Annotated in this window: 203 protein-coding genes, 4 tRNA genes and 3 pseudogenes; 120 read left to right on the forward strand and 90 right to left on the reverse strand. The window is 60.3% G+C overall.

Annotated elements, in window-relative coordinates:
• Nucleotides 1-553: 553 nt before the first annotated feature.
• The 4 genes from L8K08_RS21620 to L8K08_RS21635 are packed head-to-tail and all read right to left on the reverse strand — an operon-like array spanning nucleotide 554 to nucleotide 3252.
• Nucleotides 554-1150 carry a hypothetical protein gene (locus L8K08_RS21620; protein WP_242199867.1) on the reverse strand — a complete coding sequence of 199 codons (597 nt, stop codon included), beginning with the start codon at nucleotides 1148-1150 and terminating at the stop codon, nucleotides 554-556.
• Nucleotides 1150-2418, reverse strand: coding sequence for a sialidase family protein (locus L8K08_RS21625; RefSeq protein WP_242199868.1), 1269 nt, complete (start codon nucleotides 2416-2418; stop codon nucleotides 1150-1152). The genes L8K08_RS21620 and L8K08_RS21625 overlap by 1 nt, the downstream gene beginning before the upstream one ends.
• A gap of 22 nt (nucleotides 2419-2440) precedes the next feature.
• Nucleotides 2441-2986, reverse strand: coding sequence for a cytochrome b/b6 domain-containing protein (locus L8K08_RS21630; RefSeq protein ID WP_242199869.1), 546 nt, complete (start codon nucleotides 2984-2986; stop codon nucleotides 2441-2443).
• Nucleotides 2986-3252 carry a PepSY domain-containing protein gene (locus tag L8K08_RS21635; protein WP_119736807.1) on the reverse strand — a complete coding sequence of 89 codons (267 nt, stop codon included), beginning with the start codon at nucleotides 3250-3252 and terminating at the stop codon, nucleotides 2986-2988. The genes L8K08_RS21630 and L8K08_RS21635 overlap by 1 nt, the downstream gene beginning before the upstream one ends.
• Nucleotides 3253-3398: 146 nt before the next feature.
• On the opposite strand from L8K08_RS21635, the gene L8K08_RS21640 reads away from it, so the two are divergent.
• Together L8K08_RS21640 and L8K08_RS21645 are read left to right on the forward strand one after the other, a co-directional pair.
• Nucleotides 3399-4061: a response regulator gene (locus tag L8K08_RS21640; RefSeq protein WP_242199870.1), complete on the forward strand. Its 663-nt coding sequence runs from the start codon at nucleotides 3399-3401 to the stop codon at nucleotides 4059-4061.
• Nucleotides 4058-5440, forward strand: coding sequence for an ATP-binding protein (locus tag L8K08_RS21645; RefSeq protein WP_242199871.1), 1383 nt, complete (start codon nucleotides 4058-4060; stop codon nucleotides 5438-5440). Before L8K08_RS21640 ends, L8K08_RS21645 begins: the two co-directional genes overlap by 4 nt.
• Here L8K08_RS21645 and L8K08_RS21650 read toward each other — a convergent pair.
• From L8K08_RS21650 to L8K08_RS21660, 3 genes and pseudogenes are all read right to left on the reverse strand, one after another.
• Entirely contained in the window at nucleotides 5397-5867 is a 471-nt protein-coding gene (locus L8K08_RS21650; protein ID WP_242199872.1) for a hypothetical protein, read from the reverse strand. The two genes, L8K08_RS21645 and L8K08_RS21650, sit on opposite strands and share 44 nt — an antisense overlap.
• Before the next feature lie 4 nt (nucleotides 5868-5871).
• Entirely contained in the window at nucleotides 5872-6159 is a 288-nt protein-coding gene (locus L8K08_RS21655; protein WP_242199873.1) for a colicin E3-like toxin immunity protein, read from the reverse strand.
• Nucleotides 6160-6174: 15 nt separating this feature from the next.
• Nucleotides 6175-7337 (reverse strand): annotated as a pseudogene (locus L8K08_RS21660) (S-type pyocin domain-containing protein).
• A gap of 128 nt (nucleotides 7338-7465) precedes the next feature.
• Between L8K08_RS21660 and L8K08_RS21665 the strand changes: the two are divergent.
• Together L8K08_RS21665 and L8K08_RS21670 are read left to right on the forward strand one after the other, a co-directional pair.
• A pseudogene (locus tag L8K08_RS21665) lies at nucleotides 7466-7714 on the forward strand (DUF3077 domain-containing protein); the annotation flags it as partial.
• A 225-nt stretch (nucleotides 7715-7939) separates the two neighbouring features.
• Nucleotides 7940-8575, forward strand: a complete 636-nt coding sequence (locus L8K08_RS21670; RefSeq protein ID WP_145164208.1) for a LysE family translocator — start codon at nucleotides 7940-7942, stop codon at nucleotides 8573-8575.
• A gap of 6 nt (nucleotides 8576-8581) precedes the next feature.
• On the opposite strand, the gene L8K08_RS21675 is transcribed toward L8K08_RS21670, so the two are convergent.
• On the reverse strand, nucleotides 8582-8911 hold the full coding sequence (locus L8K08_RS21675; RefSeq protein ID WP_242199875.1) for a hypothetical protein: 330 nt from the start codon (nucleotides 8909-8911) through the stop codon (nucleotides 8582-8584).
• 94 nt (nucleotides 8912-9005) lie between these two features.
• Nucleotides 9006-9090 (reverse strand) — tRNA-Leu (locus L8K08_RS21680).
• 108 nt (nucleotides 9091-9198) lie between these two features.
• Between L8K08_RS21680 and queA the strand changes: the two genes are divergently transcribed.
• The 6 genes from queA to L8K08_RS21710 all read left to right on the forward strand — a co-directional run bounded on the left by queA (nucleotide 9199) and on the right by L8K08_RS21710 (nucleotide 15287).
• Nucleotides 9199-10263, forward strand: a complete 1065-nt coding sequence (gene queA, locus L8K08_RS21685; protein ID WP_242199876.1) for a tRNA preQ1(34) S-adenosylmethionine ribosyltransferase-isomerase QueA — start codon at nucleotides 9199-9201, stop codon at nucleotides 10261-10263.
• A 5-nt stretch (nucleotides 10264-10268) separates the two neighbouring features.
• The gene (tgt, locus tag L8K08_RS21690; protein ID WP_003175976.1) at nucleotides 10269-11384 is read left to right on the forward strand and encodes a tRNA guanosine(34) transglycosylase Tgt; all 1116 of its coding nucleotides are present in this window, start codon (nucleotides 10269-10271) and stop codon (nucleotides 11382-11384) included.
• Nucleotides 11385-11427: 43 nt separating this feature from the next.
• Nucleotides 11428-11766, forward strand: coding sequence for a preprotein translocase subunit YajC (yajC, locus tag L8K08_RS21695; RefSeq protein WP_003175975.1), 339 nt, complete (start codon nucleotides 11428-11430; stop codon nucleotides 11764-11766).
• A gap of 62 nt (nucleotides 11767-11828) precedes the next feature.
• Nucleotides 11829-13697, forward strand: coding sequence for a protein translocase subunit SecD (gene secD / locus L8K08_RS21700; RefSeq protein WP_106578266.1), 1869 nt, complete (start codon nucleotides 11829-11831; stop codon nucleotides 13695-13697).
• A 9-nt stretch (nucleotides 13698-13706) separates the two neighbouring features.
• Nucleotides 13707-14621, forward strand: coding sequence for a protein translocase subunit SecF (gene secF, locus L8K08_RS21705; protein WP_106578267.1), 915 nt, complete (start codon nucleotides 13707-13709; stop codon nucleotides 14619-14621).
• Nucleotides 14622-14744: 123 nt separating this feature from the next.
• Nucleotides 14745-15287, forward strand: a complete 543-nt coding sequence (locus tag L8K08_RS21710; RefSeq protein WP_015885750.1) for a glycine zipper 2TM domain-containing protein — start codon at nucleotides 14745-14747, stop codon at nucleotides 15285-15287.
• Between the two features lie 204 nt (nucleotides 15288-15491).
• On the opposite strand, the gene suhB is transcribed toward L8K08_RS21710, so the two are convergent.
• On the reverse strand, nucleotides 15492-16307 hold the full coding sequence (gene suhB, locus L8K08_RS21715; RefSeq protein WP_242199877.1) for an inositol monophosphatase family protein: 816 nt from the start codon (nucleotides 16305-16307) through the stop codon (nucleotides 15492-15494).
• A gap of 145 nt (nucleotides 16308-16452) precedes the next feature.
• On the opposite strand from suhB, the gene trmJ reads away from it, so the two are divergent.
• From trmJ to L8K08_RS21820, 21 genes are all read left to right on the forward strand, one after another.
• Nucleotides 16453-17223 (forward strand): tRNA (cytosine(32)/uridine(32)-2'-O)-methyltransferase TrmJ, encoded by a 771-nt coding sequence (trmJ, locus tag L8K08_RS21720; protein WP_242199878.1) that lies wholly within the window; start codon nucleotides 16453-16455, stop codon nucleotides 17221-17223.
• Between the two features lie 2 nt (nucleotides 17224-17225).
• On the forward strand, nucleotides 17226-18008 hold the full coding sequence (cysE, locus tag L8K08_RS21725) for a serine O-acetyltransferase (RefSeq protein ID WP_242199879.1): 783 nt from the start codon (nucleotides 17226-17228) through the stop codon (nucleotides 18006-18008).
• 298 nt (nucleotides 18009-18306) lie between these two features.
• Nucleotides 18307-18798: a Fe-S cluster assembly transcriptional regulator IscR gene (gene iscR, locus L8K08_RS21730; protein ID WP_003194020.1), complete on the forward strand. Its 492-nt coding sequence runs from the start codon at nucleotides 18307-18309 to the stop codon at nucleotides 18796-18798.
• A gap of 50 nt (nucleotides 18799-18848) precedes the next feature.
• Nucleotides 18849-20063 (forward strand): IscS subfamily cysteine desulfurase, encoded by a 1215-nt coding sequence (locus L8K08_RS21735; protein ID WP_017530022.1) that lies wholly within the window; start codon nucleotides 18849-18851, stop codon nucleotides 20061-20063.
• A gap of 99 nt (nucleotides 20064-20162) precedes the next feature.
• Nucleotides 20163-20549: a Fe-S cluster assembly scaffold IscU gene (iscU, locus tag L8K08_RS21740; protein WP_003175965.1), complete on the forward strand. Its 387-nt coding sequence runs from the start codon at nucleotides 20163-20165 to the stop codon at nucleotides 20547-20549.
• 28 nt (nucleotides 20550-20577) lie between these two features.
• Nucleotides 20578-20901, forward strand: a complete 324-nt coding sequence (gene iscA, locus L8K08_RS21745; RefSeq protein ID WP_003209680.1) for an iron-sulfur cluster assembly protein IscA — start codon at nucleotides 20578-20580, stop codon at nucleotides 20899-20901.
• An 8-nt stretch (nucleotides 20902-20909) separates the two neighbouring features.
• Nucleotides 20910-21431, forward strand: a complete 522-nt coding sequence (gene hscB, locus L8K08_RS21750) for a co-chaperone HscB (RefSeq protein WP_242199880.1) — start codon at nucleotides 20910-20912, stop codon at nucleotides 21429-21431.
• A gap of 48 nt (nucleotides 21432-21479) precedes the next feature.
• Nucleotides 21480-23342 carry a Fe-S protein assembly chaperone HscA gene (gene hscA, locus L8K08_RS21755; protein ID WP_242199882.1) on the forward strand — a complete coding sequence of 621 codons (1863 nt, stop codon included), beginning with the start codon at nucleotides 21480-21482 and terminating at the stop codon, nucleotides 23340-23342.
• A gap of 3 nt (nucleotides 23343-23345) precedes the next feature.
• Nucleotides 23346-23687, forward strand: a complete 342-nt coding sequence (gene fdx, locus L8K08_RS21760; protein WP_015885743.1) for an ISC system 2Fe-2S type ferredoxin — start codon at nucleotides 23346-23348, stop codon at nucleotides 23685-23687.
• Between the two features lie 14 nt (nucleotides 23688-23701).
• Nucleotides 23702-23902: a Fe-S cluster assembly protein IscX gene (iscX, locus tag L8K08_RS21765; protein WP_003238461.1), complete on the forward strand. Its 201-nt coding sequence runs from the start codon at nucleotides 23702-23704 to the stop codon at nucleotides 23900-23902.
• Between the two features lie 92 nt (nucleotides 23903-23994).
• Complete coding sequence (gene ndk, locus L8K08_RS21770; protein WP_003175956.1) at nucleotides 23995-24420, forward strand: nucleoside-diphosphate kinase; 426 nt, start codon at nucleotides 23995-23997, stop codon at nucleotides 24418-24420.
• A gap of 29 nt (nucleotides 24421-24449) precedes the next feature.
• Nucleotides 24450-25598: a 23S rRNA (adenine(2503)-C(2))-methyltransferase RlmN gene (gene rlmN / locus L8K08_RS21775; RefSeq protein ID WP_005791178.1), complete on the forward strand. Its 1149-nt coding sequence runs from the start codon at nucleotides 24450-24452 to the stop codon at nucleotides 25596-25598.
• Nucleotides 25599-25610: 12 nt separating this feature from the next.
• Nucleotides 25611-26369 (forward strand): type IV pilus biogenesis/stability protein PilW, encoded by a 759-nt coding sequence (gene pilW, locus L8K08_RS21780; RefSeq protein WP_242199884.1) that lies wholly within the window; start codon nucleotides 25611-25613, stop codon nucleotides 26367-26369.
• Nucleotides 26369-27367, forward strand: coding sequence for a RodZ family helix-turn-helix domain-containing protein (locus L8K08_RS21785; RefSeq protein WP_242199885.1), 999 nt, complete (start codon nucleotides 26369-26371; stop codon nucleotides 27365-27367). Before pilW ends, L8K08_RS21785 begins: the two co-directional genes overlap by 1 nt.
• Before the next feature lie 2 nt (nucleotides 27368-27369).
• Entirely contained in the window at nucleotides 27370-28479 is a 1110-nt protein-coding gene (gene ispG, locus L8K08_RS21790; RefSeq protein WP_025859271.1) for a flavodoxin-dependent (E)-4-hydroxy-3-methylbut-2-enyl-diphosphate synthase, read from the forward strand.
• Between the two features lie 21 nt (nucleotides 28480-28500).
• On the forward strand, nucleotides 28501-29790 hold the full coding sequence (gene hisS / locus L8K08_RS21795) for a histidine--tRNA ligase (protein WP_106578273.1): 1290 nt from the start codon (nucleotides 28501-28503) through the stop codon (nucleotides 29788-29790).
• Nucleotides 29791-29855: 65 nt separating this feature from the next.
• Entirely contained in the window at nucleotides 29856-30473 is a 618-nt protein-coding gene (locus L8K08_RS21800) for a tetratricopeptide repeat protein (RefSeq protein WP_242199998.1), read from the forward strand.
• Nucleotides 30466-31617, forward strand: coding sequence for an outer membrane protein assembly factor BamB (gene bamB, locus L8K08_RS21805; protein ID WP_242199886.1), 1152 nt, complete (start codon nucleotides 30466-30468; stop codon nucleotides 31615-31617). Before L8K08_RS21800 ends, bamB begins: the two co-directional genes overlap by 8 nt.
• Nucleotides 31618-31751: 134 nt before the next feature.
• Nucleotides 31752-33221: a ribosome biogenesis GTPase Der gene (gene der / locus L8K08_RS21810; RefSeq protein ID WP_122489126.1), complete on the forward strand. Its 1470-nt coding sequence runs from the start codon at nucleotides 31752-31754 to the stop codon at nucleotides 33219-33221.
• Between the two features lie 136 nt (nucleotides 33222-33357).
• Nucleotides 33358-34506, forward strand: coding sequence for a pyridoxal phosphate-dependent aminotransferase (locus tag L8K08_RS21815; protein ID WP_242199888.1), 1149 nt, complete (start codon nucleotides 33358-33360; stop codon nucleotides 34504-34506).
• Complete coding sequence (locus L8K08_RS21820) at nucleotides 34494-35285, forward strand: amidohydrolase (RefSeq protein ID WP_145164189.1); 792 nt, start codon at nucleotides 34494-34496, stop codon at nucleotides 35283-35285. Before L8K08_RS21815 ends, L8K08_RS21820 begins: the two co-directional genes overlap by 13 nt.
• A gap of 159 nt (nucleotides 35286-35444) precedes the next feature.
• On the opposite strand, the gene leuA is transcribed toward L8K08_RS21820, so the two are convergent.
• The 4 genes from leuA to L8K08_RS21840 form a co-directional block, all read right to left on the reverse strand.
• Entirely contained in the window at nucleotides 35445-37124 is a 1680-nt protein-coding gene (leuA, locus tag L8K08_RS21825) for a 2-isopropylmalate synthase (protein ID WP_083356880.1), read from the reverse strand.
• A gap of 324 nt (nucleotides 37125-37448) precedes the next feature.
• Complete coding sequence (locus L8K08_RS21830; RefSeq protein ID WP_145164186.1) at nucleotides 37449-38270, reverse strand: peptidoglycan DD-metalloendopeptidase family protein; 822 nt, start codon at nucleotides 38268-38270, stop codon at nucleotides 37449-37451.
• A gap of 3 nt (nucleotides 38271-38273) precedes the next feature.
• Nucleotides 38274-39653, reverse strand: coding sequence for an exodeoxyribonuclease VII large subunit (xseA, locus tag L8K08_RS21835; RefSeq protein ID WP_242199889.1), 1380 nt, complete (start codon nucleotides 39651-39653; stop codon nucleotides 38274-38276).
• Nucleotides 39654-39663: 10 nt separating this feature from the next.
• The gene (locus L8K08_RS21840; RefSeq protein ID WP_242199890.1) at nucleotides 39664-40554 is read right to left on the reverse strand and encodes a LysR family transcriptional regulator; all 891 of its coding nucleotides are present in this window, start codon (nucleotides 40552-40554) and stop codon (nucleotides 39664-39666) included.
• Nucleotides 40555-40653: 99 nt separating this feature from the next.
• Between L8K08_RS21840 and L8K08_RS21845 the strand changes: the two genes are divergently transcribed.
• The 4 genes from L8K08_RS21845 (at nucleotide 40654) to guaA (ending at nucleotide 45298) form a co-directional block, all read left to right on the forward strand.
• Nucleotides 40654-41421: a sulfite exporter TauE/SafE family protein gene (locus tag L8K08_RS21845; RefSeq protein ID WP_242199891.1), complete on the forward strand. Its 768-nt coding sequence runs from the start codon at nucleotides 40654-40656 to the stop codon at nucleotides 41419-41421.
• A gap of 92 nt (nucleotides 41422-41513) precedes the next feature.
• Nucleotides 41514-42062: a hypothetical protein gene (locus L8K08_RS21850; RefSeq protein WP_025859262.1), complete on the forward strand. Its 549-nt coding sequence runs from the start codon at nucleotides 41514-41516 to the stop codon at nucleotides 42060-42062.
• Between the two features lie 104 nt (nucleotides 42063-42166).
• Nucleotides 42167-43636 (forward strand): IMP dehydrogenase, encoded by a 1470-nt coding sequence (guaB, locus tag L8K08_RS21855; RefSeq protein WP_016977684.1) that lies wholly within the window; start codon nucleotides 42167-42169, stop codon nucleotides 43634-43636.
• A gap of 84 nt (nucleotides 43637-43720) precedes the next feature.
• Nucleotides 43721-45298, forward strand: coding sequence for a glutamine-hydrolyzing GMP synthase (gene guaA / locus L8K08_RS21860; protein ID WP_145164180.1), 1578 nt, complete (start codon nucleotides 43721-43723; stop codon nucleotides 45296-45298).
• Between the two features lie 164 nt (nucleotides 45299-45462).
• On the opposite strand, the gene L8K08_RS21865 is transcribed toward guaA, so the two are convergent.
• From L8K08_RS21865 to treR, 3 genes are all read right to left on the reverse strand, one after another.
• Entirely contained in the window at nucleotides 45463-47535 is a 2073-nt protein-coding gene (locus tag L8K08_RS21865; RefSeq protein WP_242199892.1) for a TerD family protein, read from the reverse strand.
• A 318-nt stretch (nucleotides 47536-47853) separates the two neighbouring features.
• The gene (locus L8K08_RS21870; RefSeq protein WP_242199894.1) at nucleotides 47854-48543 is read right to left on the reverse strand and encodes an APH(3') family aminoglycoside O-phosphotransferase; all 690 of its coding nucleotides are present in this window, start codon (nucleotides 48541-48543) and stop codon (nucleotides 47854-47856) included.
• Nucleotides 48544-48643: 100 nt separating this feature from the next.
• Entirely contained in the window at nucleotides 48644-49348 is a 705-nt protein-coding gene (gene treR / locus L8K08_RS21875; RefSeq protein WP_145164174.1) for a trehalose operon repressor, read from the reverse strand.
• A 252-nt stretch (nucleotides 49349-49600) separates the two neighbouring features.
• On the opposite strand from treR, the gene treP reads away from it, so the two are divergent.
• The 5 genes and pseudogenes from treP (at nucleotide 49601) to L8K08_RS21900 (ending at nucleotide 57101) form a co-directional block, all read left to right on the forward strand.
• Nucleotides 49601-51043, forward strand: a complete 1443-nt coding sequence (gene treP / locus L8K08_RS21880; protein ID WP_145164172.1) for a PTS system trehalose-specific EIIBC component — start codon at nucleotides 49601-49603, stop codon at nucleotides 51041-51043.
• Between the two features lie 119 nt (nucleotides 51044-51162).
• Complete coding sequence (gene treC / locus L8K08_RS21885) at nucleotides 51163-52809, forward strand: alpha,alpha-phosphotrehalase (protein ID WP_242199895.1); 1647 nt, start codon at nucleotides 51163-51165, stop codon at nucleotides 52807-52809.
• Nucleotides 52810-52943: 134 nt separating this feature from the next.
• Nucleotides 52944-54153, forward strand: a pseudogene (locus tag L8K08_RS21890) (carbohydrate porin).
• Nucleotides 54154-54288: 135 nt separating this feature from the next.
• Complete coding sequence (gene ptsP, locus L8K08_RS21895; RefSeq protein WP_242199897.1) at nucleotides 54289-56820, forward strand: phosphoenolpyruvate--protein phosphotransferase; 2532 nt, start codon at nucleotides 54289-54291, stop codon at nucleotides 56818-56820.
• 2 nt (nucleotides 56821-56822) lie between these two features.
• Nucleotides 56823-57101 (forward strand): PTS transporter subunit EIIB, encoded by a 279-nt coding sequence (locus L8K08_RS21900; RefSeq protein WP_242199899.1) that lies wholly within the window; start codon nucleotides 56823-56825, stop codon nucleotides 57099-57101.
• A gap of 134 nt (nucleotides 57102-57235) precedes the next feature.
• On the opposite strand, the gene mltF is transcribed toward L8K08_RS21900, so the two are convergent.
• Complete coding sequence (gene mltF / locus L8K08_RS21905) at nucleotides 57236-58696, reverse strand: membrane-bound lytic murein transglycosylase MltF (protein WP_145164162.1); 1461 nt, start codon at nucleotides 58694-58696, stop codon at nucleotides 57236-57238.
• 287 nt (nucleotides 58697-58983) lie between these two features.
• On the opposite strand from mltF, the gene purL reads away from it, so the two are divergent.
• From purL to L8K08_RS21930, 5 genes are all read left to right on the forward strand, one after another.
• On the forward strand, nucleotides 58984-62880 hold the full coding sequence (purL, locus tag L8K08_RS21910) for a phosphoribosylformylglycinamidine synthase (RefSeq protein WP_242199999.1): 3897 nt from the start codon (nucleotides 58984-58986) through the stop codon (nucleotides 62878-62880).
• Nucleotides 62881-62884: 4 nt separating this feature from the next.
• Nucleotides 62885-63196 (forward strand): NGG1p interacting factor NIF3, encoded by a 312-nt coding sequence (locus tag L8K08_RS21915; RefSeq protein WP_065908663.1) that lies wholly within the window; start codon nucleotides 62885-62887, stop codon nucleotides 63194-63196.
• A gap of 300 nt (nucleotides 63197-63496) precedes the next feature.
• Entirely contained in the window at nucleotides 63497-64135 is a 639-nt protein-coding gene (locus L8K08_RS21920) for a DUF6036 family nucleotidyltransferase (RefSeq protein WP_242199901.1), read from the forward strand.
• Entirely contained in the window at nucleotides 64119-64571 is a 453-nt protein-coding gene (locus L8K08_RS21925; RefSeq protein WP_242199902.1) for a hypothetical protein, read from the forward strand. Before L8K08_RS21920 ends, L8K08_RS21925 begins: the two co-directional genes overlap by 17 nt.
• A gap of 237 nt (nucleotides 64572-64808) precedes the next feature.
• Entirely contained in the window at nucleotides 64809-65069 is a 261-nt protein-coding gene (locus tag L8K08_RS21930) for a DUF6124 family protein (protein ID WP_242200000.1), read from the forward strand.
• Between the two features lie 183 nt (nucleotides 65070-65252).
• Here L8K08_RS21930 and nagE read toward each other — a convergent pair whose 3' ends face one another.
• The 7 genes from nagE to L8K08_RS21965 form a co-directional block, all read right to left on the reverse strand.
• A complete protein-coding gene (gene nagE / locus L8K08_RS21935; RefSeq protein WP_242199905.1) occupies nucleotides 65253-66950 on the reverse strand; it encodes an N-acetylglucosamine-specific PTS transporter subunit IIBC in 1698 nt (565 codons plus the stop codon).
• Between the two features lie 27 nt (nucleotides 66951-66977).
• Nucleotides 66978-69488: a phosphoenolpyruvate--protein phosphotransferase gene (ptsP, locus tag L8K08_RS21940; protein WP_242199906.1), complete on the reverse strand. Its 2511-nt coding sequence runs from the start codon at nucleotides 69486-69488 to the stop codon at nucleotides 66978-66980.
• A 36-nt stretch (nucleotides 69489-69524) separates the two neighbouring features.
• A complete protein-coding gene (locus L8K08_RS21945; protein ID WP_242199907.1) occupies nucleotides 69525-70547 on the reverse strand; it encodes an SIS domain-containing protein in 1023 nt (340 codons plus the stop codon).
• Nucleotides 70528-71634, reverse strand: a complete 1107-nt coding sequence (gene nagA / locus L8K08_RS21950; RefSeq protein WP_242199908.1) for an N-acetylglucosamine-6-phosphate deacetylase — start codon at nucleotides 71632-71634, stop codon at nucleotides 70528-70530. Before nagA ends, L8K08_RS21945 begins: the two co-directional genes overlap by 20 nt.
• A gap of 10 nt (nucleotides 71635-71644) precedes the next feature.
• On the reverse strand, nucleotides 71645-72403 hold the full coding sequence (locus tag L8K08_RS21955; RefSeq protein WP_106578301.1) for a GntR family transcriptional regulator: 759 nt from the start codon (nucleotides 72401-72403) through the stop codon (nucleotides 71645-71647).
• 263 nt (nucleotides 72404-72666) lie between these two features.
• Nucleotides 72667-73170, reverse strand: coding sequence for a L,D-transpeptidase family protein (locus tag L8K08_RS21960; protein ID WP_242199909.1), 504 nt, complete (start codon nucleotides 73168-73170; stop codon nucleotides 72667-72669).
• A 40-nt stretch (nucleotides 73171-73210) separates the two neighbouring features.
• Entirely contained in the window at nucleotides 73211-73759 is a 549-nt protein-coding gene (locus L8K08_RS21965) for an NUDIX hydrolase (RefSeq protein ID WP_242199910.1), read from the reverse strand.
• A gap of 146 nt (nucleotides 73760-73905) precedes the next feature.
• Here L8K08_RS21965 and L8K08_RS21970 point away from each other — a divergent pair, with 146 nt between their 5' ends.
• The 5 genes from L8K08_RS21970 to purT all read left to right on the forward strand — a co-directional run bounded on the left by L8K08_RS21970 (nucleotide 73906) and on the right by purT (nucleotide 77275).
• The gene (locus tag L8K08_RS21970) at nucleotides 73906-74508 is read left to right on the forward strand and encodes a CoA pyrophosphatase (protein WP_060754282.1); all 603 of its coding nucleotides are present in this window, start codon (nucleotides 73906-73908) and stop codon (nucleotides 74506-74508) included.
• A 36-nt stretch (nucleotides 74509-74544) separates the two neighbouring features.
• Nucleotides 74545-75069: a gamma carbonic anhydrase family protein gene (locus tag L8K08_RS21975; protein WP_078738950.1), complete on the forward strand. Its 525-nt coding sequence runs from the start codon at nucleotides 74545-74547 to the stop codon at nucleotides 75067-75069.
• Nucleotides 75066-75281, forward strand: a complete 216-nt coding sequence (locus L8K08_RS21980; RefSeq protein ID WP_119736859.1) for a DUF1289 domain-containing protein — start codon at nucleotides 75066-75068, stop codon at nucleotides 75279-75281. Before L8K08_RS21975 ends, L8K08_RS21980 begins: the two co-directional genes overlap by 4 nt.
• 275 nt (nucleotides 75282-75556) lie before the next feature.
• Nucleotides 75557-76024 carry a VUT family protein gene (locus tag L8K08_RS21985; RefSeq protein ID WP_106578306.1) on the forward strand — a complete coding sequence of 156 codons (468 nt, stop codon included), beginning with the start codon at nucleotides 75557-75559 and terminating at the stop codon, nucleotides 76022-76024.
• A gap of 69 nt (nucleotides 76025-76093) precedes the next feature.
• Nucleotides 76094-77275: a formate-dependent phosphoribosylglycinamide formyltransferase gene (purT, locus tag L8K08_RS21990; RefSeq protein WP_242199911.1), complete on the forward strand. Its 1182-nt coding sequence runs from the start codon at nucleotides 76094-76096 to the stop codon at nucleotides 77273-77275.
• Nucleotides 77276-77371: 96 nt separating this feature from the next.
• Here the strand turns inward: purT and L8K08_RS21995 are convergent, their stop codons facing one another.
• The 3 genes from L8K08_RS21995 to L8K08_RS22005 form a co-directional block, all read right to left on the reverse strand.
• Complete coding sequence (locus tag L8K08_RS21995; protein ID WP_145164143.1) at nucleotides 77372-78682, reverse strand: MFS transporter; 1311 nt, start codon at nucleotides 78680-78682, stop codon at nucleotides 77372-77374.
• 367 nt (nucleotides 78683-79049) lie between these two features.
• A complete protein-coding gene (locus L8K08_RS22000; protein WP_242199912.1) occupies nucleotides 79050-80288 on the reverse strand; it encodes a transporter associated domain-containing protein in 1239 nt (412 codons plus the stop codon).
• 12 nt (nucleotides 80289-80300) lie between these two features.
• A complete protein-coding gene (locus tag L8K08_RS22005) occupies nucleotides 80301-81104 on the reverse strand; it encodes an inner membrane protein YpjD (protein WP_177017067.1) in 804 nt (267 codons plus the stop codon).
• A gap of 242 nt (nucleotides 81105-81346) precedes the next feature.
• Here L8K08_RS22005 and ffh point away from each other — a divergent pair, with 242 nt between their 5' ends.
• The 11 genes from ffh (at nucleotide 81347) to L8K08_RS22060 (ending at nucleotide 90871) form a co-directional block, all read left to right on the forward strand.
• Nucleotides 81347-82723, forward strand: a complete 1377-nt coding sequence (ffh, locus tag L8K08_RS22010; RefSeq protein WP_010207982.1) for a signal recognition particle protein — start codon at nucleotides 81347-81349, stop codon at nucleotides 82721-82723.
• 251 nt (nucleotides 82724-82974) lie between these two features.
• Entirely contained in the window at nucleotides 82975-83226 is a 252-nt protein-coding gene (rpsP, locus tag L8K08_RS22015) for a 30S ribosomal protein S16 (protein ID WP_003175899.1), read from the forward strand.
• A 5-nt stretch (nucleotides 83227-83231) separates the two neighbouring features.
• Nucleotides 83232-83768: a ribosome maturation factor RimM gene (rimM, locus tag L8K08_RS22020; protein WP_003175898.1), complete on the forward strand. Its 537-nt coding sequence runs from the start codon at nucleotides 83232-83234 to the stop codon at nucleotides 83766-83768.
• The gene (trmD, locus tag L8K08_RS22025) at nucleotides 83750-84523 is read left to right on the forward strand and encodes a tRNA (guanosine(37)-N1)-methyltransferase TrmD (protein WP_177343966.1); all 774 of its coding nucleotides are present in this window, start codon (nucleotides 83750-83752) and stop codon (nucleotides 84521-84523) included. The genes rimM and trmD overlap by 19 nt, the downstream gene beginning before the upstream one ends.
• Before the next feature lie 45 nt (nucleotides 84524-84568).
• On the forward strand, nucleotides 84569-84919 hold the full coding sequence (gene rplS / locus L8K08_RS22030; RefSeq protein ID WP_003175895.1) for a 50S ribosomal protein L19: 351 nt from the start codon (nucleotides 84569-84571) through the stop codon (nucleotides 84917-84919).
• Nucleotides 84920-85000: 81 nt separating this feature from the next.
• On the forward strand, nucleotides 85001-85414 hold the full coding sequence (locus L8K08_RS22035; protein ID WP_003193963.1) for an acyl-CoA thioesterase: 414 nt from the start codon (nucleotides 85001-85003) through the stop codon (nucleotides 85412-85414).
• Nucleotides 85415-85565: 151 nt separating this feature from the next.
• Nucleotides 85566-86462, forward strand: coding sequence for a site-specific tyrosine recombinase XerD (gene xerD, locus L8K08_RS22040; RefSeq protein WP_242199914.1), 897 nt, complete (start codon nucleotides 85566-85568; stop codon nucleotides 86460-86462).
• 176 nt (nucleotides 86463-86638) lie between these two features.
• The gene (locus L8K08_RS22045; protein WP_242199917.1) at nucleotides 86639-87376 is read left to right on the forward strand and encodes a thioredoxin fold domain-containing protein; all 738 of its coding nucleotides are present in this window, start codon (nucleotides 86639-86641) and stop codon (nucleotides 87374-87376) included.
• A 122-nt stretch (nucleotides 87377-87498) separates the two neighbouring features.
• Nucleotides 87499-88803 carry a homoserine dehydrogenase gene (locus L8K08_RS22050; RefSeq protein WP_242199919.1) on the forward strand — a complete coding sequence of 435 codons (1305 nt, stop codon included), beginning with the start codon at nucleotides 87499-87501 and terminating at the stop codon, nucleotides 88801-88803.
• 103 nt (nucleotides 88804-88906) lie between these two features.
• Entirely contained in the window at nucleotides 88907-90316 is a 1410-nt protein-coding gene (gene thrC / locus L8K08_RS22055; protein WP_242199920.1) for a threonine synthase, read from the forward strand.
• Between the two features lie 270 nt (nucleotides 90317-90586).
• Nucleotides 90587-90871 (forward strand): DUF3509 domain-containing protein, encoded by a 285-nt coding sequence (locus L8K08_RS22060; protein WP_106578316.1) that lies wholly within the window; start codon nucleotides 90587-90589, stop codon nucleotides 90869-90871.
• Between the two features lie 182 nt (nucleotides 90872-91053).
• Here L8K08_RS22060 and L8K08_RS22065 read toward each other — a convergent pair whose 3' ends face one another.
• Together L8K08_RS22065 and L8K08_RS22070 are read right to left on the reverse strand one after the other, a co-directional pair.
• Nucleotides 91054-91887: a TIGR02285 family protein gene (locus L8K08_RS22065; protein ID WP_242200002.1), complete on the reverse strand. Its 834-nt coding sequence runs from the start codon at nucleotides 91885-91887 to the stop codon at nucleotides 91054-91056.
• 50 nt (nucleotides 91888-91937) lie between these two features.
• Nucleotides 91938-93137 (reverse strand): CaiB/BaiF CoA-transferase family protein, encoded by a 1200-nt coding sequence (locus tag L8K08_RS22070; RefSeq protein ID WP_242199921.1) that lies wholly within the window; start codon nucleotides 93135-93137, stop codon nucleotides 91938-91940.
• A 149-nt stretch (nucleotides 93138-93286) separates the two neighbouring features.
• On the opposite strand from L8K08_RS22070, the gene L8K08_RS22075 reads away from it, so the two are divergent.
• Nucleotides 93287-93829 carry a YaeQ family protein gene (locus L8K08_RS22075; protein WP_003193952.1) on the forward strand — a complete coding sequence of 181 codons (543 nt, stop codon included), beginning with the start codon at nucleotides 93287-93289 and terminating at the stop codon, nucleotides 93827-93829.
• A 173-nt stretch (nucleotides 93830-94002) separates the two neighbouring features.
• Nucleotides 94003-95712, forward strand: a complete 1710-nt coding sequence (recJ, locus tag L8K08_RS22080) for a single-stranded-DNA-specific exonuclease RecJ (protein WP_145164129.1) — start codon at nucleotides 94003-94005, stop codon at nucleotides 95710-95712.
• A gap of 77 nt (nucleotides 95713-95789) precedes the next feature.
• On the opposite strand, the gene L8K08_RS22085 is transcribed toward recJ, so the two are convergent.
• The 4 genes from L8K08_RS22085 to L8K08_RS22100 form a co-directional block, all read right to left on the reverse strand.
• Nucleotides 95790-97076, reverse strand: a complete 1287-nt coding sequence (locus L8K08_RS22085; protein ID WP_106578320.1) for an AcvB/VirJ family lysyl-phosphatidylglycerol hydrolase — start codon at nucleotides 97074-97076, stop codon at nucleotides 95790-95792.
• Complete coding sequence (mprF, locus tag L8K08_RS22090) at nucleotides 97076-99718, reverse strand: bifunctional lysylphosphatidylglycerol flippase/synthetase MprF (RefSeq protein WP_145164127.1); 2643 nt, start codon at nucleotides 99716-99718, stop codon at nucleotides 97076-97078. Before mprF ends, L8K08_RS22085 begins: the two co-directional genes overlap by 1 nt.
• 279 nt (nucleotides 99719-99997) lie before the next feature.
• A tRNA-Met gene (locus tag L8K08_RS22095) sits at nucleotides 99998-100074 on the reverse strand.
• Nucleotides 100075-100282: 208 nt separating this feature from the next.
• Nucleotides 100283-100359 (reverse strand) — tRNA-Met (locus tag L8K08_RS22100).
• 280 nt (nucleotides 100360-100639) lie between these two features.
• Between L8K08_RS22100 and dinB the strand changes: the two genes are divergently transcribed.
• Nucleotides 100640-101698, forward strand: a complete 1059-nt coding sequence (gene dinB, locus L8K08_RS22105) for a DNA polymerase IV (RefSeq protein ID WP_242199922.1) — start codon at nucleotides 100640-100642, stop codon at nucleotides 101696-101698.
• Nucleotides 101699-101828: 130 nt separating this feature from the next.
• On the opposite strand, the gene L8K08_RS22110 is transcribed toward dinB, so the two are convergent.
• The 4 genes from L8K08_RS22110 to L8K08_RS22125 all read right to left on the reverse strand — a co-directional run bounded on the left by L8K08_RS22110 (nucleotide 101829) and on the right by L8K08_RS22125 (nucleotide 106658).
• On the reverse strand, nucleotides 101829-102782 hold the full coding sequence (locus L8K08_RS22110; RefSeq protein ID WP_106578323.1) for a hypothetical protein: 954 nt from the start codon (nucleotides 102780-102782) through the stop codon (nucleotides 101829-101831).
• 20 nt (nucleotides 102783-102802) lie between these two features.
• Nucleotides 102803-104518 carry a proline--tRNA ligase gene (locus tag L8K08_RS22115; RefSeq protein WP_106578324.1) on the reverse strand — a complete coding sequence of 572 codons (1716 nt, stop codon included), beginning with the start codon at nucleotides 104516-104518 and terminating at the stop codon, nucleotides 102803-102805.
• A 201-nt stretch (nucleotides 104519-104719) separates the two neighbouring features.
• Complete coding sequence (locus L8K08_RS22120) at nucleotides 104720-106252, reverse strand: AmpG family muropeptide MFS transporter (protein ID WP_242199923.1); 1533 nt, start codon at nucleotides 106250-106252, stop codon at nucleotides 104720-104722.
• Between the two features lie 43 nt (nucleotides 106253-106295).
• Complete coding sequence (locus tag L8K08_RS22125; RefSeq protein ID WP_145165450.1) at nucleotides 106296-106658, reverse strand: MGMT family protein; 363 nt, start codon at nucleotides 106656-106658, stop codon at nucleotides 106296-106298.
• Nucleotides 106659-106791: 133 nt separating this feature from the next.
• Here L8K08_RS22125 and L8K08_RS22130 point away from each other — a divergent pair, with 133 nt between their 5' ends.
• From L8K08_RS22130 to groL, 5 genes are all read left to right on the forward strand, one after another.
• Nucleotides 106792-107799, forward strand: coding sequence for a DUF481 domain-containing protein (locus L8K08_RS22130; RefSeq protein WP_145165448.1), 1008 nt, complete (start codon nucleotides 106792-106794; stop codon nucleotides 107797-107799).
• A gap of 93 nt (nucleotides 107800-107892) precedes the next feature.
• Nucleotides 107893-108624 (forward strand): HugZ family protein, encoded by a 732-nt coding sequence (locus tag L8K08_RS22135; protein ID WP_106578328.1) that lies wholly within the window; start codon nucleotides 107893-107895, stop codon nucleotides 108622-108624.
• Between the two features lie 66 nt (nucleotides 108625-108690).
• Nucleotides 108691-109167 carry an FxsA family protein gene (locus L8K08_RS22140; protein WP_242199924.1) on the forward strand — a complete coding sequence of 159 codons (477 nt, stop codon included), beginning with the start codon at nucleotides 108691-108693 and terminating at the stop codon, nucleotides 109165-109167.
• A gap of 247 nt (nucleotides 109168-109414) precedes the next feature.
• A complete protein-coding gene (locus L8K08_RS22145) occupies nucleotides 109415-109711 on the forward strand; it encodes a co-chaperone GroES (protein WP_017846112.1) in 297 nt (98 codons plus the stop codon).
• A 50-nt stretch (nucleotides 109712-109761) separates the two neighbouring features.
• Entirely contained in the window at nucleotides 109762-111408 is a 1647-nt protein-coding gene (gene groL / locus L8K08_RS22150; RefSeq protein WP_106578329.1) for a chaperonin GroEL, read from the forward strand.
• An 88-nt stretch (nucleotides 111409-111496) separates the two neighbouring features.
• On the opposite strand, the gene L8K08_RS22155 is transcribed toward groL, so the two are convergent.
• Nucleotides 111497-113446, reverse strand: a complete 1950-nt coding sequence (locus L8K08_RS22155) for an LTA synthase family protein (RefSeq protein WP_242199926.1) — start codon at nucleotides 113444-113446, stop codon at nucleotides 111497-111499.
• Between the two features lie 201 nt (nucleotides 113447-113647).
• Here L8K08_RS22155 and colR point away from each other — a divergent pair, with 201 nt between their 5' ends.
• From colR to L8K08_RS22180, 5 genes are all read left to right on the forward strand, one after another.
• Nucleotides 113648-114331, forward strand: a complete 684-nt coding sequence (gene colR / locus L8K08_RS22160) for a two-component system response regulator ColR (protein ID WP_003208587.1) — start codon at nucleotides 113648-113650, stop codon at nucleotides 114329-114331.
• Entirely contained in the window at nucleotides 114321-115601 is a 1281-nt protein-coding gene (locus L8K08_RS22165) for a HAMP domain-containing sensor histidine kinase (RefSeq protein WP_145165442.1), read from the forward strand. The genes colR and L8K08_RS22165 overlap by 11 nt, the downstream gene beginning before the upstream one ends.
• A 188-nt stretch (nucleotides 115602-115789) precedes the next feature.
• Nucleotides 115790-116470 (forward strand): class I SAM-dependent methyltransferase, encoded by a 681-nt coding sequence (locus tag L8K08_RS22170; protein WP_145165440.1) that lies wholly within the window; start codon nucleotides 115790-115792, stop codon nucleotides 116468-116470.
• A 4-nt stretch (nucleotides 116471-116474) separates the two neighbouring features.
• The gene (locus tag L8K08_RS22175; protein ID WP_119736897.1) at nucleotides 116475-117194 is read left to right on the forward strand and encodes a lipopolysaccharide kinase InaA family protein; all 720 of its coding nucleotides are present in this window, start codon (nucleotides 116475-116477) and stop codon (nucleotides 117192-117194) included.
• On the forward strand, nucleotides 117191-117418 hold the full coding sequence (locus tag L8K08_RS22180; RefSeq protein WP_145165438.1) for a hypothetical protein: 228 nt from the start codon (nucleotides 117191-117193) through the stop codon (nucleotides 117416-117418). Before L8K08_RS22175 ends, L8K08_RS22180 begins: the two co-directional genes overlap by 4 nt.
• 122 nt (nucleotides 117419-117540) lie before the next feature.
• On the opposite strand, the gene L8K08_RS22185 is transcribed toward L8K08_RS22180, so the two are convergent.
• The 3 genes from L8K08_RS22185 to L8K08_RS22195 are packed head-to-tail and all read right to left on the reverse strand — an operon-like array spanning nucleotide 117541 to nucleotide 121179.
• On the reverse strand, nucleotides 117541-118641 hold the full coding sequence (locus tag L8K08_RS22185) for a DUF1513 domain-containing protein (protein WP_242200005.1): 1101 nt from the start codon (nucleotides 118639-118641) through the stop codon (nucleotides 117541-117543).
• A gap of 2 nt (nucleotides 118642-118643) precedes the next feature.
• Nucleotides 118644-119708, reverse strand: a complete 1065-nt coding sequence (locus L8K08_RS22190) for an imelysin family protein (protein ID WP_242199928.1) — start codon at nucleotides 119706-119708, stop codon at nucleotides 118644-118646.
• Nucleotides 119709-119739: 31 nt separating this feature from the next.
• Nucleotides 119740-121179, reverse strand: coding sequence for a di-heme oxidoredictase family protein (locus tag L8K08_RS22195; protein ID WP_242199931.1), 1440 nt, complete (start codon nucleotides 121177-121179; stop codon nucleotides 119740-119742).
• 139 nt (nucleotides 121180-121318) lie between these two features.
• Here L8K08_RS22195 and L8K08_RS22200 point away from each other — a divergent pair, with 139 nt between their 5' ends.
• Nucleotides 121319-121882 (forward strand): NAD(P)H nitroreductase, encoded by a 564-nt coding sequence (locus L8K08_RS22200; protein ID WP_242199932.1) that lies wholly within the window; start codon nucleotides 121319-121321, stop codon nucleotides 121880-121882.
• Nucleotides 121883-122020: 138 nt separating this feature from the next.
• Here L8K08_RS22200 and L8K08_RS22205 read toward each other — a convergent pair whose 3' ends face one another.
• The 7 genes from L8K08_RS22205 to gap all read right to left on the reverse strand — a co-directional run bounded on the left by L8K08_RS22205 (nucleotide 122021) and on the right by gap (nucleotide 131062).
• Nucleotides 122021-124159 (reverse strand): methyl-accepting chemotaxis protein, encoded by a 2139-nt coding sequence (locus L8K08_RS22205; RefSeq protein WP_145165430.1) that lies wholly within the window; start codon nucleotides 124157-124159, stop codon nucleotides 122021-122023.
• 139 nt (nucleotides 124160-124298) lie between these two features.
• Nucleotides 124299-124700 (reverse strand): YbaN family protein, encoded by a 402-nt coding sequence (locus L8K08_RS22210; protein WP_145165428.1) that lies wholly within the window; start codon nucleotides 124698-124700, stop codon nucleotides 124299-124301.
• Nucleotides 124701-124853: 153 nt separating this feature from the next.
• Nucleotides 124854-125462 (reverse strand): biliverdin-producing heme oxygenase, encoded by a 609-nt coding sequence (locus L8K08_RS22215; RefSeq protein ID WP_242199934.1) that lies wholly within the window; start codon nucleotides 125460-125462, stop codon nucleotides 124854-124856.
• 152 nt (nucleotides 125463-125614) lie between these two features.
• Nucleotides 125615-128179 (reverse strand): TonB-dependent receptor, encoded by a 2565-nt coding sequence (locus L8K08_RS22220; protein ID WP_242199936.1) that lies wholly within the window; start codon nucleotides 128177-128179, stop codon nucleotides 125615-125617.
• A gap of 115 nt (nucleotides 128180-128294) precedes the next feature.
• Nucleotides 128295-129263: a FecR domain-containing protein gene (locus tag L8K08_RS22225; RefSeq protein WP_145165422.1), complete on the reverse strand. Its 969-nt coding sequence runs from the start codon at nucleotides 129261-129263 to the stop codon at nucleotides 128295-128297.
• A 74-nt stretch (nucleotides 129264-129337) separates the two neighbouring features.
• Entirely contained in the window at nucleotides 129338-129856 is a 519-nt protein-coding gene (locus tag L8K08_RS22230) for a sigma-70 family RNA polymerase sigma factor (protein WP_242199938.1), read from the reverse strand.
• A 204-nt stretch (nucleotides 129857-130060) separates the two neighbouring features.
• The gene (gene gap / locus L8K08_RS22235) at nucleotides 130061-131062 is read right to left on the reverse strand and encodes a type I glyceraldehyde-3-phosphate dehydrogenase (RefSeq protein ID WP_083356951.1); all 1002 of its coding nucleotides are present in this window, start codon (nucleotides 131060-131062) and stop codon (nucleotides 130061-130063) included.
• Between the two features lie 221 nt (nucleotides 131063-131283).
• Here gap and edd point away from each other — a divergent pair, with 221 nt between their 5' ends.
• The 4 genes from edd (at nucleotide 131284) to L8K08_RS22255 (ending at nucleotide 136410) form a co-directional block, all read left to right on the forward strand.
• Nucleotides 131284-133110 (forward strand): phosphogluconate dehydratase, encoded by a 1827-nt coding sequence (edd, locus tag L8K08_RS22240; protein WP_145165418.1) that lies wholly within the window; start codon nucleotides 131284-131286, stop codon nucleotides 133108-133110.
• Nucleotides 133107-134063 (forward strand): glucokinase, encoded by a 957-nt coding sequence (locus L8K08_RS22245; protein ID WP_242199939.1) that lies wholly within the window; start codon nucleotides 133107-133109, stop codon nucleotides 134061-134063. The genes edd and L8K08_RS22245 overlap by 4 nt, the downstream gene beginning before the upstream one ends.
• A 153-nt stretch (nucleotides 134064-134216) precedes the next feature.
• The gene (locus L8K08_RS22250; protein WP_242199941.1) at nucleotides 134217-134951 is read left to right on the forward strand and encodes a response regulator transcription factor; all 735 of its coding nucleotides are present in this window, start codon (nucleotides 134217-134219) and stop codon (nucleotides 134949-134951) included.
• The gene (locus tag L8K08_RS22255; RefSeq protein ID WP_214247088.1) at nucleotides 134941-136410 is read left to right on the forward strand and encodes an ATP-binding protein; all 1470 of its coding nucleotides are present in this window, start codon (nucleotides 134941-134943) and stop codon (nucleotides 136408-136410) included. Before L8K08_RS22250 ends, L8K08_RS22255 begins: the two co-directional genes overlap by 11 nt.
• 124 nt (nucleotides 136411-136534) lie before the next feature.
• Here L8K08_RS22255 and L8K08_RS22260 read toward each other — a convergent pair whose 3' ends face one another.
• Entirely contained in the window at nucleotides 136535-137461 is a 927-nt protein-coding gene (locus tag L8K08_RS22260) for an AraC family transcriptional regulator (RefSeq protein WP_242199943.1), read from the reverse strand.
• Nucleotides 137462-137788: 327 nt separating this feature from the next.
• On the opposite strand from L8K08_RS22260, the gene L8K08_RS22265 reads away from it, so the two are divergent.
• Together L8K08_RS22265 and L8K08_RS22270 are read left to right on the forward strand one after the other, a co-directional pair.
• Entirely contained in the window at nucleotides 137789-138130 is a 342-nt protein-coding gene (locus L8K08_RS22265) for an antibiotic biosynthesis monooxygenase family protein (RefSeq protein WP_242199945.1), read from the forward strand.
• A gap of 44 nt (nucleotides 138131-138174) precedes the next feature.
• Nucleotides 138175-138423 (forward strand): hypothetical protein, encoded by a 249-nt coding sequence (locus L8K08_RS22270; protein WP_242199947.1) that lies wholly within the window; start codon nucleotides 138175-138177, stop codon nucleotides 138421-138423.
• 125 nt (nucleotides 138424-138548) lie between these two features.
• Here L8K08_RS22270 and L8K08_RS22275 read toward each other — a convergent pair whose 3' ends face one another.
• Complete coding sequence (locus tag L8K08_RS22275; protein WP_242199949.1) at nucleotides 138549-139181, reverse strand: flavin reductase family protein; 633 nt, start codon at nucleotides 139179-139181, stop codon at nucleotides 138549-138551.
• Nucleotides 139182-139375: 194 nt separating this feature from the next.
• On the opposite strand from L8K08_RS22275, the gene L8K08_RS22280 reads away from it, so the two are divergent.
• Complete coding sequence (locus tag L8K08_RS22280) at nucleotides 139376-140131, forward strand: hypothetical protein (RefSeq protein ID WP_242199950.1); 756 nt, start codon at nucleotides 139376-139378, stop codon at nucleotides 140129-140131.
• 122 nt (nucleotides 140132-140253) lie between these two features.
• Here the strand turns inward: L8K08_RS22280 and L8K08_RS22285 are convergent, their stop codons facing one another.
• From L8K08_RS22285 to L8K08_RS22300, 4 genes are all read right to left on the reverse strand, one after another.
• Nucleotides 140254-141573, reverse strand: coding sequence for an MFS transporter (locus L8K08_RS22285; protein ID WP_145165403.1), 1320 nt, complete (start codon nucleotides 141571-141573; stop codon nucleotides 140254-140256).
• A 286-nt stretch (nucleotides 141574-141859) separates the two neighbouring features.
• Nucleotides 141860-143185 carry a sigma-54 dependent transcriptional regulator gene (locus L8K08_RS22290; protein WP_106578357.1) on the reverse strand — a complete coding sequence of 442 codons (1326 nt, stop codon included), beginning with the start codon at nucleotides 143183-143185 and terminating at the stop codon, nucleotides 141860-141862.
• Entirely contained in the window at nucleotides 143179-144945 is a 1767-nt protein-coding gene (locus tag L8K08_RS22295) for an ATP-binding protein (RefSeq protein ID WP_242199951.1), read from the reverse strand. Before L8K08_RS22295 ends, L8K08_RS22290 begins: the two co-directional genes overlap by 7 nt.
• Nucleotides 144946-145283: 338 nt before the next feature.
• A complete protein-coding gene (locus L8K08_RS22300) occupies nucleotides 145284-146807 on the reverse strand; it encodes a fumarate hydratase (protein ID WP_005790979.1) in 1524 nt (507 codons plus the stop codon).
• Nucleotides 146808-147022: 215 nt separating this feature from the next.
• Here L8K08_RS22300 and L8K08_RS22305 point away from each other — a divergent pair, with 215 nt between their 5' ends.
• Both L8K08_RS22305 and L8K08_RS22310 read left to right on the forward strand, forming a co-directional pair.
• Nucleotides 147023-147955, forward strand: coding sequence for an iron-sulfur-binding ferredoxin reductase (locus L8K08_RS22305; protein WP_242199952.1), 933 nt, complete (start codon nucleotides 147023-147025; stop codon nucleotides 147953-147955).
• Between the two features lie 30 nt (nucleotides 147956-147985).
• The gene (locus L8K08_RS22310; protein WP_242199953.1) at nucleotides 147986-148735 is read left to right on the forward strand and encodes an enoyl-CoA hydratase-related protein; all 750 of its coding nucleotides are present in this window, start codon (nucleotides 147986-147988) and stop codon (nucleotides 148733-148735) included.
• Between the two features lie 195 nt (nucleotides 148736-148930).
• On the opposite strand, the gene pyk is transcribed toward L8K08_RS22310, so the two are convergent.
• Entirely contained in the window at nucleotides 148931-150382 is a 1452-nt protein-coding gene (gene pyk / locus L8K08_RS22315) for a pyruvate kinase (protein ID WP_106578361.1), read from the reverse strand.
• 175 nt (nucleotides 150383-150557) lie between these two features.
• Between pyk and L8K08_RS22320 the strand changes: the two genes are divergently transcribed.
• Nucleotides 150558-150932, forward strand: a complete 375-nt coding sequence (locus L8K08_RS22320; protein ID WP_106578362.1) for a hypothetical protein — start codon at nucleotides 150558-150560, stop codon at nucleotides 150930-150932.
• A 223-nt stretch (nucleotides 150933-151155) separates the two neighbouring features.
• Nucleotides 151156-151515: a PilZ domain-containing protein gene (locus L8K08_RS22325; protein WP_145165394.1), complete on the forward strand. Its 360-nt coding sequence runs from the start codon at nucleotides 151156-151158 to the stop codon at nucleotides 151513-151515.
• A 69-nt stretch (nucleotides 151516-151584) separates the two neighbouring features.
• Here the strand turns inward: L8K08_RS22325 and L8K08_RS22330 are convergent, their stop codons facing one another.
• The 6 genes from L8K08_RS22330 to L8K08_RS22355 are packed head-to-tail and all read right to left on the reverse strand — an operon-like array spanning nucleotide 151585 to nucleotide 158252.
• Nucleotides 151585-152916, reverse strand: coding sequence for a DUF58 domain-containing protein (locus L8K08_RS22330; protein ID WP_242199954.1), 1332 nt, complete (start codon nucleotides 152914-152916; stop codon nucleotides 151585-151587).
• Between the two features lie 7 nt (nucleotides 152917-152923).
• Entirely contained in the window at nucleotides 152924-153919 is a 996-nt protein-coding gene (locus L8K08_RS22335) for a MoxR family ATPase (RefSeq protein WP_242199955.1), read from the reverse strand.
• Complete coding sequence (locus tag L8K08_RS22340) at nucleotides 153916-155073, reverse strand: DUF4350 domain-containing protein (RefSeq protein WP_242199958.1); 1158 nt, start codon at nucleotides 155071-155073, stop codon at nucleotides 153916-153918. Before L8K08_RS22340 ends, L8K08_RS22335 begins: the two co-directional genes overlap by 4 nt.
• Nucleotides 155070-156596 carry a DUF4129 domain-containing protein gene (locus tag L8K08_RS22345; RefSeq protein WP_242199960.1) on the reverse strand — a complete coding sequence of 509 codons (1527 nt, stop codon included), beginning with the start codon at nucleotides 156594-156596 and terminating at the stop codon, nucleotides 155070-155072. The genes L8K08_RS22340 and L8K08_RS22345 overlap by 4 nt, the downstream gene beginning before the upstream one ends.
• Nucleotides 156583-157563, reverse strand: coding sequence for a stage II sporulation protein M (locus L8K08_RS22350; RefSeq protein WP_242199962.1), 981 nt, complete (start codon nucleotides 157561-157563; stop codon nucleotides 156583-156585). Before L8K08_RS22350 ends, L8K08_RS22345 begins: the two co-directional genes overlap by 14 nt.
• Nucleotides 157560-158252: an RDD family protein gene (locus L8K08_RS22355; RefSeq protein WP_242199964.1), complete on the reverse strand. Its 693-nt coding sequence runs from the start codon at nucleotides 158250-158252 to the stop codon at nucleotides 157560-157562. The genes L8K08_RS22350 and L8K08_RS22355 overlap by 4 nt, the downstream gene beginning before the upstream one ends.
• A 167-nt stretch (nucleotides 158253-158419) precedes the next feature.
• On the opposite strand from L8K08_RS22355, the gene sbcB reads away from it, so the two are divergent.
• Nucleotides 158420-159847 (forward strand): exodeoxyribonuclease I, encoded by a 1428-nt coding sequence (gene sbcB / locus L8K08_RS22360; RefSeq protein WP_145165380.1) that lies wholly within the window; start codon nucleotides 158420-158422, stop codon nucleotides 159845-159847.
• 90 nt (nucleotides 159848-159937) lie between these two features.
• Here the strand turns inward: sbcB and mvaT are convergent, their stop codons facing one another.
• Entirely contained in the window at nucleotides 159938-160312 is a 375-nt protein-coding gene (gene mvaT / locus L8K08_RS22365; RefSeq protein ID WP_005790963.1) for a histone-like nucleoid-structuring protein MvaT, read from the reverse strand.
• Nucleotides 160313-160661: 349 nt separating this feature from the next.
• Here mvaT and purU point away from each other — a divergent pair, with 349 nt between their 5' ends.
• A complete protein-coding gene (purU, locus tag L8K08_RS22370) occupies nucleotides 160662-161510 on the forward strand; it encodes a formyltetrahydrofolate deformylase (protein ID WP_005790961.1) in 849 nt (282 codons plus the stop codon).
• Between the two features lie 77 nt (nucleotides 161511-161587).
• Nucleotides 161588-161758 carry a hypothetical protein gene (locus L8K08_RS22375; RefSeq protein WP_242199966.1) on the forward strand — a complete coding sequence of 57 codons (171 nt, stop codon included), beginning with the start codon at nucleotides 161588-161590 and terminating at the stop codon, nucleotides 161756-161758.
• A 36-nt stretch (nucleotides 161759-161794) separates the two neighbouring features.
• Here the strand turns inward: L8K08_RS22375 and L8K08_RS22380 are convergent, their stop codons facing one another.
• Nucleotides 161795-163687: a methyl-accepting chemotaxis protein gene (locus L8K08_RS22380; protein WP_242199967.1), complete on the reverse strand. Its 1893-nt coding sequence runs from the start codon at nucleotides 163685-163687 to the stop codon at nucleotides 161795-161797.
• A 204-nt stretch (nucleotides 163688-163891) separates the two neighbouring features.
• On the opposite strand from L8K08_RS22380, the gene L8K08_RS22385 reads away from it, so the two are divergent.
• Nucleotides 163892-165370: a helicase HerA-like domain-containing protein gene (locus L8K08_RS22385; protein ID WP_242199968.1), complete on the forward strand. Its 1479-nt coding sequence runs from the start codon at nucleotides 163892-163894 to the stop codon at nucleotides 165368-165370.
• Here L8K08_RS22385 and L8K08_RS22390 read toward each other — a convergent pair whose 3' ends face one another.
• Nucleotides 165371-165829 carry a DciA family protein gene (locus tag L8K08_RS22390; RefSeq protein WP_145165373.1) on the reverse strand — a complete coding sequence of 153 codons (459 nt, stop codon included), beginning with the start codon at nucleotides 165827-165829 and terminating at the stop codon, nucleotides 165371-165373. It lies immediately after the preceding gene.
• 307 nt (nucleotides 165830-166136) lie between these two features.
• Between L8K08_RS22390 and secA the strand changes: the two genes are divergently transcribed.
• From secA to L8K08_RS22405, 3 genes are all read left to right on the forward strand, one after another.
• On the forward strand, nucleotides 166137-168872 hold the full coding sequence (secA, locus tag L8K08_RS22395; RefSeq protein WP_106578375.1) for a preprotein translocase subunit SecA: 2736 nt from the start codon (nucleotides 166137-166139) through the stop codon (nucleotides 168870-168872).
• 124 nt (nucleotides 168873-168996) lie between these two features.
• The gene (gene argJ, locus L8K08_RS22400) at nucleotides 168997-170214 is read left to right on the forward strand and encodes a bifunctional glutamate N-acetyltransferase/amino-acid acetyltransferase ArgJ (RefSeq protein WP_242199969.1); all 1218 of its coding nucleotides are present in this window, start codon (nucleotides 168997-168999) and stop codon (nucleotides 170212-170214) included.
• Nucleotides 170215-170234: 20 nt separating this feature from the next.
• Nucleotides 170235-171179, forward strand: coding sequence for a Nudix family hydrolase (locus L8K08_RS22405; protein ID WP_242199970.1), 945 nt, complete (start codon nucleotides 170235-170237; stop codon nucleotides 171177-171179).
• Between the two features lie 127 nt (nucleotides 171180-171306).
• On the opposite strand, the gene L8K08_RS22410 is transcribed toward L8K08_RS22405, so the two are convergent.
• From L8K08_RS22410 to L8K08_RS22420, 3 genes are read right to left on the reverse strand one after another with little or no spacing between them, the layout of a single operon-like run.
• Nucleotides 171307-171885, reverse strand: coding sequence for a cob(I)yrinic acid a,c-diamide adenosyltransferase (locus L8K08_RS22410; RefSeq protein WP_242199971.1), 579 nt, complete (start codon nucleotides 171883-171885; stop codon nucleotides 171307-171309).
• A gap of 2 nt (nucleotides 171886-171887) precedes the next feature.
• Nucleotides 171888-173924 carry an ATP-binding protein gene (locus L8K08_RS22415; RefSeq protein ID WP_145165365.1) on the reverse strand — a complete coding sequence of 679 codons (2037 nt, stop codon included), beginning with the start codon at nucleotides 173922-173924 and terminating at the stop codon, nucleotides 171888-171890.
• Nucleotides 173925-173970: 46 nt separating this feature from the next.
• Complete coding sequence (locus tag L8K08_RS22420; RefSeq protein WP_242199973.1) at nucleotides 173971-174888, reverse strand: putative 2-dehydropantoate 2-reductase; 918 nt, start codon at nucleotides 174886-174888, stop codon at nucleotides 173971-173973.
• A gap of 123 nt (nucleotides 174889-175011) precedes the next feature.
• On the opposite strand from L8K08_RS22420, the gene L8K08_RS22425 reads away from it, so the two are divergent.
• Together L8K08_RS22425 and L8K08_RS22430 are read left to right on the forward strand one after the other, a co-directional pair.
• On the forward strand, nucleotides 175012-175497 hold the full coding sequence (locus L8K08_RS22425) for a YajQ family cyclic di-GMP-binding protein (protein ID WP_003193880.1): 486 nt from the start codon (nucleotides 175012-175014) through the stop codon (nucleotides 175495-175497).
• A 136-nt stretch (nucleotides 175498-175633) separates the two neighbouring features.
• Nucleotides 175634-176476 (forward strand): mechanosensitive ion channel domain-containing protein, encoded by an 843-nt coding sequence (locus L8K08_RS22430; RefSeq protein ID WP_145165361.1) that lies wholly within the window; start codon nucleotides 175634-175636, stop codon nucleotides 176474-176476.
• 189 nt (nucleotides 176477-176665) lie between these two features.
• On the opposite strand, the gene L8K08_RS22435 is transcribed toward L8K08_RS22430, so the two are convergent.
• A complete protein-coding gene (locus L8K08_RS22435) occupies nucleotides 176666-177937 on the reverse strand; it encodes an OprD family porin (RefSeq protein ID WP_145165359.1) in 1272 nt (423 codons plus the stop codon).
• 742 nt (nucleotides 177938-178679) lie between these two features.
• On the opposite strand from L8K08_RS22435, the gene L8K08_RS22440 reads away from it, so the two are divergent.
• Nucleotides 178680-179105, forward strand: coding sequence for an HIT domain-containing protein (locus L8K08_RS22440; RefSeq protein WP_145165357.1), 426 nt, complete (start codon nucleotides 178680-178682; stop codon nucleotides 179103-179105).
• Nucleotides 179106-179108: 3 nt separating this feature from the next.
• Complete coding sequence (locus tag L8K08_RS22445; RefSeq protein ID WP_005790924.1) at nucleotides 179109-179315, forward strand: SlyX family protein; 207 nt, start codon at nucleotides 179109-179111, stop codon at nucleotides 179313-179315.
• A gap of 65 nt (nucleotides 179316-179380) precedes the next feature.
• Here the strand turns inward: L8K08_RS22445 and L8K08_RS30300 are convergent, their stop codons facing one another.
• A complete protein-coding gene (locus tag L8K08_RS30300; RefSeq protein ID WP_106578384.1) occupies nucleotides 179381-179983 on the reverse strand; it encodes a cold-shock protein in 603 nt (200 codons plus the stop codon).
• A gap of 455 nt (nucleotides 179984-180438) precedes the next feature.
• On the opposite strand from L8K08_RS30300, the gene L8K08_RS22455 reads away from it, so the two are divergent.
• The 18 genes from L8K08_RS22455 to L8K08_RS22540 all read left to right on the forward strand — a co-directional run bounded on the left by L8K08_RS22455 (nucleotide 180439) and on the right by L8K08_RS22540 (nucleotide 194188).
• On the forward strand, nucleotides 180439-180912 hold the full coding sequence (locus L8K08_RS22455) for a Dps family protein (RefSeq protein ID WP_003193874.1): 474 nt from the start codon (nucleotides 180439-180441) through the stop codon (nucleotides 180910-180912).
• A gap of 193 nt (nucleotides 180913-181105) precedes the next feature.
• Complete coding sequence (locus L8K08_RS22460; RefSeq protein WP_145165355.1) at nucleotides 181106-181447, forward strand: ribbon-helix-helix domain-containing protein; 342 nt, start codon at nucleotides 181106-181108, stop codon at nucleotides 181445-181447.
• Nucleotides 181448-181616: 169 nt separating this feature from the next.
• Nucleotides 181617-181838: a zinc ribbon domain-containing protein gene (locus tag L8K08_RS22465; RefSeq protein WP_017139808.1), complete on the forward strand. Its 222-nt coding sequence runs from the start codon at nucleotides 181617-181619 to the stop codon at nucleotides 181836-181838.
• A 107-nt stretch (nucleotides 181839-181945) separates the two neighbouring features.
• Nucleotides 181946-183721 (forward strand): aspartate--tRNA ligase, encoded by a 1776-nt coding sequence (gene aspS, locus L8K08_RS22470; RefSeq protein ID WP_056858570.1) that lies wholly within the window; start codon nucleotides 181946-181948, stop codon nucleotides 183719-183721.
• A gap of 150 nt (nucleotides 183722-183871) precedes the next feature.
• Complete coding sequence (locus tag L8K08_RS22475) at nucleotides 183872-184618, forward strand: YebC/PmpR family DNA-binding transcriptional regulator (protein WP_017139810.1); 747 nt, start codon at nucleotides 183872-183874, stop codon at nucleotides 184616-184618.
• Between the two features lie 142 nt (nucleotides 184619-184760).
• On the forward strand, nucleotides 184761-185285 hold the full coding sequence (gene ruvC / locus L8K08_RS22480) for a crossover junction endodeoxyribonuclease RuvC (RefSeq protein WP_016975450.1): 525 nt from the start codon (nucleotides 184761-184763) through the stop codon (nucleotides 185283-185285).
• A 67-nt stretch (nucleotides 185286-185352) separates the two neighbouring features.
• A complete protein-coding gene (gene ruvA, locus L8K08_RS22485) occupies nucleotides 185353-185964 on the forward strand; it encodes a Holliday junction branch migration protein RuvA (protein ID WP_034100169.1) in 612 nt (203 codons plus the stop codon).
• A complete protein-coding gene (ruvB, locus tag L8K08_RS22490) occupies nucleotides 185965-187023 on the forward strand; it encodes a Holliday junction branch migration DNA helicase RuvB (protein WP_003193867.1) in 1059 nt (352 codons plus the stop codon).
• 139 nt (nucleotides 187024-187162) lie between these two features.
• Nucleotides 187163-187618, forward strand: a complete 456-nt coding sequence (gene ybgC, locus L8K08_RS22495) for a tol-pal system-associated acyl-CoA thioesterase (protein ID WP_071484353.1) — start codon at nucleotides 187163-187165, stop codon at nucleotides 187616-187618.
• A 1-nt stretch (nucleotide 187619) separates the two neighbouring features.
• A complete protein-coding gene (tolQ, locus tag L8K08_RS22500) occupies nucleotides 187620-188315 on the forward strand; it encodes a protein TolQ (protein ID WP_003209819.1) in 696 nt (231 codons plus the stop codon).
• A gap of 23 nt (nucleotides 188316-188338) precedes the next feature.
• The gene (gene tolR / locus L8K08_RS22505; protein ID WP_161635741.1) at nucleotides 188339-188791 is read left to right on the forward strand and encodes a protein TolR; all 453 of its coding nucleotides are present in this window, start codon (nucleotides 188339-188341) and stop codon (nucleotides 188789-188791) included.
• Nucleotides 188791-189864, forward strand: a complete 1074-nt coding sequence (gene tolA, locus L8K08_RS22510; RefSeq protein WP_242199974.1) for a cell envelope integrity protein TolA — start codon at nucleotides 188791-188793, stop codon at nucleotides 189862-189864. Before tolR ends, tolA begins: the two co-directional genes overlap by 1 nt.
• Before the next feature lie 17 nt (nucleotides 189865-189881).
• Nucleotides 189882-191162 (forward strand): Tol-Pal system beta propeller repeat protein TolB, encoded by a 1281-nt coding sequence (tolB, locus tag L8K08_RS22515; RefSeq protein WP_152745290.1) that lies wholly within the window; start codon nucleotides 189882-189884, stop codon nucleotides 191160-191162.
• A gap of 55 nt (nucleotides 191163-191217) precedes the next feature.
• Complete coding sequence (pal, locus tag L8K08_RS22520; RefSeq protein ID WP_003209827.1) at nucleotides 191218-191718, forward strand: peptidoglycan-associated lipoprotein Pal; 501 nt, start codon at nucleotides 191218-191220, stop codon at nucleotides 191716-191718.
• 6 nt (nucleotides 191719-191724) lie between these two features.
• Nucleotides 191725-192558: a tol-pal system protein YbgF gene (ybgF, locus tag L8K08_RS22525; RefSeq protein WP_119736970.1), complete on the forward strand. Its 834-nt coding sequence runs from the start codon at nucleotides 191725-191727 to the stop codon at nucleotides 192556-192558.
• A 164-nt stretch (nucleotides 192559-192722) separates the two neighbouring features.
• Entirely contained in the window at nucleotides 192723-193370 is a 648-nt protein-coding gene (queE, locus tag L8K08_RS22530; protein ID WP_145165353.1) for a 7-carboxy-7-deazaguanine synthase QueE, read from the forward strand.
• A gap of 1 nt (nucleotide 193371) precedes the next feature.
• The gene (gene queC / locus L8K08_RS22535) at nucleotides 193372-194049 is read left to right on the forward strand and encodes a 7-cyano-7-deazaguanine synthase QueC (RefSeq protein WP_242199975.1); all 678 of its coding nucleotides are present in this window, start codon (nucleotides 193372-193374) and stop codon (nucleotides 194047-194049) included.
• Between the two features lie 63 nt (nucleotides 194050-194112).
• Nucleotides 194113-194188 (forward strand) — tRNA-Lys (locus L8K08_RS22540).
• A 206-nt stretch (nucleotides 194189-194394) separates the two neighbouring features.
• Here L8K08_RS22540 and pstB read toward each other — a convergent pair.
• The 5 genes from pstB to L8K08_RS22565 all read right to left on the reverse strand — a co-directional run bounded on the left by pstB (nucleotide 194395) and on the right by L8K08_RS22565 (nucleotide 200415).
• Nucleotides 194395-195174, reverse strand: a complete 780-nt coding sequence (pstB, locus tag L8K08_RS22545; protein ID WP_106578391.1) for a phosphate ABC transporter ATP-binding protein PstB — start codon at nucleotides 195172-195174, stop codon at nucleotides 194395-194397.
• Complete coding sequence (gene pstA / locus L8K08_RS22550; protein WP_242199976.1) at nucleotides 195174-196046, reverse strand: phosphate ABC transporter permease PstA; 873 nt, start codon at nucleotides 196044-196046, stop codon at nucleotides 195174-195176. Before pstA ends, pstB begins: the two co-directional genes overlap by 1 nt.
• The gene (pstC, locus tag L8K08_RS22555; protein WP_145165462.1) at nucleotides 196043-197038 is read right to left on the reverse strand and encodes a phosphate ABC transporter permease subunit PstC; all 996 of its coding nucleotides are present in this window, start codon (nucleotides 197036-197038) and stop codon (nucleotides 196043-196045) included. The genes pstA and pstC overlap by 4 nt, the downstream gene beginning before the upstream one ends.
• Before the next feature lie 55 nt (nucleotides 197039-197093).
• Nucleotides 197094-198110: a phosphate ABC transporter substrate-binding protein PstS gene (pstS, locus tag L8K08_RS22560; protein WP_242199977.1), complete on the reverse strand. Its 1017-nt coding sequence runs from the start codon at nucleotides 198108-198110 to the stop codon at nucleotides 197094-197096.
• A gap of 307 nt (nucleotides 198111-198417) precedes the next feature.
• The gene (locus L8K08_RS22565; RefSeq protein ID WP_242199978.1) at nucleotides 198418-200415 is read right to left on the reverse strand and encodes a PAS domain-containing protein; all 1998 of its coding nucleotides are present in this window, start codon (nucleotides 200413-200415) and stop codon (nucleotides 198418-198420) included.
• 415 nt (nucleotides 200416-200830) lie between these two features.
• On the opposite strand from L8K08_RS22565, the gene L8K08_RS22570 reads away from it, so the two are divergent.
• From L8K08_RS22570 to nadA, 3 genes are all read left to right on the forward strand, one after another.
• Nucleotides 200831-202117 carry an outer membrane protein transport protein gene (locus L8K08_RS22570; RefSeq protein WP_242199979.1) on the forward strand — a complete coding sequence of 429 codons (1287 nt, stop codon included), beginning with the start codon at nucleotides 200831-200833 and terminating at the stop codon, nucleotides 202115-202117.
• Nucleotides 202118-202246: 129 nt separating this feature from the next.
• A complete protein-coding gene (locus L8K08_RS22575) occupies nucleotides 202247-203824 on the forward strand; it encodes a lactate dehydrogenase (protein WP_242199981.1) in 1578 nt (525 codons plus the stop codon).
• 234 nt (nucleotides 203825-204058) lie between these two features.
• On the forward strand, nucleotides 204059-205117 hold the full coding sequence (gene nadA / locus L8K08_RS22580) for a quinolinate synthase NadA (protein ID WP_242199984.1): 1059 nt from the start codon (nucleotides 204059-204061) through the stop codon (nucleotides 205115-205117).
• A 132-nt stretch (nucleotides 205118-205249) separates the two neighbouring features.
• Here nadA and L8K08_RS22585 read toward each other — a convergent pair whose 3' ends face one another.
• The 12 genes from L8K08_RS22585 to arcD (L8K08_RS22640) form a co-directional block, all read right to left on the reverse strand.
• Nucleotides 205250-205738, reverse strand: coding sequence for an RDD family protein (locus tag L8K08_RS22585; RefSeq protein ID WP_145165341.1), 489 nt, complete (start codon nucleotides 205736-205738; stop codon nucleotides 205250-205252).
• Between the two features lie 94 nt (nucleotides 205739-205832).
• Nucleotides 205833-206045 (reverse strand): cold-shock protein, encoded by a 213-nt coding sequence (locus L8K08_RS22590; protein WP_003220045.1) that lies wholly within the window; start codon nucleotides 206043-206045, stop codon nucleotides 205833-205835.
• 389 nt (nucleotides 206046-206434) lie between these two features.
• Entirely contained in the window at nucleotides 206435-207559 is a 1125-nt protein-coding gene (gene gcvT, locus L8K08_RS22595; protein WP_242199988.1) for a glycine cleavage system aminomethyltransferase GcvT, read from the reverse strand.
• Between the two features lie 39 nt (nucleotides 207560-207598).
• Nucleotides 207599-208975: an L-serine ammonia-lyase gene (locus tag L8K08_RS22600; RefSeq protein WP_242199989.1), complete on the reverse strand. Its 1377-nt coding sequence runs from the start codon at nucleotides 208973-208975 to the stop codon at nucleotides 207599-207601.
• 115 nt (nucleotides 208976-209090) lie between these two features.
• Nucleotides 209091-211931, reverse strand: coding sequence for an aminomethyl-transferring glycine dehydrogenase (gcvP, locus tag L8K08_RS22605; RefSeq protein ID WP_242199992.1), 2841 nt, complete (start codon nucleotides 211929-211931; stop codon nucleotides 209091-209093).
• 10 nt (nucleotides 211932-211941) lie between these two features.
• Nucleotides 211942-212325, reverse strand: a complete 384-nt coding sequence (gene gcvH, locus L8K08_RS22610; protein WP_145165334.1) for a glycine cleavage system protein GcvH — start codon at nucleotides 212323-212325, stop codon at nucleotides 211942-211944.
• A gap of 404 nt (nucleotides 212326-212729) precedes the next feature.
• Nucleotides 212730-214238, reverse strand: coding sequence for a sigma-54-dependent transcriptional regulator (locus L8K08_RS22615; protein ID WP_106578402.1), 1509 nt, complete (start codon nucleotides 214236-214238; stop codon nucleotides 212730-212732).
• Nucleotides 214239-214422: 184 nt separating this feature from the next.
• On the reverse strand, nucleotides 214423-214785 hold the full coding sequence (locus L8K08_RS22620) for a DUF5064 family protein (RefSeq protein WP_145165330.1): 363 nt from the start codon (nucleotides 214783-214785) through the stop codon (nucleotides 214423-214425).
• An 18-nt stretch (nucleotides 214786-214803) separates the two neighbouring features.
• The gene (arcC, locus tag L8K08_RS22625) at nucleotides 214804-215733 is read right to left on the reverse strand and encodes a carbamate kinase (RefSeq protein ID WP_106578404.1); all 930 of its coding nucleotides are present in this window, start codon (nucleotides 215731-215733) and stop codon (nucleotides 214804-214806) included.
• A gap of 161 nt (nucleotides 215734-215894) precedes the next feature.
• Complete coding sequence (locus L8K08_RS22630; protein ID WP_024077127.1) at nucleotides 215895-216905, reverse strand: ornithine carbamoyltransferase; 1011 nt, start codon at nucleotides 216903-216905, stop codon at nucleotides 215895-215897.
• Between the two features lie 69 nt (nucleotides 216906-216974).
• Nucleotides 216975-218231, reverse strand: a complete 1257-nt coding sequence (gene arcA, locus L8K08_RS22635; protein WP_145165326.1) for an arginine deiminase — start codon at nucleotides 218229-218231, stop codon at nucleotides 216975-216977.
• Nucleotides 218232-218255: 24 nt separating this feature from the next.
• Complete coding sequence (gene arcD / locus L8K08_RS22640) at nucleotides 218256-219683, reverse strand: arginine-ornithine antiporter (protein WP_242199993.1); 1428 nt, start codon at nucleotides 219681-219683, stop codon at nucleotides 218256-218258.
• A 445-nt stretch (nucleotides 219684-220128) separates the two neighbouring features.
• Here arcD (L8K08_RS22640) and arcD (L8K08_RS22645) point away from each other — a divergent pair, with 445 nt between their 5' ends.
• A complete protein-coding gene (gene arcD, locus L8K08_RS22645; protein WP_242199994.1) occupies nucleotides 220129-221556 on the forward strand; it encodes an arginine-ornithine antiporter in 1428 nt (475 codons plus the stop codon).
• Nucleotides 221553-222416 carry a DNA-3-methyladenine glycosylase gene (locus L8K08_RS22650; RefSeq protein ID WP_242199995.1) on the forward strand — a complete coding sequence of 288 codons (864 nt, stop codon included), beginning with the start codon at nucleotides 221553-221555 and terminating at the stop codon, nucleotides 222414-222416. Before arcD (L8K08_RS22645) ends, L8K08_RS22650 begins: the two co-directional genes overlap by 4 nt.
• Nucleotides 222417-222514: 98 nt before the next feature.
• Here L8K08_RS22650 and L8K08_RS22655 read toward each other — a convergent pair whose 3' ends face one another.
• The 3 genes from L8K08_RS22655 to L8K08_RS22665 form a co-directional block, all read right to left on the reverse strand.
• A complete protein-coding gene (locus L8K08_RS22655) occupies nucleotides 222515-223864 on the reverse strand; it encodes a CoA transferase (RefSeq protein WP_242199996.1) in 1350 nt (449 codons plus the stop codon).
• Nucleotides 223865-223904: 40 nt separating this feature from the next.
• Nucleotides 223905-225248, reverse strand: coding sequence for a HAMP domain-containing sensor histidine kinase (locus L8K08_RS22660; protein ID WP_242199997.1), 1344 nt, complete (start codon nucleotides 225246-225248; stop codon nucleotides 223905-223907).
• Between the two features lie 67 nt (nucleotides 225249-225315).
• Entirely contained in the window at nucleotides 225316-225780 is a 465-nt protein-coding gene (locus L8K08_RS22665; RefSeq protein WP_145165314.1) for an LTXXQ domain protein, read from the reverse strand.
• Nucleotides 225781-226075: the final 295 nt, after the last annotated feature.

A 226075-nucleotide genomic window follows, 5' to 3' on the forward strand; every position in this document is an offset into this window, starting at 1 on the left:
CCTGACACGCCGCCTTCGCGAGCAAGCCAGCTCCCATAGTTTGGATTGCGTTAACCAGTGAATACGCAGTAGCCCGTCGGGAGCGGATCGACCCCATTTGATCCTCCTGCCCAACCTCCAAAACGACGCCAATCCAATGTGGGAGCGGGCTTGCTCGCGAAAGCGGTCTATCAGTGCCAGCGTTGTCGCCTGATAAGCCGCTTTCGCAGGCAAGCCAGCTCCCACAGTTTGGATTGCGTTAACCAGTGACTATGCAGTAGCCCGTCGGGACCGGATCGCCGTCACTTACCCTTCCCAATTTCCAAAACGACGCCACTCCAATGTGGGAGCGGGCTTGCCCGCGAAAGCGGTTTATCAGTGCCAGCGTTGTTACCTGACACGCCGCTTTCGCAGGCAAGCCAGCTCCCACAGTTTGGATTGCGTTAACCAGTGACTACGCAGTAGCCCGCCGGGAGCGGATCGCCATCAGTATCCCTTTCCAACCTCCAAAACGACGCTGATCCAATGTGGGAGCGGGCTTGCCCGCGAAAGCGGTTTATCAGTGCCAGCGTTGTTACCTGACACGCCGCTTTCGCGAGCAAGCCCGCTCCCACAGGTTGAGTTGCATTAACCCGGCGACTACGCAGTAGCTCGCCAGGAGCGGATCGATCAGGTAATCCCAATAGTTCTCCGACGCCTTGAGCCGCAGCGCGAAGGCCAGGGTGCCCGCTGCCAGCATCCACACCACCAACGTGTTGCGTAGCCAGAGCAGCAGTAAGGCCGCCGCGCCCACCAGCACAATCATCGGCCGTGGGTTGAAGCCCCAGCGGTAAGGGTCGTAATACGTCAGGCCCATCGTGGCCGGATACAGCAGCAGGCTCAGCGTGCCAAACAGCACCAGCAGTTGCACTTGATGTGGGCGATTAACCGGCTGCACCACGCCCAATCGGCACAGCGTCACCCCCGCCAGCAACACCAAGGTGCTGATCGCCAGGTCATCGGTAAAGCCGCGCACGTACGCCGCCAACGGCAGTTCATTCACCGGGATAAAACTCAACACCACCAGCATCGGCAGCAACCACGGCCGCCACGGCGCGGTAAAGCGAAACAGGCTTAAGAGCACAAACCCCAGCAGCACAAAACTCAAATGGGCCTGCCACACAGAAACCATCACAAATGCTCCGCCAGCCAGGCTTCGTTGAAGCTGACATGTTTGATAAAGGTGTTATTCCACGAGTACACCACGTGGTACATGCCGTCCGGGCTGCGGCTGAAATACGGGTACTCGTACTCGAAATCGCAGCCGCGCGGTTTGCACACGCGGTAATCCAGGTTGCTCAGAAAGCGTTGTTCCAGTGGCAGACGCTTGGCGCCGCTGGAGGCGCGAAAGCCCTCGCCGATGATTTCTTTGTAAGCCTCGTGGGAGAACGGCTGGCCGAGCGGGTCGGGCGACTGGTCCAGTTCCACCACCGTACGCCATTGGCTGAACTGGGCGTTGGTGCCGTAGAGGCTGAGCTTGAAGCGACCGTCTTGCAGGTCGTTGAGGGCCACCAGCAAACCGTCATCCTCAGTAGCCACTGCCGCCAGGGATGAATTGGGGTTGGCCGGCTCCAGCGGGTACGGCTCACTCCAGGTTTGCCCGGCATCGATGGTGCGGCTGGCGAGCACGCGGTGATGGGTTTCGCCGGCGTAGCGCAACATCGCCACGGCGCGCTGGCCGTCCTGCGCCACGATGGTCGGTTGCAGGGAGTGCTTGCCACGGCTGATGCGGAATTTGTCGATCACCGCGCCGTCGGGGCTCAAGTACAGGTACTCGGCAAACTTGCCCATGAACTCGTGATACACCGGCAAGCCAATCGAACCGTCGGCGTGAAACACCGGCGCGGCGCGCACCAGCGTGCTGATATTAAAGAACGGTGAGGTCACCAATTGCCGCGGCGCCGACCAGTTTGCGCCCAGGTCAGTGGAGACCATCACGTTGATCGCGCTGGTGGCCCAGCCGCCGACCGACACCGACACATAAAACATCCACAGGCGTTTATCCGGCCCCAGCGCAATCACCGGGTTGCCCAGTTTGCGAATGTAGCGCTGCGTGCCGTCGCGGGTACTTTCGCGCGTGGCCAGCACCTGCTCGGCGCCCCATTCGCCGCTGCGCGCATCAAACCTTGCGGTGCGCACCTGCACATCGGCGGCGCCTTCGCGGCTGCCGGCAAACCACACGGCCATCAAGTCGCCGCCGGGCAGGGCGGTGACGGAGGAGGCGTGCACAAAGTCGGTGAGTTGCGAGGACACAAAGCGGCTGGTGTATTGCGGCGCCGTCGCGACCTTGGAGGTATTCGGGCTCGCCTGGGCAAACGGCGCCAGCACGTGCGGCGGATGGCTTTGCCAGGCGGCGAAAAACACCGCGAGCAGGCTGCAGATCAGTAAGGCGGAGCGCATAGAGAACCTGTTGGGAAAAGGATTACTGCGCACGCTCATCCGGCAGGCGCTTCCTGCGACCGGTGAGCATGGATAACGGCAGGTTGTCCTTCACCTGGAGACTTTCATACACGGCGGCCAGCACATGCACGCAGACCAGACCCAGCAGCACATTGGCGGCGGTTTCGTGGACTTGCAGCGGCCAGTCGGCACCCCATAACGCGTCGACTTCCTGCATCAGGAAACCGCTGATACCGAGGGTCAGCAGCGCCGACAACATCAACAGCATCACCAGCGCGCCGATGGGCGAATGACCGAGGCGGTGCAGCCCTCGCCCGTCCAACACCCGACGCACATGGGCACTGAGTCGCGCAGGCGATGGCCAGAAATCTGACCAACGTGCACTGCGCGGTCCTACGAACCCCCACACCAGTCGCACCAGCAACCAGGCCATGGCGTAGTAGCCCAGCCACACATGCCAGTCGTCGCCCGCTTCGTTAAAGAAGTAGTTGGCGACGAAGACCCCGGCGATAGATAGATGAAACAGCCTTACCAGAGGGTCCCACAGGCGCAGGGATTCGCTTGGCATCAGCCCTTGATCTCAGTCTTCACGGCTTTGCCGGTGACCGGGTCGTGGTAGATCTCGACCTTGCGTTTGTCTTTGTCGAAGCCGTAGATCTCGTAGCAGTTGCCGTCGGTGACCTTGAACTTGCTGATCTCGTACCCTTGCGCCTTGAGCGTGTCCTGGAAGGCTTTTTCGTCTTGCCACTGCGAGCGTTCGGCGGTGGTGCACTGCGGGCCGGCGAGGGCCATGGGGCTGGCGATAATCAGGGACAGCAGGAGAATTTTGCGCATGGAAAAGCTCTCAGCAGATGTGGGAGATTTCACAGTGCAAAACCAACCTTAGCGCAACCTTAGTTGGCAACGCGCCGTAACATCTTTCCCCGAAGGGGCCGCTGCAGAACCGGCATCATTCCGCCGTTTCCTACAGAGATTCCGCAATGCGCCTACTCCTAGTCGAAGATGATCGTGCCCTCGGCCAGGGCATTCGCGTGGCATTGGGCGCAGAAGGCTACACCCTGGATTGGCTGCAGGATGGCCTCAGCGCCTTGCACGCACTGCGCACCGAAAGCTTCGATTTGCTCCTGCTCGACCTCGGTCTGCCACGCCTCGACGGCCTCGACCTGCTGCAGCAACTGCGCGCCGGGCAGCACGACCTGCCGGTGCTGATCCTCACTGCCCGCGATGGCACCGCCGAGCGCATCGCCGGCCTGGATGCTGGCGCCGACGACTACCTGATCAAACCCTTCGACGTCGAAGAACTCAAAGCCCGCGTGCGCGCCTTGCTGCGCCGCAGCCAGGGCCGCGCGCAACCGATGCTGGAACACGCCGGCGTCAGCCTCGACCCGGCTACCCAGCAAGTGCGTTATCAGGATCAAGACATCATCGTCACCCCGATGGAATACCAGCTGCTGCACCAATTGATGGTGCGCCCCGGCAAAGTCGTGACCCGCGAGCGCCTGTCCCGCGCGCTGTACGGTTGGCAGGACCGGGTGGAGAGCAACACCCTGGAAGTGCTGATCCATAACCTGCGCAAAAAGTTATCCACCGAGCTGATCCGCACCGTGCGCGGCGTCGGCTATGTGCTGGCGCTCGAGCCATGACCTCTGTTCGCGCGCGCATCCTCATTCCGGTGCTGGTGTTTATTTTGCTCGGCGACGCGCTGATCAGCTGGCTGGTGCTGCGCGACAGCCACCATGAAATCGAAGAAGTCTATGACGCCCAACTCGCCCAAAGCGCGCGCCTGCTGCAAGGCGTACTGCGCCAGCGCGACCCAGGCGAAGCGGATTGGGACCGCTTGTATCAAGCCTTCGACCACGCCATGAGCCGCGTCGGCGAAGACGGCGTCGCCCACCCGTATGAAACCCGCCTGACCTTCCAGGTATGGCGCACCGACGGTCAACTCCTCGTGCGCTCCGCCGAGGCGCCCGTGCTGGCTGCGCCGCCGACTACCCTCGGCGCCCACGACATCATGGATAACGGCAACGACTGGTGCGCCTTCCTCCTCGCCGACCCGCAGCAGGGCTTGCTGATTTGGGTGGGCGAGCGCGACGACATTCGTCAGGACCTGATCGAACGCATCGTGCGCCACACCCTCTGGCCCACCCTGATCGGCGTGCCGCTGCTGACCGTGTTGATCTGGCTGACCATCGGCTGGGGCCTGAAACCGTTGCGCGCCATGGTGATGTCAATTCGCGGGCGCAGTACCGACACCTTGCAGCCGCTGCACCTCAAGCCGCTGCCGACTGATCTGGAGCCGATGCAAACGGCGCTTAATCGGTTGTTGGTGCAGATGGATGACCTGCTCGAGCGCGAACGACGGTTTATCGCGGATGCAGCGCATGAACTGCGCACGCCGCTGGCGATTTTGCGCATCCACGCGCAGAACGCTCAAAGCGCTGCGACCGAAGAACAGCGGCGCGAAGCATTGGATTTTCTGGTGAATGGCGTGGACCGCGCCACGCGGATTGGCAGCCAGTTGCTGACCATGGCGCGCATCGAGCCGCAACTGAACAACCCCGTGTGCAAGCCTGTGCAACTGACGGAACTGGTGCGCGAAGAACTGGCTGAGCTGACGCCGCTGGCGATAGAAAAGGGTGTGGAGTTGGTGTTGGAAGGGGAAGACGAATGCTGGGTGCAAACCGAGCCGGTGGCGTTGGCGATTGCGCTGCAGAACCTGGTGACTAACGCGCTTAACTTTTCCCCCGCGGGCAGCGAAGTGAAAGTGGTGATCGGCGCTGACTGCTTGAGCGTGGAAGACCAAGGTCCGGGGATTGATGAAGCGGAAATGGAGCGCTTGTTTGAGCGGTTTTACAGTCGGGATAACGCCAATGGCGCTGGGCTGGGGTTGGCAATTGTGGAGATGATTGTGGGGAAGATCGGATGCAAGCTTACGCTGCACAATCTAGAGCAGGGCGGCCTGCGCGCGCGATTGAGCTTCATGGCTTGCGCGCAAGTGCCTGCGGGAATACCACACCGTTGAACGTGTGGGTGCAGCAGTCACAACTTGGCTTCATCTGTTCGGGCGTCAATTGGGGGTTAACCTTTTGCAGTAAGCCCGACTCGTCGACCCACAAACCGCTGTAATAGCTGGAGTCGCCTAACAGCACATACTCGTCTTTGTCGCTTTCATGCAGCGCAACTATCCAGAACACGGGCTCCGAGCGATCCAGTCGAGCGTTGGCTTCGCTGAATACCTTGTCCCATGGCTGACCAACTTTGGACAGGAGAAATCGGAATAGCGGTGTGTAGTCAAAACCATGTCGTTGATAGCTGTGCATTGAACCGCGGGTGGACAGGGAGCGCTTTGCTTTTTTGGTATGCCGTTCATAGCGATAAGCGAAACAGCTACCGTGGCGCACGCCGTGGGTGCGCGTGTTGACTGAGCGGTAGAGGAGTTTTTTTTTCATTGCATCAGTATTCCTTCCTAGGCTGCTTTGGAGGTGGCGGCCAAGCACCTTGGTAGCGGAAGGAAATTTGGTAGTCGAAAATGCTGGGCTGTATTTCATGCTGGAAGTGTGGCTGGAGAATTGATATCCAATTGGGGAGAACGTTGAAAACGTCGGCATATATCGCGGTTTCTTCGCTCAAACCTAATGCTTCAAAGAAACTTTCAGCGTCATCGATATCTGCCGAGTACTCATCTGCTTTCAAGTCATTACTGAGTTTTTCGTACCACCGTAATCTGATTTTCATAACCATTTTTCGCACTCCTCTTTATCTGTAAATTCGACGTTTTGGGTTCGCCGGCCCGCGACGTTCGGCGGTATAAGGATCAAATGCGCCGAGATGTTCCAAATCACTGTTTCGATAGACTTCCAGCTCGCCTTTCTTGGAATCCCATTCAAATAGCTTTCTCCTTTTGCATCTATCCAACGCTCACGTAAACCACCCCCGCCTTGTCTTGGTGTTACCGGCCTTTGGGGTATCAAGCCTGGGAAGCCCGTTATGTCTTCGGTTTTTGGCGCTGGAAAGTAATCATGGTCCGGGTTTCTCAAGCCTTTCCGCGGCTCATTAACCACCACATACAGCGGCCGAACCCCCGACTCCACCGGGAACACCAGAATAAAATCCCGATACTGCGGCGGATAAATCGGGTTCACCAGAATCTGCGCGGCCTTCTCCGTCGGGGGGTAAATCCAAATCACCGGCGCTTGCGGCGCAGCCTCCAATGCCGGAATACCCAGCGTATCCCTCGGATCAACCGCAGGCGTCCAGATCAGCTCCACGCCCTCACCCAAATCCGCCACAAACTGGTCGCCACGGCTTTGGAATTGCACCACATCAATCATCTGCCAATCGGCATGGTTGCCCGTGTAAAACCCATACCCCTTGAGCGTGCCGTCCTCATGCTGCTCCACATGCAAACGCATCTGCGACCGCGCCTGTGGCAGCGAACGCAATTGCTCCTCGCTGTAGAGCGCGCTATCACCCAGCTCCGACGGCCAAGCCAGCGCCACCAAACCGGCCAATAATCCACCGGCGACAGTGCCAGCTGCGGTGGCTGCGGATTCCACCACCGCCGAACGCAACGCCAACTGCCCTAAACCAACGGGCAGGGCGCTGCCGCTGATCTTGCGCAAAGCAACCGCGCCTCGGCTGTCCACCTCGCGCCCACCCAACAGGCTGAAGTGGCCGTAATCCTTGATCAGCTCCAGCGGTACGTAACCGGTGGGGTCGTTGTAGCGAATGATGCCGTCGGGCAGTTGGCAGGGTTTGGTGAACACGCAGCCCGGAAGCTTTACGGGCGTAGGCGCCGGGGCAGGTGCCGAGTTGAATAAGTCTATCGGCGGCGAATAGGGCTCCCGTTTCGGCTGCGGAATCAGGATGCGCCGTTTGAGTTGTTCTTCTTCGGTGATGGGGTACGCGCGTTCTGACATGACGGGCTCACTTCCTTGTGCGAGGGAGTGAGCGTACGAGGGGGGATCAGAGGTTGATGTCGGTGTTGTTCGATGGTGTGCGTGGGAAAAGTCATTCTGTTAGCGACGATAATTAAAAAGGGGGCCAACAGCCCGACCTCCACCGCCTATTTCGCGTCAACGCCGGCGTACCCATCCGCGTTGCCCTGGAGCATGCCTCCGAGCTGCTGCACTGTTCCAAAATGCTCGCGTTGGATGCCGCCATGGACAACAGCGCGGATCGCTACGCCTGGGCGGCGCATTATTTGGGGGGGATGGCGAAGGCGGTGGTGGATGATTTGGCCAATGGGATGTTGCCGAATGGGGTGATGGAGGAGGGGGACGCTGTTGGTGTGTAGGCGGGTGAGTTGAGGGTATGGCGGCTGGCGTCTTCGCAGGCAAGCCAGCTCCCACATTGGAGCGTGTACATCCGTTGAATCAGTGTTGGCAGTAAAGAGACCTTGGGACGCCAATGTCTCTTTTTTTGTTTATGTGTATGACGTTTTGCTCGCGGATCTGTATCTAACGGCCTGCTTTTCATCGCCCTACCATGGTGCCCATCACACACCTGAAGGAGCGACACCATGCCCGAACTGTCCAGCTGGCTAGCCTACGGCCTGATCTCACTCGGCATGGTACTCACGCCCGGGCCGAACATGATTTACCTCATTTCCCGCTCGATTTGCCAAGGCCGTACGGCCGGGTTGATTTCGCTGGGCGGTGTTGCGTTGGGGTTTGTGGTTTACATGTTGTGCGCGGCATTGGGGATTACCGCGTTGGTGATGGCGGTGCCGTTTGCGTACGACGCGCTGCGGCTCGGCGGGGCGTTGTACCTGGTGTACCTGGCCTGGCAGGCGGTCAAGCCGGGTGGCCGTTCGCCGTTTCAGGTTCGGGATTTGCCCCAGGACAGCCCGCGCAAGCTGTTCATGATGGGCTTTGTGACCAACCTGCTGAACCCCAAAGTGGCAGTCATGTACTTGTCGTTGCTGCCGCAGTTTATCGACCCGAACGGGCATGGCAGTGTGCTGACGCAATCGCTGATTTTGGGCTTTACGCAGATTGCCATCAGCGTGAGCGTCAACTCGGTGATTGCCGTTATGGCAGGCTCCATCGCGGTGTTCTTCGTCACCCGCCCGGGTTGGCAGGTGGCGCAGCGCTGGGTGATGGGCTCGGTGTTGATGGGGTTGGCGGTGCGAATGGCGGTTGAAGGGCGGCGGTAAGTCGCGTCACAGGATGGCTTTCAGGTAGTCCTTGAGTGCGTTGAGCGGGGCGTCGAGTGCTTCGAGTGTCGGCGCTAGGCGCACGTCCACCGCAAGCCGTTGCAGCTCACGCCCCATCACCGTGTTTGGGCCGCCCAGGGAGTCGAGTGCTAACGTCAGGCATTCATCAAGCTTGAGCCGAATCGCGGCCAAATCCCCCTGACGCACCAACAACCCGAACACCTCGCGCTCATACCCATCCATGACCAGGTCATCGCGCAGAATCGGGCTCGCGCCTTCGGTCTCGTGCACCAGCTTGAGAGCAAAAAGGGCAACAGCTTCCAGCGTCAATTCCATGGTCCCGGCTCCTTAACGTCTGCGTTCGCCTATGCCTGCTTACTTTTTTACAGGCGAAAAAAAAGACCTTGAATTTCAAGGTCTTTCTTTAAGATGGTGCCCCGAGGGAGACTCGAACTCCCACTCCTTTCGAAAACGGATTTTGAATCCGCCGCGTCTACCAATTCCGCCATCAGGGCTCAATGGCGGCGAAGTATAGAGATGAGATTACCGTTGGTCAATCACGTTTCATGGTCTATTTTCACTATTTCCGCTAGACTTCCCGGCCCTGCTAGACGAACCCCATCATGCGCGTTGCTGACTTTACTTTTGATCTCCCTGATTCGCTGATCGCTCGCCACCCTTTGGCCGAGCGTCGCGCCAGTCGACTGCTGACCCTGGACGGGGTGAGTGGTGCCCTCGCACACCGTCAATTCACTGATTTGCTTGAGCATTTGCGCCCAGGCGATCTGATGGTGTTCAACAATACCCGGGTGATTCCGGCACGGCTGTTTGGCCAGAAAGCGTCCGGCGGCAAGCTGGAAATTCTGGTCGAGCGGGTGCTGGACAGCCATCGTGTGCTGGCCCATGTGCGCTCCAGCAAGTCGCCGAAACCGGGTTCGAGCATCCTCATCGATGGCGGTGGCGAGGCCGAGATGGTCGCGCGCCATGACGCGCTGTTTGAGCTCAAGTTTGCCGAAGAGGTGTTGCCGCTGCTGGAACGCGTCGGCCATATGCCGTTGCCTCCTTATATAGACCGCCCCGATGAAGATGCGGACCGCGAGCGCTATCAGACGGTGTACTCGCAGCGCTTGGGTGCGGTTGCCGCGCCGACGGCCGGGCTGCATTTCGACCAGCCGTTGCTGGATGCGATTGCTGCCAAGGGCGTCGAGAGCGCCTACGTGACCCTGCACGTGGGGGCCGGTACGTTTCAGCCGGTGCGTGTGGATAACATCGAAGACCACCATATGCACAGCGAATGGCTGGAAGTCAGCCAGGAAGTGGTGGATGCGGTGGCGGCGTGCAAGGCGCGCGGCGGTCGTGTTGTGGCGGTGGGCACCACCAGCGTGCGGTCGCTGGAGAGTGCGGCGCGCGATGGCGTGCTCAAGCCGTTCAGCGGCGACACCGATATCTTTATTTTCCCGGGCCGGCCGTTTCATGTGGTCGATTGCCTGGTCACCAACTTCCATTTGCCGGAATCCACGCTGTTGATGCTGGTGTCGGCATTTGCCGGTTACCCGGAAACCATGGCCGCTTATCAAGCGGCCATCGCCAACGAGTACCGTTTTTTCAGCTACGGTGATGCGATGTTTATCACCCGAAACCCTGCGCCGACTGCTCCTAAAGAAGCGGGCCCTGAGGAACAACTATGAGTCGTATGTCGTTTGAATTGTTGGCCACGGATGGCAAGGCTCGTCGTGGTCGCCTCACGTTTCCGCGCGGCACCGTCGAAACCCCGGCCTTCATGCCCGTGGGCACCTACGGCACCGTCAAAGGCATGCTGCCGCGTGACATCGTCGCCACCGGCGCCGAAATCATCCTCGGCAACACCTTCCACTTGTGGCTGCGCCCGGGCACGGAAGTGATCAAGAAGCATGGCGACCTGCATGACTTCATGAAGTGGCAGGGCCCGATCCTCACCGACTCCGGTGGTTTCCAGGTGTTCAGCCTGGGCGCCATGCGCAAGATCAAGGAGGAGGGCGTGACCTTCGCCTCGCCGGTCGACGGTTCCAAGGTGTTCATGGGCCCGGAGGAGTCGATGCAGGTGCAGCGCGACCTGGGCTCCGACATCGTGATGATCTTTGACGAATGCACGCCGTACCCGGCGGACGAAGACGTGGCGCGTATCTCTATGGAGCTGTCGCTGCGTTGGGCTCAACGTTCGAAGAATGCCCACGGCGACAACACCGCGGCGCTGTTCGGTATCGTTCAGGGCGGCATGCACGAAAGCCTGCGCAAGCGCTCGCTGGAAGGCCTGGACAAGATCGGCTTTGACGGCCTGGCCATCGGCGGTTTGTCGGTGGGCGAGCCCAAGCACGAGATGATCAAGGTGCTGGATTACCTGCCGGGCCTGATGCCGGCTGACAAACCTCGTTACCTTATGGGCGTTGGCAAACCGGAGGATCTCGTAGAGGGTGTGCGCCGCGGTGTGGACATGTTCGATTGCGTGATGCCAACCCGTAATGCCCGCAATGGGCATCTGTTCATCGATACAGGCGTGCTGAAGATCCGTAACGCGTTCCATCGCCATGATGATTCGCCGCTGGATCCCACCTGTGACTGCTACACCTGCCAGAACTTCTCGCGCGCTTATCTGCACCATCTGGACAAGTGCGGGGAAATGCTGGGTAGCATGTTGAATACCATCCACAATTTGCGTCACTACCAAGTCCTGATGGCTGGTTTGCGCGAGGCTATTCAACAGGGTACATTGGCCGCCTTCGTCGATGCCTTCTATGCCAAGCGCGGGCTCCCTGTGCCGCCCTTGGACTGAGTTTTCCGACCCTAAGATTCACTATTTGCAACTGGAGTGCTAAATGAGCTTTTTTATCTCTAATGCCATGGCTGACGCCGCTGCGCCTGCCGCTGCCGGCCCTATGGGCGGTGGTTTTGAGTGGATTTTCCTGGTCGGCTTCCTGGTCATCTTCTACCTGATGATCTGGCGTCCACAGGCCAAGCGCGCCAAAGAGCAGAAAAACCTGCTGGGCAGCCTGCAAAAAGGCGACGAAGTTGTGACCACTGGCGGCATCGCCGGCAAGATCACCAAGGTTTCCGATGCTTTCGTGGTTCTGGAAGTCTCCGACACCGTAGAAATGAAGTTCCAGAAGGGCGCCATCGCCGCCACGTTGCCAAAAGGCACGCTCAAAGCGATCTGAGTAACAACCTTTACCAATCGACGGGGCGCGCAAGGCGCCCCGCGTTATAAGCGGGCGGCGTGATGCTGAACAAATACCCTCTGTGGAAATACGTACTGATCCTGGCGGTGCTGGCGATCGGTTTTATTTATTCCGCTCCCAATCTTTATCCTGATGACCCTGCGATCCAGATCACGGGCGCCAGCACTTCGCTGCAAGTCAATCAGGCTGACCTGGAACGTGCGAGCAAAGCGCTCACCGACGCGGGCATTCAGGTTAAAGCGGCAACATTGGCGGCTGATGCGAAGGGCGGCTTGTTGCGCCTGACCAAGGCAGAAGACCAATTACCGGCCAAAGACGTTGTGCGCAAGGTCATGGGTGACGACTACGTTGTCGCGCTGAACCTGGCACAGACCACGCCAAAATGGCTGCGCAGCATTGGCGCGCACCCGATGAAGCTGGGTCTGGACTTGTCCGGTGGTGTGCACTTCCTGCTGGAAGTCGACATGGACAAAGCCCTCGACGCACGCCTGAAAGTCTACGAAGGCGATGTGAAGAGTCTGCTGCGCAAAGAGAAGTTGCGTTATCGCAGCCTGCCGCAGCTCAACGGTGCCATCCAGCTGGGCTTCTCTGACGAAGCGTCCCGCGAACAGGCCCGTGCGCTGATCCGCAAGAACTTCAACGATTTCGACATCGTGCCGGCTGACCTCAATGGTCAACCTGTACTGCGTCTGGCGATGACCCCAGCCAAGCTGGCGGAAATCCGCGAATACTCCATCAAGCAGAACTTGACCACGGTACGTAACCGCGTCAACGAGCTGGGTGTGGCTGAGCCGATTGTTCAGCGTCAAGGCGCCAACCGCATCGTGGTTGAGTTGCCGGGCGTGCAGGACACTGCTGAAGCCAAGCGTATCCTGGGTAAGACCGCCAACCTGGAGTTCCGTCTGGCTGCTGAGCCGGGTGCTTCTCGCGCGACTGCCGAAGAATTCGAGTTCCGTGAAGGTAATCGTCCTCCAGCGTTGATCGAGCGTGGCTTGATCATCACCGGCGACCAGGTCACCGACGCCAAGGCTGGTTTTGGCGAGCACGGCACGCCTGAAGTGAACATTCGTCTGGATGGTCACGGCGGCGAACTGATGAGCCGCGCCACGCGCAGCAACGTTGGTCGCAGCATGGCGGTGATCTTCATCGAGCAACGCCCGATCACCACCTACACCAAGCAAGTGGTCAACGGCGTCGAGAAAGACGTGCCGGTGCAGACCTTCAAGGAAGAGAAGAAGATCATCAGCCTGGCGACCATCCAGTCGCCACTGGGTGCTCAATTCCGCATCACGGGCCTGAACGGCCAGGGCGAATCGTCCGAGCTGGCACTGCTGCTGCGTGCCGGTGGCCTGGCGGCGCCGATGTACTTCGCTGAAGAGCGCACCATTGGCCCGAGCCTGGGTGCCGACAACATCACCAAGGGTATCGACGCGGCCTTGTGGGGCATGCTGTTCGTGTCGCTGTTCATCATTGCCATCTACCGCTTCTTCGGCATCATTGCCACCGTGGCCCTGGCGGGCAACATGGTCATGCTGCTGGCGCTGATGTCGCTGCTGGGCGCTACACTGACCCTGCCAGGTATCGCCGGTATCGTGCTTACCATGGGTATGGCGGTAGACGCCAACGTACTGATCTTCTCGCGGATTCGTGAAGAGATCGCGGCGGGCATGACCGTACAGCGTGCAATCAATGAAGGCTTCGGCCGGGCATTTACCGCGATTCTTGACTCCAACTTGACCACTTTGCTGGTCGGCGGGATTCTCTTTGCCATGGGCACCGGCCCGGTCAAAGGTTTTGCGGTCACCATGTCCCTCGGTATCTTTACCTCGATGTTCACGGCCATCATGGTGACCCGCGCAATGGTCAACCTGATCTTTGGCGGGCGTGACTTCAAGAAGTTGTGGATTTAAGGGGCTGCCATGTTACGTACAATCAACTTCATGGGCGTTCGCAACATTGCGTTCGGCGTCACTGTGCTCCTTACCGTTCTGGCGCTGTTCAGCTGGTTCCATAAGGGCCTGAACTACGGTCTGGACTTCACCGGCGGTACGCTCATCGAGCTGACCTACGAGAAGCCGGCCGACGTTACCCTGGTGCGCAACGAGCTGGTCAAGGCCGGCTATCACGAAGCCATCGTGCAGAGCTTTGGTGCAACCACCGATCTGCTGGTGCGTATGCCAGGTGAAGACCCGCAACTGGGTCACCAGGTAGCCGAAGCCTTGCAGAAGGTCGGCGGCGACAACCCGGCGTCGGTCAAGCGCGTTGAGTTCGTAGGCCCGCAGGTGGGTGAAGAGCTGCGCGACCAGGGCGGCCTCGGCATGCTGATGGCGCTGGTCGGCATCATGATCTACCTGGCGTTCCGCTTTCAGTGGAAGTTCGGCGTCGGCGCGATTGTGTCGCTGATCCACGACGTGATCGTGACCGTGGGCATCCTCGCGTACTTCCAGATCACCTTCGACCTGACGGTGTTGGCGGCAGTGCTGGCGATCATTGGTTACTCGCTCAACGACACCATCGTGGTATTCGACCGGGTGCGTGAGAACTTCCGTGTACTGCGCAAGGCGTCGCTGATCGAGAACATCAACGTCTCGACCACCCAGACCCTGCTGCGGACCATGGCGACCTCGATCTCCACGTTGCTGGCGATTGCTGCGCTGATGATCTTCGGTGGCGACAACCTGTGGGGCTTCTCCCTGGCGCTGTTCATCGGCGTTCTGGCGGGCACCTACTCGTCGATCTACATCGCCAACGTGGTGCTGATCTGGCTGAACCTCAACAGCGAAGACTTGATCCCTCCTGCCGCTACCGGCAAGGAGGTCGACGACCGCCCTTGATGGGCGCTTGTTGACACGCTGTTACAAAGAAGGCGCGAGTATTGAACTCGCGCCTTTTTTTTCGCTCCAAGGCTGGGTATAGCGCGGACGTTTCGGTCCGCTTGTGATGGTCAGGAGGTTCACGTGAACAAGTCGTTGCTGGTTGGTGCGGTATTGGGTGCTGTCGGTGTGACTGCCGGGGGTGCTGTTGCCACCTACAGCCTGGTAAAAAGCGGCCCTGAGTATGCGCAAGTGCTGGCGGTGCAGCCGGTGAAAACCCAGATTAAAACCCCGCGCGAGGTCTGCAAGGACGTCGCCGTAACCCGGCAGAAGCCGGTGCAGGATCAACATCAAATCGTCGGCACTGTGGTGGGTGCGCTGGCCGGTGGCCTGTTGGGCAACCAGGTCGGTGGCGGTAATGGCAAGAAGCTGGCGACTGTAGCCGGTGCGGTGGGTGGCGGTTACGCCGGTAACAAGGTTCAGGAAGGCATGCAGAACCGCGATACCTACACCACCACGCAAACCCGGTGTAACACCGTCAACGACATCAGCGACAAGGTTGTCGGCTATGACGTGCGGTACACCCTGGATGGCAAGGAAGGTTCGGTGCGGATGGACCGTGACCCGGGTGGCCAGATTCCAGTGGATAAAGAAGGTCGTTTAGTCCTGGGTCAAAACCAGCAGTAATTCCAGGCCGGGCGCGGTTCAAAATGTGGGAGCGGGCTTGCTCGCGAACGCGGAGTGTCAATCAACAGATTTATTGACTGGCTACCGCTTTCGCGAGCAAGCCCGCTCCCACATTGGGTATGGGTTGACGCTGGAATTGCCGTATCGCCCAAATGCCAGGCATAAAAAAAGCACCCCTCGGGGTGCTTTTTTGTGCTCGCTCGCTTAGCGCTTCAGCGAAGCCGGCAGGTGCGGCTGGATCGCCGTCAGTACTGCCTTGAAGCATTTGGTGTTGCCGGCAACGACGTGGCCTTTCTCAAGGAAGTCGTGGCCGCCAGTGAAGTCGCTCACCAAACCGCCAGCTTCTTGAATCAGCAGGGCGCCTGCGGCCATGTCCCACTCGGACAGGCCCGACTCCCAGAACGCGTCAAAACGGCCGGCAGCCACATAAGCCAGGTCCAGGCTGGCTGCGCCAGCGCGACGGATACCGGCGGTCTGGCCAACCAGGGCGCGGAACATGCCCAGGTAGTTTTCCAGGTTGTCCATCTGGTCGTCACGGAACGGGAAGCCCGTGCCCAGCAGGGCGCCGTCCAGGCTGGTGCGACCGCTGACACGCAGACGACGGCCATTCAACTGGGCGCCACGGCCACGGCTGGCGGTGAATTCTTCCTGGCGAACCGGGTCCAGAACCACTGCGTGTTCCAGGCGGCCACGGTATTTGCAGGCAATGCTCACGGCAAAGTGTGGGATGCCGCGCAGGAAGTTGGTGGTGCCATCCAGTGGGTCGATGATCCACAGGTAGTCTTCGCCTTCGCCGCTGCCTTTGTGCAAACCGGTTTCTTCGCCGAGGATGCCGTGGGTAGGGTAGGCCTTGCGCAGCGCGTCGATAACTTTCTGTTCGGCGGCGCGATCCACCTCGGACACATAATCCTTGGCGTCTTTTTCGTCGACCTTGATGGTATCCAGGCGCTCGATGGAGCGGAAGATCAATTCACTGGCGCTGCGGGCGGCGCGCAGCGCGATATTCAGCATGGGCTGCATGGATGTGTCACCTAAGGTTGTTAAAGAAAGCCGGGCATTCTAGCAGAAACTTTCTTCAGGTGAAGGACGACGTTAGCTTTCATGGCATAACCTTAGGCTGTTCTGTAAGATTTGCTCCCCTTTCCCGTGTCCGAGAGCGCCTCCCTTGCTGCAAAACATTCGTGTCGTTTTGGTCAATACCAGTCATCCCGGCAACATTGGCGGGGTGGCGCGAGCCATGAAAAACATGGGGCTGACGCGCCTGGTGCTGGTCGAGCCGCGCGTGTTCCCGCACCACGAGGCCGATGCCCGTGCCTCCGGCGCCAACGACATCCTGGAAAAAGCCCAGGTTGTCGCTACCTTGGAAGACGCTTTGGTCGGCTGCAACCTGGTGCTCGGCACCAGCGCCCGCGACCGTCGCATCCCCTGGCCGCTGCTGGATCCGCGCGAGTGCGGCACCAAGGTAGTGGAAGAAGCTGCCGGCGGCGCAGAAATCGCCATGGTGTTTGGTCGTGAAGACTCCGGCCTCACCAATGAAGAGCTGCAGCGATGTCATTACCACGTGCACATTCCATCAGACCCTGAATTCAGTTCGCTGAACCTCGGGGCGGCGGTGCAGGTTTTGAGTTATGAAGTGCGCATGGCCTGGCTGGCCGCTGAAGGTCAGCCGAGCAAGGTAGAAAAGGATGAAGTTGCATCGACCAAGAGTGGCGAACTGGCCACGATGGACGAGCTGGAGCGATTCTATGAGCACCTGGAGCAAACCCTGGTGGCCATCGAATTCCTTGATCCGGAAAAACCACGGCACTTGATGGCACGCCTGCGTCGCTTGTACGGACGCAGCTCGGTCAGCCGAGCAGAAATGAATATATTGCGTGGCATCCTCACGGAAACCCAGAAAGCGGCCCGTGGCGAGCTGCTTAAGCGGAAGGATTAAAAATGTTCGAGCGTTTGCGAGAAGATATCCAGAGTGTTTTCCACCGTGACCCGGCGGCGCGCAACGCCTTTGAAGTGCTGACCTGCTACCCGGGCATGCACGCGATCTGGATTCACCGCCTGTCCGGCGCGTTGTGGGGCATGGGCTGGAAATGGCTGGCGCGCGTGGTGTCGAACTTCGGCCGCTGGTTGACCGGGATCGAGATTCACCCGGGCGCCAAGGTGGGGCGTCGCTTCTTTATCGACCATGGCATGGGCATTGTGATTGGCGAGACCGCCGAAATCGGTGATGACGTGACCTTGTACCAAGGCGTGACTCTGGGCGGCACCACCTGGAATAAAGGCAAGCGCCACCCGACGCTGGGTGATGGCGTGGTGGTAGGGGCGGGCGCCAAGGTGCTCGGCCCCTTTACGGTGGGTGCCGGTGCCAAAGTAGGCTCCAACGCCGTGGTGACCAAGGCCGTACCGCCTGGCGCCACCGTTGTGGGCATTCCGGGGCGGATCATCGTCAAACCGGAAGTCGGCGATGAGCAGGAAGCCAAGCGCAAGGCCATGGCTGAAAAGATCGGCTTCGACGCCTACGGCGTCAGCGAAGACATGCCTGACCCCGTGGCGCGTGCCATTGGGCAGTTGCTAGACCACTTGCAGGCAGTCGACGGCAAGCTGGACGGCATGTGCGGCGCGTTGAAGGAGTTGGGCAGCAACTATTGTGCGAAAGATCTGCCTGAGCTGCGTGAAGAAGACTTTGCCGAGATCAAGAGCGAGGCCGCCACCAAGGCTGGCTGAGTCTTAAGGTCGGTAAAAATCTCCTGTGGGAGCTGGCTTGCCTGCGATAGCGGTCTGCCAGCCACCCTTTCGTACTGATCCACCGCTTTCGCAGGCAAGCCAGCTCCCACATTTGATCTCCACTGGTCTTGAGATAAGGCTTGGCCCCTGTTCCCGCTGTTCGATCCCGCCCCATCCTGCTATGATTCGCGCGCCCTTTTTACGGGTAATCCTGACTAAAGTACTAGGTCTTATAGTTGACTTAAATACTCGGGAATCGCATACTTGCTCCCATTCTGAAACACCTTGGTACTTGTCCATGAGACTGACTACAAAAGGCCGATACGCGGTAACCGCCATGCTTGACCTGGCCTTGCACGCGCAAACTGGGCCGGTGTCCCTGGCCGATATCTCCGAGCGCCAAGGCATTTCCCTGTCCTACCTCGAACAGCTGTTTGCCAAATTGCGCCGTAGCAACTTGGTTTCCAGCGTACGTGGGCCGGGTGGCGGCTACCAACTGTCCCGCGACATGCAGGGCATTCAGGTAGCCCAGGTGATCGACGCGGTCAACGAATCCGTCGATGCCACCAAATGCCAGGGTTTGGGTGATTGCCACGCCGGCGACACCTGCCTGACGCACCACCTGTGGTGTGACTTGAGCCTGCAGATCCATGAGTTTTTGAGTGGTATCAGCTTGGCTGATCTTGTGACTCGCCGTGAGGTGCAAGAAGTAGCCCAGCGTCAGGACCAGCGCCGTTGTAACACCAAGGCGCCGCGTCTGGACAAGATCGAAGCGTCCGCCGTCGAGTGACAGCCGCAGAGCTAACGGCACGCCAGCCAGCCTGATTTAGGAGAAAGTCCATGAAATTGCCGATTTACCTTGATTACTCAGCGACCACCCCGGTTGATCCGCGTGTCGCGCAAAAGATGAGCGAATGCCTGCTGGTTGACGGAAACTTCGGCAACCCGGCCTCCCGTTCCCACGTGTTCGGCTGGAAAGCCGAGGAAGCGGTCGAGAACGCTCGTCGCCAGGTGGCTGACCTGGTGGGCGCCGACCCACGCGAAATTGTCTGGACCTCTGGTGCTACCGAGTCCGACAACCTGGCAATCAAGGGCGCGGCGCATTTCTACGCGACCAAAGGCAAACACCTGATCACCACCAAGATTGAGCACAAGGCTGTCCTCGACACCATGCGCCAACTGGAGCGTGAAGGTTTCGAGGTCACCTACCTCGAGCCAACTACCGACGGCATCGTCACCCCGGCCATGATCGAAGCCGCGCTGCGTGAAGACACCATCCTGGTTTCCGTGATCCACGTGAACAACGAAATCGGCACCATCAACGACATCGCGGCCATCGGCGAGCTGACCCGTTCCAAGGGCATCCTGCTGCATGTCGACGCGGCTCAGTCCACCGGCAAGGTCGACATCGACCTGTCGAAACTGAAAGTCGACCTGATGTCGTTCTCCGCCCACAAGACTTACGGTCCTAAAGGTATCGGCGCGCTGTACGTGAGCCGCAAGCCTCGCGTGCGTATCGAAGCCACCATGCACGGCGGCGGTCACGAGCGCGGCATGCGTTCCGGCACCCTGGCGACCCATCAGATCGTCGGCATGGGTGAAGCCTTCCGTGTAGCCAAAGAAGACATGGCTGCCGAAAACGTGCGCATCAAGGCTTTGAGCGATCGCTTCTACAAGCAGGTCGAGAACCTTGAAGAGCTGTACATCAACGGCAGCATGACCGCCCGTGTACCGCACAACCTGAATTTGAGCTTCAACTACGTCGAAGGCGAGTCGCTGATCATGGCGCTCAAGGACCTGGCGGTTTCGTCCGGTTCGGCCTGCACCTCGGCCTCGCTTGAGCCTTCGTACGTGCTGCGCGCCCTGGGCCGCAACGACGAACTGGCACACAGCTCGATCCGCTTTACGTTCGGCCGTTTCACCACCGAAGAGCAAGTCGACTACGCCGCGCAGAAAGTCTGCGAAGCCGTCAACAAGCTGCGCGTTCTGTCGCCGCTGTGGGACATGTACAAAGACGGTGTCGACATTTCCAAGATCGAGTGGGCGGCACACTAAATATAGAAGCCGCCACCCAAGCACTGTAGGAACGTGGCGGAAAACGCAGGCGTTTTTACAGGGTTCCAGAGCGGCCCTGATGAGTGAGGATTCAGTACCATGGCTTACAGCGAAAAGGTCATCGACCACTACGAAAACCCGCGCAACGTCGGCAAGATGAACGCGGAAGACCCTGATGTCGGCACTGGCATGGTCGGCGCTCCGGCGTGCGGCGACGTTATGCGCCTGCAGATCAAGGTCAACGACGCTGGCGTTATCGAAGACGCCAAGTTCAAGACCTACGGCTGCGGTTCCGCCATTGCCTCAAGCTCCCTCGCCACCGAGTGGATGAAAGGCAAGACCCTGGATGAGGCTGTCACCATCAGCAACACCCAGCTGGCCGAAGAACTGGCCCTGCCGCCAGTGAAAATTCACTGCTCCGTACTCGCAGAAGACGCCATCAAGGCGGCCGTTCGCGACTACAAGCAGAAGAAAGGCTTGATCTAAGCATTTGGCGACGAGTAAGGAGTCAACGATGGCTATCAGCATGACAGAAGCGGCTGCGCAGCACATTCGCCGCTCCCTGAATGGGCGCGGTAAAGGTGAGGGGATTCGTCTGGGTGTTCGCACCACGGGCTGTTCCGGCCTTGCCTACGTGCTGGAGTTTGTCGACGAGGTGGTCGAAGAGGATCAGGTGTTCGAAAGTCACGGCGAGAAAGTGATCATCGACCCTAAAAGCCTTACCTACCTGGACGGCACCGAGCTCGATTTCGTCAAGGAAGGGTTGAACGAAGGCTTCAAGTTCAACAACCCAAACGTACGCGGTGAATGTGGCTGCGGCGAAAGCTTCAACATCTGAGGCTATCTGTGGGTACTCCTTGTCATTTCGCTTTATTCGAGCTGCAGCCGAGCTTTCGGCTGGACCTCGAGCAGCTTGCCACGCGCTACCGAGAATTGGCGCGTGGCGTGCATCCGGACCGCTTCGCTGACGCTTCCGAGCGTGAGCAGCGGCTGGCGCTGGAGAAGTCGGCCAGCCTCAATGAAGCCTATCAGACGCTTAAAAGCCCCCCGAAACGCGCGCGTTACCTGCTCGCGATGAACGGTGGCGAGTTGCCGATTGAAGTCACGGTGCACGACCCGGACTTCCTGATGCAGCAGATGCAGTGGCGCGAAGAACTCGAAGATTTGCAGGACGAAGCCGATGTGGCCGGTGTCGCAGTCTTCAAGCGCCGTCTGAAAATGGCCCAGGATGAGCTCAACGAAAGCTTCGCAGCCTGTTGGGATGATGCAGCGCAACGTGAACAGGCCGAACGCCTGATGCGGCGCATGCAGTTCCTCGACAAGCTCACCTACGAAGTGCGCCAGCTAGAAGAGCGCCTCGACGATTAACCCAGTGCTGCCCGTGCACGCCTGATAGACAGATAAGACCTGATTACCATGGCCCTACTGCAGATCGCCGAACCCGGCCAAAGCCCTCAACCGCACCAGCGTCGCCTGGCGGTCGGGATTGACCTGGGCACCACCAATTCCCTGGTCGCCGCCTTGCGCAGCGGCCTGTCCGAGCCGCTGCCCGACGCCGATGGCCAGGTTATCCTGCCGTCGGCCGTGCGCTATCACGCTGACCATATTGAAGTTGGTGAGTCGGCCAAGCTGGCGGCGTCCTCCGATCCTTTGAACACTGTGCTGTCGGTCAAGCGCTTGATGGGTCGTGGTCTGTCCGACGTCAAGCAATTGGGTGACCAGCTGCCGTATCGCTTTGTCGGCGGCGAATCGCATATGCCATTCATCGATACCGTCCAGGGCCCCAAAAGCCCGGTGGAAGTGTCGGCCGATATCCTCAAGGTGCTGCGCCAGCGCGCGGAAACCACCTTGGGCGGCGAACTGGTCGGCGCGGTGATTACCGTGCCTGCGTATTTTGACGATGCTCAGCGCCAAGCCACCAAGGACGCGGCGAAACTCGCCGGTCTGAACGTGCTTCGCCTGCTCAATGAGCCGACGGCGGCCGCTGTGGCCTATGGTCTGGATCAGCACGCCGAAGGCCTGGTTGCGATTTACGACCTGGGCGGCGGCACCTTTGATATTTCGATCCTGCGCCTGACCGGCGGTGTGTTCGAAGTGCTGGCCACCGGTGGCGATACCGCCTTGGGCGGCGATGACTTCGATCACGCCATTGCCGGCTGGATCATCACCAGCGCCGGCTTGTCCGCCGACCTAGACCCGGGCGAGCAGCGGCATTTGCTGCAAACCGCTTGTGCGGCCAAAGAAGCGCTGACTGACGCCAACTCTGTCGATGTTTCCTACGGTTCCTGGTCGGCTCAGTTGACGCGCGAAGCGTTCGACGCGCTGATCGAGCCAATGGTCGCTCGCAGCCTTAAAGCCTGTCGCCGTGCTGTGCGGGATTCCGGCGTCGAGCTGGAAGACGTGGCTGCCGTGGTCATGGTCGGCGGTTCGACCCGTGTGCCGCGTGTGCGCGAAGCCGTTGCTGAAGCGTTTGGTCGCCAGCCGCTGACTGAAATCGATCCGGATCAAGTCGTCGCCATCGGTGCCGCAATCCAGGCTGATACCCTGGCCGGCAACAAGCGCGACGGTGGCGAACTGCTGCTGCTCGACGTGATCCCGTTATCCCTGGGGCTGGAAACCATGGGCGGCCTGATGGAGAAGGTGATTCCACGCAACACCACCATCCCCGTTGCCCGCGCCCAAGACTTCACCACCTATAAGGATGGCCAGACGGCCATGATGATTCATGTGCTGCAAGGTGAGCGTGAGCTGATCAGCGACTGCCGTTCCCTGGCGCGCTTTGAATTGCGCGGCATTCCGGCGATGGTGGCCGGTGCAGCGAAAATCCGCGTGACCTTCCAGGTTGACGCCGATGGTCTGCTCAGCGTGGCTGCGCGTGAGCTGGGCTCAGGCGTAGAAGCCAGCATCCAGGTCAAGCCGTCCTACGGCCTGACCGACGGCGAAATCGCCAAAATGCTCAAGGACTCGTACCAGTACGCCGGTGACGACAAAGTCGCCCGTGTACTGCGTGAGCAGCAAGTCGATGCGCAGCGCCTGCTTGAGGCCGTGCAAGGCGCTCTCGATACCGATGGCGAGCGCCTGTTGGACGCCGAAGAGCGCATGGTCATCGACCTGCAGATGCAGGAGCTGGCCGAACTGATGAAAGGCAACGATGGTTACGCCATCGAGCAGCAGACCAAGCGCCTGTCGCAAGTGACTGATGCCTTTGCCGCCCGCCGCATGGATCAGACGGTGAAAGCCGCACTGGCCGGGCGCAACCTGAATGAAATCGAGGAATAATTAATGCCGCAGGTCATTTTTCTGCCACACGCCGAGCATTGCCCGGACGGTATGGTCGTTGAGGCTGAGACCGGCAAGTCCATCCTCGAAGTTGCCCATGACAACCACATCGAGATCGAGAGTGCCTGCGGCGGTGTTTGCGCCTGCACCACCTGCCACTGCGTGATTCGCGAGGGTTTCAACTCGCTTGAAGAAGCGGATGAGCTGGAAGAAGACTTTCTGGACCGCGCGTGGGGCCTTGAAGCGACTTCTCGCCTAAGCTGTCAGGCAAAGGTTGGGACTGAAGACATCACCGTCGAAATTCCGAAATATTCCCTCAACCATGCGGCCGAAGCACCGCATTGATTCAAGGAAATGTCATGAGCCTGAAATGGGTTGATGTACAAGAAATCGCTATACAACTTGCTGAAGCCCACCCTGAGGTCAATCCTCTGACGGTCAACTTCGTCAAGCTGCGCAATCTGGTGATGGAGCTGCCGGACTTTGACGACATCCCCGACCGGGGTGGCGAAAAGGTTCTGGAGGCGATTCAAGGCCTGTGGATCGAAGAAGCAGACTGAGCCGCCTTATTACGCAGTTAGGCAATACCCAATAACCCGCGTATAATTCGCGGGTTTAATTTTTCGTAAATTACCGTTTCTGGAGTTACACCATGGCTGTTCAACGTACTTTCTCCATCATCAAGCCTGACGCTGTTGCAAAAAACGTCATCGGCGAGATCACCACTCGTTTCGAAAAAGCCGGCCTGAAGGTTGTAGCTTCGAAACTCAAGCAACTGTCCAAAGCTGAAGCTGAAGGCTTCTACGCTGAGCACAGCGCTCGTGGTTTCTTCGGCGACCTGGTTGCCTTCATGATCTCCGGTCCTGTTGTTGTTCAGGTTCTGGAAGGCGAAAACGCTATCGCTCTGAACCGTGAGCTGATGGGCGCTACCAACCCTAAAGAAGCTGCTGCCGGCACCATCCGTGCTGACTTCGCTGAGTCCATCGACGCCAACGCTGTTCACGGTTCGGACTCCGAAGCCGCTGCTGCTCGCGAAATCTCGTACTTTTTCGCTGCTACTGAAGTAACCGCTCGCTAAGCATCGGCTTAAAGAGTGAGGGTGAATCCATGACTACATCGACTGTTAAAACCAACCTGCTGGGTCTGACTCAGCCGGAAATGGAGAAATTCTTCGACTCAATCGGGGAGAAGCGTTTCCGTGCCGGTCAGGTAATGAAGTGGATTCACCACTTTGGCGTCGACGATTTCGACGCCATGACGAACGTCAGCAAGGCCCTGCGCGACAAGCTCAAGGCCATTGCTGAGGTCCGTGGTCCCGAAGTGGTCAGCGAGGACATCTCCAGCGACGGCACCCGTAAGTGGGTGGTGCGCGTGGCGTCCGGCAGCTGCGTCGAGACCGTCTACATTCCCCAGGGCAAGCGCGGCACGTTGTGCGTTTCGTCCCAGGCAGGCTGTGCCCTGGACTGCAGTTTCTGCTCCACCGGCAAGCAAGGCTTCAATAGCAACCTCACTGCCGCCGAAGTCATCGGCCAGGTGTGGATTGCCAACAAATCCTTTGGCAGCGTCCCGGCAACCGTCGACCGTGCCATCACCAACGTGGTGATGATGGGCATGGGTGAGCCGCTGCTGAACTTCGACAACGTTATTGCGGCCATGCATTTGATGATGGACGACCTGGGCTACGGCATTTCCAAGCGCCGTGTGACCCTGTCGACCTCGGGCGTGGTGCCGATGATCGATGAGCTGGCCAAGCACATCGACGTCTCCCTGGCGTTGTCGCTGCACGCACCCAATGACGCATTGCGTAACCAATTGGTGCCGATCAACAAGAAGTATCCGCTTAAGATGCTGCTCGAATCTTGCCAGCGTTACATGGCGACCTTGGGCGAGAAGCGTGTGCTGACCATTGAGTACACCATGCTCAAGGACATCAACGACAAGGTTGAGCACGCCGTCGAGATGATCGAGTTGCTCAAGAACACCCCGTGCAAGATCAACCTGATTCCGTTTAACCCGTTTCCACATTCTGGCTACGAGCGGCCAAGCAACAATGCTATCCGCCGTTTCCAGGATCAACTGCACCAGGCCGGCTACAACGTCACCGTACGCACCACTCGTGGTGAAGACATCGACGCCGCCTGTGGCCAATTGGTAGGGCAGGTGATGGACCGCACCCGCCGTAGCGAACGTTATATCGCCGTGCGCGAACTTAACGCCGCCGAAGATTTGCCGCAAATTGCTGTGAATCGAATCTGAGAGAGGATCTCTATGCCCTTGCGCCTTGCGCTGCTTTTGCTAGTTACCGGCCTCGCGGCCGGTTGTGTTTCATCGGGCCATGACAGCCCGTTGCAGACGGGTAAAGGCCGTGACGAGGCGCGAGTTGCCTATGTGCAACTGGGTTTGGGTTATTTGCGACAAGGCATGAGCGAGCAGGCCAAGGTGCCGTTGAAAAAGGCCCTCGAGCTGGACAGCGACGATGCCGACGCGAATGCCGCGCTGGCTTTGGTGTTCCAGGCCCAGGCCGAGCCTGAGTTGGCCGATCAATATTTCCACAAGGCCTTGGCCTCGCGTCCTGCCGATCCTCGGCTGCTGAACAATTACGGCAGCTTCCTGTTCGAGCAGAAACGTTATGACCAGGCTTCCCGTTATTTCCAACAAGCCTCTGCCGACGCCCTCTACCCGGAGCGGTCGCGGGTGTTCGAGAACCTTGGGGTCACCTCGATGCGCCTCGGCCAGCGCGACAGCGCGCGCCAGCAGCTGGAAAAAGCCCTGCATTTGAACAGTCGTCAGCCACGCGCGTTGCTCGAAATGGCTGAGTTGTCTTACGAAGACAGGCATTATGTGCCGGCACGTGACTATTACGAGCGTTTTAGCCTGCTCAGCGGGCAAAATGCACGTAGTCTATTGCTCGGTGTGCGGCTGGCGACGGTTCATGATGAACGCGACGCCGCCGCACGTTTTGGCCAGCAACTCGAACGACTCTATCCCGGTACGCCGGAATATCAGCAATACCTGTCGGAGCAATGATGAAAGCGGCGCACCCGGAAGTTGTAGCAGCTAATCGCGTAAACCCAGGCGAGACCTTGCGTCAGGCCCGCGAAAGCAATGGTTGGTCGCTGGCAGAAGTGGCCCTCAAGCTCAATTTGACCACGACTTCCCTGGGCAACCTGGAAGCCGGCGCGTTCGACAAGCTGCCTGGGCATACCTTCGCCCGCGGCTATATCCGCGCTTATGCCAAGTTGCTGGGCATTGACCAGACCGTGCTGGTCCAGGAATTCGACCAATTTACCGGCACCGACTCTCAGGGCAGCAATGTGCATGGCCTGGGTCGCATCGAAGAGCCGGTGCGGGTTTCCCACACGATTTTGCGAATTGTCAGCCTGTTGCTGCTGATTGCCGTGATCGGCGGCGGTTTCGTCTGGTGGCAAGACCAGACCTCCCAGCGCAGCAAGGACCTGACCAGCAACGCCATGGAGCACGTCGAAGTCGAAAGCGCCGACGGCACCACCCAGATTCACCCGCTGGACGAGCCGGAAGACCAGGCCGTTGCCGAAGGGCAAGCCGCGCCAGAAGCACCGGCCACCGCCGAGCAGCCCGCGCCGGAAGCGGGTACTGCAGCGGCGACTGCTGCCGTGCCGACTCCAGCCGTACCGGCGGCCCCGGCCGCGCCAACTGCCCAGGCCCATACCCCAGCCGCTGCCGCACAGGCTCCAGCGACCACCGCTTCAGCTGCACCGGCAGCGCCGACCGTTGCGCCGCCTGCTGCGCCTGCGTTGGTCGCTGGCGACGGGCATATCCAGATTACCTTCGTCGCTGACTGCTGGACGCAAGTCACCGATGGCAACGGCAAAGTGCTGTTCAGCGGTTTGAAGCGTAAGGGAGATACGCTTGACCAAGGCGGCAAGCCTCCTTTGACGCTGCGTCTGGGCTTTGCCCGTGGCGCGCAAGTGGCCTACAACGGCCAGCCTGTGGACGTAGCGCCGTTCACCAGTGGCGAGACCGCTCGCCTCAAGTTGGGACAATAGTCATGCACGGCGAATCTCCAATCAAACGTCGCGTATCGCGCAAGATCTGGGTCGGCTCAGTGCCGGTGGGTGGCGACGCCCCCATCGCGGTACAGAGCATGACCAACAGCGACACCAATGATGTCGCCGCCACCGTCGCCCAGATCAACCGTCTGGAAGCCGCCGGCGTAGACATCGTGCGGGTTTCCGTGCCGGACATGGATGCTGCCGAAGCCTTCGGCCGCATCAAGCAGCTGGTCAAGGTGCCGCTGGTTGCCGACATTCACTTCGATTACAAAATCGCCTTGCGTGTTGCCGAGTTGGGCGTCGATTGCCTGCGCATCAACCCAGGCAACATCGGTCGCGAAGACCGTGTGCGCGCAGTGGTGGATGCTGCCCGTGATCGCGGGATTCCGATCCGCATCGGCGTCAACGCCGGCTCCCTGGAAAAAGACCTGCAAAAGAAATATGGCGAACCGACCCCGGCCGCGCTGGTTGAATCGGCGCTGCGCCACGTTGAACACCTTGAACGCCTGAATTTCCAGGACTTCAAGGTCAGCGTAAAGGCTTCCGACGTGTTCATGGCGGTAGAAGCCTACCGCCTGCTGGCTAAGGAAATCGTGCAGCCGCTGCACCTGGGTATCACTGAAGCGGGCGGTTTGCGCTCAGGCACAGTGAAATCTGCGGTGGGTCTCGGTATGCTGCTCGCCGAAGGGATTGGCGATACTATCCGCATCTCCCTGGCGGCGGACCCGGTAGAGGAAGTGAAGGTCGGTTACGACATTCTCAAATCCCTGCATTTGCGCTCCCGTGGCATCAACTTCATTGCCTGCCCGAGCTGCTCGCGGCAGAACTTCGACGTGGTGAAAACCATGAACGAACTGGAAGGGCGCCTCGAAGACTTGCTGGTGCCACTGGATGTTGCGGTGATTGGCTGTGTGGTTAACGGCCCGGGTGAAGCCAAAGAGGCGCACATCGGCCTGACTGGCGGTACGCCGAACCTGATTTACATCGACGGCAAGCCGTCGCAGAAGTTGACGAATGACAATCTGGTGGATGAGCTCGAAAGACTGATCCGCGAGAAAGCGGCCGAGAAGGTCGCGGCTGACGCAGCGCTGATCGCGCGCGGCTAAGAACGAATTTAAGGATTAGATGTGAGCAAGTCTCTGCAAGCCATTCGTGGCATGAACGACATCCTGCCGGAGCAGACGCCTTTGTGGCGCTACTTCGAGAGCACGGTCGCGCGCCTGCTGGATAACTACGGTTACAAGCAGATCCGCATGCCGATCGTCGAATTCACCGAGCTGTTCAAGCGCTCCATCGGTGAAGTGACCGACATCGTCGAAAAAGAGATGTACACCTTTGAAGACCGCAACGGCGACTCCCTGACCCTGCGTCCGGAAGGCACCGCTGCGTGCGTGCGCGCTGTGCTCGAGCATGGCATCACGGGTGGCGGCCAGACCCAGAAGCTGTGGTACATCGGCCCGATGTTCCGCCACGAGCGTCCGCAGAAAGGTCGTTACCGCCAGTTCCACCAGATCGGCTGCGAAGTCTTCAACCTGGATGGCCCGGACATCGACGCCGAGCTCATCGTGCTGACCTGGCGCCTGTGGGGCCAACTGGGTATCCGCGACGCGGTCAAACTTGAACTCAACAGCCTGGGCACCAGCGAATCCCGGGGCCGCTATCGCGAAGCCCTGGTCGAGTACCTGTCCGCTCACCTGGACAAGTTGGATGAAGACAGCCAGCGCCGTCTGAAAACCAACCCGTTGCGTGTACTGGATACTAAGAACGCCGACACCCAGGCGGTACTGGTCGATGCGCCGAAAATGGCCGACTACCTGGACGACGAATCGCGCACGCATTTCGAGGGCCTCAAGGCTCGTCTGGATGCGGCGGGTATTCCCTACGTGATCAACCCGAAACTGGTGCGTGGCCTCGATTACTACAGCAAGACCGTCTTCGAGTGGGTCACCGATAAACTCGGCGCCCAGGGCACCGTGTGTGCCGGTGGTCGCTACGACGGCCTGGTTGAGCAAATGGGCGGCAAGCCGACCACGGGCGTGGGCTTTGCCATGGGCATCGAGCGGCTGATCCTGCTGCTCGAAACCCTGGAGCAGGTTCCGGAAGAAATTTCCCGTCAGGTGGACGTGTACCTGTGCGCCTTTGGCGAGGCCGCCGAACTGGCAGCCCTGGCCCTGAGCGAGAAAGTACGCGACCAACTGCCGAACCTGCGCCTGCAGGTCAATGCCGGCGCAGGCAGCTTCAAGAGCCAGTTCAAGAAGGCCGACAAGAGCGGTGCGCTGTATGCACTGATCCTCGGCGATGACGAACTGGCCCAGCAAGTGATAGGTTTCAAACCCCTGCGTGGCCAGGGCGAGCAACAGAACATTGCCTTTGATGCGCTTGCTGCGCACTTGGCCACCTGCGTCGTGCAGGGTTGAAGCTGTCGAACAGCCGAATTTAGCGATTAAGGAGTATTGGGGTGTCGAGTACTGATGATGAGCAGATGGCCGAGTTCAAGGACTGGTGGCAGCGTAACGGCAAGCCCCTGGTTACCGGCGGTCTGCTGGCTTTAGTGGTGGTGTTCGGCTGGCAAGCCTGGCACAAGTATCAGGTCAACCAGTCCCAAGGCGCCTCGGTCCTCTATCAGCAATTGCTGGAAACCACGCTCACGCCGGACGGCAAGCCTGATCCTGCCCAGGTTGCAGACCTGGCCGGCAAGCTCAAAAGCGAATTCGGCGGTAGCACCTACGCCCAATACGGCAGCCTGTTCGTCGCGAAAGTCGCGGTCGACACCGGCAAGCTGGATGACGCCGCAACCGAGCTGAAGGCCATTGCCGACAAGCCGACCAACCCGACCCTGGGTGAAATCGCACGTCAGCGCCTGGCACAGGTATTGGCGGCACAGAACAAGGCTGACGAAGCACTCAAACTGCTCGACGGCGATGCTGACAAGGCATTTGTGGCCACTCGTGAAGAGCTCAAGGGCGACCTGTTGGTCCAATTGGGTCGTACCGACGAAGCCCATGCTGCGTACCAAAAAGCCAAGGCGGCGCTGTCTGATGAAGCGGCAGTCGGTGGCTTACAAATCAAGCTGGACGACTTGGCCAAAGGGGATGCGTGACGTGATCCGTTGGAAACATGCAGCATTGCTGGCTCTGGCCGTTCTGGCCGCGGGTTGCAGCAGCAACAGTAAAAAAGAACTGCCTCCGGCCGAGCTGACCAGCTTCAAGGAAGAAGTGGTCCTGCAAAAGCAGTGGAGCCGCTCCGTCGGTGATGGCCAGGGCGACCTGTACAACCTGCTGCAGCCGGCAATCGACGGCGAAAACATTGTGGCCACTGACTCCACTGGCGTGATCATGGCCATGGATCGCATGAATGGCGACGTGAAGTGGAAGAAAGACCTCGAGCTGCCGGTTTCCGGTGGCGTGGGTGTCGGCTACGGCATGGTGCTGGTCGGTACGCTCAAAGGCGACGTGGTTGCTCTGGACTCGGCGACGGGCGAAGAGAAATGGCGCGCTCGCGTGACCAGTGAAGTGCTCGCAGCGCCTGCCACCAACGGCGATGTCGTGGTGGTGCAGACCCAGGATGACCGTGTGATTGGTCTGGACGCCGTCACCGGCAACCAGCGTTGGTTGTACGACAGCACCCCTGCGGTGTTGACCCTGCGCGGTACCAGTGGTCCGATTGTGACCAACAACTTGGCCGTTGCAGGCCTGTCGACCGGTAAAGTGGTCGCCCTGGATACCCAGAACGGCGTGCCGGCCTGGGAAACCCGCGTGGCAATCCCTCAAGGTCGTTCCGAACTGGATCGCGTGGTGGACATCGACGGCGGCTTGCTGCTGTCGGGTGAAACCATCTATGTGGCCACCTACCAGGGCCGCGTTGCTGCGCTGGACCTGCAAAGCGGCCGCATCAACTGGCAGCGTGATGCTTCCAGCTATGCCGGTGTCGCCCAAGGGTTTGGCAGCGTCTACGTAAGCCTGGCGTCCGGCACCGTTGAAAGTGTCGACGAGCGTTCCACCACTGCACTGTGGAGCAACGACTCCCTGGCCCGCCGTCAACTGTCGGCCCCGGAAGTGTTCTCCAGCTACGTAGCGGTAGGTGACTTCGAAGGTTACCTGCATCTGCTGAGCCAGGTGGACGGTCGTTTTGTCGGCCGCGAGCGTATCGACAGCGACGGCCTGCGTGCCCGTCCGCTGGTCGTGGGTAACATGCTTTACGTGTATGGCAACAGCGGCAAGCTGGAAGCCCTGACCATCAAGTAAGAACTATGCTTGGGGTAAAACCCAGGCGGCCCCGCTTCGGCGGGGCATGCGGCATTTGAATATGCTGCCCCGAGCACCAGCCGCTGCCTTGCAGCGGCTTTTGTATTTTCTGAAATAACGAAGTGGAGAGCCGCATGGTTCCCGTAATCGCCCTGGTGGGCCGACCTAACGTCGGCAAGTCCACCTTGTTCAACCGCCTGACCAGGACTCGCGACGCCATCGTCGGTGACTTGTCCGGTCTGACCCGTGATCGCCAATACGGTGAGGCAAAGTGGCAAGGGCGCTCCTACATTATTGTCGACACCGGTGGTATCTCCGGTGACGAGCATGGCATGGACGAAAAGATGGCCGAGCAGTCGCTGCTCGCTATCGAAGAAGCCGATGTCGTGTTGTTCCTGGTGGACGCCCGCGCGGGCTACACCGCTGCCGACCAGATGATTGGCGAGCACCTGCGCAAGCGCAACAAGCGTTCCTATTTGATCGCCAACAAGATCGATAACATCGATCCTGAGGCGGCCCGCGCCGAGTTCAGCCCGATGGGCCTGGGCGACGCGATCCCGGTCGCCGGCGCTCACGGTCGCGGTATCACCCAGATGCTGGAAATCGCCCTGCGCGACTTCCCTAAGGATGACGCCGAGGAAGAAGAGGGCGAGGAAGAGATCGTCGCCGAAGGTGAGGAAGCCAAGCGCATTCCTGGCCCGAGCGAAAAAGACGGTATCAAGATCGCCATCATCGGCCGCCCGAACGTTGGCAAGTCGACCCTGGTTAACCGCATGCTCGGTGAAGACCGGGTAATCGTTTATGACCAGCCCGGCACCACCCGCGACAGTATCTACATCCCGTTCGAGCGTAACGACGAGAAGTACACGCTGATCGACACCGCCGGTGTGCGCAAGCGCGGCAAGATCCACGAGGAAGTTGAAAAGTTCTCGGTGGTCAAAACCCTGCAGGCGATCAAAGACGCCAACGTGGTGATCTTCGTGATGGACGCCCGCGAAGGCGTGGTGGACCACGACCTCAACTTGCTGGGCTTTGCCCTGGAAGCCGGTCGCGCCCTGGTGATCGCGATCAACAAGTGGGACGGCATGACGCCGAGCGAGCGCGATTTCGTCAAGATCGAGCTGCAGCGTCGCCTGTTCTTTGTTGAGTTCGCCGATATCCACTTCATCTCGGCACTGCACGGCACTGGCGTGGGTAACCTCTACGCGTCCGTACAGAACTCGTTCAAGTCCGCGGTCACCCGCTGGCCGACCAACCGCCTGACCCAGATCCTGGAAGACGCGGTTGGCGAGCACGCGCCGCCGATGGTCAACAACCGCCGGATCAAACTGCGTTACGCCCACTTGGGTGGTGCCAACCCGCCGATTATCGTGATCCACGGTAACCAGATCGAGAAGGTGCCTAAGTCCTATGTGCGTTACCTGGAAAACACCTACCGCCGCGTCTTGAAACTGGTCGGTACGCCGATCCGTATCGAGTTCAAAGGTGGCGAGAACCCATACGAAGGCAACAAGAACACACTGACTGACCGTCAGGTGAACAAGAAGCGTCGTTTGATGACTCACCACAAGAAGGCCGACAAGAAGCGCCGCGACAAGAAATAAGCGCCGCTTCACGTTGTACGCTACACGCTGCAAGAGAGGGCTCTTTTTGAGCCCTTTTTTGTGCCTGGTGGATTGCTGGCTTGACCTGCTTGCAGCTTGCAGCTTAAAACTTGCAGCTCACCCGAAGGGGGCTCCCATGATCACCAGCAAGCTGCCGAATGTCGGTACGACCATTTTCACCACCATGTCGCAACTCGCTGCCGAGACCGGCGCGCTCAACCTGTCCCAGGGCTTTCCCGATTTCAATGGCCCCAAGGCGTTGCTCGATGCGGTGGGCCAGCACGTTGCCAGCGGGCATAACCAGTATTCACCGATGACCGGCCTGCCGGCCCTGCGCCAGCAAGTGGCGGCCAAGATCGCCCGCAGCTATGGCGCTACGGTTAACCCCGACAGTGAAGTGACCATTACTCCCGGTGCCACTGCCGCGATTTTCTGTGCGATTCAGGCGGTGATCCGCAACGGCGATGAAGTCATCGTGTTCGACCCCTGCTATGACAGCTACGAGCCCTCGGTCGAACTGGCTGGCGGTCGCTGCGTGCATGTACAGCTGAGCCTGCAGGGCTTCTCCCTGGACTTTGAAAAGATCAAGGCCGCGCTGTCGCCGCGCACACGCATGATCATCCTCAACACCCCGCACAACCCAACCGGCGCACTGATCAGCCGCGCCGAACTCGACCAGTTGGCCGAATTGGTCCGCGACCGCGATATCTATCTGGTCAGCGATGAAGTCTACGAACACTTGGTGTTCGACGGCGTGCCCCATGTCAGCGTGTTGGCCCATGAAGAACTGTATCAGCGTGCGTTCGTGGTCAGCTCTTTCGGCAAGACTTACCACGTCACTGGCTGGAAAACCGGCTACGTGGTCGCGCCACCGGCGCTGACCGCTGAACTGCGCAAGGTGCATCAATATGTCAACTTCTGCGGCGTAACCCCTTTGCAGTACGCTTTGGCGGACTTCATGGCCGAACACCCGGAACATGTCGAAGAGTTGCCGGCTTTCTACCAGGCCAAGCGCGACCTGTTCTGCGACTTGCTGGCGCCGTCGCGCTTCAGCTTTGCCCGGGTGACCGGTACTTACTTCCAATTGGTGGATTACTCACAGATTCGCCCGGACCTGGATGACGTCGCCATGTCGCTATGGATGACCCGCGAGCACGGCGTGGCGACGATCCCGGTCTCGGTGTTCTACCAGAACCCACCCCAAGGCCAGCGCCTGGTGCGCCTGTGCTTTGCCAAACGCGAGGAGACGCTGCAACAAGCAGCCGAAAAACTATGCGTGATCTGAGTGCATTACCCAACCTGAACATCGCCCTGGTGCAGACCAGCCTGGTGTGGCATGACCGTCAGGCCAACCTGGAACATTTCGAGCTGTTGCTGGAGCAGGCCAAAGGGGCCGATCTGATTGTGCTGCCGGAGATGTTTACCACCGGGTTTTCAATGGAGTCGGAAACCCTGGCTGAACGGGAAAACGGCCCGACCCATCATTGGCTCCAGGCCCAGGCGGCGAAGTACAACGCCGTGATCACTGGCAGTGTGATTATCCAGGCCGCCGATGGCAGCCATCGCAACCGCCTGCTGTGGGCGCGGCCGGACGGCGAGGTGTTGCACTACGACAAGCGCCACTTGTTCCGTATGGCGGGCGAGCACGACCACTACACGCCGGGCGAGCGCCAGGTGCAGTTCGAATTGAAGGGGTGGCGTATTCGGCCGTTGATTTGCTATGACCTGCGCTTCCCGGTGTGGAGCCGTGATGCTCAGGACACTGACTTGCTGCTGTACACCGCCAATTGGCCGGGTGCACGGCGCCTGCACTGGAACCGTTTGCTGCCAGCGCGCGCGATCGAAAACCTGTGCTACGTGGCGGCGGTGAATCGAGTAGGCACGGATGGGAAGGGTTTTGCCTACACCGGAGACAGTCAGGTGCTGGATTTTCAGGGTGAGACCTTGCTGAGTGCAGGGGAGGCGGATGGCGTGTTTCAGGTGTGCCTGGAGGCGGCGGAGCTGGCGGCGTATCGCGAAAAATTTCCGGCGAACCTTGACGCAGATAGGTTTGAGTTTGTCTGAAAGACCGCTTTCGCGAGCAAGCCCGCTCCCACATTTGGAATGCATTCCCCCTGTGGGAGCGGGCTTGCCCGCGAAGAGGCCATCAGCATCACCACAGATCTAAAGTAAAAAGGCCCCTGAGTGCTCACCCAGGGGCCTTTTGCATTCCTACGAACCGGCTTACGCCGCTTTCGCTTCCTGCTGGCTCAACGAGCGGTTCAGCGCACTGAACAGCGCCTTGAAGCTGGCCGTGGTGATGTTTTCATCAATGCCCACGCCATGCACCGGACGCTCGCCATTCACACGCAGCTCAATGTAGGCCGCCGCCTTGGCGTTGGTGCCTGCACCGATGGCATGTTCGTTGTAGTCCATGATCTCCACACCAATCGGCAAGCCAGCCACCAGCGCTTCCAGGGCGCCGTTGCCTTTGCCTTTCCAGTGCAGGTTGGTTTCGCCCTGGCCTTTGCCCGAGACTTCCACTTCGACAAAGCTGTTGCCGTTTTCTTCCTGCAGACGATGGCTGACCAGCGCGTACGGCGTGTTGGCTTGCAGGTATTCACGCTGCAGCAAGGCGTAGATCTGTGGCGCGGTCATCTCAAGACCCACGCGGTCGGTTTCAGCCTGGACCACCTGGCTGAATTCGATCTGCATGCGGCGCGGCAAGCTGATGTCGTATTCCTGCTCCAGCAGGTAGGCGATGCCGCCTTTGCCCGACTGGCTGTTCACACGAATCACCGCTTCGTAGCTGCGGCCAATGTCGGCCGGGTCGATCGGCAAGTACGGCACTTCCCACAGCGCGTCGGCCTTCTGCTGGGTGAAACCCTTGCGAATCGCGTCCTGGTGGGAGCCGGAGAACGCGGTGTGCACCAGGTCGCCGACGTACGGGTGGCGTGGGTGCACCTGGATCTGGTTGCATTCCTCGACGACTTTGCGCACGCCGTCGATGTCGGAGAAGTCCAGTTGTGGGTCGAGACCCTGGGTGTACATGTTCAGGGCCACGGTCACGAGGTCGACGTTACCGGTGCGCTCGCCGTTGCCGAACAGGCAGCCTTCGACACGGTCGGCGCCAGCCATCAGGCCCAGCTCGGTGGCGGCTACGCCGGTGCCACGGTCGTTGTGGGTGTGCAGGCTGATGATCACGCTGTCGCGGCGGTTGATATGACGACCGAACCACTCGATCTGGTCGGCATAGATGTTCGGCGTTGCGCACTCAACGGTGGCGGGCAGGTTGAGGATCATCTTGTGCTCAGGCGTCGGGTTCCACACCTCGATCACCGCGTCACACACTTCCTTGGCGAACTCCAGCTCAGTAGCGCTGAAGGTCTCCGGGGAATATTCGAAGGTCCACTGGGTTTCCGGCTGCTGGGCGGCGTATTTGACGAACAGCTTGGCGGCGTTGACCGCGATGGCTTTGATACCGTCCTTGTCCTGGTTGAACACGATGCGGCGGAAGGACGGCGAAGTGGCGTTGTACAAGTGCACGATGGCCTTTTTGGCGCCGCGCAGGGATTCGAAGGTGCGTGCGATCAAGTCTTCACGGCCCTGGGTCAGCACCTGGATGGTGGTGTCCTCGGGGATATGGTTGTCTTCGATCAGGGTGCGCACGAAGTCAAAGTCGGTTTGCGAGGCGGCCGGGAACGAGGCTTCGATTTCCTTCACGCCTACCGCAACCAGGGTCTTCCAGAAACGCAGTTTTTTCGCGGCGTCCATCGGTTCGATCAGCGACTGGTTGCCATCACGCAAGTCGGAACTGCACCAGATCGGCGCTTCGGTGATGGTTTTCGACGGCCAGGTGCGGTCCGGGATATCGATGGTCGGGAACGCACGGTACTTCGAAGACGGGTCTTTGAGCATGCTCATCGGGAAATCCTTTGTTGTAGGGGCCGAGAAAAGGCGGCCTGCCGTAGAACTGTTTTTAGGGATAAAGCAAGAAGACGAGGCAGATCGATTCAGCCTGGCAGTCGTGCGCTGACGAGGCACAGGCTGCGGTGCTGGCGGAGCTGAATGAGGGTGTGAGAGGTTTTCATAAGCTCAACCCTAACCGCCGGGGTGAAAGATGGCAAGCTGTCGAGAAAAATTGAGATAAGTTCTGCTATTGGCGTGGAAAACGAGATCTTATGGTTTGGAATTAGCTGCAGGCTCGTTTTAATTGCGCGCCCTTGATCGGGCGCGCAATCGCTTCATTCAGGGCTGGAACGCGCCGATGAAGATCGCCGGGTCGACCCGTGCATCGTTGAGGCTGATGTTCCAATGCATGTGCGGCCCGGTCGCGCGGCCCGTCGAGCCGACCTTGCCCACCACCGCGCCGCGCGCCAGTTGGTCGCCCACCTTCACATCGATCTTCGACATATGGCAGAACATGCTGATAAAGCCCTGGCCATGGTCGACAAAGACGGTGTTGCCGTTGAAGAAGTAGTTGCCGGTAAGGATGACTTTACCGGCCGCCGGGGTCTTGATCGGCGTGCCGGCACCGACAGCGAAGTCGAGGCCCGAGTGCGGGTTGCGCTCCTCGCCGTTAAAGAACCGGCGTACGCCAAACTTGCTCGACAGCGGCCCGTTCACGGGTTTATCCAGTAGCAGGTTGCTGGGCGTGTTCGGACTGAAACTGCGGTAAGCCTTGAGCTGGACCGCCAGTTCGCCCTCGATTCGCTTGAGCTGTGCGGGGTCCGGATTGACCTGGCTTTTGTTTTTCAGGGTGATGTGCTGCTCGGGGTATTTCTTGAAGCCCACCACGAACGGCAGGGTTTGCCCACCGCTGGTGAGGCGTTGGGTGCCGGGTTTAACCGTCAGAGGAATCCCGACAATCGCCAGCCAGGTGTTCTGTTCCTTGACCACTAACACCGGCCTGTTCTGGTAGGTGGCTTTCGGCGCGGTTGCCGACGTACCCAGATCGACCACTGCGACGCCACCCGGCACCGGCTTGTTCAGCAGCCGAGTGATGTAGCTGTCGGCGTGGGCATTGAAGGTGAGGCACAACAGCATCAGCAGGCTAAATAGACGGGGCATCAATCAATCCAATAACGAAAGGGTGACGGGCGTCAGGTGGTTATCTTCCACCCGCACCTGCAATTGGCCTTCACCGAGGCGCGCGCTCAGGCGCTGGCCGGTGTGGGTTTGTGCGGCGTTGCGGATCGCCTGGCCACGCTCGTCCAGCAAAATGCTGTAGCCACGGCCCAGGGTCGCCAGTGGGCTGACCACTTGCAGCGTCTGCACCTGGCTTTGCAGTTGCAAGCGACGCGCCTTGAGGCCTTCGCGCATGGCGCGCGGCAGGCGTTCGGCGAGGCTGTCCAGGCGCTGGCGCAGCAGGGCCAACTGACGGCCGGGGTGCTGGCCGGCGAGGCGGGTTTCCAGGCGTATCAGGCGTTCACGGCGGGTATTGAGGCTGCGTTCGAAGGCGCGGCGCATGCGCATGTCCAGGTCATCCAGGCGCTGGGCCTGTTGGCGCAGACGTTCGCCGGGGTGACGCAGGCGGCGGGCCATGCCTTCCAGGCGCAGGCGCTCGTGACTCAGGCGATTGCGCATCAGCATCACCAGGCGGCGGTGCAGGTTTTCGACCTGGCGCACCAAATGGCTGGCATCGGGGGCGAGCAATTCGGCGGCGGCGGAGGGCGTGGGCGCGCGCACGTCGGCCACGAAGTCGCAGATCGACACATCGGTTTCATGGCCGACGGCGCTGACAATCGGCGTCACACACGCGTCCACCGCGCGGGCCACGGCTTCCTCGTTGAAGCACCACAGATCTTCCAGAGAGCCGCCGCCGCGAGCGAGGATCAACGCGTCGAAGCCGCGCGCGTCGGCCAGCTTGAGGGCGCGCACAATCTGCGACACGGCCTCGCGGCCTTGCACGGCCGTGGGGATCAGCGTTAATTCAACGTTCGGCGCGCGGCGGCCGAACACGCTGATGATGTCGCGGATCACCGCGCCTGTGGGCGAGCTGATGATGCCAATGCGCCGAGGGTGCGCCGGCAGCGGCACCTTGCGGTCGGCACTGAACAAGCCTTCGGCGCTGAGCTTTTCCTTCAACGCATCAAAGGCCAGGCGCAGCGCGCCATCACCGGCGGGCTCTACGGTGTCGAGGATCAATTGATAGTCGCCACGGCCCTCGAACAGCGAGACCTTGCCGCGCACTTTGACCGCCAAGCCATCCTTCAAGGCCTGGCGCACCCGTGCGGCGTTGTTGCGAAACAACGCGCAACGCACTTGGGCGCCGCTGTCCTTGAGGGTGAAGTACACATGGCCGGACGCCGGGCGGGCGAGGTTGGAGATCTCGCCTTCGACCCAGATATTGGTGAACACGTCTTCCAGCAACACCCGCGCACGGCCGTTGAGCTGGCTGACAGTCAGGACTTCGCGGTCCAGGCCCAGACGGGCAAAAGGATCTTTAATCATGGGCGGCAGTTTATAGGCATTCGCGCAAGGTTTGGCAGAATTGCTCGACCAGCGCGCTCGGCGTCTGCGCGCAGGCCAGGGCCACGGTGCTGAGGCAGTCCGGATCAGCCAGGGGCAAAAAGTGCAGGTTGGCGGGGGCGATGTCCTGCATGGATTTTGGTAACAAGGCAATTCCGAAGCCGGCCTGGATCAGTTGCAGCTGCGTGGTTTTGCGTGACATCACCCGTGCAGCCTTGGGGAAAAATCCGGCGCGCATGCAGAGTTCGGCTGACAGATAACTCAGGCCGCCGCGCTGAGGATGGGGGATCGAGATAAACACTTCGTCCTTGAGCTGTTCCAGTTCGACAGGTGCATTGCTGCGGGCCAGCGCGTGGTCAGGCGGCACAGCCAGCACCAGCTGTTCGCTGTACAAGGGCACCACCCGGACACCTTCGCGTTGGCGCAACACCGGCAAGCGCAACAGCCCGACTTCAAGCCGACCTTCGGCGATTTCTTCAAGTTGCGCCTCGGAGGACAATTTGACGATGTCCATCGACACGCCAGGGCAGCGCTCCAGCCAGGTGCTGATGGCTTTCAACAAGTGCCCGCTCATCGGCACGGTGCTCGAATGGCTCAGGCGCAACGTGCCCAGCTGGCCATTGCCCACCTGGGTGGCCATTTCGCTGGCCTTGAGCAACTCGCTCAGCAGGTTGCGCGCCCGTGGGTAAAAGGCTTCGCCGGCCGCCGTCAGCCGGGGTTGGCGCGTGGTGCGTTCGAACAGTGGCGTTTGCAGCTGGCTTTCCAGCTCCTTGATTTGCCGGCTCAGGGCCGATTGCGCCACAAACAGGCGTTCGGCGGCGGCGCTGAAGCTGCCGCTGTCGGCGATTTCGACGAAGTAGCGCAGTTGGCGAGTGGAAATCACGCGTCATGCCTTTTCGAGATAAGTGGAGGGCTTTGAAGATATTAGTCGCAACACTCGTCGATGGCTAAAGTGACCGTCATCTCTTTCAAGGAAGTGCCCATGAGCCCGGTTGAGCTGATGAGTCAGTGGTCGTTCAGCGGCGTTGATTGGCTGGTGATCTGCCTCGGCATTGTCGTGGCCTACGTCGTGTTTGGTATCGCAGGCTTTGGTACGGCGCTGGTCGCGGGGCCGATCCTGATTGTGTTTATGCCGTTGTCGAAACTTATCCCGCTGCTGGTGTTGCTCGACTTTGTCGCGGCCTTTGGCAACCTGCTGCAATCGCGGCGGGAGGTGAACAAGCCGGAGCTGTTGCGGTTGCTGCCGTGCATGGCCATTGGTTGCACGCTTGGGGTGGTGTTTTTGCTCAATCTGCACTCGGACCTGTTGCTGCTGTTGATGGGGCTGTTTATCAGCGCCTATGCGATTTACAGCCTGGCGGTAAAGGCGCGGCCGACGCAGCTGGCGGCGGGCTGGTCGATTCCCATGGGCACGGTCGGCGGGTTGTTTGGTGCATTGTTTGGCAGTGGCGGCTTTTTATATGCGATCTACCTGAGCAGTCGTTTGCCCAAGGACGCGGCGCGGGCCACGCAAAGTGCGTTGATCAGTTGCAGCACCGTGGTGCGCTTGAGCCTGTTCCTGATTGCCGGGGTGTACGCGGACTGGCCGCTTTTGCTGTTGGCGCTGTGCCTGTTGCCGTCGATGGCCTTGGGGCTGTGGGTGGGGCGCAGGCTGACGATGCGTATGTCGCGTGAAGCCTTTGTGCGGTTGGTGACGTGGCTGGTGCTGGCGAGCGGCCTTGCGTTGATTGCCCGTTACTTGAGTACTTGACCTGTGGGTATCAGGGATTAAGCTGCCGGGCTCTGGGGTCTTAATCGCGGGCTTGCCCGCGATGGGGCCAGAAGCCACACCGCAGGACTCTCATGAACTCCCAAAGCATCCTTGTCCCGAAAATTTCCACCTTGCCCGTCCACGAGCCCCGCGCGCGGGCAATCGTGCGCTGGCTGGTGCGCAAGAACATCATCAAGGAAGAGCTGACCACCTGCGGGCGCACCGGCAATCGCATGGGCTACGCCCTGGCCGACGGCGCCCGTGCCGTGGTGCTGCACCCCGAAGCGCTGCCGTTCAACGAGCCGATCAATGGCCTCGAGATTATCTACAAACGCTGCATCTACACGCCGGCCAAAGGCTTTCTCGAAGAAGCCGGCTGCCCTGAATGCCTCAAGGAAGTCGGCGAGGCACTCTTCGAAAGCCTGGAAGACTGGATGCCCGGGCACACCGACAACTTCACTTGCCCGCTGTGTGGGCATGAAGATGACATCAACGGGTTTCTGTTCCTGCAGGAATGCGGGTTTTCCAATCTGGGGTTCATTTTCAACAACTGGGCAGAGGCGGGCTTCAAGCAGAGCTTTATCGACGAATTTGCCGATTGGTTGGACCAGAAGATGAGTTGGGTCAAAGTCGAGCTTTAACCCTTCTATCAGTATTACCAAGTTTGTCAGAGTTTTACATTGAGCCTGACAGGGTGCATGTATATAATGGCGCGCTTCCATTTTCCCGCTCGGGAGCCCCCGCGATGCTGCGTATCAGCCAAGAAGCTCTGACATTCGACGACATTCTCCTAGTGCCCGGTTATTCCGAGGTACTTCCTAACGAAGTCAGTCTCAAGACCCGCCTAACCCGTGGCATCGAGCTGAATATTCCCCTGGTTTCTGCTGCCATGGACACCGTCACCGAAGCCCGTTTGGCAATCGCCATGGCTCAGGAAGGCGGCATCGGCATCATCCACAAGAACATGACCATCGAGCAGCAAGCTGCCGAAGTGCGCAAGGTCAAGCGTTACGAAGCCGGTGTGGTGAAAGATCCAATCACCATCGAAGCCGACGCCACCGTGCGTGACCTGTTCGACCTGACCCGCCTGCACAACATCTCCGGCGTTCCGGTGCTGCACGATGGCGACCTGGTCGGCATCGTCACTTCCCGCGACGTGCGTTTCGAGAACCGTCTTGAAGTCACCGTCCGCGAAGTGATGACGCCTAAAGAGCGCCTCGTGACTGTCAAGGAAGGCGCCGACAAGAACGATGTGCGCGAGCTGCTGCACAAGCACCGCATCGAGCGCGTGCTGATCGTCGACGACAAATTCGCCCTCAAAGGCATGATGACCGTCAACGACATCGAAAAAGCCAAGGCTTACCCGCTGGCCAGCAAGGATGACCAAGGTCGTTTGCGCGTTGGCGCTGCGGTCGGCACCGGTAAAGACACCGGCGATCGCGTTTCGGCCCTGGTCGCTGCCGGCGTTGACGTGGTGGTGGTCGACACCGCCCACGGTCACTCCAAAGGCGTGATCGACCGCGTGCGCTGGGTCAAACAGAATTTCCCTGACGTGCAAGTCATCGGCGGCAACATTGCCACCGGCGCTGCCGCCAAGGCCCTGGCCGAAGCGGGCGCCGACGCCGTCAAGGTCGGCATCGGCCCGGGCTCGATCTGCACCACGCGTATCGTCGCCGGTGTGGGCGTGCCACAAATCAGCGCCATCGCCAACGTCGCCGCTGCCCTTGAAGGCACCGGCGTGCCGTTGATCGCCGACGGCGGCATCCGTTTCTCCGGTGACCTGTCCAAGGCCATCGTCGCTGGTGCTTCCTGCGTGATGATGGGCTCGATGTTTGCCGGTACTGAAGAAGCGCCTGGCGAGATCGAACTGTTCCAGGGTCGTTCGTACAAGGCTTACCGCGGCATGGGTTCGCTGGGCGCCATGTCCCAGGCGCAAGGCTCTTCTGATCGCTACTTCCAGGACTCCTCGGCAGGCGCCGAGAAGCTCGTACCGGAAGGCATCGAAGGCCGTGTGCCGTACAAAGGCACCCTGAGCGCGATCATCCATCAACTGATGGGCGGCCTGCGTTCCTCGATGGGCTACACCGGCAGCGCCGACATCGAAGAAATGCGCACCAAGCCTGAATTTGTACGGATCACCGGCGCCGGCATGGCTGAATCCCATGTCCACGACGTGCAGATCACCAAGGAAGCGCCAAACTACCGCGTAGGTTGAGGCTTCCAGCAAAATGTTAAGTAACCGGGGCTGTTTTATTCAGCCCCGAGTTGTTTCTGAATTACATAGACGAGACTGATCCTCATGGCCCTCGACATTCACGCCCACCGCATTCTGATCCTCGACTTCGGTTCCCAGTACACCCAGCTGATCGCCCGCCGCGTGCGCGAAATCGGTGTGTACTGCGAACTGCACCCGTTCGACATGGATGACGAAGCGATTCGCGAATTCGCCCCTAAAGGCGTCATCCTCGCCGGTGGCCCCGAGTCCGTGCACGAAGCCAACAGCCCGCGCTGCCCGCAAGCCGTATTCGACCTGGGCGTGCCCGTCTTCGGTATCTGCTACGGCATGCAGACCATGGCCGAGCAACTGGGCGGCAAGGTTGAAGGTTCCGAGCTGCGTGAATTCGGTTACGCCCGTGTTGATGTGGTCGGCAAGAGCCGCCTGCTGGACGGCATCGAAGACCACATCGACGCCGACGGCCTGTTCGGCCTCGACGTGTGGATGAGCCACGGTGACAAGGTCACCAAGATGCCGGAAGACTTCCACATCCTGGCCAGCACCCCGAGCTGCCCGATCGCCGGCATGTTCAACGACGAGCGCGGCTACTACGGCGTGCAGTTCCACCCGGAAGTGACCCACACCAAGCAAGGCGGTCGCATCCTGTCGCGCTTCATCCTCGACATCTGCGAGTGTGAAGCCCTGTGGACCCCGTCGAAGATCGCTGAAGACGCCATCGCCCAAGTGCGCGCCCAGGTCGGCACCGACAACGTGCTGCTCGGCCTGTCCGGCGGCGTTGACTCCTCGGTAGTTGCTGCCCTGTTACACAAAGCCATCGGCGACCAGTTGACCTGCGTGTTCGTCGACAACGGCCTGCTGCGCCTGCACGAAGGCGAGCAAGTGATGGCCATGTTCGCCGAGAACATGGGCGTCAAGGTGATCCGCGCCAACGCGGAAGACCAGTTCCTGAACAACCTGGCCGGCGAGTCCGATCCAGAGAAGAAGCGCAAGATCATCGGCCGCACCTTCATCGACGTATTCGATGCCCAGTCCAACAAATTGGACAACATCAAGTACCTCGCCCAGGGCACCATCTACCCTGACGTGATCGAGTCGGCTGGCGCCAAGAGTGGCAAGGCTCACGTGATCAAGTCCCACCACAACGTGGGTGGCCTGCCTGAGGAAATGAACCTCAAGCTGGTAGAACCGCTGCGCGAGCTGTTCAAAGACGAAGTCCGCCGTCTGGGCCTGGAACTCGGCCTGCCGTACGACATGGTCTACCGCCACCCATTCCCAGGCCCGGGCCTGGGCGTGCGGATCCTCGGTGAAGTGAAGAAGGAATACGCCGACCTGCTGCGTCGCGCCGACCACATCTTCATCGAAGAACTGCGCAAAGCCGACTGGTACCACAAAGTCAGCCAGGCATTCGTGGTGTTCCAGCCGGTGAAATCGGTGGGCGTTGTGGGCGATGGCCGTCGTTATGCGTGGGTTGTTGCACTGCGTGCGGTGGAAACCATCGACTTCATGACCGCCCGTTGGGCACACCTGCCGTACGAGCTGCTGGAGACTGTCAGCGGCCGTATCATCAATGAGATCGAAGGTATTTCGCGCGTGACGTATGACGTGTCGAGCAAGCCGCCGGCGACGATTGAGTGGGAGTAATAGGGCGCCCTGCACTGACTAGAGTGCAGCGCTAGATTCGTACTAGCGCGGGAAGGGTTTTAGCCAATGCCAGTCAGTTATGCTGACTGGCATTTTGTTTTTGGGTAAAACGCTCCGAAGCAAGAGCTGTGGTTTTTAATAAGCGCCAAAGGCTGGCGTAGATATTAGAGAAACGCTGATCGAATCAAATCCGTATCGAATGGTGTTATCCCTTGGTCCGGCGTAAACACCGTCTGTGCCTGCTGCGGTGACACTACTCGTTCGCCTCGTGCTCGAACATGTAAATCGAACAGGGTCTTCAAATCCGGCTTTGGTGTATGTATTAAAGCCCGTAGCATCAACGATACCCCACTGAGGTTGTTCTGGACGTTGTTCCACCGCACAGACGAAGTGAGTCCCAGGTCGGCCCAGATCATGCGTCGGTCCTGCAAGTCCATCACGAATGGCAGACAGACCCCTGTGTCGGATGCTATATCGATACGGTCGAACACAGAGCGCGGCTCGAATACTTCACCCGACGCTGTGTCGGTACGGGCCATCCAGCCAGCGAAGCATTCTGGAAGATCGCAGTACGGTTGCTCGGTGAACGAATTGATAGACGTGACGACGTAACGGATACCCTTCTTGACGAGCACATCAAGATCGAGGTCGATGAACTCCGAAGCCCCGTTAGGCGCGTCGACGATGTCACCGCTGTGACAGCCGCCGAAATCCCTGAGGTTGTAGTACGCGACCGTTTTTTTGAATACAAAGTTGGCGTCGAAAAATGCGGCGGACAAGTCGATATCCGTGCGCCCGCTGCCGTTCTTCCACCACAGGAACAGGCGAATGAAACGTGTGTCAGGCATTGGCAGCCGACTGCCTCGCACCAGCGTTCGTAGCGACTTCGATGAGGTGCGTTGTGCCAGCGGCACCCTGTATTCACTTAATGCTGGATCGACGAAACAGCCTCCTAGGGGTGGTAGTGACGCAAAACGCGTGACAAGAGCGTCTTCGCAGATTCTGGCTGCACGCGCCAACACGTCGGGCAAGAGAGGCTCGCGTCGATCCTTGGTGCCATAGATTTTGGCAAATGCACCTTTCGGAGTGAAGGCTCGCAGAGGGAGGGGGCGCGGCGCACGTAAGTGGGTCAGCAACTGCAGCAGGACAGGTGAGGACACTTGTGTGGCAACCGCCTCGAACGCGTCGAGAACGGATTCTGGTTCCGTCGCGCGTCGCAGGGTTACGTCCAGCCGTCGTGCGAACTCCCCAGGATGGCTTTGTAGTATGGGTGTAAGCGTGGCGATGTGACGCTGGGCAAGCAATGTTTCGACACGAGACCCAAATGAGGCTGGCGCCTCGTTGCGACGTGCTGCGGTGATGGCAGCTAGTGCTTTTGGGTATTTATCGGCGTAGTCGCCTGGGTGCAGTACTTCAGCCAGACGTTTCCATCGCTCAGCATGGCGCATCACGTCGTCTACAGCGTTGGGTGTGCGATCGAGCAGGCGCAATAGCAGGCGGCGCATTGAGCGCTTCATCGCTGTGAAACGCGTCGAAGATGTCGTCAGTGACACGTCTCCTCCACTCAACGCGACCGCGAGCCTTAGCACGTCGGTCGCCGTTTCGACGTTTCGCTCCAGGAATGCGTCCACCCGTGCATCGCCGGCTACAAGCAGGATAAGTGCGCCGCCAACCAGCGCGCGGGTTTCCCGGAACGGAACGGCCTCAGGCAGCAGACGGAACACATCGCTTTTGTACTCTCGGATAAACCAGACAACATCGGCAGTGTCCGCTGCGGAGAGCGAGGTGCGCGATGATACCAACGGCTTGAGCAGTGACTCGAACTCAGAGACGCTACCCAGTTCGATAACGCGGGATATGACGTTGCCTTCGAGCATCGCGGGCCGAGCGTGTTCGGTCGGTGGTAAACGCCAAAGCGTCAGGTAGTGCACGACGGCGTTAAGGTACAAGTCCGCCTCTGAGGCCGTCAGAACCTGTTCTGGAAAGTCAGGATAAAACGGCCTGTGATGTACATGGCCGCCAGCTTCTCGCCGCAGGACGGCGACAATTTCGTGTAGCCAGTACTTGAGCTCTGTCGCTGACAACAAGCCGATTTGCTCGATCAGCGGCTCTGACAGTACGCATCGAAACGCCGCGATTTCCCTGATAGCCGACGCGACTTGAGCTTGCGTGGCACCGCCAGTGCCCATCGGAACAAGAATTTTGCTACGGCGACGCAAAAACAGATCCTGATGCATGTTTGATTTTCTCCTTGGCCGCCGTCGTGTACGAGTTGCAGCATCGTCCTACAGCTGATGTAAAAACGCCTGCAAGAAGCAGGCGCAGTGTGGAGAGCGAAACCCCTAGGTCATAGGAGGTTAGAAGGAAGGTGTTCCATAGCCACGGGGGGCATCCTACGTCAGGTTGGATCTGTTTTGTAAGGCCGCTGCTTATCTGAACGGTAACAAGCTGCTTCGCCAGAAGAATAGAGGCTGATAAGCGGCCATACGCGTGGCGTCCTGATTGGCCAAAATGTCCCTCCGGAGGTGGTGAAGTTCCACTCAGGCTTCAGGCGTTTAGAAAAACTCATCCAACAGGCAGTAAAACTTCATCCGCTGCTCATCAGGCTCAACACCATAAAGCTCAAAGAATGGCTTTACCCATTCCGGCCCAACGTTACGTTCGATGCTGCGTGCCGCCAGGGCCAGGTCTTGATGGCGGTCGCTGATGCCAAGGCGTCCGCAGTCGATAAAGCCGCTGAAACGGCCGTCTGCGGCCATGAAATTTGGCAGGCAGGCGTCACCGTGGGTCACTACCAGGTCGTGGGTGTTGGGCTGATTCGACAAGAGCTCGGCGAACACATCCTCAAGGCTTCGCCCGAGTCGTTCGTCGTCGAAGTCCGTCTCATCGATCAGACCGGCATTGACGTGCGCCTGCGCGAGCGCGATGCGGTGTTGCAAGGCGTGATCGAAGGGACATTGCGCGATGGGTATCTGGTGCAAGGTGCGCAGGGCTGTCGCCAGGATGTCGACGGTCTGCGCGGCGGACAGAGTGTTGGCGCTGGCCAGGTCCTGCCCCTGCACGGCGGTCATCAGCAGCCAATGGTGGTGGGTGTCTATCAGCTCATCCAGTACGACGGGTGCAGGCAAATTACCTTGCCGGAGCCACCGAAGGCGCTCGATTTCGTCCGCAAGTTCGCTGAACTCCACCAGGGGTTCGGCCTTCAGGAACAGATCCGTACCCCCGACCTGGCGCAGGCGAAACACGTCAGCCCGCGATTCACCAATGGCTGTTGCTCAATCAGCGCCTGCGCAAACTGTGCACGCCATTTGTTTGGGACATTCACAGTAGCTGACCTCTCTTGCCTCAGCGCCGCGCAATGTCAGAAAAGTAAAACTTATCCAGCGTATGCCGCGACTCGGTGTACTCGAACTGGCGGCCATCCTGCAAAAACGTCTGGTTGCTCACCACGATCACATGGCTCTGACCTTCGAGGTCCAGATGGGTCTGATCGTCCTTGCTGCGCGGCAGGGCTTCGATGGTGCGTTGCGCGTAGCTGATCTGCAGCTGCAGCGTCTGCTCGATAAACGCGTAGATCGACTGTTCGGCGATATCGCGGTCCAGGCCGGGGATCAGTTCGGCGACGAAGTGGTTGATGTCGAGGATCACCCGTTTGCCGCCGATGCGCCGTACCCGTTTGATGCGGGTGATCAGGGTGCCGGGTTCGGCTTCGATGTGTTGCAGCAGTGAGCCTTCCAACGGGATCTGGCTGAATTCGACGACTTCGGTGCGTACGTCATCGCCCAGGTCAGCGTGGGTTTCGTGGAAGCTGACGATGCCGCCCAGTTGAAACTCGATCGGGTTGGGCGACAGCACGAACGTGCCCTTGCCGTGAATTTTTTGCGCGAAACCGCGCTCCTGCAGCTGCTCGATTGCGCGGCGCACGGTGCCACGGCTGGCCTGGTAGGCGTCCATCAGTTCGGTTTCGGAGGGAAGGCGCGTGCCGCGTTGCAGGCGTTCGGTGGTGATGTTGGCAAGCAGATCCGTATAGATCTGGTTGTATTTGCTCATGGGGATGGCTCTATGCCCGACTTGATGAGAGTGAACTGCGCGTTCAAGGCAGGAACCTTAGTGGCAGAGGTGGGCTTTGTCCATTGGCCACCTGTGGAATAGAGGAAAAGTCTGACTCCACATTCAGAAAATTAAACTATTTGTAACTCGTACAGACGAGTTGTTGCTTTAACTCGTACAGACGAGTACTTTTGCCCTCGGCGTGCTGCCAATGACTGCCCCCAAATAAAAAAATCAAAGTGGAAACCAAGCATGAGCCACGACTATTCGACTATTGCCCGCGAGATTCTCGAGCACCTCGGGGGCAGCGACAACCTTGAGCAGGCTGCCCACTGCGTGACCCGCCTGCGCCTGGCGCTCAAGGACCCGAGCCTGGTCAACAGCGGTGCGTTGAACCAGGTCGATCTGGTCAAGGGGTCGTTCTTCACCGGCGGCCTGTTCCAGGTGGTGATCGGCCCCGGCGAAGTGGAAAAGGTCTACGCCGCGCTGCGCGAGCAGACCGGCCTTGCCGCCGCCACCATTGCCGACGTGAAGAAGAAGGGCGCCGACAAGACCAACGCCATGCAGCGGCTGGTGCGCGTATTTTCTGATGTATTCATGCCGATCCTGCCCGCGTTGATCATCGCCGGCCTGCTGATGGGCGTTAACAACCTGATGGGCGCCAAAGGCATGTTCATCGAGGGCAAGACGCTGCTTGCGGCGTATCCGAACCTGGATGGCCTGTGGAGCCTGATCAACCTGATGGCCAACACCTCGTTCGTGTTCCTGCCGGCGCTGGTGGGCTGGTCGGCGGCCAAGCGGTTTGGCGGCAGTGAAATCCTTGGCATCGTGCTCGGCCTGATGCTGGTGCACCCGGACCTGCTCAATGCCTGGAACTACGGCAAGGCAGTCGCCGGCCTCGACGGCCAGAGCCTGCCGTACTTCGATATTTTCGGTTGGTTCAAGATCGAAAAAGTCGGTTATCAGGGGCAGATCCTGCCGATCCTCATGGCCGCCTATGTGATGAGCGTCATCGAGAAATGGCTGCGCGCGCGAGTACCTAATGCCATCCAGCTGCTGGTGGTGCCGATCACCACGATTGTCGTCACCGGCGTACTGGCCCTGGCGATCATCGGCCCGGTGACCCGTCACCTCGGCATCCTGATCACCGAAGGCGTGGTCACCCTGTTTGACCTGGCGCCGATGGTCGGCGGGGCGATTTTCGGCCTGCTGTACGCGCCGCTGGTGATCACCGGCATGCACCACATGTTCCTCGCCGTGGACCTGCAACTGATCTCCACCCAGGGCGGCACTTTTATCTGGCCGATGATCGTCATGTCCAACCTGGCCCAGGGCAGCGCCGCGCTCGCCGTGTTCTATACGACACGCAATGCGCGGGACAAGAGCATGGCCTCGACCTCGGCGATTTCCGCTTACTTCGGTATCACTGAGCCGGCGATGTTTGGCGTGAACCTGCGCTTCAAGTTTCCGTTCTATGCCGCCTTGCTCGGCTCGGCACTGGGCAGCATTTTCCTGTCGCTGAACAAGGTGCAGGCCTCGGCCATTGGTGTCGGTGGTTTGCCGGCGTTTATCTCAATCCTGCCGCAGTACATCCCGGTTTTTGTCATCGGGATGGTCATCGCGATTGTCGTGCCATTTGTACTGACCTGTGCGTTGAGCATGAAGATCGTGCGGCCTGGCTACCGGGTCGCCTGATCGATCGCTATCGCAGGCAAGCCAGCTCCCACACTTGAAATGCGTTCCCCTGTGGGAGCCGGGCTTGCCCGCGATGAGGCCCGCACGGCCAGTACACAATTTAATTGAAGGAATCCACCATGCAAAACTGGCAGCACTCGGTGATCTACCAGATCTACCCAAAAAGCTTCCACAGCCACGCGGGTAACGCCACCGGTGACCTGCTGGGCATCGTGGACAAGCTCGATTACCTGCAATGGCTGGGCGTGGATTGCCTGTGGATCACCCCATTCCTGCGCTCGCCGCAGCGCGACAACGGCTATGACATCAGCGACTACTACGCCATCGACCCAAGCTACGGGACCATGGCCGATTGCGAACTGCTGATCAGCGAAGCGGCCAAGCGCGGCATCACGCTGATGCTCGACATCGTGGTCAACCACACCTCCATCGAACACGAGTGGTTCCAGCAGGCCCGCAGCAGCCTCGACAACCCGTACCGCGACTTCTATATCTGGCGCGACCAGCCAAACAACTGGGAGTCCAAGTTCGGCGGCTCCGCCTGGGAATACGAGGCGCAAACCGGCCAGTACTTCCTGCACCTGTTCGACCACACTCAGGCTGACCTGAATTGGGACAACCCCAAGGTGCGCGCCGAGGTGTTCAAGTTGATGCGTTTCTGGCGCGACAAAGGCGTGGGCGGTTTCCGCCTGGACGTGATCAACCTGATCTCCAAGCCCGCCGATTTCCCCGAAGACAACACTGATGGCCGGCGCTTCTACACCGACGGCCCGAACGTGCACCACTACCTGCAGGAAATGCACCGCGAAGTCTTCGAAGGGCATGACCTGATCAATGTCGGCGAGATGTCGTCCACCAGCCTGGAACACTGCATTCGCTACTCCAATCCTGAGTCGAAAGAGCTGTCGATGACCTTCAACTTTCATCACTTGAAGGTCGATTACCCGAACCTGCAAAAGTGGGTGAAGGCCGACTTCGACTTCCTGCAGCTCAAGCAGATTTTCTCTGACTGGCAACTGGGCATGCAGGCCGGTGGTGGCTGGAATGCGCTGTTCTGGTGTAACCACGACCAGCCGCGGGTGGTCTCGCGTTTTGGTGACGACGGCGAGCACCGCGTGGTCTCGGCCAAGATGCTCGCCACGGCGCTGCACTTCCTTCAGGGCACGCCGTATGTGTACCAGGGCGAAGAGCTGGGCATGACCAATCCTGGCTTCAACAAGATCGAGCAGTACCGCGATGTCGAGACCCTGAACATCTTCCGGCTTAAGCGCGATGCCGGTGAGTCCGAGGCCGCGAGCATGGCGGCGATCATGCAGAAGTCGCGCGACAACGGCCGCACGCCGATGCAGTGGAGCACTCAAGCCAACGCCGGTTTCAGCAGCGGTGAACCCTGGATCGGTATTCCAGCCAACGCGGCGCAGATCAACGTCGAAAGCCAACGGGATGACCCGGATTCGGTGCTGCATCACTACCGTGCGCTGATTGCGTTGCGTCGGCATGAGCCGCTGATTCAGGAGGGGGTTTATCGCCAACTGCTGCAAGACCACCTCCAGGTCTGGGCCTACCTGCGCGAAGGCCATGGCGAGCGCTTGCTGGTGGTGAACAACTTCTATGGCAAACACTGCGAAATCCAGCTGCCGCAAGGCGTGATCAACGCCTCAAGCGAGCAACGCCTGCTGATCAGCAACTACCCCGATTGCCCGTTGCGTACGGCCACGGTGGTGTTGCGCCCCTATGAATCATTCGTGCTGCACCTGACCGACTGAAACACCGAGAGCCACCCGTAGGAGCCCACTTGCCGGCGATAGCGCCCTGAGCGCGCCATTGCCAGCGAGCCGGCCCCTGCACGCCGCGCGTAAGACAAAAAGTAAGAAAAAAATAAAAATAAAAGGAGTGCTTCATGAAAACAACAATAAAGCTGGGCCTCATTGCGTCATGCCTTACCGCGCCTTTTGCCGCGCAGGCCCTGGAATTTGCCGGTTACTTGCGCAGCGGCGCGGGCACTTCAACGGGCAGTGGCAAGCAGCAGTGCTTCCAGTTGCCGGGGGCGCAAACGAAGTACCGTTTGGGTAACGAATGCGAGCAATACGCCGAACTGGAATTGCGCCAGGACCTGCTGACCCTCGACGACGGCTCGGTGCTCAGCGTCGACGCCATGGCGTCGCTGTACAACAAGTACGACCGTGCCCTGAAGTTCCAGGGCGAAGACAACGGCTCGGCGCGCATGCCGCAGATGTATGCGCAGTGGTCCAATTTGCCCAGCCTCAATGGCGGCTCGGTGTGGGCGGGCCGGCGTTACTACAAACGTAACGACATCCATATCTCCGATTTCTACTACTGGAACCAGAGCGCCACCGGCGGCGGCGTCGAGGACGTGCTGATCGGCGACCTCAAATACAGCTATGCCATTTCCCGCAAAGACAACCTGTACCAGAAGGAATACGCCACCCGTCACGACTTCAACGTGGCGGGGTTCAAGACCAACCCCGGCGGTGAACTGGAGTTCGGCTTGAGCTACATCGAAAAAGCCGGTGGTCGTGACGCCAACAGCGGTTGGGCGATCACGGCGCAGCACGTGCAAAAACCTTTCCTGGGCGGCAAAAACAAGTTTGCCTTGCAGTACGGCGAAGGCCCCGGCACGGGCCTGGGCTACACCGGCAACACGGCTTTGGATAACAGCAGTAAAAGCTACCGCGCCGTGGAGTTTTTCGACTGGCAGGTGACCCCGCGTTTTGGCGGGCAGGTTGAGGCGGTGTATCAAAAAGATATTCGCCCTGGCAGCCAGGACCAAACCTGGATGTCCATCGGCGTATGCCATCAGCGAGCAGTTCAAACTGGTCACCGAACTTGGGCATGATCAGGTCGACGCCACCGGTGGCACGCGCAAGCTGAGCAAGTTCACCTTCGCCCCGACCTGGTCGCCCAACGGCCCGGATTTCTGGGCGCGGCCGGAAGTGCGTTTGTACTACACCTATGCAACCTGGAACGAAGCGGCCAAGCGCGCGGCGAATGAATTGGCGGCAGGCTCGGCGTTGTCCGACACCGGCGCCTACGGCACAGCGCGGCATGGTTCGAATGTGGGTGTGCAGGTCGAATATTGGTGGAAATAACGCGGACCAAATGTGGGAGCGGGCTTGCCCGCGAAAGCGGTATATCAGGCAACACATCTATTGAATGAACCACCGCATTCGCGAGCAAGCCCGCTCCCACACGGATTTTTACAGAACAAAACAGCAGGTGAAGTCATGACCACAACTCAACCCCTGGAACTGCTGGCGCCGCTGTCGGGTGTGCTGCTGGCGCTGGATCAGGTGCCCGACCCGGTGTTCGCCAGTCGCATGATCGGCGACGGCCTGTGCATCGATCCCACCTCGCAGACCCTTTGCGCACCGCTGGCCGGGGTGATCAGCAGTCTCCAGGACAGTGGCCATGCGGTCAGCGTTACCGACGACAACGGCGTTCAGGTGCTGATGCATATCGGGCTGGACACGGTGAACCTGGCAGGCCAGGGTTTCACGCGGCTGGTGCAGGAAGGCCAGCGAGTGGAAGCTGGGCAACCGCTGATTGAATTCGATGCCGATTACGTGGCGCTCACTGCGCGCAGTTTGTTGACCTTGATGCTGGTGGTCAGCGGCGAGCCGTTCACGCTGTTGGCGCCGGACGGCAATTGGGTGGATGTGGGCCAGCCGCTGCTGCGAGTATCACCCGGCGAGGCCACTGCAGCCGTCGTGGAGGAGGAGGGTGATGCGCTGTTCTCCAAGCCGCTGAGCTTGCCCAACGCCAATGGCCTGCACGCCCGACCTGCGGCGGTGTTTGCCCAGGCGGCCAAGGGTTTTGACGCGAGCATTTACTTACACAAGCAAACCCAAAGCGCCAACGCAAAATCCCTGGTGGCGATCATGGCGCTGCAAACCGCGCAGGGCGACACCTTGCAGGTCAGTGCGGCGGGTAACGATGCCGACGCGGCGATCAAGGCATTGGTCGCGCTGTTGGCCGAGGGCTGTGGCGAAACGGTCGCGGCACCGACGCAGGTGGTTGAGGCGGTCGCGCCCGTGTCGTCGGCCGCGTTGCTGCGCGGCGTGTGTGCGTCACCGGGTTCGGCGTTTGGCCAAGTTGTGCAGGTGGCCGAACCGGAGCTGAACATCACTGAAAATGGCATCGGCGAAACCGCCGAGCGCGACGCGTTGACGCGTGGCCTGCTGGCGGCAACCGAGGCGTTGCAAACCCTGCAAACCAAGGCGGCCGGCAGCGCCCAGGCCGAGATTTTCAGGGCCCATCAGGAGTTGCTCGAAGACCCGACCTTGCTGGAGCAAGCCCACGGCCTGCTGGCCGAAGGCAAAAGCGCCGCCTTTGCCTGGAACAGCGCCACCGTTGCCACCGCCAAGCTGTTCCAGGGCTTGGGCAATGCGCTGCTCGCCGAGCGCGCGGCGGATTTGGCCGATGTCGGCCAGCGCGTGCTGAAGCTGATTCTCGGTATTCAGGACCGCGCATGGGACTTGCCCGAGCAGGCCATCCTGATTGCCGAGCAACTGACGCCGTCGCAAACCGCCAGCCTGGATACCCGCAAGGTGCTGGGGTTTGTCACTGTCGGCGGCGGCGCGACCAGTCATGTGGCGATCCTCGCCCGTGCGCTCGGCCTGCCGGCGATTTGCGGTGTGCCGGGGCACGTGTTGGCACTGGCCAATGGCAAACAAGTCCTGCTCGACGCCGACAAAGGCGAGCTGCACCTGGAGCCAGACCTGGCTGAAATCGAAAAACTGCAGGCGGCCCGTGATCAGCAAGTGCAACGCCGTCAGCGTGAGGTGGCGCAGGCGGCCTTGCCGGCCACGACCCGCGACGGCCATCACGTTGAGGTCACGGCCAACGTCGCTTCATTGCAGGAAGTGGAGCAATCCCTGGCCCTGGGCGGTGAAGGCGTCGGCCTGCTGCGTTCGGAATTCCTCTACCTGGACCGCAACCGCGCACCCAGCCCCGAGGAGCAAGCGGGCACCTACAGCGCCATCGCCCGCGCCTTGGGCACTGAGCGCAATTTGGTGGTGCGCACTCTGGACGTGGGCGGCGACAAGCCGTTGGCCTATGTGCCGATGGAAAGCGAGACCAACCCGTTTTTGGGCTTGCGCGGTATCCGCCTGTGCCTGGAGCGCCCGGAGCTCCTGCGCGAACAGTTTCGCGCGATCCTTGCCAGCGCCGGGTTGACGCGGCTGCACATCATGTTGCCGATGGTCAGCCTGCTGTCGGAGCTGCACCTGGCGCGCAAGATTCTTGAAGAGGAAGCGCTGGCGCTGGGGCTTGAAGCGTTGCCGAAGCTGGGCATCATGATCGAGGTGCCGTCTGCGGCGCTGATGGCCGATGTCTTTGCCCCGCATGTGGACTTTTTCTCCATCGGCACCAATGACCTCACTCAATACACCTTGGCCATGGACCGTGATCACCCACGGCTGGCCAGCCAGGCTGACAGCTTTCACCCCGCGGTGTTGCGCCTGATCGCCACCACCGTCAAGGCCGCGCATGCCCATGGCAAGTGGGTGGGCGTGTGTGGCGCATTGGCCTCCGAAGCGTTGGCTGTACCCATGTTGATCGGGCTTGGCGTGGATGAGTTGTCGGTCAGCGTGCCGCTGATCCCAACCATCAAGGCCACCGTGCGCGAGCTGGACCTGGCCGATTGCCAGATCATTGCCCGCCAGGTGCTGGGCCTGGAAGAAGCCGCGCATGTGCGCGAGGCCCTGCGCCAGTACCACGCGGCTACCGTTGAAACCTCACCTGTCGTGGAGCACTGAGCATGTTCGAGAAATTGCAGCGGGCGTTCTGGAAAGCCCTGACCCCGGATTTGATTGCCGAGACGGTCGCGGCGCCGACGCCGGGTCTGTTGTCGGCCAGCGTGCTGAGTGCATTGGGTGGCGCGGATAACCTCAAGTCGCAGCAACGCGTGGCGCTGACGCGGGTGCGTGTGCAACTGCAGGATGCGGCGCGGTTGGATGAGCCGGCGTTAAGGGCGGCGGGTGTGCCGGGGGTGATGGTGTTGGGCGGCGGCGTCGTGCATTTGCTCACCGGTCTTTAAGGCGACCACTCTCTAATGTGGAAGCGGGCTTGCCCGCGATCGCGGTGTGTCAGGTAACGAATAGGTTGACTGGCCGGCCGCCATCGCGGGCAAGCCCGGCTCCCACAGGGTTTTGTGGTGTTTGGGAAAGTGGCTTACAGCTGCGGGTTATCTTCGGGCGGCTTGGTCTTGTCCACGCCCGGCACGTGCAAGTTGCCGTCGACCACCTGGTTGCCTTCCAGCTGCGGCTGGGTCACCCAGGTGAGGATGTCGTAGTAACGCCGGATGTTCGCCACAAAATGCACCGGCTCACCGCCGCGCGCATAGCCATAGCGGGTTTTGCTGTACCACTGCTTCTGCGCCAGGCGCGGCAGCATCTTCTTCACGTCCAGCCACTTGTTGGGGTTCAGGCCGTCCTTCTTCGCCAGCGTGCGCGCGTCTTCCAGATGGCCGGTGCCGACGTTGTAGGCGGCGAGGGCGAACCAGGTGCGATCCGGCTCGGCGATGCTGTCGTCCAGCTCATCCTTGATCTTGGCCAGGTATTTAGCGCCGCCCATGATGCTTTGCTTGGCGTCCAGGCGGTTGGACACGCCCATCGCCTGGGCGGTGTTCTGGGTCAGCATCATCAGGCCACGCACGCCGGTCTTGGAGGTGACGGCCGGTTGCCACAGTGATTCCTGATAGCCGATGGCCGCCAGTAGGCGCCAGTCGACTTTTTCTTCCTTGGCGTAAGTCCGAAAATGCTTCTCGTATTTGGGCAGGCGTTGCTGCAAGTGCTGGGCAAAGGTGTAGGCGCCGACGTAACCGAGCACATCGACGTGCCCGTAATAGCGGTCTTTAAGACGCTGCAGGGTGCCGTTCTTTTCCACCTTGTCCAGGTAGCTGTTGATCTCGTTGAGCAGACTGTTGTCATCGCCTGCCGCCACGGCCCAGCTTTGGTGGCTGGCATTGCCGAGGTCGAAGGCCACGCGCACGTTGGGGAAGTACACCTGGTTCATCGCGACTTCGTTGGAGTCCACCAGGGTCAGGTCGATTTGCCCCTCGTCCACCATGCGCAGCAGGTCGACCACCTCAACGGCGTCGGATTCTTCATATTCAATCGCAGGGTTCTGCTTTTTCAGCTCGGCCAATTGCTCGGCGTGGGTGCTGCCCTTGAGCACCATGATCTTCTTGCCCACCAAGTCAGCTGCGGTGGTGGGGCGCGACTGGCCGTTGCGGTAGATGATCTGCGGCGTCACTTCCAGGTAAGGGTGCGAGAAGCGCACCTGCTGCTCGCGCTGTTCGCTGCTGACCAGACCGGCGGCGGCCAGAACCGGGCCGTTGGGTTTGCCCAACTGGCCGAACAGGTCATCAAGGTTGTCGGCGGTCTCGATTTCCAGCTTCACGCCCAGGTCGTCGGCAAACCGCTTGACCAGTTCGTATTCGAAACCGGTTTCACCGTTGCGGTCCTGGAAATAAGTGGCCGGGCTGTTTCGGGTGATCACCCGCAATACGCCATCCTCCTTGATTCGCTCGAGCGTGCTGGGTTTATCAACACAGGCGCTGAGCATCAGGAAGAGTCCGGTTGCGATGAGCCATTTGGCGCATCGCGGGCGCAAAGCAGTAGGGAAGAACATCTGCGCAGTATACGCAAACGACCCTCAGCGCCATATCTCGACAGCAGCGCACTTGTCTGCTAGCGCCCGCAGAACCGGGCTGCAGCCCGCAGAAACGCGGGTTGGCGAGGGTTTGTGACGGTTAAAATAACTGCGCACCCAGCCCCGGAAAATGCCCCGATACTGTGCAAACCGTGCCAACTGACGTTCGGCAGCGGCCAGCCGTGCCGTTTCGGGTGCCGTTGGCGATGGTTTACGCTAGAATGCACGGCCTCAAAGCACACCCCCTTCCCGAGGCTGTCCCGAAGATGTTGATCCTGCGCGGCGCTCCTGCCCTTTCTGCCTTTCGCCACAGCAAACTCCTTGAGCAACTGAGCCAGAAGGTTCCAGCGGTTACAGGCTTGTATGCTGAATTTGCTCACTTCGCCGACGTTACCGGCGTGTTGACCGCCGACGAACAGCAAGTGCTGGCGCGCCTTCTGAAGTACGGCCCAAGCGTTCCCGTTCAAGAGCCTGACGGCCGCTTGTTCCTGGTTCTGCCGCGGTTCGGCACCATCTCGCCCTGGTCGAGCAAGGCCAGTGATATCGCCCGCAACTGTGGCCTGGAAAAAATCCAGCGCCTGGAGCGTGGTATCGCTTTCTATGTTGCCGGCCAGTTCAGTGACGCCGAAGCCGAGCTGATCGCCAGCAGCCTGCACGACCGCATGACCCAGATCATCGTCAGCCAGCTGGAACACGCTGGCGGCCTGTTCAGCCACGCCGAACCCAAGCCGCTGACTGCGATTGACGTGCTTGGCGGTGGCCGCGCCGCCCTCGAGAAGGCCAACATCGAATTGGGCCTGGCCCTGGCCGAAGACGAGATCGACTACCTGGTCAATGCCTTCAACGGCTTGAAGCGCAACCCGCACGACATCGAACTGATGATGTTTGCGCAGGCCAACTCCGAGCATTGCCGTCACAAGATCTTCAACGCCAGTTGGGACATCGACGGCGAAAGCCAGGAAAAAAGTCTGTTCGGCATGATCAAGAACACCTACGTGATGCACAGCGAAGGCGTTCTGTCGGCTTATAAGGACAACGCCTCGGTAATCGTCGGCTCGGTTGCCGGCCGTTTCTTCCCGGACCCTGAGACCCGCCAGTACGGCGCGGTGCAGGAGCCGGTGCATATCCTGATGAAGGTTGAGACCCACAACCACCCGACCGCAATTGCCCCGTTCCCGGGCGCAGCCACAGGTTCCGGCGGTGAAATCCGCGACGAAGGCGCCACCGGCCGTGGCGCCAAGCCAAAGGCGGGCCTGACCGGTTTCACCGTGTCCAACCTGCAGATCCCAGGCTTCGAACAGCCGTGGGAAGTGCCGTACGGCAAGCCTGAGCGCATCGTGACCGCGCTGGACATCATGATCGAAGGCCCGCTGGGCGGCGCCGCGTTCAACAACGAATTCGGGCGTCCGGCGCTGACCGGTTACTTCCGTACGTTCGAGCAGTCCATCACCACCCCGCGTGGCGATGAAGTGCGCGGCTACCACAAGCCAATCATGTTGGCTGGCGGCATGGGCAACATCCGCGAAGAACACGTCAAGAAAGGCGAGATTCTGGTCGGCTCCAAGCTGATCGTACTCGGCGGCCCGGCCATGTTGATCGGCCTGGGCGGCGGCGCTGCTTCCTCCATGGCCACCGGCACCAGTTCGGCAGACCTGGATTTTGCTTCGGTACAGCGTGAAAACCCAGAAATGGAACGCCGCTGCCAGGAAGTCATCGACCGTTGCTGGCAGTTGGGTGACAAGAACCCGATCAGCTTCATCCACGACGTCGGCGCCGGTGGTTTGTCCAACGCCTTCCCGGAACTGGTCAACGATGGCGAGCGCGGCGGTCGTTTCGAACTGCGCAACATTCCAAACGACGAACCGGGCATGGCCCCGCACGAAATCTGGAGTAACGAATCCCAGGAACGCTACGTACTGGCCGTCGGCCCTGAAGACTTCGCGCGCTTCCAGGCCATCTGCGAACGCGAGCGTTGCCCGTTTGCCGTGGTCGGCGAAGCCACTGCCGAGCCGCAACTGACGGTCACCGACAGCCACTTCGGCAACAGCCCGGTCGACATGCCACTCGAAGTGCTGCTGGGCAAAGCCCCGCGCATGCACCGTTCGGCCGTGCGTGAAACCGAGTTGGGCGATGACTTCGACCCAAGCAGTCTCGACCTGACCGACAGCATCGAACGCGTGCTGCACCACCCGGCCGTGGCGAGCAAAAGTTTCCTGATCACCATCGGCGACCGCACCATCACCGGCCTGGTGGCCCGTGACCAAATGGTTGGCCCATGGCAAGTGCCGGTGGCTGACGTGGCCGTTACCGCCACCAGCTTCGACGTTTACACCGGTGAAGCCATGGCCATGGGCGAGCGCACGCCGCTGGCCCTGCTGGATGCTCCGGCGTCGGGCCGCATGGCCATTGGTGAAACCCTCACCAACATCGCCGCCTCCCGCATCGGCAAGCTGTCCGACATCAAACTGTCGGCCAACTGGATGTCCGCTGCCGGTCACCCAGGTGAAGACGCGCGCCTGTACGACACCGTCAAGGCTGTCGGCATGGAGCTGTGCCCTGAGCTGGGTATCACCATTCCGGTGGGCAAGGACTCGATGTCCATGGCCACCCGTTGGAACGAAGACGGCACCGACAAGAGCGTGACCTCGCCGCTGTCGTTGATCGTTACCGGTTTTGCACCGGTGACCGACATCCGCCAGACCCTGACCCCGCAACTGCGCATGGACAAGGGCACCACCGATCTGATCCTGATCGACCTGGGCCGTGGCCAGAACCGCATGGGCGCCTCGATCCTCGCGCAAACCCACGGCAAGCTCGGCAAGCACGCGCCGGACGTGGATGACGCCGAAGACCTGAAAGCCTTCTTCGCCGTGATCCAGGGCCTGAACGCCGACGGTCACCTGCTGGCTTACCACGACCGTTCCGACGGCGGCTTGCTGACCAGCGTTGTAGAAATGGCCTTCGCCGGTCACTGCGGCCTGAACATCGTGCTCGACAGCGTTGCCGAGGCAGCCTGCGAAATCAACGGCATCCTGTTCAACGAAGAGTTGGGCGCCGTGATCCAGGTTCGCCAGGACGCCACTCCGGACGTGCTCGCACAATTCAGCGCCGCCGGCCTGGACGACTGCGTGGCAGTGATCGGTCAGCCGATCAACAACGGTGAAGTCAATATCTCCTTCAATGGCGACACCGTGTTTGCCGGCCAGCGCCGTCTGCTGCAACGCCAGTGGGCCGAGACCAGCTACCAGATCCAACGCCTGCGTGATAACGCCGACTGCGCCGAGCAGGAATTCGACGTGATCCTGGAAGAAGAAAACCCGGGCCTGAGCACCAAGCTCAGCTTCGACGTCAACCAGGACATCGCCGCGCCTTACATCAAAAAAGGCATCCGCCCACAAGTTGCGGTACTGCGTGAGCAGGGCGTCAACGGCCAGGTGGAAATGGCGGCCGCGTTCGACCGCGCCGGCTTTAATGCGATCGACGTGCACATGAGCGACATCCTCGCCGGTCGCGTTGACCTCAACGCGTTCAAAGGCCTCGTCGCCTGCGGCGGTTTCTCCTACGGTGACGTGCTGGGCGCCGGTGAAGGCTGGGCCAAGTCGGCGCTGTTCAACAGCCGTGCCCGCGATGCGTTCCAGGGCTTCTTCGAGCGCAACGACAGCTTCACCCTGGGTGTGTGCAACGGTTGCCAGATGATGTCCAACCTCAGCGAACTGATCCCGGGCAGCGAGTTCTGGCCGCACTTTGTGCGTAACCGTTCCGAGCAGTTCGAAGCCCGTGTCGCCATGGTGCAGGTGCAAGAGTCCAACTCGATCTTCCTGCAAGGCATGGCCGGTTCGCGCATGCCAATCGCCATCGCCCACGGTGAAGGCCATGCCGAGTTCGAAAGCGAAGAAGCCCTGCTCGAAGCCGACCTGTCCGGTTGCGTGGCGATGCGTTTTGTCGACAACCACGGCAAGGTCACCGAAAGCTACCCGGCCAACCCGAACGGCTCGCCGCGCGGGATCACCGGCCTTACCAGCCGCGACGGCCGCGTGACCATCATGATGCCGCACCCGGAGCGTGTATTCCGCGCCGTGCAAAACTCGTGGCGCCCTGAAGAGTGGAACGAAGACGGCGCGTGGATGCGCATGTTCCGCAACGCTCGCGTGTGGGTGAACTAAGGCGGTGTACAAGCTCAGCTTCTTTGTGCCCGACAGCCATGTGGAGACGGTGAAAACCGCCGTCTTCGCCGCTGGCGGCGGGCGCATCGGCGACTACGACAGCTGCGCTTGGCAAGTGCTGGGCCAGGGCCAATTTCGCGCGTTGGACGGCAGCCAGCCGTTTATCGGGCAAGTCGGCCAGGTTGAAGTGGTTGAAGAATGGAAAGTTGAGCTGGTGGTGGCGGATGAGTTGATCGTGGCGGTTGTAGCCGCGTTGAAACTGAGCCATCCCTATGAGACACCGGCGTATGAGGTGTGGCAGTTGGCGGATTTTTGATTCGCAGATTGCAGAAACAAGAAACCCGCTGGGCCAGTTTGGTCAGCGGGTTTTTTGTTGTTTGCAAGGGCCAATCGCAGGCAAGCCAGCTCCCACAGTTTGATCTGTGAATACGTTCAAAATGTGGGAGCTGGCTTGCCTGCGATGGCGCCGGGACAGGCGCCCCAGATCTTTCCCACAGGCTTTTCAGGTTGTCCCTAGGAACTCGCCTCAATAGCCTTCCTCGGTCACTGACCAATCAGTGATCGGGATTTGAACTCAAGACCCGTTCGGCAATGCTGCACCGGCTTGAGATTAATAATGGATTTTCCAGATACCGTCGCTCCTCGCCTCAATACGAGTACCCCACTGGGCCAGGCTTTGATTTCAATGTTCAAGTCCATCGAGGTGGAGTTGATGGTTGAGGGCGCCAAGCCCGGCGCGGTGAAGGTTATTGTCTTTGATGGCTGTGCTGTCCATTTGTATACGCACCATCGAGTTTCCACTGATGTGGATGCAGAGATTTACTGCGCGAATACTCGAGACACATTGCGTCTACGGACATTGCTGGCGGAGTTTCCAGAAGCATTTTTCGATGAGCAATCCGGCCGCGTCATGGAGCTGAACTACGATCTTCAATACAACACTGCATTTGGCCCGCTTCACGAAGACTACTGGGAACGAAGTATTCCCCTTGAGGAATTTCCTCACGAGTCTGCACTGCATCTGCACATAGCTGCGCCTATCGATATTGCGATCTCCAAATTGGGCAGAGCTACGGATCAGGATGTAAGCGACATCATGGTGTTGCTCAGGGCAGGCTTCATCCTTGCCACTGAGTTCCGTCGATTGGCATTGCAGGCGATTGATATGTATGTTGGCAACAAAGAATCACCTAGATCCATTCTGAACAATATTCTGCACGACTACCTGGAGACTGAAGTTGACGAAGCCTTTTAACGCGCCCGTCCTCTCATCCGCCTTGGATACGCTGGTCAAAAGCCCTTTGAATCAGGCTGATGACGCGGCGCTTGTCTGTGCAGCAAAAGCGGTTTGGTACTCGGACGCGAACCTTGTGGGTGAGGTGAGGGCTTTTCTGAAGGCGCATTCCAGTGAGGTGGAGCTTCGTCGCGCAGGTTACTTGCTTGAGCGCTTCACGCGCTTTTCATGTGCGACGGATTCCCGGGTAATGGAAGCGTTGAAGGCGCTTGAATTGTTTTCGGCTTCTGCTGCCAAGCAAAACGTGCAACCACAAGGCACTGTTGCGCTGCGCAGCCGTCGTGATGAATTGGCGGTGTCTTGGGGGTTGAGTGAGGGGCTGGGGTTGAAGGCTCAAGCGCTGATGCCTTTCCAGACTCGCCATTACGAAGCCGAACAGCGTGCGGCATCTGCTTAGGCGTAGATTACAAACAAAGAACCCGGCTTGGACCGGGTCTTTTATTGCCTGCGATATCTTCAAGTCTCGGAGACTTCCTACAGGGCTTTCAGGTTGTCCCTAGGAACTGGCGGCACTAGTCTTCTCGGGTCGCTGCCAATGTGGCGACCGGGACTGCAAGCCTGAAAATTTCACCAGGAGCCTATTTCTGTATGGAGTTTTACGATGATCAGCGACAACTTACGACTTGATATAACCATGCCTAAAGCTGCGTCCCACCTAGCAGGCGATCAACCAACCGACCAAATCTTCTCCGTACTCCCCAACCTGAACAGCGAAACCCTGCTCGCCAATGCCTCCCAAGACCTGGCATCACTTCAAGCACTGGCAGGCAACTTGGCTTTTGACATCGACGGCCCACAGCGTGATGCAGTGCTGGGGATTCATCGGATGCTGGAAGGTATTCAGTTGATGGTGGACCGGGTGTTGGATCTATTTGAGGTGTCTGAACAGAAGTAATCAGGCGCCTGTAAGGGCCAATCGCAGGCAAGCCAGCTCCCACATTGATCGTTCCCACGCTCCGCGTGGGAATGCATCCTGTGACGCTCCGTGTCACCCTTGTGCAGGGCTTGAGTCATGCGCGACGGCTTGGATGCGGAGCGTCCGGGGCGGCATTCCCACGCAGAGCGTGGGAACGATCGGTCAGGCGTTGATTGGTCGGGTAACCAGCCGCTCCAGTGCCTCGCCCAATCCAGTGGCCTTGTCACCAATCAACAAATGCCAAACCCCGCTGTCCAGCTGGCTCACACCCTGGCAACCCAGCGCAGTCAGGTCCGCTTCAGACAGCACCGAATCATCCCCCAGTTCCAGCCGCAATCGGGTCATCGCCACCGCTTCCAGCTGGCGCACATTCGTGCGGCCGCCTAAAGCATTCAGCCACTTCTCGGCCTCCTGCACATTCACCGCAACCGGTTTATCCACAGGCTGGGCGGCCACCGGCGCACTGGCAACAAACGACGGCATCGCCAGGCGGATCTCATCCGCAATGCTGTCGGCCATCGGCCCTACGACCACCTGCAAACTCCCGCCGTTACCCGGCCGAACCACAGCCATGGCGCCCAGTGCTTTCAACTGCGCATCCACCGCCTTGTTGCGATCCACCATGTCCAGGCGCAGACGTGTAGTGCACGCGCCGACACTCAGCAAATTCTCTGCACCGCCGAGTGCGCGGATGTAGGCACTGGCCCGCTGGTTATCGGTCATCACCTCAGCCTGCACCACCTGGATGTCTTCACGCCCCGGTGTCTTCAGGTTGAACTTGCGAATGCAGTAGTTGAACACGCTGTAGTAGATCACCGCGTAAGCCAACCCCACCGGGAACACCAGCCAGCCATTGGTGGATTTGCCCCAGCCCAGCACCATGTCGATAAAGCCACCGGAGAAGGTAAACCCGAGGTGGATATTCAGCATGTTGGTCACGGCCATCGACAGGCCGGTGAGCACCGCGTGGATCAGGTACAAAAATGGTGCGAGGAACATAAACGCGAATTCGATCGGTTCGGTCACGCCCGTGAGGAACGAGGTCAGCGCCATCGACAGGAATATCCCGCCCATGACCTTGCGGCGTTCCGGCAGTGCATTGCGGTACATCGCCAAGCACGCGGCGGGCAGGCCGAACAGCATGACCGGGAACATACCGGTCATGAACTGGCCGCCTTTCGGGTCGCCGGCAAAATAGCGGGTCAGGTCGCCGGTGACGATGGCGCCGGTGGTTGGGTCGGTAAAGCTGCCGAACACAAACCACGCCATGTTGTTGAGGATATGGTGCAGGCCGGTGACGATCAGCAGGCGGTTGAACACGCCAAACACGAAGGCACCAAAGCTACCGCTTTCCTTTAGCAGCACGCCAAAACTGTTGATGCCGTGCTGGATCGGCGGCCAGATCAGGCCAAAGATCACCCCCAGGGCGACCGCCGAAAACCCGGTGACAATCGGCACAAACCGTCGCCCACCAAAGAAGGCCAGGTACTCCGGCAGCTTGATGTCCTTGAAGCGGTTATACAGCCCACCGGCCATCAAGCCGCTGGCGATACCGGCGAGCATGCCCATGTTGATGGTGGTGTCCATCACCTTGAGCGTGGAGATCATCACCAGGTAACCGATAGCGCCCGCCAGGCCCGCTGTACCGTTATTGTCGCGGGCAAACCCCACGGCGATGCCGATGGCGAAGATCAGCGCGAGGTTGGCGAAGATCGCCTGACCGGCGTCGTGCATCACGGCAATGTTGAGCAGGTCGGTGTCGCCCAGGCGCAGCAAGAGGCCGGCGATCGGCAGAATCGCGATCGGCAGCATCAGCGCGCGGCCGAGGCGTTGCAAGCCTTCGATAAAGTGTTGGTACATGGCGTGTCTCCCTTGTTCTTGTTGTTGTCAGCTCAGCGGCCAGTGGTGTTGGCAGGCTTGGCGAACCGCCTTGGCGCTGCTCAGGTCGAGCAGGCCAAGGCTCAGTTGCCGGCATTGAGCCGCGTCCAGGTGACGGACGCGGTCCTTGATTTCTCCGATCTGTGGCGGGCTCACCGACAGCTCACTGACGCCCAGGCCGACCAGTACTGGCGTGGCCAGCGGATCGGACGCGAGGGCGCCGCAAACGCCGACCCAACGCCCATGCTTGGCCGCGCCCGCGCAGGTTTGCGCGATCAGCCGTAGCAGCGCCGGGTGCAAGGCATCGACCCGCGCGGCGAGGCCGGCGTGGTCGCGGTCCATGGCCAGGGTGTACTGGGACAGGTCATTGGTGCCGATGGAGAGGAAGTCGGCGTGCTGGGCCAACTGCTCGGCCATCAACGCGGCGGCGGGCACTTCGATCATCACGCCCAGCTCCGGGCGCTGCGTCAGCCCCAGCTCGGCACATAACTCATCCAGGCGCTGGCGGATCTGCAGCAGTTCATCCACTTCGCTGACCATCGGCAGCAGAATGCGGCACCGCGCCAACGGGCTGACTTGCAGCAGCGCGCGCAGTTGCTGGTCGAGCAGTTCGGGCCGCACCTGGGCCATGCGGATACCGCGCAGGCCCAACACCGGGTTGGCCTCCACGGGCAGCGGCAGGTAGTCGAGCTGCTTGTCGCCGCCCACGTCGATGGTGCGAATGATCACCGACTTGTCGCCCATGGCATCCAGCACGGCCTGGTAGGCCTGGCGCTGCTCTTGTTCATCCGGCGCGGTGCGCCGATCGACGAAGAGGAATTCGGTGCGCAGCAGGCCGACGCCATCGGCGCCGTTTTCAAACGCCACGTGGGCTTCGGCGCTGGAGGCGACGTTGGCGGCCACTTCAATGCTGATGCCGTCGCGGGTGTGCGCCGGTTGCTGCGCTTGGGCCTGTTGTTGCGCACGGCGCAGTTTTTGCGCGTCGCGAATCTGGTGCACTTCGGCGTGACGCGCCTCGCTGGGCGCAAGTTCCAGGCGCCCGTTGACCGCGTCGAGCACCACGCGTTGGCCTTGGGGCACATCAAGCACTTCTGCGCCCAGCGCCACCACGCAGGGCAAGCCTTTGCCGCGAGCCAAAATGGCCACATGGGACGTGGCGCCGCCTTCGGCCATGCAGATGCCGGCGGCCTGTTGCGCGTTCAGTTGCAGCAGGTCGGAGGGCGTCAGCTCATGGGCGCTGACAATCGCCCCGGCAGGCAATTCGAAATGCCAGGTTTCGCCCAGCAGTGCGCGCAGCACGCGTTGCTGCAAGTCGCGCAGGTCGTTGGAGCGCTCGGCGAACAGCGGTTTGCCCAACGCCAGCAACACCGCGCATTGCGCCTGGATTGCATCGCGCCAGGCGTGGGTGGCGGCGCTGCCGTGTTCGATGGCAGCGGTGGCCGCGTCCAACAGGGCCGGGTCTTCCAGCAGGGCGAGGTGGGCGGCGAAGATCTCTTCTTCTTCGACGTTTTTGCGTTGGCGGGCGTGGTCCAGGGTAGTGCGGATCTCGCCGCGCACTTGCTCAAGGGCCGTGTCCAAACGCTGCAGTTGTTCATCGGCCGAGTGATTGCCAGTGTCGGCCGGCAGTTCGATAGCGCTGAGACGGAACAGCGGCCCGCAGACCAGGCCCGGTGCCGCGCACACGCCTTGCAACACACCGGCTTCGGTGTTCGCCTTGCGTGGGGCGACCGCCACGGGCGCGTGATGTTCTTCGCCGACGGCCACGGACAGCGCCGCCACCAACGCCTGCAACGCCGCCTCGCAATCCTTGCCGCGGCAAGTGACGCGCACTTCATCGCCTTCACCAATTCCCAGCCCCATCAAGCCAATCAGGCTGTCGCACGGCGCGGATTTGCCGGCGAAGTGCAACTGCGCCTGGCTGCTGAAACCCTGGGCGGTTTTGCGGATCAATGCGGCGGGGCGTGCATGCAAACCGCCACGATGTGTAATGCGCACGCAGGCGCGGACTTCGGTGACCGAGTTATCCACAACCGCCGGCTGGGTGGTCGCTGAGCGCGTGACGATGTGCAGCAACGGCTCACCGACCTTGGTGATTTTTCCTGCTACCGGCCGCAGCTCAAAACGCTCGCCATTGGTCAGAATAATCAGGCTGACCAGGCTTTTGCACTGGCGCGCAATGCGGTCCAGATCAAACTGCACCAGCGCCTGGCCCTTGCTCACCCGCGCGCCTTCCTTGACCAGCAGCGCAAACCCTTCGCCATTGAGTTCCACGGTGTCGATGCCCACGTGCATCAGCACCTCGGCGCCGTTCTCGGCACGAATCGTCAGGGCATGCCCGGTGCGCGCGACATGGATGATCACCCCGTCACAGGGTGCATGCAGGCAATCGTTCAGCGGGTCGATGGCGATACCGTCACCCATGGCACCACTGGCGAACACTTCGTCGGGCACCTCGCCCAGGGCGAGCACCGGGCCACTGAGTGGGGCGCTGAGGGTCAATTCATTATTGTTGTTGGACATGGGCACGGTACTCATCAGGAAAATACGACAATCGACTCAGTGAGTGCGGGTAACTTTGCTCAGGTGACGCGGCTGGTCGGGGTCCATGCCCCGGGCTTGCGCCAGGCCGGCGGCCATTACGTAAAAGCTTTGAATCGCCAGGATCGGGTCCAGGCTTGGGTGTTCGGCGCGGCTCAGGGTCAGGTCGCGCTCGGCGATATCGTCTGGCGCGGCCAGCAGCACGCGCGCGCCGCGCTGGCGCATGTCGGCGGCCAGGCTCAGCAGCCCGGCCTGTTCGGCGCCACGTGGGGCGAATATCAGCAGCGGGTAGTTTTCGTCGATCAAGGCCATCGGCCCGTGGCGGACTTCGGCGCTGCTGAAGGCTTCGGCCTGGATCGCCGAGGTTTCCTTGAGCTTGAGCGCGGCTTCCTGGGCGATGGCAAAACCGGCGCCACGGCCGATCACCATCAATTGCTGGCAGCCACGCAGGGCCTCGATGGCGGCACTCCAATCCTGTTTGGCCGCTGCACGCAGTTCATCGGGCAGCGTGCGGCAGGCCTGCAGCAAGTCGGCTTCCTGGCTCCAGTGGCCAATCAACTGCGCGCTGGCGCTGAGGGTGGCGATGAAGCTTTTGGTCGCGGCCACGCTGTGTTCCGGCCCGGCGCACAGCGGCAGGTGGAATTCGCAGGCGGCTTCCAGTGGTGAGTCTTCGGCGTTGACCAGCGAAATGCTCAACGCACCGCGTTTGCGCAGCAGGCGCAGGCTGTTGACCAGGTCCGGGCTTTGCCCCGACTGCGAGAAACCGAATGCCACCTGACCGCTGACTTTCAATGGCGCCTGCAACAGGGTCACCACTGACATCGGCAACGACGCCACCGGAATGCCCACGTGCTGCATGGCCAGGTAGGCAAAGTAGCTGGCGGCGTGGTCCGAACTGCCACGGGCAATGGTCATCGCCACTTGCGGCGGCTGGCGGCGCAGGCGACCGGCGACTTCTTCCAGCAGCGGGTCCAGGCGTTGCAGTTGAGCGGCCACGGCGTCACAGGAGGCCAGGGCCTCCTCAAGCATTTTTGAAGTCAATGGTTTCTCCTTCGACCATTACGTCGGTGAGGTGCAGGGAGCGGTCCAGGCGTACGCAGTCGGCGAAGCTGCCGGGTTGCAGGCGGCCGCGTTCTTCCAGGCCCAGGTAATCCGCAGGAAATTGCGACAGGCGTTGTGAGGCTTCGCTGATGGGCAGGCCGATTTTCACCAGGTTGCGCAGCGCCTGGTCCATGGTCAGCGTGCTGCCGGCCAGCGTTCCATCCGCCAGGCGCACGCCGCCCAGGCATTTGGTCACGGTGTGGCTGCCCAGCTTGTATTCGCCGTCGGGCATGCCAGCGGCGGCGGTGGAATCGGTGACGCAGTACAGGCACGGGATCGCGCGCAGGGCCACGCGCATGGCGCCGGGATGCACGTGCAGCAGGTCGGGGATCAGTTCCGCGTATTGGGCGTGGGCCAGAGCGGCGCCGACGATGCCCGGCTCGCGGTGATGCAGCGGGCTCATGGCGTTGTACAAATGCGTGAAGCTGGTGGCGCCGGCGGCGAGGGCGGCGACGCCTTCTTCATAACTGCCCAATGTGTGGCCGATCTGCATGCGCACGCCGCGTTGGCTGAGGGCGCGGATCAGGCCGTCATGCCCGGCAATTTCCGGGGCGATGGTGATCACCCGGATTGGCGCCAGGCGCAGGTAGGCTTCCACTTCGGCCATCAGCGCGGTGTGGGCGAAGTTGGGTTGGGCGCCGAGTTTGCCCGGATTGATGTAGGGGCCTTCCAGGTGCACGCCGAGTACGCGGGCGCTGCCGCTCGGGCGCTGCTCGCAGAAGGTGCCGAGCTCGCCGAGCACACGGGAGATCTCGTTCACCGGCGCCGTCATGGTGGTGGCCAGCAGCGACGTCGTGCCAAAACGCACGTGGGTGCGGGTGATGGTCTCGAAGGCGTCGACGCCTTCCATGATGTCTTTGCCGCCACCGCCATGCACATGCAGGTCGATGAAACCCGGCAGCAGGTAGGGCAGGTCGTTGTCAGCCGGGTCGCACGGCGTGCCTTGGACGGCGACCACTTTGCCGTGTTCGTGCACCAGGCGGCCGCGAATCCAGCCGCTGGGCGTGAGGATGTTGTCTTCGGACATGGGCAGTTCTCTAAATGCGCAGTTCAGCGGAGTAGTCATGGCGGCGCAGCTCTGCGACGAAGTCGTAGTAGTCGTTGCGGCAGTAGGTGTCGGTGATTTCAATCGGCGTGTTGTCAGCGGTGTAACCGACACGCGTCATCAGCAGCATGGCGGTGCCGGGGGCGATGCCCACCAGCTTGGCGAACTCATCCGAGGCGTTGATCGCCTGGATATGCTGCAAGGCGCGCACGATGGGCTTGCCGATGCTTTCCAGGTACTCGTACAGCGAATTGCCGATGGCCTGCGGATGCGGCAGCACCGAGGCGGGCATGGCGGTCATTTCAATTGCCATCACCGTGTCGTCGGCTTTACGCAGGCGTTTGAGGCGCGCCACTTTGTCGGTAGGCGACAGGCCCAGGCGGATCAGCTCTTCGTGGGTGGGCGGGGTGATGTCGCGTTCCAGCCACTGCGAAGTCGGTACAAAACCTTTGAGCCGCAGCATTTCGCTGAAGCCCGACAGGCGTGACAGCGGTTGTTCCAGGCGCGGCGTGATAAAGGTGCCGGAGCCTTGGCTGCGGCGGATCAGGCCTTGGGCGAACAACACTTCCAGCGCTTTACGTGCGGTCACCCGCGAAATGCTCAGTTGCTCGCTGAGGGCGCGTTCCGACGGCAAGGCCTGCTCGGATTTCCACTGGCCGGCATGGATCGCCGCTTCAAGGTTGCGGGCCAGTTGCAGGTACAGCGGCGTGGATTGTTTTTCGTCGGGGCGCAGCGTCTGGATGGGATTCATCTGTGAAGTTTCCGATGCGGTTATTGGAGTGTTGTCGCCCGGTAATGGCCGGAAATTAATACCACTTAAATACCATGTCAATGCAGCCAAAACGGTGCGGAACCCGGTTTCAGGGCGCTTTAAGGGTGCGTGATATCAAGTGGTATTAGAGAGGTCTTTATCGCGCGCAGAACTGTGCAGCCCGGCGCGGTGAACTGGTATTCACCGGCAGGCGCTGCCAGGGGCAGGAATTATTTTCAGATTATTTTACGAACGGTACGAAATTACGGCCGAATCTCGATCATGGTGCCGTCTTTGACCAGGTTCCAGACTTCGCGCATGTCGACGTTGCGCATGCCGATACAGCCATCGGTCCAGTCGAGGGTGTGGAACCATTGCTCCGGGTATTCCTCGGTGTCGGGCGTGCCGTGGATCATGATCATGCTGCCCGGTCTCACGCCTTCGCGGCGCGCGCGGGCGGAGTCGCTGATATTGGGGTAGGAAATGTGCATGGCCAGGTTGTAGCGGTCGCTGGTCTTGCGCCAGTCGATCCAGTAAAAACCTTCCGGCGTGCGGCGGTCGCCCTCGAACTGCTTGGTGCCCTTGGGGTTTTTGCCCAGCGAGATGCGGTAGGTCTTGAGCGGTTTGCCGTCGTTGATCAGTTGCAACTGGTGCGCGGACTTGAGCACCAGGATTTTCTCGACAGGTTTGCCGCCGAGGATTTCCACCGTGGAGGCCGAGGACAGGGTAGCGAACGACAGGCAGATGAAAGCGAGCAACCAACGCATTGAAACGGTTTCCCTTGTTAGACGGTGCTGCCTGAAGGTGTTATTTGGCCGGCCGCGTCATCGGCGGCACCGACTCGCTGCGTACCGGGAACTGTTGTTGCCGGCGGTCAGCGAAGAAGCATTCTAAGGTACGCCCGACCGTGCGGAAAGCCAGCTCTGACCAAGGGATATCGGCTTCATCGAACAGCTTCACCTCAAGGCTTTCGGGGCCTGCGGCAAAGTCCAGGTCGACCAGTTCGGCGCGGTAGAAAATATGCACCTGGCTGATGTGCGGCACGTCGATCAGGGTGTAGATGCTCAGGTTGCGCACGCGGGCGCAGGCTTCTTCCAGGGTTTCGCGCACGGCGGCCTGCTCTACGGTCTCGGCGTTTTCCATAAAGCCTGCGGGCAAGGTCCAGTAACCCAGGCGCGGCTCGATGGCGCGGCGGCACAGCAGCACTTGATCGCCCCACACTGGCACGGTGCCGGCGACGATATTGGGGTTCTGGTAGTGAATGGTCGAGCAGTGATCACACACATAGCGCAGGCGTGTGTCGCCTTCGGGAATGCGCTGGGTAACCGGTTTACCGCACTGGCTGCAGAAGTTCATGCTGGGGTTCCTGGAGAGTGGGCCTATCTTGGCTTGGCGGGCAGGGCCCTGCAAGTTGTCGTTTCGCGACATGTGCCGGGTTTTGGGGTTGGGCACCCGCCCGCTTTGGTGCATGATGCAAGGTAGCCAACAGACCGAGATGACTCATGCTGGACGAGCTACTTCGCCGGGTAAGCAATCACACCCCTCACACACTGGAAACTGACGGGCGTTTCCCCGAGGCCGCCGTGTTGGTGCCGATTACCCGCAGTGACGAACCTGAGCTGATCCTGACCCTGCGCGCCAGCGGCCTGTCGACCCACGGCGGCGAAGTGGCGTTTCCGGGCGGGCGGCGTGACCCCGAAGACCCGGACCTGATCTTTACCGCGCTGCGCGAAGCCGAAGAAGAAATCGGCCTGCCGCCCGGCCTGGTGGAAGTCATCGGCCCGTTGAGCCCGCTGATTTCCCTGCACGGTATCCGCGTAACGCCTTATGTTGGGGTTATCCCCGATTACGTCGAATACCTGGCCAATGATGCCGAGATCGCCGCCGTGTTCAGCGTGCCTCTGGAGTTCTTCCGCCAGGACCCACGCGAACATACCCACCGTATCGATTACCAGGGCCGCAGTTGGTATGTGCCCAGCTATCGGTTTGGCGAATACAAAATCTGGGGGCTGACGGCAATCATGATTGTCGAGCTGATCAACCTGCTCTATGACGACGCGCAGATCAGCCTGCACCAGCCACCCAAGAGTTTCATCAATACCTGAGCCATCGCTTGAATGGCACCGCCGTGAGGACACACCATGAAATACCGCCTGGGCGACGCCCGCGTCGAGACTCATCCGCAAAGCTGGGTGGCGCCCAATGCCACGCTGGTCGGCAAGGTCAAGCTGGAGGAGGGCGCCAATGTGTGGTTCAACGCGGTGTTGCGTGGCGACAACGAACTGATCCTGATCGGCAAGAACAGCAACGTGCAGGACGGCAGCGTGATGCACACCGACATGGGCTACCCGCTGACCCTGGGCACCGGCGTGACCATTGGCCACAACGCCATGCTGCACGGCTGCACTGTCGACGATTACAGCCTGATTGGCATCAATGCGGTGATCCTCAACGGCGCCAAAATCGGCAAGCATTGCATCATCGGCGCCAATTCGCTGATCGGCGAAGGCAAGGAAATTCCCGATGGCTCGCTGGTAATGGGGTCGCCGGGCAAAGTGGTGCGTGAGTTGACCGAGGCGCAAAAGCGCATGCTCGAAGCCAGCGCCGCGCACTATGTGCATAACGCGCAGCGCTATGCCCGGGACTTGGTTGAGCAAGAAGAATGAACCCGATTGAACGCCCTGTTGCCTCGCCCTGCGTGAGTATTTGCGCGCTGGATGACGATGATATTTGCACAGGTTGCCAGCGCAACGTGGATGAGATTACGCGCTGGAGCCGCATGGACAATGCCGAACGCCGGGTGGTATTGGGGTTGTGCCATGAGCGGGCGAAGGCGAGTGGGTTGGTGTGGATGATGCCGGGAAAATCCGGCGCCTGAACCACCGCGATCGCAGGCAAGCCAGCTCTCACAATGGATATGTGAATACATTCAAAAATGTGGGAGCTGGCTTGTTGTGGCGACCGGGCTTTGGGTGGCGAGCGGGCTTGCCCCGCGTTGGGCTGCGAAGCAGCCCTGAAACTGGCGCCGCGGTTTGCCTGACAAGACGCGGCGTTCTTAGTGGGGCCGCTGCGCAGCCCAACGCGGGGCAAGCCCGCTCGCCACAATGATTGCTGTGCATTACCCTGTGCGGCATTACCCACAGGTCCTTCCCCATGCTCTTCCTGATCGCCTACATCAGCAGCGTCGTGCTGATCAACTTTGCCTTCTCCACCGCTCCGCACCTGGACGTCATCTGGTCCGCCTGGGGTGGCCTGGTGTTTATCCTGCGCGACATGGTGCAAACCCGCTTCGGCCATGGCGCGATACTCGCCATGCTGGCGGCGTTGGTGCTGTCGTATATCACTTCCGACCCGTCCATCGCCCTGGCCAGCGCCACGGCATTTGCGGTGTCCGAATGCATTGACTGGCTGGTGTTCAGCATCACCAAGCGCCCACTGCACGATCGCCTGTGGATAAGTTCGGCGCTGAGTATTCCCCTCGATACCTTTATCTTCTTCGGCCTGATCGGCGCGCTGACGCCGGCGGTGGCGGGCACGGCGTTGGTGTCGAAATTCGCCGGGGTCACGGTGGTGTGGCTGATCATGGCCTGGCGCCTGCGCAAACGCGCCGTCGCCAACTGAGGCCAATTCTTGCAGTTCATGTAAAATGCCGGCCTTTCTCCCCATGATCCGCTCCCCTGAGGACCTGAGATGACCCGAATCGGAACTCCATTGTCGCCAACCGCGACCCGCGTTTTGCTGTGTGGCTGCGGTGAGCTGGGCAAGGAAGTGGTAATCGAATTGCAACGCCTGGGCGTTGAAGTGATTGCCGTGGATCGTTACGCCAACGCGCCTGCCATGCAGGTTGCGCACCGTAGCCACGTGATCAACATGCTCGACGGCGCTGCCCTGCGTGCGGTGATCGAGGCGGAAAAACCGCACTTCATCGTGCCGGAAATCGAAGCCATCGCCACCGCCACGCTGGTAGAGCTTGAAGCCGAAGGCTTCACCGTGATTCCGACCGCGCGTGCCACCTCGCTGACCATGAACCGCGAAGGCATTCGTCGCCTGGCCGCCGAAGAGCTGGACCTGCCGACGTCGCCGTACCACTTTGCCGACACCTTCGAGGACTACAGCAAGGCCGTCCAGGACCTGGGCTTCCCGTGTGTGGTCAAGCCGGTGATGAGTTCGTCAGGCAAGGGCCAGAGCCTGCTGCGCAGCGCCGATGACGTGCAGAAAGCCTGGGATTACGCTCAAGAGGGCGGGCGTGCCGGTAAAGGCCGCGTGATCATCGAAGGCTTTATCGACTTCGATTACGAAATCACCCTGCTGACTGTGCGCCACATCGGCGGCACCACCTTCTGTGCGCCGGTCGGCCACCGTCAGGAGAAGGGCGACTACCAGGAATCCTGGCAGCCGCAAGCCATGAGCCCGATTGCCCTGGCGGAATCCGAGCGGGTTGCCAAGGCCGTAACCGAGTCGCTGGGTGGCCGTGGCCTGTTTGGCGTGGAATTGTTCATCAAGGGCGATCAAGTGTGGTTCAGCGAAGTGTCGCCGCGCCCGCATGACACCGGCTTGGTGACCTTGATTTCTCAGGACCTGTCGCAGTTCGCGCTGCACGCGCGCGCGATCCTGGGCCTGCCGATTCCGTTGATCCGCCAGTTCGGGCCTTCGGCCTCGGCGGTGATTCTGGTGGAGGGGCAGTCGACCCAGACCGCGTTCGCCAACCTTGGCGCGGCCTTGAGCGAACCGGACACGGCGTTGCGTCTGTTTGGTAAACCGGAAGTCAATGGTCAGCGCCGGATGGGTGTGGCGTTGGCGCGGGATGAGTCGATCGAGGCGGCGCGGGCGAAGGCGACTCGGGCTTCGAAGGCGGTTGTTGTAGAGCTGTAAAACCGCGTCGCGCCCATCGCAGGCAAGCCAGCTCCCACATTTGAAGGCATTCACAATTCAACATGTGGGAGCGGGCTTGCCTGCGATAGCGGTCTATCAGGCGACCTTGTTCAAGTCGTTATTCCGCGTCTCTTTCAGGCACAGCACAGCAATCAAGCTGAGCAACGCTGCCGCCGACACATACCCGCCGACATAACTCAGCCCGCCCATCGCCACCAGCTTGGTCGCGAAAAAGGGTGCGGCCGATGCCCCGACAATCCCGCCCAGGTTATACGCCGCCGAAGCGCCGGTATAACGCACGCGCGTGGGGAACAGTTCCGGCAGCATCGCGCCCATTGGGGCGAAGGTCACGCCCATCAGAAACAATTCCAGTGCCAGGAACAGTGCGACGGCCCAGGTCGAGCCGTGGGTGAGCAGCGGCTCCATGGTGAAGCCCGACAGAATCGCAAGAATGGCGCCGACGATCAGTACCGGCTTGCGCCCGTAACGGTCGCTGGCCAAGGCCGCCAGCGGCGTCGCCAGGCCCATGAACAACACCGCAAAGCACAGCAGGCCCAGGAACGTCTCGCGGCTGTAGCCCAGCGTTGCAACGCCGTAACTCAGCGAGAATGCGGTGGTGATGTAGAACAGCGCATAGCACACCACCATCGACGCCGCGCCCAGCAGGACCGGCAGCCAATGCTGGCTGAACAACTCCACCAGCGGCACTTTCACCGGCGCTTGCTTGGCGACGGCGTTGGCGAATACCGGGGTTTCATGCAGTTTGAGGCGTGCATACAGGCCAACCATCACCAGCGCCGCGCTGAGAATGAACGGGATGCGCCAGCCCCAACTGCGGAACTGCTCGTCGTTCAGGCTCATGGCCAGGATCAGGAACAAACCATTGGCCGCCAGAAAGCCAATCGACGGGCCCAGTTGCGGGAACATGCCGAACCAGGCGCGCTTGCCCTTGGGGGCGTTCTCGGTGGCCAGCAATGCTGCGCCGCCCCATTCGCCGCCAAGCCCCAGGCCCTGGCCGAAGCGCAGCACGCACAACAGGATCGGGGCCCACGCGCCGATGCTGTCATAACCCGGCAGCAAACCGATCAGCGTGGTGCACACGCCCATCAGCAGCAACGACGCCACCAGGGTTGATTTGCGCCCGATACGGTCACCGAAGTGGCCGAACAGCGCCGAACCCAGCGGGCGGGCGATAAAGGCGATGCCAAAGGTCAGGAACGACGCCAGCATCTGCGCGGTGCCGGAGGTCTGCGGGAAGAACACCGGGCCGATCACCAGCGCAGCGGCCGTGGCGTAGATGTAGAAATCGTAGAACTCGATGGCGGTGCCGACGATGCTCGCGGTGGCGACCCGTGCGGTCGAGTTGAGCGGGGCGGCGGTTGCAGCCTCGGTATAGGTGGTGCTCATTGAGGTATCCCTGACGGTCATTGCGCGTTTGGACGCGGATTATTATTGGTCAAACACCCATGGATCAGGGGTGTAAGCGGGGCGGCTCGGGATGGTAGCAAACACCGGTCAGACACGGTAACGCAGTGCCTGGACGCGCTGAGTGCGGGTAGCACGCGGTCGGGCGGGGCTCTGGTAAGCCGTCCCGATTATAGGAAGGGGTTTGAACAGACAACAAGGGGGCGGGCGAGGATCTCTTGGCTGGAAACCGGATCGATGTGGGAGCTGGCTTGCCTGCGATACAGGCGCCTCGGTACATCGGGAGTACCGAGGTGATGCCATCGCAGGCAAGCCAGCTCCCACAGGGGCAATGTGTGTTGCCAGGAGGTCAGGCGGCGACGGGCACGCGGCTGGTGTGCCAGATCAGCACCTTGCTGACGCGGTTGTCCTCGGTCTCGAGGATTTCCAGGCGATAGCGGCCGATCTTCAGGCACACCGCGCAATCCGGAATGGTCTCCAGCGCTTCGGTCACCAGGCCGTTCAAGGTCTTGGGGCCGTCACTGGGCAGGTGCCAGCCCAGGCTCTTGTTCAGCTCGCGGATCGAAGCCGCGCCGTCGATGATGTAGCGGCCATCGGGCTGCGCTTCGATATGCGGGTTGTCCGCTGCCTGATCACTTTCGAATTCGCCGACGATTTCTTCGAGGATATCTTCCAGAGTGACGATGCCCAGCACTTCACCGTATTCGTCCACCACCATGCACAGGCGCCGCTGCTGCTTGTGGAAGTTCAGCAGTTGCAGTTGCAGGGGCGTGCTTTCGGGGACGAAATAGGGCTCGTGGCAGGCAGCGAGCAAGGCTTCTTTGGTCAGGCTGGCGTCGGGCAGCAGGTGTTGGATCTGCCGGGTATTGAGCACGGCTTCGACCTGGTTGATGTCACTGTGGAACACCGGCAGGCGCGTGCGTTGCGAGGTGCGCAGCTGCTCAATGATCTCCTCGACCGAGTCATCCAGGTTGATACCGTCCACTTCGCTGCGCGGCACCAGGATGTCGTTGACCGTGATGTTGTCCAGCGCGTGAATGCCGGGCATGCCGGGCGTACGATTTTCATCGGTCTCGGGCTCGGGTTCATCGTCGTGATCGGGCAGTGGCTCGTCGCTCTTTTTCACCACGCCGGATTTGCGTGCGAACGGGCGCAGCAATAACACGCTGATGCCATTGAGCAGCCAGGCCAGGGGGTAGAGGATTTTCAGCGGCACACCCAGCAGCGTATTGCCAAAGCCCAGTACGGCTTGCGGGTGGCGAACCGCCAGGGCGCGAGGCAGGTAGTCGGCGAGCACCAGCAGGATCGCGCAGGAGATCAGCCAGCCGAGCCACGGGCCGTTCTGCGCCCAGGCATAGATTGCCAGCAACGTGCAGAGAATCACCACGGCCGCACGACACAGGCTGTTGCACAGAATCAGGCTGTTACGCGGGAAGTTCAGGCGGGCGGCGGCCTTGTCACCCTGGCGCGTACCGGGGCGCAGGGCCAGCAAATGTTGTTGTGCGGCTTCGATGGCGGTAAACAGCGCCGCCCATAACACCAGCAAGGCGATTACCGCGAGCATCGGCCCAAGGGGCAAGTTGTCCATGATCGCTGCCCGTCAGATATGCAGGATGTATTCGCGAACCAGCTTGCTGCCGAAATAGGCCAGCATCAGCAGGCAGAAACCGGCCAGGGTCCAGCGGATCGCCTTGTGCCCACGCCAGCCGAGGCGGTTACGCCCCCACAGCAACACGCTGAACACCACCCAGGCCAGGCACGCCAGCAGGGTTTTGTGCACCAGGTGTTGGGCGAACAGGTTTTCGACGAACAGCCAGCCGGAAATCAGCGACAGCGACAACAGCGTCCAGCCGGCCCACAGAAAGCCGAACAGCAGGCTTTCCATGGTTTGCAGCGGCGGGAAGTTCTTGATCAGCCCGGACGGGTGCTTGTTTTTAAGCTGGTGGTCCTGCAGCAGCAGGAGCAACGCCTGGAACACCGCAATCGTGAACATGCCGTAAGCCAGGATCGACAGCAGGATGTGGGCGAGAATGCCCGGTTCCTCGTCGATCACTTGCACGGTGCCGGTGGGGGTGAATTGCGCCAGCAGCACCGTCAGCATTCCCAGCGGGAATAGCAGCACCAGCAGGTTTTCCACGGGAATGCGGTAACAGGCCAGCAGCGTCAGGGCGATGACGGCAGCAGCGATCAGACTGGCGGCACTGAAAAAGTCCAGGCCCAGGCCGACCGGCGTCATCAAATGAGTGAACAGGCTCGCGGCGTGGGCGAGCAGGGCGACGACGCCCAGGCCCACCAGCAGACGTTTATCCGCTTTTGTGCCTTGGGCCAGACGAGTGCCCTGATAGAGAGTCGCAGCGGCGTACAAAATGGCGGCGGCGAGGCTGGGTAGCAAACTGGGTGACAAGGGGACCATAAATCCTGATAGACAAGCCCGAAAGGCGCTGAGTTTGGCACACACCAACGCTGCACGAAAGACTCCCGGGCCAGACAGCGGGTGTGCACAGGCGCAGTCTTCGCTATAATCCGCGACCTGCCCACGCCGCAGGCTCGCCGAGCGCTGTTTTTAACAGCGATTTACCACAGCCTGGGCCGCCATTACCTCGGTCTACAAAGCATTTCGATGAATAGGGCCTGAAAGGATCGCGCATGTTTGAAAACTTGACTGACCGTCTCTCGCAGACGCTGCGCCACGTAACCGGCAAGGCCAAGCTGACCGAGGACAATATTAAAGACACCCTGCGTGAAGTACGCATGGCGTTGCTGGAAGCCGACGTGGCCTTGCCGGTGGTGAAGGACTTCGTCAACTCGGTCAAAGAGCGCGCGGTCGGCACCGAAGTGTCCCGCAGCCTGACCCCGGGCCAGGCCTTTGTGAAGATCGTGCAGGCCGAACTCGAAAGCCTGATGGGCGCGGCCAACGAAGACTTGAACCTCAGCGCCGTGCCACCGGCCGTCGTGCTGATGGCCGGTCTGCAAGGTGCGGGTAAGACCACCACCGCCGGCAAGCTGGCGCGCTTCCTTAAAGAGCGCAAGAAGAAGTCGGTGATGGTGGTGTCGGCCGACGTGTACCGTCCGGCGGCCATCAAGCAGCTGGAAATGCTCGCGGGCGAAGTGGGCGTGACCTTCTTCCCGTCCGACCTGAGCCAGAAGCCGGTCGACATTGCCAACGCGGCTATTAAAGAAGCCAAGCTCAAATTCATCGACGTGGTCATCGTCGATACCGCCGGTCGCCTGCACATCGATGAAGAGATGATGGGCGAGATCAAGGCGCTGCATGCCGCGATCAATCCGGTCGAGACGCTGTTCGTGGTCGACGCCATGACCGGCCAGGATGCGGCCAACACCGCCAAGGCCTTTGGTGATGCGCTGCCGTTGACCGGCGTGATCCTGACCAAGGTCGACGGTGATGCCCGTGGCGGTGCTGCGCTGTCGGTACGTGCAATCACCGGCAAGCCGATCAAGTTCATCGGTATGGGCGAGAAGAGCGACGCGCTCGAGCCGTTCCACCCTGAGCGTATCGCCTCGCGTATTCTCGGCATGGGCGACGTGCTCAGCCTGATCGAACAGGCCGAAGCCACGCTCGACAAGGACAAGGCCGATAAGCTGGCCAAGAAGCTGAAGAAGGGTAAGGGCTTCGACCTCGAAGACTTCCGTGACCAGCTGCAACAGATGAAGAACATGGGCGGCCTCGGCGGCCTGATGGACAAGCTGCCGAACATCGGCGGTGTGAACCTGGCGCAAATGGGCAATGCCCAGGGCGCGGCAGAGAAGCAGTTCAAGCAGATGGAAGCCATCATCAACTCCATGACCCCGGCCGAGCGCCGCGACCCTGAGCTGATCAGCGGTTCGCGCAAGCGTCGGATCGCCATGGGCTCCGGCACCCAGGTGCAGGACATCGGTCGCTTGATCAAGCAGCACAAGCAGATGCAGAAGATGATGAAGAAGTTCTCCGCAAAAGGCGGAATGGCCAAGATGATGCGCGGCATGGGCGGTATGTTGCCCGGCGGCGGCATGCCAAAAATGTAAAGAATTCGAGCGGAAGTTCACTTCTGCTCCGACCCACAAGGATGTGGGATCTCCAGCAAACCCGCGGTTAGCGGGAGCTGACTCGCCGTTTTAACCGACGGCTCTATAGCAGATCTGAGTGGCACGCTGACTAGGCGCCAGAAAAAGACATTTGCAAAAGTCCGGATATTCCTTAGAATATGCGGCCTTTCGGGCACCTATGCCCGCTGTGCATTTAGATTTGCAGCACCGACTACAGGAACGATGTTCACATGCTAACAATCCGTCTTGCCCTTGGCGGCTCCAAAAAGCGCCCGTTTTACCACTTGACCGTAACCGACAGCCGCAACCCGCGCGACGGTTCGCACAAGGAACAGGTTGGTTTCTTCAACCCTGTTGCTCGTGGTCAAGAAGTTCGTCTGTCCGTGAACCAAGAGCGCGTAGCCTACTGGCTGAGCGTGGGTGCACAGCCATCCGAGCGCGTTGCAAAACTGTTGAAGGACTCGGCTAAGGCCGCAGCCTGAGCAATATGAACGCGACGCCAGCTGTTGCTGATGATTTGATCGTTATCGGCAAGATTTACTCTGTTCATGGCGTTCGCGGCGAAGTGAAGGTGTATTCCTTTACTGATCCGACTGAAAACCTGTTGCAGTACAAAACCTGGACGCTCAAGCGCGAAGGTAGTGTGAAACAGGTCGAGCTGGTCAGTGGACGCGGGAGCGATAAGTTCCTGGTCGCAAAGCTCAAGGGTCTTGATGATCGTGAAGAAGCGCGTCTTCTGGCCGGTTATGAGATCTGCGTGCCGCGCAACCTGTTCCCTGAATTGACCGACGGCGAGTACTACTGGTACCAGCTGGAAGGTCTGAAGGTTATTGATCAACTCGGGCAATTGCTCGGGAAAATCGATCATCTTCTGGAAACCGGCGCCAATGATGTAATGGTGGTCAAGCCTTGCGCTGGCAGCCTGGATGATCGCGAACGCCTGTTGCCGTATACCGAGCAATGCGTGTTGGCCGTCGACCTGGCAGCGGGCGAGATGAAGGTGGAATGGGACGCGGACTTCTAAGCGTGGCTAATTTGCGCATTGAAGTGATCAGTTTGTTTCCCGAGATGTTCTCCGCCATCAGCGAGTACGGCATCACCAGTCGGGCGGTGAAACAGGGGCTGTTGCAGCTCACCTGTTGGAACCCGCGAGACTACACGACAGATCGACATCACACTGTGGATGATCGCCCATTTGGCGGTGGTCCGGGCATGGTGATGAAGATCAAGCCCCTGGAAGACGCGTTGGTTGAGGCCAAGGCCGCCGCCGGGGAGAAGGCGAAGGTAATTTACCTGTCCCCTCAAGGCCGTCAGCTGAAACAGGCTGCGGTACGCGAACTGGCGAATGAGGAAGCACTGATCCTGATTGCCGGTCGCTATGAAGGCATTGACGAGCGGTTTATTGAAGCTCATGTCGATGAAGAGTGGTCGATTGGGGACTATGTTCTGTCTGGCGGCGAGCTGCCGGCGATGGTCCTGATAGATGCGGTTACACGACTGCTGCCTGGAGCTTTAGGGCATGCGGACTCCGCGGAGGAAGATTCCTTCACGGATGGTTTGCTGGATTGCCCGCACTACACCCGACCGGAGGTGTATGCGGATCAGCGTGTTCCCGACGTATTGCTAAGTGGCAATCACGCACACATCCGGCGTTGGCGTTTACAGCAGTCCCTTGGTCGGACCTATGAACGACGCGCCGATCTTCTGGAAAGCCGCTCGCTTTCTGGAGAAGAGAAGAAGCTGCTCGAGGAATACATCCTCGCGCGGGACGATAGTTAACAACGTATCGATGGTAGGTCCATTGACTTACCTTAGGAGCACAGCATGACTAACAAAATCATCCTTGCACTCGAAGCAGAGCAGATGACCAAAGAGATCCCTACCTTTGCCCCAGGCGACACTATTGTCGTTCAGGTGAAAGTGAAGGAAGGCGACCGTTCGCGTCTGCAAGCGTTCGAAGGCGTGGTAATCGCCAAGCGTAACCGTGGTGTGAACAGTGCTTTCACTGTTCGTAAAATCTCCAACGGTGTTGGCGTAGAGCGTACTTTCCAGACCTACAGCCCGCAAATCGACAGCATGGCCGTTAAGCGTCGCGGTGACGTACGTAAAGCCAAGCTGTACTACCTGCGTGACCTGTCCGGTAAAGCAGCTCGCATCAAGGAAAAACTGGCTTAAGTCCAGCTTCCCGATGCAGAAAAAAGCAGCCTACGGGCTGCTTTTTTGTGCCTGAAATTTGTCCCTTGCCGGTACTTGCCCATGACCACCCGCCTCGAAGAAATCCAGCGTCGCACCGACCTGTCCGTGACCCACGTGACCAAGGCCGTATTTCCGCCGACTACCAACCACCACAACACCCTGTTCGGCGGCACTGCCTTGGCCTGGATGGACGAAGTGTCGTTCATTACCGCCACGCGTTTTTGCCGCTTGCCGCTGGTGACGGTCTCCACCGACCGCATTGATTTCAATCACGCGATTCCGGCCGGTTCTATCGTCGAGCTGATCGGCCGCGTCATCAAGGTGGGCAACACCAGCCTCAAGGTCGAAGTCGAAGTGTTCGTCGAGAGCATGAGTGCCGACGGTCGCGAAAAGGCGATCCAAGGCGTGTTCAGTTTTGTCGCAATCGATGCCGACAAGCGCCCGGTGCCGGTGCTGCCAGGGTTTGTTGACTGATCCTGAACCGAGTCGCGGCCATCGCAGGCAAGCCAGCTCCCACATTCGATCGATGTTGATGATGCTATCAGGAAAAACACAAAACCCATGTGGGAGCTGGCTTGCCTGCGATAGGATCTACCAGACACTCCAGTAATCAGCCTGAGCCCCTATGCCCGCCATTGACCATCCTCTGATCGACCGCTTTCTCGACGCCTTGTGGCTGGAAAAAGGCCTGTCGGACAACACCCGCCAGGCCTATCGCAGTGACCTCGCCCTGTTCAATGGCTGGCTGCAGGAAAAAAACCTCGAACTGATCAATGCCGGTCGCGAGCTGATCCTCGATCACCTGGCCTGGCGCCTGGAGCAGAACTACAAGCCGCGTTCCACCGCGCGTTTTCTCTCCGGCGTACGTGGCTTTTATCGCTACCTGCTGCGGGAAAAGCTCATCGCCGCCGACCCGACGCTGCAAATCGACATGCCGCAACTGGGCCGGCCATTGCCCAAATCCCTGTCAGAAGCCGACGTGGATGCCTTGCTCGCCGCGCCCGACCTCAGCGAAGCCATCGGCCAGCGCGACCGCGCCATGCTCGAAGTGCTCTACGCCTGCGGCCTGCGCGTGACCGAGCTGATCAGCCTGACCCTTGAGCAAATCAACCTGCGCCAGGGCGTGCTGCGGGTGATGGGCAAGGGCAGCAAGGAACGCTTGGTGCCGATGGGCGAGGAAGCAATCGTATGGGTGGAGCGCTACATGCGTGATGCCCGCATCGAGTTGCTTGGTGGGCGGCCCAGCGATGTGCTGTTTCCCAGCCTGCGCGGCGAGCAGATGACCCGCCAGACCTTCTGGCACCGTATCAAGCACCAGGCCAAGGTGGCCGGTATCGGCAAAGCGCTTTCGCCGCACACGTTGCGCCATGCGTTCGCCACCCACTTGCTCAATCACGGTGCGGACCTGCGTGTGGTGCAAATGCTGCTGGGGCACAGTGACTTATCCACAACCCAGATCTACACGCATGTTGCGCGGGCACGCTTGCAGGATATGCACGCCAAGCACCACCCGCGCGGATGAAATTGCATCCGAAACGGCCCAATTTACCCGCCGCAGTCTGCCCTCCGGCCCAACTGTGGTAGGCTTTGCCGGTTAGCAAAGGGGACGGTCAGACTTTTGTTTGTCTTGTGTGTATGACCCCGTATTTTCAGATCGGTGTTCCACACCCGTCCCTGCATCTGCCTTCAGGAGTTCCCATGCGCTTGACCCAGATTATTGCCGCCGCAGCGATTGCGTTGGTTTCTACTTTTGTTGTCGCCGACGACGCCGCCGAGCAAACGATTCGCAAGAGCCTGGCCAACCTGCAGCTCGACACGCCGATCGAAAGCATCAGCGCCAGCCCGATGGCCGGCCTGTATGAAGTCAAGCTCAAGGGCAGCCGCGTGCTGTACGCCAGTGCCGATGGCCAGTACATCGTTCAGGGCTACCTGTTCCAGTTGAAAGATGGCAAGCCGGTCAACCTGACCGAGAAAGCCGAGCGCCTGGGCGTGTCCAAGCTGATCAACGGCATTCCAGTGGCTGAAACCGTGGTGTACCCGGCCATCGGCGAGACCAAGACCCACATCACCGTGTTCACCGACACCACCTGCCCGTACTGCCACAAGCTGCACGCCGAAGTGCCTGCGCTGAACAAGCTCGGTGTGGAAGTGCGCTACGTAGCGTTCCCGCGCCAGGGCCTGGGCTCGCCGGGTGATGAGCAGTTGCAGGCGGTATGGTGCTCGGCCGACAAGAAAGCCGCGATGGACAAAATGGTCGATGGCAAGGAAATCAAGGCGGCCAAATGCGCCAACCCGGTTGCCAAGCAGTTTGCCTTGGGTCAGTCGATTGGCGTGAACGGTACACCGGCCATCGTTTTGGCTGACGGCCAAGTCATTCCGGGCTACCAGCCGGCGCCACAAGTTGCCAAACTGGCACTGGGTGCGAGTAAGCAGTAATCGTCGAGCCTTTGGCGATCATGCTCCGCCGAACAGTCGGCGGGGCATTAATTGAGAGCCGCAGTTGTGCGGCTGTTTTTCACGGCCGACCTTGAGTCGGCCGTTTCATGGGGAGTTCTTCAGTGAAACCGGTCAAAGTAGGCATCTGTGGGTTAGGGACCGTCGGTGGCGGCACCTTCAACGTACTTCAGCGTAATGCTGAAGAAATTTCCCGCCGTGCAGGGCGTGGGATTGAAGTGGCACAAATTGCCACGCGTACGCCAAAGCCTCAGTTCCAAACGACCGGTATTGCGATTACCGACGATGTCTTCGCCGTGGCAACCAACCCTGAAATCGATATCGTCATCGAGCTGGTTGGCGGCTACACCGTGGCCCGTGATCTGGTGCTGCTGGCCATTGAGAACGGTAAACACGTGGTCACCGCCAACAAGGCGCTGATTGCCGTGCATGGCAACGAGATCTTCGCCAAGGCGCGCGAAAAGGGCGTGATCGTGGCGTTCGAAGCCGCCGTGGCCGGTGGCATCCCGGTGATCAAGGCGATCCGTGAAGGCCTGTCCGCCAACCGCATCAACTGGGTGGCCGGGATCATCAACGGCACCGGTAACTTCATCCTCACCGAAATGCGCGAGAAGGGCCGTACCTTCGAAGACGTGCTGGCCGAAGCCCAAGCCCTGGGTTACGCCGAAGCCGACCCGACCTTCGACGTGGAAGGCATCGACGCCGCGCACAAGCTGACCATCCTGGCGTCCATCGCGTTTGGCGTCCCGCTGCAGTTCGACAAGGCCTACACCGAAGGCATCACCAAGCTGACCACCGCCGACGTGAATTACGCCGAAGCCTTGGGCTACCGCATCAAGCACTTGGGCGTAGCGCGCAGCACCCCGGCCGGTATCGAGCTGCGTGTACACCCGACGCTGATCCCGGCCGATCGCCTGATCGCCAACGTCAACGGCGTGATGAACGCGGTGATGGTTAACGGTGACGCGGCAGGTTCGACCCTGTTCTACGGCGCCGGCGCAGGCATGGAGCCGACCGCTTCGTCGGTGATCGCCGACCTGGTTGACGTGGTTCGCGCCATGACCAGCGACCCGGAGAACCGCGTGCCGCACCTGGCGTTCCAGCCGGATTCGCTGTCGGCCCACCCGATCCTGCCGATCGAAGCCTGCGAAAGCGCCTACTACCTGCGTATCCAGGCCCAGGATCATCCGGGCGTGTTGGCCCAGGTGGCGAGCATCCTGTCGGAGCGCGGCATCAACATCGAGTCGATCATGCAGAAGGAAGTCGAGGAACAAAACGGCCAGGTGCCGATGATCCTGCTGACCCACCGCGTGCTCGAGCAGCACATGAACGATGCCATCCGGGCGCTCGAAGCTCTTCAGGGCGTGGTTGGGCCGGTCGTTCGTATTCGCGTCGAACATCTAAATTAATTCAGCTGCAAGCGCCAAGCTGCAAGCTGCAAGTAAAAGCAGATCCGCCGTTACTTGCAGCTTGTCACTTGAAGCTTGAAGCCCAAACCGAAGGTTTGCCCCTATGCGTTACATCAGCACCCGCGGCCAGGCACCGGCCCTGAATTTCGAAGACGTTTTGTTGGCAGGCCTTGCCACGGACGGCGGCCTGTATGTGCCGGAAAACCTGCCACGCTTCACCCAGGAAGAAATCGCTTCGTGGGCCGGCCTGCCGTACCACGAGTTGGCCTTCCGTGTAATGCGCCCGTTTGTCACCGGCAGCATTCCGGATGCGGACTTCAAGAAGATCCTCGAAGAGACCTACGGCGTGTTTTCCCACAGCGCCATCGCGCCATTGCGTCAGCTCAATGGCAACGAATGGGTACTTGAGCTGTTCCACGGCCCGACCCTGGCGTTCAAGGACTTCGCCCTGCAATTGCTCGGTCGCCTGCTCGATTACGTGTTGGAAAAACGCGGCGAGCGCGTGGTGATCATTGGCGCGACCTCCGGTGATACCGGTTCGGCGGCCATTGAAGGTTGCAAGCACTGTGAAAACATCGACATCTTCATCCTGCACCCGCACAAGCGCGTGTCGGAAGTGCAGCGTCGCCAGATGACCACCATTTTTGGTGAGAACATCCACAACATCGCCATCGAAGGCAACTTCGATGACTGCCAGGAAATGGTCAAGAACAGCTTCGCCGACCAGAGCTTCCTCAAGGGCACGCGCCTGGTCGCCGTGAACTCGATCAACTGGGCGCGGATCATGGCTCAGATCGTCTACTACTTCCACGCAGCCCTGCAGTTGGGCGGCCCGGCGCGTTCGGTGTCGTTCTCGGTGCCGACCGGCAACTTCGGCGACATTTTCGCCGGTTACCTGGCGCGCAACATGGGCCTGCCGATCAACCAACTGATCGTCGCCACCAACCGCAACGACATCCTGCACCGCTTCATGAGCGGCAACCAGTACGTCAAGGAAACCCTGCACGCCACGCTGTCGCCGTCGATGGACATCATGGTGTCGTCGAACTTCGAACGCCTGCTGTTCGACATGCACGGTCGCAATGGCGCCGCCCTGGCCGAGCTGATGAGCAGCTTTAAGAGCGGTGGCGGTTTCAGCGTTGACCAAGAGCGCTGGACCGAAACGCGCAAGCTGTTCGACTCCCTGGCGGTGGACGATGCACAGACCTGCGAAACCATCGCTGAGGTCTACGCCCAGACCGGCGAGCTGCTGGACCCGCACACCGCTATCGGTGTGAAGGCTGCGCGCGAATGCCGTCGCAGCCTGGATATTCCGATGGTCATTCTGGGTACGGCTCACCCGGTCAAGTTCCCGGAAGCGGTGGAGAAGGCGGGCGTAGGCAAGGCGCTGGAATTGCCGGAACACTTGGCTGACCTGTTCGAACGCGAAGAGCGTTGCACGGTGCTGGCCAATGACTTGAAGACGGTGCAGGCGTTTGTCAGCCAGCATGGGAACCGTGGCAAGCCGTTGTAAGGCGAGCCGCGTAGACACGAACGCCGCTTTCCCTTCGTTGGGGCAGCGGCGTTTTTTGTTTCGGGAACCTCAAAACGGTCAACCATTGCGTAAGCAGTTATGTGCGGCCGTTTTTTGCCTGTCATGTTGCAAGCGCATGCTGGTTCACGTCACTCCCTGACGGCCCCATAAAGACGATAAAGCGAACTTTCCTACGTCATAACCAGTCACTTAGGATAGATGCAGCTCCCGTTGAAACGATTGTTCCCGAACTATTGAGTGGTGATCGAGATGGAAAGTATCAGCCTATTGCTCGAAGAAGCACTGAGCCCTTATCAGGTGACATTGACCACCGCTGGTGTGCAAGACGAGTGCCTGGTGACCGTGAAGAACCCGGCCGGCGCCATCGTTGTGGAGCGTGAAGTCGACCGCGCGCAATTGACCGATAAACGCGTGCTGGTGGATGTGGTGGATTGCCTGCTGCGCGACCTGAAAATCGCCGAAGGGCGTCTGGAACCGTCCGTCATCGCGGCCTTGCGCAGCGCTGCCCAGACCCGCAATGGCGCCCTTGCATGAAGAATTGTTTAACTAGGGAAACTTCCTACAGCATGGCCGGTCAGATTTTGTAACAGCAAGAGCAAACATTGTGCTCCGGTGTTTGTGGCTTGTTGTACTGGTCTTTGTAGGCCACGTTTAACCCCGAAGTGTCTCCCCACTCTTCGGGGTTTCTTTTTGCCTGCGATTTGCCCTGTGATGCCTCAGGGGGTTGGTGAGTCCTGGAAAAAATCAGGGTTGTCACGCAAGTACTGTTCACGCGTGACCGGGTCCAACCACGACGTGTAGGACTGCTGTAGCTGCGCCTGTGGGATGTCGCGTAATACCTGGTCGATACGTGCCATGGCCTGGCGGCCTTGAGGCGTGTCCGAGCAACCGATATGCGTACGCTGATAAGGCGCTGAGCCCTTGATGGGATAAAACACCAGGTCTCGTGCGGCGATGCCCTGTTGCGTGGCGTGATAGCGGATTTCCGGCCAGTAGCCCAGCACCGCCTCCAGCCGCCCAAGACGTTGCATTTGCAGCAGGCTGCCAAGGGCGTCATTGCCGTAATGCAGCGCCAGAATGTGCGGATCGGCGCCTTTTAGCTGTTCATCGATGACGGGGCCGTAACTGCGTTCGGCCGTGGCGCCGATGCGTGCTTTGTGGGCGTCGAGGAAGGCTTGCAGGTCAAATTGTTCATTGACGATAAAGGGCGCCATTGCCGCCTGCTGGCTTCGTCGAATGGCTACGCCGTTGCTCGCCACCGCAAACGCCTGGGCGGAAAACACAATGTACTTCGCGCGTTCCGGCGTCCACAGCAGTAACGGATCGCAGGTCAGGGAGTCAGCGCGCAGCATCTGGATGCCGCGGGCGCGATTGACGTGCATCACGGTGTGCCGGTATTGCGGCAGGCGCTCGCTGAGCACTGGCAGCAATTGATCCAATGCCCCTTGGCCTTTCTGTGGGCCCTCGAAGATGATCAGCGGCGGCAGGTCGCGCAGCAACCAGATTATCGTGTCCTCGGCACGCGCGGCGAGCGGCCATACGCCGAACATCGCGCCGACAAAGCACAGGGGAATGGACCAGCGTTTACACGGGCCGGCCATCAGATCGCGCCGCCCTCGCGCAAGCGGGTGATGGCCGCCGTGTCGTAGCCCAATTGGTTAAGCACCTCGCTGTTGTGCTCGCCCAACTGCGGCCCGACCCATTCACAACTGCCGGGCGTGTCCGACAGCTTGGGCACGATCCCCGGCATTTTGAAGTCCTTGCCGCCCGGCAACTGCGCCTTGAGGAACATTTCCCGCGCCAGAAACTGCGGGTCGCCAAGCATGTCTTCGGCGCTGTAGATGCGGCTGGCGGGCACCTCGGCCTGGTTGAGTTGCTCGATTACTTGATCCAGAGGCAGCGAATTGACCCAGCGGTCGATCACGCCATACAGCTCGTCACGGCGGCTGTCGCGTCCATCATTGCTCGCCAAGGTCGGATCGTTGGCCAGGTCTTCACGCCCAATCGCCGACATGAAGCGCTTGAAGATCGCATCGCCATTGGCCCCAATCTGCACATGCTTGCCATCGGCGCTGGTATGGATCGAAGACGGCGTGATGCCGGGCATGATGTTGCCGGTGCGTTCGCGGATAAACCCGAACACATCAAACTCCGGGATCATGCTCTCCATCATCGCGAAGATAGCTTCATACAGCGCCACGTCCACCACCTGGCCAAGCCCGCCGTTGACTTCGCGATGACGCAGCGCCATCAGCGCACCAATCACTGCCCACAAGGCGGCTATCGAATCGCCGATGGAAATCCCGGTGCGTACCGGTGGGCGATCTTCGAAACCGGTGATATAGCGCAAACCGCCCATGGATTCGCCCACTGCGCCGAACCCTGGCTGGTCCTTCATTGGCCCGGTCTGGCCAAAACCTGAAAGCCGTACCATCACCAGCTTCGGGTTCAGGGCATGCAGGGTTTCCCAGCTCAAACCGAGTTTTTCCAGTACCCCGGGGCGAAAGTTTTCGATCAGGATGTCGGCGTCTGCCAGCAACTGTTTGAGAATCGCCAGGCCATCCGGGTGCTTGAGGTTCAACGTCAGCGACTTCTTGTTGCGCGCCTGCACAAACCACCACAGCGATGTGCCCTCATACAGCTTGCGCCATTTACGCAGCGGGTCGCCGCCATCAGGGGATTCGACCTTGATCACCTCGGCCCCGAATTCGGCACAGATACGTGACGCAAAGGGTCCGGCGATCAGGGTGCCCAGTTCGATGACTTTCAGGCCGGCAAGCGGTTTGGCATTAAACGACATGAGGATCCTTAGCAAGCGTGGGGCGGTGGTGTGATGCCTTTTAACATAGGCGAGCGGCCCAGGGATAAGGATGATGCAACGCCGTATTCGTTGATTGACCTCGCCATCGGTTAGACTGGCTGCCTTTCCCTGTCTCTAGAAGCCCGTTCATGGCCCAGCCGTCCACGACCTACAAATTCGAACTCAACCTCACCGACCTTGATCGCTCGGTGTATGAGAGCGTCAAACAGACCATCGCCCGCCATCCATCGGAAACCGAAGAGCGCATGACCGTGCGCCTGCTGGCCTACGCCCTCTGGTACAACGAGCAACTGGCGTTCGGTCGTGGCCTGTCAGATGTAGACGAACCAGCCCTGTGGGAAAAAAGCCTGGATGATCGGGTTCTGCACTGGATCGAAGTCGGCCAGCCTGACGCCGACCGCCTGACCTGGTGTTCACGCCGTACCGAGCGCACCAGTTTGCTGGCCTATGGCAGCTTGCGCGTGTGGGAAGGCAAAGTGGTGCCGGTGGCCAACAACCTGAAGAACGTGCACATCGCTGCCGTGCCGCAGGAAGTCCTCGAGACCCTGGCCAAGGACATGCCGCGCGTGATCAAGTGGGACGTGATGATCAGTGAAGGCACGATTTTTGTGACCGACGATCGCGGTCAGCACGAAGTGCAACTGCAATGGCTGGTTGGCGAGCGCGGTTGAAATTGTGGGAGCTGGCTTGCCTGCGATGCAGACACCTCGGTCTTTCAGCTATACCGAGGTGATGCATTCGCGAGCAAGCCCGCTCCCACAGAAGCCGGTTCCTACAGTTGACCCATGTTGCTTTCAGCATTGTTGTTTAACCGTTGTACTAGAAGAGAAGCTTCCGTCGCCCCATGCGTATCGATCCTCGCCCGTTGCCCGCTGTCCTGCCGTTTCTCGGTGAATTGCCACCGCTGTTGACCCGTCTTTACGCCGCACGCGGGGTGCAGTCCGAAGCTGAGCTGGACAAGAGCCTGGCGCGGTTGATTCCCTACCAGCAGCTCAAGGGCATCGACGCGGCGGTGGACCTGCTGGTGACGGCCTTGGAGCAGCGCCAGCGCATCCTCATCGTCGGTGACTTCGACGCCGATGGCGCCACTGCCAGCACGGTGGGCACCCTGGGCCTGCGTTTGCTCGGTGCGGCCCATGTCGACTACCTGGTGCCCAACCGCTTCGAGTACGGCTATGGCCTGACTCCGGAAATCGTTGCGGTGGCGCTGCAGCGCGAGCCGCAGTTGCTGATCACCGTGGACAACGGCATTTCCAGTGTCGAAGGCGTCGCGGCGGCCAAGGCGGCGGGGTTGAAGGTGTTGGTCACCGACCACCACTTGCCGGGTGATGAGCTGCCGGCGGCAGATGCCATCGTCAATCCGAACCAGCCCGGTTGTGAATTTCCCAGCAAGGCGCTGGCTGGCGTAGGCGTGATCTTTTATGTGCTGATGGCCCTGCGCGCGCGACTGCGCAGCCTGGGCTGGTACGCCAACACGCCTCAGCCGAACATCGGCGAGTTGCTCGATCTGGTGGCCCTGGGCAGTGTCGCCGACGTGGTGCCGCTGGACGCCAACAACCGCATCCTGGTGCATCAGGGCCTGGAGCGCATTCGCGCCGGTCGTGCGCGGCCGGGCATCAAGGCGATTCTTGAAGTCGCCAAGCGCGACCACGCGCGCATCACCTCCACCGACCTTGGTTTTATCCTCGGGCCGCGCTTGAACGCCGCCGGGCGCCTGGACGATATGAGCCTGGGCATCGAATGCCTGCTCACCACCGACTTCGCCGCCGCGCGGGAAATGGCGGCGCAGCTGGACGGTATGAACCAGGACCGCAAATCCATCGAACAGGGCATGCAGCGCGAAGCGCTCGCCCAGCTCAAGGACTTGCCCGTGGAGTCGATGCCTTACGGTTTGTGCCTGTTCGACCCGGAATGGCACCAAGGCGTGATCGGTATTCTGGCGTCGCGAATGAAGGAGCGGTACTTCCGCCCGACCATCGCCTTCGCCGATGCCGGTGACGGCCTGCTCAAGGGCTCAGGGCGCTCTGTGCAGGGTTTTCACATCCGTGATGCGCTGGCGGTCGTCGCCAGCCAGCATCCCAACCTGATCACCAAATACGGCGGTCACGCGATGGCGGCCGGTCTGACCTTGCCCGAGGCGAATTTCCCCCTGTTTGCCGAAGCCTTTGACGCTGAAGTCCGTCGGCAACTGCGGGAAGAAGACCTGACGGGCCGGCTGCTGTCGGACGGCACCCTGGCGGTGGAAGAGTTTCACCTGGAACTGGCGCGCGCATTGCGGCATGCCGGGCCGTGGGGGCAGCACTTTCCCGAGCCGTTGTTTCACGGTGTGTTTCAGTTGGTCGAGCAGCGCGTGGTCGGTGAGCGACACCTCAAAGTGGTGCTCAAGAGCGAATGCGGGTCGGTGAAGCTGGACGGCATTGCATTTGGTGTGGACCGTGAGGTCTGGCCTAATCCGACAGTGCGTTGGGTCGAGTTGGCCTACAAGCTGGACGTGAACGAGTTTCGTGGAAATGAAACCGTGCAGTTGATGATTGCGCATATCGAACCGCGCTGAATCTAAACAACACTGCAAAAACAAATGTGGGAGGGGGCAAGCCCCCTCCCACATTTTAAGCCATGTAATACCTGGAATTACTCGGCTTTGTCCTTGGCCTGATGCTTGACGATGATATCCACCAGGCGCTGTGCCAGCGCTGGGTAGTTCTCGTCAAAGTGATGCCCGCCTGGCAGCTTCACGGCTTCGCCAACAGCGGTCTTGTCGGTGCAGCCACTCTCGTCGACTTCTTCGGCGCCGTAGATGCACACCACTTTGTCAGCCGGCAGCTTGGCCATTTCCGGGCCCGTCGCGGCTTCTTTGCCGGCGTTGCCCAACCAACCTTCCACTTCGATCTCAAAGCTGCCGGTACGTGCGAACGCCAGCAGGATGATTGCGTCGACGCGTTGCTGTTCGTTTTCCGGCATGCGGTTGTAGATCGCCGGGAGTACGTCGGCGCCGAATGAATAACCGGTCAGCACGAAGCGCTTGGTGCCCCATTTCTGCCGGTAGTGCTGCATCAATTCGGTGAGGTCCTTGGCGCTTTGTTCAGGCGTTTTGTGCTGCCAGTAGTAGCGCAAGGTGTCGATGCCCACGACCGGGTAACCGATCTTGGCCATTTCACCGGCGACGTCACGGTCCAGGTCACGCCAGCCGCCATCACCGGAGAGGAACAGGGTAACGGTGTCCTTGGCTTGGCCGGCCGGTACTTCCACCACGGGAATCGCCAGGCCGCCGTTGTCCGAACCCACCAGTTGCTTGCGCAGTTCGTTGTTCAGCACTTGCGGGTAGTGGATGTCGTAGTCGCTGATGCTGGTCGTCGCGCGCGGGGTGTCGCGTACGAAACTGGCACTTTCGTCGTCAGGGTTGTCGTTCCACGCCACCAGCCAATTGCCATGGGCAGAGGTCTTCGGCAGCGGGTCCTTACAGCCTTCCTGCACCAGGGCGAAGCCGACGGAGATGGCATTGGCCTTGTCATCGTTCTGTGTGGCCAGCCAGCGCCAGGCGAGTGCCGCGCCAGGGCCGATGCCGCTGACCAGCGTCGCCGGGCCTTTGAGCTGGGCCAGGGCGCTTTGCAGCGCTTGTTCCTGCAGCTTGCAGTCATCCTTTGGCAGGATCACTTGAACGATTTGCGCGGAGCCGCCCTGGCTCAGGGCAATCAGTTGGCTATCGGTCAGGGTCTCATCGGCCATCACGGCCACGGCCACACGGGCTTTTGCCGAACCGTTAGGCGTCACGCGGGTCATCACCGAACCGTCGGCCTGGGGCAGTTGTTCCAGGGTCGGTTGCGGGGCAGGACGGTTCCAGTACCAGAAGCCACCCGCCGCGATCAGCGCGAGCAGCACTACAAAGGCCAATACATACCGCCAGGAGCGTCGAATCATCAGCGTTTCACCAATCCAGTCAAGCCGCCCGCAATCAGGGCGGCGGTATCGGCCAGTGCCACCAGCGGATCAAGTCCTGCGGGCACGGCCATATAACGGGGTTCCCAGTCAGGCTGGAACTTGTCTTTAAAGCGGCGCAAACCTTGGAAGTTATACAGTTGCTCGCCACGTCGGAACACCATCGAGCCCAGGCGTTGGGTCAGCGGTGCGCCACGGCGTGGTTGCAGGCCCGACAACGGCACCATGCCGAGGCTGAAGCGGGCGTAGTCATGGTTCTTATAATGTTGAATCAGGCCAACCATCATGAATTCCATGGTCAGCTTCGGCGCGTCCGGGTGCGCACGCATCAGGTCGAGACTGGCCAGGTCATGGTTGTAAGTCTCGAGCAGGTTGGCGAAGGCCACCGGGCGCCCTTCGAAGCGAATGATCGCAATACGAAAGTGCTTGAGGTAGTCGTCGCTGAAACGGCCCAGGGAAAAGCCTTTTTCCCGCACGTTCTTGCCGGTCAGCCAGGCATCGGAGATGACCTTGAGTTCTTCCATCGGCGCCTGGCCCGGTTCGAAGATCTCCAGAGACAGGCCGTCCCGGGTGCCACGGTTCCAGGTATAGCGCAGGTCCTTCATCTCTTTGCCCTTGGCTTCCAGGTCAAAGCGTTTCAGGTCGACGCGGGCTTCTTCGCCCAGCTTGATCGCGGTCAGGCCGATGTCCATGTAGTACGGCAGGTTCTCGGCGCGCACCTGATAAAACACCGGGCGCGCGTGATGGATATCGCACAGGTCACGGAACTGCCAGATCATCTCGGCGCGCGGCTGGGTCGGGCCGATCGGGTCATACAAGGCCACCAGGCTGCGCCCGCGGCGGGCGTACATCAGGAAGGCTTCATCGTTGGGGTGGAACAGCAGCGCCTTGTCGCCGGTCAGCGCCAGGCCTCCGTCGGGCTGTGAGGAGGCCATCAGGATCTTGGTGGCGCGTTCCAGTTCGTCCGGGGTTGGCAGATGAATCACCGGGCGTGCGGTGCGCAGCAGCCAGGTCAGCGAGACGATCACCAACAGCACCGCTGCACCCAACAGCGAGCGCAGGCCGCGTGGGGCGTTGGCGTCCAGGGTGAACTGCCACCACAGCTGGTGGCTGTACGGCACGTCTTGATAGGCAAATAGCAGCAGCCAGATCGAGGCGCCCAACACACAGACGCTGGCCACCAGGTACAGCGGCGAGAACGGCAGTTCGGTCAGGCGGCTGGCGCGGTAGAACGAGCGCCGGAAGATCGCCAGCAGCACGGCGGTCATGATCATCAGGCTGGCTTCTTCCCAATCGAAGCCTTTAAGCAGTGAGAGCAGGGCGCCGGTGAGCAGCAACACCATGGTCAGCATCCAGGCGGCCGACAAACGCCGACGCAAGCCCTGGGCGAGCAACAGGCACAGCACGCCGATCAAGCTGGCACCGAAGTGCGAGGCGTCAATCAGGCGGTGGGGAATCAGGAAGCCGATGTTTTCCAGGCGTGAGTCGATTTCCGGCGTTGCGCCGGAAAACAGCAGGACCACGCCGGACAAAAAAACCAGTACGGCCAACACCGGCGCGGCCAGGCCGGAGGCAACCCGCAGGCTTTGCTGCGTCTGGAACAGGCGCTGGGCCTCGTTGACCAGCAGGAACACGCAGGCGATCAGCAGCGGCAGCACCACATAAATCATGCGGTATAGCAGCAGGGCCGCAGCCAATGGCGCGGCGCCAAGCTTGTCGGCGAATGCCGCGAGCAGAATCGCTTCGAACACGCCAACACCGCCTGGCACATGGCTGAGTACACCGGCGGCCAGGGCCAGCAGGTACACCAGCAGGAAGGGGCCGAACGGCGGCGCTTCCGGCAGCAGCATATAAAGGACGGTGGCGGCAGCGGCTACGTCCAGCGCGGTGATGATCAGTTGCAGGAACGTCAGGCGCCGGCCCGGCAGGCGCAGGGTACGACGTCCCGCCTTGACCAGCAGGTTGTCTGGATAAGGTTGCTCTGGCAGGCGACGGCGATAAATGCCGATGCACAGCGCGGCGGACAGCAGCAGCACTGCACCGGCAATACCACCGAGCACGCCTTGCGACAGGTGCAGGTAGGTCGATGCCGCCGGCAGGTTACTCAGTGTGGCCAGTGCTGCCAGTGGCGGCAGCGCCGTACCAAGGGCCAGGCTGGCGAACACGGTCATGTGCGCCACTTCCGAAGCCCCGATACCGTGGCGTGCATATAAACGGTAACGCACAGACCCGCCGGAGAGCATCGACAAGCCAATGGCGTTGCCGATGGCAAAGGCAGTGAAGCCACCCAGCGCCAGGGTCTTGGCCGGCAGTTTTACCCCGGCATAGCGTGCGCCGGAGAATTCATAACCCAGCAGAATGATGAAACCGGCGATGGCCGCCGCGAACGCACCCAGCAGGGCGGGTCTGGGCACTTCCAGGATCGAGTCGTGGAGCGCATACAGATCCAGTTCCAGCAGTAAGTGTCGGCAGGCGATCAGGGCGATTGCGAACAGCAACAGGGTAACGGCCAGCCCGATCGGCTGACGGTATTTGCTCAACAGATCCAGCCAACGCAAGCGGGTGGGTGTGATCGGTTGTGTCGCTGTGACGGTGTCTTGTGGTTCAGACGAGTTGGCGCGCATCAATCACCTCGTGGATTGTGCGCGACAGGATGGAGGTATCCAGCCAAGTTACCAATCCCTATGGACAAAATAATTACAAATATTAACGCGTATCGCCGGGTGCGGCGACTGCGGCCATTGGTCGTAGAGGGTAATGCTTGAGCATTCAGCATAGCTTGCAATGAGATGGACTCTACAAACCGTGTACGGTTTCATGAAAGATGCCATGCCATTGTTTCAGAAGAACTTTTTCGCAAGATACAAAAAAGGCCACTCTTTCGAGTAGCCTTTTTTGATGTTTGGTTGCGGGAGCCGGATTTGAACCGACGACCTTCGGGTTATGAGCCCGACGAGCTACCAGACTGCTCCATCCCGCGTCTGTGGGCGGCATTCTACAGCCCAACGCCGAGGTGTCAACCGTTAATGGGTCGATGGGTCAAATTAGTGTGAATTAGCGTCTTTCACCCCGACCATGTGCGGTAAGTGCGCGACGGACAAAGATTTTTCTGTCTTACAATTTGCGTACACATGCAAAACAAGCGCGCACAAAAAAGGCCACTCTTTCGAGTAGCCTTTTTTGATGTTTGGTTGCGGGAGCCGGATTTGAACCGACGACCTTCGGGTTATGAGCCCGACGAGCTACCAGACTGCTCCATCCCGCGTCTGTGTGTCGGCATTCTACAGAGGAACGCGAGTGTGTCAACCTGTGAATCGAAGAAAAGCGCTTGTGGTTCAATCGGTTAGCTCTCCAAGGCAAGCCTTGGAAGGTCGCGAGGCCAGTGTGGCCGAGGGTTTCAGCTCTATTGGCAGGCGAATTTCGATTGAGAAAATAAATTCATCAGTGAAATTTCCTACCGCTCAAGCGGAAGATTCAAACTACTGGTGCTATATACAGGGGTGAATGCGATACTGGCCGCCCGTTGGATTACACCCTCTGTTTATATGACGCAGCGCAAAATCATCCACGTCGACTGTGATTGCTTCTACGCCGCCATCGAGATGCGCGACGATCCGAGCCTGGCACAAAAGCCCCTCGCGGTCGGCGGCTCGGCCGACAGAAGAGGGGTGATCGCCACCTGTAACTATGAGGCGCGGGCTTACGGGGTGCGTTCGGCCATGTCATCGCGCCACGCCTTGAAGCTGTGCCCGGACCTGACCATCGTCAAGCCGCGCATGGACGCCTATAAGGAAGCGTCGAAAGAAATCCAGACGATCTTTCGCGATTACACCGACCTGATCGAGCCACTGTCGCTGGACGAAGCCTACCTGGACGTCTCTGACAGCCCGCACTTTGGCGGCAGTGCCACGCGCATCGCTCAAGACATTCGCCGCCGGGTCTCCAACCAGCTGCACATCACGGTCTCCGCGGGCGTTGCGCCGAACAAGTTTCTGGCCAAGATCGCCAGCGACTGGAAAAAACCCAACGGCCTGTTTGTGATCACCCCGGATCAGGTCGAAGACTTCGTCTCCCAGTTGCCGGTGAACAAGTTGCACGGCGTTGGCAAGGTGACCGCCGATAAGCTGGCGCGCCTGGGGATTGCAGACTGCCTGCAATTGCGTGAGTGGAACAAGCTGGCGCTGGTGCGTGAATTCGGCAGTTTTGGCGAGCGGCTCTGGAGCCTGGCTCGTGGGATTGATGACCGCGTGGTGCAGAACGACAGCCGTCGGCAATCCATCAGTGTGGAAAATACCTACGACGTGGACTTGCCGGATCTCTCAAGTTGCCTGGCGAAACTGCCCGAGCTGATGGAAACCCTGGCCGGGCGCATGGCGCGCATCGACAGCAGCTATCGCGCGGGCAAGCCGTTCGTCAAAGTGAAGTTTCACGACTTCACCCAAACCACCCTGGAGCAAGCTGGGGCAGGGCGGGATCTGGAGAGTTATCAACAGCTGTTGACCCAGGCGTTCAATCGCGGCGGCAAGCCGGTGCGGTTGCTGGGGATTGGGGTGCGGTTGCTGGATCTGAGCAGCGGTAACGAACAGCTGCAGTTTCCCTGGTAAAAACCGGGAGCCAAATGTGGGGGCGGGCTTGCTCGCGAAGGCGCCGTGTCAGTCGATACATTCATCACTGATACATCGCTTTCGCGAGCAAGCCCGCTCCCATATTTAGATCTTTACCTGCCCTGAGGTCCTAGCGTGCCCCAGGGTCCGCCACCAACCGCCCCGCATCCTTGGTCAGCGCCTGCACAAACTCCTGCTGCAACTCGGGATCATTGCGGGTCAGTTCGATCAGGCTCTGTTCCAGCTCACTGGCTTCTTCCTCAAGGCCCAACTCCGACAGGCGCTTGACCCGGTGCACCCACTGGTTGACTTCGTCGTCTTCCAGGTCGTCGTAGATCAGGCCATGGGCTTCCAGCAACTTGCCGCGCAGGGTGTTGCTGATCGCCAGGGTGGAGTCTGAGTGCACGTCGTCCTGGCCATCTTCCACGCTGATCTTCAAGGTCGTGACGCGGTTCAGGTCCTGCTCGGCAAACGGGCTGTCCAACAGGTTCAGGCGCAGCACGCCGTCGCGGTCGGTGGTCAGCTCATGGGTCTGCTTGCCGGCGGTGACCTGTACCGGGCGCTCGCTCCAGGGCAGGCTCGAATACTCCGTGCGCTTGTCACGCTGGACTTCATCGATCCCTGCCAGGTTCTGTTGCGCACGGCCGTGGGATTGCACGTTCATGAACGGGTTGATGCCGTCCACGCCGTAGCTCAGCCAGTCACGCGTCATGCTGGTCGGCAGGTTGCCGAGGGCGAAGATGTTCGCCACGTTGGCCCCCGCGCCAGCCACCAGGGCGACCGCGCCCAAGGGCATCTCGTAGAGTTTGCGCCAGGGTTGGTAGGGGGTGTAGCGATCGTAACGGCGGGTGACTTCGAATTCAGTGACCTCAAAGGTCTTCTGCTCGTGAATGCGAACCCGGCGTTGCGGCAGTTCCAGCACTTTGGGTTCACCTACATCGATCTGCAGGCTGTGGTCGAGCAATTTGCGCTCGACCCGCTCCTCGTGCTCACTGCGTTGCGACATCTGGTTGGCGCAGCCGCTGACCAGCAGGGCGCCGCACAAGGCGGCGCCCCCCAGGGCTCTGGTGTTTCGCTTGAACATGACTTCTCTTGATCTGGTTTTCAGCGACGAATACGCGCCTGAAGGAAAGACAGCACGTCAGCCACCGGCAACGGTTGGGCTTCGGCTTCGGTCCGGCTCTTGTATTCCAGATTGCCATCGGCCAGGCCGCGGTCACTGACCACGATCCGGTGCGGGATGCCAATCAGTTCCATGTCAGCAAACTTGATGCCCGGGCTGGTTTTCTTGTCCCGGTCATCCAGCAGCACTTCAAAGCCGGCAGCCGTCAGTTCGGCATACAGTTTGTCGGTGGCTTCGCGTACTTGCTCGGTTTCGTAGCGCAGCGGTACCAGGGCCACCTGGAATGGGGCCAGGGCGTCACTCCAGATGATGCCTTTCTCGTCGTTGTTCTGTTCGATGGCAGCTGCCACCACACGGGAAACACCAATGCCGTAGCAGCCCATGTCGAGGGTGATCGGCTTGCCGTTCTCGCCCAGCACTTCGCACTTCATCGCCTTGCTGTACTTGTTGCCCAGCTGGAAGATGTGCCCGACTTCGATGCCGCGTTTGATTTCCAGGGTGCCCTTGCCATCCGGGCTTGGGTCGCCGGCGACAACGTTACGCAGGTCGGCCACGGTTGGAACTGGCAGGTCACGCTCCCAGTTCACGCCGAAGTAGTGCTTGTCGTCGATGTTGGCGCCAATGCCGAAGTCGCTCATCAGTTCGACCGAACGGTCGATGATGATCGGCAGCGGCAGGTTCAGCGGGCCGAGCGAACCGGCACCGGCGCCAATCGCGTCGCGCAGTTCGGCATCGGTGGCCATGACCAGCGGGCTGGCCACGCCAGGTTGCTGGGCAGCCTTGATTTCGTTGAGCTCGTGGTCGCCACGGATGACCAGGGCGATCAGCTTGCCTTCTTCTTCGGCGCGCACGATCAGGGTCTTGATGGTCTTTTCAATCGGCAGATTGAATTTTTCCACCAGCGCCGCGATGGTCTTGGTCTCTGGGGTGTCCACCAGGCGCAGCTCTTCGCTTGGCGCCGGGCGGGACGTTTCCCGTGGCACGGCTTCGGCTTTCTCGATGTTCGCCGCGTAGTCGGAACCGTTGCTGAAGACGATATCGTCTTCGCCGGACTCGGCCAGTACGTGGAACTCGTGGGAGCCGGCGCCGCCGATGGAGCCGTTGTCCGCTTCAACCGGGCGGAATTTCAGGCCCAGGCGCGTGAACACGTTGCAGTAGGCCTGGTGCATGCGGTCGTAGGTGACCTGCAAGGAGGCCTGGTCGGCGTGGAAGGAGTAGGCGTCCTTCATGATGAATTCACGGCCGCGCATCAAACCGAAGCGTGGGCGGATTTCATCACGGAATTTGGTCTGGATCTGATACAGGTTCAGCGGCAGCTGCTTGTAGCTGCTCAGCTCGTTGCGCATCAGGTCGGTGATCACTTCTTCATGGGTCGGGCCGGCGCAGAAATCGCGGCCATGACGGTCCTTGAAGCGCAGCAATTCAGGGCCGTACTCTTCCCAGCGCCCGGATTCCTGCCACAACTCAGCCGGTTGCGTGCTCGGCATCAACACTTCCAGAGAGCCGGCGGCGTTCATTTCTTCGCGAACGATGGCTTCGACCTTGCGCATCACCTTCAAGCCCATGGGCAGCCAGGTGTACAGGCCCGAGGCCAGTTTGCGGATCATGCCGGCGCGCAGCATCAGCTGGTGGCTGATCACAACCGCGTCGGAAGGCGTTTCTTTCTGTGTGGCGAGCAAATATTGACTGGTACGCATGGTAGGCCGTTGTCGGTTGCTTGGACTTGAAATGACTTGGGATTGTACGGGCGGTTGCTGCCGGAGTACAGGCATGAGGTCGCGGGGTGTTTCTGTGGCGACCGGGCTTGTGTAGAGCTGGCTTGCCTGCGATGCGGTGTATCAGTTACATCGCGCTGATGCTATCGCAGGCAAGCCAGCTCCCACATTGACCGAGGTGAGTCATTCTTCGGTGGGCGGGCTCAACCGAATCCGTCGATTTTCCTGAAACCAGTGCAGGGCAATCAGGAACAGCGTCGGTACGCCCAGCAGGCAGGTGATCAGGAAGAAGTTGTGATAGCCGAACTTCTCCACCATCACCCCTGAATAACCGCCAATCAGGCGCGGCAGCAACAGCATGATCGAGCTGAGCAGCGCATATTGGGTGGCCGAGAACTTGAGGTTGGTCAGGCTCGACAGGTAGGCGACAAACGCCGACGTGGCAAGGCCGGAACTGAAGTTGTCCAGCGAGATGGTGAAGATCAGCATCTGCAGGTCGGGGCCCATGTCCGCGAGCATCACGAACAACAGGTTGGTGCCGGCCGAGGCCACGCCGCCGATAAACAGGATCGGCAGGATCCCGAAGCGCACGATCAGCAAGCCGCCCATGCCGGCGCCGAGCAGGGTCATGATCAGGCCGAAAATCTTGCTCACTCCGGCAATCTGGTCCTTGGTGAAGCCCTGGTCGATGTAGAACACGTTGGCCATCACGCCCATCACCGTGTCGGACATGCGATAGGTGGCGATCAGCCCGAGCAGCAGCAAGGCTTGCCAGCGGTAGCGCAGGATAAAGTCGTTGACCGGCGTCAGCACCGGCGCCAGGCCGCGTCGGCCCATGGTCGACAGGCACAGCGTGGTCAGGATGATATAGAGGATGGCGCGCAGGAAGGCGCGGTCTTCCATTAACAGCTCCCACAGGCTGACGCCGTGGAACAGGACGCTGGCAAAATCGGTGTTGTAGAGCTGGGTGAACATCGCCGGGACGGACACCAGCAACACGATCAGTACAAACACCGAGACCAGCTGATGCACGAAGCTGTAGCGGCCAGCCTGCAACTGCGTGCGCAGTGGCACATTGGGCTCGCGCATGAACAGAGTGGTCAGCAGCGCCGGAATCATCAGCAGGCCGAACAGCACGTAAGTGCCGGTCCATGCCGAGTGCTTATAGTTGAAACCGGTCGAGCCGAAGCCTTCGGCAAAGAACAGTGCACCGGCGGTGGCCAGCAGGGCGGCGATGCGATAACCGGACATATAACTGGCGGCGAGGGCAGCCTGGCGGCTGTCGTCGGCGATTTCCAGGCGATAGGCGTCTACCGCGATGTCTTGGGTGGCCGAGGCGAAGGCGACGATCACAGCAATCGCAATCAGCCAGGACAGGTGTTTTTGCGGGTCGCAAAAACCCATGCCGATCAACCCGAGGATCACCAGCGTCTGGGCCAGCACCAGCCAGGAGCGACGTCGTCCGAGTTTACCGAGCAGCGGCAAACGCCATTGGTCGAGCAGCGGTGACCAGACCCATTTGAAGGCATAGGCCAAGCCGATCAGGCTCGCATAACCGATGGTCTCGCGGGCCACACCGGCCTCGCGCAACCACACTGAAAGCGTCGAGAACACCAACATGTAAGGCAAGCCGGCGGCGAAACCGAGCAACAACAGCACTAACGTCGAGGGGCTGGCATAGGCGGCGAGCGCGGCGCGCCAGGTTTTACGGGGCATGGGCTGGAGTCTGCCTCAGATTTGCGGAAACAAAGCGCGCACTCTAACCGCTGTGCTCTACCGGGCGCCAGCCATGACGCTGAATATCAACGCGATTGTTCAGGATACTGACACCTTCGCTGCGTAAACGCGCACGTTGCTCGTCACCTGAGGCACTGCCCACTGGCAGACTTATCCGACCACCGGCACCCAGCACTCGGTGCCAGGGCAACCGGGTGTCCTCGGGCAACTGGCTCAGCGTGCGCCCGACCCAGCGGGCCGCGCGGCCCAGCCCGGCCAGATGCGCCAGTTCGCCGTAACTCACCACGCAGCCTTCGGGCACTTGCGCCAAGGTCAGGTACAACGCCGTACGGCGCATTTCTGCCGGGCTTTGCGCAATATCGGCGGGTTGATTCACTGTGGGCATCGTGAGGGTCTTTGTAAGAAACGTCTGTAATGATGGTGTTGAGAATTGAACTCAATATAAATACTTGAGTCAGTCGTAGCTATCTAACACGATAGCGCCCCTTTTTCGCCAACCCTGAGCCCCGAATACGCTTATGTTGTCCAGAACCCTGCTGTGCCTCGCTGTTTTCAGCGCCTCCACGCCCCTGCTCGCTGACACCGTGTGGTTAAAGAACGGTGACCGCCTGACCGGCAAGATCAAAGTCTTCGACGGTGGCAAGTTGCTGATTCAGACCAGCTACGCAGGGGCCATCCCGGTGGATTGGAAGCAGGTGAAAACCCTGGAAAGTGACCAGGAGCTACTGGTCAAGCAGGACGCGTACAGCGGTGAGAAGGCCAAATCCCTGAAAGCTGCGGATGACGGCAAGGTGGTGCTGGCCAATGGCGAGGCGCCCAAAACCGTGGAACTGGCCAGCATCCAGCAAATCCTCAAGCCCAAGCCGGTCATCGAAGACCTGGTGTGGAAGGGCAATGTCGACCTGGCGCTGGACTACAAGCGTGCCGACAAAGACACCAACGACTACGACGTGGACTTCAAGACCACGGCCCGTCACGGCCAGTGGCGCCATACCGCGCAGGGCGAATACAACCGCGAGTTCCAGGACGACGTCACCACCACCGACAACTGGGCGCTGGAATATGACCTGGACCGTTTCATCACCGAGCATTGGTTCTGGCAAGGCCGCCTGACCTACAAGCGCGACAAGGTTGAAGACTTGTCCCGCCAGCGCACGGTCGGTACCGGTCCTGGCTACCAGTTCTGGGACGATGAGCTGGGCGCGTTCTCCCTCGGTTCGCTGGTTAACCGCACCGATTACGAATATGCCGACGGCGGCAAATCCAATTTCTACTCGCTGGCCATGAAGTGGAACTACAACCGCTACCTGGTGGGCAAGACCGTGGAGTTCTTCACCAACGGCGAGGTGGGCAAGCCGCTTGCCGGGCCGTCCGATTACTCCCTCGATGCGCAAATGGGCCTGCGTTACAAGGTCACCGAATGGGCGTCTCTCAACCTCAAGGCTGAACGCGACATCATCAGTGGCGAATCGCAAAGCAGCCTGAGCAAGACCCGTTACACCGCAGGGTTCGGTGTGGCCTGGTAAGTGCACTCTGGCAACCTGCGCGGATATTGATTACCTTGTGTTGAGATCCATTCCCATATGCTGTGGGCGGCGGAATACCCGAGGAGTCATACGTTGAGCGCGCACGTTGCCAAGAACGCCCGAGAGCTGTTGCTCAAGGAATACCGTGGGGCTCTCTCCACATTGTCCAAAGCCATGCCCGGTTTTCCCTTCGGCTCGGTCGTGCCGTATTGCCTCGACGAGCAGGGTCGCCCGCTGATCCTGATCAGCCGTATCGCCCAGCACACCCATAACTTGCAGAAAGACCCCAAGTGCTCGCTGCTGGTGGGTGAGCGCGAGGCCGATGACGTGCAGGCAGTGGGACGCTTGACCTACCTGGCTGAAGCCGAGAAACTCGAAGATGCCACCGCCATTGAAGCGGCTGCCGAGCGTTACTACCGTTACTTCCCCGATTCGGCCAACTACCACAAAGCTCACGATTTCGACTTCTGGGTACTTAAGCCGGTGCGTCACCGCTATATAGGCGGGTTTGGTGCGATCCACTGGGTTGACCACCTGACACTGGCCAACCCGTTTGCAGGCAAGGCTGAGCGCAGCATGGTCGAGCACATGAACGCCGACCACACCAAGGCCATTGCCCATTACGTCGCGCTGACCGGCTTGCCGACCTTTGAACCCGCGCAACTGGCCGGCATCGACAGCGAAGGCATGCACCTGCGCATTGGCCAGTCGCTGCATTGGTTGCCGTTCGCGACGCCTTGCAACACTCCGACACAAGTACGCGAAGCCCTGGTTTCATTGGCTCACGCTGAGGTCTGGCCGAAAAAAGAGCCTGCCAACGCTTGAATTCACGAAATGGCGACGTCATCTAAGGTGGACTGGCAAGGCATTCTTGCGTTGAGGAACCATTTGATGCGCCCTTTTTTATTGCTCTTTCTGCTGTTCCCGGTGCTGGAGCTGTTCGTATTCGTTCAAGTCAGCAGTGCAATCGGGTTTTTCCCGGCACTGTTATTGATCATTCTCGGCTCGATGCTCGGCGTTCTGGTGCTGCGCGTCGCCGGCTTGGCCACAGCGTTGCGTGCGCGTGAAAGCCTGAACCGCGGCGAGCTGCCCGCTCAAACCATGCTGCAAGGCCTGATGATGGCCCTGGCCGGTGGCCTGTTGATCCTGCCGGGTTTCATCAGCGACGTGGTCGGCTTGGTGATGTTGCTGCCGGTCACTCGCAAGCTGCTGGCCGGCAAGATGCGCCAGCGCGCCGAAGAAGCGGCGATTCGCCAGCGTGCGTTCGCCGATGACCTGCAACCCCGTGGTGGCCCGGCTCCGCGCCCGCCGTTGGGACGCGAGGGCGATGTGATCGAAGGCGAATTCGAACACCGCGACAGCAAATAACCGCTTTATTGGCACGGCACCTTCGGGTGCCGTGTTGCTTTTGTGCGTCGGCAAACATAAAAAATTTCCGCCGTGGCCCCTTGTAATAAGCTTATGCGCCCTTATGTAACGGTCACCGCAAGGTTTCTGGTGGCGACACCAGACAGACTTCCGCGTCTTGCTTGGCGAGGCGCGACCGGCACAGCCGGAATACAACCCGCCGGTACCGATACCGGCCGATGAAAAACACAATTAGGAGAGATCGACAATGAGCAAGCTTCGTCCTCTGCACGACCGCGTCGTTATCCGTCGCAGCGAAGAAGAAAAGAAAACCGCTGGCGGTATCGTTCTGCCAGGTTCGGCTGCTGAAAAAGCCAACCACGGTGTGATCGTCGCTGCAGGCCCAGGCAAGACTCTGGAAAACGGTGAAGTGCGTGCGCTGGCCGTTAAAGTCGGTGACAAGGTTGTTTTCGGCCCTTACTCCGGCAGCAACACTGTGAAAGTTGACGGCGAAGACCTGCTGGTAATGGCTGAGAACGAAATTCTCGCTGTACTGGAAGGCTGATTTTCCCGCTCATTTTTCCGTTACTCCAAAGAATTTAAGGAATATCGATCATGGCTGCTAAAGAAGTTAAATTCGGCGATTCCGCCCGCAAAAAAATGCTCACCGGTGTCAACGTCCTGGCTGACGCAGTAAAAGCGACCCTGGGCCCTAAAGGCCGTAACGTGATCATCGAGAAGAGCTTCGGCGCTCCGACCATCACCAAGGACGGCGTTTCGGTAGCAAAAGAAATCGAACTGGAAGACCGTTTCGAGAACATGGGCGCGCAGCTGGTCAAAGACGTTGCCTCCCGTGCCAACGATGACGCAGGCGACGGCACCACCACCGCTACCGTTCTGGCTCAAGCTATCGTCAACGAAGGCTACAAAGCCGTCGCTGCCGGCATGAACCCGATGGACCTCAAGCGCGGCATCGACAAGGCGACCATCGCTGTTGTTGCTGAGCTGAAAAACCTGTCCAAGCCATGCGCTGACACCAAGGCTATCGCTCAGGTCGGTACCATCTCCGCCAACTCCGACAGCTCCATCGGCGACATCATTGCCGAAGCCATGGAAAAAGTCGGTAAAGAAGGCGTGATCACCGTTGAAGAAGGCACTGGCCTGGAAAACGAACTGTCGGTTGTAGAAGGCATGCAGTTCGACCGTGGCTACCTGTCCCCGTACTTCGTCAACAAGCCAGAAACCATGGTTGCCGAGCTGGACAGCCCGCTGATCCTGCTGGTCGACAAAAAGATTTCCAACATCCGTGAAATGCTGCCAGTGCTGGAAGCCGTTGCCAAAGCCGGCCGCCCACTGCTGATCGTTTCCGAAGACGTTGAAGGCGAAGCCCTGGCGACGCTGGTTGTGAACAACATGCGTGGCATCGTTAAAGTCGCAGCCGTCAAGGCTCCAGGCTTCGGCGACCGTCGCAAGGCCATGCTGCAGGACATCGCTGTTCTGACTGGCGGTACCGTCATCTCCGAAGAGATCGGCCTGAGCCTGGAAAGCGCCACCCTGGAAAACCTGGGCAGCGCCAAGCGCGTGACCATCTCCAAGGAAAACACCATCATCGTTGACGGTGCTGGCGTAGACCAGGACATCCAGGCTCGCATCACTCAGATCCGTGCCCAGGTTGCCGAAACCTCCTCGGACTACGACCGTGAAAAACTGCAAGAGCGTCTGGCCAAGCTGTCCGGCGGCGTTGCAGTGATCAAGGTTGGCGCTGGTTCCGAAGTTGAAATGAAAGAGAAGAAAGCCCGCGTTGAAGACGCCCTGCACGCAACTCGTGCAGCCGTTGAAGAAGGCGTGGTACCTGGCGGTGGCGTTGCGCTGATCCGTGCTCTGGAAGCTTTGGTTGACCTTAAAGGCGACAACGCTGACCAGAACGTGGGCATCGCTGTACTGCGTCGTGCCGTTGAAGCTCCACTGCGTCAGATCGCTGCCAACTCCGGCGACGAGCCGAGCGTTGTCGTCAACGAAGTCAAGAACGGCAAAGGTAACTACGGTTACAACGCTGCCACTGGCGTCTACGGCGACATGATCGAAATGGGCATCCTGGACCCTACCAAGGTGACCCGTTCGGCATTGCAGGCAGCGGCCTCCATCGGCGGTCTGATCCTGACTACCGAAGCTGCGATCGCTGATGCACCGAAGAAAGAAGGCTCGGCTGGCGGCGGTATGCCAGACATGGGCGGCATGGGTGGCATGGGCGGCATGATGTAAGCCAGCCTTACCCGGCACCTGAAAAACCCCGCCTGCAGTGATGCAGGCGGGGTTTTTTTATGCGCGGTGTTTGCCGCCGGCACGCCGGTCAGCGTGTGCTCACCTGCGGGATGACTTCTTTGGGTGCCTTCCAGCTCAGCAATTGTTGCTTGAAGCCGTAGCTCGCGCCCTGATAGTAGGTGATTGCGCGCTGGATCAACGGGTCGTCACTGCCCACGCGCAACTCCTGGCTCTCACCCAGCGCCTGGTCATGGCGACGCAGGCCCTGACGCGGGCTGAGGATCGCCAGGTCATTGCCGTCAAACAGCCCAAGGTGTTGGTAGTTGCCGATGACGACACGCGGCGGCAGCGGATTGTCCTGCAACAGGTTGCGGCCGAAGAAGGTCGACTCGTAGCTCAGGTTGATCAGGCCCAGCAAGGTGGGCGCCAGGTCGATCTGGCTGGCCAGTTGCGCGGTTTCACGCGCTTCAATCAGCTTGGGTGCATAGATGAACAGCGGGATCTGGTAGTTGGCGACAGGCAGGTCCTCTTTGCCTGCGCTGCCGGCGGTGTGGTCGGCGACAAACACGAAGATCGTGTTATCGAACCAGGGTTTCTGGCGTGCCGCATTGAGGAACTCGCCGATGGCGTGGTCGGTGTATTTCACCGCGCCGTCACGACCATTGCCGGACTTGATATCAATGCGCCCTTCCGGATAGGTGTAGGGGCGATGATTGGAGGTGGTCATCAGTTGCAGCAAAAAGGGTTGCTGTTTGGCGTAATCGGCGTCGGCCAGCTTCAGGGTTTGCCGGTAGAGGTCTTCGTCGGCCATGCCCCACGCGTTTTTGAACGAGATTTCTGATTCGGCCACGCTGCTCTGGTCCACCACCCGGTAACCGTTGCCACTGAAAAACGCGTTCATGTTGTCGAAGTAACCACGCCCGCCGTAGACAAATACGCTGTCGTAGCCGATGGCACTGAGGTGTTGGCCGAGGCTGGCGAAACCGCTTTCACGCCCGATACGTTTGACAATCGAGCGGCCTGGCGTAGGGGGAATCGCCAGCGTGATCGCCTCCAGGCCACGGTCTGTACGGGTGCCGGTGGCATAAAAGTTACTGAAGTACAGGCTTTGTTTACGCAAGGCGTCCAGATTGGGCGTGAGGTTGCGCCCATCGCCGTTGCTGCCCATGTACTTGGCGCTGAAGCTTTCGATGGTCACCAGCACGATATTGGGTTTGCGCAATGTGCCGGGGTTGGTGATTGCCCGGCGTATGTCCAGCGGGTCAGTGCCGACGAAGCGCGCATTGGGCTCACTGAGTTCAGCGCGCAATTGCCTGGCGACGACGTCGTCAGGCAGGCTTTTGTAGAACTGTGTGTAATCGAGCTCATTATTTCGGAACGCGGCGAAAAACTGATACGGGCCATTGCTGGCCAATTCATTGTTGTAAGCGTTACCGCCCTGGGCGCGTGGGCTGTCCTGGCTGATCAATTGCAGGCTGAGCCCGGCGACGATCAATAAGCCCAAGGCATTCAGCAGGCGGCCACGCATGGGCGGCAGAGGCGCGCGCATCGCCGCGTTGAACGGCTTGCGCAGGGCCAGGCTCAACACAATCGCCAACATCGCCAGCAAACTGAGCAGCTTGCCGATCGGGTAGGACTCCAACAGGTTGTTCAATACCTCATTGGAGTACACCAGGTAATCGACGGCGATAAAGTTGAAACGCACGCCAAACTCATCCCAGAACAGCCACTCCGCAACCGAGGTGAACAGCATCGCGAACAGGCTGACTGTCAGCACAGCCTGCAGGAACCAGCGATGGCCGCGGCGACGCCACAGCGCGGGCGGGCACAGCAGCAAGTACAGGCCCAGCGGCAGGGCGGCGTAGGTGAGAAAGCCCAGGTCGTAGAGCAAGCCGACGCCAAACACCGGCAGCAGGTTGCCAGCGACTTCGTCCAGGTGCGTGAAGAGCAGCACACCGCGGGTGATCAGGAAAATAACCAGCCAGGTGCCGGTGACGAGCAGCAGAAAGCGCATAGGCGCTGTTTTGAGAAAACCCATGTCTATGTTCCTTATATCGATGGGCGGTGATCTTCGGCCTGACACTGTAGTCAGTTTGTGAAGCTATAGTGAAAAACTTGTTGGTTTATCTTATTGGTTGAAAACCTTTATCGACACGGCTCTGAGGTCTATCCCTGAGCCACACTTGGCCTTAAGCTGCGCGAGCCAACACGGCCGTTACCGCGTACGGAGACACTGCCCATGCGAATTTTATTGGTTGAAGACAACCGCGATATTCTGGCCAACCTGGCCGATTACCTGGGGCTAAAGGGCTACACCGTGGACTGTGCGCAGGACGGTTTGTCGGGCCTGCACCTGGCCGCTACCGAGCATTACGACTTGATCGTGCTCGACATCATGCTGCCTGGCATCGATGGCTACACCTTGTGCAAACGCCTGCGTGAAGACGCCCGTCGCGACACGCCGGTGATCATGCTCACCGCCCGCGACCAGTTGGATGACCGGCTGCAGGGCTTCAAGTCCGGCGCCGATGATTACTTGCTCAAGCCGTTCGCCCTGTCGGAGTTGGCCGCCCGCATAGAAGCCGTGCTGCGCCGTGCCCAGGGTGGCGGCCGCCGCGCCCTGCAAGTTGGCGACTTGAACTACGACCTTGATACCCTGGAAGTCACCCGCGAGGGGCGCCTGCTCAAACTCAACCCCGTGGGCCTGAAGTTGCTCGCGGTGTTGATGCAAAAAAGCCCGCATGTGCTGCGTCGCGAAATTCTCGAGGAAGCCTTGTGGGGCGATGACTGCCCGGACAGCGACAGCCTGCGCAGCCACGTCCACCAATTGCGCCAAGTGATCGATAAACCCTTCGCCAAACCGCTGCTGCAAACCGTGCACGGTGTGGGTTATCGCCTGGCCGAGGGTCGTGATGGAGTTTAAGCAAAGCCTTGCCCAGCGGATCATCATCGCCTTTGCCTTGATGAGTGCGTTGGTGGCAGGGGCGTTCGCCATGGGCATTGTTGCGACCGTGCACCTGGTAGAAGAAAAACTGATTTCGGCGGGCTTGGGCGGCGACCTGCAACGGCTGTTGTTGATGGACAGCGTCGAGGACTGGAGCCACCGGCCGGAGCCCGATCAGCTGTTCTATTTCAGTGGTGGGCGCGGGGATTTCGAGCTGCCCAAGGATTTGCGGCACCTGGAACCCGGCTTTCATGAGGTGTTCCGCGAGGCGCTGTCGTACCACGCCATGGTCGAAGTGGTGGATGGCCGTCGGTATGTGCTGCTGCAGGACCAAAGCGACTTCGAGGAGCGCGAGCGGGTTTTATTTGCCGTGGTGCTGGTGGGCTTCGTGCTTAGCCTGGCGCTGGCGGTGTTCCTTGGTTGGGTGTTGGCGCGCAAAGTGATGGCGCCGGTGGTGCGGCTCGCTCGCCAGGTGCGCCATCGCGACCAGTTGCTGGGCCTGGCGCCACCGCTGGCACCCGATTATGCGGCGGATGAAGTCGGCGAACTGGCGGTGGCCTTCGATGCCACGCTGGGGCGTCTGCGTCAGGCGTTATCACGCGAGCAGTTGTTTACCAGTGACGTCAGCCATGAATTGCGCACGCCTTTGATGGTGCTGGCCAGTTCCTGCGAACTGCTGCTGGAAAACCCGGCGATCGATCAACGCGGCCGCAATCAGGTTGAGCGCATCGCGCGTGCCTGCGAAGAAATGCGCGAGCTGGTGCAGACCTTCCTAATGCTGGCCCGTGCCGAACACGATGAAGCAGCCATGTCGCCGCAGGTCACGCTGGCGCAGGTGGCGGACGATTTGCTCGGCATCTGGCGCGAGCCTATCGAGCGCAAAGGCCTGGCGTTGATCTACCAGCCAGGCAACCCTTCGGACGCGCGCTACAACACCACTTTTCTCCACGCCGTTATGGGCAACCTGTTGCGCAATGCCCTGCATTACACCGAGCAGGGCTTCATCCGCCTGACCCTTGAACCCAGCGGTTTTGTGGTGGAGGACACCGGTGTAGGGATTCCCGAAGACAAGCGTGAGGCGATGTTCGAGCCGTTCGTGCGTGGCAGCGAAAAGCGTGGCGAAGGGCTTGGCCTGGGTTTGTCGCTGGTGCAGCGTATCTGTGAGAACCAGGGTTGGACGGTCAGCCTCAGCACGATGGAACCCAACGGCTGTCGTTTTCACGTGCAGTTGAGTCAGGTCAAGCCCTGACACTTGCCCCTGCCGTTATCCTGCCAGACATCCCCGTAAATCGGCGAAGATGGCCCCATGCTATTGCTTGTGTCTGTAAAGTCTTGAAATGTATGAGATTGGACAGGACAAGTTTTTCACAACGGGTTGACCTGTTGATCACAGTTCGCTGCATAAGGTTGTAGGCATCAGCTACTGGAGATCCGTTGATGTCTACCCCGATCAAGCTCGATTTTTCTGAAAAGTACGACGATCAGCACGCGCAAAATTATTTGCTCAAGCATCAGGACAATCTGGCTCGCCGGTTGTCCCACAAGCGCGACGAGCAATTGGCGCGGGGTGCGCTGGCCATGGCCGGCGAACCTGGCCTGGTGTTGGACCTGCCGTGCGGCGCCGGGCGCTTCTGGCCGCTGTTGGCTGAGAAACCCAACCGTGTGATTATCGGGGCCGATAATTCAGCGTCGATGCTCAAGGTCGCGACCGTTGCTCAGCCAGCGGACGTGGTGAAACGGGTACGACCCTTGCAGACGTCTGCCTTTGATATCGATTTACCGGATAACTCGGTCGACAGTATTTTCTGCATGCGCTTGCTGCACCACATTGGTGATCCGGCGCACAGGATGACAATACTGCGAGAATTTCAGCGGGTTACCCGCGACAGCGTGATTATTTCGTTGTGGGTGGATGGCAATTTCAAGGCCTGGAAACGCAAACGCGCCGAAGTGAAACGTCGCAACAAAGGTGAGCAAGAAGGTTACCAAAACCGGTTTGTGTTACCGGCTGCTACTGTCGAGGCAGAGTTTGAGCAGGCCGGTTTCCGTGTTCAGGAATCCCTGGACTTCATACCGCTCTACGCCATGTGGCGAGTATATGTATTGCGTAAGAGGTAACAGGATGGCAGTTGAGTGCGTAGTAGGCAGTCATGTAGCTCCCGAGGAACGATTCGATTTTTTCTGGCGCCTGCAGGGCGAGTGGGTTGAAGAACCCAATCGCCGACGTGGCGGTGAAAGTGGTGTGCAACGCGTGATGAGCCCCAACGGCCGCTTGCTTTACAGCAAACGCCAGACCGGTCACATCTATCGCAGCTGGCTTCACCCGTTTGGGCGCCCGACCGTACTGCGTGAGCGTGATGCCCTCAGGGGGTTGCGTTCATTGAATGTACGCGTGCCGGAGCTGGTGTTCTGCGAGGCACGTCGCGACCCTGAACATCAATGGAAAGCGTTGTTGGTGACTGCGTCGCTCGACGGTTTCGACGAAATCGAAAACTGGTACGCCGCCGGTGGTCGTGAGCAATACGGTGAGGCGGTGCATGAGCGCCTCCTCAAGGAATTGGCGGGCACCCTGGCACGTATGCACAAAGGCCGCTGGCAGCATGGCTGCCTGTACATCAAGCACGTGTTCGTACGCGTAACCGGCGAAGGCGACTCGGCCAAAGTCGAAGTGGCGTTGCTGGATTTTGAAAAATGCCGGCAGCGTTTGACCGCTTATCGGGCGGCGTCCCATGACATGCTGCAACTGCGGCGCCATTCGTCGTGGAACGATACCGACTGGAAAAAACTCAGCTACTTTTACGAGACGGCGTTTGGCAGCGCTATCAAGGGTTTAACCAGATGAAGCTAGAAATAGCACGAGGTTTGTTCCTGGTCGGCGCGTTGGGCATTTCAGCCCTGGCGCTGGCTGCCTGGGAGCTGCCTCGGACACAAGTGCTCAGTGCGGTGCAAGGGGGCGGGCAATGTCCGTTACCGCGCATCGCCAAGGCGAATGTGGCGGTCAAGCCTGATCATGAGTTGTTGTTGTTCATGTTCGGGATGTCTCAGGGCATGAGGCCGCAGAGCTGAATAAAGCGTTGAACAGATTCAAACCCCCGAGAAAGGGCCTTGCGATGCGAGGTCCTTTTTTTTGGCTGTTGATTTGGGGTCCAGCACCTGTCCGTGGCCGCAGTCACGGACGGGTGCCGATTTCAAATCACGTGCAGATGGTTATCCCAAAACCCGGACGGCAGCTCCAACGGCTTAGCCACCAACTGCTTCTGGCGACAGTCGTAGAAGCGGCAGCGTCCCTGGCCTGAAGTCACCACAAACCCGTCCGCTACCGCACCCACGCCAGCGCAGTCGGGCAAAGGCCCATCCAGGCGCAGTTCGCCGCTGTCCATGTCCCAGATAAAAAAGCGATTGCCCCGTGGCGCCGTCAGCGCGACCAGGCGTAACTCACTGTGCACTGCGACGCTGGCGGTGTAATGCCCCATCGCCTGCAGCTGCTCATCCGCCACCGGGAACGCCACAAACGGCTGCCCCGGTCGCTTGATCGCGAGCAACTCGGACCGCTCCTGAGACGGCCCCATGAACTGCTGCCCCGTGAGAATTGTGCCGTCGCCGGCAATCCCCATATGACGCACGCTGTTCATCTGCTGGGCCAGGGTTTCCTTGCTGATCAACCGGCCATCGCGATGCATCAATACCAGGCTTGGCTCCATTGCATTGAGGTTCATCTCAACCCGGCTTTCAGCCTCGGTGCGAATCCCGCCGTTGGCCACCACCAGGGTTTCTCCGTCGGGCATCCACGAGACCTGGTGCGGCCCGATACCGTGGGTGGACATCTCGCCGCTGTGCACCAGCCGTTCGCCTTCGAACTTATACACACCCAGCAACCCACGGCCCGGGTCGGACGTGTCGTTCTCGGTGGCATACAACCAGTCGCCGCTCTTGTGGATCACCGCATGCCCATAGAAATGGCGATTGGCATTCGACGTGATGGTCTGCAGCAACGCGCCATCACGCAGGTTGATCAGGTAACTCTCAGTGCCCGGGCGACGGGCCACAAACAACGCAATTGGCAACGTCGGGTGGTTGATGATGTCGTGGCAACGCTGGCCAACCTGGGTGGCAAACAGCTGCTTGCCGTCCAGGTGATAACCCACGGCGTAGTGCTTGCCGTCCGCATCATCCCGTGCGGACAGCAGCAGCGGGCTGTTCGAGCCCTTCTGCTTGAACAGCGTCCAACCGCCCAACGTGAGCGCGCTGAGCAGCACGCTGCCCACCGCCAAAGCCTGTCGCCTGAGCATCATCAGTCACCGTCGTTGGCGTTAAAGCCCAGTTGGATGCCCAGCGCTTTGGCCAGCTCACCTTCGTGCAGGCGGTGGACCACGTTGAGGCTGTCGTAAATGTCGTTGAGCTGCTGGCGGCCGGCGTCGTCGGCCAACATTTCATTGAGCGTGCGCTGATTGCTGGCGAACAGCTTCAAAGACGCGGCGTAGGCGGCGTCGATCTTGTCTGCCAACGACTTCTGCTCCGACGGCAACAAGCCACGCAGGCCTTTGTTGTCGACGCCAGCCCACACGGTCTGGGCCGCGGCCAGGCTGGCTTCCAGGCTTTGCAGGGACGACTGGCTGCGCCACGCATCGGCCTGGAACGGTTGCGGGATGCCCTTGGTCTGGCGACCCATCGGCGTGCCGAGTTTTTTCTTCAGCGTGTCCAGCGCAGTGACTTGCACGCGCAGCAGGTCAGCGATGGCTTCGTGGGAATCGGCGTAGCGCTGGTTGGGGAACTTGGTCATCTGCGCGAGCATGCCGTCGGTGCTGTTCCAGCTCGCCAGGATCTCTTCAGCCAAGGCTTTCTGGCGCTCGCCGATGGCGACCAGCAGCGGGCAGTAACGGGCTTTCTGCGCTTCGTCGGCGACGTCGGTCTTGGCGTCGTAGAGGATGTATTCGTAGGCCGACAGGCCTTGTACCACCACGCTGGACTTGGCCAGGGCGGCGCCGTCGATCTGCGGCTGGGCGGTGACCAGTTGTTCGACTTGGCGGCCGACCAGGTTTTTCTTGTCCGGCCAGAACTGCACTTGCCACGAACGGTTGCCCTCGGCCAGCGGGCCGATCAGCAGCGGTTGCAGCTCGGCCCAGGCTTTTTGCGCGTGGAGGAAGTCGGCGCGGGCGGTCTCCAGGCTTTCTTTGCCCTGGCAGTAGGCGAGGGCGCTGACGGCCAGTTGGCGGTCGGCTTCAACCCAACGGCTGTAGGTCGGCAGGATCACTTGCTTGGCGATGGCCGCCGAGGTCACCGCTTGCGGGTCCTGCGGCGAGCAGGCGCCAAGGGCGAGGGCGGCCAGGCTTGTGAACAACAACTTGGGACGAAACATGTCGAGCTCCCTTCTGTAAGTGCGGCAAAGCTTATAAAGAATTCAGGAACGCCAGCAACGCGGCACGCTGCTCGGCATTAAAGGACAGCACATGCTGCTGCGCCGCGTGTGCTTCACCGCCATGCCACAGCACGGCTTCGAGCAGATTGCGGGCGCGGCCATCATGTAAAAACTGGGTGTGGCCACTGACGGTCTGTGTCAGGCCAATGCCCCACAACGGCGGCGTGCGCCAGTCGCGGCCACCGGCCTTGAATTCGCTGCGGTTGTCGGCAAGGCCTTCGCCCATGTCGTGCAACAGCAGGTCGCTGTAGGGGCGAATCACTTGGTTGGCCAGTTCGGGTTCGGCGGCGCCTGCGGCCGTGGTGAACGTGGGTTTGTGGCAGCCCTGGCAACCGGCCTGGTAGAACAGGTTTTTGCCGGCCAGCACCTGCGGCGTGTTGACGCCACGGCGCACCGGCACGGCGAGGTTGCGGGTGTAGAACAGCACCAGGCGCAGGATGTTATCGCTGACTTCCGGCTCGCCATCGGGACCATTGCCGTTGGGGGCCTGTTTGCAGGCGACTTGGGCGTCGGTGCAGTCATCAAAGGGTCTCAGGGACGTGGTGAGGCCCATATCACCAGAAAACGCGTGAACATTTTGTTGATTGAGGTTGGGTTGCCCGGCTTTCCAGCCAAAGCGCCCGAGCACGGTTTTCTGCTGGGCGTCATCCCAGACCCAATTGGCGCGGCCGACGAGGGCTTCTTTGTCGGCCGTTTTCGGGTCGGTGTTGCGCAACACATCGGCATCGCTGATGGCTTCGAGCAAGCCCAGGCCGATCATGGGCGGGGCGATGCGCGCCGAGAAAAGTGTATCCGGATGCATCGGGCCGTAGCCGAGCTGGGTGATGCGCAGGTCGGGCTTGCGCAGCTCGACCACGGTGCCGTCCTTGAACGTCACGTTGACCGGTATGTAATCCACGCGCACCTTGCCTTCCGGCGCCACGCCCGGCACGGCCATGTCTTGCAATTGCCCGCCGTAGACCGGCTCGGGCACTACGCCGAGCTGCTCGATGATTTTGGCGTAGGGCGCCGGCTCTGTCATCGGCACGGGAATCGACAGGCGCACCAGCATCGACACCGCATTGGGCGCGTCGGGCAACGGTGGGTGACCCCGGCCGTCCTTGATGTGGCAGTTCTGGCAGGCGTTGGTATTGAACAGCGGGCCCAGGCCGTCGCGCGCGGTGGTGGTGGACGGCGCGATCACCCACGGGCTGCGAAAGAAGCTGTTGCCGACGCTGAAGTCCAGGCGGCGGGTCGGTGCCAGGTTGGTCGAGGGCAGGGAAAAGGCGTTCTGGTCGCGCTTGTTCACCGTCGTCGCGCCGCCGGCTCGCGCTTCACCAGGTTCGGCCTTGGTGAAACGTGGGACGTCATCGCAGGCGGTCAGGCTCAAGGCCATCAACGCTGCGGACAGGCGAAAAAGCGAACCGAACATCAAGTTTCCTGAAGCAATGGCCAAAATTAGGCCGCAAAGTCTAACAGGGCGGGGCTCAATGAATAAGAGCAATTATCGTTTGGTCGAATCCGATTCATTCCCGCTAGAATGGCCGCACATTTTTCTCTGGAGGTGGCCAATGCAGGCTCTCGACGCTTTGCTCAACCGTGTTTCCGTGCCGCGTTTGCTGGAACCGGCACCGACCCAGGAGCAGCGCGATGTGCTGTTCGCCGCCGCCATGCGTGCGCCGGACCACGGCCAGTTGCGCCCATGGCGTTTTCTCACCGTCGAAGGCGCGGCCCGCGAGCAGATGGGCACGCTGCTCGCCGAAGCGGCGCGCCTGCAAGACGCCGACGCGCCGCAAGCCGCCATCGACAAAGCCCAGAACGGCCCACTGCGCGCGCCGTTGGTGGTGGTGGTGATTGCCCGCCTGCAAGAACACTTCAAGGTGCCAAAATCCGAGCAACTGCTGGCGGCGGCGTGTGCGGCCCACGGTATTCTGCTGGCGGCTTATGCACAGGGGATCGGCGCGGTGTGGCGCACTGGCGAGCTGTCCTACTCAGCGCACGTGGCGAAAGGCCTGGGGCTGACGGCGGATGAGGAGGTGATTGGCTTCCTTTATCTGGGCACGCCGCAGAACCCGCCGCGTGTTGCGCCGAAGGAAGATGTGGCGGCGTTTGTTCAGGCGTGGACTGGCCTTTAAACCTCTGCAGTTCTGCTCTTTGTGGGAGCTGGCTTGCCTGCGATAGCGGTGTGTCAGCCATAAAGGTATGGACTGACCCACCGCCATCGCGGGCAAGCCCGGCTCCCACAGAGACCTCTATCGGTTTCAGCAGTGGTGTTACACCTTGAACTGGTCCATCAACTTCATCTGCTGGCTGGCCAAGGCATTCAGTTGACTGCTGATGGCCGCCGACTCGGTGGCCTGGCCAGTGAGGGTTTCGGTCACGGTGCGAATTGCCGAGACATTGCGATTGACCTCTTCGGCCACGGCGCTTTGCTGCTCGGCGGCGCTGGCGATTTGCAGGTTCATGTCGCTGATGACTGTGACCGCGTCGCTGATCTTGCCTAGCGCCTGCACGGCCTGATGGATCTGCCCGGCATTGCTCTGGGCCTGATGCTGGCTGGAATGCATGGTGGCCACCACGCCACGGGTGCCGCTCTGGATGCGCTCGATCACCAGGCGAATTTCTTCCACCGAATCCTGTGTGCGTTTGGCCAGGTTGCGCACTTCGTCGGCCACCACCGCAAACCCACGCCCGCTTTCCCCGGCGCGCGCTGCTTCGATGGCGGCATTGAGGGCCAGCAGGTTGGTCTGCTCGGCAATGCTGCGGATCACTTCCAGCACCGAACCGATCTGCTCGCTGTTCACCGCCAAGGCCTCGACCTCGCTCACTGCCTTGCTGACTTCTTCGGCGAGGGTGGTGATGTCGCGGGTGCTCTGCTCAATGATTGACATGCCCTCGCGTGCCGACTGGTCCGCGCCGCGTGCCGCGCTGGCTGCGTTGGACGCGCTGTTGGCCACGTCGTGGGCGGTGGCGCTCATTTCATTGGACGCCGTGGCAACCTGGTCGATTTCGCGGAACTGCACCTGCATGCCTTCGCTGGTCTGGCGCGCGATGGCTGATGACTGATCAGCCGTGCCGCGTGCTTCGGTGATGCTTTGTTTGATCTGCGCGATGGTCGGTTGCAGCTTGTCGAGAAAGCGGTTGAACCAGTTCGCCAGCTCGCCCAGTTCATCTTTTTTAGCGTAAGTCAGGCGCTGGGTAAGATCGCCTTCGCCGCTGGCGATGTTCTTGAGCATTGCGGCCACGGTGTTGATCGGGCGGGTCACGCCGGTGGCGGTCAGCCAGATCAGCACCAGGCCCAGCAATGCGGCGGCGGCGCCGACCAGCAAGGCCTTGAGCGTGCCGGCTTCCTGGGCGTTGTCGAGGACGCCTTGCAGTTTCAAGGTGTCAGCCAGCATCACGTTCTTGGGCAGTTTGATCACGATGCCCCAGGACTTGGCGTCGGCAATCGGCTTGACCGGGTACACGGCGCGGATCGTGTCGTCTTGCTCGCGGATCGTGCGCGTGTCGTTGGCCAGCAATTGCACAATCTCTTTGCCCTCGGCGCCCAGGATGTCGATCAGGTTTTTGCCGACCCGCGCCGGCTCGCCGCTGTAGGCCGCGATCAAGCCGGTGCTGGAGAGAATCTCCAGATGCGCGGCACCGTCGAAGAGTTCTTTTTGTGCTGCGTCGGTCACCGCCTGCAGGGTGTTGAGGGCCAGGTCGACACCCACTACGCCGATGACCTTGCCGTCGACGATCAACGGCAGCGAGAGGGTGGTCATCAGCACTTGCTTGCCGGCCACGTCGTCGGAGTACGGGTCAAGCAGGCAAACAGTGCGCGTGTCCCGTGGGCAGGTGTACCAAATGTTGTAGGGCGTACCGCTGAGATTGAGGGTGGTCTTGGTCAGGTCTTCCTCGACCATCACCGTGTTCAAGCCTTCACCGGCGGCGCGGCTCCAGTAGCTCGAAAAGCGGCCTTTTTCATTCGAGACGCGGGCCTTGTCGTTGACAAACTCGCTGTCCTTGCCATCCAGGCCATTGGGTTCGAACGACAGCCAGATCCCCAGCACCTTGGTGTTGCGCTCAAAGGCGGTCTTGAGGCTCTGGTTGAGTTCTTCACGCAGGGCACCCGCTTCCAGCCCGCGCTTGGCGGCGGTGGTGCGCAGGCCCTTGATCTGGTCGGCCAGTGCGGTGACCACCACCAGGCTTTCGCCAAAGGTTTTCTGCAGCTGTACCGCCTGTTCGCCGGCCTTGGCTTGCAACAGGTTCTGCACACTGTTGGTGAGCATTCGCGAGCTTGAATCGCTGACCAGCCGGTTGTTCTGATCGGCTTCGTAGAGGTTGACGCCGACGACCAGTGCAATCACCCCCAACAGGCAGAGGCCGGACAGCAGCACGATTTTCAAGCGGATAGAGAGGGTGTCGAACATAGGTTCACTCGCGATTGGACTTGTTGACCTGCAAGCAGGGCGAGCCAAGTCCATTCGGCGCTATGTCCGGAACATCGGCGTAACGAGATGTTTCATGAGGGAAAGGCGATGAGCGGTAGGAAAAAGACTACACGCCGCGCTATACGGGGGCTGCAAGCCGTTCCGGGCGTGACCATATCCACAGGTTGCCCAGGCTCATGCCGGCGATTGCCAGGTAGATCGGCCAGCCGTGATCGAGCATCACCAGCATCAAACCGGCGCACAGCAGCATGCTGACGGTGGCGCTGACTTTGGCACGGCGCGCGATGATCTTGCCGTTGCGCCAATTGAACAGGATCGGCCCGAACAACCGGTGGTTTTCCAGCCAGGCACTCAGGCGCGGCGAGCTTTTGGTCGCGGCCCAGGCGGCAAGCAGGATGAATTCAGTGGTGGGCAAACCCGGTATGACAATCGCCACCAACCCAATGCCCAGGCTGACGTAGGCCAGCAGGCCGAAGAGGATCTGCGCGATTTTTGAGGTGGATTGGGTTTTGCCGGTCATAGGTTGGGTGATCACAGAAAATCAGGTTGAAATGAGATCCAAATGTGGGAGCGGGCTTGCTCGCGAAGGCGGTGGTTCAGTCATGCATATGTCGACTGACACACCGCTTTCGCGAGCAAGCCCGCTCCCACATTTTTAATCGCATTCCAGCAGTCAGGCCAATTCAGGGGCGCTAGCGTACGCCTGTTCCAGTAGCATGGTGAAGCGCACAAACGCGTCGATTGCACCTTTTTCTACTGCGGCTTCTTCTTCGGCGCTGAACTCAAGGCCGTCGAGGGTACGCGTAAAGCTTTTCCAGTCTTCAGCACGGCCACCGGCCGGCTCGCCGAGGTGGCGGGCGCCGAAGGTTTCGCTCAGGCCCAGGCCCACGGCGCGTTTGATCAGGAACGCGGCGCCCAGCTTGGAGCCTTCGGAGACGAACAGCCAGCCCAGGGCTTCGGCCTTGCTCGGGTTCTTGACAGCGCCAGCGACCGGTGCAGGCACTTCAGTGTCCAGGTCGCCGAGGTCCAGCTTGGCGGCTTCGGCGCGGCAGCGTTCAGCCAGGTCGGGGACGATCTTGATCAGCTCAGGGTCGTTGTACAGCGCCACGAGTTCCGATTGGAACAGGTACTGCGCGACCACGAAGCGGGCGAAGTTGGCTTGGGTTTCGAACGGGGCGTGGGCTTTGACCAGCGCATCGAGCTTGGTGTGGGGCGCGTTGGTGATCTGGTTCAGGCGCTGGGAGCGCAGGCTTGGGCGTTCTGCGGTAGGGGAAGCGGTCATCGAAAAAAGTCCTTGAGAAGAGTAGCGCCTGGGTGCCCTAAAGAGAGCTGTTATCAACTAGACGAACAAGAAGACGCGGCACAGTAAAAAATCCTCACCTCGCCGGTGAAATTCCGGCGAGGTGAGGAGGCGGCATTTGGGGTGAAGGGCTATCAGATGTCCCAGATCAGGTTGATCGCGAAGTTGCGGCCGGGCTGGGTCAGGCGGTCGAGGTTGGCGGGCGCTGTCACGCCGGCTTCGCCGACGCCGTCGTAGCTGCGCACGTCATCCCAGTTCCAGTACTTCTTGTCGGTGAGGTTGTAGAGGCCGCCGTTGATGGTCACATCGTGGGTGACTTTGTAATAACCGGTCAGGTCGACGATGCCGAAGCCTGGCGTTTTGAACGGCGCACTGGTGCTGCCATCCGGTGCGTGGAAGGTGGTGCTGTCGACGCGGTTCTGTTTTTTGACCAGCGTCCAGCTGACCAACGCGCCATATTGCTCTTGCTCGTAGCCCAGGCCGAACACGCCTTTAAGCGGGTTGACGCTGTTGAGCGGCTCGCCGTTGTCGTCGTTGCGGCCGTAGGTGTAACCGACCGAGCCTTGGGTGTAGAGGCCTTGCGGTGCGCCGAACGCGTCGAGGTTCAGGCGGCCCTTGGCTTCAACCCCTTTGATGGTGGCGTGCTTGATGTTATTGGCTTCGAAGGTTTGTATGTCACCGCCGGCGACCGAGGCGTCTTCGTCGATAAAGTTGCGGTACTTGTTGTAGAACACCGCGATGTCGAAAGAGCCCTCGTCGAAATTGCCGCGAATCCCGGTTTCGATGCCCTTGCTGGTTTCCGGCTTGAGGTTCGGGTTCGGCTCGACGGTGTAGCCCAGGTTAAGGTTTTCAAAGCGACCATAGAGCGCCTTGGCCGATGGCGTGCGGAAACCCTCGGCGTATTGACCGAACCAGGTGTATTGATCGGTCAGCGCATAGGTGAGGCCGAATTTGGGCGTTACACGGTGCCAGGTTTTTTCTTTGTCGCTGACCGGGTAGGCGCCGGTCGGGTTTACGGTGTTGAGGAATTCCTGGGTCAGCTTGGGTTTGAGCTGGGTGTAGTCATAGCGCACTGCCGGCAGGAAGGTCCATTTGTTCCAGGTGATCTGGTCCTGGGCGAACAGCGAGTAGGTGTTGATGGTCGGGTCCGGGAAGTCGCTGGATTTTTTCACGCTGTCGCTGGCTTGTGGGCTGGGTGCGCCGATGGCTGTGCAACCGGAGCCGACGGCGAGGCAGGAGGCCGAGCCTTTGCGCGAGCCGGTGACCTTCTGCTGTTTGAGTGTGGTGCCATAGGTCACTTGGTGATCGGTTTCACCAATGTTGAAGGCCTTGTCCAGTTGGGCGTCAAAGACCCACTGTTTTTCTTCGTAAAGCGTGTCACGGGTGCGTAATACGCGACGGCCCGCCTGGTAGATTTCGGCGGTGGTCTGGTCGGTCTTGGCGATCTGGTAGTTCAGGCTGGTCTTGATGCGATCGGCAATCGGCGACTCGAGGGCAAAGGTGTTTTCCAGGCCGAAGCGCTCGCGAGTGATGGTGTCGTTGCCCGAGCGGGCGCGGTACAAATTCATCCCGCGACCGCCGATGAACGGGCCGCCCACGGCGTTTTTCAGGTTAACGTCGCGGTCATCCTTGAACTTCTCGTAGGTCAGGCCCAGTCGGTTGTCATCGCCATAATTCCAGCCCAATTTGGCCAGGATATTGGTGGTGCGCGCGTCTTCCGGGTTGGCACCGGTGCGGGCCAGGCCGGTGGCGTTGTTGCCGTCGTAGGATTCCATTTCATGGCCATTGCGCTGGCTCAAGTGCAGCAAACCGTCGAAGTCCTGCACGCGGCCGGCAACGGTGCCTGAGGTCAGCCAGCTGTCGTCGGCGGAGCTGTAGCCGGTTTTCAGGCGGGCACCGACGTCCTGGCCGGGCTTGATGATGTCGTCCGGGTCGAGGGTGAAGTAGCTCACTGCGCCGCCGATGGCGCTGCTGCCGTACAAAGCCGAGGCCGGGCCACGCAGGATTTCCACGCGCTTGACGATTTCCGGGTCGACGTAGTTGCGGCGCGTCTTGGCGTAGGGGCCGTTGAAGAAGTTGTCCGGCACTTCGACGCCGTCGACTTGGGTGAGGATGCGGTCGCCGTCGATGCCGCGAATGTTGTAGCCCGCGTTGCTGGCGCGGGTGCCTGCGCCGCCGACTGATACGTTGGGCTCGTAGCGCACCAGTTCACGGATGGTGTTGACGTTCTGGCGGTCCAGTTCCTGGCGATCATGCACAGTGACCGTGCTGGGCACGCTGTTGACGTCCTGTTCGTTACGCGTGGCGCTGATGGTCACCTGTTGCAGGTTGAGCACGCTGCCGGCTGCGCGTTTTTCCAGCACGATATTGTTAGTGCCCAGTTTGCGATAGCTCAGGTTGGTGCCCACCAACAACCGGTCCAGGGCTTTTTCGGGTGACAGCGGGCCGCGTGCGCCAGGGGACGAGACACCTTGGCCCAGCTCTGCCGGCAGGCCGACTTGCCAGCCGGTCACGGCGGTAAACGCGTTCAGCGCCGAGACCAACGGCTGCTGCTCGATGCTGAAATTGTAGTTGCCGTGGCTGCGGGCAACCGGCTCGGCGGCAGTGGCGGCCATGATTGGCGCGCTGGCCAGCAGCATGGCAGCGGTCAGCAATGACAGGACGGGCGAGGAAGACCGGCGATTGAAACGAGAGGACATCGAGAGCGCTCCGGAGTACGAATCTTATAGTTGCGAACCGAATCAAATAGGAATCAGTTGCATTGGCTATAACGAGACGTACCGCCGGTTAACATCGAGTAAAAATAATTCTCATTTAGTTCAAAATGACCAGCGCCGGATATTCCGAGAGCGTGGCCGAGGTGATGTGCGCCAGCGAGCGCACCACGTCCAGCGGCTGGTCGAGGCGGTAGTTGCCGGTGACGGCTGTACTGGCGAGCTTGTCGTTGGTGTTGATGATCCAGCCCGGGTAATAGCGGCGCAGCTCGGCCAGCACGTCGCTCATCGGGCAGTTTTCGAACACCAGCCGACCTTGAACCCAGGCCAGGTCCTTGCTCACATCCAGCTTGGCGGGTTGGCCAAAGCCTTTGGGGCCGATGCGGATGCTCTCACCGGCACGCAGGCGCACACGGGCATCGTCGAAGGTATTGCTCAGGTCGACGTCACCGCGCTGCACCTGCACCTGGGCCTCGCCGTTGAGGTAGCGCACGGCGAAGTCGGTGTCGCTTACGCTGGCGCGCACCGGCCCGGCGTCAATCTCCAGAGGCAGGCCGCGGTTGGGCGCAACTTCAAAAAACGCCTCGCCCTGGTACAGGCGGGCGATGCGCTGGTGGTCTTTGATGCTGCTGGAAAACGCCGAGTTGGTGTTCAGCAGCACTTTGGAGCCGTCGTCCAATTGCACGCGCTGGCGTTCACCGACGACGGTGAGGTGGTCGGCTTGCAGGCGCACGGGCAGGTTGCTGAAGCTGAACAGGCCGATCAACAGCACGGCGGCGGTGGCCAAGGGTTTCCAATGCGGTTTTATCCGGCGCCAGACGCTCGGTTTGCGCGGCGCTGCCAGGGCCACGGCGGCGCTGTGCACTGGCGCTCCGCCCCAGGCGGTTTGGGCTTTGTTGAATGCGTGTACGTGTGCCGGGTCACTGGCCAGCCAGGCATCGAACTGCGCTTGCTGCCCGGGTTGCGGGCACTGCAAGACGATCAGCCAGTCGAGGGCCTGGTCCATGGCAGTGTCTTGCAACACCTCATGAGCCAGCTCATGGGGGCGCAGTTTATTCGGGTCTGTCACGGTGTTCCTCGGGTCTTCGCCACGTTCTATTCATCTTTCCTACAGACTGGATCGCCATATCTGTCGGCTGAAGCTTAAGGCTGATCCAGCCGTTCAGCCACTCCTACACAGATGGCCATGATCAATTTCAGTTCCTTTTGCACGGTGCTCAAGGACACTTGCAACTGGTCGGCAATCTCTTGGTAGCTGCAACCGTGCAGGCGGCTGAGGATGAATATCTGCTGTTGGCGAGCGCTCAGCTGGCCGAGGCTGATGCTCAGGTGTTCGAGCAATTGCTCGGCCTGGGTGGCGTCTTCGGGCGTGCTGATGGGCGCGGCGACACTTTGCAGCACGTCCAGCGGGACATCTTCCTGCAAGGTGCGGGCTTGAATGCGCCGCGAACGCAGGTGGTCCAGCGCCAGGTTGCGGGCAGTTTGGTAGACGAAGGGTTCGAGGTGGTCGATCGGCCGCTCACTGAGGGCCCGGGTGACGCGCAGGTAGGTTTCCTGCAGCAGGTCCTCGGCGGTGCTGTGGTTATTCACCATCCGCTGCAAGGTGCGAAGCAGAATCACCCGTTGGGTGATAAAGACTTGGTTGAAGCGAGATTGGCTCACAGTGCTACCAGATCGATTTGCAGTTAATGATAATGCTTATCATCAACGGAAATGGCAAGTGGCTATTGCTGTGAGCCTGCACCGATCAAATGTGGGCGAGTGCTTTTGTGGGAGCCGGGCTTGCCCGCGATGCAGGCACCTCGGTATTTGAGTCAAACCGAGGTGATGCTATCGCAGGCAAGCCAGCTCCCACACAAACCGGGCTTACTCCGCGTTGCACAGCGCCAGGCAGTTATCCAGCATCCGGTTGGAGAAACCCCACTCGTTGTCGTACCAGGCCAGCACTTTCAGCAATTTGCCGCTGACCTTGGTGTGATTGGCATCGAAAATCGACGACAGCGGGTTATGGTTGAAGTCACTGGAAACCAGCGGCAGGGTGTTGTAGCCGAGGATTTTCGAGTGCTGACTGGCTTCTTTGAGCAGCGCGTTGACTTGTTCGGCGGTGGCTTCTTTCTTCAGCTCCACGGTGAGGTCGACCAGCGACACGTTGATCACCGGTACACGCACCGCCATGCCGGTCAGCTTGCCCGCCAGTTCCGGCAGCACCAGGCCCACCGCTTCAGCGGCGCCAGTCTTGCTTGGGATCATGTTCTGGGTGGCCGAGCGCGCGCGGTACGGGTCGGTGTGGTAGACGTCGGTCAGGTTCTGGTCGTTGGTGTAGGCGTGAATGGTGGTCATCAAGCCGTTCTCGATGCCCAGCTCGCGGTGCAGCACCTGAGCCACAGGCGCCAGGCAGTTGGTGGTGCAGGAAGCGTTGGAGATGATCTGGTGCGATTGGCGCAAAATGTCATGGTTCACCCCGTATACCACCGTGGCGTCTGCGCCTTTGGCGGGGGCCGAGATGATTACCTTGCGCGCGCCGGCGGTAATATGAGCGGCAGCCTTGTCACGGTCGGTGAACAGACCGGTGCATTCAAACACCACGTCAATCTTGTGCGCAGCCCACGGCAGGTCAGCGGGGTTGCGAATGGCACTGACGGCAATCCGGTCACCATTGACGGTCAGGCTTTCCTGATCGTGGGCAACCTCTGCTTCGAAAGTACCGTGTACGGTGTCGTATTTGAGCAGGTGGGCATTGATCGAACTGTCGCCCAAATCATTGATGGCGACGATCTGCAAATCCTGGCGGTAGCCTTGGGTATACAGTGCGCGCAGGACATTACGGCCGATACGGCCAAAACCATTGATTGCGATACGAAGAGTCATTGGAAAGTGCCTGTCGTCGATTTGTTGTAAGAATTACAAGATTATTCGCATAAAAATAGAAAACAAGCCTTTTTAGTGGCAATATTTTGTTCAATCTACAACGAGTGACCTGAATCAACTGGTCCGATGATACAAACGACACCCTGCCATCCCATGAGCTGCGGGCGTTTGATCAGCATAGGAACGAGGGTCGCCACATCCGTTAGCCTGGAGTTCTACACATGCATCCCCGCGTAATTGAGGTCACCGAACGGCTTATCGCCCGCAGTCGTGCAACCCGCGAGGCTTACCTTGCGCTCATTCGCGGCGCCGCCAGCGACGGCCCGATGCGCGGTAAGCTGCAATGCGCCAACTTCGCCCACGGCGTGGCGGGCTGCGGCACTGAAGATAAAAATAGTCTGCGCATGATGAACGCCGCCAACGTGGCGATTGTTTCCTCATATAACGACATGCTCTCGGCGCACCAGCCGTACGAGCATTTCCCTGAACAGATCAAAAAGGCCCTGCGCGAAGTCGGCTCGGTCGGCCAGTTTGCCGGCGGCACGCCTGCCATGTGCGATGGCGTGACCCAAGGCGAACCCGGCATGGAGCTGAGCCTGCTCAGCCGTGAAGTCATTGCCATGTCGACGGCGGTAGCGCTGTCCCACAACATGTTCGACGCCGCGCTGATGCTGGGCATCTGCGACAAGATCGTCCCCGGCCTGATGATGGGCGCGCTGCGCTACGGTCACCTGCCGATGATCTTTGTGCCAGGCGGCCCGATGCCCTCGGGCATCTCCAACAAGCAAAAGGCTGACGTGCGCCAGCGCTACGCCGAAGGCAAGGCCACCCGCGAAGAGCTGCTGGAATCGGAGATGAAGTCCTACCACAGCCCCGGCACCTGCACCTTCTACGGCACCGCCAACACCAACCAGCTGCTGATGGAAGTGATGGGCCTGCACTTGCCGGGCGCCTCGTTCGTCAACCCGTACACGCCGCTGCGTGATGCGCTGACCCGCGAAGCCGCGCACCAGGTCACGCGCCTGACCAAAGCCAATGGCAACTTCACGCCGATCGGCGAGATCGTCGACGAAAAATCCATCGTCAACTCCATCGTCGCGCTCAACGCCACCGGCGGTTCCACCAACCACACCCTGCACATGCCGGCCATCGCCATGTCGGCGGGCATCATCCTCACCTGGCAGGACATGGCCGACCTCTCCGAGGTGGTGCCGACCCTGTCCCACGTGTATCCAAACGGCAAGGCCGACATCAACCACTTCCAGGCGGCGGGCGGCATGTCGTTCCTGATCCGCGAACTGCTCGAAGCCGGCCTGCTCCACGAAGACGTCAACACCGTGGCCGGCAAGGGCCTGAGCCGTTACACCCAGGAGCCGTTCCTGGTCGACGGCGAGCTGATCTGGCGCGACGGCCCGATCGAAAGCCTCGACGAAACCATCCTGCGCCCCGTGGCCCGTGCATTCTCGCCGGAAGGCGGCTTGCGCGTGATGGAAGGCAACCTCGGCCGTGGTGTGATGAAAGTCTCCGCCGTCGCCCCTGAGCATCAGATCGTCGAAGCGCCGGCCGTGGTGTTCCAGGATCAACAGGATCTGGCCGACGCCTTCAAGGCCGGTGAGTTGGAAAAAGACTTTGTCGCGGTGATGCGCTTCCAGGGCCCGCGCTCCAACGGCATGCCTGAATTGCACAAGATGACGCCGTTCCTGGGTGTATTGCAGGACCGTGGCTTCAAAGTGGCATTGGTAACAGACGGGCGTATGTCCGGCGCGTCGGGTAAGATCCCTGCCGCGATTCACGTCAACCCCGAAGCTCAAAGCGGCGGGCCGCTGGCGCGGGTCAAAGATGGCGATATCATTCGCGTGGATGGCGTGAACGGCACCTTGGAGCTTAAGGTGGACGCCGAAGAATTCGCAGCGCGCACGCCTGCCACGGGCCTGTTGGGCAACAACGTGGGGGCGGGGCGTGAGCTATTTGCATTTATGCGCTTGGCCGCAAGCTCCGCAGAGCAGGGCGCCAGCGCCTTTACCTCTGCCTTGGAGACGCTTAAGTGAAGCTTGCGCTGGTCGGTGACATCGGTGGTACCAACGCCCGTTTTGCGTTGTGGCGGGATCAGGAGCTGCACTCGATCCGCGTGCATGCCACCGCGGATCACCACAGCCCTGAGGAGGCCATCAAGGTCTACCTCAAGGAAGAAGGCCTGGAAATCGGGGACATCGGCGCGGTATGCCTGTCGGTGGCCGGGCCAGTGAGTGGCGATGAATTTAAATTCACCAACAATCACTGGCGCCTGAGCAAAGCTTCATTCTGTAAAACCTTGCAGGTGGATGAGCTGCTATTGGTCAATGATTTCACGGCCATGGCCCTGGGCATGACTCGCCTCAAGCCCGACGAATTTCGCGTGGTCTGCGAAGGCACGCCGGAACCGCTGCGCCCGGCGGTGGTGATCGGGCCGGGCACCGGCCTTGGCGTCGGCACCTTGCTGGACCTGGGCGAAGGCCGATATGCGGCGCTGCCGGGCGAGGGCGGCCACGTTGACCTGCCGCTGAGCAGCCCGCGTGAAACCCAGCTGTGGCAGCACATCTACACCGAGATCGGGCACGTCAGTGCCGAAACCGCCTTGAGCGGCGGCGGCCTGCCACGGGTGTACCGCGCGATTTGCGCGGTCGACGGGCACACGCCGGTGCTGGACACGCCCGAAGCCATTACGGCAGCCGGCCTGGCCGGGGACCCGGTGGCGATCGAAGTGTTGAACCAGTTCAGCATCTGGCTGGGCCGCGTGGCCGGCAACAACGTGCTGACCACCGGTGGACGCGGTGGCGTGTATATCGTGGGCGGGGTCATCCCACGGTTTGCCGACTTCTTTATCAACAGCGGTTTTGCCAAGAGCTTCAGCGACAAAGGCTGCATGAGCGATTACTTCAAAGGCATTCCGGTGTGGTTGGTGACCGCGCCGTATTCCGGGTTGACTGGGGCGGGTGTGGCGCTGGAGCAGGCTTTTGCGTAGGCAGTGATGGCCTCTTCGCGAGCAAGCCCGCTCCCACATTCAACCGCATTCATCCAGTTGGAATGAGTTTAAATGTGGGAGCGGGCTTGCATGCGATAGGGCCTCAAGGGCAACAGATGACTCAAGCTTGGCCATAACAACAAGGAGGACCCCGTGAGCGTAATCAGTAAATCGATTCTCCTCGTCGACGACGACCAGGAAATCCGCGAATTGCTGCAGACCTACCTCAGTCGCGCCGGCTTCCAGGTGCGTGGCGTGCCGGATGGTGCAGGGTTTCGCCAGGCGATGAACGAGGCGCCGTGCGATTTGGTCATCCTCGATGTGATGCTGCCCGACGAAGACGGTTTCAGCCTCTGCCGCTGGATTCGCCAGCACCCGCGCCAGGCGCAGGTGCCGATCATCATGCTCACTGCCAGTTCCGACGAAACCGACCGCGTGATCGGCCTGGAGCTGGGCGCCGACGACTACATCGGCAAGCCTTTCAGCCCGCGCGAGCTGCAAGCGCGCATCAAAGCCCTGTTGCGCCGCGCCCAGTTCGGCCAGGAACGCAGCAGCAGCGGCGATGTGTGGGTGTTTGATGAATGGCGACTGGACATGATCAGCCATCGCCTGTTTCACGTGGACGGCGAAGAGGTGATTCTTTCCGGCGCCGACTTTGCCCTGCTCAAACTGTTTCTCGATCACCCGCAACAAATTCTCGACCGCGACACCATTGGCAACGCCACCCGTGGCCGCGACCTGATGCCGCTGGACCGTATCGTCGACATGGCCGTGAGCCGCTTGCGCCAACGCCTGCGCGATACCGAAAAACCCCCACGGCTGATCCGCACCGTGCGCGGCAGCGGTTATCAACTGGCAGCCAGCGTGGTTGCCGGCAATGCCCACTGAGCATTTAAGCGAACGCCGCCGCCGTTTCCCGGTGCCGCGCTCGCTGCTGGGGCGGATGTTGCTGCTGACCTTGCTCGCGGTGCTGTTCGCCCAGGCACTGTCCAGCGTGATCTGGGTCTCGCAATTGCGCGCCACCCAGCTCGAAGGCCTGGTCACGAGCGCCCGCAGCCTGGCGCACTCGATGACGGCCAGCGTGAGTTATTTCCGCTCGTTGCCAGTGGCCTACCGCCCGCTGGTGCTGGACCAGTTGCGCAGCATGGGCGGCACCCGTTTTGTGGTGACCCTCAACGACCGACCTCTGGATATGCAGATATTGCCGCAGACCCCGCGCAAACAGGCGGTGCTGCAAGCGGTAGACGAAGTATTGCGTCAGACCCTGGGCGGCGACGTGCATATCTCGGTGGAGTTCGTCAGTGCCGAAGACCTGCGCATTTTCAACGCTGGCCTGAAGCTCGATGAACTGCCGCGGTCCTGGGCGCATTACGCGTTGACCCTGGAACCGGTGAATCCGCCGGTGCTGGTCACGCAGATCCAGCTGGCGCCGGGCGAATGGCTGTACATCGCCTCGTTGTTGCCCGAGCCCTACACCAGCCTTGAAGAACAGGGCCTGCCGTCGCAGCAGGTGTGGTTTATCGTGCTGACCAGCGGTTTTCTATTGTTGTTTATCGGCCTGCTGGTGCACTGGCAAAGCCGACCGCTCAAGCGTCTGGCGCGGGCGGCGCGTGATATGTCCCTGGGCGCGGATGTCGAGCCGGTGGCCGAAGGCGGCGGCAGCGAAGTGGTGGAAGTGGGCCGTGCGTTCAACGCCATGCGCGAACGTATCAGCCGGTACCTGACCGAGCGCAGCCAATTGTTCAGCGCGATTTCCCACGATTTGCGCACGCCGATCACCCGCTTGCGCCTGCGCGTGGAACTGCTCGAAGACGAGAACCTGCAAGCCAAGTTCGGTCGCGACCTAGATGAATTGGAGCTGCTGGTAAAGGGCGCGCTGCAATGCGTGAAAGACACTGACATCCACGAAAACATCGAGCCGGTCGACCTCAATCACGTCCTTGATTGCCTGGTGGAGCCGTACCTGGCGCCCAACGGCAATGGTCGCATCACCCAGGATGGCCGCGCCCTGGCGCCGTATGCAGGCAAGCCGCTGGCGCTCAAGCGCTGCATCGGTAACCTGATCGACAACGCGTTGAAGTACGGGCAGAACGCGCATCTGCACATTGAAGACGATGGCGCGGAATTTATCCTGCACGTCGACGACGAAGGCCCCGGCGTGCCGGAGCAGCGGCTGGAGCAGGTGTTTGAACCGCACTTTCGGTTGGCCGGGCAGCAGCAGGGTTATGGTTTGGGGTTGGGTATTGCGCGCAACATCGCCCACAGCCATGGCGGTGAGGTGAGTTTGCAGAATTTGCGCGAGGGTGGTTTGCGCGTCACATTGCAGTTGCCCCGGACCTTGGACTAAAGAACACCAAGGTTCAAATGTGGGAGCTGGCTTGCCTGCGATGGCGGTGCATCAGTCGAACATTCGCTGCCTGACCCACCGCCATCGCAGGCAAGCCAGCTCCCACAATGATACTTGTGGTGGGTCAGATACTTTGGCGCATTCTCGCCAGGTCCCGCAGCGGCGGCGCCCCAAACAGCCGGCTGTACTCGCGGCTGAACTGCGACGGGCTTTCATACCCAACCCGATACCCCGCCGCCGAGGCTTCCAGCCCTTCGGCAATCATCAAACGCCGCGCTTCCTGCAGGCGCAACTGCTTCTGGTATTGCAGCGGGCTCATCGCGGTGATCGCCTTGAAGCGGTGGTGCAACGTCGAGACGCTGAGGTTTACTTCGCGGGCCAGGTCATCAATACGCAGCGGCTGTTCATAGTTGCCGTTCAGCCACTTGATGGCCTGGCTCACCCGATGGCTCTGACTGTTGGCCACGGCGATTTCATACAGCCGGTAACCCTGCGGCCCACGCAGCAAGCGGTAAAGAATCTCGCGGTTGATCAACGGCGCCAGCATCGCGATGTCTTTGGGCGTATCCAGCAGGCGCGCCAGGCGCAGCACGGCGTCAAGCAATTGAGTGTCGATGCGGTCGACGTACATGCCGCGCGAAGTCGGACGCGAGGGCACGCCCATCGGCCCGGCCTCGGCGATCAGCGCGGTGAGTTGGGCCGGGTCGATATTGATGCGCACCGACAGGTTGGGATCTTCCGGCGTGGCATCGATGATCCGCCCTGCCACCGGCATCGCCACGGAGAACACCAGGTAGTTGAGCGGGTCGTAGGCGAAGATTTCGTCAGCCAGGCGTACTTCCTTGCTGCCGCTGGCGAGGATGCACAGTGCAGGTTCCACCAGCACCGGCATGAAGTCGCGCGGCGTGTTGTGGCGGTTGAGGAACAACGAGGTGATCGCCGTGCCGTAGGAGCCATCTTCCCAGGTATGCCGGTGCACGATGCTGGCGAGTTCGGCGCGCTGTTTTTCCGTCTCGGCATCGAGAGGAATGGACTTATGTTCCGACGACATGACGTGTCCTCTACAAGCTTTTTGATGGGATCAGCTTAGCGGCGGCTTTTGAGAAAGTGTTACGTCGATCCTGCACAATCCTTGCCTGATCCTGCGATAAGTCGCGAATCAGGCAAGTGCAGTGCCTGTCATCTGCCTGAAACACTGAACATGGCCATGGAATAAACCCCCGGGGCCAAACGTCTTATCTACGCCTCTGGCAGGATTGTGCAATAAGCCGGCAGGAATTGACTAACCGCGCCCGCACCCGCGCCGTTATCTTTGATCCTGTGGCAGCACGCTCTCACAGTGCTTGCCGAGCATCACTTCTCAACGGGAGAGTCGAACATGTCCACCCCCATTCCCGCGAGCCATATGGCCTTTATCCGTGCCCGTACCGGGTGCAGCACCGAACTCGGTGCACGCTTGAGCAGTTTGATCGAACCGGGCCGTCAGGCTCAGGGTTGCCTGCAATTCTCGTTGCAGCATTCCCAAGTGGATCCCGATGTGTGGCTGATCTGCGGCTTCTGGAGCAGCGAGCAGGCGATGAGCGCCTACTTCAACTCGCCCGCCTTGATGGTCTTCACCGAGCTGTTGAACGACATGGTGGTGCGCAGCATGGACTTCCAGACCTTTACTGATGCATCCGCGGCGCATGCCTACGGCGAGTACCTGCAACTGGCCGGTTGAGAAGGTTAGAATGGCCGACTTTCCCATTGGCCAGGACCTGCAACATGGCACGTAAAGAGTTTGCCCACCACGAAGCCGTTTCCGCCTTGGTGCGTGAAGAAGAGGGTGGCTACAGCGCCGCCATCGCCGTCAAGGCACTGGATGGCATGGGCGCCCCCAGGTTTCACAAGATCCTTGAAGGCCACACGTTCAAGACCGCTGACGACGCCGACGATGCGGCTGCCGCGCAATTGCAGCGGTTGGTCGACGTGGACGAAGACGGGCAATTGACCTGGTCACCTGCCGCTGACTAATCAACACCACCGATCCAAATGTGGGCGCGGGTTTGCTCGCGAAGGCGCAGTGTCAGTCACCGAAAATATTGACTGATCCACCGCCTTCGCGAGCAAGCCCGCTCCCACATTTTTTTGCCTTTCACTCAGCGCTGAGTGGCGCCTGGCCGATACATCTTGAACAGTGCCTGCGGCCCCAGCTGGAAGTAATCCGCCGGCCCACCGCCGCGCAAGATCGGCTCCGCGGCGGCCGTGTCATAGATCCCATCCTTGAGCAGCCACTTGGCAATGTGCACCGCGACCACCTCGCCCAACACCAGCCAGCTCGGCACCAACTCTTTGTCGGCGCGCTGCAGCTGAATAATCTGCGTCACCTTGCATTCGAACGACACCGGGCTTTCGCCCACGCGCGGCACGCCGACAATTTTCGAGGCGACTGGCGTCAGGCCGGACAGCTCGAACTCGTTGACCTCTGGCGATACTGCCGCGCAACTCTGGTTCATCTGTTCGGCCAACGGGCGAGTGGCCAGGTTCCACACAAACTCGCCGGTCTGTTCGATGTTGTTCAGGCTGTCTTTGCGCCCGACGCTGGAAAACCCAATGATCGGCGGAATGTAATTGAATGCATTGAAAAAGCTGTAGGGCGCCAGGTTCAGGCGGCCTTCGCGGTCGTGGGAAGAAATCCAGCCAATCGGCCGTGGCCCGACGATGGCATTGAACGGGTCATGGGGCAGGCCGTGGCCATTGGCGGGTTCGTAGAAATGGATATCGTCAGACATGGGCCGGGGTTCCTGCTGCGGGGGGCTGTGAGGTAGCCATAGTGCAATCCATGACGGCGAATTTCCATTGGCCGGATGGAATTTTCATTGATTGCCCACCTATTTTTCACAGCGTCCCGTTCAGTCTGCGCGCCAGGTCGACACCCCCTATACGTCGGCCCAATGCACGACTGAGCTTCGGAGCCTTGCGCACAATGAACAAACTTCCTCAGATCACCCTGGCGTTCTGGGTCATGAAAATCTGCGCAACCACCCTGGGCGAAACCGCCGGGGATTTGTTGTCGATGACCCTGAATGTCGGCTACGCCATCAGTTCGATGATCTTGATCAGCGTATTTCTCGTCACCCTGGTGACCCAGCTCTGGTCGAAAACCTACAACCCGGTGCTTTACTGGATCGTGATTTTGTCCACGAGTACCGCCGGCACGACGATGTCGGATTTCATGGACCGCACCTTGGGCCTCGGGTACGCCACCGGCTCGATGATCCTGATCGTGATCCTGATGATCATCTTCGCGTTGTGGCACCTCAGCGGTGATTCGCTGAACGTGAACAAGGTCCAGACCTTTCGAGGCGAGCTGTTTTACTGGATGGCGATTCTGTTCTCCAACACCTTGGGCACCGCGCTGGGTGACTTCCTGGCGGACGACTCCGGGTTGGGTTTTGCCGGTGGCGCCTTGCTGATCGGCTCGGCCATTGCGGTGGTGGTAGCACTTAAATACTTCACCCAGATTTCTTCGGTGCTGTTGTTCTGGGTGGCGTTTGTGCTGACTCGGCCGTTCGGTGCGACCCTGGGCGATTTCCTCACCAAGCCCCATGAAAAGGGCGGGCTGGATTTCGGCACCATCGGTTCATCGGCGGTGTTGGCGGGCGTGCTGGTGGTGATGATTGCCGGGGCGTCGTATGCGCAGCGCCGGTACGGGCGCCGGCAGCCCGTAGAGCTGACCTGACGCTGTTTATGAAACGCTGAAGACCAAAATGTGGGAGCGGGCTTGCTCGCGAATGCGGTGGATCAGTCAGAGCAACATCGACTGACACTGCGCTTTCGCGAGCAAGCCCGCTCCCACACTGTTTAGTCCGTGGTAATCCGCGAATGCTTGCGGGTGTCTTTCATGGTCACGTAGACCACCAGCGACACCGCAATACAGGCCGTCACATACCAGTAGTAGCCGGTTTCCATGCCAATGCTCTTAAACCACAGCGCGATGTATTCAGCCGTACCGCCGAAGATCGACACGGTCAGCGCATATGGCAGGCCCACCCCCAAGGCACGGATTTCCGTAGGGAACAGCTCGGCCTTCACCACCGCATTGATCGAGGTGTAGCCGCTGACGATGATCAGTGCCGCCATGATCAGGAAAAACGCGCCCCACCAGGTCTGGATGGTGTGCAGGGTGGTGAGGATCGGCACGGTAAACAAGGTGCCAAGGATACCGAAGGCGATCAGGATCGGCCGGCGGCCAACCTTGTCCGACAGCCCGCCGACAATAGGTTGCAGGCACATGAACAGAAACAGCGTGGCCGCCGAAATGGTGGTGGAGTCGGAAATGCTCATGCCCACCGTGTTCACCAGGTATTTCTGCATGTAGGTGGTGTAGGTGTAGAACGCCAGGGTGCCGCCCATGGTCAGGCCGACCACGGTCATCAGTTCCTTGGGGTGGCGCATCAAGGTGCGCATGGCGCTTTCCTTGGCCTTTTCCTTTTTGGTAAACGACTCGGTTTCTTCCATGCCACGACGCAGGTACAGCGCGACCACTGCGCACAGGGCGCCGATGGCGAACGGGATGCGCCAGCCCCAGTCGTACAGTTGTTCGGTGGTGAGCACCTGTTGCAGCACGATCAATACTGCCAGCGCGATGAGTTGGCCGGAGATCAGCGTCACGTATTGGAAGCTGGAGAAGAAGCCGCGACGTTCCTTGGTCGCCATTTCGCTCAAGTAAGTGGCCGAGGTACCGTACTCGCCACCCACCGACAAACCTTGCAGCAGGCGGGCGAACACCAGCAGGATCGGTGCGCCGACGCCGATGGTTTCATAACCCGGGCTCAGGGCGATGATCAGTGAGCCGAAGCACATCAACAGCACCGAAGCCATCAAGGCCGCTTTGCGACCGGCACGGTCGGCGTACAGCCCCATCAGCCAGCCACCGATCGGGCGCATCAGGAAGCCCACGGCGAAGATCGCGGCGGTGTTCAGCAGTTGGGCGGTAGTGTCGCCTTTCGGAAAGAAGGCCTTGGCGAAGTACAGCGAGAAGGCGGCGTAGACGTACCAGTCGTACCACTCGACCATGTTGCCGACCGAACCGCTGAAAATCGATTTGATCCGGCTGGAAGTACTGCGTTCTTTTGCCGGCGCAGCCGCCGACCCCAGAGGCAGGGAGTTGGAGTTATCCATTGAAGGATCCTTCATCTAGTTGTTTTTATGGAGCGTGCTTGAGCACTGCCTGGCTGGGGCTATAGCAGGAGCTGTGCCAGGTGGGTGAAGGCCCGGAATAGAAGGGGTACAAGATTTTATTGAGCGGAAATTTGCTGATGATTTTCAGGTGATGAGCGGAAATCCGCTTATGGCTGCTGTCCTTATCGGGGGCAAGCCCCCTCCCACATTTTGATTTGTGAACACGCTCAAGTGTGGGAGGGGGCTTGCCCCCGATAGCGGCCTGCCAGTCAACACAACGATTGGCCTAGAGAAACATCTCCCGCACCAACCCATGCCGCTGCATCTTTTCATTGAAGGTGCGACGGGGCAGCTGCAGCTCCGCCAACACCGCCTTGATATCACCCTTGTGGCGCACCAGCGCCGCTTTCAGGCAATGCGCTTCGAAGGCTTCCTGCTGCGCCGCCAGGGATTGCCCGGCCTCGATACCTTCCGGCTCCGGTTCACCCAGGCCCAGCACTTGGCGCTCGGCGACGTTGGCCAGTTCACGCACATTACCCGGCCAATCATGGCTGAGCAGGCGCCCCAGTTGCGCGCCGCTCAAGGGCTCGGCGCTGCGGCCCAGGCGCTCGGCGGCGCTGTGGGCAAAGTGGTCGAACAGTAGCGGAATGTCTTCGCGGCGCTCGCGCAGAGGTGGCAGGCGCAGCTGTGCGACGTTCAGTCGGTAGGCCAAATCTTCGCGAAAGCGCCCGGCGCGCGCCTCTTCCAGCAGGTCCGGCTTGGTGGCGGCAATGATGCGCAAGTCCACGTGAATGCTTTGGTTGGAGCCCAGTCGCTCAAGCTTTTGTTCCTGCAATACGCGCAGCAACTTCACCTGCTGGGCCAGCGGCATGCTCTCGATTTCATCCAGGAACAGCGTGCCGCCATGGGCATATTCCAGCTTGCCAATACGCTTGCCTTGGGCTCCGGTGAACGCGCCACTTTCGTGGCCGAACAATTCGGCCTCAAACAACTGCTCGGGGATGGCGGCGCAGTTGAGCGCTACAAACGGCTTTTTTGCGCGCGGGCCAAAATCGTGCAGGCAGCGCGCGACCAGCTCTTTACCGCTGCCGGTCTCGCCACGGATCAACACATTGACCGGCAGGTTCGCCAGGTCGAGCACCTGACGTCGCAGGTTCTGCAAGCCTCGGGACACGCCCAGCAGGCTCGATTCGAGCTGCGCGCGATGGTCGGCCTGTTGATGCAGACGACGGTTTTCTAGGATCAGCCCGCGTTTGTCCAGGGCGCGGCGCAGGCTGTTGAGCAAGGCGTCGGGGCTGAAGGGCTTTTCCAGAAAGTCATAGGCGCCGTCGCGCATCGCTTCCACCGCCATCGGCACATCGCCGTGGCCGGTGAGCAGAATCACCGGCAAATCGGCATCCCGGCGTTGCACTTCGGCCAGCAGTTCCAGGCCGCTGAGCCCGGGCATGCGCACATCGCTCAAGATCACTCCGGCAAAGTCCCTGGGCAGGTGCGCCAGGCATTCCTCGGCGCGGCTGAACAACTGCACGTCAAACCCTGACAGGCTCAACCATTGTTCGACGGCCGTGCGAATGCTGGCTTCGTCATCGACCACAATCACGGCGTTCAACATAGGTCGGGCGTCTCCAGCGCAATCGGTAAGGTCAAGGTGAATATTGCGCCGTCGCCACGGTTGCCGGCGAGCAGGCGCCCGCCCAGTTCATGCACGATAGCGTAGGACACCGCCAGCCCGAGGCCGAGGCCGTCTCCGACGGGTTTGGTGGTAAAGAACGGGTCGAACACGCTGCTCAAGTGTTCTTCTGCAATGCCGCCGCCGCTGTCGCTGACGGTCAGTCGCCACAACTGCTGGTCGGCGTGCAGGCGGATCTCCAGGCGTTTGCGTGGCTTGTCGGCCATCGCATCCAAGGCGTTGCGCAGCAGGTTGATCAACACCTGCTCCAGGCGGATGGCATCACCGCGGACCCAGGCGGGGCGGGCCAGGTCCAGCACCACGCCGATGGCTTCGTCGCGCAGGCGCGCGTCGAGCAAGTGCAGGGATTGGTCGACGACGGTGGCCACGTCGAGCTTTTCGCGCAAGCCGCTGGGGCTTTTGCGCGCGAAGGTCTTGAGGTGGCCGGTGAGTGCGGCCATGCGCGTGAGCATGTCGTCCAGCGGTGTGAGCGCTTGGTAGGCATCGTCCACGCGGCCGTGGTCCAGCAGCAGGCGCAGAGTCGCCAACTGCATGCGTTGGGCGGTCAGCGGCTGGTTGATTTCATGGGCGAGTGCGGCGGACATCTGGCCCAGTGCCGCCAGTTTGGCCGATTGCACCAAGCCATCCTGGGCCGTGCGCAGCGCCTGGGTGCGCTCCTCCACAAGCTGTTCCAACTCTTCGCGGCTGCGCTGGCGCAGGCGGGCCAGGCGCCAGCGTTGGGTCAGGAACAGCACCAGAAACACCAGCGCCAGCCACGAGCCAGCAGCGGCGAGGCCGGCGTTGCGCTGATCCTCAAAGGCGAACTGCGGTTTGCGCAGCAGGTGCAGGGTCCAGCCTTCGGCCTTCAGTGGCAGGGATTCCCAGATGTAGTTGGCATTGCCGTCAGGGCCATTGACGCGCATCAGGTGGCTGTTTTCATCGAAGCGCTGCAGCGTCTGGGTTTGCAGGGGCTGTAATTGCTTTTTATCGTATTGGCGCGTGGCCTTGAGTTCGGCAAGGTCGCTGGCCGACAGCGGCCGCAGGTTGCGATAACGCCAGCCCGGCTGGTTGGCGATAAACACGATGCCGCGCGCGTCGCTGACCAGCAGCAGGTCATTGCCCTGGGCCCACTCACGTTCAAGTTCGGAGAGTTCGAGCTTCACGACCATGGCGCCGAGAAACTGCTCATGTTCATCGACCACCGCGCTGGAGAGGAAGTAACCCGGAATGCCGGTGGTTACCCCAACCGCATAAAAACGCCCGGTGCCTTGGCTTAAGGTCTGGCTGAAATAGGGGCGAAAGGCGTAGTTGTGGCCGACATAACTGCTCGGCAAGTTCCAGTTACTGGCGGCCACGGCCAGGCCGTTGCGGTCCATCAGTTCCAGGGTTGAGGACTGTGCTGCGCCGTTGATGCGCTCCAGTTTGCGGTTGAGCAGGTCTTGGGTGGTGGCGTCGAGCGGGCCTTTCAAGGCGCTGATCATTTCCGAATCCAGCGCCAGTACGGCGGGCAGGGCGCGGTAGCGTTCGATCAGGGTGTGCAGGGAATTGCCATAGAGCGTGAGCTGTTGATTGGCGCGGGCGGCGTCATCCACCAAGGCTTGGCGTTCGGCATGGCGAGTGGCCAACGCAGCGGCCAGCACCGCTCCGGCGATGATCAACAGGGAATAGAAGGTCAGGCGCAGGGGGCGTGGGATCGCGATCATACGGTGATGAACAGGCACGGTAAGGGGTGAGCACCATAGCATGCACGCCGTTCAGTTTGTGGCGAGCGGGCTTGTTGTGGCGAGCGGGCTTGCCCCGCGTAGGGGGGGCGAAGCCGCCCTAAAAACTGCCCCCGCGATAGGCCTGGCACACTGCGGTGGCCTTATTGGGGCGGCTTCGCCACCCAACGCGGGGCAAGCCCGCTCGCCACAACCAATCCCTCTAGCCACAACATGCCCTCCAGCCGCAACAGACCCCACTGGCCCGAAGGAATGAGTCGGCCATAAAAAAGGCGACTGGGCCATGGGCCGCAGTCGCCTTTATCCTCGCAGTGAAGTGCTTACTGCACTTCTACCGCCAGGCTTTCACTGATCTTTTTCTGCCAGATGGCAGGACCGGTGATGTGTACGGATTCGCCCTTGCTGTCCACCGCAACGGTGACCGGCATGTCCTTCACGTCGAACTCGTAGATCGCTTCCATGCCCAGTTCGGCGAACGCGACTACGCGCGACTTCTTGATGGCTTGCGCCACCAGGTACGCCGCACCGCCCACAGCCATCAAGTACACGGCTTTGTGGTCCTTGATCGCTTCGATGGCGGTTGGGCCGCGCTCGGATTTGCCGATCATGCCCAGCAGGCCGGTCTGCTCGAGGATCTGACGGGTGAACTTGTCCATCCGCGTGGCGGTGGTCGGGCCAGCCGGGCCAACCACTTCTTCGCGCACCGGATCAACCGGGCCGACGTAGTAGATGAAGCGACCCTTGAGGTCTACCGGCAGGGTTTCGCCCTTGTTCAGCATCTCGACCATGCGCTTGTGCGCCGCGTCGCGGCCAGTGAGCATCTTGCCGTTGAGCAACACGGTTTCGCCTGGCTTCCAGCTTTGCACTTCTTCCGGGGTCAGCGTGTCGAGGTTGACGCGGCGGGCCGATGGGCCGGCTTCCCAGACGATTTCCGGGTAGGCGTCCAGCGATGGCGCCTCCAGCGACGCCGGGCCCGAACCGTCGAGCACGAAGTGTGCGTGACGGGTAGCGGCGCAGTTGGGGATCATGCACACCGGCAGCGAGGCGGCGTGGGTCGGGTAGTCCATGATTTTCACGTCGAGCACGGTGGTCAGGCCACCCAGGCCCTGGGCGCCGATGCCCAGTTGGTTGACCTTCTCGAACAGCTCCAGGCGCATCTCTTCGATACGGTTCTGCGGGCCGCGCTTTTTCAGCTCGTGGATGTCGATGGATTCCATCAACACTTCCTTGGCCATCACCGCAGCTTTCTCGGCGGTGCCGCCGATGCCGATGCCCAGCATGCCCGGTGGGCACCAGCCGGCGCCCATGGTCGGAACGGTCTTGAGCACCCAGTCGACGATCGAGTCGGACGGGTTGAGCATGGCCATTTTCGACTTGTTCTCGGAACCGCCGCCCTTGGCTGCCACGTCCACTTCCACGGTGTTACCCGGGACGATGGAGTAGTGGATCACGGCCGGGGTGTTGTCCTTGGTGTTTTTACGCGCACCTGCCGGGTCGGCGAGGATCGATGCACGCAGGACGTTTTCCGGCAGGTTGTAGGCGCGACGCACGCCCTCGTTGATCATGTCGTCCAGGCCCATGGTGGCGCCATCCCAACGTACGTCCATGCCCACGCGCACGAACACGGTGACGATACCGGTGTCCTGGCAGATCGGGCGATGGCCGGTGGCGCACATGCGCGAGTTGATCAGGATCTGCGCAATGGAGTCACGGGCTGCCGGCGATTCTTCGCGCAGGTAGGCTTCGTGCATCGCCTGGATGAAGTCAACGGGGTGGTAGTAGGAAATGAATTGCAGGGCGTCGGCAACGCTCTGAATCAGGTCGTCTTGCTTGATCACGGTCATGAGTCGCGCTCCTCTATAAGGGAACATTCAATAAAGGTGGCTCAGTGGGGTACATCGGTCGGCTGAGTCCACCTTTCCAAGGCACGCCGTAGGTGCAGGCGCGACGCTAAAAAGGCGCGGCAGTATAACCCGGCGCGGTGGCCGATACACCCGACTATGGTCAAACTGTCGCAGGCATGATTCCCTGTGCGCGCCCCTTCTGATTGAGACCTTATATGCCTGAACTGCACGTCGGCGAACGCCACTGGTCGGTAGCCACCGGCAGCAACTTGCTGGATGCCCTGAATCTGGCGGGTGTGGCCGTGCCTTACAGTTGCCGGGCGGGCAGTTGCCATGCGTGCCTGGTGCGCTGCCAGGGTGCGGTTGAGGACAAACAGCCCGACGCCTTGAGCCCGGCGCAACGTCAGCAGGGGTGGCGCTTGGCGTGCCAATGCCAGGTTGTCGGGGACGTGCAAGTCGAAACGTTCGACCCGCTGCGTGACGGTTTGCCCGCCAAGGTGGTGGGCGTCGACTGGTTGAATGCGAGTGTGCTGCGCCTGCGCTTGCAACCGGAACGTGGCCTGCGTTATCGCGCCGGGCAGCATCTGGTGGTGTGGGCGGGACAGGTGGCGCGGCCCTATTCGCTGGCGAGCTTGCCCCAGGAAGATCCGTTCCTGGAGTTTCACCTCGATTGCCGTCAGCCCGGTGAATTCATAAATATCGCCCGCCAGTTGCAACTGGGAGACGACCTGCGCCTGGGCGAATTGAGGGGCGGGGCGCTGCAATACGATCCCGACTGGCATTCGCGGCCGCTATGGCTGCTGGCCGCCGGCACCGGGCTTGGGCCGTTATGGGGCGTGCTGCGCGAGGCGTTGCGCCAGGATCATCAGGGCGCCATCCGTGTGATTCACCTGGCTCATGATGCCGACGCGCATTACCTGGCCGAGCCCCTGGCGCAGTTGGCTTTGCAGCATCCAAACGTCACCGTGGAGCTGTGGACTGCGGCTGAGTTGACCCAGGCATTGGCGCAACTGCGGCTTGTTTCGCGGCAAACTCTGGCCTTACTCTGCGGGCACCCTGTCAGCGTCGAGGCGTTTTCCAAGCGCTTGTTCCTGGCCGGTCTGCCGCGCAATCAACTGCTGGCCGATGTGTTTGTGCCCCGTGGTTGAGCGCTGATTTCTACAGCCGCGAGATCCACCATGACCGACGCCATCCTGCTGCAACGCGAACGCGGGCTGCTGACCTTGCAGCTCAACCGCCCGGACAAGAAAAACGCCCTGACCCGCGCCATGTACACGCAATTGGCCCACGCGTTGGAGCAGGCCGATGCGGACCCAGACATCCGTGCCGTGCTGATTCAGGGCAGCCGTGAGTGTTTTACCGCCGGTAATGACATCGGCGATTTCCTCGAACAGCCGCCCAGCGACCTCGACAGCCCGCCGTTTCACTTTATGAAAAGCCTGCTCAATTGCCGCAAACCAGTGATCGCCGCTGTGGCCGGCGCGGCGGTGGGCATCGGTACGACTCTGCTGCTGCACTGCGACTTGGTCTATATCAGCCGCGACGCGCGCTTGCGCATGCCATTCGTCAACCTTGGGCTGTGTCCGGAGTTTGGCTCAAGCCTGATCCTGCCGCGATTGCTGGGGCATGCCAAGGCGGCTGAGCTGTTGCTGCTGGGCGAGGGATTCACTGGTGAGCAGGCGGCCGCGTGGGGCATTGCCACGCAGGCGTTGAGCGGCGGTGAAGCGGCGCTGGCCAAGGCGCGGGAAGTGGCTGAACGCTTTGAAACCCTGGCGCCGGGCGCAGTGCAAGTCAGCAAACATTTGATGAAAAGTGTAGATCGCGAGCAGTTGCGCCAAGTGATTGAAGAGGAGGGGGCTTTGTTTACGCAGCGGTTGAAATCGCCGGAGGCGATTGCGGCGTTGTCGGCTTTTGTCACCAGGCGCTAGATTTTGTCGATTGTTCTGACGTCTTCGCGAGCAAGCTCGCTCCCACATTCGAGCGCGTTTCTTCAGCGTGTACGCGGTCAAATGTGGGAGCGGGCTTGCTCGCGAAGAGGCCAGTGACGCCAACACAACCGCCAGCCTGACATGCAAAAAGCCCCGCCATTCACATGGCGGGGCTTTTGTTTTTCAGCCTGTCACTCAGACCATTGGGTCGCCAACGTGCAGGATCTTCATGCCGTTGGTGCCACCGATGGTGTGGTAGCTGTCGCCCTTGGTCAGGATGACCCAGTCGCCTTTCTCCACAACGCCGCGCTTGATCAGCTCGTCGATGGCAGCCTGGCTGACTTCATGCGGCGGCAACGAGGCCGGGTCGAACGGCACGGTGTACACGCCACGGAACATGGCCGCACGGGCCTGGGTTTCGCGGTGCGGGGAGAACGCGTAGATCGGCACCGAGGAACGGATGCGCGACATGATCAACGGCGTGTAGCCACTTTCGGTCAAGGCGATGATCGCTTTAACGCCCGGGAAGTGGTTGGCAGTGTACATGGCTGCCAGGGCGATGCTCTGGTCGCAGCTTTCGAACACTTTGCCGATGCGGTGGCTGGAGGTCTTGCTGGTCGGGTGCTTTTCGGCACCGACGCAGATCCGCGCCATGGCTTGTACGGCTTCCAACGGGTACGGGCCGGCAGCACTTTCAGCCGAGAGCATCACGGCGTCGGTGTAGTCGAGCACGGCGTTGGCTACGTCGGACACTTCGGCGCGGGTTGGCATCGGGTTCTGGATCATCGACTCCATCATCTGGGTCGCCACGATCACCGCTTTGTTATGGCGGCGGGCGTGCAGGATGATCTTTTTCTGGATGCCGATCAGCTCGGCGTCACCGATTTCCACGCCCAGGTCGCCACGCGCAACCATTACAGCGTCGGAAGCCTTGATCAGGCCGTCGAGGGTTTCGTCATCGGCAACGGCTTCGGCGCGTTCGATCTTCGCTACCAGCCAGGCAGTACCGCCGGCTTCGTCGCGCAGTTTACGGGCGTATTCCATGTCGGCCGCGTCGCGCGGGAAGGACACCGCGAGGTAGTCCACTTCCATTTCGGCGGCGAGCTTGATGTCGGCCTTGTCTTTTTCAGTCAGCGCCGGCGCCGTCAGGCCACCGCCGCGACGGTTGATGCCTTTGTGGTCGGACAGCGGGCCACCGATGATCACGGTGCAGTGCAGTTCGGTCGGGGTGGCGGTGTCGACGCGCATGACCACGCGGCCATCGTCCAGCAGCAGTTCGTCGCCGACGCCGCAGTCCTTGACCAGATCCGGGTAGTCGATACCCACGACTTGCTGGTTGCCTTCGGTCAGCGGATGGCTGGTGGAGAAGGTGAACTTGTCACCGATCTTCAGCTCGATACGCTTGTTGGCGAATTTGGCGATACGGATTTTCGGGCCTTGCAGGTCACCCAGCAGCGCCACGAAGCGGCCGTGCTTGGCGGCCAGGTCACGCACCAGCTTGGCGCGAGCCTTGTGCTCGTCCGGGGTGCCGTGGGAGAAGTTCAGACGGGCAACGTCCAAACCAGCCAGAATCAGCTGTTCGAGGACTTCCGGCGAGTTACTGGCCGGGCCAAGGGTGGCGACGATTTTGGTACGACGGACGGACATGCACAGACTCCTGAGTTCAAGCGCTGGAGAAGGCTACTATGCTCTTTCGTTGTAGTCATTGTTCGTTTGCACTACTTATCGACGATTGGCTTGTTTTTGCAGCGGTTGAATAGACGAACATCCTTGAAGATTTTCGACGAGGGGTCGATACACTGCTCAAGACAGGAGAACCCCCATGCGAATTTTGCTCGTTGCTGCCCTAGCCGTCAGTGTTGTCGGCTGTACCCGCTGGTCGATGGACCACCATTTGAACAACGCTTACCGTGCTTATGGGGTGGGTGATTGCGAGCGCGTCACGCTGGAATTGTCCCAGGTTGACCGCGAGAGCCGCACCCGTCGCTATGTGCAACCGGAGGTCTCGATGTTGCGCGGCCAATGCCTGGAGCGACAGAAATTGTTTGTGGATGCTGTCCAGACCTATCAATTCATCATCAGCCAGTACCCGACAAGTGAGTACGCCTACCGTGCGCGAGCCAGGCTCGACACCCTGCAACAGTTGGGGCATTACCCCGGCGCCAGTGCTGCACAGACACGGCCGGCGTCGTTGTAATGATATTTGTCATGCTATAGCTGGCCCGTCGCCAGTCTTGAGCTATCCTTTGGATGTTCGTTTGTACAAGTTTCTATTCGAACGAATGCGAGGCCCGGATTCGGCAGTTGTTTAGTGACCATAGCGACGTCTGTTGGCACACCGAGATCCAGGGAGAGCGAGCCATTGGCTCGTTCCGAATCACTGGACCGGCCAGGGCATGGCCATTGGATGGCGATCTCACATGTTTACCCACCGACGGATCGAGCGGCACCAGCTACCTTGCTTCCTGCAGGTATTCAACCGTGTTACCGATAAACCTATCGGTTTTCTGGGCAACGCGTCCGAAAGTGGGCTGATGTTGATCAGCCAGTTGCCCATGATGGTCGACGTGGATTTCGAGTTGCGTCTGAAAATTCCTGGCCCGACCGGCGAGTGCCAGGCGATTGACCTGACCGCGACCTGCTTGTGGAGCCATGAAGACATCAACCCGCAGCATTACGACTCGGGGTTCAGCGTGATCGAGGCGGGCGAAGAGTACAGCCAGCTGATCAGCGCCTTGTTGAATTACTTCAGCTTCGATCCGTTACAGGCATCCGCTTAGGCATTGAACGTGTTGGCCCGGGTTGGATCGTTAGCCCGGCCTTGGCAAGGTGTTTGTGTCAGCACGCTTTTAGAACACACCGGCTTTTTTCCAACCCAGATAACGCGTGACGAGCGCGGCCCCCAACGCTGATGGGGGCGTGTCCAGTACGGATAACCCATGGGCGCTCAACCGGTCATGGAGTTCGTTGCGTGCATTGAGGTAGTCGACCGTCCCGCAATAAGCCAATGCTTCGGGCAGGGTTTGCACGGGGGCTTGGCGCAAATCATCGAGTACTTCCTCCCGAAGGCTCGCCACCAGTACCCGATGCTGTCGGCTGATGCGCTTGACCGCTGTCAGCAGTGCTTCATCGTCTTCATCGCGCAGATTGGTGACCACGATCACCAGCGCCCGGCGTTTTTGCCGGGCCAGCAGTTGGCTGGCCGCAGCTTGATAGTCGGCCGTCCGGCGGGTGGTATCCAGGTCGTACACCGCATTGAGCAGCAGGTTCAGCTGGCCGCTGCCCTTGACCGGCGCCAGGTAACGCGGCTGGTCACTGGCAAAGGTGCTCAGCCCCACGGCATCGCCCTGACGCAGCGCGACATAACTGAGCAACAGGCAGGCGTTGAGTGCATGGTCGAAATGTGACAAATCGCCGTCCTGACTGCGCATGCGTCGACCGCAATCGAGCATGATCACAATCTGCTGGTCGCGCTCGTCCTGGTATTCACGGGCGATGGGTGTGCGTTGTCGTGCGGTGGCCTTCCAATCGATCTGGCGCAGGCTGTCACCCTCGCGAAATTCGCGCAGTTGGTGGAACTCCAGCCCCAGGCCCCTTCGCTGGCGTAGGCGCACGCCGAGTTGGCTGAGCCAGTTATCCACACCGAGCAACTGTGCGCCGTATAAGTGAGCGAAATCCGGGTAGACGCGAGTCGTATCGCTGACCTCGACAAATTGCCGTGCCGACCATAGCCCAATGGGGCTGGGCAGATGAATTTCACAGCGGCTGAAGCTGAAGTGTCCACGGCGCAAAGGCCGCAGGCGGTAGCCCAGTTCGCTGTGTTCACCGGGGCGCAGTTCAATGCTTTGGGGCAGGTTTTCCATGCTCAAGCCGTCAGGAACATGATCGAACACCTTCACTGTCATTGGTTGCGAGTAATCGTGCGTCAGGGTCAGGCGCACTTCTCCCCAGCGTCCGAGTGCCAGGCTGCCCGGCATTTGCCTTTGTACTTGCACACCGGGGCGACGCTTCAGGCGCACGGAATCCAGCAGCGCCAGCAGCAACAGCGCCAGTAACAAGCCCCAGGCTATCGAGTGCAGTGTGTCGGGCACTTTAAGCTGCAGCGCCGTTGCGGCGCCGAGCAGGATGTTCAGGCCCAGCAGCACGCTCAGCCAGCTGAGCAACAGGCGGGTCGGCTTCATGGACGAGTCACTGCCGGGGCGCCGCGATCTGGTCCAGCAGTTGCTGGAGCACTTGGTCTACCTCGAGCCCGTCGATGTCCAGTTCCGGCGCAATGCGCACCCGGTGACGCAGCACAGCCAGCGCGCACCCCTTGATATCGTCAGGGGTGACGAATTCACCGCCACGCAACAAAGCGCGTGCCCGGGCCCCGCGAACCAGGGCGATGGAGGCCCGAGGGCCGGCGCCGATGGCCAGCCCAGGCCAGGTGCGGGTGGCTCGCGCCAGGCGCACGGCGTAGTCGAGGACTTGCTCATCCAGCGCCAGTTCGCTCGCAACCTGCTGCAGGTGCAACACGTCCTGGGCCTGCAGCACTGTACGTAGCGGGTGCACATCGAGCATGTCTGCCCGGGACGAGCGAGTCACTTCGCGCACCATCTCCAGTTCTTGCCGAGCATCGGGGTAGTCCATGCGCACTTTGAGCATGAAACGGTCGAGTTCGGCTTCGGGCAGGGGGTAAGTACCTTCCTGTTCGATAGGGTTCTGGGTCGCCAGCACCATGAAGGGCTGACCGATAGGCAGCGCCTCGCCTTCGAGAGTGACTTGGCGCTCCTGCATGGCTTCAAGCAAGGCGGCTTGAGTCTTGGCCGGAGCGCGGTTGATTTCATCGGCCAGCAGCAAGTGAGTGAACAGCGGCCCCTTGCGCAGCTTGAACTGCTCGGTGTGCAGGTCATACACGGCGTGGCCGGTGACATCGCTGGGCATCAGGTCAGGTGTGAACTGGATACGCGCGAAATCGCCACCAAAGCAACGCGCCAGGGCACGCACCAGCAACGTCTTGCCCAGGCCGGGTACGCCTTCGAGCAGGACATGCCCGCCAGCGATCAGCGCGGTCAGTACGTCGTCGATCACCTGATCCTGGCCAATCACCGCCTTGCGCAGTTCAACGCGCAGGGCCTGTGCCTGCTGGCTGGCGTGTTGAAGGCTTTCGGCGGTAGGGGCAGTGGCTGCAGGGAGTTCGCTCATAGGGCATTCCTGAGAGTTTGCAGGCATGCCACCTGACGGCTGAAATCGGCGCTGGTGAGCCGTTTTGCCGGGAGTGGCCCAAGGGCCTGACTGATGATGTGGGAGGGTTGGCGCGTCAGGCGTTCGAGTACCTGCCACTGTTGAGCGGTGTCGAGGTGTTCAAAGCCAGGGTGACGTCGGCGGGCAGCGCGCTGAATGTCACGCTGCAGGGCGTGCAAGAGCGTGCCCTGGCCGGTGCGACGCAGCAGGAAATCGGCGCTGGCCTTCAAATGCTCCTGCAATTGCCGACGTGCCCTGGGCGCAGGCGCCTGGATCGGGCCCTGGCGCATGCCGGTCTGCCAGAGTGCCAGGGCAATCAGCGCCAGGAGTGCCACCAAGGCTTGGGGGAAATAGCGCATCAACAGGGTCAACAGGCTGTCTACGTCGCTGTTGAACAACAAGGTCACGTCAGTACCTTGGTTGAGGTACCACAACAGCCAGGCGTTATCGTGTTGGCCGATGCCCGGGGGTTTCCACAGCTCGCTGTCGGTTACCACGGTTACGGTGCCGTGCCCGAAATTGCGTTGCATGAGGTGGCTGGATTTGGCGCTGTTGGCTGAAAACTGTGCCAGGTGTTTGGGATCGGTGAGGTTGAAGTCGGTATCGAAACTGAAGTACGCCGGGGCGGTTTCATTGTCGACGTAGAGTTTGGTCAGGTCCGGCGTTTTCTTTTTGCGCGTCGTGGCTGGTTCATCGAAGGTTTCGCTCAATGTCTGGTGGATGTTCAACCGATCAAGCAGCAGGTCGCCGCTTTTACCTGTCTCTTCATCCCACAGCGCTTCGGCGACCACCAGCAGATGGCCACCGGACTTTGCCCACTCCAGCAGTTGATCCACCTGGCGTGGGGTCATGTTGGCGCGATCACCCAACAGCAGAAGGCTGTGGCCTTGTGGCTGGAGGTGAGCGAGGCGTTCAAGGCTATTGGCATGCTCGACGCTCAGGCCTTGCTGGCGCAGAAAGTACTCGGCCGCCAAATAGGGATTCTCCCGCGCTTGGGGCGATGGGCCGCGCTCAACCACTTCGTCATAAGGGATCGCTTTGTGCCAGGCATAAAATGCACCGGCCCCCAGCAGGCACGCCAGCAGTACACCTGCCCACAGTAACAGGCGGTTCATTGCGCGGCGTCCGACTTGAATAACGCGCGCCAGTCGCTGCAGAGCTTTTGCTGGGCGGCGAGCGGGGGCAGCCGGTGGCCGTAGGCCAGGTTCTGCCAGTGGCGTGTCAGCTCATCACTGAACACCAGCAGCTGCGGTTGTTGTAATTGGTGAACACGCTCCAGGACCTGGCCTTCGGTGTCAGCGGTTTTCAGTGGCATGTTGTAGTCATGCAACAGGTGGCTGAGCAGGCCTCGGTACAGAAGGCTGAGGGCTTGCCGTGGTTGTGTGGGCCATAAGTGTTCGGCAGTGCTGGCGATGTCGTCGGGCAAAGTGTCTATGTCCAGTTCCAGGCCGAATAACTGCGTTGGAGCGGGCTTGGTAACCCTGGGTTGACTGATTGCGCGCCGACTGACAAAAGCCTGCAACCCGTCGCGGTAGTGCCAACCGAGCAACGCGAGGCCTCCAATCAACAGGCTCCACAGGAGTATTTCCAATCCCTGGCCTAGGTGTTTGAAGGTGTTGCTGTTGAGGTGATCGAGCAGTGCCTGTAACCATCCGGGTAATTTGCCCTCACCGTGCGCGGTGCCTTTGGCCGCAGGCTGGTCTTCGCCGAAGCGATAGCGGGTGACGGTTTCCGGGTTTTTGAACGGGGGGAGGGCCAGCAGAGTCTTGATGGATTGACTCGCGGCCGGGGTGCTCAGTTGCTTTGGGCTACTGGACTCATCCGCCATGACCTGTGGACTGGCCTGCAGCATCAGTCCGACCGCCAACAGCAGTAGCGTCGCCACGCTGCCCAGGCGCTGGCGTAAACGCCGGAATACCAGTTCCAGGTCCCAGGCCTCCAGCAGGGTACGGCGGTTGAGGTACAGGCTGAAACCGCAGGCGACGTAGATAGGCTCCCAGAACACCAATATCAGCGCATAGAACGCGTTGCCCAGATGCTCCAGCCACAGCGCTTGCGAACGGGTGGCGAGCACTAGTCGTTGCCAGTCCCAATCCCGTTCAAGTTGTTCAGGAATGAAGAGGTAGAACAGCGCCATGCAGCCAAACCACAGGCCGATTTCCAGGTGCATGCCAATGATTGTCAGCCAGCGCGCGGCCCCTGCGTTGCGTTGTAACAGCACGCCAAGGCGGTGTTGACGCGCCTGGCCACCCAGGCCTTCGAGTTGGCTCACCGGCAGCACGAAACTGCGGCTCAGGCTCAGACGCCGCCAGGTCAGGCTGACCAGCAGCTGGCTTTTTAACAGTCGCGGCCAATGGCGCACGGCTTGTTTGACGCTGGGTGTTTCACCAAACAGTGCCTTGGACAGGATGTACAACGGCAGCCGATCGAACGCCGGTTTGAGCCACCAGAACAGAAAAACAGCGGCAGAAGGAGACTCCCATAACACCACGGTGAGCAAGGCGAATACCGGCAAGCTCACCAGCGCCCAACTGCTCATCAACAGCCAGCGATGCTCCCTGGCCATCAACACGCCAAGGTCCATGGCCTCCCAGGCAGTGCGGGGGCGAATTACCACGCTGGCGTCACTCAGGCGCATGGTGAACCCGCCCTGCAAGAATCAGGTAAGCGGCCACCAGCAGCCAAAGCGCGGCACCCACCAGGTATTTGATCCAAGGTGTGATAGCGGTGGTGGAAGACCAATACGCCTCTATCAACGCAGCGATCAGCAGGAACACCATCACACCGCAGAGCATCTGCACGCTTTTGCGCGCCGCCAACCGCAGGGATTCGCTGCGAGCGAGCGGTCCCGGAGCGATCAGCGACCACCCCAGTTGCAAACCCGCAGCGCCGGCCAGGGCGATGGCGGTCAGCTCGAATGCACCGTGGCCGATGACAAACGACCAGAAGGTCTGGCCATAGCCAATTTCGGTGAGATGGCCGCAGATTGCGCCGATGATCAAGCCGTTGAAAATCAGAAAAAACACGCTGCCAAGGCCAAACAGTAACCCGGCTGCAAAGGTCTGGAAGGCGATGCCGATGTTGTGCATCACGTAGTAGCCGAACATCATCCAGTTTTCGCTGGAGGCTCGCTCGGCGGCGCGCCCAAGGCGGCTGGCAGCGGGGTCGTACATGCTTTGCATCTCGGCGACCTGCTGGGCGCTGACGATGCTGTAGATCAGGTCGGGAAACAGGTAAACCAGCAGGGCTATTCCCAGCAGGCTGCCGAAAAACAACAGGCCGGCGATTAACACGAAGCGCCATTGCTCTCGTACCAGGCGCGGAAAGTCGGCCAGGACGAAACTCAGAACCTTTGCTCCCAATTGACTGCGATGGCGATAGAGCTGCTGGTGGCCGCGCAGGGCCAATTGCTGCAGCGGATCTACCAGATAACTGCTGTAGCCACGCGCCTGTGCCAGCGCGAGGTGCTGGCACAGGCGGCGATAGTGATGGGGGAAGTCCGCCACGTCGCTGGCTTTAGCCTTGCCTTGCTCCAACTGTGTCAGTTGCGCTTCAAAGGCTTGCCATTGGGGCTGGTGACGGCTTTCGAACAGGCTCTGCTTCATGTCGGCCCCAACAAGCCACGGGCCACACCATTGAGTTGCTCTACGGCGCGTGCAGGGGACACTTGCAGAGGGGCCGCGAGGATGGACGCCAGTTCATGCACCCGTTCGGTAGAGAGTTCGCCCTGGCGTTCGGCGAAGCCGAGAATGGCGCGCTGCTCGCTCAGGTCAAGGGCGAAGGGCAGGCGCAACGCAGCCGCTTGGGGTATCCGGGGGCGGGCCAGTGATTGTTCGCGGTAGATCACCAGGGTGCCGGCGGCGAGGTCGCCGAGCCGTTTGAAATGAGGGTGTTGCAGGCAACTGATGGCGCCGAGGAAGTAGCCGAAGGGCAGCATGTCGACAAAGCGCAGCAGGTTGCGGATCAGCGAGGCGGACCAGCCGACAGGCGTGCCATCGTCCTGTACGACCCGCAGGCCCATGACCTGCTTGCCTGGAGAGCAGCCTTGATTGAGCACTTCGAACAAGACCATGTACCACCAGCTGACCAGAAACAGCAGCAATGAACCCAGGCCAATACCAATATTGCCCAACAGGGCCAGCGGCACGAGCAGGATGCCCATGACCAAGCCACGCAAGCCCAGGTCGAAAGCAAAGGCCAGTACCCGCGGCGGCAGGCCTGCCGGGCGCAAGGGCAGATCTATGCCTTCAGGGGTCTCGATCTGGTAGCGGGTATCCAAAGGGTTTTTCGGCATTGCGATCCCTGGCAGTGCGAAGCGGCTAAGAGACACGGATGCTAGCAGTGTCGCCGGTGGAAGCAACCATTCAAGGTTTTGCTGGATATTTGTACAGCCAAGGTATCACTGGCCCCGGACGGCCAACAGCGCCTAGACTTTGCCGGTCTTCAGCACAGGAATAACCCGTGACCTCCATTTTCTGGTACGACTATGAAACCACCGGCATCAATCCGCGCAGCGATCGCCCGCTTCAGGTTGCCGGTATTCGTACCGACCTCGAACTCAACGAGATCGGCCCGCCGGTCAACCTTTATTGCCAGCTCAGCGACGATATCCTGCCTCATCCGGCCGCCTGCGCGATCACCGGCATCACCCCTGACGTTCTGGCGGACAAAGGCCTGGCCGAAGCCGACTTCATGACCCGAGTGCATGCCGAACTGGCCGCACCGGGCACTTGCGGTGCCGGTTACAACACGTTGCGTTTTGACGATGAAATGACGCGCTACAGTTTGTATCGCAACTTTTTCGACCCTTACGCCCGTGAATGGCAGGGCGGCAACAGTCGCTGGGATTTGATCGATGTGGTGCGCACGGCCTACGCACTTCGCCCGGAAGGGATCGTCTGGCCAGAGCAGGATGGGCGCGTCACCCTCAAGCTTGAGCGCTTGACCGCCGCCAACGGAATCGATCATGGCCAGGCCCACGACGCCTTGTCGGACGTGCGAGCCACGATCGCCCTGGCGCGTCTGGTCCGCGAGAAACAGCCCAAGTTGTATGAGTGGCTGTTTCAACTGCGCAGCAAGCAGCGGGTGATGGATCAGGTACGCCTGTTGCAACCGATGGTTCATATATCCGGGCGCTTTTCCGCCGAGCGTCACTACTTGGGCGTGGTGCTGCCGCTGGCCTGGCACCCGCGCAATCGCAATGCATTGATCGTCTGTGACCTTGGGCTGGACCCGCAGGGGTTGCTGGATCTGGACGCCGATACCTTGCGCCAGCGCCTCTACACGCGCCGTGGCGATCTGGCGGAAGGCGAACTGCCAGTGCCGCTCAAGTTAGTGCATATCAACCGCTGCCCGGTCGTTGCCCCATTGAACGTGCTGCGGGCGCAGGACCGCGAGCGACTTCAATTGGATATGGACACGTGCCAGGCACGTGCACTGCGACTAACTGACGCACACGAAGTTTGGCGCGATAAGTTGGCGGCTATTTATGCCGAGGAAGATTTTGCGCCGAGTGCGGATCCCGAGCAGCAGCTCTATGACGGTTTTATTGGTGATCGCGATCGTCGTTTATGCGAACAAGTCCGGGCAGCCGAGCCTTTACATCTGGCGCATCAGCAGTGGCCATTTGATGATCATCGTTTGCCGGAATTATTATTCCGCTACCGCGCGCGTAACTTTCCTGACACCTTGAACAACGAGGAGCAACAGCGCTGGAAACTTTTCTGTCAGCAACGGTTGTCGAGTTCGGAGTGGGGCGCGCCGACTACCCTGTTGGCATTTAAACAGGCGCGCGAGGAGTTGGCTGTTAGTGCTACATCGTTTCAGTGTCAGGTGCTGGATCAATGGCAGGAGTATGCCGACTCTTTAGCCGCCCGGCTGAACCTGTAGTCAGGCATTGGAGAATATTCGGACAATAAAAAACGCCAGCAAGCTGGCGTTTTTTATTGTGTCGCTTATCAGGCGAGAGCCCGACCAGGCTTAGCCCAGCAGGGTAGCCCAGCCTTCAACCACGTCGCCGCCCCACTTGGCTTTCCACTCTTTCAGGGTCTTGTGGTTGCCACCTTTGGTTTCAATCACCTCACCGTTGTGTGGGTTCTTGTATTGCTTGACCTTGCGAGCGCGCTTGGTGCCGGTAGTTTTCACAGCGCCGCGGGGTGCTTTAACTTTCGACTCCGGATCCAGCAGCGCGATGATGTCACGCAGGGATTTGGAGTATTCACCCATCAGGGTGCGCAGTTTGCCTTCGAATTCCAGCTCGGTTTGCAGCTTGTCGTCTTGGGACAGGTTCTTCAAACGGGCTTGCAGCTCTTTGATAGCTTCTTCGGTGGCACGGTATTCGTTGATCAGAGACATGTGGACTACCTTATGTAGAGCGCGGATTGGCAGGAGAGTGGCCCAATAATAGTCAGGCACTAACCCCAAGTAAACATTTAAGGATGCATTTATGTGAATTACTTTGAATGTTTGTAGCGCTGCTACGCAATCGAGTTAATTAGTAGGTGGTAGACGTAAAGATAATCTCGTTTATTTTCCGACAATTGCCCGTGCATCACGTTGGACACGCATATAGCGTTGGTAAAACCTTACGCTATTAAGGGCTGTAGCCTGAGGGTGGGCGCAGAATAAGCCGTAAGGAATACTGCAGTTTTTCTGCGCAATCGCTAGAATGGCCGCCTTTGCGAAGTTCTGGAGTTTCCCCCTAATGCGCACTTTTCGGCTGGTGATTGCTTGCCCGGACCGGGTTGGCATCGTTGCCAAAGTCAGTAACTTTCTGGCCTCCCACAACGGCTGGATCACCGAGGCGAGCCATCACTCGGACGATCTCAGCGGTTGGTTTTTCATGCGTCACGAAATTCGTGCCGACACGCTGCCCTTTGGTCTTGAAGCTTTTCGTGAGGCGTTTGCGCCGATCGCCGAAGAGTTTTCGATGACCTGGCACATCACCGACACCGAGCAGAAAAAACGTGTCGTGCTGATGGCCAGCCGCGAGTCCCATTGCCTGGCCGACCTGCTGCACCGCTGGCACAGCGATGAGCTGGACTGCGAGATCGCTTGCGTAATCTCCAACCATGACGACCTGCGCAGCATGGTCGAATGGCATGGCATCCCGTACTACCACGTGCCGGTCAACCCGCAGGACAAGGAGCCGGCCTTTGCCGAAGTCTCCCGCCTGGTCAAGCAGCACGAAGCGGATGTGGTGGTGCTGGCGCGCTACATGCAGATTCTGCCGCCGGAACTGTGCCGTGAATACGCCGGCAAAGTGATCAACATTCACCACAGCTTCCTGCCGTCGTTTGTGGGTGCCAAGCCGTACCACCAGGCCTCCCTGCGCGGCGTGAAGCTGATTGGCGCAACTTGCCACTACGTCACCGAAGAGCTGGACGCCGGCCCGATCATCGAGCAGGACGTGGTACGCGTCAGCCACAGCGACAGCATTGAAGACATGGTGCGTTTCGGCCGTGACGTCGAGAAGATGGTGCTGGCCCGTGGCCTGCGTTATCACTTGGAAGATCGCGTGCTCGTGCACGGCAACAAGACCGTAGTGTTCTGATACAGGTCTTGAAGAAGCACAGGCCTGGGCGTTAAATCGTCCCAGGCCTTTTTTTTGCTGCTATTGGGTATTGATCAATGAGCGATCCACTCGACAAAGCCACCTCCCAAGCCCCGGCGACGCTGGGGGAGGGGTGTTTAAGTCGATATGACCCGGATGACCTGGATGCTGAGGACGGCACCGAGTTTCCGGGTGCCGCTGAGTTGTGGGAGCGCGAACAGGCCAAATCCGAGCCTCCGGAAAAATAACGGCCCGCCGCTCTAAAAAAACGGCGGGCACTGGGCTCAGATTCGGAAACTGCCCACCAACTGTTTCAAGCGAGCGGCCTGTTGTTCCAGGTCGGTGCAGGCGCGCAGGGTGGATTGCAGGTTTTCCACGCCTTCCTGATTGAGGGTATTGATCTCGGTAATGTCCATGTTGATCGACTCCACCACCGAGGTTTGCTCCTCGGTGGCGGTGGCCACTGACTGGTTCATGCCGTCGATCTCGCCAATGCGCTGGGTCACGCTGTTCAAGCGCTCGCCGGCCAGGTTGGCGATTTCCACGCTGTCCTGGCTGTGGCGCTGGCTTTCACTCATGGTGCTGACCGAGTCGCGCGCGCCGACTTGCAGTTCCTCAATCATCTTCTGCACTTGCTGCGCCGACTCCTGAGTGCGATGGGCCAGGTTGCGCACCTCATCGGCCACGACCGCAAACCCGCGCCCGGCTTCCCCGGCACGCGCCGCTTCGATGGCGGCGTTCAGTGCCAGCAGGTTGGTTTGCTGGGAGATGCTGGTGATCACCTCCAGAATTTGCCCGATGTTCACAGTCTTGCTGTTCAGCGCTTCTATATTGCTGCTCGAAGCACTGATCATCGCTGACAGTTGGGTCATTGCCTTGATATTGCGATCCACCACCTGTTGGCCGTCTTCGGCCAAGTGCCGCGCATCGCTGGCCTGGCTGGAGGCTTGTGCGGCGTTGCGCGCGATTTCCTGGGCGGCGGCGCCCAGTTCGTTGATGGCGGCGGCGACGCTGTTGGTGCGGTTGGCCTGCTCGTCAGAGTTGACCATCGAGGAATTGGAGGCACTGACCACGCGCAAAGCGACTTCGTTGACCTGTTCGGTGGCCGAGGACACTTCGCGGATCGAGGTATGAATCCGCTCCACGAAGCGGTTGAAGGCAATGCCCAGCGTGCCGAACTCATCGTTGTTCTGGATGGTCAGGCGGCGGGTCAAGTCGCCCTCGCCATCGGCGATGTCCTGCATCGCGCGGGTCATTACGTGCAGGGGTTGCAACAGCACGCGGATGAGCATGCCCAGCAGCGCAATGATGATCACCACCGCGATGATCGTGGCGATGATCGCCGAATTGCGGAACTCGCTGAGCATGGCGAACGACTTGTCTTTATCCACCGAAATGCCCAGGTACCAGTTCACCGAGGGCAGGCCCTTGATCGGTGTAAAGGTCACGATGTTGTCTTTACCGTTGGCTTGAACTTCACTGAAGTCAGTACTGATCTTCGGCGTGTGATTGGGGTACATGTCGGCCAGGGTCTTCATCACCAGGTTTTTGTCCGGGTGCACGAGCACTTTGCCATCGGCACTGACCAGGAACGCATAACCCATGCCGCCGAAGTTCAGCGCGCCAATGTTATCCACCAGCGTTTGCAGGCTCAGGTCGCCGCCAACCACGCCGATGCTCTGGCCAGTTGTGGTGGTGCTGGGGGTGGCGACCGAAATGATCAGTTTCCCGGTCGCAGCATCAATGTAGGGTTCAGTCAGGGTTGAACCATTGCTGGACTGGGCGCCCTTGTACCAGGGGCGCACCCTTGGGTCGAAGCCATCGGGCATCTTGGTGTCGGGGCGGATGGTGAAGGCGCCTTTGCTGTCGCCCACGTAGGTGGCCATGAACGAGGACGTCAGCGCTTTCTGTTCCAGCAGGCCGGCGACCACGGCGGGCTCGGGGTTGATGGCGATGTTCTGTGCTGCGTTTTCCACCAGCGCTATGCGCCCGGTGAGCCAGGTTTGAATATTGCTGGCGGTGACGTCGCCCATTTCATGCAGGTAATTATTGAGGTCGTCGCGAATCGCGTTGCGTTGCAGGTAGTCGTTGTAGAGGGTAAACAATGCGAAGGCGGCGATGACGATAAGGGCGGCTGCAAGCAGGATTTTGTGGCTGAAGCGCAGGTTTTTATTCATGGCTTGAAGGGTCCGCTAAGGTCTTGGTATCCGAAGCGCGTCCTCATGGGATGCGCAAAATGGCAGCGTCAAAAAAGGTGTGGTACTTCTGGTGATAGCTCTGTGAGTCCCTGTAGGAGCCATCCGACCTGTTTTTAGACTTTGTGGGTCTTACAATTATCTGTATCGACCTTGCGGCACTAAAGATTAACCAAAGGTGACGAAATGCCTGACTCCTCGCAACTCCTTATTGGCGCCGGCCCCGACGGCCAGCCCATCGCCCAGGCCATGCGCCTGGCCAACCGTCACGGCCTGATTGCCGGCGCCACGGGCACCGGCAAGACCGTCACCTTGCAGCGCCTGGCGGAAGCGTTCAGTGATGCGGGTGTGGCCGTGTTCGCCGCTGATATCAAAGGCGATCTATGTGGTCTGGGGGCTGCCGCGAACCCTCAAGGTAAAGTGGCTGAGCGCATCGCGGGCATGCCCTTCCTTAATTACACGGCGAAGGCTTATCCGGTAACGCTGTGGGATATCCACGGGCAGTCGGGTCATCCGCTTCGCACGACCATCAGCGAAATGGGACCTTTATTGCTCGGCAGCCTGTTGGAACTCACCGACAGCCAGCAGTCGGCACTCTATGCCACCTTCAAAGTGGCGGACCGCGAAGGCCTGCTGCTGCTCGACCTCAAAGACCTCAAGGCATTGCTCAACCATCTGCGCTATCACCCGCAGCTGCTGGGTGACGATGCCGCGCTGATGACTACCGGCTCCAGCCAGGCGCTGTTGCGGCGCCTGGCGGTGCTTGAACAACAGGGCGCTGAAGCCTTGTTTGGTGAGCCGGCCCTGCAGCTTGAAGATATTTTGCAGCCGGCCAGCGACGGCCGCGGGCGAATCCATCTGCTCGACGCCAGCCGGTTGGTGCATGAAGCGCCCAAGGTGTACGCTACTTTCTTGCTGTGGCTGCTGGCCGAACTGTTCGAGCAGTTGCCGGAGCGCGGGGATGCCGACAAACCGTTGCTCGCGCTGTTTTTCGATGAGGCGCACTTGTTGTTTGCCGACACGCCCAAGGCTCTGCAGGACCGGCTGGAGCAAGTGGTGCGCCTGATCCGCTCCAAGGGTGTCGGTGTGTACTTTGTCACGCAATCCCCCGCTGATTTGCCTGACACGGTCTTGGCGCAACTTGGTCTGCGTATTCAGCACGGCTTGCGGGCGTTCACCACGAAAGAGCAGAAATCCCTGCGCGCGGTAGCGGATGGCTTTCGGGCCAACCCGGCATTCGACACCTTGTCGGTGCTCACAGAGCTGGGCACTGGTGAGGCACTGGTGGGCACCTTGCAGGAAAAGGGCACGCCGGAAGTGGTCCAACGCGTGCTGGTAGCGCCGCCGCAATCGCGCATCGGGCCGCTCAGCGAAGCCGAACGCGCCGCGCTGATTGCCAGCTCGCCGTTGCTGGGTCGCTATGACAAGCCGATTGATCGAGAGTCGGCCTATGAAGTGTTGATGGCGCGCAAGGAGCTCGGGCCGACTGAGGCAGCCACGCCTGCTGCCGAAGAACCGAGCTTTACCGACAAGGCCGGGGCATTTCTGGGCTCCGCGGCCGGCAAGGCACTCAAGTCAGCCATGCAACAGGCCGCCAATCAGATGGGCCGGCAGTTGGTGCGGGGTTTGTTGGGCTCGTTGCTGGGCGGCAGCAAGCGTAAGTAGCTATTCAGATTTGGGCTTGGCGTGCGCGGCCAATCGTTCCAGTGCTGCGCGCAAGCCCGGATCGCTGATCCCGTCGGCCGTTGCCTGAATGGTTTCGGCCGCATTTATCGACAGGTTGATGGTGTGCCCCACCGCGCCTTGCTGCACGGTCGGCGGCTGCACCTTGAACTGGATACGGGTCAAACTGGCAAATTCATCAAAGGCCATCAATTGTCGCTGCAGGCGTTTTTGCTGATAGCGCAAACGGGTCGCCCAATGACCGTCGGTGACAATTAACAGCAAATTTCCTTCGCGCCAGGACGCCACATGGCAATGTTCACGTGCGGCAGGTTGTAGCTGGCTTTCGACCAGGCGTTGCAAATGGCCCAAGCGTTGCGCATGGCCGAAGATGGCTTTCAACGGCTTGGCTTCGCGGAGCAACACGCTGGGCGCGCGGGCTGTAAGAGGGCGAAATGCCATGTTTAGACACCTTAAGTAACAGAGCCGCCATCTTAGCAGAAAGCGCCTGTGTGCCCCCCAGCCAATGCGTCACGCAGCGCTTTGCTCGTAAAATCAATAGGTAACTTCTGCGCCTGATGGGTTGAAGTTCCAGCAAAAGCCCTTATTTTAAACAGGCCCTCTCACAGCGCCATGCCAGCATCGGGGAATAACGCCACTTTCCTCACCCACGATTCCGGGTAGAATGCGCGTTCGCATGCGGCCGTGAGGGCTGCTCGGGCCACTCACGGTGCGCCCTCCATCCCTATGTGTGGAAGAACCTGCCGATATGTTTGCGCCTTTGTTAAAGAAACTTTTTGGAAGCAAGAATGAGCGCGAAGTTAAACGCATGCTCAAGACGGTGCAGCTGGTCAATGCCTTCGAAGAGCAGATGGTTGCCCTTTCGGACGAGCAATTGCGCGCCAAGACCCAAGAGTTCAAGGCCCGCATAGCCAAAGGTGAAACCCTCGACAAGCTGCTTCCCGAAGCCTTTGCGGTCGCCCGTGAAGCCGGTAAGCGTGTCATGGGCATGCGCCACTTCGACGTGCAGTTGATCGGCGGCATGACCTTGCATGAAGGCATGATTGCCGAAATGCGCACCGGTGAAGGCAAGACCCTGGTGGCAACCCTGGGTGTTTACCTCAACGCACTGTCCGGCAAGGGCGTGCACGTTGTGACGGTGAACGACTACCTGGCTCGCCGGGACGCCAACTGGATGCGCCCGCTGTATGAATTCCTCGGCCTGACCGTCGGCGTGGTAACGCCGTTCCAGCCGCCGGAAGAGAAGCGCGCCGCTTACGCTGCCGACATCACCTACGGCACCAACAACGAATTCGGTTTCGACTACCTGCGCGACAACATGGCGTTCAGCATGGAAGAAAAATTCCAGCGCGAACTCAATTTTGCCGTGATCGACGAAGTCGACTCCATCCTCATCGACGAAGCCCGTACCCCGCTGATCATCTCCGGCCAGGCCGAAGACAGCTCGCGCCTGTACACCGAGATCAACAAGTTGATCCCGCGTCTGGAGCAGCACATCGAGGAAGTGGAAGGCGTGGTGACCAAAGAAGGTCACTTCTCCATCGACGAGAAGACCCGTCAGGTCGAACTCAACGAAGCCGGTCACCAGTTCGTCGAAGAGATGCTGACCCAGATCGGCGAGCTGGCCGAGGGCGAAAGCCTGTACTCGGCCCACAACCTGGGCCTGTTGACCCACGTGTATGCCGGCCTGCGCGCCCACAAGCTGTTCCATCGCAACGTCGAATACATTGTCCAGGACGGCCAGGTCGTGCTGGTTGACGAACACACCGGCCGTACCATGCCGGGTCGTCGTCTGTCCGAAGGCCTGCACCAGGCCATCGAAGCCAAGGAAGGGCTCAACATCCAGGCTGAAAGCCAGACGTTGGCCTCCACGACCTTCCAGAACTACTTCCGTCTGTACAACAAACTGTCCGGCATGACCGGTACGGCCGACACCGAAGCGTTCGAGTTCCACCAGATCTACAACCTGGCCGTGATGGTGATTCCACCGAACAAGCCGCTGGCGCGTAAAGACTACAACGATCTGGTGTTCCTGACGGCCGAAGAGAAATACGCGGCAATCATCAACGACATCAAGGACGGCATGGCCCAGGGACGTCCGATCCTGGTGGGTACCGCCACCATCGAAACTTCCGAGCACGTGTCCAACCTGCTCAACAAGGAAGGCATCGAGCACAAGGTTCTCAACGCCAAGTTCCACGAAAAAGAAGCCGAGATCATTGCCCAGGCCGGTCGCCCAGGCGCACTGACCATTGCCACCAACATGGCCGGTCGTGGTACCGACATCCTGTTGGGCGGTAACTGGGAAGTGGAAGTCGCGGCGCTGGAAAACCCAAGCCCTGAGCAGATCGCTCAGATCAAGGCCGACTGGCAGAAACGTCACCAGGCCGTGCTGGAATCCGGCGGCCTGCAGGTGATCGCCTCCGAGCGTCACGAATCGCGCCGTATCGACAACCAGCTGCGTGGTCGTGCCGGTCGTCAGGGTGACGCCGGTTCCAGCCGTTTCTACCTGTCGCTGGAAGACAGCCTGATGCGCATCTTCGCCTCCGATCGGGTGAAGAACTTCATGAAGGCCCTGGGCATGCAGTCCGGTGAAGCGATCGAGCACCGCATGGTGACCAACGCCATCGAGAAGGCTCAGCGCAAGGTAGAAGGCCGTAACTTCGACATTCGTAAGCAACTGCTCGAGTTCGATGACGTCAACAACGAACAGCGTAAAGTGATTTATCACATGCGTAACACGTTGCTGGCCGCCGACAACATTGGCGAGACCATTGCCGATTTCCGTCAGGACGTGCTCAACGCCACTGTCAGCGCGCATATCCCGCCACAGTCCCTGCCTGAGCAGTGGGATGTTGCCGGTCTGGAAGCGGCGTTGAAGAGCGATTTCGGTGTGGACCTGCCGGTTCAGCAGTGGCTGGACGAAGACGATCACCTGTACGAAGAAACCCTGCGCGAGAAGCTGATGACCGAGCTGCTGGCCGCGTACAACGAGAAAGAAGAGCAGGCCAGTGCCGAAGCGCTGCGCACCTTCGAGAAACAAATCGTACTGCGTGTGCTGGACGACCTGTGGAAAGACCACCTGTCGACCATGGACCACTTGCGTCACGGTATCCACTTGCGTGGTTACGCCCAGAAGAACCCGAAGCAAGAGTACAAGCGCGAGTCGTTCACGCTGTTCTCCGAGCTGCTGGATTCGATCAAGCGCGATTCGATTCGCGTGCTGTCCCACGTTCAGGTGCGTCGCGAAGACCCGATCGAGGAAGAAGCTCGCCTGCGCCAGGAAGCCGAAGCATTGGCTGCGCGCATGCAGTTCCAGCACGACGAAGCACCGGGCCTGGAAGCGCCTGAGGTGTTGGGCGAAGAGGTCGATGTGGCCTTGGCGCAAACTCCGGTTCGCAATGATCAGAAGCTGGGCCGCAACGAACTGTGCTGGTGTGGTTCGGGCAAGAAGTTCAAACACTGCCACGGCGAAATCAACTAAGATTTTTGCCTGACGCTGCAACACCCCGCGCCGCGACCGGCATCAGCCGTCGCGGCGTTTTGCCATTAATTCCCACCGTCGATAGCGACGGCACAGACATCACCTATTTTTAAGGAGCGCATTCATGGCTGTTGGTCTTGGTCCTTTGCCCACATTGCACCCGGTTGCCGGTTTTGAACTCGGTATCGCTTCGGCCGGCATCAAGCGCCCCGGGCGCAAGGATGTGGTGGTGATGCGCTGTGCCGAAGGTTCGACTGTCGCCGGTGTATTCACCCTCAATGCGTTCTGCGCCGCGCCGGTAATCCTGGCCAAACAACGCGTGGCCGGTTCGATTCGCTACCTGCTGACCAACACCGGTAACGCCAACGCCGGCACCGGCGAGCCTGGCCTGGTGGCCGCTGCCCGCACCTGCGCCAAGCTGGCCCAGTTGACTGGCGTGGACGCCAGCCAAGTGCTGCCTTACTCCACCGGCGTAATCGGTGAGCCACTGCCGGTAGAAAAAATCGAAGGCGCCCTGCAAGCCGCGCTGGATGACTTGTCTGTGGATAACTGGGCTGCCGCTGCCACGGGCATCATGACCACCGACACACTGCCAAAAGGCGCGAGCCGTCAGTTCGTGCACGACGGCGTGACCATCACCGTGACCGGCATCAGCAAAGGCGCGGGCATGATCCGCCCGAACATGGCCACCATGCTCGGCTACATCGCCACCGACGCCAAAGTCTCCCGCGACGTGCTGCAACGCTTGATGCTGGACGGCGCCAACAAATCGTTCAACCGCATCACCATCGATGGCGATACCTCGACCAACGACTGCTGCATGTTGATTGCGACCGGCCAGGCCAACCTGCCGGAAATCACCTCTACCGAAGGCCCGCTGTTCGCCGCGTTGAAGCAGGCGGTGTTCGAGGTGTGCATGGACGTGGCCCAGGCCATCGTGCGTGACGGTGAAGGCGCGACCAAGTTTGTGACCGTTGAAGTCAACGGCGGCGCCAACCACCAGGAATGCCTGGACGTTGGCTACACCGTGGCCCACTCGCCGCTGATCAAGACTGCCTTGTTTGCCTCTGACCCGAACTGGGGCCGCATCCTCGCCGCCGTTGGCCGTGCCGGCGTGCCTGACCTGGACGTGGGCAAGATCGACGTGTTCCTTGGCGAGGTGTGCATTGCCAGCCGTGGCGCCCGCGCCGAAACCTACACCGAAGCCCAGGGCTCGGCAGTGATGCAGCAGGAAGAAATCACCATCCGCATTGAGCTGGGTCGCGGTGAGTGCAGCGAAACGATCTGGACCACTGACCTGTCCCACGAGTACGTGAAGATCAATGCGGAATACCGCACCTGACAGCCAAGAGGATAAGCGCGGTGAAACGAGTGCATGTAGCAGCAGCGGTGATCCGCGGTGTCGATGGCAGGATCCTGCTGGCGCGCCGCGCCGATACCCAGCATCAAGGCGGCCTCTGGGAATTTCCCGGTGGCAAGGTGGAGGCCGATGAATCGGTTGCTGCCGCCTTGTCCCGCGAATTGCAGGAAGAACTGGGCATCCAGGTCACCACGGCACGCCCGCTGATCAAGGTGCAGCATGATTACCCGGACAAGCAGGTGTTGCTGGATGTCTGGGAAGTCTCGGCCTTTACCGGCGAGCCTCACGGTGCCGAAGGGCAGCCGTTGGAATGGGTGGCTCCGCGAGACTTGATCAACTATGCGTTCCCGGCGGCGAATGCCCCGATCGTGGCGGCGGCGCGGCTGCCGGCTCAGTACCTGATTACCCCAGGCGAGCTGGAAACCCCGACCTTGCTGCGTGGTATTCAGAAGGCGATTGCCGGGGGCATCAAGCTGGTTCAGCTGCGTGCGCCCAATGGTTACGACCCTAAATACCGTGACCTGGCGGTGGACGCGGTTGGCCTGTGTGCCGGCAAGGCGCAATTGATGCTCAAGGGCCCGTTTGAGTGGCTGGGGGATTTCCCGGCGGCCGGCTGGCACATGACGTCGGCGCAGTTGCGTAAATACGCGAGCAAGGGACGCCCACTGCCCAAGGATCGCTGGTTGGCGGCCTCCTGCCACAACGCTGAAGAACTGGCGCTGGCGGAAATGATGGACGTGGATTTTGTCACCCTGTCACCGGTGCAGCCGACCCAGACGCATCCGGATGCTCAGCCATTGGGTTGGGAGCAGGCGGCCGAGTTGATCCGTGGGTTCAGCAAGCCCGTGTTTTTGCTCGGCGGCGTCGGGCCGGCTGAGCGGGAGCAGGCGTGGGCCGCCGGGGCTCAGGGTGTGGCAGGAATTCGGGCGTTTTGGCCGCAGGTTTGATGTTGTTCTGACGGGCCTCTTCGCGAGCAAGCCCGCTCCCACAGTCGACCCGGTTCCAACGTTGGAATGCAGTCAAATGTGGGAGCGGGCTTGCTCGCGAAGGGGCCAGATCGGTCACCCCAAAACCTCAGTGTGGCTTAGCCGCCGCCTGCCACAACACCTCAGCCACACCCTGGCGTTTGGCAATCACCCGTGCTGCCACAAACAACAAGTCCGACAACCGATTGATGTACGCCAACCCCACGCCTTCCAACGGTTCAATCGCATTCAACTGCTGACACCGCCGCTCCGCACTGCGCGCCAGGCTGCGGCACACGTGGGCTTGGGCGATCAGCGCGGAACCACCGGGCAAGATGAAGTTCTCCAGCGGCCCGACTTCCTCGTTCCAGCGATCAATCGCCGCTTCCAGCCGATCAACTTCGGCCGCATTCAAGGCTTTGTACACCGGCATCGCCAGCTCACCGCCCAAGTCGAACAACCGATGCTGGCAAGGGGTAAGCACCTCAATCACGTCGTTCAGTTGCGGATGCTTGCCGCTCTGCTCTTCAAGGTTGGCCAGCAGTAAACCCAACTGGCTGTTGAGCGTGTCCACCTCGCCGATGGCTTCCACGCGCGGGTGGTCCTTGGGCACGCGACGGCCGTCGCCCAGGCCGGTCTCGCCTGTGTCGCCGGTACGGGTGTAGATCTTCGACAGGCGAAAGCCCATGGTTATTGCTCCAGTTGAGTCAGGTCAAAGGGTGGCATTTGGCTGCCGGCCAGCGGCAGGCGCAGGGTGAAGCAGGTGCCTTGGCCGAGGGTGGAGTGCACTTCCATCTGGCCTTTGTGGTTATTGGTGACGATGAAATACGACACCGACAGCCCCAGCCCGGTGCCTTGGCCGATTTCCTTGGTGGTGAAGAACGGCTCGAACGTGCGTTTGCGCACGTTTTCGCTCATGCCGATGCCATTGTCTTCCACCTGGATCTCCGCCCAGGGCGGGTTGAGGCGGGTGCGCAAAATGATGCGCCCGGGCTCGCGGTCGTCTTCACGCAGGTGAATGGCCTGGGCGGCGTTTTTCAACAGGTTGAGCAGTACCTGTTCCAGTTCGTTGGCGGTGCCGGGCACCGGGCCGAGCTGCGGGTCGAACTGGCGGATGATTGCCTGGCCCTTGAAGTCGAAGCCGATCGTCAGGTCGAAGTCATTACCGGCAATTTCCACTGCCTGGTCGATCAGTGCTGGCAAATCGCAAGGCGCCATTTGCCGATTGCTGCGGCGGCTGAAACTGAGCATATGCGTGACGATCTTCGCCGCGCGTGCGCCGGCTTGCTGGATGCCATCGAGCAATTGCGGGACTTCGCGGCCCTGCAGGTAGCGGTTGACCACTTCCAGTTCGATGCCCGCCTGTTCGGCGTGTTCCAGGTTTTTCGGCAGGTCGGGGGACAGGCGGCGGCGGATGTTCTGCACGTTGTGCAGGATCGCCCCGAGCGGGTTGTTGATTTCGTGGGCCATGCCCGCGGCCAGGCCGCCGACGGAGAGCATTTTCTCTGACTGCACCATCATTTCTTCCAGGGACAAGCGCTGGGTGATGTCGTCGATACGGATCACCACGCCGCGCCCGGCGCCGCCCATCAAGGGGTAAAAGGTCAGGGCGTAATGCTTGGCCTCGTCATCCTTTATCCAGGTGACGCGCTCAATGCGTTCAACCGTGTGTTGCTCAACCGTGGCCTTGATTTGCGGCAGGTAGGGCTTGAGCGGCTGGAACGCGAGGAAGATCGGCTGGTTCAGCGCTTCGTCCAGGCGCGTGCCGGAAAGCGCGGTGGCTTCCTGATTCCACTGGGTGACGTAGAGTTGTTCGTCCAGGGCGATCAGCGCAGAAGGCATCGAGTCGATAATGCTGTTCAGGTAATTCTGGAAGCCCGTGAGTTTTTTCTCGATCTTGCTGCGAACCTGCACCTCGAGTTCCAGCTTGCGGTTGGTATGACGCGTCTCTTCGGCCAGGCCCTGGGCTTGGGCGTAGGCGGCCTGGGAGTCGTCCCGCGCTCGCTTGAGCTGATGCTCGCGGGCTTCGATGCGCGACAGCATGGTGTTGAACGCTTCGGCCAGGCTGCCGATTTCATCATGGTTGCCGCGCCCGGCACGCAGGGCGTAGTTTTCTTCGCGGGTCACCTGGCGCGAGAGCTCTTCGAGTTCGTGAATCGGGCGGGTGATCAGGCGTTTGATCTGCCGGGCGATGACCAGCCAGAGCAATACGCTGAAAATCAGGATGCCCAGGCTGGCTGTCAGCGTGCCGGTATAGAACGCCACGGGTAGCTCGCTGCTGGCCACCAACAGTAAATGCCCCGGAGGCTGGCCGGCGCGGGGCAGGGTGATGACTTGGTTGCTGCGAAATTCGGTGACGCGCCAGGCCTCGATATGCCGGTAGTTGTCCGGCAGGTGCAGGCGGTTGCCATGTTGCATTTGGGCCAGGCGGGTGCCTTCGCCGTCATATAACGCGGCGGCGCGTAATGGCGAGTAACTGGTCAACTCGCTGAGCAGGGCGTCGGCCTTGGCCGGGGATTCGAGGGCTTCGGCGGCGAGGGCGGGGTTGGACACCAGGCGACCGATGGCCTGCAACGCCTGCGGGGCCATGCTTTCCTGGGAGATCCAGTAGGCGGCGCTGATAAACGTCAGGTTGGCCACCAACAACACGGTGGTCAACAACACCAGCAGGGCGGCCAGCAGTTTCTGCCCTACCGGTAGATTTTCAAGACGCTGGCGCAGTGGCATCAGGGTTTTCCCAGGTGATAGACAGGTAGGCAGGGTAGCGCGTGCCTCAGTCGGTGGCCAATCCGCGTGCGCGTAAGTGGTCAATCAGCCGCGCTTGCAGCTGTTGCAGATGCGGCAGCACCAACTGATGGCGGGCCGCCGCCTGGCAAGCGTAGCCCAGCAGGTAGCTGATTTCGGTGCGCCGGGCGTTGGCCACGTCCTGATACATGGAGGAGTAGTTGGCGGCCGTCGCGTGGATGACGCGTTCTACTTCGCTGTGCAGCGCCTCGGCGGCGGCCGGTTGACCGCAGCACTCGAGCAACTCGGTCAATTCGGCGCACAAGGTCGCCACTTCGCATTGGTGGTCTTGCAGGCCGCCGTTGCGGCACTGGTAGAGCACGGTCAACGGGTTGATCGCGCAATTGAGCGCCAGCTTGCGCCATAGGCGGGTGAGAATATCGGTGCTCCATTCGTGGGGAATGCCGGCGGCGTGCAGGTCGTCCAGCCACAGCGGTGGCGTCGGGTGGCCCGCGTCCCCCAGCCAGGTGTAGCCATGACCGGCGAAGACCACGCGCCAATCGCCGTCGCGGAACGCGCCTTCGGTGCTGGAGGCAAAGATGCAACGGGCTTGCGGCAGCTGCGCGGCCACGGCGTCCTGGCTGCCCAGGCCGTTTTGCAACAGGATCAATTCGGCGTCCGGTACCAGCCGGTGTTGCAGCTGTGCGATGGCGGTTTCGGCGTCGTAGGCTTTGCACGCCACCAGTAGACGATGAATGGGTTCTTGGCTGTGGGGCGTTTCGCCGATCACTGGGTAGGTGTGTGCTACGCCATGCTCTACCAGCGTCAGGCCTCTTGCCTGCCGGTAGCTGGAAAGGCGCGCCTCATCCCGCAGGATCAGCCGCACGGGCACGCCCGCGCGCGACAGGCGTGTGGCCCACAGTGTGCCCAGGCTGCCGGCGCCGAGAATGTGCCAGGTAGTCGACATGAGTTTGTGCTCCGTAGGGTCGCTCACAGTGAACAGGGCGAAAGAACCGCTATAATGCCTCGGCATTTTAGCTTGGGCGCGCTCCATCTCTACTGAGCCCGCCCCTTATATTGGAGAAATGACATGCCTTCGTTCGACGTGGTATCCGAACTGGACAAACACGAAGTCACCAACGCCGTCGAGAACGCCGTCAAGGAACTGGACCGTCGCTATGACTTGAAAGGCAAGGGCAGCTTCGAGTTCAAGGAAAAGGAACTGACCGTCAACCTGACCGCTGAAGCCGATTTCCAGCTGGAAGCGATGATCGAGATTCTCAAGCTGGCCCTGGTCAAGCGCAAGATCGACGTGCAGTGCCTTGAAGTCAAGGACGCCTACGCCTCCGGCAAGCTGATGAAGCAGGAAGCCGTGCTCAAGGAAGGCATCGACAAAGAGCTGGCAAAGAAGATCGTCGCCCACATCAAGGATGCCAAGCTGAAAGTCCAGGCCGCCATCCAGGGTGAACAGGTTCGCGTGACCGGCAAGAAGCGTGACGATCTGCAAGAAGCAATCGCTGCTCTGCGCGCCAAGACCTTCGACATGCCACTGCAGTTCAATAACTTCCGCGACTGATGGCACTTCGCGGAACCTGTGGGTGTTTTTGACGTCCCACGCCCCAGAGTCTGTGCCTACACTTGAGCCCCACGGGGCTCATTTGCGTTTTATGGCAGTCAATCAAGCCGCACATCCGCGCAACAGGAGAAGATAGATGGATTTGAACGCTGAAGTGGATCACCTGATCAAGACCTCGCAGTCCTGGATCCCGATGATTATGGAATACGGCAGCCGGGTGTTGCTGGCAGTGATAACCCTGGCCATCGGCTGGTGGCTGATTAACGTATTTACCCACCGCGTGGGGCGCTTGCTGGCCATCCGCAATGCGGACCTGGCGCTGCAGCACTTCATCACCAGCCTTGCCAACATCGCATTGAAAGTCATGCTGATTGTCAGCGTGGCCTCGATGATCGGCGTGGCAACCACCTCGTTCGTCGCCGCCATCGGTGCGGCTACCCTGGCCATCGGCCTGGCGTTGCAAGGCAGCCTGGCCAACTTCGCCGGCGGCGTGCTGATTCTGCTGTTCCGCCCATTCCGCATCGGTGACTGGATCGAGGCTCAGGGCACATCCGGGACCGTCGACAGTATTCAGATCTTCCACACCGTGCTGCGTACCGGCGACAACAAAACCGTGATCGTGCCTAACGGCATCCTGTCCAACGGCATCATCACCAACACCAACCGCCAGCCTACCCGCAAGGTAGTGTTCGACGTGGGTGTCGACTACGAAGCCGACTTGCAGAAAGCCCGTGAAGTGCTGCTGGAATTGGCGAAAGACCCGCGCGTGCTGACAGACCCTGCAGCGGTGGCGGTAGTGTCGACGTTGGGCGACAGTTCGATCACCGTGTCTTTGCGTTGCTGGACCAAGACGTCAGATTACTGGGACGTGGTGTTTATGCTTAATGAACTGGCGCGTGATCGTTTGAAAGGCGCGGGCATTGATATTCCGTTTCCACAGCGCGTTATTCGCGTGATGCAGGAACCGGCTGCGAAATAACTAAGCGCAACGTATCGAACTTGGCCGAATGGTCAGGTTCAATGCGCGCCGTTAATCTCGTTAGTTAGCTTGCTAGTTATTTTTTCAAAGAAATAAAACTGCAATAAAAAAGCCGCTCCCTTGCAAACAGGGGAGCGGCTTTTTATTTAAGGCCGAGGCCTTAAGCCATCGTTGTAATCAAACTGGCAATTACAAGATGTTCAGCGGGTATTGCGCGATCAGACGCAGTTCGTCGATAGACGCCGAACCGTAGTACACGCCATCAGACGAACGATAGGTCGCTTGACGCACGCGCAGGCTCAGGTCTTTTGCTGGACCGCTCTGAATCACGTACTTGGCTTCGATGTCACGTTCCCACTCTTTGCCGTTGGAGGTCTCTGCGGTGTTAGCGCCGGTACCTTTAACGTAGCGAGTCATGAAGCTCAGGCCTGGCACGCCGAAGGTGGCCATGTTCAGGTCATAACGAGCCTGGAACGATTTCTCGTCTTCTGCGTTGAAGTCGGAACGGGCGATGGAGTTGGCCAGGAAAATCGTGCCGCCGCCGTCTACGCCGTAGCCGTAGTCACCGTCACCGCTGACTTTTTGGTAGGCCAGGGTGAACGTGTGAGCCTGGATGGTGTACGCGCCTTGCAAGCTGTAGGCACGGTTGTCCAGTTTGGTGGTGCCGTCTTTTTCTGCGCGTTGCAGGCCGGCGCCGTCGCTCTTGGTGCTGTAGATGTTGAAGTCAACGGCCAGGGACTGTTCGTTGCTCAGCGCGTGAGTCCAGTTCAGGTTGGCGTAGGTTTTCTTCCAGTAGTCTTCAGTCTTCGCGTAGTAAAGGCTGGCGCTGACTTCTGGAGTCAGGGCGTACACACCACCGATGAAGTCGGTTTTGGTCAGGCCCAGGCTGTCACGGTAAGTCTGTGCTTGTGCCACGCTGGAGGTGAAGTGACCACCTTCGAGTTTCAGGCCCTTGATCTCGTTGCTGGTGATCGAGATACCTTGCGGCAGCTCTGGCAGCAAGCGGCTGTCATCGGAGGCGAATACAGGCGCGGTGGTGTACTGGTCGCCGACTTTGAGCACGGTGTCGGAGATGCGGAACTTAACAGCGCCGCCGCCTTTGGAGTAGTCGTCTTGCGAGCGGCCGTCTGCACCGGTAGGGAACAGGCCAGTGCCCGAACGACCCTTGCCGCTGTCGAGTTTCACGCCCAGCAGACCGATCACATCAACACCGACGCCGATGGTGCCTTGGGTGTAGCCCGACTGGAACAGGCCGTTGAAGCCCAGGCCGGTTTCGTCTACACGGCTTTTGCCGGTGTCGTTGTTACGGAAGTCGCGGCTGAAGTTCAGCAAACGAGTGTTGATGCTGAAAGTACTGTCTTCAACAAAGCCCTTGGAATCGTCCTGGGCGGACGCCATTGCGAACTGCGAGGTGCCTGCTGAAACAGCCAGGGCGATCATGCTCCACTTCATCACGCGCATCGTGATTTGCTCCTTTGGTTTTAGGAAGAGTACTGCCGTCCCACCTGTATTTTTATCTGGGCGGCTCTTTCTTTTTTGTGTCGGCGCAAAGTTATATCACGCAGACCCTATTGACGATACTTACCCATCTATCCTTTCAGCTTCTTTACGAGGCTGTCGTAAATTGCTATTTCCATGTCGCAAATTCACAGCCCGACTGTAACCAGGCTGACAACTTAAGTGCTGTTTTCAGACCGCTTTCGAAGTTTGAAATCTTCCGTGATACGCACTCAATCGCTTGTGTTTTTATCGCGAAACACCTGCTTCCAAACGGGTGCCGTTGCCGACGATAGTGGGGTGAATGCAACAAGCGTGCACAAAGCGGTAACCAAATGTCATTTTTTCGTGAAAAACGTTACGGGAGTGTAAAAACCGCATAAGCACGGGCTTTTTACGCCGTTTGGTTTGGGCTTGACGCCCAGGCGTTACACCTCTGAAGGGCTGCATAAATCCTGTACCAGGTAAAAACGTTACCGGTTGACCCTCATGAGTGGGTAATCGGCGGATCCCTTTGAGGCACGGGTGGGTCATTTTGGTGCATTCCGTCGAGGCCCGATTCAGCGTAGCTCAAATATTCGCTTGCCTCTAAAGGGGGCACGTTTTTTATCCGCATGCATCGAGGCTTTGCGCATTCGCCGTGAAGCGTTGCGCATTCAAAGGTATGCTGGGCACCTGAAATTGACCTGCCAAACGGAGTGCCCGCGTGTTCGCCTTAGACCAACGCCTGCAACAAGACACACTGGCTATTGGGGACTTCCCGCTCTGCCGCCTGCTGCTGTCCAATGACTCGAATTACCCGTGGTTCATCCTGGTGCCGCGCATTGACGGTATCAGTGAAGTGTTTCAGCTGGATGTCGCCGATCAGCAAACCTTGTGGCAGGAAACAACCGCCCTGGCGGCGTTGTTGAACGAAGGGTGGGCAGCCGACAAGATGAACATTGGTGCGCTGGGTAACGTGGTCAGCCAGTTGCACGTGCACGTGATCGTGCGCAAGCGTGATGATGCCGCCTGGCCTGCACCGGTCTGGGGCAAGCATCCGGCCCGGCCGTACACCGAAGAGCAAGTAACGGCGATACGCGCCCGCCTGCGCGCTTTATTGCCTGCCGGCTTCATCTTTAGCCAGGACTGAATTATGGATCTGCAAGAGCGCGTCACCGACCTGGAAAGCCGCCTGGCCTTTCAGGACGACACCATCGAGACCCTCAATGACATTCTGGTCACCCAGCAGCGGGCGGTAGAGCGCCTGCAGCTGCAGATGACGGCGCTGCTCAAGCGTCAGGAAGAAATGGGTGGCCAGTTCGAGTCATCCGAAGAAGAAGCGCCGCCGCCACATTATTAAGGCGCGCATAAAAAAACCGCGACCCAGCAGGGCTGGATCGCGGTTTTTTTACGCCGAGAAAAGTATCAGCGACGCGGCAATGCCGCTATCACGTCTTCGGCTTGCAGGCCTTTGTCACGGTTCATGACGGAGAACTCCACGCGCTGGCCTTCGACCAGAACGCGGTGGCCTTCGCCACGGATGGCCCGGAAGTGGACGAAGATATCGTCGCCCGAATCGCGGGAAATAAAGCCGAAGCCTTTGGAGGTGTTGAACCACTTCACGGTACCGGTATCCCGGTTGGTCATGTCGTAGTTTTGCGTCGCGGCCGCTGGGGACGAACGGTAGAAGCTGATGGCCAGGTGAAGAACGATAGCGACCACAGCAATCACCAGGCTGAGCAGGATAGCCGGGTGGCCGCCGACTTCAGGCATAGGTGCCAGGAGGGTGAGGGTTTGAACGACAACGGTCAGTACCAGCAGCGCGCTGACCAGGTTTTGCAGTTGATGACGTGTGCCTTTGTTCCAGTACGGGATCACCGGTGCCAGCGTCAGGTTAAGAAGGCCGAACAAGGCCAGGTACAGAGCGTCGTGTTGTTCCAGGTAGGGAGGGCTTCCCTGTTGCAAGCTCGGTATAAAGGACAGCAGCAACGCTGCAACGCCCGTTAGCAGGTGGACGATTTTCAACATTTTGATTAACTCACGTTAAGAAGGATCACAAGGAAGAGCTGACGGGCACGGTTCGCTTCTGAACAATGGGAGGCGTTGGGCACGTGCACGGGTATCAGCCTATGTGGTGTGCCGCGCAAATTAACGGCAACCACACGCCGTCTATTTAACAGCAAAGGCTGTGCCTACTCAAATCAAGCATTTCGGGGTGTTGCAGGCGCGATGGCATTTCTGCTTCAAACACTTGTCCTAGACAGGTGCGGGATTTTTCGGCGGCATTTTGGGCGTTTTCCTACTTGAGGCTGAGGCCTGCGCGCCGCCGATTGACCTAGGGCTGCTGGGTGTAGCAAACCTGTCATGCAGAGGGGCGATTTGCCGCACGCCAGTTGCGTGTGTCGGGCTGCACACGGCCTGCACTCTTGCTAGAGTGGTCCTGCACCTGATCAATGAATGCTCGTCAATTGAAGGGGAAAAACATGGCAATCGATATTGGTATCAGTGAAGAAGATCGTAAATCCATCGTCGATGGGCTTTCACGGCTGCTGTCCGATACCTATGTACTGTATTTGAAGACCCACAACTTCCATTGGAACGTCACCGGCCCCATGTTTCGTACGCTGCACTTGATGTTTGAAGAGCAGTACAACGAACTCGCGTTGGCGGTGGATTCCATTGCCGAGCGTATCCGTGCCCTGGGCTTTCCGGCGCCGGGTGCCTATTCGATCTACGCCCGTCTGTCTTCGATCAAGGAAGAAGAGGGTGTGCCCAGCGCAGAAGAGATGATCAAGCAATTGGTGGCGGGCCAGGAAGCTGTGACCCGCACCGCACGCGGTATATTCCCGTTGCTCGATAAGGTCAGCGATGAGCCAACCGCCGATCTGCTGACCCAGCGTATGCAAGTCCACGAAAAAACGGCGTGGATGCTGCGATCCCTGCTCGAAAACCAGTAACGCTCCATCCCCAAAAGCAAACCGAGTGGTGCCGTCCTGGCGCCGCTCGCTTGTTTCTCTGCGCTTCCTGGCGTTGTCCTACGACTATCGACTCCGCGTCTTCTGGCTGCCTCGCACGTCCTGCTGTTTTATAGGGCCACTGTCCGATGGGAGAAACCCATGGGCTGCTGTTTGGCAATGGAGTGTCAGGTGTATGTCACGCGGAGTGGGTAGTGGAGTGATGGAAACCTGTGGTTTTCATAAGATAAAAGTCGATCCTTTTGCTAAAGGGTTCGATATGGGACTGGCCAAGCCATTGTCCCGGTCGGTCAGGCTCAACGGGTTTTCCACGTGCCTGCGGCTTGAGCAGATCTATTGGAATATCCTCACGGAGATAGCCAGGCTCAATGCCTGCTCAGTCAGTGCATTGCTGTCTTATGTCGATCGGGAAGTGCATTTGCGTTACGGAGGAGTGAAGAACTTCAGTGGCTTGGTCAGGGTGGTGTGCGTGGTTCACGTATTAAAAGGCAGTACGGCGTCGCACCACCCTGACTAGCCAGGTGGCACCGGGCCGGCCCGCTGCCCGGGCGGGCAAGGCCTGGGGCAGAAAGCCGGCTGCGCTGCTTCGATTTACCAGATATAATCCCGCGCTTTGCTGCGCGTGCCGGGTCTTTACCCACAGGGCGGGTGCAGCGCAGTAATGATCTGATCGCCGAGACATCTCCATGCCCATGTACGATTATCAATGTGCTTCCTGTGGTCATCAGTTGGAAGCCATTCAGAAAATCAGCGCAGCGCCGCTGGTCGATTGCCCTGCCTGCCAGGCACCTGAGCTGAAGAAGATGTTGTCCATGCCGGGCTTTCGCCTGAGCGGCGGTGGCTGGTACGAGACCGACTTCAAGACCGGCGCCAAGAAGAATCTGGCGGGCGGCGACAAAGCAGACTGAGTTGAACTCTACGCGCAGGCTCCTGCATTATCCGTCCCCTGCTTAACTGTACGGTGACGAGGCGAGCCTCCACCGAAATTCGAATTACGAGAAGTGAAACCACTATCATGATGCGCAGCCACTATTGCGGCCAACTGAACGAGACCCTGGATGGTCAGGAAATCACCCTGTGCGGATGGGTTCACCGTCGCCGTGACCACGGCGGGGTGATCTTCCTCGATATCCGTGATCGTGATGGTCTGGCCCAGGTGGTGTTCGATCCGGACCGCGCTGAAAGCTTCGCCGCCGCCGACCGCGTGCGCAGCGAATACGTTGTGAAAATCACCGGCAAGGTTCGCCTGCGTCCGGCCGGTGCCGTGAACGCGAACATGGCGTCCGGCGCGATTGAAGTGCTGGGCTACGAGCTCGAAGTGCTGAACGAGTCGGAAACCCCGCCGTTCCCGCTCAACGAATACTCCGACGTCGGCGAAGAAACTCGCCTGCGCTACCGCTTCCTGGACCTGCGTCGTCCGGAAATGGCCGAGAAGCTGCGCCTGCGTTCGCGCATGACTACCAGCATCCGCCGCTTCCTCGACGAAAACGGCTTCCTCGACGTCGAAACGCCGATCCTCACCCGGGCCACCCCGGAAGGCGCGCGTGACTACCTGGTGCCGAGCCGTACCCACGCCGGTTCCTTCTTCGCCTTGCCGCAATCGCCGCAACTGTTCAAGCAGCTGCTGATGGTGGCCGGCTTCGACCGTTACTACCAGATCGCCAAGTGCTTCCGCGACGAAGACCTGCGCGCCGACCGCCAGCCGGAATTCACCCAGATCGACATCGAGACCAGCTTCCTCGATGAAAAAGAGATCATGGGCCTGACCGAACAAATGATCCGCAACCTGTTCAAGGAAGTGCTGGACCTGGAATTCGGCGAGTTCCCGCACATGACCTTTGAAGAGGCCATGCGCCGCTACGGTTCCGACAAGCCAGACCTGCGTATCCCGCTGGAACTGGTGGACGTGGCCGACCAGCTCAAGGAAGTCGACTTCAAGGTGTTCAGCGGCCCGGCCAACGACCCTAAATGCCGCATCGCTGCCCTGCGCGTGCCTGGCGGCGCGAGCATGCCGCGCAAGCAGATCGACGACTACACCAAGTTCGTCGGCATCTACGGTGCCAAGGGCCTGGCGTACATCAAGGTCAACGAGCGCGCCAATGGCGTTGACGGCCTGCAATCGCCGATCGTGAAAAACATTCCGCTGGACAACCTGAACGCGATCCTCGATCGCGTCGGTGCGGTTGACGGCGACATCGTGTTCTTCGGCGCCGACAAAGCCAAGATCGTCAGCGAAGCCCTGGGCGCGCTGCGGATTAAGCTGGGCCACGACCTGGACCTGCTGACCTGCAAGTGGGCACCGATGTGGGTCGTCGACTTCCCGATGTTCGAAGAGAACGACGACGGCAGCTTCAGCGCCTTGCACCACCCGTTCACTGCACCGAAGTGCTCGCCTGAAGAGTTGGAAGCCAACCCGGCAGGCGCGTTGTCGCGTGCCTACGACATGGTTTTGAACGGCACCGAACTGGGTGGCGGTTCGATCCGTATCCACCGCAAAGAGATGCAACAAGCGGTGTTCCGCCTGTTGGGCATCAACGAAGCGGAACAGGAAGAGAAATTCGGCTTCCTGCTCGATGCCCTGAAGTACGGCGCTCCGCCGCACGGTGGCCTGGCATTCGGTCTGGACCGTCTGGTGATGCTGATGACCGGCGCCCAGTCGATCCGTGAAGTGATCGCCTTCCCGAAAACCCAGAGTGCTGCGGACGTAATGACCCAGGCTCCGGGCGTGGTGGATGCCAAGGCGCTGCGCGAGTTGCACATCCGTCTGCGCGAGACGCCAAAGGCTGAGTAAGGCTGCTGCGTGAAAGCGCACTGAGGTTTACGCAGTCTAAAAAGGCGCATCTTCGGATGCGCCTTTGCGTTACAAGGGTTGTGCTTTTAAGAGGAAAATCCTGCCTGGGGCGGGATTGATAAGGTTTCTAGAGAATTTCGGAGTTGTGTTATGGCTGGCCATTCCAAGTGGGCGAACATCAAGCACCGCAAAGAGCGTCAGGATGCCAAGAAAGGCAAGATTTTCACCAAGTGGATTCGCGAGCTGACCGTTGCTGCCCGCCAAGGCGGTGGTGACCCGGGCTCCAACCCGCGTCTGCGCCTGGCGCTGGACAAGGCTCTGGGCGCGAACATGAGCCGTGACATCATCGACCGCGCCGTGGCCCGTGGTGCCGGCGCCGCCGACACCGACGACATGGTCGAGCTGAGCTACGAAGGCTACGGCCCGGGCGGCGTTGCGGTGATGGTCGAGTGCATGACCGACAACCGCAACCGTACTGCGGCAGCCGTGCGCCATGCGTTCAGCAAATGCGGCGGCAACCTGGGCACCGACGGTTCGGTGGCCTACCTGTTCGAGCGCAAAGGGCAGATCACCTTTGCGCCGGGTACGGATGAAGACGCGCTGATGGAAGCTGCGATGGAGGCTGACGCCGACGACGTGGTGACCAACGAAGACGGCTCCATCGACGTGTTCACTTCCTTCGCCGGCTTCTATGCGGTGCGCAACGCCCTGGAAGCGGCAGGTTTCAAAGGCACCGACGCGGAAATCGTGATGCTGCCGACCACCAGCGCCGAACTGGACCTGGACGGCGCGCAGAAGGTGCTGAAGATGCTGGATATGCTGGAAGACCTGGATGACGTGCAGAACGTGTACTCGAACGCCGACATCCCGGAATCTGTAGCCGAGCAGCTCACCTGAGAACAATGAGGGTCCCCTGTGGGAGCGGGCTTGCTCGCGAATGCGGTGTGTCAGTCACGTGATGCATTAACTGAATGGCCGCTTTCGCGAGCAAGCCCGCTCCCACATTGGGTCTATCTGTATCCACAAAACTGCAGGCGTTATGACTTTAATCCTAGGTATCGACCCCGGTTCGCGCATCACCGGTTTTGGCGTGGTGCAACAAACCCCGCGCGGCTGCGTCTACGTCGCCTCGGGCTGCATTCGCACCGGCGCGGGCGAGTTGGCCGAGCGCCTGCAGATTGTCTATCGCGGCGTGCGTGAAGTGATCCAGACCTACGGGCCGGTGACCATGGGCATCGAAAAAGTCTTCATGGCCAAAAACGCCGACTCCGCGCTCAAGCTTGGCCAGGCCCGTGGCGCCGCGATTGTCGCCGGTGCGGAGGAGGGCATGGAAATCGCCGAGTACACCGCCACCCAGGTCAAACAGGCCGTGGTCGGCACCGGTGCGGCGAATAAGGAGCAGGTGCAGATGATGGTCATGCACATGCTCAAGCTCACCTCCAAACCGCAAATCGACGCCTCCGACGCCCTGGCCATTGCCATTTGCCATGCGCACACGCGCTCAAGCTTGCTGCCGCACGGCCTGGGCACGGCACGCAGTCGTGGCGGCCGGCTGCGTCTCTGATAGCATCAGCGCAATCGTTATTTCCGGTCAGGCCTCAATCTGACCCCAAGCTTTAAGGATCTGAACCGTGATTGGACGCTTGCGCGGCACCCTGGCTGAGAAACAGCCGCCGCACCTGATTCTGGATGTCAATGGGTTGGGGTATGAGCTGGAAGTGCCCATGACCACCCTGTATCGCCTACCGTCGGTCGGCGAGCCGCTGACCCTGCACACCCATCTGGTGGTACGGGAAGACGCGCAACTGCTCTACGGTTTCATTGGCAAGCGCGACCGCGACTTTTTCCGCGAGCTGATCCGCTTGAATGGCGTGGGGCCAAAGCTTGCGCTGGCGTTGATGTCGAGCCTGGAAGTTGATGAGCTGGTGCGCGCGGTGTCGGCTCAGGACACTTCGGCTTTGACCAAGGTGCCGGGCGTCGGCAAGAAAACCGCCGAGCGTCTGCTGGTGGAACTCAAGGACCGCTTCAAGGCCTGGGAAGTGGTACCGAGCATGTTTGCCCTGGTGCCGAACCAGCCGGACATGCCGGCAAGCCAGGTCGCCAGCGCCGAGAGCGATGCGGTCAGTGCGTTGATCTCCCTGGGCTACAAGCCGCAGGAAGCGAGCAAAGCCGTATCGGCCATCAAGGACAAGAACCTGAGCAGCGAAGACATGATCCGCCGAGCCCTGAAGGGAATGATTTAAGTGATTGAAGCTGATCGTCTGATCGCGGCCACTGGCCCGCGCGACCGTGAAGAAGTCCAGGACCGGGCCATCCGCCCGCTGAGCCTGGCCGAATACATCGGCCAGCCCACCGTGCGCGAGCAGATGGAGTTGTTTATCCAGGCCGCGCGCGGGCGCAGCGAGTCCCTGGACCACACCTTGATCTTTGGCCCGCCGGGGCTGGGTAAAACCACGCTGGCGAACATCATCGCCCAGGAAATGGGCGTGTCGATCAAGTCCACCTCCGGCCCGGTGCTGGAGCGTCCGGGTGATCTGGCGGCCTTGCTGACCAACCTTGAACCGCACGATGTGCTGTTTATCGACGAGATTCACCGGTTGTCGCCCATCGTCGAAGAAGTGCTGTACCCGGCCATGGAAGATTTTCAGCTCGACATCATGATCGGCGAGGGCCCGGCGGCCCGCTCGATCAAACTCGACCTGCCGCCGTTCACCCTGGTGGGCGCGACCACCCGCGCGGGCATGCTGACCAACCCGCTGCGAGACCGTTTCGGCATTGTTCAACGTCTAGAGTTCTATAGCACCGCAGACCTGGCGACGATTGTCAGTCGTTCGGCGAGCATCCTGGGGTTGCCGCTCGACCCGGAAGGCGCGTTTGAAATCGCCCGTCGAGCGCGAGGCACGCCGCGGATCGCCAACCGTTTGCTGCGACGTGTGCGCGATTTTGCTGAAGTGCGCGCCAAGGGGCATATCACCAAGGCCGTGGCCGATTTGGCGTTGAACCTGCTGGATGTGGACGAACATGGCTTCGATCATCAGGATCGACGTCTACTCTTGACCATGATCGAGAAGTTCGACGGCGGCCCGGTGGGTGTGGACAGTCTGGCGGCGGCGATCAGCGAGGAGCGTCATACCATTGAGGATGTGCTGGAACCGTACCTGATCCAGCAGGGTTACATCATGCGCACGCCAAGGGGGCGGGTGGTGACGCGTCATGCTTATCTGCACTTCGGGTTAAACATTCCGTCACGATTGGGCGAGATGCCTGTAGTAGACGAATTCCTGGATGCAGTGGACGATTAAAAAGCTCACGTCAGTCGATTTATCTGAGGTTTGTGCTGTCCTAGTGGCTGGTAGCGTCATTCAGTTGCTGCAAATGTTTCAGAGAATGAAAAAACAGTTGCCCAGCCGGATTGGCAACCTGAGGAGTAAGCACTAGAGTATGCGCGCGCAAAACGGGGATCAGTCGTTCGCACATCGCTGTCGCGTTTATTACGAGGACACCGATGCCGGCGGCATCGTTTATTACGTCAACTACCTCAAGTTCATGGAGCGGGCTCGAACCGAGCGGCTACGGGAGCTGGGCTTTGCCCAATCCCAGCTGGCAGGGGAGGACCTGTTATTCGTCGTGCATTCCAGCGAGGCGCGTTATCACGCACCGGCGCGATTGGACGACGAGTTACTGGTCAGCGCTGAAGTAATCGAATTGAACCGTGTCAGCCTGCGCTTTAAACAGCAAGTCAGGCGGGCAACGGATGCAACGCTGCTCTGCGAGGGGCAGTTCCTGGTGGCCTGTGTGCGCACCAATAGTTTGAAACCCCGGGCCATTCCCGAAGCTCTACGTGCGGCCTTTGCCGGCGTAAGCGGCGCGGGTAAACAATCAAAGCAGGAGATTTAGCGTGGAACCTACCGTCGTCGACCATTCCTCCATGTGGAGCCTGGTCAGCAATGCCAGTGTCGTGGTTCAACTGGTGATGCTGGTCCTGGTAGCCGCATCGGTTACCTCTTGGGTCATGATTTTTCAACGCAGCAATTTGCTGCGTGCCGGTCGACGTGCCCTGGAGAGCTTCGAAGAGCGCTTCTGGTCGGGTATCGACCTGTCCAAGCTGTACCGTCAGGCCGGCAGCAACCCGGACCCGGATTCGGGCGTCGAGCAGATCTTCCGCGCCGGCTTCAAGGAATTCTCCCGCCTGCGTCAGCAACCGGGCGTTGACCCGGAAGCGGTCATGGAAGGCGTGGCCCGTGCCATGCGCGTCGCGATTTCCCGTGAAGAAGAGAAGCTGGAGCAGAGCCTGCCGTTTCTCGCCACCGTCGGTTCCGTGAGCCCGTATATCGGCCTGTTCGGTACGGTGTGGGGCATCATGAACTCCTTCCGTGGCCTGGCTCAGGCCCAGCAAGCGACCCTGGCCACCGTGGCCCCGGGTATCGCCGAAGCCCTGATCGCCACCGCGATTGGCTTGTTCGCTGCTATCCCCGCAGTAATTGCCTACAACCGTTTTGCCGCGCGCGGCGAGACCTTGATCAGCCGTTACTACACCTTCGCCGATGAATTCCAGGCGATCCTGCACCGTAAAGTGCACACCAGCGAAGAATAAGCAGGTAATTCCCAATGGCTTTAATCGCTCGAGCTCGCAAAAAGCGCAAGCCGGTCGCCGAGATGAACGTAGTGCCTTACATCGACGTGATGTTGGTGCTGCTGGTCATCTTCATGGTGACCGCGCCGATGCTCAATCAGGGCGTGAAGGTTGATCTGCCCAAGGTTTCCAGCGAAGCCTTGCCGCAAGACAACAACACTCAGGTCCTGACCATTTCGATCAAGGCTGACAAGACCTATTACTGGAACCTTGGCAGCGAAGTCGACACCCAGAAACAGCAGGACAAGGCCATGACCTTGCCGCAGATGACCGATGCCGTGACTAAGATCATTCGGGCCGGCAACGAAGGCGGCAAGCACACCCAGGTGTTCATTCGCGGCGACAAAGTGGTCGACTATGGTTCAGTCATGGGCGCCATGGGTGGGCTGCAGAAGGCCGGCGTGGGTAACGTTGGCTTGATTACCGAGGCGCCCTGATGCAGCAACAGCGAGAGCCGTCCGCCTCGGAAAGCTACTTCTGGCCTAGCGTCTGGGCAATTGCCCTGCACGTCCTGGTGTTTGGCATGCTGTTCGTCAGCTTTGCCATGACTCCGGACCTGCCGCCAGCCAAGCCGATCGTGCAGGCGACCCTGTATCAGCTGAAATCGAAAAGTCAGGCCACCACCCAGACCAATCAGAAGATTGCGGGTGAGGCCCAGAAGTCGGCTGCGCGCCAGACTGAAGTCGAACAGATGGAACAGAAGAAGGTCGAGCAGGAAGCGGTGAAGGCTGCTGCGGAACAAAAGAAAGAAGAGGCGGCTCAAAAGGCCGAGGAATCGAAAAAGGCTGACGAAGCCAAGAAAGCTGACGAGGTGAAAAAGGCTGATGAAGCCAAGAAAGCCGACAAAGCTGCCGAAGCTAAAAAAGCCGAAGAGAAACAATTGGCTGATATAGCTAAGAAGAAGTCTGAAGAAGAAGCCAAAAAAGCTGCTGAAGAAGAGGCCAAGAAAAAGGCCGCTGAAGAAGCCAAGAAAAAGATAGTCGAAGACGCGAAGAAGAAAGCCGCCGAAGACGCCAAGAAAAAAGCTGAAGCAGACGAGGCGAAGAAGAAAGTCGCCGACGACGCGAAGAAGAAAGCTGCCGCCGACGCCAGCAAGAAAAAGGCCCAGGAAGCAGCACGTAAATCCGCCGAAGAGAAAAAGGCCCAGGCTTTGGCAGATTTGCTTTCCGACACGCCGCAGCGTCAGCAAGCCTTGGCCGATGAACGTGGTGATGAAGTCGCGGGCAGTTTCGACGACCTGATTCGGGCACGAGCAGCGGAAGGCTGGACACGTCCACCTTCGGCACGCAAAGGCATGACAGTAGTGCTGCAGATCGGCATGTTGCCGGACGGTACGGTGACTTCGGTCAGCGTGGCCAAGTCCAGTGGTGACGGTTCGTTCGACAGTTCGGCGGTTGCCGCGGTCAAGAACATTGGCCGGTTGACCGAGATGCAGGGAATGAAACCAAGCGACTTCGCTCCCTATCGTTCATTCAAGATGACATTCACACCTGAGGATCTAGCCTTGTGAGAAACCTTCTTCGAGGAATGCTTGTCGTTATTTGCTGTATGGCAGGGATAGCGGCGGCGGATGAAAAGAACATTCTGGTTACCAGCGGTAGCGATCGGGCCACCCCGATTGCCGTAGTACCGTTCGGCTGGCAGGGCGGCAGCGTGCTGCCGGACGACATGGCCCAGATCGTCAGTGACGACCTGCGCAACTCCGGTTACTACGCGCCGATTCCAAAAGGCAACATGATCAGCCAGCCTAACCAGGCCAGCGAAGTTGTGTTCCGTGACTGGAAGGCAGTGGGCGCCCAGTACCTGATGGTCGGCAACATCACGCCGGCCGGCGGTCGCCTGCAGATCCAGTACACGTTGTTCAACGTGGCCACCGAGCAGCAGGTCTTGACCGGCAGCGTTTCGGGCACCGCCGAACAACTGCGGGACATGGCGCACTACATCTCCGACCAGTCGTTTGAAAAGCTCACCGGTATCAAAGGTGCTTTCTCGACGCGTCTGCTGTATGTAACGGCTGAGCGTTTCTCTGTAGACAACACTCGTTACACCTTGCAGCGTTCGGACTACGACGGTGCACGCGCTGTGACCTTGCTGCAATCGCGTGAGCCAATCCTGTCGCCGCGCTTTGCGCCGGACGGCAAGCGTATTGCCTACGTATCGTTCGAGCAGCGTCGTCCACGTATCTTCGTTCAGCACATCGATACCGGTCGTCGCGAGCAGATCACCAACTTTGAAGGCCTCAACGGTGCGCCAGCCTGGTCGCCGGATGGTTCGCGCCTGGCGTTCGTACTGTCCAAAGACGGCAACCCTGATATCTACGTGATGAACATGGCTTCGCGCCAGATCAGCCGTGTTACCAGCGGCCCAGGCATCAACACCGAACCGTTCTGGGGTAAGGATGGTTCGACCATCTACTTCACCTCCGACCGTGGCGGCAAGCCTCAAATCTACAAAACAAGCGTAGGTGGCGGTGGCGCAGAACGCGTGACCTTTATTGGTAACTACAATGCCAACCCTAAGCTTTCGGCTGATGAAAAGACGTTGGTGATGATTCACCGTCAGGATGGTTTCACTAATTTCCGGGTTGCGGCCCAGGATTTGCAGCGCGGAACCGTAAAAATCCTCACAGATACCAACCTTGATGAGTCAGCTACTGTTGCGCCCAACGGCACCATGGTAATCTACGCCACCCGCCAGCAGGGCCGGGGAGTCTTGATGCTCGTGTCCATTAATGGACGCGTAAGGCTCCCGCTTCCTACCGCTCAAGGCGAAGTCAGAGAACCGTCCTGGTCCCCTTACCTGAACTGACGCGGCGCTACAAAAAGAAGTACTTAACACACTGGGGTTCATTAGGAGTTTCACGATGGAAATGCTGAAGTTTGGTAAGTTTGCTGCTCTGGCTCTGGCTCTGTCCGTAGCCGTTGGTTGCTCGTCTAAAGGCGGCGACAATGCCGGTGAAGGCGCAGCTGTTGATCCAAACGCTGGTTACGGCGCTAACACTGGTGCAGTTGACGGCTCCCTGAGCGAAGAAGCTGCTCTGCGCGCTATCACCACTTTCTACTTCGAATACGACAGTTCGGACCTGAAGCCAGAAGCCATGCGCGCTCTGGACGTTCACGCGAAGGACCTGAAAGCTAACGGCGCTCGCGTTGTTCTGGAAGGTAACACTGACGAACGTGGTACTCGTGAGTACAACATGGCACTGGGCGAGCGTCGTGCGAAAGCCGTTCAGCGCTACCTGGTACTGCAAGGTGTTGCTCCAGGCCAACTGGAACTGGTTTCCTACGGTAAAGAGCGTCCAGTTGCTACTGGCCACGACGAGCAGTCCTGGGCTCAAAACCGTCGCGTCGAACTGCGTAAGTAATTCGTCATGCGAACGTGCCGTCGTGCTCTAACTGTATTGGCTCTCAGCCTCGCACCGCTTGCGGTGTGGGCTGCGGTTCCTGTGGAAGATAGCAACTCTGGCTATAACAATAGCGGGAGCAGTTATCCGCCAGCGGGTTATGGCACGAACGGCGCCTATGCTGGGGGAGCGGCTACGTCCGCTCCCTCGGCACAGGGCGAGCTGTTCAACCAGCTGCAACGCATGCAGGATCAATTGTCGCAACAACAAGGCACGATTGAGGTTCTGCAGAATCAAGTGAACCAGCTTAAGCAAGAAGGCCTGGAGCGTTACCAGGATCTTGACCGACGCATTGGAGCCGGCGTTACACCTGCCGCCACTCCTGATAATTCTTCTGCCGGTGGCGCACCAAGCGCCGCCGGTGGTGCAGCAGCGGGGGCCGCGGCGGCAAGTCAAGCTCCTGCCGCGAGCAGCGAACCGGGTGATCCGGCGAAGGAAAAGCTGTATTACGATGCAGCCTTCGATCTGATCAAAGCCAAGGATTTCGATAAGGCCAGCCAGGCCTTTACCGCATTCCTGCGCAAATACCCGAACAGCCAATACGCGGGCAATGCCCAGTACTGGTTGGGCGAGGTCAACTTGGCCAAGGGTGATTTGCAAGGTGCAGGCCAGGCTTTTGCCAAGGTCAGCCAGCTTTACCCAAAGCACGCCAAGGTGCCTGATTCGCTGTACAAACTCGCTGACGTAGAACGCCGCCTGGGTCACACCGACAAGGTCAAAGGCATTCTGCAGCAGGTGGTTGCCCAGTATCCGGGTACCTCCGCTGCCCAGTTGGCCCAGCGGGACCTGCAGCGCTTGTAAGCGATGCTTCCCGTTTAGAAGAAACCCGCGCCTGGCGCGGGTTTTTTCGTTAGAATCCACGCCCTTTTATGAAACACGCTTCCTGGGGTTTACGCGTTTGCGCAATTCCTTGAAGTGCCTGACGGAGGCGGACAGCCTGTTTAGCTGTTACGCCCGTGGCGACTATGCAAGACACATTACGTATTACCGAAGTTTTTTACTCGTTACAGGGTGAAACGCGCACTGCTGGCCTGCCTACTGTATTTGTACGGCTGACCGGCTGCCCCTTGCGTTGCCAATACTGTGACAGCGCCTACGCCTTCAGCGGCGGCACCGTGCGCACCCTGGACGACATCATCGAACAGGTTGCCGGCTTCAAGCCGCGCTACGTCTGTGTGACGGGCGGCGAACCCCTGGCCCAGCCCAATGCCATCCCACTGCTCAAGCGGCTGTGTGACGCCGGTTACGAGGTTTCACTCGAAACCAGCGGCGCCCTGGACATCTCGGCCGTGGATCCGCGCGTCAGCCGTGTGGTCGACCTCAAGACCCCTGGCTCCAAAGAGGCGCACCGCAACCTGTACGCCAACATGGACCTGCTGACCGCCAACGATCAGGTCAAGTTCGTGATCTGTTCCCGCGACGATTATGACTGGGCGGCTTCCAAGCTGATCCAGTACGGGCTGGACCGTCGTGCAGGCGAGGTGCTGTTCTCTCCAAGCCATCACGACCTGAACGCTCGCGACCTGGCTGACTGGGTGGTGGCGGACAACCTGCCGGTGCGCCTGCAGTTGCAGCTGCACAAATACCTGTGGAATGACGAGCCGGGGCGCTGATATGGCTGATCAAAAGCGTGCAGTCATCCTGCTTTCCGGCGGTCTGGACTCCGCCACCCTGGTGGCCATGGTCCGCGCCCAAGGCTTCAGCTGCTACACCCTGAGTTTCGACTACGGCCAGCGCCACCGCGCCGAGCTGAACGCCGCCGCGCGCGTGGCCCGTGACATGGGTGTGGTCGAACACAAGGTGATCGGCCTCAACCTCAATGGCATCGGCGGGTCCGCGCTCACCGACAGCAGCATTGACGTGCCCGAGGCGCCCAGTGAAGGCATTCCGCTGACCTACGTGCCAGCGCGCAACACCGTATTTCTGTCCCTGGCCCTGGGTTGGGCTGAAGTATTGAATGCTCGCGACATCTTCATCGGCGTCAACGCGCTGGACTACAACGGCTATCCGGACTGCCGGCCAGCGTACGTCGAGTCGTTCGAGCGCATGGCCAACCTGGCCACCAAGGCCGGCGTAGAGGGGCAGGGCTTCCGTATTCAGGCGCCGCTGCAGAACATGACCAAGGCGGACATTGTGAAGACTGGTGTAGGACTTGGCGTCGATTACACGCTGACTGTTTCCTGCTATCAGGCAGACGATGACGGCCGTGCATGTGGGAAATGCGACGCCTGCCGACTGCGCGCAGAAGGCTTCCAAGCGTCCGGAATTACTGACCCCACGCGTTATTTCTGATTTATTTAAAATAAGGTGTTGAATAATCCTTAGAAATCAGTATTATACGCGCCACCACACAGCGGGTCGTTAGCTCAGTTGGTAGAGCAGTTGGCTTTTAACCAATTGGTCGTAGGTTCGAATCCCACACGACCCACCATTTTTGGCGGTTTAGAAAATCCGGAAGGCCCACGCAAGTGAGGATTTCCGGGTTTTTTTTTGCCTGTGATTTGGGCCTTGCGACGCCAGGCTCCTGCGCGTCCTTGGCGTACAGACTATCGCGACCTGTGCATCGAACAATACGTAAACTCAGCCCGCTCGGACTGAGCCCGCCACCAAGCCCCAATGCTTTGCCACGCCGAGCGGTTACCCAAACCGCCCGGTAATGTAGTCCTCAGTCTGCTTCATCTTCGGCGTGGTAAAGATCTGGTCGGTCTTGCCGTACTCAATCAATTCCCCCATGAACATGAACGCGGTGTTGTCCGACACCCGTGCGGCCTGCTGCATGTTGTGGGTCACGATGATCACCGTGTACTGCGTCTTCAACTCCGTAATCAATTGCTCGATGCGCCCGGTGGAAATGGGGTCGAGCGCTGAGGTCGGCTCGTCCAGCAGCAACACTTGAGGGCGCAGCGCGATGGTGCGTGCGATGCACAGTCGCTGTTGCTGACCACCGGAGAGGCTCTGTGCGCTCTGGTTGAGTTTGTCTTTGACCTCATCCCATAGGGCGCCGCCGCGCAGGGCTTGTTCGACGCGATCGTTCATTTCGCGGCGGGAAAGTTTTTCGTGGTGGCGCACGGCGTAGGCGATGTTGTCGTAGATCGACATCGGAAACGGCACCGGCTTTTGGAACACCATGCCCACGTGGCTGCGCAGGCGGTTCATCGAGTAGCCGGGAGCGAGGATGTTTTCGCCGTTGAGCAGCACTTCGCCACGGGCTTCCTGCTTGGGGTACATCGAGTAGATGCGGTTGAACACGCGCAGCAGGGTGGATTTGCCGCAGCCCGAGGGGCCGATGATGGCGGTGATGCGTTTTTCCGGGATATCAATGTCGATGGCGTTCAGCGAGCGCTGGTTGTTGTAGAAAAACTCCAACCCGCGCACCTGGATTTTGGTTTTTTCGTGAGCAATGCCGGTAGCGTCCATCAGTGAGACCTATTGCGTAAAAGAATCAGGCGGGATGTGAGGCTCAGCACCAGCACGAACAGCGTCAGCACCAGTGCACCCGCCCAGGCGAGCGCGTGCCAGTCATCGAACGGGCTCATGGCGTACTGGAAAATAACCACGGGTACGCTGGCAATCGGCTTGAGCAGGTTGCTGCTCCAGAACTGATTGCCGAAGGCGGTGAACAGCAAGGGCGCGGTTTCCCCGGTGATCCGTGCCAGAGCGAGCAGGATGCCGGTGACGACGCCGGCCTTGGCCGCTCTCAACACAATCTGCAGCGTCAACTTCCATTGCGGTACACCCAATGCCAGGGCTGCCTCGCGCATGGTCGAAGGTTGCAGCTGGAGCATTTCATCGGTGGTGCGCACCACTACCGGGATCACCAGCAGAGCCAGGGCCAGGGCACCGGCGATGGCGGAAAACCCGACCTGATGGTTAGTCAGCAGGTTCAGCGGCAGGATGACGCCGGTGTAGATAAACAGGCCCAGCACAATCGATGGCGCCGACAGCAGGATGTCGTTGATAAACCGCACCGTGGTGCCCAGGCGCGAGTGGCGGGCGAACTCCGCCAGCCAGATTCCCGCCATCAGCCCGATGGGCGTGCCGATCAACAGCGCGATGCCGGACATCAGCGCGCTGCCGTAAAACGCGTTGGCCAGCCCGCCTTCGGTGCCGGGTGGCGGGGTCATCTGGGTAAACAGGCGCAGGTTCAGAGCCTGGAACCCATTGATCAGGGTGGTCAGCAGAATCCACGCCAGCCACAGCAAGCCAAAGGCGGTGGCGCCGCAACTGAAGAACATGGCCACGGCGTTTTTAAGCGCGCGCTGGCGGTACAGGCGTTCGTGAGTGTTCATAACCCTTCCTTACGCGACAAGCGCATCAGCATCAGGCGTGCCAGTGCCAGCACCACGAATGTCACGATAAACAGCAAGAAGCCCAAGGCGATCAGCGCGGAGCGATGCAGGTCGGTGTAGGCCTCGCTGAATTCGTTGGCGATGACGGAGGCGATCGAGCTGCTGGGCATCAACAGGGACGCGGAAAACTGTTGCGCGTTACCCAATACAAAGGTCACGGCCATGGTCTCGCCAAGGGCGCGACCCAAGCCGAGAAAGATCCCACCAACGACGGCCGAGCGGGTGTAGGGCAAGACGATGTCCCACACCACTTCCCAGGTAGTGCTGCCAAGCGCGTAGGCCGATTCTTTCAACGGCGTGGGCACACTGCGAAACACCTCATGCATCACCGAGGTGATAAACGGCATGATCATTACCGCCAGCACGATGCCGGCAGTGAGCATGCCAATTCCCAACGGCGGGCCCTGGAACAGCGAGCCCACAAAGGGCAGGGCGCCCAGGTAGTCATTGATCAAGGGCGAGAGGTGTTCGGCCATGAACGGCCCGAACACGAACAGGCCCCACATGCCGTAGATGATCGAGGGGATACCGGCGAGCAGTTCAATCGCCGACGCGACCGGCATCTTCAGCCACGGCGGTGCGACTTCGGTAAGAAAAATCGCAATGCCAAAGCTCACCGGCACCGCAATCAGCAAGGCCAGAAACGAGGTGACCAAGGTGCCGTAAATCGGCACCACGGCACCAAAGTGGTTGTTCACCGCATCCCATTCGGTGCTGGTGATAAAGCTCCACCCGAAGGTCTTGAACGCCAGGCCGCCGCCCCACAGGGTCGAGGCGGCAATGGCACCCAGCAGCACCAACACCAGCATGGCTGCGCCGAACATCGAACGTTTGAACCACAAATCGTGGCGTTGATCGCGGGTGGCACGACGGTCGCCCGCGGTGTCGCCTGCGTGAGTACTCATAACCAGCGGGTGGACGGTGTCGTTCATATCAGATGTGCTCACCGCCTTCCTCAATCAATGAGCAAGGCGGTTGTAGGGCGAATCAGTTGGCGAAGTCAGACTTCCAGTAACCTTCGATGCGCGACACCAGGGAGTCCGGCAGGGCTACGTAGTCCAGCGCTGCTGCCTGTTGCTGGCCTTTTTCCAGCGACCATTTGAAGAAGCTGAACGCCGCCTGGCTTTGCTCGGCATTCTTGGGCTGCTTGTACATGATGATCCAGGTGGTCGCCGTGATCGGCCACGCGCCTTCGCCTGGGGCGTTGGTCATGATCAGGTTAAAGTCCTTGGCGTTGGCCCAGTCGGCGGTGTCCGCGGCTGCCTGGAACGCTTTGGCGTCAGGTTTGACGAATTTGCCCGACGCATTCTTCAACTGGGTGTAGGTCATCTTGTTCTGCAGGGCGTAGGCGTATTCCACAAAGCCGATAGAGTTCTTGATCTGCTTCACGTAGGCCGAAACGCCTTCGTTGCCTTTGCCGCCCACACCCACCGGCCACGGCACAGTGGTGCCGAAACCGATCTTGGTTTTCCAGCTGTCGCTGACTTTGGCCAGGTAGTTGGTGAAGTTGTACGAGGTGCCCGAACCGTCGGAGCGGTGCACCACGGTGATGTTTGCCACCGGCAGGTTCAAGCCCGGGTTGAGCGCGGCGATGGCCGGATCGTTCCAGGCCTTGATGTCACCAAGGAAGATCTTCGCCAGTACGTCGCCGTCGAGCTTCAACTGGCCCGGCGCAATACCTTCCACGTTCATCACCGGCACGATGCCGCCGATCACGCTGGGGAACTGGCCCAGGCCGCCGGCCTTGAGCTCATCGGCGGACAGCGGGGCGTCGGAGGCGCCGAAGTCCACGGTGGCGGCCTTGATTTGGGCAATACCGCCGCCGGAGCCGATCGACTGGTAGTTGATGCGGTTGTTGGAGTTCTTGCTGTAGTCCTGCGACCACTTCGACAGCACCGGGTAGACGAAGCTGGAACCTGCACCGGTAACGTCAGTGGCGTGGGCCACGCCGCTCAGGCACAGGGCGGCGAACAGAACAGACAGACTTTTTTTAGTCGGCAACATCACGACAACACCTCAAGGGAAGGGTTAAGTGGGATAGGTCCACCTGTCTAAGACGTGACGATTTAATTCCTGAGATATGTCTGTTTAATGACGGTTTGGCTTTATGAAGAAACATTTAGAAATGTTTGCGCCGGTGAACGCGGGCTTGCCCTCGTCCAGCTTCAATATCGGGGTGTCGGCACGGGTTAAGGGTTGGTTTTGCGGGTTTTGGTTGCAGTGCCGGGGGGCGGGATGGTTTTTGATTGTTGCAAAGGAACTGCTTAATCGAAGTGTTTAGAGACGGGGCCGGTGCGGCCCCGTCTCAGGCTTAGCTTTGTGCGGTGAGGTTCAGGCGACTCTTGACGACTTTTTGCAAGAGCACGGCCAATGCTTCGGTGGAGTAGGGCTTTTGCAACAGCACAAAACGCTGGGCCTCTTCCTTGGCGATACGTGCGAATTCGTCGTTGTAACCCGTGGTGAGCACCACCGGCAGCCACGGGTAGAGGGCTTCGAGCGCATCGAGCAATTCCAGTCCGCTCATGCCCGGCATGGAAATGTCGGAGAACACCACCTGGAAGCTTTCCGGGTTCGGCGCAAGGGCCTCGAGCGCACTGTTGGCGTCCGCGACCCAAAGCACTTTGAAACCCATCTGTTCCAGGGTCTGCGAGGTGTAGAGGCCGACGTCGGGATTGTCCTCAACCATCAGCACGCACAGGTCCGAGGCGATGGTTACGTCGTGACTGTCCTGGATGACGGGCATCAAACCGGCTTCGACCTTGGGCAGGTACAACATAAACTGGCTGCCTTTGCCGCACTCGCTTCGCACCAGGATTTCACCGCCCGACTGCTTGGCAAAGCCATACACCTGCGACAAGCCCAGCCCGGTGCCCTGGCCAATGGCCTTGGTGGTGTAGAAGGGTTCGAAGATCGCGTCGAGCTTCTCCGGAGCAATGCCCGATCCGGTGTCGCTCAACTCAATTGTCACGTACTCGGCGACTCGCACCGGGTGGGCACGCACTGAAGGCAGCCACGTAGCGGTTGCCACCCTGATCGCCAATTGGCCATTGCCGGCCATGGCATCCCGGGCATTGACCACCATATTCACGAGTGCAGTGTCGAATTGGCTTTCATCGGCGTTGATAAAGCAGGGTTCCTGCGGCACCTCGATGGTGACCTTGACGCGTGAGCCGGTCAGGCTGTCCATCATTTCACCCACGCGCAATACGCTGTCGCCGACGTTGAAAACCTCCGGACGCAGCGCCTGGCGGCGCGCGAAGGTCAGCAGTTGGGCGGTCAGGCGCGCGGCGCGGTCCACGGTGCTGGCGATGGCTTCCACGTACTTGATGCGCCGCACTTCGCTCAAAGAAGGCGTCTTGAGCAAGTCAGCGCAAGACTTGATCACCGTCAGCAGGTTATTGAAATCGTGTGCGACGCCACCGGTGAGTTGGCCGATTGCTTCAAGCTTCTGCGACTGACGCAGGGCGTCTTCCGACAGACGCAGGGCTTCCTTGGCTTCTTCTTCGGCCTGGATATCCCGGCCCACCGCGTGGATGTAGTCGCTGTCGGGCACGGCGGTCCAGGCGATCATGCGGTAGCTGCCGTCCTGGTGACGGTAGCGGTTCTTGAAATTGGGAAAATTCTTGCCGTCCCCCAGGCGGCTGACCGCCGAGGAGGAGACCGCGAGGTCTTCCGGGTGCACCAAGTCCAGCAGCTGGCTGCCCACCAAGTCGTGTTCGGTGTGGCCGAGCATGCGTGTCCAGGCCGGGTTCACCGCGGAGATGACGCCGTCGAGCTGGGCGACCAGCATCAGGTCCGGCGACAGGCGCCAGATACGATCGCGATCGCGGGTGCGCTCCATCACCCTTTGCTCAAGGGATTCGTTGAGTGTGCGCAGGGACTCTTCGGCTTCACGCAGGGCAGTGATATCACGCGAGACACAGAGGATCTGTTCCGGCCGGCCGTCACGGTCGAGGATCGGGCTGACCTGCACATGCCACCATTTCAGGTTGCCGGCCAGCGTCTCGGCGGGGCCGATGAAACTTGCGCTTTCACCGTTTTTGGCGGCCTGTACGGCAGCCTTGGCATCCGCGTTTCCCTTGTCCTGCCAGAAGTCGGGCCAGGGGCAGCCGCGAATCGCGTTGAAGTCACTGACTTCCATGATTTTCATGCCGCCTTCGCTCATGAAGGTGAGGCGGGCGTCGAGGTCCAGAACCTTGATGCAATCGTTGATGCTGGCCAGAACGCGCTCGGTGAACGCTTCGCTTCTGCCCAAGCCGGTGGCGGCCAGCTCGCTTGGCTCTGAGCCGATCCCGACAGTGGTATTCATTTGAGTTTGGCCGAGTGGGAGTAAATGGGCCGTATCATGTCATTACGATACCTATCTCACCAGCGACTTCCTCCCGTACGGTGCTGACTTTGCTCTGGCAAAGCATTGGTGTTGACGTTTAGGCGGTGGATACTCGCGACACGTTGGCCAGACACACTCGATGCAATCGCAGGCAACCAGCGCGCACGTTGGATTGGGTTGAGCTTACGAGGGCGGGCTGCCCTGGCGTTACGGGCAGTTAAAACCAGGCGGTCACGATCAGGTTAAAAGGTCATAAAAAGACGCCGAAAAACGGGCAAAGTCTTTGAAAACTCTAGAATTGTCCGACAATCGTGTGCATGAAAAACTCTTCATAAACCCTCGGCTCGAACGTTGGTAGTTTTCCCGGCGCTGACCAATAATTCGAGTCCTAATAATGAATAACAAAACTCTTAAAAGCGCTTTGGCGCTTTGCGTTTCGCTTGCCTCTACACAGCTGCTCGCCGGTGGCTTCGCCCTCAATGAACAAAGCATCAGTTCAATGGGCACAGGCTACGCCGGGCGTTCTTCCTCGGCCGACGACGCCAGCACGGTGTTCGGCAACCCGGCCGGCATGTCGCGCCTCAAGCACAATGAAGTCAGCATCGGGGCGACCTATCTGGATGCCAAAACCAATATCAAGGACGCCAGCTCCAGCCAGGGCGGCGTCGATAACCCTGGCACCAACAAGGGCGACATGGTCCCCGGCATTGCCGTGCCGATGGGTTACCTGGTTACGCCGATCGATGAACACTGGGCGTTTGGCCTGGGCATCTACGCACCGTTTGGCCTGGTGACCGACTATGAGCACAGCTTCCAGGGCAATGGTTTTGGGAATAAGAGCAAGATTGAAGTCCTCACCGTGCAGCCGACCGTCAGCTACGCGTTCAACGACAAGGTGTCGATAGGTTTCGGCCCGACCTTCAACAAAATCAGCGGCGAGCTTGACTCCAAGGTACCGGCGTTCGGGCTGGGTACGGAAACGGCCAAGATCAAGGGCGACGACACCGCGATGGGCTTTAACGCCGGTATCCTGGTGCAGGCGCTGGACAGTACCCGCGTCGGCCTCACCTACCATTCGCAAGTGGTGTATCACTTGAGTGGTCATACCGACGCCTCGGGCGTGCTCTCCGACCTGTTGGACGGCGGGGCACAGAAGTACGACGCCAAGCTGAATGTCACCACGCCGTCTTCCGTGGACCTTTCCGTTACTCACCAGCTGACCGATGCCTTGACCCTTTACGTGGGCAGCACCTACACCCGCTGGAGCCAGCTGAAGAAGATCACGGTGAACAATTCCGGCGTGTCCGAACTGACGGCTGAGCTGGCAGGCCTGGGTTCCATCACCGAGCAGGAGCACTGGCACGACACGTGGTCCCATGCGATCGGCCTGTCGTATCAGCTCAACAAACAACTGGTGCTGCGCACCGGCTTCTCGGTGGACCAGACGCCGACCAACAACACCGACCGTTCCGTACGGATTCCTACGGGCGACCGTACCGTGTTCAGCCTGGGTGCCGGCTGGACGCCGGTGGATAACCTGACGTTTGACGTGGCCTATTCCTACCTGAAGGAAGAGCCGATCAAGATTCGCGACAACAACCCTCAGTTGGCGCTGACCTACGACGCCAAATATGAAAACAGCGCCAATGGTTTCGGGGGCTCGGTGACTTACCGCTTCTGACGTGCGCCATACCGCAAAGAGCCAGTTTTTTGGCATGGCTCTTTGCCTTCCATTTAGGTATCAGTGCTATTAATCCCGGCGCGTCTTGGTTAGATTGAACGCTACTCAGCTTTTAAGACACGGACTGTCATGACCACGCTAACGCCTGTTATAGCGACCAATCCCCTCATTGTTCGGGCTGCGACCAGCACGCCGCCGGCCACCTCGGCGAACACCCTCGATGTCTCACCAGCGCGGCCTTCTTCAGTGGTCAGCCTTGGCAATCCGGCAGCCGATGTCGTCGATACTTACTCTCGAAACGGTTTGTTGCCCGGCCAGGAAAGCGTGCGGACCTGGGAAAACAACAGCGATGATTCGATCACCTGGGTCATCAACGCCAACTTCCACTCGGTCACTACGGCCAGCCGCTACAGTGGCCTGGGCGCTGCGTTAGTGGACCAATTCACCAAAGGTGGCGGTGCCGCTATTTCCCAGTCGCTGCTCAACACCACAGCTGACCGCGCTGGCGACACCGATGCAATCAAGGCGGACCAGACGCTGCTGCACAGCAAGGCCGACAACCAGGTCAGCCTCAGCATCAAGACTGCCAGCGGCAAGACCGTCACGTTCAGCCTGTCCAACCAGAAAGATGGTCTGGGCGTGCAGGCCACCGTAGAAGGCGGGGAGTTGACCGCCGATGAACTCAAGGCCGTCGGCCAGTTGGGCAGCGCATTCCAGGCCTCGGTCGACGGGCTGACCGCCGTGCCGCCGAAACTCGACTTGAGCAGGCTGACTCAGTTCGACGCCAAGCTGCTGTCGTCGGTGGACCTCAATGCCAAGGTGAAGGACTCGAACGGTGAGGACATTACCCTGGCCTTTCATGCCGACAGCGAGAGCCGTACCACGCGCATGAGTGGCCCGGCGGGTCAGATTGACCTCACGGTGGACCTGAGAAACGCGGCGATCCTCGGCAATGCCAAGCAGCAGGCCAAGGCGCTGCAAACCTACCTAGCGCAGTTCGACCGCGTCGAGCGGCGCGGCAGTGCCAACGCGGACCTGATGGCCATGTTCAAGGACGCGTTCAGCGCCATGAACAGCAACTATCCGCCCGGGGCTGGCACTGCAAACCCGCTGACGAATAACCCGACCGACAAAGGCTTGCTGACGGGCCTGGCTGACTTCAAGGCCTCGATCAAGCAGGCGGCGGGCGCGCCCAATTCGATGCGTCGGTCGGAAGTTGGGGGCTTTTCCTACAGCGTGTCGCAGAAGACCCAGGTCAATGGCCGCAGCACGGGCGACCGCAGCGTCACCCAGAACCAGCAATCGCTGCTGTCGGCCAGCTTCCATAAAGGCCTCGACGGTGGCAAACCGCCGGTTTTTGACGGCTCTCGCGAATCGCAGAATTACCTGTATGTGCAAGTGCAGGACAAGGCCAGCAGCACCGCAAACTTCGCCTATAAAGATGGCCGACTGACAAATGCGTCCGTTACCCAATCGGCTTCCCAGAACACCCACACGCAGAAGTACGTGATGGGCAACCGGGTGCAAGACAGCGTGGTGCCGAAGGAAGCCTCAACCAAGCGCGACTACCTAGCGCTGCTTGAGCACGCCGCCCAGCAGAGCAAAAAGTCCAAGGATGCCCTGGAGCAGTCAACCTTGAAGGATGCCTTGGCCAACATGCATGACTCGATCCTGTTGCAGAACGATCCGGATGTACTGATGCGCTGACGTTCGGCGTGATCAAAGCGGGAAGGCCCAGTGATGCGCCTTCCCGTTTTTTTGCCCGATGAGCGTGCCTGTGCAGGCCAGATTAGGCTTTTGAATCCATTCGATATTCTGTAGCCTTGCGCAGCTTCACCCGTGCTTGATGAACACAATCACTTCGTCCGGCGGCGCCCGAAAGGCTCCAAAGCCGGTGGTACACTCGACTTTCGCGCAACTGCGCCTGCAGGTCTTGCGAACATGACGCAAATTTCCGAACGCCTACTGGTTCAAGCTCACCTCGACGCCAAGCAGCCCAAGGCGCTCAGCGCCGAAGAAGAGGCAAGCCTGCGTGCCGCCATCGCCGCCGAGCTCAAGGCTCAGGACGCGGTGCTGGTCGCCCACTTCTACTGCGACCCGGTGATTCAGGCCCTGGCCGAAGAAACCGGCGGCTGTGTCTCCGACTCCCTGGAAATGGCCCGCTTCGGCGCAGCCCACCCGGCCAAGACCGTACTGGTCGCCGGTGTGCGTTTCATGGGCGAGACCGCCAAAATCCTTACGCCCGAAAAACGCATCCTCATGCCCACCCTGGAAGCCACCTGCTCCCTGGACCTTGGCTGCCCGGTGGAGGAATTTTCGGCGTTCTGCGATCAGCATCCCGAGCGCACGGTGGTGGTGTATGCCAACACGTCGGCGGCGGTCAAGGCGCGGGCCGATTGGGTCGTTACCTCAAGCTGCGCACTGGAAATCGTCGAAAGCCTGATGGACAACGGCGAGACGATTATCTGGGGGCCGGACAAGCACCTGGGCACCTACATTCAGCGCCAGACCGGCGCAGACATGTTGCTGTGGGATGGCGCGTGCATCGTCCACGAAGAGTTCAAGTCCAAGCAGCTCGAGGACATGAAGGCGCTGTACCCGGATGCTGCGATTCTGGTGCATCCGGAGTCGGCGACGTCGGTGATTGAATTGGCGGACGCCGTGGGTTCCACCAGCCAATTGATCGCAGCGGCCCAGCGCCTGCCGAACAAGACGTTTATCGTCGCCACCGACCGCGGCATTTTCTACAAGATGCAGCAGCTGTGCCCGGACAAGGTCTTCATCGAGGCACCGACTGCCGGCAACGGCGCGGCCTGCCGCAGTTGCGCGCATTGCCCGTGGATGGCGATGAATACACTGGAGCGCACGCTGCAGTGCCTGCGTGAGGGCAGCAACGAGATCTTCGTCGAGCCGTCGGTGATTCCGCAGGCGGTAAGGCCGCTCAAGCGCATGCTCGATTTCACCCAGGCGGCGCGCCTGAAACTGGCTGGCAACGCTTAATTTAATTGTAAACACGGTTAAAAATGTGGGAGCTGGCTTGCCTGCGATAGCATCACCCTGGTCTGCCTGATAGACCGAGGTGCCTGCATCGCAGGCAAGCCAGCTCCCACAGTTGTTTTGTGTCGTTTGGAATTACTTCTTCTGCTTCGGGACACGCACCAGCTGCGTATCCGAATAGATGTCATGCCAGCTGCGTTTTTGCTTATCAAACAGCGACCAGATAAACCCCAGCCCTACGCACAACCACGACGCAATCGACACCACAAACCGCAACAGCGCCTGCCACAGGCTGATCCGCGAGCCGTCGGCGTTCTGCACGCGCACGCCCCACACCTGCATGCCCAGGGTCTGGCCGGAATAGGTCCAGAACTTGGCGAAAAAACCAAATAACACAAAGAACAGAATCGTCGACAGCAACGGGTCACCGTCCAGTGCGCCAGACTCGGTGAGCGCGCGCATCTTCGCCTCACCGATAAAGGCCATCCACACCAGCTTGTAGATGAACGCCGTGACGATCAGCAAGGCAGTGCACAGGAGAAAGTCATAAAACATCGCTGCCAGGCGACGGCCCAGGCCAACGGCGGGAAACTCGCCTTGGGGGCTCAGCAGGGGTTTGGACATGGCAGTCTCTCTAGAGAAAAAAGCCATTTTACGAGCAAACGCACATAAAAAAGCCCCTGATGTCACCATCAGGGGCTTTTTGTCGCAGCAAGGATCAGCCTTCTGCTTGTACTTCGTCAGCCTGCATGCCTTTCTGGCCTTGCACGGCGATGAACGTCACTTTCTGGCCTTCTTTGAGGCTCTTGAAGCCGTTGCCCTGAATAGCGCGGAAGTGCACGAACAGATCCGGACCGCTTTCTGGAGTGATAAAACCAAACCCTTTCTCGTCGTTAAACCACTTGACGGTACCGCTCTGACGATCAGCCATTTTCTTATTTCCTTGACGCAAAAAATTAATGACAGCCCCTTTCACATGAAAGAGTACTGGGCTGAGTTGCAGGAAAGTAAGAGACGTCGAACGGGTTGTAGCAAACTTTGGCTACTGCCCAGGTCCAGGTTCAAAGCGACCCATGCAAACACAGTGGGCAAACTCTACGCCAACTAATAGAGAAAAAACAAGCCCCGCCAAAAGCCCAGCGTTTGCTCGGCTTCATGACTGTTTGATGATTAATGTGGATCCCACTTATTCGATAGAGTTGATCACTTGTTATAGGTTGTTGGCTATTACATTGACTATCGTCAGTGCACTGTTTTATGGCGGTTGCGTTACAGTTTAGTGCACGTTAACGCAACCGCGTTACTTATAGGAACAGTCAATCAGCCACGGAAGTAACGTTGTGGCACAAATGGCATTTTACTTACACGTAATGGCACCTTTTTCCCACGTACCAACGCAGACACTTCGGTGTCCAGAGCGATGAATGTGCTGTCCAGGTAACCCATGGCAAGCGGGCCGCCCAACGTCGGGCCAAAGCCGCCGCTGCACACGCTGCCGATCACGGTGCCCTGCGCATCGACGATCTCTGCACCTTCACGCACCGGGGTACGTTCCTGTGGCAGCAGGCCGACACGCTTGCGGCTCACACCGGCTTGTTGCTGGGTGAAAATCCGGTCGGCGCCGGGGAAGCCACCGGCGCGCGCGCCATCGGCACGGCGAGCCTTGGAGATAGCCCACAACAGGCTGGCCTCAATCGGCGTGGTGTCGGTGTTCATGTCGTGGCCGTACAGGCACAGGCCGGCTTCCAGGCGCAGCGAGTCACGGGCGCCCAGGCCGATGGCCTGCACTTCGGCCTCGGCCAGCAGGCTGCGCGCCAGGCTCTCGGCGTTGGCGGCGGGCACGGAGATTTCAAACCCGTCTTCGCCGGTGTAGCCGGAGCGGCTGACATAGCAGTCCACGCCCAGCAGGCGCAGGGTGGCGAACTGCATGAACGTCATCTTGGTCACTTCCGGCGCCAGGCGCGCCAGCACCTTCACCGCCGCCGGGCCTTGCAGGGCCAGCAGGGCGCGTTCTTCAAACAGCGGCTCGATCGTGCACTGCTCGCCAATGTGTTGGCGCAGGTGCGCCAGATCCTGGTCCTTGCAGGCGGCGTTGACCACCAGGAACAGTTCGTCGTTACCCAGGTTGGCCACCATCAGGTCGTCGAGAATGCCGCCTTGATCGTTGGTGAACATCGCGTAGCGCTGCATGCCCACCGGCAGGTCGATGATGTCGACCGGTACCAGGGTTTCCAGGGCCTTGGCAGCGTTCGCGCCGGTCAGGCGGATCTGGCCCATGTGCGACACGTCAAACAACCCGGCCTGTTCACGGGTGTGCAGGTGTTCCTTCATCACGCCCAGCGGGTATTGCACCGGCATGTCGTAGCCGGCGAAGGGCACCATGCGCGCGCCCAGCTCAAGGTGCAGCGCATGCAGTGGAGTTTTCAACAGGGTTTGGGTGGACATATTCAGCTCCTGAAAAACGTGCGGACGCGCCGTTAGGCGTCAGCACTCGATAATGTTGACCGCCAAACCGCCACGGGCGGTTTCCTTGTATTTGCTTTTCATGTCGGCGCCGGTCTGGCGCATGGTGCGGATGACTTTATCCAGCGAGACGAAATGCTGCCCGTCACCGCGCAAGGCCATGCGCACCGCATTGATCGCCTTGACCGAGCCCATCGCATTGCGCTCGATGCAAGGCACCTGCACCAACCCGCCAATCGGGTCGCAGGTCAGGCCGAGGTTGTGTTCCATGCCGATCTCGGCGGCGTTCTCCACTTGGGACACGCTGCCGCCCAGCACTTCACACAGTGCCCCGGCTGCCATCGAACAGGCCACGCCGACCTCGCCCTGGCAGCCGACTTCGGCGCCCGAGATCGAGGCGTTTTCCTTGTAAAAAATCCCGATGGCGGCGGCGGTGAGCAAAAAGCGCACCACGCCGTCTTCATTGGCGCCGGGGATAAAGCGCATGTAGTAATGCAAAACCGCCGGCACAATCCCGGCCGCGCCGTTGGTGGGCGCCGTGACCACGCGGCCGCCGTTGGCGTTTTCTTCGTTGACCGCCAGCGCGTACAGGTTGACCCAGTCGAGCACCGACAACGGGTCGCGCAGCGCCGACTCGGGGTTCTTGCACAGCTGGCGATGCAACGCGGCCGCGCGGCGCTTGACCTTCAAGCCGCCGGGCAAGATGCCTTCATTGCGACAACCGGCATCCACACAGTCCTGCATGACCTGCCAGATGTTCAGCAAGCCGGCGCGGGTTTCCGCTTCCGGGCGCCAGGCACTTTCATTGGTCAGCATCACCTGGCTGATCGACAGCCCATAGGTGGCGCAATGCCCAAGCAAGTCCTTGGCATGCTTGAAAGGGAAGGTCAGCGGCGTGGTGTCTTCGACAATCCGGTCGGCGCCGGCCGCGTCTTCGTCCACCACAAACCCGCCACCGACCGAGTAGTACTCGCGGCTGCGGATCTGGATGCCGGCGGCGTCGAAGGCACGGAAAATCATGCCGTTGGGATGGTAGGCCAGCGGTTTGCGAATCATCGCCAGGTGTTCTTTCTCGTTGAACGCAATGCTGTGTTCGCCGAGCAGGTTCAAGCGGCCGTCGCTGCGCATCTGCGCCAGGCGTGCAGCCACGGTTTCAGTGTTCACGGTGTCCGGGTGTTCGCCTTCCAGGCCCAGCAACACGGCCTTGTCGCTGCCGTGGCCTTTGCCGGTGGCGCCGAGGGAGCCATAGAGTTCCACCTTGATGCCGATGGTGGCGCTCAACAGGTTGTCGCGCTTGAGGCCTTCGACAAAGCGGGCGGCGGCGCGCATCGGGCCAACGGTGTGGGAACTGGAGGGGCCGATGCCAATCTTGAACAGGTCGAACACGCTAAGGGACATGGTTGTTCTCCGGTTTCTTATTATTTTCTGGATGTACTCGGCCTGACTGTGGAAGAGATCCATGTGGGAGCAGGCAAGCCAGCTCCCACACTTGACCCTGTTCCGTCAGTCAGGGTTACGCGTAGCTCTCAATCGACGGGCACGCACACACCAGATTGCGGTCGCCAAACACGTTGTCGACCCGGCCAACCGGCGGCCAGTACTTGCCTTCGATCAACGACGCAACCGGGTACACCGCCTGCTCACGGCTGTACGGGTGGGTCCATTCGCCGACGATTTCAGCGGCCGTGTGCGGCGCGTTTTTCAGTGGGTTGTCGTCCTTGTCCAGCGTGCCGTTTTCCACCGCGCGGATTTCTTCGCGGATGGCAATCATCGCGTCACAGAAGCGGTCCAGTTCTTCCTTGGATTCACTTTCGGTCGGCTCGATCATCAGCGTGCCCGCTACCGGGAACGACATGGTCGGTGCATGGAAACCAAAATCGATCAGGCGCTTGGCCACGTCGTCCACGCTGATGCCGCTGCTGTCTTTCAATGGGCGCAGGTCCAGGATGCACTCGTGCGCCACCAAGCCATTGCTGCCGGTGTAGAGCACCGGGTAGTGCTCTTCAAGACGACGGGAAATGTAGTTGGCATTCAGGATCGCCAGCTGCGAAGCGCGTTTGAGGCCCGCGCCGCCCATCATGCTGATGTACATCCAGGTGATCGGCAGGATGCTCGCGCTGCCAAATGGCGCCGCGCACACCGCGCCTTCCTTGCGTTCCATGGCCGCGTGGCCAGGCAGGAATGGCGTGAGGTGCGATTTGACGCCAATCGGGCCAACGCCCGGGCCGCCACCGCCGTGCGGGATGCAGAAGGTTTTGTGCAGGTTCAGGTGAGACACGTCGCCACCGAACTTGCCCGGTGCGCACAGGCCCACCATCGCGTTCATGTTGGCGCCGTCGATGTACACCTGGCCGCCGTTGTCGTGAATGATGCCGCAGATTTCGCGGATGCCTTCTTCGAACACGCCGTGGGTGGACGGGTAGGTGATCATCAGCGCCGCGAGGTGCTCGCGGTGCTCGATGGCCTTGGCGCGCAGGTCTTCGATGTCGACGTTGCCGCGTGCATCGCAGGCGGTCACGACCACGCGCATACCGGCCATGTTGGCGGTCGCGGGGTTGGTGCCGTGGGCCGACGACGGGATCAGGCAGATGTCGCGGCGCTCTTCGCCACGGCTCTGGTGATAGGCACGAATGGCCAAGAGGCCAGCGTATTCACCTTGGGAACCGGCGTTCGGCTGCAGCGAGATGGCGTCGTAACCTGTGGCCGCGCAGAGCATGGCTTCCAGCTCGGACGTCAGTTGCAGGTAGCCAGCGCTTTGCTCGGCCGGCGCGAATGGGTGCAGGGCACCGAACTCGGCCCAGGTCACCGGGATCATTTCGCTGGCGGCGTTGAGCTTCATGGTGCACGAGCCCAGCGGGATCATGGTGCGGTCCAGCGCCAGGTCCTTGTCGGCCAGCTTGCGCAGGTAGCGCATCAGCTCGGTTTCGGAGTGGTAGCGATTGAACACCGGGTGGCTGAGGATCGGCGATTGGCGCAGCAGGGCGGCCGGCAGGGTGCCTTGGACGTTGGCGTCGAATTCCGGCAGGGCTTTGCCGTCAGCGAAGATCGACCACAAGGCTTCGATATCCGCTTGGGTAGTGGTTTCGTCGACCGACAGGCCCAGACGCTCAGCATCCACCACACGCAGGTTGATGCGCTGGGCGCGCGCCTTGTCGTGCAGGGCCGCGGTGTTGGCGCCGGTGTTCAGGGTCAGGGTGTCGAAGAAGTGTGTTTGCTCAACCTTCAGGCCCAGCGCGCTCAGGCCTTTGGCCAGGATCGCGGTCAGGTGATGAATGCGGTTGGCGATCTGGGTCAGGCCTTTGGGGCCGTGGTACACGGCGTACATGCTGGCGATGTTGGCCAGCAGCACTTGGGCGGTACAGATGTTGCTGGTGGCCTTCTCGCGGCGGATATGTTGCTCGCGGGTCTGCATGGCCAGGCGCAGGGCCGGCTTGCCGAAACGGTCGACGGACACACCGACCAGACGGCCCGGCATGTCGCGCTTGAACGCGTCCTTGGTAGAGAAATACGCCGCGTGCGGGCCACCAAAGCCCAGCGGCACGCCGAAGCGTTGTGCGCTGCCGATGGCCACGTCGGCGCCGAACTCGCCCGGAGGCGTCAGCAAGGTCAGGGCCAGCAGGTCGGCGGCGACCGCGACCAACGCATTGGCGGCGTGGAAACGCTCGGTCAGTTCGCGGTAATCAAACACGTCACCGTTGCTGGCCGGGTATTGCAGCAGGGCGCCGAAGAATGCGCTGACGTCGGTCAGTTCACGCTCGTCGCCGACCACCACGTCGATACCCAGCGGCTCGGCACGGGTGCGCAGCACGTCGAGGGTTTGCGGGTGGCTGTGGATCGAGGCGAAGAAGGCGTTGCTGCTTTTGTTCTTGCTCAGGCGCTTGCAGAAGGTCATGGCTTCGGCGGCGGCGGTGGCTTCGTCGAGCAAGGACGCGTTGGCGATCGGCAGGCCGGTGAGGTCGCTGATCAGGGTCTGGAAGTTCAGCAGCGCTTCGAGGCGGCCTTGAGAAATCTCGGGTTGGTACGGGGTGTAGGCGGTGTACCAGGCCGGGTTTTCCAGCAAGTTGCGCAGGATCGGCGACGGCGTGTGGCAGTTGTAGTAGCCCTGGCCGATGTAGGTCTTGAACAGTTGGTTCTGGCTGGCGATGGCCTTGATCTTGGCCAGGGCCTGGGCTTCGCTCAGGCCGTCTTCCAGGCCGAGCACGCTGGTGCCCTTGATGCTTTCCGGGATCACGCTGGCGCTCAGGGCTTCGAGCGAGTCAAAGCCCAGCTTCGCGAGCATTTGCTGCTCGTCTTCCTGGCGTGGGCCGATATGACGGGCGATGAATTCGTTGGCGGTGCTGAGATTGATCGTCATGGCGCGCTCCTCAGGCTTGGGCGTTGGCTTTGATCAGGCGGTCGTACGCATCCTGATCCAACAGCTTAGCCACTGCGTCGGCATCGGCGGGTTTGAAGCGGAAGAACCAGCCTTCGCCCATCGGGTCTTCGTTGACCAGTTCCGGGCTGTCGCTGAGTTTGTCGTTTACGTCGAGGACTTCGCCGTCCAGCGGCATGTACACGCCGCTCGCTGCCTTGACCGACTCAACGGTGGAGGCTTCTGCGCCCTTGGCGTAGGCCTGCAACTCCGGCAGTTGCACGAAAACCACATCACCCAGCGCGTTCTGCGCGAAAGCGGTGATGCCCACGGTGACGCTGCCATCGGCTTCGGCGCGCAGCCATTCGTGATCTTCAGTGAAACGCAACTCGCTCATGGAAACTCCTCAGGGCCAGATTCGTCTGGTGGACGGGATTGGAATAATGAGGAGTTACTTAGCAATATCGCGGCCAATGTTATTAAGTCGTTATAAATCAATGGGTTAATAAAATCGGCGAGGAAATGGAAAGATTTGCCTGTAGCGATTTCGCTACAGCTGGGCCGGTGAAAAAAAGCCTATGTGGATCAAAGCCTTGCATGGCGCGCAAAAAACAGGGTTGTAGCGATATCGTTACGCTGTAGCGCTTTCAGTACAGCGAGTGTCGCATCCAGACCAGATTTGGAGTGCAATCCCTGTGGGAGCTGGCTTGCCTGCGATGCAGGCAACTCGGTCTGTCAGTTGAACCGAGGCGATGCTATCGCAGGCAAGCCAGCTCCCACATTTGAACCGCGTTTATTCAGTCAGGGTTTGTTTGGGATGCCGTACTTGCGCAGGCGATGGGCAATCGCGGTGTGCGAAGTCTGCAGGCGGCTGGCCAGTTGGCGGGTCGAGGGGTAACTGGCGTAGAGCTTTTCCAGCAGGCTGCGCTCGAAGTCTTCCACTGCCTGTTCCAGGCTGTCGACTTCTCCGTCGCTTTGGCGCGCCACCGAAGTGCCGGCGATGTCCAGGTCGCCGATGTCCACCAAACTGCTTTCGCAAATCGCGGCGGCGCGGAAGATCACGTTTTGCAGCTGCCGCACGTTGCCCGGCCAGCGGTTGCCCAACAGCGCCGGATAGGTGCCTGGCGCCAGGCGGCACACCGGGCGCTGGATCTGCGCGCAGGCCTGCTGCATGAAGTAGCGGGCGAGCAGCAAGATGTCCTGACCGCGCTCGCGCAACGGCGGCACTTCGACATTGAGCACATTGAGGCGGTAGAACAGGTCTTCACGAAAGGTGCCTTCGCTGACCATCTTTTCCAGGTCGCGGTGGGTGGCGCTGAGGATGCGCACATTGACCTTTACTTCGCGGTCGCCGCCAACGCGCCGGAAGCTGCCGTCGTTGAGAAAACGCAGCAGCTTGGCCTGCAAATACGGTGACATCTCGCCGATTTCATCCAGAAAAACCGTGCCTTGGTTGGCCAGTTCCATCAGCCCCGGCTTACCGCCGCGCTGCGCGCCGGTAAAGGCGCCGGGGGCGTAGCCGAACAGTTCACTCTCGGCGAGGTTTTCCGGCAGCGCCGCGCAGTTCAAGGCCAGAAACGGCGCACTGTGGCGCGCGCTGATGGCGTGGCAGGCCCGCGCGACCAGCTCTTTGCCGGTGCCGGTTTCGCCTTGGATCAACAGCGGCGCATCAAGTGCGGCGACGCGCTGCGCACGCGCCTTGAGGGTGCGGATCACTGGTGATTCGCCCAACAACGCATCAAAACCTTCGGCATGGTCATGGTGCAGCGCCGACAGTTGTTCGCCGATGCGGTTGGGCTGGTACAGCGTCAGCAGGGCGCCGGCGTCGGTGATCGGCGTGGCGTCCAGCAAAAAGGTCTGGCCGTTGACGCTGATTTCGCGCAGCGGCAGGCGAAAGCCGTGTTCCAGCAAGGTCTCCAACAGCGCCGCGTCGTTGAACAGCTCGCTGATGCTTTCCCCCGCCGGCTCGCGGCCGTACAGGGCGATCAGCGCCGGGTTGGCCAGCAGGATCTTGCCGGCACTGTCCAGCGCCAGCACCGGGTCGGTCATGGCGGCCAGCAGGGCGTCGAGTTGCAGGTGGCGGCGTTGGCCGGGGAGGATGTCCACCACCGTGACCGCCTGTACGCCGTGCACGCTGAACAGTGCGTCGCGCAGTTCTTCGAGCACCTCGGCGCTCAGTGTCGGCGCGTCGATGTAGACGTTGGGCGGCACCATCTCCACCGCATCCAGGTTGAGATTGCGCCCACCGAGCAGGGCCAGGACTTCCTGGGTAATGCCGACGCGGTCGATGAAGCTGACGTGGATACGCATGGGGCGGTTTTTGGTTCTGGAGTGCGGGAGGTGGCAAGTATGCCTTGGAGCGGATGGAGATCAAAATGTGGGAGCGGGCTTGGTCGCGAATGCGGTGTGTCAGTCTCTTGATTTATTGACTGAAAGACCGCATTCGCGAGCAAGCCCGCTCCCACACTGATGGTGTTGTGTCAGTGCAAACTTGTTATTCCAGGTGCTCGGGCTTGATCGGATCGCCCGCCTTCACATCCAACTGATGCCGTACATCCTCAAACATCAAGTCGTACTGCTTGTGCATTTGGCCGTTAAGCGTCGCAATCTTCGGCATGCCATATTTCTGCGCGATGTTCATCGCATGCCGCGCGAAATCAAAGGCCTGGTCCTTGGGCAAAAAGAATTCCTCCTTGAGGTCCTTGCCCTGCACCGAACCGTGCAGCTTGAAGAGCATTCCCTTGCCTTCCTTTGGGTCCTGGCTGACCTCGTAGTCGATGCACAGGTTGTAGCTGTAGTCATCCTTGTTGAGCGCGTGACGTTCGACGTGCAGGTGACCGGGTTCAAAGGTGGCCATAGGCGTATCTCCTTTACTTCACAGATAGGTGATGCCAGGTTTTGCCGTGCTGATGCGCGTACCGGCACTGCCCTGGACGATGGCTTCGATGTCCGAGAGTGAACCGATGACGGCGGTTTTTCCAGTCTGGCGGGCGAACTCGCAGGCGGCTTGTACCTTGGGGCCCATGGAGCCGGCGGCGAAACCGAGTTTTTCCATGTCGTCGGGGTGGGCTTGGCCGATGGCTTTCTGGGTCGGCTTGCCGAAGTCGATAAAGGCGGCGTTGACGTCGGTGGCGATCACCAGCAAATCGGCGTCCAGTTGCGCGGCGAGCAGGGATGAACACAGGTCCTTGTCGATCACCGCCTCAATGCCGCGCAGCTTGCCGTCCTCGCCGTACATCGTCGGGATGCCGCCGCCACCGGCGCAGATGACGATGGCGCTTTTTTCCAGCAGCCACTTGATCGGGCGAATTTCAAAGATGCGTTTCGGGCGTGGGCTGGCAACCACACGACGATACTTATCGCCGTCCGGGGCGATGGCCCAGCCTTTTTCGGCGGCGAGTTTCTCGGCTTCAGCTTTGGCGTACACCGGGCCGATGGGTTTGGTCGGGTTTTTGAAGGCCGGGTCGTTGGCGTCCACTTCCACCTGGGTCAGCAAGGTGGCGAACGGCACTTCGAAGTCCAGCAGGTTGCCCAATTCCTGTTCGATGATGTAGCCGATCATGCCTTCGGTTTCGGCGCCCAGCACGTCCAGCGGGTACGGCGACACGCTGGTGTAGGCCGCCGCCTGCAACGACAGCAGGCCGACTTGCGGGCCATTGCCGTGGGCGATCACCAATTCGTTGCCGGGGTGGATCTTGGCGATCTGTTCGGTGGCGATTCGGATATTGGCGCGTTGATTGTCCGCGGTCATGGGTTCACCACGGCGGAGCAGGGCGTTGCCGCCCAGGGCTACGACGATGCGCATAATGCAATCCTTCTAGAATTCAGCAGGGTCTTTGAGCGAAGCGCAATTCATGTGGGAGCCGGGCTTGCCCGCGATGGCATCACCCTGATGTTCCTGAGAAACCGAGGTGTCCGCATCGCAGGCAAGCCAGCTCCCACATTGATCGAGTCCCCACTCAAGATTTAGATATCCGCCAGCGCCGACACCAGAATCGCCTTAATGGTGTGCATGCGGTTTTCCGCTTGCTCAAAGGCGATGTTGGCCGGCGACTCGAACACCTCTTCGGTCACTTCCACACCATTGGCCAGGTTCGGGTAGCGCGCGGCAATGTCCTTGCCCACCTTGGTTTCGCTGTTATGAAACGCCGGCAGGCAGTGCATGAACTTCACGCGCGGGTTGCCCGAGGCCTTCATCATCTTGGTGTTGACCTGGTACGGCAGCAGTTGCTCGATACGCTCGTCCCACGCTTCCACTGGCTCGCCCATCGACACCCAGATATCGGTGTGGATGAAATCCACGCCTTTGACCGCCTCTTTCGGGTCCTCAGTGATGGTGATGCGCGCGCCGCTTTCTTCGGCAAATGCCTGGCACTGCTTGATGAAATCCTCGTGTGGCCACAGGGCTTTCGGCGCGCCGATGCGCACGTCCATGCCCAGCTTGGCGCCGATCATCAGCAACGAATTGCCCATGTTGTAACGCGCATCACCGAGGTAGGCGTAGCTGATGTCATGCAGCGGCTTGTCGCTGTGTTCGCGCATGGTCAGGGTGTCGGCGATCATTTGGGTCGGGTGGAATTCGGCGGTCAGGCCGTTGAACACCGGCACACCGGCGAACTTGGCCAGCTCTTCGACGATTTCCTGTTCAAAGCCACGGTACTCGATGGCGTCGAACATGCGGCCCAGGACGCGGGCGGTGTCTTTCATGCTTTCTTTGTGGCCGATCTGCGACGACACCGGGTCGATGTAGGTGACGTGGGCGCCTTGGTCGTGAGCCGCCACTTCGAACGCGCAACGGGTGCGGGTCGAGGTTTTTTCAAAGATCAGCGCGATGTTTTTGCCCTGCAGGTGCGGGCGCTCGGTGCCGGTGTATTTGGCGCGCTTGAGGTCGCGGGACAGGTCCAGCAGGTAGTGCAGCTCGCGGGTGGTGTGGTGCATCAGCGAGAGCAGGCTGCGATTGCGCATATTAAAAGCCATGGTGGATCTCCTTCTGTTTAGGTTATCCCCTTGGCCGGCGCCTCATGAGCGGCGGCCAAGGTTTGAAAGTTAGTAGTCGATTGGGTCGCGGATGATCGGGCAGGTCATGCAGTGGCCGCCGCCACGGCCGCGACCGAGTTCACCGGCGCTGATGGTGATGACCTCAACACCGGCCTTGCGCAGCAGGGTGTTGGTGTAGGTGTTGCGGTCGTAGCCGATCACCACGCCAGGCTCCACGGCCACCACGTTGTTGCCGTCGTCCCACTGCTCGCGCTCGGCGGCGAAGCTGTTGCCGCCGGTCTCGACCACACGCAGGGCCTTGAGGTTGAGCGCTGCGGCGACGGTTTCGAGGAAGTTGGTTTTCTCCCGCTGGATATCGATGCCGTGTGGCTTGCTTTCATCCGGGCGCAGGGTGAAAGGGATGATCTGGTTGACCACTTCCGGGAAGACGGTGACCAGGTCGCGGTCGCAGAAGCTGAACACTGTGTCCAGGTGCATCGCCGCGCGGGATTTGGGCAGGCCGGCAACGATCACGCGTTCCACGGCTTTGTTTTTGAACAGGTTGCGCGCCAGTTGGCCGATGGCCTGGTGGGACGAGCGTTCACCCATGCCGATCAACACCACGCCATTGCCAATCGGCATGACGTCGCCGCCTTCCAGCGTGGCGGCTCCATGCTCCTGGTCGGGGTCGCCATACCAGATCTGAAAGTCTGCGTTGGTGAACTCGGGATGGAATTTGTAGATGGCCGAGGTCAGCAGGGTTTCCTGGCGTCGCGCTGGCCAGTACATCGGGTTCAGCGTCACGCCGCCGTAGATCCAGCAGGTGGTGTCGCGGGTGAACTGGGTGTTGGGCAGCGGCGGCAGAATGAAGCTTGCGTGGCCGAGGAAGTCGCGGAACATCTCGATGGTCTTGCCACCGAAGCTGCTCGGCAGGTCATCGGCCGACACGCCACCGATCAGGTACTCGCTGATTTTGCGCGGCTCAAGGCTGCGCAGCCAGGAACTGACTTCATCGACCAGGCCAAGGCCCACTGTGTTTGGGGTGATCTTGCGTTCCAGAATCCAGTCCAGCGCTTCGGGGATGGCAACGATGTCGGTCAGCAGGTTGTGCATTTCCAGCACATCGATATCCCGCTCGCGCATCTTGGTGACGAAGTCGAAGTGGTCGCGCTTGGCCTGGGCCACCCACAGCACGTCATCGAACAGCAGTTCATCGCAGTTGTTGGGGGTCAGCCGCTGGTGGGCCAAACCTGGGGAGCACACCATGACTTTACGCAGTTTGCCGGCTTCGGAATGTACGCCGTACTTCACTTTTTCCGTGGTCATTACAGATCCTCCAGTAGAAAACACTTACAGAGTCAGGAAGCCGTCGTAGAGGCCGTAGGCAGCCACCAGGGCGCCCACGACGACTGCGGCGAAAATCAGCTTCTCGACGTTGGTGAAAATCGGTTTGCCCAGTTCATGCTTGGCCTTGGCGAACAGGATCACGCCAGGGGCATAGAGCAGGGCGGAAAGCAGCAGGTATTTGACGCCGCCGGCGTAGAGCAGCCAGACCGCGTAGATCAGCGCGATGGCACCGATGAACAGGTCTTTCTTGCGTTCGCGCAGGGCGTTTTCGTAGGTCTCGCCGCGCACCGCCAGCAGCAGCGCGTAGGCCGCTGACCACAGGTAAGGCACCAGGATCATCGAGGTGGCGAGGTAGATCAGCGAGAGGTAAGTGCTGGCCGAGAACAGCGTGATCACCAGGAAAATCTGCACCATCGCGTTGGTCAGCCACAGGGCATTGGCCGGCACATGGTTGGCGTTCTCGCGGCGCAGAAACGCCGGCATGGTGTGGTCTTTGGCGGCGGCGAACATGATCTCCGCACACAGCAGCACCCACGACAGCAGGGCGCCCAGCAGCGAAATGATCAAGCCGACGCTGATCAGCACCGCGCCCCAGTGGCCGACCACATGCTCAAGCACGGCGGCCATCGACGGGTTCTGCAGCTTGGCCAGCTCCGGCTGGGTCATGATCCCCAAAGACAGCACGTTCACCAGCATCAGGAACAGCAGCACGGTGATAAAACCGATCACCGTGGCCTTGCCGACGTCGGAGCGTTTTTCCGCCCGCGACGAGAAGATGCTCGCGCCTTCGATGCCGATGAACACCCACACGGTGACCAGCATCATGTTGCGCACCTGGTTCATCACACTGCCCAGGTCCGGGTTTTTCACGCCCCAGATGTCAGCGGTGAAGATGTCCAGCTTGAACGCGAACAGCGCGATCAGCACAAACAGCACCAGCGGCACGACCTTGGCGACGGTGGTCACCAGGTTGATAAACGCCGCTTCCTTGATCCCGCGCAGCACCAGAAAGTGCACGGCCCACAGCAACACCGACGCGCCAATCACCGCGGCCGGGGTGTTGCCTTCGCCAAAGATCGGAAAGAAGTACCCGAGGGTGCTGAACAGCAACACGAAGTAACCGACGTTGCCCAGCCACGCGCTGATCCAGTAACCCCAGGCCGACGAGAAACCCATGTAATCGCCGAAACCGGCCTTGGCGTAGGCATATACGCCGCCGTCGAGGTCGGGTTTGCGGTTGGCCAGGGTCTGGAACACGAAGGCGAGGGTCAGCATGCCGATGGCGGTAATTACCCAACCAATCAACACCGCACCTACATCGGCGCTGGCAGCCATGTTTTGCGGCAGTGAGAAGATCCCGCCGCCAATCATTGAGCCCACGACCAGTGCAACCAGCGCGCCTAGTCGAAGTTTTCCGGGAGATTCAGACATTGCATGACTCCAATGCAGGAGAAGAGAGACCACAGAATAATTCCGTGCGCTAATCAAACAGCTGACTCAGATCACTTCATTGGCACATTCCATTGTGAATTAATGACTTAGGGTTAAGATTCCCGGGCGATAGTGTTCCTCGCAAAGTCGCGTCCCAGAGCGGCTCTGCGTTGTGGTTAATTATTTAGTGCGTTCAGGCGGACTTTTGAAGCTAGCCCCTTTTGCTGAATGTGCAAACTTTTTCGGGACGGGCTGCCAAATAACCGAGGGCTGGCAAAGTGCCTGCCTATTTAAATTCTAAATAAACCTAAACTATATAAACTGTCATGCCATTACGTTATGAGCTTGACGGTTTTATCGCTGTCTTTAATAAACGCTACACTCGCTGAATTAATTAGTTGAGTGCACGGTCGTCAGCTCAATTGTTAGTTATTCAGGAGTGTTCATGTCGCAACCGGCCCAAAAACTCAAACTCAGTGCGCTGATCGCGCTGGTGGTGGGCTCAATGATTGGCGGGGGGATTTTCTCCTTGCCGCAGAACATGGCGGCGCGCGCTGAAGTGGGCGCCATATTGATTGGCTGGGCGATCACCGCCGTGGGCATGCTGACGTTAGCCTTCGTGTTCCAGACCCTGGCCAACCGCAAGCCCGAACTGGATTCCGGGGTGTATGCCTACGCCAAGGCCGGTTTTGGCGACTACATGGGGTTCTCGTCGGCCTGGGGTTACTGGATCAGTGCGTGGATGGGCAATGTCGGTTACTTCGTGTTGCTGTTCAGCACCCTCGGCTACTTTTTCCCGGTGTTCGGCCAGGGCAATACGCCGGTCGCCATCGCCTGCGCCTCGCTGTTGTTGTGGGCCGTGCATGTTCTGGTGATGCGCGGGATTAAGGAGGCGGCGTTCATCAACCAGATCACCACCGTGGCGAAGATCGTGCCGCTGCTGATGTTTATCGTGATCGCCGGTGTGGCGTTCAAGGCGGATATCTTCACCCGTGATATCTGGGGCCTGGGCAACCCGCAAGTCGGCAGCGTGGTTGACCAGGTGCGCAACATGATGCTGGTCACCGTGTTTGTGTTCATCGGCATCGAAGGCGCCAGCGTGTATTCGGCGCGGGCCGAGAAACGCTCGGACGTCGGCCGGGCCACGGTGATCGGGTTTCTTGGGGTCTTGGCACTGCTGGTGCTGGTGAATGTGTTGTCCTTGGGAATCATGAGCCAGCCGGAATTGGCGCAGTTGCAAAACCCGTCCCTGGCGGGTGTGCTGGAATATATCGTCGGCCCTTGGGGCGCGATGGCGATCAGCATTGGCCTGGCCGTGTCCTTGCTTGGCGCCTTGCTGTCCTGGGCGTTGCTGTGCGCGGAAATTCTTTATGCCACTGCCCATGACAAGACCATGCCGGCCTTCCTGAAAAAGGAAAACGCCAACCAGGTGCCGGTTAACGCACTGTGGCTGACCAATGTGATGATCCAGATCTTTCTGGTGATCACGCTGTTTTCCCACAGCACCTACACCACACTGATCTACCTGGCCTCGTCGATGATTCTGGTGCCGTACCTGTGGTCGGCGGCCTATGCGGTGCTGTTGAGTGCACGTGGCGAAACCTACGAAGGCGCCCGCCGCCAGCGCATGAAAGATTTGCTGGTGGGCCTGATTGCCCTGGCGTATGCCGTGTGGCTGCTTTATGCCGGCGGCTTGAAATACCTGCTGTTGTCGGCGCTGCTGTATGCGCCCGGTGTGATTCTGTTCGCCCTGGCCAAGCGCGAGCAGGGCCAGCCGTTGTTCACCTCTGTGGAAAAAGGCATTTTCAGCTGCGTTGTCGCCGGCGCAGGGTTGGCGGCGTATGGCTTGTATGGCGGGGTATTGTCATTGTGAGACTCGCGTATCAGCCGCCCTATGACTGGGCGGCGATGCTGGGCTTTTTGTCCCTGCGTGCGATCACTGGGCTGGAAAGTGTCGAGGCGGGTGTGTATCGACGCAGCATCAGTGTTAACGGTTGCCACGGCTGGATCAGCGTTGCGCCGGGCGCAGGCGATTGGTTGGACGTTGGCGTGGAGGTTTCTGACGCGGCGGTGCTTGCTGAGATCGCGCGGCGCTTGAGAGCCATGTTCGACCTGGACGCCCAGCCCGGGTTGATCAATGCGCAATTGGCCGCCGACCCGTTGATGGCGCAGCTGGTGGCGGCGCGTCCAGGCCTTCGCGTGCCGGGCGCGTGGGACGGTCTGGAACTGGCGATTCGCGCGGTATTGGGCCAGCAGATCACGGTGGTGGCAGCCATTCGCCTGGCGGGCAAACTGGTGGCGCAGTACGGCCAGCCACTGGCAACCCCACACGCGGGTATCACCCACCTGTTCCCGACGCCGGAGGTGTTGGCGCAGGCGGATCTGGCGACGTTGGGCATGCCCAAGGCGCGGGGCCGCACGTTGTCCGGTGTGGCTCAGGCGTTGCTGGATGACCCGCAGTTGTTTGAGCCCAAAGCCAGTCTCAACGACGGCGTGGCCCGGCTGGTGGCCTTGTCGGGGATTGGTGACTGGACCGCGCAGTACATCGCCATGCGTCAGTTGCGTGAGCCGGATGCGTTTGCGTCGGGGGATATTGGGTTGATCAATGCGTTGGCGGCGTTGGAAGGCGGGCCGGTTTCGGCGCGCCAGTTGTGGGTGCGGGCTGAGGCGTGGCGGCCGTGGAGGGCGTATGCGGCGCAGCATTTGTGGGCGTCGCTGCAACGGGCGGATTGATGGCGTCTGTCAGGGCCTCTTCGCGGGCAAGCCCGCTCCCACATGGGGAATGCATTTCAAATGTGGGAGCGGGCTTGCCCGCGAAGGCGGTCTTCAGGTCACCACTGAGCCCGGTGCGAGCCCAATTCCCCCGCCGGCAAATCCCACTGCAACGGCGTGCCGCTGAGGGTGACCGGTGCCAGCAACCGATGGGCCTGACCCCATGCCGTCTGTTCCACCACCAACCCCTGGTCACTCGGCTCTTCAGCCCGTAACGCCGGTTGCTCCGGCACCTGTCCGGCTTCCACCAGCAACTTCGCCGTGCGCGCCAATGACAATCGCGCCGAGCCGCCACGCCCGGATTTCAAGCGTTCGCTTAGCGCCTGGATCGCGCTGGCTGCCATCAAATACCCGGTGGCGTGATCCAGCGCCTGCAATGGCAATGGCACCGGCTTATCCGACTGCTTCCAGGCCATGCCCGCGTCGGCAATCCCGCTGCTCATCTGCACCAGGCTGTCGAAGCCGCGGCGATTGCGCCACGGGCCGCTCCAGCCGTAGGCATTGAGGCTTACGTCGATCAGGCCGGGGGCGAGGGTCTGCAGTTCTGCGGCGGTGTAACCCAGTTGTTCAAGGGCGTCGGCGCGGTAACCGTGAAACAGAATGTCGGCGTCCTTGAGCAGGTCTTCAAACACCTGTCGGCCTTCGGGGCTCTTCAAGTCGAGGCGTGCGCAGCGTTTACCCAGGGTCATTTCCGGCACCACGCCGGGTTCGTTCCAGCTCGGGGAGTCGATGCGCAGCACGTCGGCGCCGAGCCCGGCGAGGAAGCGACTGGCCACGGGACCGGCCAATACGCGCGTCAGGTCCAGTACCTTGATGCCCGCCAGCGGGCGCGCCACCGAGCCGAGCCAGGGTTTGTCGGTGGGGGTGTCAAAGGTCTGGCGCTGCACCAACTTCTCGGCATTCACCGCCAACCCTTGAGGATGGGTTTGCCAGGCCTGCCACGTGCGCATCTGCGCTGCACAGCCGCCGACATCGACGATCGCCTGTTCCAGCTCGGCAGCGTTCCACGTTGCAACTTTTGCGGCCATTTCGGCGCGGTAATTGACCGTGCCCAAGACCTGCTCGGCGGCGGCGCGATGATGCGGGGCGTTGGTGTGCAGGCGAATCCAGCCATCGGCGCAGGCATAGTCGCCGGCGACCGGGTCCCACAGCGGCGGCGTTTCCCATCCCACGGGGCGAATCGAGGACGAAAACCAGAAGGAGGCGAGGCGACGGTCCACACTGACACTGGGCAAACGCCCGGTCTGTTGGTGGATAAGGTGAGCCACGGCCTGGCCGGCTGCGCCAAGGCTGGCGCTGGCCAGTTCGGTGACGGCGAAGGTCGAGGGCAGGGCGCCAGCCTCCGTGAAGGTCAGCGGGGTTTGCGGCAGATCGAGTGCGGCTTGGATGGGGGTCAGCAGGTCAGTCATCAAAGGCCCTCCATTAGAGAAGGGCCACTATAGAAGATCCTCACACCGGTGTGACAACTCCCGGTTCCAGCGGCAGGTCGATGCTGGCGATGAAACCTCCGTCGGGGTGATTGGCCAGGATCAGGCTGCCGCCATGGCGTTCCGCTGCGCGCCGGGCAATCGCCAGACCCAGGCCGTGGCCTTGGGCAGCCTGGCCGGGCGCGCGGTAAAACGGTTCGCCCAATTGGCTGAGGTGTTCGGCTTCGACGCCGGGGCCGTGGTCACGCACGCTGATCAGAATGCGCTCGCCGTGGCGCCGGGCGTGCAACTCGATCGGTTGTCCCTGTGGGTTGAAGCGCTGGGCGTTGCGCAGCAGGTTATCCACGGCGCGCTCGATCATGGTCGGCCAGCCCTTGAGCGCCAGCTCGGGCTCGGCGGTCAGTTGCACCACCTGGTCCGGAGCACCGAGCTGGGCGTCCTTTTGCAGGCTCTTGAGCAGCGGGTTGAGGTCGACTTCTTCAGCGCTCGCGTTGTCGGCATCGACGCGGGCCAAGACCAGGATTTCGCTGATCAGGGCTTCCAGGCGATCACATTCGCGGGTCAGGCGTGGCCAGAGTCGTTCGCGTTCTTCGGGGCTGGCGCGTTCGGCCAAGGCCAAGGCAATGCGCAGCCGGGCGAGCGGCGAGCGCAACTCGTGGGACACGTCGCGCAGTAACTGGCGCTGGCTGCCGATCAAGCTTTGTAAACGCGCGCCCATGCGGTTGAAATCAGTGGCCAGCACGCCGAACTCATCGCGGCGGTTGGCCAATTTCGCCAGGCTGTTTTGCTGATAGGTGGCCTGGCCGAGGTCATGCACCGCGCCGCGCAGGCGGCTGAGCGGGCGGGTGATGGACAGCGTCACCAGCAGGCTGAACAGGGTCAGCACCACCAGCGCAATCGCCAGCGCGCTCAACGGCCACGTCAGGCTGTTTCGGTGCCATTCGTCCAGTTCCGGGTGCGGGATGCGGTAGATCAGCAGGTAGGTGTCGCCGGTTTTTTCACTGGTGTACTCGGCGGTCAGGCGGCGCCACGGCAGGTGGCCGTCCTGGTTGTCATTTTGCCGGGCCTCGAAGGCGGCGGCGCGCCGGGGGAACGTACCGCGCACCACCGGCTCGCCGCTCTCATTGAGCACTTGCACGTCGATGTGGTACTGGCGTTTGCGTTGTTGCAGCAAATCCTGAGCGGCGTCCTCGCCCTGGGCTTCGTAGAGTTGCGTCCACTCCTGCGGCAGGTTGTTGAGGCCGGGGTGGCGGCTGAGAATCCAGGCGTCCTGGTTGAGCATGTGCCCAAGCAGGATCGACAGCCCGGCAACCAAGGCGATGGCCAGCCAGAAACTGGCCAGGATGCGCCAGAACAATGAACGCACAGGAAACCCTCAAGCAGGAAAAGCCCAGCGGCGCGAGCCACTGGGCTGGGGTGGTAAAGCTAGAGCATTATTGCGCTTTTTTCGGCTGCTGGGCTTTCCAGGCCTGGAATTCCTTCCACTCGGCGCGGCGCTCGGCTTGTTTCTTGACGATCTCGTCGAATTTCTTCTGTTGATCGGGCTTGAGCACGGCGCGGATGTCGGCCTGGGTTTTCTGCTTGGCGGCCGCCATTTCGTTTTTCATGGCTTGCTGGTCAGCGGCTGGCAGTTTGTCCAGGTACTTGCGCACGATCTCTTTGCGGCCGTGCCATTGTTCGCCCATCAGCTTGCCGATTTGCTCGCGCTGTTCGCGGCTCAGGTCGAGTTGGCTGAACGGGCCGCCTTTGCCACGCGGACCGTGTTCACCACCGGGGCCCGGGCCACCCATCATGTGGCCTTCAGGGCCGCCCATCGGGCCTGGGCCTTCTGGCGCGGCGGCCATGGCAACGGTTGGCAGGGCAGCGGCGAACATCAAAGCGATAAGGGTCTTGCGCATGGTGATTCTCCTGTCTCTATTCCGGTGAGTCCGGATGTGAGTAGGTTACTCAGATCAAGGTCAGCGGCGGTCAGGTGTGGGTAAAGCTTGGGTAAAGAGGGGTTTGGTGGGGGCTGACAAAACTTGGGGCGGGGTTGGGGTGGGGTGGGGGTGGGGTGGGGGTTGGGTACATATCCGTTGCTGCGGTCACGGCGGCTGGCGGTTCCGCTCTTACAGCGGGTTACTTTTGGCAAACGCCCCAAAAGTAACCAAAAGGTCTTTGCCCCACCACTCGGCACCTCGCCTAGGCTCGGTG

The organism is Pseudomonas sp. TREG-RG-20F-10-E-6-01 (assembly GCF_022662455.1).
GTDB lineage: Bacteria > Pseudomonadota > Gammaproteobacteria > Pseudomonadales > Pseudomonadaceae > Aquipseudomonas.

What these genes read in the sequence shown, in the direction of transcription:
- L8K08_RS22265 (WP_242199945.1), top strand. Translation starts at nt 137,789, where the DNA reads ATGTCCACCCCCATTCCCGCGAGCCATATGGCCTTTATCCGTGCCCGT.
- L8K08_RS21845 (WP_242199891.1), top strand. Translation starts at nt 40,654, where the DNA reads ATGAGCCCGGTTGAGCTGATGAGTCAGTGGTCGTTCAGCGGCGTTGAT.
- L8K08_RS22350 (WP_242199962.1), bottom strand. Translation starts at nt 157,563, where the DNA reads ATGAAGCAGAGCCTGTTCGAAAGCCGTCACCAGCCCCAATGGCAAGCC.
- L8K08_RS21985 (WP_106578306.1), top strand. Translation starts at nt 75,557, where the DNA reads ATGCTCTTCCTGATCGCCTACATCAGCAGCGTCGTGCTGATCAACTTT.
- cysE (WP_242199879.1), top strand. Translation starts at nt 17,226, where the DNA reads ATGTTCGAGCGTTTGCGAGAAGATATCCAGAGTGTTTTCCACCGTGAC.
- L8K08_RS22085 (WP_106578320.1), bottom strand. Translation starts at nt 97,076, where the DNA reads ATGATTCGACGCTCCTGGCGGTATGTATTGGCCTTTGTAGTGCTGCTC.
- ybgC (WP_071484353.1), top strand. Translation starts at nt 187,163, where the DNA reads ATGCGCGCGCAAAACGGGGATCAGTCGTTCGCACATCGCTGTCGCGTT.
- L8K08_RS22565 (WP_242199978.1), bottom strand. Translation starts at nt 200,415, where the DNA reads ATGAATACCACTGTCGGGATCGGCTCAGAGCCAAGCGAGCTGGCCGCC.
- L8K08_RS21800 (WP_242199998.1), top strand. Translation starts at nt 29,856, where the DNA reads ATGGCCGAGTTCAAGGACTGGTGGCAGCGTAACGGCAAGCCCCTGGTT.
- L8K08_RS21670 (WP_145164208.1), top strand. Translation starts at nt 7,940, where the DNA reads ATGCCCGAACTGTCCAGCTGGCTAGCCTACGGCCTGATCTCACTCGGC.
- L8K08_RS21930 (WP_242200000.1), top strand. Translation starts at nt 64,809, where the DNA reads ATGCCTAAAGCTGCGTCCCACCTAGCAGGCGATCAACCAACCGACCAA.
- L8K08_RS22185 (WP_242200005.1), bottom strand. Translation starts at nt 118,641, where the DNA reads ATGCTCAGGCGACAGGCTTTGGCGGTGGGCAGCGTGCTGCTCAGCGCG.
- L8K08_RS22215 (WP_242199934.1), bottom strand. Translation starts at nt 125,462, where the DNA reads ATGACCGCTTCCCCTACCGCAGAACGCCCAAGCCTGCGCTCCCAGCGC.
- arcD (WP_242199993.1), bottom strand. Translation starts at nt 219,683, where the DNA reads ATGTCTGAATCTCCCGGAAAACTTCGACTAGGCGCGCTGGTTGCACTG.
- pyk (WP_106578361.1), bottom strand. Translation starts at nt 150,382, where the DNA reads ATGTCCGTCCGTCGTACCAAAATCGTCGCCACCCTTGGCCCGGCCAGT.
- L8K08_RS22270 (WP_242199947.1), top strand. Translation starts at nt 138,175, where the DNA reads ATGGCACGTAAAGAGTTTGCCCACCACGAAGCCGTTTCCGCCTTGGTG.
- mltF (WP_145164162.1), bottom strand. Translation starts at nt 58,696, where the DNA reads ATGTTCTTCCCTACTGCTTTGCGCCCGCGATGCGCCAAATGGCTCATC.
- purU (WP_005790961.1), top strand. Translation starts at nt 160,662, where the DNA reads ATGCGCACTTTTCGGCTGGTGATTGCTTGCCCGGACCGGGTTGGCATC.
- treR (WP_145164174.1), bottom strand. Translation starts at nt 49,348, where the DNA reads ATGAGCAAATACAACCAGATCTATACGGATCTGCTTGCCAACATCACC.
- ptsP (WP_242199906.1), bottom strand. Translation starts at nt 69,488, where the DNA reads ATGTCCAACAACAATAATGAATTGACCCTCAGCGCCCCACTCAGTGGC.
- dinB (WP_242199922.1), top strand. Translation starts at nt 100,640, where the DNA reads ATGACGCAGCGCAAAATCATCCACGTCGACTGTGATTGCTTCTACGCC.
- groL (WP_106578329.1), top strand. Translation starts at nt 109,762, where the DNA reads ATGGCTGCTAAAGAAGTTAAATTCGGCGATTCCGCCCGCAAAAAAATG.
- pilW (WP_242199884.1), top strand. Translation starts at nt 25,611, where the DNA reads ATGCCCTTGCGCCTTGCGCTGCTTTTGCTAGTTACCGGCCTCGCGGCC.
- rpsP (WP_003175899.1), top strand. Translation starts at nt 82,975, where the DNA reads ATGCTAACAATCCGTCTTGCCCTTGGCGGCTCCAAAAAGCGCCCGTTT.
- purT (WP_242199911.1), top strand. Translation starts at nt 76,094, where the DNA reads ATGACCCGAATCGGAACTCCATTGTCGCCAACCGCGACCCGCGTTTTG.
- L8K08_RS22045 (WP_242199917.1), top strand. Translation starts at nt 86,639, where the DNA reads ATGCGCTTGACCCAGATTATTGCCGCCGCAGCGATTGCGTTGGTTTCT.
- L8K08_RS21655 (WP_242199873.1), bottom strand. Translation starts at nt 6,159, where the DNA reads ATGGTTATGAAAATCAGATTACGGTGGTACGAAAAACTCAGTAATGAC.
- thrC (WP_242199920.1), top strand. Translation starts at nt 88,907, where the DNA reads ATGCGTTACATCAGCACCCGCGGCCAGGCACCGGCCCTGAATTTCGAA.
- L8K08_RS22165 (WP_145165442.1), top strand. Translation starts at nt 114,321, where the DNA reads ATGGAGTTTAAGCAAAGCCTTGCCCAGCGGATCATCATCGCCTTTGCC.
- L8K08_RS22110 (WP_106578323.1), bottom strand. Translation starts at nt 102,782, where the DNA reads ATGTTCAAGCGAAACACCAGAGCCCTGGGGGGCGCCGCCTTGTGCGGC.
- L8K08_RS21830 (WP_145164186.1), bottom strand. Translation starts at nt 38,270, where the DNA reads ATGCCCCGTCTATTTAGCCTGCTGATGCTGTTGTGCCTCACCTTCAAT.
- L8K08_RS21820 (WP_145164189.1), top strand. Translation starts at nt 34,494, where the DNA reads ATGCGTGATCTGAGTGCATTACCCAACCTGAACATCGCCCTGGTGCAG.
- edd (WP_145165418.1), top strand. Translation starts at nt 131,284, where the DNA reads ATGCATCCCCGCGTAATTGAGGTCACCGAACGGCTTATCGCCCGCAGT.
- pstS (WP_242199977.1), bottom strand. Translation starts at nt 198,110, where the DNA reads ATGTTGCCGACTAAAAAAAGTCTGTCTGTTCTGTTCGCCGCCCTGTGC.
- gcvH (WP_145165334.1), bottom strand. Translation starts at nt 212,325, where the DNA reads ATGAGCGAGTTGCGTTTCACTGAAGATCACGAATGGCTGCGCGCCGAA.
- L8K08_RS21625 (WP_242199868.1), bottom strand. Translation starts at nt 2,418, where the DNA reads ATGCGCTCCGCCTTACTGATCTGCAGCCTGCTCGCGGTGTTTTTCGCC.
- recJ (WP_145164129.1), top strand. Translation starts at nt 94,003, where the DNA reads ATGCGTATCGATCCTCGCCCGTTGCCCGCTGTCCTGCCGTTTCTCGGT.
- L8K08_RS21645 (WP_242199871.1), top strand. Translation starts at nt 4,058, where the DNA reads ATGACCTCTGTTCGCGCGCGCATCCTCATTCCGGTGCTGGTGTTTATT.
- secF (WP_106578267.1), top strand. Translation starts at nt 13,707, where the DNA reads ATGTTACGTACAATCAACTTCATGGGCGTTCGCAACATTGCGTTCGGC.
- L8K08_RS22475 (WP_017139810.1), top strand. Translation starts at nt 183,872, where the DNA reads ATGGCTGGCCATTCCAAGTGGGCGAACATCAAGCACCGCAAAGAGCGT.
- L8K08_RS22260 (WP_242199943.1), bottom strand. Translation starts at nt 137,461, where the DNA reads ATGTCGTCGGAACATAAGTCCATTCCTCTCGATGCCGAGACGGAAAAA.
- L8K08_RS22340 (WP_242199958.1), bottom strand. Translation starts at nt 155,073, where the DNA reads ATGAACCGCCTGTTACTGTGGGCAGGTGTACTGCTGGCGTGCCTGCTG.
- L8K08_RS22155 (WP_242199926.1), bottom strand. Translation starts at nt 113,446, where the DNA reads ATGGGTTTTCTCAAAACAGCGCCTATGCGCTTTCTGCTGCTCGTCACC.
- L8K08_RS22415 (WP_145165365.1), bottom strand. Translation starts at nt 173,924, where the DNA reads ATGCCACTGCGCCAGCGTCTTGAAAATCTACCGGTAGGGCAGAAACTG.
- L8K08_RS22410 (WP_242199971.1), bottom strand. Translation starts at nt 171,885, where the DNA reads ATGGGCTTTCGCCTGTCGAAGATCTACACCCGTACCGGCGACACAGGC.
- L8K08_RS22655 (WP_242199996.1), bottom strand. Translation starts at nt 223,864, where the DNA reads ATGACTGACCTGCTGACCCCCATCCAAGCCGCACTCGATCTGCCGCAA.
- rimM (WP_003175898.1), top strand. Translation starts at nt 83,232, where the DNA reads ATGAACGCGACGCCAGCTGTTGCTGATGATTTGATCGTTATCGGCAAG.
- L8K08_RS22335 (WP_242199955.1), bottom strand. Translation starts at nt 153,919, where the DNA reads ATGAGCGAACTCCCTGCAGCCACTGCCCCTACCGCCGAAAGCCTTCAA.
- L8K08_RS22075 (WP_003193952.1), top strand. Translation starts at nt 93,287, where the DNA reads ATGGCCCAGCCGTCCACGACCTACAAATTCGAACTCAACCTCACCGAC.
- L8K08_RS21920 (WP_242199901.1), top strand. Translation starts at nt 63,497, where the DNA reads ATGGATTTTCCAGATACCGTCGCTCCTCGCCTCAATACGAGTACCCCA.
- mprF (WP_145164127.1), bottom strand. Translation starts at nt 99,718, where the DNA reads ATGCGCGCCAACTCGTCTGAACCACAAGACACCGTCACAGCGACACAA.
- gcvP (WP_242199992.1), bottom strand. Translation starts at nt 211,931, where the DNA reads ATGACGATCAATCTCAGCACCGCCAACGAATTCATCGCCCGTCATATC.
- L8K08_RS21995 (WP_145164143.1), bottom strand. Translation starts at nt 78,682, where the DNA reads ATGAGCACCACCTATACCGAGGCTGCAACCGCCGCCCCGCTCAACTCG.
- L8K08_RS21960 (WP_242199909.1), bottom strand. Translation starts at nt 73,170, where the DNA reads ATGCGTTGGTTGCTCGCTTTCATCTGCCTGTCGTTCGCTACCCTGTCC.
- treC (WP_242199895.1), top strand. Translation starts at nt 51,163, where the DNA reads ATGCAAAACTGGCAGCACTCGGTGATCTACCAGATCTACCCAAAAAGC.
- nadA (WP_242199984.1), top strand. Translation starts at nt 204,059, where the DNA reads ATGACGCAAATTTCCGAACGCCTACTGGTTCAAGCTCACCTCGACGCC.
- L8K08_RS21955 (WP_106578301.1), bottom strand. Translation starts at nt 72,403, where the DNA reads ATGAATCCCATCCAGACGCTGCGCCCCGACGAAAAACAATCCACGCCG.
- L8K08_RS22125 (WP_145165450.1), bottom strand. Translation starts at nt 106,658, where the DNA reads ATGCCCACAGTGAATCAACCCGCCGATATTGCGCAAAGCCCGGCAGAA.
- L8K08_RS22190 (WP_242199928.1), bottom strand. Translation starts at nt 119,708, where the DNA reads ATGTTTCGTCCCAAGTTGTTGTTCACAAGCCTGGCCGCCCTCGCCCTT.
- hscA (WP_242199882.1), top strand. Translation starts at nt 21,480, where the DNA reads ATGGCCCTACTGCAGATCGCCGAACCCGGCCAAAGCCCTCAACCGCAC.
- L8K08_RS22570 (WP_242199979.1), top strand. Translation starts at nt 200,831, where the DNA reads ATGAATAACAAAACTCTTAAAAGCGCTTTGGCGCTTTGCGTTTCGCTT.
- L8K08_RS21650 (WP_242199872.1), bottom strand. Translation starts at nt 5,867, where the DNA reads ATGAAAAAAAAACTCCTCTACCGCTCAGTCAACACGCGCACCCACGGC.
- gcvT (WP_242199988.1), bottom strand. Translation starts at nt 207,559, where the DNA reads ATGTCCACCCAAACCCTGTTGAAAACTCCACTGCATGCGCTGCACCTT.
- secA (WP_106578375.1), top strand. Translation starts at nt 166,137, where the DNA reads ATGTTTGCGCCTTTGTTAAAGAAACTTTTTGGAAGCAAGAATGAGCGC.
- ffh (WP_010207982.1), top strand. Translation starts at nt 81,347, where the DNA reads ATGTTTGAAAACTTGACTGACCGTCTCTCGCAGACGCTGCGCCACGTA.
- trmD (WP_177343966.1), top strand. Translation starts at nt 83,750, where the DNA reads ATGGGACGCGGACTTCTAAGCGTGGCTAATTTGCGCATTGAAGTGATC.
- L8K08_RS22070 (WP_242199921.1), bottom strand. Translation starts at nt 93,137, where the DNA reads ATGTCGTTTAATGCCAAACCGCTTGCCGGCCTGAAAGTCATCGAACTG.
- L8K08_RS22325 (WP_145165394.1), top strand. Translation starts at nt 151,156, where the DNA reads ATGTTTACCCACCGACGGATCGAGCGGCACCAGCTACCTTGCTTCCTG.
- L8K08_RS22590 (WP_003220045.1), bottom strand. Translation starts at nt 206,045, where the DNA reads ATGGCTGATCGTCAGAGCGGTACCGTCAAGTGGTTTAACGACGAGAAA.
- iscA (WP_003209680.1), top strand. Translation starts at nt 20,578, where the DNA reads ATGGCTATCAGCATGACAGAAGCGGCTGCGCAGCACATTCGCCGCTCC.
- L8K08_RS22385 (WP_242199968.1), top strand. Translation starts at nt 163,892, where the DNA reads ATGCCTGACTCCTCGCAACTCCTTATTGGCGCCGGCCCCGACGGCCAG.
- L8K08_RS21900 (WP_242199899.1), top strand. Translation starts at nt 56,823, where the DNA reads ATGTTCGAGAAATTGCAGCGGGCGTTCTGGAAAGCCCTGACCCCGGAT.
- rplS (WP_003175895.1), top strand. Translation starts at nt 84,569, where the DNA reads ATGACTAACAAAATCATCCTTGCACTCGAAGCAGAGCAGATGACCAAA.
- fdx (WP_015885743.1), top strand. Translation starts at nt 23,346, where the DNA reads ATGCCGCAGGTCATTTTTCTGCCACACGCCGAGCATTGCCCGGACGGT.
- L8K08_RS21675 (WP_242199875.1), bottom strand. Translation starts at nt 8,911, where the DNA reads ATGGAATTGACGCTGGAAGCTGTTGCCCTTTTTGCTCTCAAGCTGGTG.
- L8K08_RS22130 (WP_145165448.1), top strand. Translation starts at nt 106,792, where the DNA reads ATGTTGTCCAGAACCCTGCTGTGCCTCGCTGTTTTCAGCGCCTCCACG.
- ispG (WP_025859271.1), top strand. Translation starts at nt 27,370, where the DNA reads ATGCACGGCGAATCTCCAATCAAACGTCGCGTATCGCGCAAGATCTGG.
- tolB (WP_152745290.1), top strand. Translation starts at nt 189,882, where the DNA reads ATGCTTGTCGTTATTTGCTGTATGGCAGGGATAGCGGCGGCGGATGAA.
- L8K08_RS22175 (WP_119736897.1), top strand. Translation starts at nt 116,475, where the DNA reads ATGGCAGTTGAGTGCGTAGTAGGCAGTCATGTAGCTCCCGAGGAACGA.
- L8K08_RS22615 (WP_106578402.1), bottom strand. Translation starts at nt 214,238, where the DNA reads ATGCGTATCCACGTCAGCTTCATCGACCGCGTCGGCATTACCCAGGAA.
- L8K08_RS22420 (WP_242199973.1), bottom strand. Translation starts at nt 174,888, where the DNA reads ATGTCGACTACCTGGCACATTCTCGGCGCCGGCAGCCTGGGCACACTG.
- treP (WP_145164172.1), top strand. Translation starts at nt 49,601, where the DNA reads ATGAGCCACGACTATTCGACTATTGCCCGCGAGATTCTCGAGCACCTC.
- L8K08_RS22620 (WP_145165330.1), bottom strand. Translation starts at nt 214,785, where the DNA reads ATGGCCACCTTTGAACCCGGTCACCTGCACGTCGAACGTCACGCGCTC.
- L8K08_RS22255 (WP_214247088.1), top strand. Translation starts at nt 134,941, where the DNA reads ATGCCCACTGAGCATTTAAGCGAACGCCGCCGCCGTTTCCCGGTGCCG.
- L8K08_RS22275 (WP_242199949.1), bottom strand. Translation starts at nt 139,181, where the DNA reads ATGTCTGACGATATCCATTTCTACGAACCCGCCAATGGCCACGGCCTG.
- L8K08_RS22060 (WP_106578316.1), top strand. Translation starts at nt 90,587, where the DNA reads ATGGAAAGTATCAGCCTATTGCTCGAAGAAGCACTGAGCCCTTATCAG.
- pal (WP_003209827.1), top strand. Translation starts at nt 191,218, where the DNA reads ATGGAAATGCTGAAGTTTGGTAAGTTTGCTGCTCTGGCTCTGGCTCTG.
- L8K08_RS21980 (WP_119736859.1), top strand. Translation starts at nt 75,066, where the DNA reads ATGAACCCGATTGAACGCCCTGTTGCCTCGCCCTGCGTGAGTATTTGC.
- L8K08_RS22120 (WP_242199923.1), bottom strand. Translation starts at nt 106,252, where the DNA reads ATGCCCCGTAAAACCTGGCGCGCCGCGCTCGCCGCCTATGCCAGCCCC.
- L8K08_RS21735 (WP_017530022.1), top strand. Translation starts at nt 18,849, where the DNA reads ATGAAATTGCCGATTTACCTTGATTACTCAGCGACCACCCCGGTTGAT.
- der (WP_122489126.1), top strand. Translation starts at nt 31,752, where the DNA reads ATGGTTCCCGTAATCGCCCTGGTGGGCCGACCTAACGTCGGCAAGTCC.
- L8K08_RS22140 (WP_242199924.1), top strand. Translation starts at nt 108,691, where the DNA reads ATGCGCCCTTTTTTATTGCTCTTTCTGCTGTTCCCGGTGCTGGAGCTG.
- rlmN (WP_005791178.1), top strand. Translation starts at nt 24,450, where the DNA reads ATGACTACATCGACTGTTAAAACCAACCTGCTGGGTCTGACTCAGCCG.
- arcD (WP_242199994.1), top strand. Translation starts at nt 220,129, where the DNA reads ATGTCGCAACCGGCCCAAAAACTCAAACTCAGTGCGCTGATCGCGCTG.
- L8K08_RS21850 (WP_025859262.1), top strand. Translation starts at nt 41,514, where the DNA reads ATGAACTCCCAAAGCATCCTTGTCCCGAAAATTTCCACCTTGCCCGTC.
- L8K08_RS21815 (WP_242199888.1), top strand. Translation starts at nt 33,358, where the DNA reads ATGATCACCAGCAAGCTGCCGAATGTCGGTACGACCATTTTCACCACC.
- ptsP (WP_242199897.1), top strand. Translation starts at nt 54,289, where the DNA reads ATGACCACAACTCAACCCCTGGAACTGCTGGCGCCGCTGTCGGGTGTG.
- L8K08_RS22390 (WP_145165373.1), bottom strand. Translation starts at nt 165,829, where the DNA reads ATGGCATTTCGCCCTCTTACAGCCCGCGCGCCCAGCGTGTTGCTCCGC.
- purL (WP_242199999.1), top strand. Translation starts at nt 58,984, where the DNA reads ATGTTGATCCTGCGCGGCGCTCCTGCCCTTTCTGCCTTTCGCCACAGC.
- L8K08_RS22455 (WP_003193874.1), top strand. Translation starts at nt 180,439, where the DNA reads ATGGCAATCGATATTGGTATCAGTGAAGAAGATCGTAAATCCATCGTC.
- L8K08_RS22460 (WP_145165355.1), top strand. Translation starts at nt 181,106, where the DNA reads ATGTCACGCGGAGTGGGTAGTGGAGTGATGGAAACCTGTGGTTTTCAT.
- L8K08_RS22305 (WP_242199952.1), top strand. Translation starts at nt 147,023, where the DNA reads ATGCCTGAACTGCACGTCGGCGAACGCCACTGGTCGGTAGCCACCGGC.
- guaA (WP_145164180.1), top strand. Translation starts at nt 43,721, where the DNA reads ATGGCCCTCGACATTCACGCCCACCGCATTCTGATCCTCGACTTCGGT.
- L8K08_RS22600 (WP_242199989.1), bottom strand. Translation starts at nt 208,975, where the DNA reads ATGTCCCTTAGCGTGTTCGACCTGTTCAAGATTGGCATCGGCCCCTCC.
- ndk (WP_003175956.1), top strand. Translation starts at nt 23,995, where the DNA reads ATGGCTGTTCAACGTACTTTCTCCATCATCAAGCCTGACGCTGTTGCA.
- suhB (WP_242199877.1), bottom strand. Translation starts at nt 16,307, where the DNA reads ATGCAGCCCATGCTGAATATCGCGCTGCGCGCCGCCCGCAGCGCCAGT.
- L8K08_RS22345 (WP_242199960.1), bottom strand. Translation starts at nt 156,596, where the DNA reads ATGCGCCTGAGTGACGCCAGCGTGGTAATTCGCCCCCGCACTGCCTGG.
- L8K08_RS22380 (WP_242199967.1), bottom strand. Translation starts at nt 163,687, where the DNA reads ATGAATAAAAACCTGCGCTTCAGCCACAAAATCCTGCTTGCAGCCGCC.
- L8K08_RS22575 (WP_242199981.1), top strand. Translation starts at nt 202,247, where the DNA reads ATGACCACGCTAACGCCTGTTATAGCGACCAATCCCCTCATTGTTCGG.
- L8K08_RS22180 (WP_145165438.1), top strand. Translation starts at nt 117,191, where the DNA reads ATGAAGCTAGAAATAGCACGAGGTTTGTTCCTGGTCGGCGCGTTGGGC.
- L8K08_RS21965 (WP_242199910.1), bottom strand. Translation starts at nt 73,759, where the DNA reads ATGAACTTCTGCAGCCAGTGCGGTAAACCGGTTACCCAGCGCATTCCC.
- tolA (WP_242199974.1), top strand. Translation starts at nt 188,791, where the DNA reads ATGCAGCAACAGCGAGAGCCGTCCGCCTCGGAAAGCTACTTCTGGCCT.
- L8K08_RS22210 (WP_145165428.1), bottom strand. Translation starts at nt 124,700, where the DNA reads ATGACCGGCAAAACCCAATCCACCTCAAAAATCGCGCAGATCCTCTTC.
- L8K08_RS21865 (WP_242199892.1), bottom strand. Translation starts at nt 47,535, where the DNA reads ATGCATCAGGATCTGTTTTTGCGTCGCCGTAGCAAAATTCTTGTTCCG.
- tgt (WP_003175976.1), top strand. Translation starts at nt 10,269, where the DNA reads ATGTCGTTTGAATTGTTGGCCACGGATGGCAAGGCTCGTCGTGGTCGC.
- bamB (WP_242199886.1), top strand. Translation starts at nt 30,466, where the DNA reads ATGCGTGACGTGATCCGTTGGAAACATGCAGCATTGCTGGCTCTGGCC.
- L8K08_RS22630 (WP_024077127.1), bottom strand. Translation starts at nt 216,905, where the DNA reads ATGGCTTTTAATATGCGCAATCGCAGCCTGCTCTCGCTGATGCACCAC.
- L8K08_RS22000 (WP_242199912.1), bottom strand. Translation starts at nt 80,288, where the DNA reads ATGGACAACTTGCCCCTTGGGCCGATGCTCGCGGTAATCGCCTTGCTG.
- L8K08_RS22145 (WP_017846112.1), top strand. Translation starts at nt 109,415, where the DNA reads ATGAGCAAGCTTCGTCCTCTGCACGACCGCGTCGTTATCCGTCGCAGC.
- L8K08_RS22285 (WP_145165403.1), bottom strand. Translation starts at nt 141,573, where the DNA reads ATGGATAACTCCAACTCCCTGCCTCTGGGGTCGGCGGCTGCGCCGGCA.
- mvaT (WP_005790963.1), bottom strand. Translation starts at nt 160,312, where the DNA reads ATGTCTCTGATCAACGAATACCGTGCCACCGAAGAAGCTATCAAAGAG.
- arcA (WP_145165326.1), bottom strand. Translation starts at nt 218,231, where the DNA reads ATGACCACGGAAAAAGTGAAGTACGGCGTACATTCCGAAGCCGGCAAA.
- L8K08_RS22295 (WP_242199951.1), bottom strand. Translation starts at nt 144,945, where the DNA reads ATGATCGCGATCCCACGCCCCCTGCGCCTGACCTTCTATTCCCTGTTG.
- L8K08_RS22170 (WP_145165440.1), top strand. Translation starts at nt 115,790, where the DNA reads ATGTCTACCCCGATCAAGCTCGATTTTTCTGAAAAGTACGACGATCAG.
- L8K08_RS30300 (WP_106578384.1), bottom strand. Translation starts at nt 179,983, where the DNA reads ATGTTGAAAATCGTCCACCTGCTAACGGGCGTTGCAGCGTTGCTGCTG.
- L8K08_RS21635 (WP_119736807.1), bottom strand. Translation starts at nt 3,252, where the DNA reads ATGCGCAAAATTCTCCTGCTGTCCCTGATTATCGCCAGCCCCATGGCC.
- L8K08_RS22195 (WP_242199931.1), bottom strand. Translation starts at nt 121,179, where the DNA reads ATGTTCGGTTCGCTTTTTCGCCTGTCCGCAGCGTTGATGGCCTTGAGC.
- nagE (WP_242199905.1), bottom strand. Translation starts at nt 66,950, where the DNA reads ATGTACCAACACTTTATCGAAGGCTTGCAACGCCTCGGCCGCGCGCTG.
- L8K08_RS22290 (WP_106578357.1), bottom strand. Translation starts at nt 143,185, where the DNA reads ATGTTGAACGCCGTGATTGTGGTCGATGACGAAGCCAGCATTCGCACG.
- L8K08_RS22310 (WP_242199953.1), top strand. Translation starts at nt 147,986, where the DNA reads ATGACCGACGCCATCCTGCTGCAACGCGAACGCGGGCTGCTGACCTTG.
- L8K08_RS22445 (WP_005790924.1), top strand. Translation starts at nt 179,109, where the DNA reads ATGGATCTGCAAGAGCGCGTCACCGACCTGGAAAGCCGCCTGGCCTTT.
- L8K08_RS22425 (WP_003193880.1), top strand. Translation starts at nt 175,012, where the DNA reads ATGCCTTCGTTCGACGTGGTATCCGAACTGGACAAACACGAAGTCACC.
- L8K08_RS21975 (WP_078738950.1), top strand. Translation starts at nt 74,545, where the DNA reads ATGAAATACCGCCTGGGCGACGCCCGCGTCGAGACTCATCCGCAAAGC.
- L8K08_RS22355 (WP_242199964.1), bottom strand. Translation starts at nt 158,252, where the DNA reads ATGCCGAAAAACCCTTTGGATACCCGCTACCAGATCGAGACCCCTGAA.
- L8K08_RS22065 (WP_242200002.1), bottom strand. Translation starts at nt 91,887, where the DNA reads ATGTTCGGCGTATGGCCGCTCGCCGCGCGTGCCGAGGACACGATAATC.
- secD (WP_106578266.1), top strand. Translation starts at nt 11,829, where the DNA reads ATGCTGAACAAATACCCTCTGTGGAAATACGTACTGATCCTGGCGGTG.
- iscX (WP_003238461.1), top strand. Translation starts at nt 23,702, where the DNA reads ATGAGCCTGAAATGGGTTGATGTACAAGAAATCGCTATACAACTTGCT.
- yajC (WP_003175975.1), top strand. Translation starts at nt 11,428, where the DNA reads ATGAGCTTTTTTATCTCTAATGCCATGGCTGACGCCGCTGCGCCTGCC.
- L8K08_RS21620 (WP_242199867.1), bottom strand. Translation starts at nt 1,150, where the DNA reads ATGGTTTCTGTGTGGCAGGCCCATTTGAGTTTTGTGCTGCTGGGGTTT.
- L8K08_RS22220 (WP_242199936.1), bottom strand. Translation starts at nt 128,179, where the DNA reads ATGTCCTCTCGTTTCAATCGCCGGTCTTCCTCGCCCGTCCTGTCATTG.
- pstA (WP_242199976.1), bottom strand. Translation starts at nt 196,046, where the DNA reads ATGAACACTCACGAACGCCTGTACCGCCAGCGCGCGCTTAAAAACGCC.
- ruvC (WP_016975450.1), top strand. Translation starts at nt 184,761, where the DNA reads ATGACTTTAATCCTAGGTATCGACCCCGGTTCGCGCATCACCGGTTTT.
- L8K08_RS22300 (WP_005790979.1), bottom strand. Translation starts at nt 146,807, where the DNA reads ATGACCGTGATCAAGCAAGACGACCTGATTCAGAGCGTTGCCGACGCC.
- L8K08_RS22435 (WP_145165359.1), bottom strand. Translation starts at nt 177,937, where the DNA reads ATGCGCGTGATGAAGTGGAGCATGATCGCCCTGGCTGTTTCAGCAGGC.
- L8K08_RS22330 (WP_242199954.1), bottom strand. Translation starts at nt 152,916, where the DNA reads ATGAAGCCGACCCGCCTGTTGCTCAGCTGGCTGAGCGTGCTGCTGGGC.
- L8K08_RS21640 (WP_242199870.1), top strand. Translation starts at nt 3,399, where the DNA reads ATGCGCCTACTCCTAGTCGAAGATGATCGTGCCCTCGGCCAGGGCATT.
- ybgF (WP_119736970.1), top strand. Translation starts at nt 191,725, where the DNA reads ATGCGAACGTGCCGTCGTGCTCTAACTGTATTGGCTCTCAGCCTCGCA.
- L8K08_RS21630 (WP_242199869.1), bottom strand. Translation starts at nt 2,986, where the DNA reads ATGCCAAGCGAATCCCTGCGCCTGTGGGACCCTCTGGTAAGGCTGTTT.
- L8K08_RS21785 (WP_242199885.1), top strand. Translation starts at nt 26,369, where the DNA reads ATGAAAGCGGCGCACCCGGAAGTTGTAGCAGCTAATCGCGTAAACCCA.
- colR (WP_003208587.1), top strand. Translation starts at nt 113,648, where the DNA reads ATGCGAATTTTATTGGTTGAAGACAACCGCGATATTCTGGCCAACCTG.
- L8K08_RS22035 (WP_003193963.1), top strand. Translation starts at nt 85,001, where the DNA reads ATGACCACCCGCCTCGAAGAAATCCAGCGTCGCACCGACCTGTCCGTG.
- xerD (WP_242199914.1), top strand. Translation starts at nt 85,566, where the DNA reads ATGCCCGCCATTGACCATCCTCTGATCGACCGCTTTCTCGACGCCTTG.
- L8K08_RS22375 (WP_242199966.1), top strand. Translation starts at nt 161,588, where the DNA reads ATGAGCGATCCACTCGACAAAGCCACCTCCCAAGCCCCGGCGACGCTG.
- iscR (WP_003194020.1), top strand. Translation starts at nt 18,307, where the DNA reads ATGAGACTGACTACAAAAGGCCGATACGCGGTAACCGCCATGCTTGAC.
- leuA (WP_083356880.1), bottom strand. Translation starts at nt 37,124, where the DNA reads ATGAGCATGCTCAAAGACCCGTCTTCGAAGTACCGTGCGTTCCCGACC.
- L8K08_RS22320 (WP_106578362.1), top strand. Translation starts at nt 150,558, where the DNA reads ATGCGAATTTTGCTCGTTGCTGCCCTAGCCGTCAGTGTTGTCGGCTGT.
- L8K08_RS22430 (WP_145165361.1), top strand. Translation starts at nt 175,634, where the DNA reads ATGGATTTGAACGCTGAAGTGGATCACCTGATCAAGACCTCGCAGTCC.
- gap (WP_083356951.1), bottom strand. Translation starts at nt 131,062, where the DNA reads ATGACTCTTCGTATCGCAATCAATGGTTTTGGCCGTATCGGCCGTAAT.
- pstB (WP_106578391.1), bottom strand. Translation starts at nt 195,174, where the DNA reads ATGGACGCTACCGGCATTGCTCACGAAAAAACCAAAATCCAGGTGCGC.
- L8K08_RS21970 (WP_060754282.1), top strand. Translation starts at nt 73,906, where the DNA reads ATGCTGGACGAGCTACTTCGCCGGGTAAGCAATCACACCCCTCACACA.
- nagA (WP_242199908.1), bottom strand. Translation starts at nt 71,634, where the DNA reads ATGTCCGAAGACAACATCCTCACGCCCAGCGGCTGGATTCGCGGCCGC.
- L8K08_RS22665 (WP_145165314.1), bottom strand. Translation starts at nt 225,780, where the DNA reads ATGCGCAAGACCCTTATCGCTTTGATGTTCGCCGCTGCCCTGCCAACC.
- iscU (WP_003175965.1), top strand. Translation starts at nt 20,163, where the DNA reads ATGGCTTACAGCGAAAAGGTCATCGACCACTACGAAAACCCGCGCAAC.
- L8K08_RS22200 (WP_242199932.1), top strand. Translation starts at nt 121,319, where the DNA reads ATGCAGGCTCTCGACGCTTTGCTCAACCGTGTTTCCGTGCCGCGTTTG.
- L8K08_RS22205 (WP_145165430.1), bottom strand. Translation starts at nt 124,159, where the DNA reads ATGTTCGACACCCTCTCTATCCGCTTGAAAATCGTGCTGCTGTCCGGC.
- arcC (WP_106578404.1), bottom strand. Translation starts at nt 215,733, where the DNA reads ATGCGCATCGTCGTAGCCCTGGGCGGCAACGCCCTGCTCCGCCGTGGT.
- L8K08_RS22280 (WP_242199950.1), top strand. Translation starts at nt 139,376, where the DNA reads ATGAACAAACTTCCTCAGATCACCCTGGCGTTCTGGGTCATGAAAATC.
- argJ (WP_242199969.1), top strand. Translation starts at nt 168,997, where the DNA reads ATGGCTGTTGGTCTTGGTCCTTTGCCCACATTGCACCCGGTTGCCGGT.
- pstC (WP_145165462.1), bottom strand. Translation starts at nt 197,038, where the DNA reads ATGAACGACACCGTCCACCCGCTGGTTATGAGTACTCACGCAGGCGAC.
- L8K08_RS22465 (WP_017139808.1), top strand. Translation starts at nt 181,617, where the DNA reads ATGCCCATGTACGATTATCAATGTGCTTCCTGTGGTCATCAGTTGGAA.
- aspS (WP_056858570.1), top strand. Translation starts at nt 181,946, where the DNA reads ATGATGCGCAGCCACTATTGCGGCCAACTGAACGAGACCCTGGATGGT.
- L8K08_RS22115 (WP_106578324.1), bottom strand. Translation starts at nt 104,518, where the DNA reads ATGCGTACCAGTCAATATTTGCTCGCCACACAGAAAGAAACGCCTTCC.
- queA (WP_242199876.1), top strand. Translation starts at nt 9,199, where the DNA reads ATGCGCGTTGCTGACTTTACTTTTGATCTCCCTGATTCGCTGATCGCT.
- queE (WP_145165353.1), top strand. Translation starts at nt 192,723, where the DNA reads ATGCAAGACACATTACGTATTACCGAAGTTTTTTACTCGTTACAGGGT.
- guaB (WP_016977684.1), top strand. Translation starts at nt 42,167, where the DNA reads ATGCTGCGTATCAGCCAAGAAGCTCTGACATTCGACGACATTCTCCTA.
- queC (WP_242199975.1), top strand. Translation starts at nt 193,372, where the DNA reads ATGGCTGATCAAAAGCGTGCAGTCATCCTGCTTTCCGGCGGTCTGGAC.
- xseA (WP_242199889.1), bottom strand. Translation starts at nt 39,653, where the DNA reads ATGATTAAAGATCCTTTTGCCCGTCTGGGCCTGGACCGCGAAGTCCTG.
- L8K08_RS22585 (WP_145165341.1), bottom strand. Translation starts at nt 205,738, where the DNA reads ATGTCCAAACCCCTGCTGAGCCCCCAAGGCGAGTTTCCCGCCGTTGGC.